Raw genomic sequence first — 230686 nt, forward strand, 5'->3', positions numbered from 1 at the left:
ATGATAAGTGCTGCAATTCAACAACTTAAAATCAAAACATCTTCTCTTTCTGATGATAAAAAACAACGTGCCCTAGCCGTACTTAATAAAATTGGTTTGGCAGAAAACAGCAAGCCTGATGTTTCTCTGAAAATACAAGCAGTCTTCTCCGAATTGTTGTCTATCCATAATAAATCAGAGAAGCTGCACCAGAAAGCCATAGCATTATTTAATAAAGATAAAAGTATTGCCCCTAAGACCATCGAAGAAATTGCCAAAGGCGAACTATCAACCTCTCGATGGCTGGTAACTTGTGCCATAGAGATTTTGCTGGAAGAAAAACCGGATATATTACAGAAATCATTGTCTGATGAAGATATTCTTTTTTTATGGGCTAATCCCTTATTGAAAAATAATATACCGAAAGAAGAATTATTCAAGAAGCTGGAGTCACTGACAAATTGTGAATCCTTAATAAAAAAACTGGGTTCAATGAGCAATTAGCATTGAAAATTTTGCAATTATCACATTTATGCTATAATTAACTACGGAAGTAACATTTTATCAAAAACAATCGGGAAAAAATCCCGTGGCGGAATTCCTAAATGATTTGCCGTCAGATGAGATAGCACGTATTGCTGGATGCTTGAAAAACATAGAAGAACTTGGCTTTGATAGCCCACGAGTACAATTCAGACAAATAAAAGGCTCGCTCTGGGAAATTAAAATCAAAACATCCCGCAGTGGCTATCGTTTTTTTTACGTTTGCATTCAAAAAAAAATTATTGTGCTTTTGCATGCATACAAGAAACAGTCGCAAAAAGCACCCAAGCAAGAGATTGAACTTGCTGAAAAACGCATGATGGAGGTATACGATAATGAAAGCACTTACCTTGAATGAATTTATTGACAATAAAATCCAACAGGATGATGAGTTTGCAAGGCATTATGAGCGCGAGCAGATTATTAACAATATTGCAGTGATGATCGCCAATGCACGTAAGGAACGTCACATGACTCAATCTGAACTGGCAAAAAAAATTGGCAGTAAACAGTCCGTTGTCTCTCGGCTCGAAAGTGGCAGCAGCGCCTTTATTCCTTCACTGGAAACATTGGTCAAAGTAGCTGATGCACTGAATATGCGATTAACATTGCAACTTCAAGCCTGAAAATTAGGGATCTACACGTCCTTACGATAAAATTAAGATATTTAAAGTATTAAACTGAATCACCTAACAAATTCAAACGCTGGAGTTATATGATGAGCGAAGATTTATTTGTATTAGCATGGAAAAAAGGGATCCAAAAAGTTGGAGCAGAATGCTTTGATATAAAAGCATCTTCTCTAGATTCAGCTAAGAAGAAATGGCAATTAGAGCCTAATTACGAGTTCATTCAAAACGCAATCGGTGGTTATAGTCATGGTAAACAAGTTCTTATAGGACTAATGTACTCTTATTTTGATGCGGAATGTGGCCAAAAATTATTAGAGAAAGCACAAACACCCAATTTCGTTCAAGCTCGCTCAGTTCTTGATAAAGAAGCGATAGAAATTATTTCTCAGTTATGGTTATACCACACAGGATGGTAATAAACAGAGCGGTTTAATAACTGGATTATCTTTGTTATCCTTGAATTAACTACATGAAAAAAATTCAAAATCACTTGTCCATATAGCTTGTGGTAGATAACAGGCACGGCATATTGTGTTTATTTCAAATATTTCAGAAGGTTGATATAACCCCAACGCCAAGAAATCTCTTACATAAAAAACAGCATACTAGCCAATGCCTAAATAGTACAGAAACGCTATACTGTACTTGTTTGGCGCAGCTGGGATGTTGACAGGATGTTGAGACACTAGCGAGTTCAAGGATGAACTCAAATCAATGGCATTTACAGCTGCGCACAGGCACAAAACAAAAACCTCTATAATTCACCTTAACTTTTTATAATGAGATTACATCTCACTACCCAACTAACTCTTTAGCCTTATCCCAGATCTGCATCAACTCATCAAAGGGTAAACCCTCAAGGTTTATCAACTCACGTTCCTCAGCAATCAGTTTAACCGCTCGTAATCGCCTTTCAAATTTAGTCAGTGACTGTCCAAGGGTTACTCTTGGGCTTAATTTACAAAAAATACACAGCGAAAAAACGGCGTGGAGTAAATCGCCAATTTCTTCTTGTAAAGCGATTTGATTCGCTTTACAAGGGTCATGCTCTAAGTGCTCTTTGATTTCATCACACTCACTATGAATTTGATTCATGATTTGGTTTGCACTTTGCCACTTGAATCCAAATTGGGAGGCTTCCTCCTCCAGGGTGCTAATTTTATCTAAAAGTTCCATGTTCAACCTAAAGGTGATTTGATGAGTGCTCTAGGGTTTGTCAAACTACAACCATGAAACCTTCATCACAATAATTGTAACTAAAGCTGATTTTACAACGGTTAGGGTCTGCGCGTAAAATACCCTCTAACTTCTCTTTAATAATCGGCAGTTAATGTCCAGTACAACCATAGAACAGTCAGACTTATCGTTCCAGAAAAAAAATCAAACAGACTCTTGGAATCCTCCTATTCCACTAACCAATAGGTTAAACAATGAAACCCCATACCCGTTTGATGCGTTACCCAATACGCTGCAACAAGTGGTCAATGCCTATCAATGTTATGGGCAACAGCCTCTATCATTAGTCGCTTGTGGCGCTCTAGCCAATCTGTCTTTGGCATGCCAAACCCTTGCCAATGTGGCTCGTGACAGCTACCTTGTTAGCCCTGTGTCACTGTATTTTCTGGTCATCGCAAGTTCTGGAGAGCGCAAAAGTGCTGCTGATAATGTGTTTTCTAAAGCCATCCGCCAATGGGAAGCCACGGTGCGTAAAAAACGAGAACCGGAACGATTGAGCGCATTAACTCAACATAAAGCCTGGCAGATGGAACGAGATGGACTGCTTACCCAAATCAAACGTACCGTCTATTCGGGTGAAGACAGCGATTATTACAAAGATTTACTCGATGATTTGGTTCACCAGGAGCCGGACATTCCCATACAACCCACCCTCTACTTTGAAGATGCAACCCAAGAAGCCTTGGCAATCCATTTGGCTCACGGCTGGCCGAGTGCCTCCCTTTGGTCAGATGAGGCAGGCATTATTCTCGGCAGTCACAGCATGCAATCCAACCCCATGCGATTTGTGGCGTTACTTAATCGTTTATGGGAAGGGAAATCTTTTGCAGCACATCGCAAGACCTCACAAAGTTTTATCATTGAGCACAGACGCCTTACCTTAAACCTGATGATGCAACCCCTATTATTAGATCAGATGGTAAGTCAGGCCACCGGAATCAGCCGCCAAAGTGGTTTTCTGGCACGCTGTCTACTCGCCTACCCAGACAGCTCCATGGGAACGCGATTTTATCAAGAACCACCAGCACAACTGGACGGTTTAAAAGAATACGAGCAACGCATTACGGAGTGCCTGGATCAATCCCAACGCTTAAGCCAGTCAGGGTGTATTAACCTGCCCGTCCTCAAAATGAACGCCCAAGCCAAGCACTTATGGATTAGTTTTTTTAACAGCATTGAATCCGGATTGACTGCCCAAGGGCAATGGATGGAAATCAAAGATTTTGCCAGCAAAGCGGCTGAAAACGCAGCGCGTCTTGCCGCTCTCTTCCATCTTTTTTCAGGAAAAACAGGTGACATTAGTGTAGAGCACATCGAGCAAGCCATTACTCTAATGAATTGGTACTTAAGCGAGGCAAGACGCTTGTTAGAACCTCAATCAACCCAGCCCAATCTTGAGGACGCCCGGAAATTGCTTGTTTGGCTCTTGCAGCAAAGACCACAAACGACAACGCCCCGTGACATTTTGCAATTTGGTCCCTTGCGTAACAAGCAACAGAGGGACAATGCCTTGGAAACACTGGTGGAGCATCAGCACATTCGCCTTATTAAAAATGGGAATAAAACTCATATTGCTCTTAATCCCTGGTGCAAATAATCGAAAATCGAATCTCAATGGGTGCACCATTTTCAGATTAATTCACAGCATTACTATGTCATCAAAATGAGCTGTATAATTTAGTAGCATAAAATTTGTATTGTACAATACAAAAATGAAAGAAAAAGCCCATCAAAGCACGACTGAAGAAACGTACACCGAACTGCAATCTGCCTATGATTTTTTAATAAAACATTATTTAATAAGACTTAGTATTGGATTGCTTATCTATTTCCAACCTATTATTAATAGCTTGTTTAATGGTAGATCCAAACTCTTGTGCTTGTTTCTGTAACTCTTTAAAACCCTCCATTTCAGATAGGGGTTCAAACATCAGCCAATGCTCATCCATGATAACTAATTTAACGCTATGTTCATTTTCTAGTGATTCCATTTGCATCTCCATTTTCCCAATTTTTAATCTCAGTACGCGGCAGAACTAACACTCAAATTATGTTTATTTTCCCTTACTTCGTCGTGTAAAGTTAACGTTTCTTCACCCTTCTGTAAGACTACCTTGTAACCCAAAGTTTCAACAATTCTAATTAAATTGCTCACTTTGATATCCTGCTGTTTTCCTGAGCGCAAATCTTGTATTACAGAAGGCGATATATTTGCTTCCTTTGCTAAACTGCGAACCGATTGATCATCTTCTTCCATAATAGAAATAAGCAGTTCAGAAAAAAGCAATTCTTTATAATGCTTCTCATAAGCTATTTTAAATTTTTTATCCTGCATTTTTCTTTCATAAGTAGAAAGTTGGTTACTCATAATAGTCACCTCGTTGAATTCGTAATTCATACTCATCTTTACATTTTAAGGCTTTTTCCTTTTCACCCTTTGGTAATTTGTTTGTTTTTTTATGAAAAGCATTCGTTATAATAATTTTACCGCCAGAGAAGAAAAAACATAAAAATCGATGCGGTTGTGGCTTAAAAGCATAGATTTTGTCTTCTTCATAATTAAACTTTGTTTTATTTCTAATTGATCCTATATTGCCCATCAATTCGAATAAGCCTAATGCCTTGATCTGCTCATCATCACTTAATGACTCAAAGTAATCTAATGAGCCACTATGCCCTTTACAATCAAAATACCATTCAATAACGAATTTAGATCCGTTAAAAACAACGTATTCTTTTGGTTTTTTAGTTATTTTACTCATACCAAAAGTGTACTACTTAATCAGTACAAAAGCAAGTTGCAGTATATGCCCAATAAAGTAAAATAATATTTTTTTGTTATTCAAGGAATAAAATGAATAGTTCAAGTAGATGACAACCATACGTCCATTTATCAATAAATGGCCTATTGGTATTTTCAGAAGTGCTCTTCACTGCCAAGCCAGATAAAAGCTGACTTGTGCACTCGACTTCTGACTGTTTGAATTTCAGTAGCGACCTTCACTATTCGTACTTGTACTCAGAAGTTGGCTTCACCACTAGATCAGGATAATTGATTCATGCGATTCGTTTTTGAATTCCTCTCAGTAAAGTGGGATTCTGAAATTCGTGCAGCCCATCCTGAAAATGACAAAATCCCTGGTGTAAATAATTGGAATCGAATCTCAATCATTGCTACTTTTGCTACATCAGCACATTGCTGAATTGAATCTCTTAACTCCCTTGGTTTAAAGTCATATTTATCCAACATAAACAAGGGGTTATCCAAAATAGCATTCTTATAATTAATATAAAATTATGTAGCTTGATTAATGCTACTCAATTGCTACACAAAGCTACATATTTTAAAAGTTAAAATCAAAGACCTCATTGTGGCTAAAAATAGGCATCCTATTTAATATCAAACAACTATTGTCATATCGTGTTAATTAGTAGTATCATTTTGGTGCTATATGAAATTTAAGGATCGAAATGAACCAAGAAATGACGCATAACTTATTTAGTAATTTTCAATCAACTGTTTTTAGGGCAGTTAAAACATTCTTACAAAAAAATAAAGGGGAGGAGACAGATAAATCAATTACAACAAGCTTAAGTGTCATGGGCCACGATTACTAGCCCACTAAAGGTCGGGTTTGGCCACGATTAATGGCCCACTCCATGGCCATCTCTGAGTCCCACTTTGAGTAGCAAATAAACAGTGTTAGTTTGGTCATTACCAATAACTAACGGATTTGTTATGAGATGAGGATTAAAACAATGGCAGAAATTAGAGAGGTGCTATATCAGCACAAAAAAGGGATGACTCAACGCAATATTGAAAAGTCTCTAAGCGTTTCACGAATGAGCATACGCAAGTACGTTTCAATGGCCAAGGATTTGGGTTATCAGGAGGATATTTCCAATGATGAGCTCGAAGTTATCGCTTTGCAGATACATAATAAAATCGTTAATACTACAGCCAACAACAGACCCAATAAATCAGAAAAAGAACTTGAGGCGCATCACGAAAAAATAGCATCACTCCTCACTGAGAAGTGGATTACCCATATGCAGATACACCGAATTTTAAGCGATAATGGTCTTGTTAGCAGTCGAAGAAGTCTTAGTCGTTATATTGAACGTCATTTCCCCTCGTTGCCTAAGGCTACGGTACATTTGTTAACAAAGCCTGGGCATGAAGCACAAGTTGACTATGCGTTTGTTGGGTTTATCAATAATAAAAAAACATACGCTTTTATTATGACGTTATCACATAGTCGGTATCGATATGTTGAGTTTGTACATTCTCAAAATCAGCAATCATGGGCGCAAAGCCATATCAATGCCTTTCATTTTTTTGGAGGCGTGCCCAACTGCATTCTTTTAGACAATTTGAAATCGGGAATTATTAAAGCACATATTTATGATCCAACGGTCAATGAAACCTATGCAGAGTTATCTCGCTTTTATGACTTTATAGCCGATCCGGCGAAGGCTCGAACGCCCGAGCACAAGGGGAAGGTTGAGCGTAGTGTTCAATTGGTAAAAGAACAGGTTATCGCGGGGATAACCTATGATGATTTGGCCTCGATCGCTGCCAGCCAAGGAAGCGAGGAACGAGCGAGGCTGGTAGTCCCTGGTAGCCTTAGAGCCGGATGTTTTGCCGCAGGCAAAATATAAGGCATCCGAAAAGGCGTCAGTCATTGGGGTAGCGTTGTTTTTGAACCCCGAATGGGGTGAAAAAACAAGCGGACACAGGACGGCCAGGGCCGCCGGAGGCATACTTGTCGCGTTTGCGAGTCGATTTCAGCCATGGATGGCTAAAATCAATCACGAGCTTAGCGACACTATCGGAACGCCTTTGCACGTGATTGGTGCGCTAATAAGGTATCGCACGTCATCTGCAGTACCACTGGTGAAAAGCCAATTGACGTATTTAAAAATGAAGAATTTAATTTATTAAACCCACTGCCAGCAGGCGCTTTTGATATGCCCATTTGGATGGATGCTCAAGTTCATCGTGACCATCATTTTGTTGTTGCTGGTAATTTTTATTCTGTGCCAACGATACATATCGGGACAAAGGTTAAAATTAGAGTTGGCTTGAAGACCGTTCAGGCCTATGTGAATCATGCTTTGATTAAGACCCATATTCGTAACTACGGGCGTGGACAGTGGGAAACGGATCCCAATGACTACCATAATTCTGCAAAGTATTACTTAGAAAATACTGCTGGCGTTTGTATTGAAGCGGCCAAAGCAATTGGTCAGGCAACGGAGGAAATGGTCACAAAGGTACTGGCTGAAGGCTCTAGAACGAGCTTAAGAAAAGCCCAGGCTATCATCCGCTTGGTTGAGGAATACGGTAATGAGCGCCTTGAAAATGCATGTTTACGCGCGATTTTATTTGATAATTATACTCATCAATCATTGAAAAAAATCCTCACGGAAGGCCTGGATAAAAAAGACACGAGAACATTCTCCACTAAGCGCTCGGCCAATCATGAGAACTTTGCCTATATTCGCGCAGCAAGTGATTACAGCTCAACGATGGAGGCTCATTATGAGTGATATCAATATGTTAGAGCTTGCAAAAAAACTACGTTTGACAGGGATCCCAGACACACTGCTAGCAAGAGTAGAACAGGCTCGCGCAGCGTCCCTCTCTTATGAAGAGTTGCTCTCAATGTTGTTTCAGGATGAGGATGAGGCTCGTCAACAAAAATTGCTTGCTGGGCGTGTAAGGCAAGCTCGATTTGAGGAGCCTCAGTGTTTTGAAAATTTTGAACTGGCTCGATATTCAACACAAGTCACACAAGCCATCCGCACCCTGATGACAGGGAAGTTTATCAAAGAAAAAAACCATGTCATCATCATGGGACCTGTTGGCACCGGAAAGACTCACCTGGCTCAAGCCCTGGGTCTAATGGCATGTCAACGACATAAAAAAGTCTGCTTTATAAGAGCGAATGAACTGTTAAATCAGTTCCACCAAGCAAGAGCGGATGAAACATGGACTGCGCTTTTTAAACGTTACTCACGATACGATGTGCTTATTTTAGATGACTTCGGGCTGAAAGCATTATCGCCAGAACAGTCCACTGATCTGTATGATTTAATAGCAGCTATCCATGTAAACTCTATGCTAATTATAACTACTAACCGTAAAATAGAAGGATGGATGGAGCTATTTTATGATCCGGTTATGGCAAACGCAGCATTAGATCGTATCGTAAATAAAGCTTATCGAATTGTTCTTGATGGGGAGTCATACAGGAAAAAATTTATACCGAAATTTAATTTAGTAGATGACAAGTGAGTTAAAAAAATTTACCCTAAGTGGGCTACTTTGAGTGGCCAGAGGGTGGGCTAGTAATCGTGACCCATGACACTTAAGAATCCCAGGAGAGATAAAAGAATTTTATGAGTGTATTGCTGAGGCTGAAATGACCTCTATTAATACAGCCATTGTCAGCACATTAAGCAAGGTAAAAGACCAAACGATTAGTGAATATCAAAAATCATACTCAAGCATCAATGATACTTATGACTACCAAATAAACAGTTTTTTTAAAATCATTGACGATCAAAAAATAGATTACAACGACTTGTGCATGCTTCTGGAATGGATAACCGGCATTAAAATCAATAGAGCCGATATTACTAACAAAGAAATACTGGTTAATTTAATTGATAAAAATGCTCAATTAAAAACATGCAAAATATTTGGTTACAGCTATGAGTGGCTCCAGGATAATAAACGGTCTATTTCCTACAAATGGCCTGGTTTTAAAGATCGCTGGTATAAACATGTAAAGCCATTTGTTCGAGATTTAATTATCAGTTTTTATTTGGACGAAACGGTAGAATCCTTTGAGTTATCTTTTTTATGCTGCGATAGCAAGGTGATAAATAATATCAGCTCCGGTATTAGCTCTGGGATACAAGAAAATATTACCCCAATTGTAATAGCTAATCGATGTATTAATGGAATAAAAACCTCCACGTATCATCGATTTGAATCAAATAACATTAATTATGAAAAGTGTAGGCACCACTTTATTTTCTTAATAAAAATGATTCTTGTGCTGGTAAAAAATAACATCTTTAGCTTCCCTTGCGGCTATTTGGTTACACCACAACAACACGACATGATACTGGATGGCAGCATGCATCTTGCAGAACTATTTAATAAAAATCGTCCAACAAATGATTTTAACGTAGATGATTTAGAGGATGTTGAAATTCGCCCCATATCAGTTAATGATAACCATAGAACCAATAAGCCCCATATTTATCATTGCTTAAATAGTACAGTCATACATAATATTTTAACTTTGACTGATAAAGATACCTCTTCCATGCCCCTTACTGATGATGTAGCTTCACGATGCGGTATGAATAAAACAGCATTAGCTAAATATTTAAGGTTGTTTGATATAAATAATAACCAACAATATTCAAATGGCGTTTTTTTATCACCAGAGAAAAATGACATTTTAATTATAAATTTAGTTAGAATTCGTGAAATTCAATCAGAACTGCACGAGTGTAAAACCCTGGATACTGCTTTTGGTTAATCTTTATTCTTACAGCAACTCTCTGTGTCATACTCCCACCAGATGATGGTGGGGACATGTCACTAGAATTAATTTTAAATCAGGATAGCTAAAATGGTAATTTTCTGGGCGAAACCCCTACAAGGGTAATCAAAAGTGTCTATTAAAATCCATAGATTGATGCAACACCCGAATAACTGCAATACCATAATGAGTCATTTTGAAAAAAATAACATGAGAACCTACATTGAAAGCCCTCAAATCCTGACGGACATAATCACATGTTCGAGAAATAAGTGGATCATCTGCAAGATGTTGGAAGCTTGTTTCAATTGCCAAAATATAATCTTCTGTTCTTTTTATACCAAATTCGCGCGTACTATATAAATAGATTGACTCAAGATCCTCTATAGCCTTTGGATAAAGACGATATGTTTTATTTGGCATGGGGGACTTTCTTCATTCGCTCAAGAAATTCTTCCGCGTTCCACATTAATGGATCGCCGCTCCCTTCCCCTTCATCGATAAGATGACGTAACTGCTCAAGCTTTGATTCAGCTTGTTTTTCACGAAGCAGACGCAATGATTCTCTTAATACTTCACTATTACTTCTATAATCACCTGAATCAACAAGAAACTGAACATAATCACGAAGTTCACTACCCAAATCAACAGTCATTGTGCGAGCCATAAATACCTCAGCAATGTAAGTAAATGTCTTACATTTAGTATATAAGACATTTACTTACATTACAATATATTCATTGCTATCGCTAGAGTAAACCCCTGTGATAATTTTATAACCTATTAAAAACCCTTATTTTTACTATCATTAGGATTGATTTTATATTTATGGTAGTGTAGTATCACAACTTATAGAAGTTAATGATAGGTGATGTGTATGGATTTAGTAGGTTATGCTCGAGTTTCCTCTACTGACCAAAATCTCGACATCCAAATGGACGCTCTAAACGATGCCGGGTGCAAAAAAATATATTCTGAGAAAAAAAGTGGTACATCGAAAATAGGCAGGACTGCATTTGATGAATGCATGGAGTATATTAGAGAAGGCGATACCCTGGTGGTCACACGAATTGACCGACTAACACGTAGCATCCTCGATTTACAAACCCTGCTTCATCATTTAAAAGATAAAGGCATCAACTTAAAAGCACTTGACCAACCCGTAGATACCTCAAGTGCCTCAGGTAAATTCTTTTTAGATATGCTGGGTGTGTTTGCTGAATTTGAAACTAATTTAAGGCATGAACGCCAATTGGAAGGTATTGAGCGCGCCAAAAAGGATGGGGTTTATAAAGGACGAAAGCCGACAGCTCGCGCTAAAAGCAGTGATGTTCTTGCCTTGATTAATCAAGGGTACACACGATTGGCTATCGCTAAGAAACTTGATATTGGCATTGCCAGTGTTTATCGTATTTTAAAGGCACATTGTCAAAATAATCCGGAGCAGAATCTCCCCGGCAGCCAGTCCACAAAAAAAATTGCACTCATTGAAGTCTGGCTTCAGGTTGAAAACAATTCCAAATTCGTCCGAGGTAAAAATGAATCAAGACGTCAAATTGAACAAGAATGCTTTGCTCCATTTGATATGGTTAAAAAAGACAAGGATAGCTGGGAGTATGTACTGAAAATTCCTTATGAAAGTGACAAGGAATTGGATGAAACCATCAATGACCTGATGGAAGAAGCAGGCTCTATTGCAGATTGTCGCAACGGATTTACACAAATCAGCGTGGTTGAGCCTGCTACAGAAAAATCTTGGTCATGACGCCCTGGTTTGCCGCTCTTCCTTGGGTTTATTACTTGGATTTTAAAGAAAAGGAACGGTATCACACTGCCCGTTTTGAAAAAGACACGCGCTATTATGTTCTTCGGTTAAGTAAAGATTTACTTGAAGACTGGGTTATCACCTTAGTCAATGGGCGCATCAAATCAAAACTAGGACAAAGCCGGACGCTGGCTTTTGCCAATTTTAACGACGCGTTTGATTCTTTTTGCCAGAGTGCTAAGATACGCCATCAACGCGGCTATCATCTCAAGAGTTTTGATTGCGATAATCCCATTCTAGTGCATCTATTGCCTTTTTCAGTGCATGCTGGGAATAATCAAGAACTAAGCCATCAAACACCTCAATTAAATCATCAGCAGATGGGCTTTTCTTTTTAATAGGCAATCAATTTTTGGGAGCTATTATACAAAATTCAGATTAAGCGTGATAATGACGCCAAAATACTTATTTTATTTGACAGAATCAGGCTCACACGCGACTATTGTGCGTGCTTAATCGAATCAGCATCTAAACCAAGGGCTACAGACTATTAACAGGGGCATCCTATGAATAAAAAAGAACTTATTACCGCCATCAGCGACACATCAGGACTAACTAAAACAGACTCAGAAACTGCATTAAATGCCGTGATTAGCTGCCTCACTGATTTACTTGCCAAAGGGGACTCGATTGTACTACCAGGGTTTGCCAGTTTATCCGTGAAAGAAAGAGCCGCTCGTACTGGAAGAAACCCATCTACTGGACAACCAATTGACATCGCTGCCAGCAAAGTGGTGAGCTTCAAGACTGGAACAAAATTAAAAGAGGCCGTTAACGGCTAATAAATTTTGGAGGACACGATAGTGTGTCCTCTTAAAAATGCTCAATTTTACGATTTGTGCCATAAGACTACACGTTATAAAATAGCCCTGATTACTTAAAAAAATTTAGGCTCATATAATGGGGTTCTATGCCATTGCTGTGCATAGAACCCCATTTACTCTTAGGTGAGGAATTTCATGTCAACAAAAGATGTTTATGATGAATTAAAAACCATCATGACGGATGCTTTATTACAAATGAGCAGGTTATCTGAAAGTGGTGTTACCAGAAATGCTGATTTTTTAGCAACGACTCAGCTTTTCTTAATTAGCATCATATCTACCGTAGCAGAGATTGCAGAAACTGTCAGCGAGGGTGGTGCGACTTGGGTTTATGCGGAAATCGAAACCGCAGCTAAGCACGGTGGGATAGATACCATTCGAAAAACCACAACCAGTAAAAATCAATATTCAATTGCTGACATGGCTCCTGATGATTTTCCAAGTGCTATGAATTATATTGGACAAGAACTATCCGCAACACTATTTAAGTCAATGCATGAGTTACCTCAACCATTACGAAAGCCTGAGATGTTGCTGCGTGGAGTTGAGGCGTTATTAGGAAATTTGTTAAATCAAAAGTTTTCAGATAATTCACATGGCATTCTAGACAGTCTCTGCGAGCATGTCCACATGGCATTGGATGATTTACAATCTGGAAAAAACACGGGTAAAAAGCCAGTAATGCTTCGAGTAGTCAAAGATGAGTGATATTGTTGACTATGACCAATTAGTTGCGTTTTTAAAAAATGCCAGCTTGTTTGAGATTTATCGCTTGTCAGTCGCATTAAACAATGAGCTTGAAAATCCCTTACGAATATCTGCTCTTATTAATAAATTTAAGGAAGGTGATATCATTGAGTATTTTGATGCAACAACTCAATCCTTCATTGCAGCCCGTGTGTTACAAAAAGTACTTAAAAATGCAGTTGTGCAACGATTAGATGATGGTCGTCAGTGGAAAATTCCTTACCATATGCTTAAGATTGATAGTCGTGAATTTGTATTTGAGAAAAAAAAGCGTGGACTGAATAAGAATTCTCTCAAAGTGGGTGATTTTGTTGGTTTCTCACGTGAAGGAGAAGAAATTATTGGATGTATTGAACGGCTAAATCAAAAAACGGTGACATTAGTGACTTCATCACAGCATCGATGGCGTGCTTCATATCAACTTCTTTATGAAATTATTGATGGGGAAAGTGTCGAATCTATTTCCTATTTAAATATCTCTCAAACCAAATGAGTTGGGATAATTATTGGTAAAATGTAGCGAATACGAATTACTAAATCTCATGAAATGACGGAATTAGTAATTCGCTACATACACGCATAGTTCTCTTCAATATCATAAAATAAAACATAATAAACCTAAGAAGTTCTATGGTTATCTCGTCTAGAAATAAATTAATAAATATTTTATTTAATTCAAATTAAATTGTTTTAGCCAGGCACTGACGAATTCGATAGTACTTCGGGCTTGGGGAGCAATGGAACAGCCAACCGACTTAAGGATTTCTAAGACCATCTTCTATTCTAGTTAAATGATTCTTAATATACTCAACATCTGCCAAATAAAGCAGATGATGTCCATCTTGCATATTTAATTCGAAATCTTTATTACCTTTTTGCGCTTGTGCCAACAGAAAATCGACTAGAACTTCCAGCCTTTCAATAATCAAATTTGCCAATCCAATTCTTTGTTCATCTGATAAGCCATAGGCTTGGCAAAATAAACGTGCCCTTAAAATTTGGTCTCCAATAGTTCCAAACCCATCCTTGTTATTTGGATTGGTAAATGGACTCCAACGGTACAGGGCATAAGCAATATCCCATGAACGAGGCCCTGGATGACAGGTATCGAAATCAATAATTCCAATAGCTTGTTCTCCATCTAAAACGACATTGTATGGAGCAAAATCACCGTGACACATTACTTCTTCTGGGTAACGCGCTGGCAATTGCCAACATTTTTTCTTAGAAGTAAGGCCAACTAAGAAACTTTGTGAGGCATCATGAAAATTACGTAGTAAACGGGCTGCAGAAAGTAATGCTTTGCTTGAAGATGCAGAAGTATTCAATGGATAATTACACACATCCCCCTTTATAAAACTAACTATTTCTAGACCTTCGTCATCAAAACCCAAAGGCACAGGAGCAGAATAAAACCCATTTTTTCGTAAGTGATTAAGAAGGTTGTGAACTTGGTTAGTCCATGACCCAATAGGGCGATGCACACAATCACCGATACGGATAATTTGGTTCTGACGCCCTCCTTCAAGGTATTTTGGTGCATTCATTAGCTTACCCCTTGATCAAGCAAACGATAAATCGTCGCTTTATGAACATTAAAAGTTTTTGCAACTTCACTAACTGATTTTTCTTCTTGTAGCAATCGCTTGGCTAGTACCTTTTGCTCCTCATTCATTTTCTCAGGTCGACCAAAACGGACTCCACGTTGCCGCGCAGCTACACGACCAGCCCCCGTCCGCTCACGAATTAAATCACGTTCAAATTCAGCAATACCTGCAAATACGGTCATTACCATCTTACCACCAGGAGTAGTTGTATCTGCCCACGGTTCAGAAAGAGATAGAAACGAGGCTTTAGCTATTTGGATTGACTCAACAAGCTCAAGCAGCTGATGAGTTGAGCGTGCCAACCTATCTAATTTCCAAACGACAACCACATTCTCAGGGCGCAGCTGATCGAGCAACCGTTGTAACTCAGGACGTTCTCTTTTCGCCCCAGAAATTTTTTCTTGAAAAATACGACCACAGCCAGCCTCTTTTAAAGCGGCTATCTGTAATTCCAAATTTTGGTCGGTGGTTGAAACTCGCGCATAGCCAATTTTCATATTTATATCCTTTAAATTCGTTGCAAATTATATCGCAAAAGAATAGACTTTTGCACCTGATATTTGCAACGAATTTGAGCCAATGAATCCGTGGCATCAATTTTCACCGCAAAACTTCTAAGTTTTGCGACAACACCTATCGATTTGGATAAATATGCCTGTCAGTTTTCTCTCCCCAGTACAATGTGACAATTACGCTAAATATCCTACTGACCTACCATCAGATATCGTAGATAGCCTTTTTTTCCTCGATGATCAAGATATGGAATGGATTGCAAGCAAACGTGGTGACTACAGCAGGTTAGGTTATGCATTACAGCTGACAACAGTTCGATTTATTGGGGCTTTTATTTCTGACTTGGATCAGATTCCTCGTGTAGTAATTGAGCGAGTTGCTATTCAAATCAAGGTTAATGATCCCGAAAGTTGCATATCAATCTACATGAAAAGTGAGCAGCGTTGGCGTCATGCTGTTGAAATTCGAGCGCGTTATGGCTATCTAGAATTTGCTGAAAAAGGGTGTCGTTATCGTCTTGGTCGCATATTATGTGCACTATGCTGGACTGGTACTGACAGACCTGGCGTGCTTTTTGATCATGCAGTGGGTTGGCTATCTACCAACAAAATATTGTTACCAGGTATTACAGTCCTTGAGCGTTTTGTTGCAGAAATTCGCTCCAGGATGGAGTCTCGCTTATGGCGAATGTTGATTAAAAATTTAAGCGCATCACAACAGGAAAAATTGAATGACCTCTTGGTAGTAGAGGATGACGAACATCTGTCTTTGCTTGATAAACTGCGTAAAGGTCCGGTTAGTATCAGTAGCACAGCTCTTGTGCACGCATTAAAACGGGTTGAGTCTGCCCGCAACATTAGTGTTGAATTACCACTGTACCGCATCCCCGCCTGTAAAATAGCAACACTTGCACGCTTTGCTAATACGGCAAAAATTACAGCCATCAACCGCTTGCCGTTTGAACGTAAAATGGCGACGCTCGTTGCGTTTGCGAATCACTTTGAGTCAGACTCCCAAGATGATTCTCTGGACGTGCTAAGTCAGGTATTGCGCGATTTATTCTCAAAGGCCAAGCAAGAAAATAAAAATACACGACTGCGAACTCTTAAAGATCTCGATAAAGCGGCAGCCACATTGGTTGATGCATGTAAATTATTACTGAATACAGAATTATCTGATAATGAAATTCGGGACACAATTTATACAACAGTAGGTCATGAAACGCTTGTCTCTGCAGTTGAAAATGCCACTGCCTTAATCAGGCCGCCAAGTAATGTGTTTTATCATGAACTTGAACAAAAGGAAAAAACAGTTCAGAAATTTTTACCTGCGCTCCTTCGAGTAATAAATTTTGATAGTAATCAAGCGGGAAAACCTCTTCTTGCCAGTCTTGAATGGTTAAAGGGAAAACAAACGGATGAACCGCCAATGGAGATTATTGGAACATCATGGAAACGTAATATTGTTATTAAAAATGAATGCAGTGTTATCAATTGGCCACAAGACGAACCAAGACCCACTTATCGTGCCATAAAGAAGCTTGTAAAAACCCAAGATGGTATCATTTTGCATAACGATAAACTTTTGTACGCTGATCTTATCAATAAAAAAATTACGGCAATCGTTGTACCAGAGAAAAAACAACCCCATGTTGAGAAATTGAAAAAATCTATTTTGAACATGGAGGAAGTTCAAAAAAATGCGAATGATAAAGAGCTTGTATTAATAGCATCAATAACTGGCCGAGATAGCAAAAAAACTACGATTGACCGAACGGCATATACTTTTTGCGTTCTTGATAAATTGCAATCGGCACTGAAACGTAGGGATGTGTTCATAAGTCCAAGTTGGCGGTATGCTGATCCAAGAGCCAATCTTTATTCTGGCTCAGAGTGGGAGGCAGTACGCCCTATGATTTGCCGTTCATTAAATTTAACAATTGACCCAACACCAATCGTCACAAGCCTTTCAGATGAACTACATCAAGTGTATCGGTTAGTTGCAGCAAATATTGATAATAATCCTGCTGTTCGATTTGAAACGGTTAAGGGTAATGAAGAACTGATTCTAACCCAGCTCGATGCACTTGATGAGCCTCCATCATTAAAAGCATTGAGAGCCGCTGTAAAAGCAAAATTACCACGTGTCGATTTACCCGAGATGGTACTTGAAATAGCCACACGTACTGGATTTGCGGATGGATTTACCCACATTAATGAAGGAAGTGCGCGTGTCGAGGATCTATTGATCAGTTTATGTGCTGAATTGCTAGCAGACGCTTGCAATACTGGACGAGAACCGTTTGTTCGTGAGGATATACCTGCTTTAAAAAGAGATAGATTGGTATGGGTTGATCAAAATTATATTCGAAATGAAACGATAATGGCGGTCAATGCCATTTTAGTTTCTGCTCAAAATCAAATTCCATTAGCTAAGAAATGGGGCGGAGGAGATATTGCATCGGCTGATGGCATGCGCTTCGTTGTACCTGTTAGAACAGTGCACGCTGCTCCAAATCCAAAATATTTTAAATCAGGTCGTGGTGTCACTTGGTACAATCTGATCTCTAATCAACGAACTGGCTTAAATGCTGTAACAGTGCCTGGCACTTTACGTGATAGCCTAATATTGTTAGGCGTTGTTCTTGAGCAACAGACGGAATTACAGCCAACGCGGATCATGACAGATGCAGGCGCATACAGTGATATTGTATTTGGACTGTTTCGTTTGTTGGGACTTCGTTTCAGTCCGCGATTGGCTGATATGGGTGGTGCTAGATTCTGGCGAATTGATCCGTTGGCTGATTATGGAAAACTCAATGTACTCGCAAAAAGTCGTATAAATATAAATCTTGTTCCTCCTGAGTGGGATGATATTTTACGTTTGTTAGCCTCATTAAAGCTCGGGAGAGTCCCTGCAGAGGGCATTATGCGCACTTTTCAAGTAGCTGATAAACCCACTCGCTTAGCCAAAGCAATTGCAGAAATTGGACGAATTGACAAAACCATCCACATGCTCAATTATCTTCATGATGAATCATTCCGTCGTCAGACCTTAGTACAATTAAATTTGGGTGAAGGTCGACACAGTTTAGGTCGCGCTGTTTTTCACGGTAAGCGTGGAGAGCTTCATCAACGGTATCGGGCTGGACAAGAAGATCAGCTTGGTGCTCTTGGGCTTGTTTTAAATATCATCACACTTTGGAATACCATTTATATGGATGCTGCCATTAATCAATTACGACAAGAAGGCTTCCTGGTACTCGATGAAGATGTAGCCAGACTGTCCGCATATGGATATGGTCACATTAATATGCTCGGACGATATTCCTTTGCGATGCCAGATGAGGTGAAGCGTGGTGAGTTAAGACCATTAAGAACTGCTGAAAAGCCTTAAGTCGGTTGGCTGTTCCATTGCTCCCCAAGGGCGCTTACAGATAAATTAATTGATATGTTCAATCGTATTATTCGTAATGTGATTCATAAATCAGAAAAACGTATCGTTAAAAAGCTTATCAATGATGTAAAGAAGGTTTATGGTAAAGAAATTATCCTTTTCCAGATAGCCGAAGCATGTTTAGAGCAGCCAGATGGAACGATACGAGATAAAATTTTTCCAATTGTTGGCAAGGATAAATTAAAAAATATTATTGATGAATATAAGAAAAAAGGGCCAAAGTACCAAAGCCTACTACATCAACAAATTCGAAGCTCTTATGCCAGTTATTATCGACGTATGGTTCAACCTTTATTGGAAAACGTGACTTTTCGCTCAAATAACTCAGAGCATCAACCTATCCTCGATGCTTTGGGGTTAATCAAAAAATATTTTGACAGTAATACAGTCTATTTTCCAGACGATGAAGATATACCTGATTGCTTGCCTGATAAATGGAAGAAACGCATTGTTGATGCTCGTACCGGAAAAATTAAACGAATTTGTTATGAAGTTTATGTATTAAAAAAACTTGCAGATCGTATAAGGTGCCGTGAAATATGGATTGAAGGTTCTTTTAAACATAAAAATCCAGATGAAGATTTGCCAAATAACTTTGAAGACAACAAAGAAGAGTACTTTGATGATTTGTCTTTACCCATTGATGGCGATGTATTTATTGAACAATTAAAACAAAAATTAACTGGCGCATTAACCACTTTAAATGACACTATCCCAAAAAATCCAAAAGTTCGAATTAGTACTCAAAATGGTGGTCGCATTATTGTCACGCCTCTTACGCCTCAAGCAGAATCAAAAAACGTTGGATTTATAAAAAAATATCTACAGGAAAAATGGGAAGGAACCAATCTAATTGATATGTTTAAAGAAGTTGATTTAGAAAACCAATTTACCCATGATTTTATTTCTTATGGTCAGAAAACATATTTAAAACCAAATGAAATTTCAGAAAGGATATTACTTACAATCTATGGGATGGGAACGAATGTTGGGTTAAAGCATATGTGTGCTGGAAACCCTCATATCAGTGACCATCAACTGAGACACATTAAAAATTATTTTTTATCCACTGATAATTTAAAAAATGCGTTGAGTAAAGTCGCAAATGCATTATTTAAATTAAGATTAGAGGAAATATGGGGAGGAATGCCTATTGCTCGGGGTAAGTCAAGATACGTGTGCAAATGGGTCACATCACTTTTAAAACCGGCTACAACCCTTTCTGCATATGAGTTGTAGCCTCTAACTATAGAAGTAATTTCGTGGTTAATAATAAAACAAATCATGCTGCAACGGCGTGCTCTATTGACTCGGTTCGCACCTTAAACAAGAATTTATCCCTTGTCACATGCAGATTTACTGGTCGACGACCTAAATCCAGTATATATTCGCCAAAACGTTTGATCTGCTCTGTCATGTAGGGACTCATATGGCTTAGATCCTCCGCCGTAATCGTATAACCTTCCTGAATTAATGCATGACAGACATCAGTAATATCAATTACGTTTTGCAACATGATGCAATTGGCGATTAAATCGTTATGCTTAACGGCCTTTTCCATTTCATCAGGATCATTCGATGCCACCAAATATTTTGAGCCAAATCTAATCCAGTCTTCAAGCGTGTGATAAGACTCAACTTTATTTGTCGTTGCCGTAATGGTTTGTCTCAATTCCTTACTGGACACATAGTCGAGCAAAAAAGTGGTGCGAATTACTTTTCCTAATTCCTGAAATGCCTTATACAACCTGTTTTGATTGTTATATGAATTAAGTTTGGTCAGTATAAATGAAGAGGATACCTTTCCCAATTTTATAGAAATGATTACCTGCATTAAGTCTTGCCAATGCGTCTCCAAAAGATCCCAGTCAATTTCAGACTCACAAAACATTGAATCGATATTGGTGTATTTCGTTTTTTTGTCCACCCGATACAAATTTAAATCCTTCCAATTGCGAATTCTCGGCATTAATTGAATTCCGAGTAAATACGCAAAAGCAAAGACCGGTAAGGACTGGCCTTGTGTATCCGAATGCACAATATTCGGCTGCACTTCAGATGCATTTTTTAATAAGCCATCGATAATATGTATGGCTTCCCATACCCCGCATTGAATAAATGTTGAAAATAACGCAATGTAATTATCGGCTATATGCCGGTAGGCTATGCCGCCTTTTCTGCCATAACGGATATGTTGCTCCGCAATCATGTTGTCATCATGAATATCCTCAAGTGTTCCGTCAACGGCCACACGCTGTCCGCTACCCCATGCGTGCAATAAAGGAAACTCATTTAAGCAATTAATGATACGTAAGATCGCTTTTGTTAATGACTTCAACGTGAAATGTTTTTTGTTGATTCTTGATAAGGTGCGGGGTTCAATTTCAAATCGTACGTGCTTGGCTGTCTGAGTCGGGCCCAAGCTTGTTCCATAGCAAAAGTTGGTTAAAATGTATTTTTCAATGGGATTGTCTAACTTTCCCTCCGTGCCTGATATGGGCCCAAACTCATCTGCCCAGCCCGTGTGATGGTGCCCATTCGTCAATATGTCTAACAGACTTCTTTCTGGTAGGCGCGAGCGAACTAAATTTTCAATTTTTTCGGCGTTCTCGCTTTTGGATTTTGGCTCATATTTCTTGAGAACAGGCCGTCCTTCTTCATTAATGACAAAATCAGGGATGTTAAAATAGTTTTGATCGACATATTGGGCTTTATCCGTCAGTGTCTTTTTAAGATGCCCCAGCATGTCCTTCGCGTTATTGGCAATCCCAACGTCTTCGCAATAGGTTTCTAAATGTTCCCCGCACTCTGCCCAAGGCAACAGCTCGGCGCGATAGTCCGCATAATTTCTAGCGCCTTTAACGTACAGATCACCGGAATTAAGCCCCTTGGACACATACTCAAAAACACAGCTTTCCATGGCTCGGCGATTGATTTTAGTCTTGTTTATAGAACCCATGATCTGCTTTTTCCAGAACGCGGTGGTAAATGACAGATCAATGTCGTCCGTAATAAACTCAGCGCGTCGATTCTCATGCGTCAATAAATATTTCATGGCAACAATGAGCTTGTCGTCTTGTGTGGGGCTATGTAGCTGAAGTGCTTTCAAAATTTTAAAGAGCAATGATCGCCGTTTCTGGATCATATCTGTTAGGTATATTCTATACTCATTCCCATGGCTGGCCAATATATCATCGCATTTGTTTGTCAAGACTGCGAAACCGCCACCATCTTCAATTTTTTTATAAAATTCTTTAACAAACTTAGCCTGCTCCGTGATGGATTCCCCGTCATGAATTATCTGTTTAAATAACTCAACAATGTTGCAGGTATCTTCTTTGCTGTTTTTGAGTTTGTTTTCAAGTTCAGTCTTGGAGTGTTTGTGCGCAATAGATATCAGTCGACAAAACATGACAGCGAGGGCATCTTTAGCGTTGGCTTGAGAGCGGTAAATTAAGGCAGCAATTAATGTATAGCGTTTTGCTTCGCTAAAATCATTTAACTCATCGGCACTGAGCTGGTTAGCTTCTTCGGCAAATTGCTCAATTTTTATCTTTGCAATGCCATCCAGACAGTTTATGACATTTCCAAAGGACATCAACCACTGAAAATGATCTAAGAATTCATGGAATTTTTTTATACTTGGTCGTTTTGGTAGGTTTTTTAACTTATTAAATAATGTGCGCTGAGTTCCATCTTGTAATTTTAACAGGCTGGTGAATAAATCTGACTGGCCAGAGGCCATGACTCGCCGCATGGTTTCACGAAATATTTTGTTATTCACACTGTGTCTGGTATGACGGACAATACGACTCAGCCTGTAAAAACTGGGCAACTCATAACTGGCATGTACCAATTTCTCAATAACGGCATTGATGATGTCTGAAAGATTGTTCATTGAATGTGAGGCATCATAAGCATATTGGATAGCCAGTTTCATGCCTTGATGAATATTGACGCCATCAGTAGGCTCATACCCCCAACGTTTAACATTCAGAAACTCACGAATTTTCTGTCTGTGGCGGTAGATGCTTTTATTATTGTCGCTGTAACCCGGTGTTAGTCGATAATGATATTTTAATTCTTGACGGACATGCGTAATGATTTCCGATGGTATTTTGTCCATCTCAATAAAATAGCCTAACCGTTGAAATGTTTTGAGCTGGATAGCCAAGTTAAATCGCGATCTATCATTTTTTCCACCAAGATTAATCATGTTCATCTCATCATGACGCAACGAGTAATTTTTACTAAGTTCGGCCGATTTTATTTTCCTTCTTTTTGGAAAACGTGGGTATGCTGTTTTTTCAATGGATGACATGGGGACTCCGGGGTTGTTCCAAAAACACCTGTTTTTGACGCAGGGCGATTTTGGATTGCTTTTCATGGCAAAACAGGGGAAAATTCCGTTCCAAAATTAGTTCCACAAACAAGTGCGCCAAAATACACGATCATTCTTGTTTTTGGAATGTTTTTTTAACGACAGGAGGTTGAGTTGAAATTTGGTTATGCTCGCGTGTCAAAAAACGAACAATGTTTGGATGTTCAAATTCAAAAATTAACAGCAGCTGGTTGCGAGGAAATTTTTCAAGAAAAAATTTCAGGAGCAAAAGATGATAGACCTCAATTAAAAGGGTTGATGGGGAAGTTAAGAAAAGGAGATACGCTATGTGTCGTACGCTTGGATAGACTGGGGCGACGCATGATGAAGTTGGTCGCATTGATTAACGAATTTAAAGAAAAAGGCATTGAGTTTGTGTCGCTTGAAAATAATTTGGATACTTCATCACATATGGGGATGTTGCTGTTTAATATCTGTGCCGCTTTTTCTGAAATGGAACGTGAATTAATTAAAGAAAGAGTTAAGGCAGGGCTGGATTTGGCCAAAAAACAAGGCCGCACCGGTGGCAGGCCTAAAGCATTAACAAATGATAAAGCAGAAACCATTAAGGCATTACGTCAGTCAGGTAAAATGTCCGTTAAGAAAATTTGTGAAACGATGAAGGTAAGTCGATCCGTTTTTTATCGATGTATTAATCAAAGTATTGAGGTGTGATCATGGCAACAAGACCCGTTCTTCAATTTAAAATTATGCTACAAGACATAGAACCTAGGATCTGGCGGCGAATTCAAATTTCTGATTTAAGCAGTTTCTGGGATTTTCATGTTGCAATTCAAGATGCGATGGGTTGGACAGATTCGCATTTACATGAATTCACAGCATATAACCCCATTACAACTGAACAAGAACATATAGGTATTCCTGATGGTGAAGACGAGCCGCACCCGGTATTGGAAGGCTGGAAGCTAAATATTCGAGATTATTTTAATCTGCCGGCCAATCACAAAATTTCTTATCTTTATGATTTTGGTGACAGCTGGGAACATCTCATTGAATTCGAAGGGAAACAAGAAAAACAATCCAATGCTAAATACCCATTATGTATTGCTGGTGCACGAACTTGTCCACCAGAAGATGTAGGTGGTCCGCCAGGTTACGACCGTTTTATTGAGGCCATTACCACGCCTCGCCACCCAGATCACCAATCCTTGTTGGAGTGGGTTGGTGGAAAATATGAACCAAGCACATTTGATCCCAAAAAAGTCAAATTTGATAATCCTAGCAAGCGCTGGAAACATGCATTTGAAGGTAATGTTAGATTTTAATAATTTATGATTGGTATGGATATAAAATTGCCCAAGGTGTTATGCCGGGCGCTGGAGTAATTGATGTATGATACTGACTGGTTGTTTGAAAATTCAGCACGATTTAGAACCTTGCTTAATCGCATTCAGGATAATATTGCAAAGGAGAATGATTACATAGCCGATAATGACTTCCCTATGGCATGTAATACTGGTTTAAGAGTCTGGTCTGATTTAAAGAAACTTATACAATTAGTAGACGCTGAAAATATGCTAGACCTTGAGCATGAAACGATGTACGACCTATTATATTGGGCAGTTGATCTAGCGCATAATTTGGATAATCTATCAGGAAAAAAGGCGATATTTTTTAAAAAAACACTGTCGTTTTGTTTGGAATATACGAGCATGCATCAAAATGTCTTAAGCAAAGATATGCGAAACCTTGGCTCTATAAGGCGAGTACTCGCGGAATGTTATGCCAAACAAGGTGATTTTGAATCGGTTGATAACTTATATAATGGTTGGCTTGATAAAGAACCCACTTGGGGTTGGGGATGGATAGGTTGGTCTGACTCTTACTGGTTATTTATTTACAAAAATAATACTGACAAACGAAACTTTGACAAAGCACAACAAATTTTAGAGCAAGGATTGGCTATACCTAGTCTCTCCGACGCTAGCCACCTTAACGATAGATTAAATAAACTCAAAAGTGAAATAACGAAGTCTAAATTACACCTTGTCTCTACAAATTAAGATCTTAACCATTTGAAGAGAACGTTGTTTTTAGTTGAATAAAATAAGTAAGGGTTTAATATGAGTAAAATAGGTCGAAACGATCCATGTTTATGCAATAGTGGACGAAAATATAAGAAATGCTGCATCAATACTCGCAGTAACACCAAACAGGATAATCTAATAACCTCATCTAGCGGTGATGAACGATTTTCACTTGCTAACATGGATCATTTGGGTGAAACGCAATTGGGTCTCCTCACAACAACAACCAATGAGCCTTTTATGCTCATTAGACTTTATTATACTATTTACAATAAAACGTTACTGATGACTAAATTAGATGCACTGAAGTGCATTTGTTTGTATGGCAACTATAAATTTTTGATTAATTATCATCATGAAACGAAAAACATTGGGTTAGCTGTAAAGCCTGATGGAGTGCCGAAGAATCTTCAACCAATTGTTTTAGCAAAAGGAAAAATAATTGGTGAAACGAGCATGGTTATAGATTTACGCTCGTTTGAGCGTGGTTGCTGTATTATTGAGTTTTTAAATCATTATATTTCCCGTGATATTGCCGAAATAACGCATATAGCAACGTATAATAAAATGCACGAAATAACTAAAAAAACAATCACAGATGTAATGAATATCAATTATGACAGCGTGTTTTCAGAGGAAAATATGCATCGCCCAGACATGCGTTTCGATAAATTAATGTCTGAAGCCGAACACATTGAATCAATAGAAGAAAAGCAAGAGCTCATGATGAATTTTATGCTTGAGTCAACAGCAGAGAAACCTAATCTGATAGAGAAATATCCAGTACATTATTATGAGGATGGAATTGACTCCATTAAATGCACCTTAAAATTTCATCAACTACTTGCGCATGAGCATTTAATGGGTAATGAATCATTAAATATGTTTCAACTGATTTCAAAAATAATTCCAGAGGTCATTGATGATAATGGTGTAACTAATGAACTGAACGAGTATGTCTGAAACTAGAAAGGAGCATTTTTTGCATACCACATGCCAATCTGACTGGATAAAAACAAATGGTTCAATGAGCGATAAATCAGCGATCGATGAATTTGGATTAACCTATGAAGAAATCATTGAGGGTATTCAATCTGGAAAATTACAGTACAGGAAAAATAATGCACATGGGAATCCATATTTAAAATTGATAAGACGAGAAATAGAGACTTTCGTTACGCAAAAATATGGTGAGCATTACACAGCTAACAAAATAAAAGAAAAGAAGTTAAAGGATATTACTAAGGAAATAAACTCGATGAAACGTAAAGTGACTGCACTGGAAAAAATAAAAATTGAATTATTGAAAAACATAGCTACGGCTTAGCGTTAAATTGAAGGGAAAGCATGGTTTGATTTATTATTCAGGGCTATGCAGTTGACTAACCCAACCACTATATATAGTATTCGGCCACATGAATATCTACCCCAAAAATGTGGTTGAACTGATGGATCTTTTTCCAACTGAAGAAGCTTGTTTAGAATATTTAAGCCTTATTCGTTGGCCTGATGGCTATGTGTGCATGCGTTGCGATGGAAAGGATGTTTGTAAAATGAGCAGCGGGTTATACCGTTGCCAAACGTGTCGGTATGCCGGATCAGTCATTTCTGGAACGCTTTTTCAAGATACACACAAACCTCTTCGGCTATGGTTTCAAGCCATCTGGTATGTAGTGAGCCAAAAAAACGGCGTTAGTGCACTTGGGCTGCAGAAGGCACTTGGACTGGGTAGTTATCACACGGCTTGGGAGTGGTTACATAAACTTCGTAGAGCTATGGTGCGGCCTGGTCGTGATAAGTTGAGTGGTATTGTTGAAGTAAATGAAACCATGATTGGTGGCGAGCACGCAGGCACACGGGGTCGTGGTGCGGGCGGTAAAACATTAGTGTTGATAGCAGCAGAAGACACAGGCGGTGGCATTGGACGCATTAGGCTTTCTACTATCAGTGATGCATCCGGTGGCGTATTGACCGACACTATTCAGAAAATGGTTTCACTAGGCAGTACAATCCGAACAGATGGCTGGAGTGGATACAGTGGTTTGAGCAGTAACGGGTATACACATTTGTCGATTAGTAATAATAACGTGAAAGAGACCGATGCAATTCAGATTGCTCATCGTGTTGCGTCGTTACTTAAACGCTGGTTGGTTGGCACACACCATGGTGCTATTAACCACAAGAATTTACCCTACTACCTTGATGAATTTACGTTTCGATTTAATCGAAGGACATCCACATCAAGAGGTAAGCTTTTTTTGCGATTAATACAGCAGGCGCTTGAAATTGATCCAGTGCCAGCAAAATCGCTAAACACTATATGTAGTGGTTAGGTTAGTAAACTGCATAGCCCTGTTATTATTAACCACAAGAACATTTCTATGGTTGGAGGCTATAGCCCATATGCAGAAAGGGTTGTAGCCGGTTTTAAAACTGATGTGACCCATTTGCACACGTATCCTGACTTACCCCGTTGCTGTAGCCAGTGATTCCACACAATTTTCAGCATACTTTCAAAACCTGATTTCAGAATACCACAATCGTTATGGAGGACGGGGGGTTATGATTTATTGGCATGTTGAAAAAAATGCCTGCTGCATTCACTCACAATTAAAAAGTGTATCAAGTTCAGAAGTTTCAGCCATGATTGAAGGAGTTTTAAAGCACTGTACGGAAATGTCCGTTAAAAAAAATTATGTGGATACTCACGGCCAGAGTGAAATTGGTTTCGCATTCTCACATCTTTTAGGATTCTCACTAATGCCAAGGCTCGCCAATTTGAATAAACAAAAATTGGCGCGATGTGAGCTTGGTGATTATCAACAATATATAAACTTACAACCCGTGATGACAGACACGATTAATTGGCAATTAATTAAGGAGCAATATAGTCAAATCGTAAAATATACTGCTGCTATGAAAGCGGGGCATGCTGATCCTGAGTCCATCCTAAGACGCTTTAACCAAAATAATCTAAAACACCCAGTTTATATGGCATTATCTCAATTAGGTAAAGTTCTAAAAACCATTTTTATCTGTAATTATCTAATGCATGAATCTATCAGACAGGAAATTCAGGAAGGATTAAATGTTGTTGAACTTTGGAATGGTGTCAGCAAGTTCATTTTTTATGGCCGTGCTGGCGAAATTTCATCTAACCATGAGAAGGCACAAACACTCTCAGTAATGTCACTGCATCTATTACAGCTTTCAATGGTTTATATTAATACGCTAATGATTCAGCAAATCATAGAAGACCATGGTTTAAAAGAGATACTTACAAAGGAAGACAAAAGAGCATTAACCCCTCTGATTTATGAGCATGTTAACCCATATGGTTTATTTCCGTTAGACTTATCAACACGGCTACCACATCTTCGTTATAAGGCAGCCGCATAATGGAAAAAATATCAGCTAAGAAAATGGCTCAGAAAGTTTCGAGTCTACTTAAGACACAAAGCCCCAATTATGATTATCTTCGAGATGTGTTTCGATTTGTAAGAGAAAATTATAGTGGACCCCAAAAATGAGACAGTGGTGTAAAATAGAAACCATTGTTAAACGGGGTACCAAGTGGCTAAAAAAAAATTTACATCTGACTTCAAAGCAAAGGTAGCAATTGAGGCATTAAAAAGTCACAAGACGACCAATGAATTGGCATCTGAATTTGAGGTGCATGCAACACAAATCAATCTGTGGAAAAAACAATTACTGGATGGAAGCAAGCAATTGTTTAGCGGCAAGCATGACAAAGACATGGACTCCATCATACAAGAACGAGATCGATTATACACGCAAATAGGCCAGCTAGCGGTTGAGTTAGACTGGCTTAAAAAAAAGACCGGTCATCTAAGTTGAGCGTGCGGGAGAAGCGAGCCATGATTGATGTCAATCACCCTACACTCAGCATCGTACGCCAATGTGCATTGGTTAATTTGTCACGCGCTAGCTACTATCGCACTGCTGGCGAAGGAATATGTACCGAGAGCCCAGAGAATCTGGCTTTGATGGTCTTGATTGATGAGGAATACATGCGCCATCCTTTCTATGGAAGCAGAAAGATGCGTTCTTATTTACGTCGCCTTGGCCATGACGTTAACCGTAAGAGAGTGCAGCGTTTGATGCGGATCATGGGTCTGGTTTCAGTGGCACCAAAGCCGAATACGAGTAAAAAGAACAAGGAACAAAAGGTTTATCCCTACTTGCTACGTGGTTTAGTGATTGATCGACCCAATCAGGTTTGGTGCACCGATATTACCTACGTTAGGATGCAAGGAGGCTTTGTATATTTGGTGGCAATAATGGACTGGTATAGCCGCAAGGTGCTCTCTTGGAAGGTATCAAACAGCATGGATGATGACTTTTGTGTAAGCGCGTTGGAGAGCGCCATCAGGCTCCACGGCAGGCCTGATATTTTTAATACGGATCAAGGCTCCCAGTTTACCAGTAAGGCGTTTACCGATGTTTTAAAAGACCATGACATCAAAATTAGCATGGACGGGAAAGGTCGATGGATGGATAATGTGTTCATTGAACGGCTATGGCGTTCAGTCAAATATGAAGATATTTACATAAAAGAATACGGAACAGTTTTAGCACTACGAAATGGTTTAAGGGTGTATTTCAAGTTTTATAACGACGAAAGACCTCATCAATCATTTGGAATATACACGCCGTCAGAGGTTTATGCTGGCCTATATGAGGCTGCAGCGTAATGGAATGCCTGTGGATATGTGGACGCGTCCTGCGGATCAGCCATCGCCCTTCGGGACATGTGGACAAGCCATGGATAACAAAAAGACGTTATCCACCGCTTGACCACACTCGATGGCTTCGCGCCCACATACCCACAGGCTCAATAACAGGTGTTTCATTAACTGCTATTGTGGTTGACTCGTGTGCTACGCACCCTCGTCAACGAAAGAAAGTAGAATTAAAGTTATATCTTAAATTAAACGGATCGCTGTCTTGACAATGGGGTCCACTGTAAATCTTAATATTGAAGTAACAACAACACCAACGCGCTTACCCTATGTTCCAACTGAGGATGAGATTAGACTATTTTATAAAACGGTTTGGGAATCTAACGATATAATACCAATGCTTATCGTCAAGGTTTTGCTTTACACAGGAATAAGGGTCAGCGAATTGGTTAATATACAAATATGCGATATTGATTTAACCAATTGCCGAATAAAAATAAATCAGGGTAAAGGGAAAAAAGATAGGGTTGTTCCTTTTTCGCCAGCATTTAAAGAAACATTAGCACTTCATTTGAAACAATATAAAAATGAAAATAGGATGTTTTTATTCGAATCGGCTTTTCGTCGTCATTATACTGATCGCGGGATTAGAAAAATTCTTATGAGGTATACCAAGCTTGCAGGTATTGAGCGATCAATATCTCCTCATAAACTAAGACATTTTTTATTTACTTGGCTTAAGAAGCAAAATATTGACGATGCATTTATCCAACCATATTCAGGGCACTCTAAAAGAGACTCACTCGAAATTTACTCTAAATTAAGTTTGGCCGATGCACAGGATAAGTATAATGATGTTATCGGGAATTTCCCGATCTGATATTTTAGATTTTTGCGTCACAGCGCAAGTTCCGGAGCGCTAGGCCTATTGCCTTAATTTAATCTATTCACATGGTTATCCCCTAAAAATGTGGATAAAGGCATGTTCTTATTTTGTCCACCTGCCTTTGATTTTGGAGCTTAGGAGCATTTAATAGTTATGAGCGCAGCGAATTCATTTAAAGCAGTTTAAAAGGAAGATTTAGATTTGTGCCTCGTCATTCATCGCTCAGTCGCAAAAAATAAAAATAACGGAGTATTTTATTAATAACAATGAGGAACGGAGCGAGCTTGCGAGTGAGTAGTCATTGTTATTAATAAAATGCGTAGTTATCTTTTATTGCGATTGAGTGATGGGTGATGAGGCAATCGATCTTTAATTATTGCTTTGTTTGTCTTTTTATTTGATTATTGGCCACAGGCCAATTCCTTCTATTAAGTTTAAATGATTTATGAGCAAAGCGAATTCCTTATTATTAATTATCCACAGAACATCCTTGTGGATAATATTCAAGAAGGTTTAAATGGGACTATAAGTAAGAGCAGACACTTAAAAGCTATTCTATAAGACACTTAAATTTCATTATGACAAAATATATACAGTGGATTTTATTAAAAGTGATGGTTTGTTCGAGGTAATTCACATGTTTTGCAGGTAATAAACGCTTTTTTCTACTTTAATTATAAATAATGATAAAGATTAGAGTTTATGAGACATTTTAGTGGTGTTGGGGTATAGAGGGGTATCTCTTATAGCAGAGGTAAGGTATTGAGATGGGTTGCAGCTCCCTATTCCCGCAATTTGTGACGGCGCTCAAGGGATTCTCTTCGTCTGCGTTCTTTTTCGCGCACCTGCTCTTCAGTTTTCTGCTCAGACTTAAGCATGTCTTTCATTACATCAATATGGGTTTTAGCGTTCCCTTTGGGTGCTATAAAATCAAGAATGTTACGTGCGGCAGCCTGAGATTCCTGGGCGTTAGCAATAAAGGTGTGATGTGGTCTAATGGATTTGTACACTCCAGATAAGAGATAATCATCTTAACTGGAGGTAATAAAATGGGTGCAACGAAATATACTAAAGAATTTAAACTAGACGCTATTAGTCTTGTTTTGGAGCAGAATTATACGCAATCAGAAGCTGCACAAAGTCTGGGCATTGATTCCAGGTTGATAAGCCGGTGGATCAAAGAACACTCCAAAGAGGAAGGGCAAGCATTTAGAGGTAATGGTAAATTAACTGACGAACAACTAGAGATACGTCGTTTACGAGAAGAATTAAGACGCGTAACAATGGAAAAAGAAATATTAAAAAAGGCGACGGCCTTCTTTGCAAAAGAAATGAAGTGAAATATTCATTTATTGCCCAGAATAAGAAGGCCTGGCCAATTGACGTGATGTGTCAATTGCTGGGTGTTACAAGAAGTGGTTTTTACAATTATCTTAAATGTAATAAACCACCAGATCCATTGCATGTGGAGATGCTTGATTGGGTTAAAAAATTAGCAGAATCAAGCCATTATACTTATGGAAGCCGTCGAATGAAAAAAGCATTAAATGCATTAGGTTATCCTGTTGGGAGAAATAAAGTATAGTGGACCCCAAAAATGAGACAGTGGTGTAAAATAGAAACCATTGTTAAACGGGGTACCAAGTGGCTAAAAAAAAATTTACATCTGACTTCAAAGCAAAGGTAGCAATTGAGGCATTAAAAAGTCACAAGACGACCAATGAATTGGCATCTGAATTTGAGGTGCATGCAACACAAATCAATCTGTGGAAAAAACAATTACTGGATGGAAGCAAGCAATTGTTTAGCGGCAAGCATGACAAAGACATGGACTCCATCATACAAGAACGAGATCGATTATACACGCAAATAGGCCAGCTAGCGGTTGAGTTAGACTGGCTTAAAAAAAAGACCGGTCATCTAAGTTGAGCGTGCGGGAGAAGCGAGCCATGATTGATGTCAATCACCCTACACTCAGCATCGTACGCCAATGTGCATTGGTTAATTTGTCACGCGCTAGCTACTATCGCACTGCTGGCGAAGGAATATGTACCGAGAGCCCAGAGAATCTGGCTTTGATGGTCTTGATTGATGAGGAATACATGCGCCATCCTTTCTATGGAAGCAGAAAGATGCGTTCTTATTTACGTCGCCTTGGCCATGACGTTAACCGTAAGAGAGTGCAGCGTTTGATGCGGATCATGGGTCTGGTTTCAGTGGCACCAAAGCCGAATACGAGTAAAAAGAACAAGGAACAAAAGGTTTATCCCTACTTGCTACGTGGTTTAGTGATTGATCGACCCAATCAGGTTTGGTGCACCGATATTACCTACGTTAGGATGCAAGGAGGCTTTGTATATTTGGTGGCAATAATGGACTGGTATAGCCGCAAGGTGCTCTCTTGGAAGGTATCAAACAGCATGGATGATGACTTTTGTGTAAGCGCGTTGGAGAGCGCCATCAGGCTCCACGGCAGGCCTGATATTTTTAATACGGATCAAGGCTCCCAGTTTACCAGTAAGGCGTTTACCGATGTTTTAAAAGACCATGACATCAAAATTAGCATGGACGGGAAAGGTCGATGGATGGATAATGTGTTCATTGAACGGCTATGGCGTTCAGTCAAATATGAAGATATTTACATAAAAGAATACGGAACAGTTTTAGCACTACGAAATGGTTTAAGGGTGTATTTCAAGTTTTATAACGACGAAAGACCTCATCAATCATTTGGAATATACACGCCGTCAGAGGTTTATGCTGGCCTATATGAGGCTGCAGCGTAATGGAATGCCTGTGGATATGTGGACGCGTCCTGCGGATCAGCCATCGCCCTTCGGGACATGTGGACAAGCCATGGATAACAAAAAGACGTTATCCACCGCTTGACCACACTCGATGGCTTCGCGCCCACATACCCACAGGCTCAATAACAGGTGTTTCATTAACTGCTATTGTGGTTGACTCGTGTGCTACGCACCCTCGTCAACGAAAGAAAGTAGAATTAAAGTTATATCTTAAATTAAACGGATCGCTGTCTTGACAATGGGGTCCACTGTACTTAGCAATAAGTTTTCAATAGGTATGTTAATGGCTTTTTTAACATATCGAAATTTGTTGGTAAGTAAATCTTCATCTTTTATAAAAAATATTTTTGACTATAAATTAATTTCTATTCAGTTAAATCGACTTAGTGATATTTTATTTCAGCAGCCTGAAAAAATAGAAAAAGAAGAACTTCGACTTCCAACGAAAGCCGAAGTAATGGGGGCACTGACTGATATGGGTCCGCATGTCTGGAACAAAATTAAGGAAAAATAAGAGCTATTCATCCATCATTTATAGTTAAAAATTCACTCAAATTAACCTATTTAAACCTACTCAATACCGTATGAATAGTGATTGCTACTACGAATTGTCTTAGGTCATTTTACCACAACTCTATCAGAATGACTTATCCACAAGTCCACAGGTCAGGAGAGCTTCACTTTCTCGTATAGGCCTGTGGGCCTTGTGGGTAAGTCATGACGCTCTCATTTAGGGTTTATGGTCTTTTCCGGCCATAATACACCTCTGCGGGCGTTAAATAATTAAAGGACTGGTGAAGCCTTCGGTTATTATAATACTCAAAATACTCCGTTAAGGCCAGCTCAACCTCTTCAATTGTATCAAAATCATACCGGTAGATTTTTTCTTGCTTAACACTACGCCACAATCGCTCGATAAATATATTATCTAAATAACGTCCTCGCCCATCCATGCTGATAGAAATGTGGTGAGATTTTAGCGTATTTATCCAATCTTTTGAGGTAAATTGAGAACCCTGATCCGTGTTAAAGATCTCACAACGCGAATGCAGCAAAGCGTTTCTAAGCGCCTCAATACAAAATTCAGCCTCCATAGTAGGTGAAATAGCCCATCCAATCACATAACGACTATACCAGTCCATAATAGCTACTAAATACACATGCTTTCCTTTCATGCGGATGTAGGTGATATCTGCGGCCCAAACCTGATTTGGTTTGGTGATATCCACCTCTTTTAATAAATAAGGGAACACCTCATGCTCCTTATTGGGAACGCTTGTATTTGGCTTTGGGTAAACAGTCGATAACCCCATCATTTCCATCAACTTTTTTACTCGACGTTTACCAACAGGATAGCCTACTTCTTTTGACAGCCATCTTGCCCGCTTAATTTTACCTTCACATGGTGTCATGGGCCACGATTACTAGCCCACTAAAGGTCGGGTTTGGCCACGATTAATGGCCCACTCCATGGCCATCTCTGAGTCCCACTTTGAGTAGCAAATAAACAGTGTTAGTTTGGTCATTACCAATAACTAACGGATTTGTTATGAGATGAGGATTAAAACAATGGCAGAAATTAGAGAGGTGCTATATCAGCACAAAAAAGGGATGACTCAACGCAATATTGAAAAGTCTCTAAGCGTTTCACGAATGAGCATACGCAAGTACGTTTCAATGGCCAAGGATTTGGGTTATCAGGAGGATATTTCCAATGATGAGCTCGAAGTTATCGCTTTGCAGATACATAATAAAATCGTTAATACTACAGCCAACAACAGACCCAATAAATCAGAAAAAGAACTTGAGGCGCATCACGAAAAAATAGCATCACTCCTCACTGAGAAGTGGATTACCCATATGCAGATACACCGAATTTTAAGCGATAATGGTCTTGTTAGCAGTCGAAGAAGTCTTAGTCGTTATATTGAACGTCATTTCCCCTCGTTGCCTAAGGCTACGGTACATTTGTTAACAAAGCCTGGGCATGAAGCACAAGTTGACTATGCGTTTGTTGGGTTTATCAATAATAAAAAAACATACGCTTTTATTATGACGTTATCACATAGTCGGTATCGATATGTTGAGTTTGTACATTCTCAAAATCAGCAATCATGGGCGCAAAGCCATATCAATGCCTTTCATTTTTTTGGAGGCGTGCCCAACTGCATTCTTTTAGACAATTTGAAATCGGGAATTATTAAAGCACATATTTATGATCCAACGGTCAATGAAACCTATGCAGAGTTATCTCGCTTTTATGACTTTATAGCCGATCCGGCGAAGGCTCGAACGCCCGAGCACAAGGGGAAGGTTGAGCGTAGTGTTCAATTGGTAAAAGAACAGGTTATCGCGGGGATAACCTATGATGATTTGGCCTCGATGAACGCCTTTGCACGTGATTGGTGCGCTAATAAGGTATCGCACGTCATCTGCAGTACCACTGGTGAAAAGCCAATTGACGTATTTAAAAATGAAGAATTTAATTTATTAAACCCACTGCCAGCAGGCGCTTTTGATATGCCCATTTGGATGGATGCTCAAGTTCATCGTGACCATCATTTTGTTGTTGCTGGTAATTTTTATTCTGTGCCAACGATACATATCGGGACAAAGGTTAAAATTAGAGTTGGCTTGAAGACCGTTCAGGCCTATGTGAATCATGCTTTGATTAAGACCCATATTCGTAACTACGGGCGTGGACAGTGGGAAACGGATCCCAATGACTACCATAATTCTGCAAAGTATTACTTAGAAAATACTGCTGGCGTTTGTATTGAAGCGGCCAAAGCAATTGGTCAGGCAACGGAGGAAATGGTCACAAAGGTACTGGCTGAAGGCTCTAGAACGAGCTTAAGAAAAGCCCAGGCTATCATCCGCTTGGTTGAGGAATACGGTAATGAGCGCCTTGAAAATGCATGTTTACGCGCGATTTTATTTGATAATTATACTCATCAATCATTGAAAAAAATCCTCACGGAAGGCCTGGATAAAAAAGACACGAGAACATTCTCCACTAAGCGCTCGGCCAATCATGAGAACTTTGCCTATATTCGCGCAGCAAGTGATTACAGCTCAACGATGGAGGCTCATTATGAGTGATATCAATATGTTAGAGCTTGCAAAAAAACTACGTTTGACAGGGATCCCAGACACACTGCTAGCAAGAGTAGAACAGGCTCGCGCAGCGTCCCTCTCTTATGAAGAGTTGCTCTCAATGTTGTTTCAGGATGAGGATGAGGCTCGTCAACAAAAATTGCTTGCTGGGCGTGTAAGGCAAGCTCGATTTGAGGAGCCTCAGTGTTTTGAAAATTTTGAACTGGCTCGATATTCAACACAAGTCACACAAGCCATCCGCACCCTGATGACAGGGAAGTTTATCAAAGAAAAAAACCATGTCATCATCATGGGACCTGTTGGCACCGGAAAGACTCACCTGGCTCAAGCCCTGGGTCTAATGGCATGTCAACGACATAAAAAAGTCTGCTTTATAAGAGCGAATGAACTGTTAAATCAGTTCCACCAAGCAAGAGCGGATGAAACATGGACTGCGCTTTTTAAACGTTACTCACGATACGATGTGCTTATTTTAGATGACTTCGGGCTGAAAGCATTATCGCCAGAACAGTCCACTGATCTGTATGATTTAATAGCAGCTATCCATGTAAACTCTATGCTAATTATAACTACTAACCGTAAAATAGAAGGATGGATGGAGCTATTTTATGATCCGGTTATGGCAAACGCAGCATTAGATCGTATCGTAAATAAAGCTTATCGAATTGTTCTTGATGGGGAGTCATACAGGAAAAAATTTATACCGAAATTTAATTTAGTAGATGACAAGTGAGTTAAAAAAATTTACCCTAAGTGGGCTACTTTGAGTGGCCAGAGGGTGGGCTAGTAATCGTGACCCATGACACATGGATACTGCAGATAGTGCTCATCAAGTAGCGCCATAAGCGCTTCATCTTCGACAGAAATGGGCTTGGCACTATAATAATAACTTGAAACAGGCAAGTCTAATAGCAAGCATTGTTCACGAATGGTGAGCTCGGCAAGAGGATCAATCATGACGCGCTTTTCATCCAGACTAAAGTTCATGCTTTTTTTTTAGCCAAGATAGCTGCGCTTGAAGTCGACCAATTTCTTGATATAATGCCTCAACAAGCTGCTCTTGGGACTTGGCTTCTTTTTCATTAGCCCCAGAGAATAAATCGTTAATGGCTTTGATGGCCGATTGCTTCCAAGTTTTTACCTGCGTTGCGTGAACACCGTATTCACTGGTAATTTGCGCTTGTGTGAGTTTCCCCTCAATCGCAGCTAGCGTTATTTTTGCCTTCTTGGCCGCCGTATAATAAGCTCGCTTTTTAGACATTTTATTCTCCTCTTTGTATTAAGAAGAATAGCTCTTAAAAAACCTTTTTTTGTGTCCAGAAAACCGCGCCTATATTATACAACCCTAGCTGGCTAAATGCATTCATATAGTGTTCGTTGCTAATTAAAGGATTTATTGATCCCGATTTGGTCATCAAATTAGAAAAATAATGTGATAATGTGGCTGATATACCCGAAACCATCATCCATATTCCCATCATTAAGCCTTGCAATTTCTCTGGGGCTAGATGCCCTATCATGGCAAAACCAACAGGAGCAATTAACAACTCCCCAATAGATTGAAGAATATAATGCGCCACTATCCAGCTCATACTAGTTAGCCCATCTGTACTAGAATCTAGTATACCTATGGCAAGCATTAAGAAAGATAGTGCTATAAATAATAGGGAAAATACAAATTGCTTAGAAACAGAGATAGTTATATCTTTTTTTCGCAACCTCTCAAAGCATATAAGCATTATAGGTGAGCCGATAATCACAAATATTGAATTTAAATTCATAATCCACTGAGGAGGAATGTAATAAGACCCTATGTATATACTAACGTTATACTTCAAAAACTGAGAGACGCCCATAGGACCAACAAAGTAAAGCATCCAAAATATTATTGATGTGACCGTTAAAAACAAAAAGGAATAAATTCTGCTCCTCTCAATCTTATTTTTTAAATGATGCCCTAATAACGCTACGTAGATTAATGCGGTAGTGCCTATAAACAAAATAAGACAATTAGCTAACCAAGTGTGATAAAAGCCTATAAAAAGAATGGGAATAATTAACATAATACATATAATGCCAAGCTTTCCCTGTTTGATGTCCTGTTTTGTTTCCACTGATTTTTCAGCAAAATATTTCCATGATTTAATTATAAAAAATACAGTAATGACGTTAATTAAATTACTCATTTCAAATAAACGTTCATAGTTATCGGTTATATCAATGAACCCACTCAGAACATAACCAGAAAGAAAGCCTATATTCATAGCACTGTAATTATGGAAAAAGGCTTTTTCTCTCAATTGATCTTCGTGACTTTCAAACTGTTGTGTAATAAGACAGTTAATGCAGGTAGAACCCAAGCCACAACCAATAAGAAACAAGCTTAATCCTAGATATACGAGGGAATCAGTAGAATTAAGCACCATTACGCCTAATGTCTGTATTATTATTGAAATAGCAAATAGTAACCTATTGCTCAGCAACCTATCACCAATATAACCCGCAATAAAATGAAGAATAAAATTTGCAGCGAGAAAAAATCCCACAACTCCATTAGATTCCGTTTGGGTTAAACCAATTTTTTTTGTTAAGTAAAGCGACAATGATGAGAATAGGATAGCAAAACTAAATGTGGTTATTCCGTTTAACCAGTGTAAATAAACTATCCCCTTCCTTCGAATTTTATTTCCAAAATCCATATCATGTCCTAATCTTAAAAGTAATAAATTTGAGCAAAGTAATTCTGCATGCCTTATGTATTTTTTTCCAGTGCTATTTTGACTATTGCTTCAATTCATTAAAAAAAGAATAAATAAACTTATTAGATAAATTAATAAGCCTTGCATCATATTGAATGTTGTAAAATTCATCCCTGTAACTTGAGGGAATGTACTTCTCATTAATATATTTCTTGAAGTAATAATTCCTCTCCAAGCCTGTAAACGTCACTCGCTCCCTGTAAACGTCACATGATATTCCTGTAAACGTCGCATAACAGTCCTGTAAACGTCACAGATATCCCCGTAAATGTCACATTTCTTCCCGCAAATGTCACATATACACTAGAATTATTTATAATAATCATGGTGTTATAGATGCTAAACATCTTTATTAAACAATATTAAACAATAAAACAAACGTTTGTTGTTGCTTTTTTTCATTCCTATTGCATATGACATCCATAAACATATAATATGTTATTACATATACTATGCAGATTGAAAGACTATGACTAAAGTAATTGTAAATGCAACTCATAAAGGCGGGGAAGGAAAAACAACAAATTCTATTGTATTAGCTGAATATCTTGCATTGATTGCTAATAAAAGAGTTTTATCGATAGATTTGGATCCACAAGCTAATTTTTCTGGACGTTATTTACAAATGACTTATGATCCAGCTTATCAAGGAGGCAAGATACCCCCTTTACACCCAGATTATGAACCAGATGTTGATCATGACTGGGATGGGCGTAGCGGCATAGCTAATATTTTTTATGGTCAAGAAGTTATTCCTTACCCTACAAATATTGAAAACCTTGAAATAGCCCCTGCCCACTCAATAAAATTACAAGAGGCTGAAGCAGTTACCAAATCTGAGGTTAAAGATAAAGTTCATCTCCAATTAAAAAAATTTATAGAACAGCCAGAAGTGCAGGCTAGTTATGATGTCATCATCATTGATACACCACCATCAAAGGGACCACTGACTATTTCGGCTATAAAAGCAGCGACGCATTTAGTAATTCCTGCGCAAATGGAGCAATTCTCTATAGAAGGGATTTACGGAATGTTACAACTCTGGAAACAAGAGACTTACTCTAGAAATAAAGATAACCCTATTGAATTAGTTGGTATTTTACCTAACCAAATGAGAAATATTAATATTCATAAAAGTTTTCTTAACGACTTAAAGAATAAAGAGTTTATATCAAATTACGTTATACCTCATGAAATAAAAAAACGCGCTATTTACACAGAGATTTTAGCTGATAACGCGCATCCCAAAAGTATATTTGAATTGCCACTCAAAAGCATTGAGCGTTCAGAATATGAAAATGCATGTAAGTACATAACAGATAAGGTATTTAAACATGGCTAAGAAAAAAGTATTTTCTATAGGTAGTTCTTTATCAGATGGTTTAGAACAAACTATCGCAGCCGCACACAATTATTCGAGCGATCTGAGAGTAGATGTAATTCCCTTAAGTAAAATTGAGACAGATCCTGACAATCCTAGGGCTCTGCTAATATCTTTAGATGATATTACGAATGGGATTACTAATGATGATCCATTTTTCGAGCAGAAAACTCAAGAGATTGAATCTCTTCAAAGTTTAGCAAACTCCATTAAAGAACAAGGAATCATTAATCCAGTAATCGTATATGAGCATAATGGAAAGTATCGATTAATTGCTGGTGAAAGAAGAACTTTGGCCTCAGGATTGGCGGAAAAAGCTGATATCCAAGCCAAAATTCTGGATGGAAAGCCTGATGAAGTTAAAATCAGAGTTTTACAATGGATTGAAAATATTGAGCGTTCAGATTTATCTTTAGCAGAAAAAATTGATAATTTAGAAAAAATCATTGATGCATATGCAAGACAAAATCAGATCTCATCACGTGAAGTAACTATAACAGATATCAGTCAACTAGTTGGGTGTGTTAAATCACATGCAATGAATTTAAAAACAGTTCTAGAGGCAGATGGTGATATAAAGGAACTTATAGCGAAAAATCAAATTCGGAGCTTGGAAAAAGCCGCTGTTATTTCTAACATAGCGTCTATAAATTTGAGAAAAAAGGCTCTGGATGAATGTTTAAATGGCGCTACGCTTAAACAGCTTAAGAGTTATTTAGAAAAAGATAAATTAACACAAAAAAAATCTTCATTAGAAAACATTGTTATTCAAAAAGCTGGTAGGCCTACCCTTTCTGTAAATTTTGGTAAAACTCCCAATGTAAGAGTTGCAGAGATTATTCTTAAGTCGTTGATAACAAATCCAGATATTTCTAATTTGGAGATGGAAATTGATAATCTTGACTTCGAAAGTCCTAAATGCATATCTGATGCTTTTAAAACATTAGTCAGAAAGTTGGAGCTATTACATGAGTAGTATTGCTAAAACAAAAAACAAAGTCAGATTAAGTTATTGTATACCGGAAGGAATTATTATTGAAATAAGGGAACGAATCGTCTCTGAAGGATATGATCTTAAAGGGAAAAGTAAATGGGTTTCGGAAGCAGTCAATGAGTTATTAGCTACTGATAATTTTAGTGAATTAGTAAATATAAATGAACAAATGCAGAATTTTGGAAAACTTGATTCTATTTCTATAGATCAAGAGTTAAAAACAAAAATAGATAACGCAATTGTCGAGATTAGACGTAATTACCCTTCTATCGAGGGAGTACAAAGTAAAATATTAAGAACAGCAATAGTTCAGAGATTACTTAGATAAAAGTTCAGTCACTGAACTTATGCGTAACTTGTTGAAAAATAATAAGATAATTAAATAATAATTATTTATTTATAACGATTTTATTTTTAGAGACATGATTCCCATGTGACGTTTGCGGGAGTCCCTAATGTGACGTTTGCAGGAGGGAATTTAACAATCCATGCAAATGTTCAGTCACTGAACTAACATGTAACCTATTGATTATAAATAAATTAATTAAATAATAATTATGCTGTGAAAGGAGAATAATAATAATGAATAAGGAAAAAGCCGAAGGAGTAAATCAACGTACACTGGAACTAAAAAAGCATGTTGCTGTGATTCATTCTAATAGCAAAATCTCATTATTACAGCGAAAGATTTCCAATGCCCTTCTTTTTCATGCTTATGATAATTTGTTAATTAAAGATGAACATGAGATTCAAATTTCTACCTTAACTAAGTTAATCGATTACGACAGTCATGATCATAAGAAAATAAAACAAGCCTTAATGGATTTGCTTGCAACAGTAGTTGAATGGAATATTGTCGATGGCGATAAAGTAGATAAAGAAAAGGTTTGGAATGCAAGTTCAATAATAGCCGATGCCTCTATAGATGGTTCTTTATGCACATATTCATATTCTGGGAAAATGAGAAAATTGCTATATCACCCAAGTGTCTATGGACGATTAAATATGCAAATTCAAGCGAAATTTCAATCTAGCTATGGACTTGCCCTTTATGAAAATTGCAATCGATATCAAGATATTGGTCAAACTCCTTGGTTTGAATTAGATAAATTTAGAAAACTTATGGGTGTTGATGAAGATAAATATAAGATATTTAGAGATTTTAAAACAAGAGTGATCGACAAATCTGTAGAAGAGGTAAATAAATATTCTGCTCTGTTTGTAGAGAGTAAGTTTAAAAAACAAAATAGACAAGTTGTTGCAATCCAATTTTCTATCAAGAACAGAGTTGTAATTGACGCTGCTTCTGTTACCTCTGAACTTAATTCCGAGTCATTATTAAGTGTATTAAAAGGGGTATATGGTTTATCTAAAAAACAGCTTACAGAAGTGGTTTCCAGTTATGAGGAAAGTTATATTAAGGAGAAAATTAAAATAATCGAACTATCCCCAAGTTACCAGTCTGGAAAAATTAAAAATTTAGGAAAGTATTTGTTGTGTGCTCTTGCTGATGATTATCAATCTACAAAACAACCCAAGATTAAGAGGGGGCAAGAAGATAAAAGATCAACTAAGGAACATGAGATAGCATATCAAAAATATTTACGTAAAATAATTTTTGATACATTTTTTCGTATCCTGTCAGAATCGCCGGGTAAGTGTCTGCCACTGAGCCCGGACTAATCCGAGCCGCGCGCGTCAGCAAGCGGAATTATCTCGAGATGCTTATGTGGTGCATGGAACCTGCCGCACTTTAAGTAAGATTAATTCAGCCAATGATGGCATTTCAAATTTTTTAGTCACCCTATCGTAAATATACTGATAAACGTTAACTTTCAGTTTTCTGGCCGTCTGTACAATCGTGGCAAACGTATCCTTTGATTTGGTGCCATTTTGGGAGACCGTTTGGAGATTGATGTCGCGTATCCTTGCTTGAAACCGTGTCCCTAATTCAGAGGCATTGTTGTGCAATGGCAGAAATGGATGGTCTAACACCAATAATAACGCTTGTTTTTTAGCACGTGTCTTTGCAATGCGTTGATCTAAAACATCATAGCCTGTCGTGGTTGCGAACAAAGTATCAAATTGCATTGATAGTTGTTGGGCCATTGATTGAGATGGAGCCGTCTTGTAAGTCAATAATGCATGGTAGAAATCCCATAATTGCTCAAGAAATACAGCCAATATATTCTGATTCATATCTGAGAATGGAGTGAGTTTTTTATAATGACGACCTTCATGGATCCAGCACAGCGCATGATGTAGGGCCAATTTATTAAACTGAGGCGCATCATCTGTCATTAAATAATGGATGAAGTATTTCGAGTGCTGATAATAGGCAAGAGCTGCTGACTCAAGAATTATGCGTCGATTCGTGCTGTGTTTTTTTGGATTTGGAAAAAGTGTTCCCATCAAACTATCGATTGATTCACGTGTGAGGGGTTGTGCATGCAGCATTGGTTTAATTTGATCCAACCATTTTTTTGCGAGACCAAACTCATCCATTAACTCATAAGCCTCCTGATTAAACATAAACTTTAATTGGTCTCGACACAGCAACTCCAATAAGGTCAAGCGATCTTTTTTACGACGAGTGAAGTATGCTGTAAAAAAGTCATTACATAAAACATGGGTGTAGTGATTTTTGCCGTTAACACGACTGCCTGTGTCATCCATCTGCTGGTACAAGCCTGCGTTGCTACCGGCATCGACAATATCTTCTTTTTCCTGATGAAAAATATCATTGCCTTCTGTCAGCATGGAAGCAATTTTACCATGTGATATTTGAATACCACATGTTTTTAAAAAGCGCTCAATGGCGCTCTCCGTCATCCCTGCATCACGGTATAATGTGATGACCAGCGCTTTAACCCCAGGACCAAATTCACTGCCCTTATATTCGCCAGGAATCGGCGCAATAAAGGTTTTTTTCAAAGATGGTGAGTAATACGTTTCCAGCTTGAATTCAACATTATCCGTGATGATTTTTAGATCCTGGATGATTCGAATCTCAAAACCCTTGAACTTGGCGTCATCTGGCAGCGTTGCTTTGTCCAGAGCAATCGTAACACGTCTATCAATACGTACGTTTTTTTTGTCTTTGCCTGTGTTTTTATTGTTCCCTTTACCACGTTTATTGCGATCTCCTTCAGATGAATGATTGGAATTGCCTGTATTATCGCCATTGCTACCTTTGGATTGACCGCGAATATTAGGTTTGCCCTGTTCACCCTTAAGGCGGTTTATCTCATCACGTAATACTTGGTTTTCCTCTCTGAGCAAAGCATTTTCTTCGGCAAGCATTTCGACCAAATTAACCAATACCTTAATGATAGTCACGGCCTTTTTGTCGGCAAGACTATCGATATCTTTTGTTAACTCATCTAAAACTTGTTTGATTTCTTGGCGTTTCATCATCTACCACTGCGTTACTAATGCTGATACGGCAATCATAACATGACTTTTTTTGAACGCATTTTTCGAGTTTTAACGCCACTAAGGGCTAAGAAAAAATCTGACCTCAGGAGGGAGATGTTTTATTAGTGAAAGGGGCTACATTGTGATCTTGGGGATCTTAGGGCATGCATATTGCATGACTTACGTTTGATATGGAAAAACATCAGTTTTACAGAAAAACCGTGTCAATAGGTATTTTGAATATTTTTAAAGAATTCCGCTTGCTGACGCGCGCGGCTCGGATTAATCCGGACTCAGTGGCAGACACTTACCCGGCGATTCTGACAGGATACATTTTTTCTATTGGATGACGAAACGAGAGCTGAAATGGAAAGTGGCTTTAAGGTCATAATCGCAAAAAGTATTTATCGAGCATTCTATGAAAAAGATGGATTAGAGCACATCTTAGTACAAGATCAATTTATAAAATTCATAATGTCTTATGAAAATGAAATTAATAAAAAAGTAGAGAGGCTTGAAGAGTGGGTAGAATCTATTTAAAGAAATTGTTTAAATTCGAAACAAATGCAATCATGTCCACGAAAACACTGCCTTTGTATTTTGCTCCTAGAAAGAGATCGATGCCAGGCTAATATAAAAGGGTGGCTGTAAACGATCGCTTTCACAATGCGTTTAAATTAGCTTTTACAGTGTGTGGATATATTATAACCAATTGTATCTATGCCCTTTTCCTTTTAATCAAAAATGGATACATACCTGTTACTCTTGATGGATTTTAATGAACGGTTTTTTTTTTCAAATCTTGCTATCTTCCAAACGTCTGTAAATGGATAAGATGTAAGCAAGATAGATTAGTAAAACAGGACATCAAAATATAGCCAAGCTGGAAATGCGTTTTAAGCGATCTGGATTATCTTCTACGTATTCAGAGGTCGTCACAATACTAGCATGACCTGCTAGTCGTGATACCGCTTTGATATCAGCTCCTTGTTCAATCAAACGAGTAATAAAGGTGCGACGACCAGAATGAGAGCTGGCACCTATCAGGGGTTCTAGCCCGGAACCGGCAAAATTTCCGACCACTCATTAATCCACTAATTCCGATGATGTAGCCTCAAACCATCATAGCCACGATGTGGTTATTATTCACTTTGATCTAATGAAGAGATGATTGTAAATATAATATCAATATCAACCTATTTCATAGTGCTATTCTCCAGACCAGAGGATAACACTAAAGTTACCGTCCTAATCAACTCTCGTTTACTGGAACGAGGCTTTGTTTCTTAGCTCAATAACTGACCTGATTCAGGTATAGATATCAGGGTGTTGTTATTATGGCCTCCACCAAATTTAAAACAAGGCGTCGGATTCATGCCGAACAAATATCCAGAGAAGAAGGGATGGAACGTCCCGAAACAAAACTATAAAGTATCAAACTGGACGGACTATACTGAGTCCCTGCGCCAACGAGGTAACATTACAGTTTGGCTATCAGAGGATGCGATATCGCGTTGGTATGAAGCCGACAGAGTTTATGATGGTACAGGTACGCCCAGGCTTTACACAGATTTTTCTATCATCACGTGCCATGAGATCCGGTTGGTTTACAAACTACCGCTTCGGCAGTGTCAGGGCTTTATTGACTCTCTGTTTCAATTAATGAAGATTTCGTTATTGTGTCCTGATTTTAGTGTGCTGAGCAAGCGACTTGGCGCGTTAGATATAAAAGTTCCGCGGTACAAAAAAACGGATAAGATGGATGCTGACATCCATGCCATAGCGATTGATTCTACTGGACTAAAGCGATTTGGGCGCGGTGAGTGGCACCAGGAGAAGTACAAGCTATCCAACAAAGCGAGCTGGCGTAAACTTCATCTGGCTATCAACCAGGACCATTATATTGAAGCTTGCGCATTGACAGACAGATTTAGCCACGACGACCAGCAGGTAGAGGGATTATTGGCACAAATTACTGATTCAATAGACCATTTTTCTGCCGATGGCGCCTATGACGAAACGCCTGTTTATAATGCGGTAACGGCGCACTCACCAGATGCTGATGTGGTTATTCCACCACGTGCCAACGCAGTTGAGAACGATAAAGCCTCGTCTTTGCGTAACCGTAATATTATTGAAGTTGACACCATGGGGCGCATGCAGTGGCAGAAAACAAGGCAGTATGGCCGGAGAAATTATTCCGAATTGGGTGTCCAACGATACCAGCGAACATTTGGAGATGCGATGCACGCACGAGATTTTATCCGTCAACAACAAGAGGCCATGTTAGCAAGTGGTGCGCTCAATAAAATGACTTCATTGGGAATGCCTCAAAGCCGTCGATCCGCCTGAATTTTGTGAAAGAAGACACTGCGTGGGGTTAAGAAACATATATGAACCATCCCGTTTTGCAAGCCAATTTTTTACAATGTTATAGGTTTAAGTTGCAGTCATATATTCGGCGTCTAAGCTAAGCTTGCGCCCTGATGTAAATCCGCACTCTTTTTCCTAATCAAAGCCATGGCATCTAAGTGCCGTGTTTCTTAACAGGTTTTAAAAGAGTTGGTCTGACCTATTAACCATCATTAAAAATTAACTAAAGCAAACTTGTGATTTTTTCATTATGTTAAATTATACCACTCAATATTGAGTATTAAGCAGCTACCATTTTTTTGTCACGATTAAACTCATCCCCAGTCTTCAATAATGACCATATGATTCGAGCATTTTTATTAGCTAAAGCTACAGCTGCTTTATTAAAAGTTAGAGATTCCTTTTTTGCTATTAGCCAATTCCCATAGGGATCATCTTTATGTTTAGTAAAACTTAGCGCCGAACGAGCGCCATGTATTAATAACGTTCGTAAATATTTATCACCTCGTTTGCTAATACCTGTCACTTTCAGAAGACGATGACAATAGCCAGAAGTCCTTGTCAATGAATCTATTTCAATGAGTCATTTGCCAACGCACAGCATGGGCGACGGAACGCTCAGTAATTTGTTCCATGAGTGGAATATTTTCTACAGGGTAGCCTTGCAACAACAACTCAGCAATGACCAAAAAATATTTCCATTGTTCTCCTTTAACACTCTTGGAGCGGTGCCATAAAAGCATTCTTATCAATATGAAACTCCATTTATCGAGTAATTCACCTGTCATAAAAGCACGGGTAGTAATTTTAGGTAGGGACTCTTTTGGATTCTTTTTCTTTATTTTAGAGTGCATTTCAACAGCTTCTGTAATAACCTGATTGACGCGATCCCCTGTTTCAAACCACGAGTTGCCAAAATCTGTTGTTGTTGGCCAGAGGCTACTCGCTTTTAATGCCAGATCAACTAAAGCAGTATCATTAGTATCTAATTTTTCCTGGTCTTTTATCCGACTGATCTCAGCCATTGGGTTAATAGGCTGAGGAAGCCAGTTTTGCGCACCAAATAATTCCACTACCTCCAGAAATGATGGTTCTGGGGTGTGGTTTTTTTTTTGACCAACAGAAATAAAGTGCCCGACAAGTTTTGAAACAAAGGTTGTGGTAACAAATTTTGAAGGCAATGTATTTCTTTCGAGAATTCCTGAAAATTCCTCTGCATGAGCTTTATGCATCACAAACGGCTCTCTAATACCAATACCCTCTTTAAGAAGAAATCCTGCTATCGTTCGTTGATTTTTTGCTTTTGTTTCAAAGAGAATACACTGAACACCTGCACCATCAACACTCGATGAAATTAATTTTGTTATTTTAGAGGAAGGATGGGGTGCCGGCATGATTCCTTTTTTACGAACTTGTTGAATGAGTGTATCAATCGATGCTTGCTCATTGTGGGGTAACCAATTCCTTATGACAATAAATCGACGTAGAGAAATAGGAGAAGCCAGTGCCATATTTTCAGCAAAACTGTGTAGCCACATTAGTGGAACCATACAACGAATGGATTTTTTTGGATGTAGCAACATAAATACACCCACATCCTGTACAAATGCATTTTTTGCGGTGATGAGCTCATGGATTAAAGCACATTGTATTTCTATTGGCTGAAGTTGAATTTGAGCAATCAGAAAGTCATATAATTCAAATGAGGTATTTATTCCTCCTTCACGGCGCATCAGATCTAAAAAAGCAGGCAATTGGGGCGCAATATCAGGTAAATTGTCTAAAATAGCGGGAGCATAGGTATTGATATCATAATCTAACTCTGGAGTAGGGAGCTTGGATTCATGCAGAGCATTACTAATGAGCATCTTTTTCTCTGTGCTCAAGGCTTGAAATATTTGTTTCAATGCTTGATGGAGATACTTTAAAATAGCTTGTGCGTTAGTGTCTTGATTATCTAATTTATAACGCAACCTCGTGAATGCCTCATTAAAAAGAAGAGACAGCTGGTGCTCTTTATTTTTAACTAACTGATCATCAGGAAAAACCGCAAAATAATCCAGGCACGACAAAACCATTTCAGGGTGAATAACAAATTGTTGTTCAACACTATCTGGCACGCGTAAAGAGCTCGCCTCTAAATTCAAAATGCTATCAAAAAGAGATTCTACAGAAGGCTTTGTTGCGTAACTCATTAATTGAACAAACCCAATCTAATACACCATTCAGATGATACCATGACTGCCATTGAAATTTTAGTCTGGTGGTTTGGTTGTGCCAAATAAATATGCAGAGAAAAAGGGCTGGGACGTCCCGAAACAAAAATACAAATTGAATAATTGGCCAGAATACAATGATGCCCTTCGTCGCCGAGGAAGTATCGATGTATGGCTTTCGGAGGAAGCCATATCGCTGTGGTACGAAAAAGATCGGGTGTATACAGGACAAGGCGCGCCCAAGCGTTATAGTGATTTTGCCATCCGAACTTGCCATGAGATACGGCTAGTTTATCGGTTGCCGCTGCGACAAACCCAAGGCTTTATTGATTCATTATTTAGACAGTTGAGGGTCGATCTTTTCTGCCCAGACTACACCGTTTTAAGCAAACGGCTTGCGGAACTTGATATAAAAATTCCAAAATACAGAGTTAAAAAAGATAGCCCTGATGCCGCGGTACATGCGATAGCTATTGATTCCACAGGGTTGAAGCGCTTTGGCCGTGGTGAGTGGCATCAGGAAAAATATGAACTATCCAGCAAGGCCAGCTGGCGAAAACTACATGTAGCAGTCAATCAGGATCATTATATTGAAGCCTGTGAATTGACTGATCGTTTCAGTCATGATGAAAGCCAGGTTGAGGCTTTGCTGGAACAGATTCAAGAACCTATTGATCATTTTTCAGCTGATGGCGCATACGATGAAACGCCAGTTTACGATGCCGTGACAGCGCATTCACCCAGTGCTGACGTGGTCATTCCGCCTCGATCTTCCGCTGTTGAAAACGATAAAGCAGCTGATCTACGGAACCGGAATATTCGTGAAATTGAAGAGATCGGACGGATGGGTTGGCAAAAACACAGACATTATGGCCGCCGGAATTATTCTGAACTGGCTGTTCAGCGTTATCAAAAAATATTCGGAGATTCGATGCACGCAAGAGATATCACGAGACAAAAACAGGAAGCCAAATTGGCCTGTGGTGCGCTCAATAAAATGACAGCTTTAGGAATGCCTCAAAGCTACCGATCCGTCTGAAATTAGTGAAGGAATATTGGGCGGATAGTTACGCAACAAAGCCGATTACTTCTTCTCCTGATTCGATGGCAATTATGGCTGCCTTGGTGAGTAACGTTATAATTTCACCGATAGTTCCTTCACTTTTATCAAGAATAAAGCGAACCACTTGCCAGGTAACAGGATCACATTGCTGTGATCCCGTTACCTGGCATATTATATTTTTTGAAATAAAACCTAAAAGGTAACATTTTTTATTGATCCCGCCACGGGATCGTCCTATAATTAATTATGAGAATAATTTCAAAAAAAATAATTAGAGAATTTTGTGAGTGCTTTCCTGATGCCACAAAGTCATTGCAAGCATGGTATGCGGATGCGAAACAAGCAAATTGGGGTGACCCCAATGATATAAAAAGCATCTATAAAAATGCGAGTATAGTTAGCAACAATCGGGTGGTCTTTAATATTAAAGGTAATAATTATCGTTTAGTTGTGGCCATAAATTACAAGTTTAGTCTTGTCTATATTCGCTTTATTGGAACACATAAAGAATATGACAAAATTGATGTAACAAAAATTTAGGGGATACCATGAACATTAAACCAATTAAAACAGAGACTGATTACCAAGGCGCAATGAATGAAATTTCTCAATTATTTGATGCAGAGCCAAACACCACTGAAGGTGATAAGTTAGAAATTTTAACAACATTGGTTCAAGTATATGAAGAAGAACACTACCCAATTGATTTTCCAGATGCGGTGGATGCACTTAATTATTGGATGGAAAGCCGTGGCTTGCAACGGAAGGATTTACAAGTATTTATTGGTACGCGTGCCAGAATTTCTGAGATTTTAAATAGAAAACGTGAGCTGACATTAGCAATGATTAGAAAATTAAATGAGGGGCTTAAAATTCCCGCAGAGCTTTTAATAAAAAAAACAAATTCTACTATTTACCATAAGCACGCACATTAATTTTCAAATTACATTGCAATTTATCAATAGATTGGCTAAAAGAGGCTGTCTTTTCAAACCGAAAATAATGCAACCGCTTAAAGCCTATACTAGCACTGAGCACAACCTCTTTTGACTATAAGAGGATGTCTTTGCAATGGTTTTTAAGTGTAGCAATACGTAGCAATGATGTAGCATCCAGTTTGCTACGCTTATTATGGTGATTATGAACTAGCTTAATAACGTTAAGGCGTTGTATTAGTTGGGTTAACCGCTTGTTTAGAATAGGGAAATGGGGTGGTTTAAGACTAAATTGCTTCAATGTAGCAAAAGTAGCAGGGATTGAGATTCGATTCCGATTATTTACACAGAGGATTAATCTCAATACCTGTTTTATTCCCGGTTTTGACCAGACGAATGCACTGATGTTCCATCAGCATTTCTAATGCATTATCTCTTTGTGTTTTGCTACGCAAGGGTCCAAATTGCAAAATGTCTCTTGGCGTTGTGGTTTGTGGCCTTTGCTCCAAGAGCCAAAAAAGCAACTTTTTAGCATCTTCAATATTGGGCTGTGTTAACTGCGGTTCTAATAATCGTCTTGCTTCATGTAAGTACCAGTGCATTAAGGTAATCGCTTGTTCAATGTGCTCCACACTAATGTCACCTGTTTTTCCTGAAAAGAGATGGAATAAGGCGGCAAGACGCACTGCATTTTCAGCCGCCTTGCTCGCAAAGTCTTTAATTTCCATCCATTGTCCCTGGGCAGTTAATCCTGCTTCAATGCTGTTAAAGAATTGAATCCATAAGTGCTTCGCTTGCGGGTTCATTTTTAGGATGGGTAGATTAATACACCCGGTCTGGTTTAAGCGTTGTGATTGATTTAGGCAATCAGTAATGCGTTGCTCGTATTCATTTAAACCGACCAGTTGTTCTGGAGGCTCTTGGTAAAATCGTGTTCCCATGGAGCTGTCTGGGTAGGCGAGAAGGCAGCGCGCCAAAAAACCACTTTGACGGCTGATTCCAGTGGCCTGGTTAATCATCTGATGAAGCAATAAGGGTTGCATCATCAGGTTCAGAGTAAGACGTCTGTTCTCGATGATAAAACTTTCTGAGGTCTTTCGATGGGCTGCAAAAGATTTTCCTTCCCATAACCGATTGAGCAACGCTACAAATCGCATGGGATTCGATTGCATGCTGTGACTGCCGAGGATTATGCCTGCCTCATCTGACCAAAGAGAGGCACTTGGCCAGCCGTGAGCCAGATGGATTGCCAATGCTTCTTGGGTTGCATCTTCAAAGTAGAGGGTCGGTTGTATGGGTATATCTGGCTCTTGATGAACCAGATCATCGAGTAAATCTTTGTAATAATCGCTGTCTTCACCCGAATATACGGTACGTTTGATTTGAGTAAGCAGCCCATCTCGCTCCATCTGCCAGGCTTTATGTTGGGTTAAAGCGCTTAATCGTTCAGGTTCGCGTTTTTTACGGATAGTTGCTTCCCATTGACGAATGGCTTTAGAAAACACATTATCAGCAGCACTTTTGCGTTCCCCTGAGCTTGCAATAACCAGAAAATAAAGTGACACAGGGCTAACCAGATAGTTGTCACGGGCTACATTGGCAAGGGTTTGGCAGGCCAGAGACAGATTAGCTAAGGCGCCACTTACGACTAGGGGCAAAGGTTGTTGACCATAATTTTGATAGGCATTAACCACTTGTTGCAGAATATTGGGTAACGCATCGAATGGGTAGGGGGTTTCATTGTTTAACACATGAGTTAGTGGAACAGGATGATTCCAAGTGCTCGATTGATTTTTTTTCTGGGACGATAAGCTCGACTGTTCTGTGTTTGCACTGGACATTAAATGCTTATTATTAAAGAGAAGTAATCAGCTATTTTACGCGCAGACCCTAACCGTTGTAAAATCAGCTTTAGTTATCAATTTGTGATGTAGGCTTCATGGTAGTAGTTTGACAAAATTTATGACACTCATCAAATCACCCTTAGGTTGAACATGGAACTTTTAAATAAAATTAGTGCTCTGGAGGAAGAAGCCTCCCAATTTGGGTTCAAGTGGCAAAGTGCAGACCAAATCATGAATCAAATTCACAGTGAGTGTGATGAAATCAAAGAGCACCTGGAACATGACTCTTCTAAGGCGAATCAAACCGCTTTACAAGAAGAAATTGGCGATTTACTCCACGCTGTGTTTTCCCTGTGTATTTTTTGTAAATTAAGTCCTAAAGTAACCCTTGGACAATCATTAACTAAATTCGAAAGGCGATTACGAGCGGTTAAACTGATTGCTGAGGAACGTGAATTGATTAACCTCGAAGGTCTGCCAGTTGATGAGTTGATGCATATTTGGGATAAGGCTAAAGAGTTAGTTGGGTAGCCCAGTATCATCTTATAAAAATTAGGATGAGAGATGAGGTGAAATATTGTGCCTGTGTGCAGCTGTAAATGCCATTGATTTGAGTTCATCCATGAACTCGCTAGTGTCTGAACATCCTGTCAACATTCCAGCTGCACCAAACAAATCCAGTATAGTCTTTCTTCTCTATTAAGACATTAGCCATTATGCTGTTTATTTTGTAAGACATTTCTTGGTGTTATTTCTCTGTTACTTTTAAAGAGTACCCATACCCTGATCCAAGCATAATTTTTTTATATATAATTGACATTGCCTGGACAGCTGCAATGATCAATTGATCATCGTCTTTAATTTGTTGATACAAATCATTATGAAGATTGGCCTGGGTACAGCGAACGATTAATGACTCGAATCGAAATGGTGATGGCTCTGGTGAAATGTAATGGCAAGTGGTCAGAGCATGAGTTTCGTGGGCATAATATTAATTCAATCGTTGAGCGACATGAAACGGGAGAGTTTCCAAGACTCTTTAAATCAGATAGAAATAGAGTATAAATTCCAAAAATAATTTGATACTTGAACAATAACCTGCCATAATTAGGTTACAGAGTGTATGAACAGGATGGTGAGAGCCACGCACTCCTCCACCGACCTTAGGTCGGTATCCGCCCAAGAGCGATTATAAAGCGAGCCTAGTTTATTTTATAAAGAGCCCTGTTTTACAGGGTTTTTTATTTGGGTGGTATTTTTATTGGCTTATTTGACTGTACGTGATGAGCTATAACAAAAAATGATATTTTTTTCTTTGGTGGGCGTGAAGATGCGTGCTGTTTGTCGCGTACGTAAGCGCTTTCTATAAACAAACGAAGCAACCCCTTTCCTGATTTTGAAACCTTAAAATAGACCTCATACTCCTGTTGATTGGATAGTTCGATGGTAAAAAAATTTCCTTTTCCAGTATGGAAGCAAGAGCGATGATCAACTTGCTTGGCAATTTCAGGCAAGAGATATGATAATTCATGGCGAGAAAAACAAAAAATACGTTTTTCTCTGGAGTCTGAATAAATAAGCTCCATTTCAATGTCTTGCCAAGTCTCCTGCGTGTGGCTATTTAGCCCACGGGTAAAACAATGCAGTCCAAACGCAATAACAAAAGAATAGCGCTTTTCGGGCTTATCTTTAATCGCAGGTTGAATGAATTCCCAATTAAATTCATCAAGATGATTTAATTGATAGGATGTACCTTTGTACTGAAATGGCTTCCAGGATTTAATGACAAATACTCCACGTTCTTTTTACAATATCTGCTTAACTAAACAAGCTCTGATTGCATGGTTTTCTCAATAATAAGGTGACTAACACCCCATTTATCTAGCTGCTTAAGCAGCGTATCTTTACTTATCCCGGCGCGAAGGCTTGGCTTAATCCAAAGCACGAATAAACAATTTTCTGTAATAATGGAGAGTGGGTTGATTTGTTTGGCAATGACATCAATAGCGCAAGCATAAACCCATTTTGGCGGCACACGATGTGCTTTTGCGTACCCTTTAAAGTGTTCTTCTTTGATGTTTGATAATTTCCGATATTTTGATTGTGCCACTTGATTAAATAAATCAAAAAATCTCGGGGTTTCAATCAATGTACTAAATATAGTTTTTGCATCTTGTGCGTCTTTATCAGGATCTGTGTTGAGTTCGCGAAAATTAATATCTTTTAATACATCAAATCGTTCCCCCGTTTTTTCGTAAAGCTTGGTTTCAGTTGCTTTAATTTTGTTGATAATGGATTTAATTATGGAATCCATGGGACGATAATCAATATTATGCTCATCACATTTTACCCAAAGATGATACATCGCTTGATATAGGGATTCAGGCATAAATAAACGATAGCGCTCTAAATCAGTGGCGTGACTCTCTGTTTGCTCAAGGAAAAATTTAAGCATCTGATCAAACCACTTCAATTCAAATAGCTCAGCCTTATTTAAAAGGGAGACGTCCGATAAGGGGTCGATTCCTTCTTGATAGCTATGGATGATTTTTTTCTTGTCTGCCTTTCGTGCAATCTGGATTAAATCACCTGATCGGCGATTTTTTCTTAAGACAATTTGCAATTGTTCTTTCATGAAGGCCTCATTTATTAAAACGGTAGATAAACTATTTACAGAATTAGATTTTCTAGCCAATCCAAATTCATTTATATACCCAGTTAGTTGCCAGACTTATTTTAAATATTCAAGAATCGCAGTATATACTGCATATACACTTGAAAAACGTTTGACAATGGATTTATCCCATACATGGATTCAATCCATACTCAATTTCATAATTCTCATCATAAAGCGGGATATAGGGTAAACCGTTGCGAGTGCAAGTATAGAGCACTGGACAATAAGCTCTTTTATCTTCACGCGATTCATCAATAAATAGATACTTGTTGCCATTATCAGTTTCACCGTATAACCAATGGTTATGATTGTCATAGTAGCTAATACAAAGCTTAATAGTCATTGTCTTATTCCTTAATTTTGTGGTTTAACCCTGTGTCCCAAGTTGATTGGACATTTTTATTATAAGTAGAACACTTTAAAATATCAACAATTTTTTGTCGCGTTTTTTTGTTGACATCGGCATCAGGTTTTGTTATTATAAAAATGTCCAATAGGGACACAGGGTTAAACCACAAATAAGGATTACAAAAATGATAAATACCAATTACTTAACTATTGATATGTTAAGACATAAAGCACCATCAATCTTCACTCAAGAAAGCGCAGAACACACCAGCGATAAATACCAACATATTTCAACAATCAATGTCATTGAAGGGCTAATGCAAGAAGGGTTTTATCCAACATGGGCTCATCAAAGTAATTGTCGTTCGCAAGCAAAAAAAGCGTACACGAAGCACATGATCCGTTTTCGTCATCGTGATACAAAACCATCTTTTACCCACTTATTTCCTGAGCTCGTACTTGTTAATTCTCATGATGGTTTGTCTTCCTATCGTTTAAATGCAGGTGTGTTCCGTCTTGTTTGCAGTAATGGCCTTGTAGCTGGTCATTCATATGATGAAATGAGAGTGCGCCACCAGGGCGATATTGTTGGTAATATTATTGAGGGTACTTATAAAATTATCGAAGACTCACAGTTAATGATTGAGTCATCACATAAAATGGCTTCAGTTACGCTGGATCAAAAGGAAAAGCAATTATTTGCCGAAGCAGCACATACATTGCGATTTGAAGACAGCGACATAGGGCAGGATGTTGCGCCACTAAAATTGCTTGCTCCTCGTAGAAGAGAAGATGCAAATTCGAATGATTTATTTACGGTGTTTAATGTTCTTCAAGAAAATGTTGTCAAGGGTGGAATAAGTGGGTACACAAAAGATATGCATGGCTATCCCAAGCGTTTTCGTACTCGAAAGGTAACAGGAATTGATCAGGGTATAAAATTAAATAAAGCCCTATGGACACTTGCTGAAAAAATGATGGAATTAAAAGTCGTGTAGTAACGATTAAATTTTCATGGTATTGCACCACTAAATAGAGGTGGTGCAATTTAAGCAACTATTCAGACGTTGCTCTACTGACACGTTAAAAGGATGTTTAAAGTGAATAAAATTGAACAACAAATCGTTACTGCATCTGTATTAGGAACCAAAGCTTTTAAAACAGGCATCGCCCCTACCCCATGTTATGATAGTGATCTGATGGCCATAATTAAAGACCGTTTTTGTGCTGAAACACCAAAAGGTGAAGCCTGTACAACAGCTATATTAAAAGCATGGTTACGCGCCTGGCATTTGGCAAATCTATACAATACTTGTATCCTGTCAGAATCGCCGGGTAAGTGTCTGCCACTGAGCCCGGACTAATCCGAGCCGCGCGCGTCAGCAAGCGGAATTATCTCGAGATGCTTATGTGGTGCATGGAACCTGCCGCACTTTAAGTAAGATTAATTCAGCCAATGATGGCATTTCAAATTTTTTAGTCACCCTATCGTAAATATACTGATAAACGTTAACTTTCAGTTTTCTGGCCGTCTGTACAATCGTGGCAAACGTATCCTTTGATTTGGTGCCATTTTGGGAGACCGTTTGGAGATTGATGTCGCGTATCCTTGCTTGAAACCGTGTCCCTAATTCAGAGGCATTGTTGTGCAATGGCAGAAATGGATGGTCTAACACCAATAATAACGCTTGTTTTTTAGCACGTGTCTTTGCAATGCGTTGATCTAAAACATCATAGCCTGTCGTGGTTGCGAACAAAGTATCAAATTGCATTGATAGTTGTTGGGCCATTGATTGAGATGGAGCCGTCTTGTAAGTCAATAATGCATGGTAGAAATCCCATAATTGCTCAAGAAATACAGCCAATATATTCTGATTCATATCTGAGAATGGAGTGAGTTTTTTATAATGACGACCTTCATGGATCCAGCACAGCGCATGATGTAGGGCCAATTTATTAAACTGAGGCGCATCATCTGTCATTAAATAATGGATGAAGTATTTCGAGTGCTGATAATAGGCAAGAGCTGCTGACTCAAGAATTATGCGTCGATTCGTGCTGTGTTTTTTTGGATTTGGAAAAAGTGTTCCCATCAAACTATCGATTGATTCACGTGTGAGGGGTTGTGCATGCAGCATTGGTTTAATTTGATCCAACCATTTTTTTGCGAGACCAAACTCATCCATTAACTCATAAGCCTCCTGATTAAACATAAACTTTAATTGGTCTCGACACAGCAACTCCAATAAGGTCAAGCGATCTTTTTTACGACGAGTGAAGTATGCTGTAAAAAAGTCATTACATAAAACATGGGTGTAGTGATTTTTGCCGTTAACACGACTGCCTGTGTCATCCATCTGCTGGTACAAGCCTGCGTTGCTACCGGCATCGACAATATCTTCTTTTTCCTGATGAAAAATATCATTGCCTTCTGTCAGCATGGAAGCAATTTTACCATGTGATATTTGAATACCACATGTTTTTAAAAAGCGCTCAATGGCGCTCTCCGTCATCCCTGCATCACGGTATAATGTGATGACCAGCGCTTTAACCCCAGGACCAAATTCACTGCCCTTATATTCGCCAGGAATCGGCGCAATAAAGGTTTTTTTCAAAGATGGTGAGTAATACGTTTCCAGCTTGAATTCAACATTATCCGTGATGATTTTTAGATCCTGGATGATTCGAATCTCAAAACCCTTGAACTTGGCGTCATCTGGCAGCGTTGCTTTGTCCAGAGCAATCGTAACACGTCTATCAATACGTACGTTTTTTTTGTCTTTGCCTGTGTTTTTATTGTTCCCTTTACCACGTTTATTGCGATCTCCTTCAGATGAATGATTGGAATTGCCTGTATTATCGCCATTGCTACCTTTGGATTGACCGCGAATATTAGGTTTGCCCTGTTCACCCTTAAGGCGGTTTATCTCATCACGTAATACTTGGTTTTCCTCTCTGAGCAAAGCATTTTCTTCGGCAAGCATTTCGACCAAATTAACCAATACCTTAATGATAGTCACGGCCTTTTTGTCGGCAAGACTATCGATATCTTTTGTTAACTCATCTAAAACTTGTTTGATTTCTTGGCGTTTCATCATCTACCACTGCGTTACTAATGCTGATACGGCAATCATAACATGACTTTTTTTGAACGCATTTTTCGAGTTTTAACGCCACTAAGGGCTAAGAAAAAATCTGACCTCAGGAGGGAGATGTTTTATTAGTGAAAGGGGCTACATTGTGATCTTGGGGATCTTAGGGCATGCATATTGCATGACTTACGTTTGATATGGAAAAACATCAGTTTTACAGAAAAACCGTGTCAATAGGTATTTTGAATATTTTTAAAGAATTCCGCTTGCTGACGCGCGCGGCTCGGATTAATCCGGACTCAGTGGCAGACACTTACCCGGCGATTCTGACAGGATACAGTTCATCGCTCATGCTTAGAGCAGGGAGCTGCAACCATTGATTAAGAGCTGGCTTTAAAAAAGTAATTTGCCCATAAACCAGTTCAGAAGAGGTATCAAGTTGGTGAAACACTTCCTCTAACTGTTGATTCGTTAGTTCTAATGATTGAGGAATTACTACTAAACTCTCTTCTCGGGGTATTATCGGTTTAAAAATACTGCGATGAGAGTCCCACTCAACAGCACTTAAATGATAGTCAAAAACTTCAGGTTCGCATAATCCTCTAGCCTTAAATAAAGTCCTGGCAGGCAACTCTGGAGTTTCTCCACTCTCACCAATATTTCCGTCAAGAGGCATGCTTTGAGAATTGAAATTTAAGCCAATGAATTGATCCTCGGTAGAAGCAAGCTCTGCTAATTTAATTTCAATATGGGGATAACTTTGTTGAAACCACTTTAATACCATTAGTTCTTCATCTCTTTTTGATGTTAAAAAAGAGATATTTTTCAAGTTGGGTGCGACTCTAATCAATTGATTTAATTCATTAAAAGTTAACGAGTCACTAGGAAAGCCGACCTTATTTAACGAGGGAAGCGATGCTGAGTCCAGTCTGGTAAGGAGCTCAAGCAGTTGATGAGGCTTTGAGATTATCAGTTCGTTTAAATTGGGGGCTGCCTTGAGAAAATTTTCCAATTGGCAGCTAAAAAAGAAGCTATCAGTAATCTCTATTATTTTTAAGCACGGAAACGAGTGAGCCTCAAGCTGAAGATTCCAATAATAGAAAAATTGAGACATCCTCAATTTTTCTAAATGAGGTACTTTATTAAAGAGGCTAGTTAGTTGTTCCTCAGTAAATCCTGAGTAGTCTAAAGAGATTGAAGTAAGTCGATGCAGCGGTTTTATTATTTCAAATGGGGCGGAATGAAATTGTCCTTGAACTCCACCCCAATCCAGAGTCAGAGACTCCAAATTAGGAGTGGCATTAAGGAGGCTATTAACTTCCTCAATCGGGCTTCTTTTTAACACAAGTTCTGTTAAGCCATTTAAGGTAGGAGAAGAGAGCTCCTCCTTATCCTTATGATTTAGGGGACGAGCAGGAAGAACCAATTTACGCAAGTTGATTGCCGCATTGAGAATATCGTTTAATTGTTTTTGTGACATGTTGGTTCTGTCAGGAAGAGATAGACTTCTTAGTTTCGTTAATTTCTTTAGTTGCAATTCAGGTATAGACTCATATGCTATACAGCAGTTAACCGAGAGTATCTCCAGCTCAGGTGAGCGATTTAACAAATCTTCAAATAAACGCCCCTCCAAGTCGGATTCCCAAAAATCAAGATCTAAATATCTTAACGAAGTTGGACGAAGCTCTTCGTCCTGGGGGGTTAATTGACAACTCCTCAATGACAGAGAAATAAGATTTTCTGTTTGGTTAAGCAGTGATACTAACTCCACTGATTTATTTTCTATTTTAACTGATCTGATTTTCTGTACCAGATCGGGATAATACTTTACAAGAAATTCTAAATAGTGTTTATTTCGTTCTTCTGCAGTTGTCTGGGAGCTTATCATCGGCAGGAACTGGGGAGCGAGTTGATTTCCCCCTTCTTGTTGATTTAGCCTGTCTTTAAATTGCTTGTGCTGCCAGTCTGAATCTCCATTTGCATAGCTAAGTTTATCAAAAGCCCATTCAATTCCACATTGGTACATTGGACTCACCATATCGGTATAACCTAAGCCACAAAACAGCTCTTCTGGCTCATCTAAAGTGAGGAAATTTATAAAATAAAAAAATAAATCAGGAGAGCTGAGAATTTTTGAACAGAGCTCATTAAGTCTAGAAGCATTTAAAATATCAACCCGATCCCGGGTTGATTTTAGTTTTTTTATCTCAACGACGTTTTGTTCCGAGGCGAGAGCGGTTAGAGTAGACAGGGCTTCATTAATCCGATTTGCATCGGTTAAACGCTCTAGGCCGTTTAGGGTTGGATAATAAACCCTAAACCCGTCTTCAAGTAATTTACTAACAATTCGATGTTTAAGATATCCGTGAGTATTGTCAGGCCAGCCACTATTGAGAATAATGGTTTTCTTTTCTGGTTGGGAGGACCCCATGCTGATCGTGTCCCAGCATTCAGGATTATCACTCAAAGCCTTTTCAAGGTTTAGAACTCCCCCATTCGGTTCTACTGAAGATTCAATGATGGGCAATTGATTTTTCTCGTAACTTAAACCTAATTCTTGAAAAACTTCAGTTGGAGTGTTCATTTTTTTCTATCCACAATATGATATTAATAATGTTACAGTTTATTTTTATAAACCCGGCTATTTATATCCATAATGGACTATTAATGTCCATTTACTGGTGTCCTTGCCCTTGATATGTAAAAATTTATATCCTTTACTACAGCAACGAAATGGTCTTTAATCATACCTTATGATCGCCAATTGAGCAACAATAAATATAATCTAACCATACTGAACCAAGGTTTATCAGGGCAACATTAACTGACGCGTTGATACACAGTGATTGCTCTTTGTGCAGCAAAAAACATCATCGTTTATTAGAAATCCTGTTTAAGACGCTCATGAAGTTTTTTCATGCTGACGGATAAACCCGGATAAATGTATTTTGGAGAACTGAGCTGGATAGATCACTCCATGCGCTCATTTAAGAGAGACAATCAACGCTAGAAAATGATGTCCTTATTTCATTCTCCTGCCAGAGCTAATTAACCTCTGGCAAAATCGTTTAAATATCTCTTGAAATCAAAGTGTTTGTTTTCCAGAAAAAGCTTGTTCCTCAACAGGATAGGATATTTCCATCATTTCTGGCTCATTGAGAGCTTGATGAGCAGCTGTTACTGTTTCTGAAACGCTTGCTGTCGTTATTTTTTCATCGGTAAGAATATGATTTGTGAACGCAGCCATTCCATTTAGAGTATAAATCGCACAGCGCTTATCCAGTGTGCTAGGTTGCTTGTAAGTCAAAATAGGGGAGGAGCTGGTATTAACTGTAACCTCAGCAGGTAAATCGCACAGCGCTTGCAATGCATTTCTGGCCTCAGATTGGCTTAATAATCTGGTTAATTTAACCTGCAGCAATTCCTCACCAGAGAATATAGAGTTTGAAGCCAACCAGCCTAATATGGGTAGTGGGTTATGCACTCCTATTGGGTTCATTGTTGAGTCAACAATCCCAGCATTTAATTTATCATCAGAGTCTTTGTAGATAACAATATGATTAAAATGAGCTCGATACGCGATACTCGAAAATCGTCCATTTACCTTAAATGCATGAGGAAACTGCAGGGCAGTAAATTGCACTTTCTGCTCAGCCAATTTCGCTAATATTTTTGGCAAGTTTTCAGTAGAAACACCATCGTTACAATTTGAAGATAAACTGTTCACTGAAGTTAGAACAGTTTTATCATTTTCAGTATGTTCCACAAAATCCATAGTGTCACCACTATCCAGTTTTATATTAATTTTGCTTGCCTCAGATGAGAAATAAGATTCAATCTGAATTTGTAATGAATATGGCCCAATACCTTTTTTAGCAGGACAGGCAGTTAAGGCTTTACCGAGATCTAAAGTTACTTTTGGCATAATTTCTACTCTATAGTAAATTACGATGTGTAGATTAACATGATTAAATTAACTGAGCATTAACATGGTTATTAAAATCACTCTCAATCTTGTGCCGGAAAAAAACGGGGATAGAAAAGAAGAAATAGAAATAACGCGCTGATTTACCCAGTTTTTTATATACTCAGCTTCGACAAAAAAGGAGCATAAATGAAGTATATCAGCGAGTTGAGTGGGATTTTAAGCGAACAACTAAATTGGCACAAGTCACGAATAGACTGTTTTGCGCAAATGTTGTTAGCGTTATTTATGGTGAGAAGTATTAATTTAAGTGAAAATGCAGTTGCTATAGATGGTAAGCAGATCTCACTTATTAGCTAAAAAAAAAAATTATTTTTGATTCATCTTATCGCAATTTAAAGAGTGGGCATTAAAACATGATAAGGATATCGCTAAACAATGAGGAAATAGCAACTCTTTCTCAATTAAGGCTTAATAGCAAATCGGGGTGAACGAGCGCATTATGTGTTGTTATCTCATGAAGGGAAATCAGTACCAGAAATAACGGAGCACTTAAATCGGAATGGCCACACAATCAGACGTTGGCTACAGCGTTATATGACTAAGGAATATCGGGTTTTAAAAAGCCGTATAAACCCTGGCCCCCTCCGAAGAAGGCACCAGTGATCGAATTACATCTTCAAGAACTATTAGGCAAATCACCACAAGATTATGGTTATCAGGAAGCAGGTTGGCAGATTAATATGTTACATGTTTGGTTTAAAAAACAAGGATTAGAGGCTTGCGATAATACACGGGTCAAGTCGCTCAATAAATTGGGTTTTGTTTATAAACGATTTTCAAAACTTTACCTTCAAATGCACCGTCGTCTTCTGAAAAAAGCTCGTATTGCTGAATCAGTACCGCTTGCAAAAATTGGCTTCTGATCCTGCGCTCAAAGATGCGTAATATGTACTATAATTGGGTTGAAATCAAAAATGGAGATTAATCATGTCCTCGATGCATGAAAAGGGGAATACTGAGAACATAGATGTGATCCATCAGCATTACATGGACATTATTAATGCTGTTCCGGATATAGTATATTGGGTCGATGTTAACTGCACTTTAATGGGTTGTAATAACAATTTTATTACTTTATTAGGAATGCAAAAGATACGCGACTTCAAGGGAACGCCATACGAACAAATGAAAAGATTCGGTCATTGGTCTGAACAACGTATTGAGTCTTTTAAACTGGATGACATGAAAGTAGTTTTCTCTGGCGAACCGCGTAAAAATGTCGAGGAACCACCTGTTGTTAATGAGCATGGAGAGACGTTTTATTTCAGATCCAATCGAGTACCAATGTATGATGAAAATAAAAATGTAATCGGCATGGTGGTGACATTAACTGATGTAAGCTTCATTAAAAAATTGGAAATGCGCAATGCGCCAGATCCTCAGGAGAAGAAACAAAGCGAAGAGTCATTCAAGAATGGGCGATTGCCGAGCATCTTGATGATTGAAGACAATTTGATTGCACAAAATGTGGAAAAGGCTTTGCTGAATGCCTTAAATTGTCATGTTGATATAGCTGAGTCTGGCGATAAGGCATTAAAGTTATTTGATCCCGGAAAATATGACTTGGTTTTGATGGATATTGGCCTTGAAGATACGTCTGGTTATGTAGTGGCGAAACAATTACGTAATCTGGAAAAAGACACCCTGCATCATGTTCCCATCATTGCATTAACGGGTTATCAGGCAGATATCGTTAAATATGATTGTGAACAGTATTTCATGGAAGGGGCAATAACGAAACCGCTAACCTGTGAGCAAGCAGAACAGATCATCAAACACTATGTTTATAATCAGGATGTTCCTGTTGATGGGTTGAAGAGTATTTAATTATGATGATAGTAATAGATACCATCCCTTAAAGCCTAATTAATTTACCTCGACTTAGCTCAGTCTTGTTCCATTCAAATTCACATAGTGGTTGGCAAGCATCGTCTGATCCTTTAAATTTTGCCAAACGCTTTTTCTCATAGGTCTATTGGCAACCCTGCGGCTCGAGAAAAGAGCCGTACCTATTTCTAAATAATTCTGATTGTCTGTCAGCATCTTATGACCGCTCTTGCAAGGTTGTACACTAAATTTTCATCATGATCTTTCTTTGCTTATTACGCCATAACGGCCTAAGCTTAATTATACAATAATGTCTCAAGAGTTTTGTAGTGAACTATATGTCAGAAAAAAAAGGTAAGAGGGAAAAACGAACAAACTTAAACCAAGGAAAAAATGGTGATGATCCAAACACCCTTAAATTGGAACGTGAATTAATAAGTCACCTCATTAGATACAGTCAGGACAATGCTTCTGTGCGTTCTTTTAGCGAACATGCATTAACCCTTATCAATAACCACCCTATATTAAAAGATAAAATTAAAGGAATTTGGCGATATGATTCAGAGCGAGTCAGCGTTATTGCTCCTGAGGATTTACACGATGAGATTCAAAAGAGGCTTCAAAGCTCTGACGTGCACAAAAAAAAATGGCAGTCATTAAAAATCAGTTATGTTTCTCTGCGACAGTTTCCCCTAGAAAATATAACCAGTCGCATCGATATTGCACTTGAAAAAGCACACAATAACTTATTTTATTTTAGTATCTGGAGTGAGATATCCAAAGCCGATCTGAAATTACTTATTCTTTTTTTAAAAGATTTTTTTGGGATTTTTAATGTTTGCCTATTAAACCTGTTGAATAAAAAACGAGTAAAGCTGTTACACACTATTCTTGAAAAAGTAGTTGACTCTGTTGAAATCACAAACGAAGAAGCCGTGATTCAATATGTCAATCCTGCTTTTGAACAAATTACTAGTTATAAAGCTTCTGAAGCAATAAATAAGACAGCTGCTTCCCTCTTGCGCTCGCCAAAAGAAGATAAACAATTGTTTGAGCGTATTAAACAAGAATTAGAAGCTGGACACACCTGGCGCGGGCAAATTAAATCCAGAAGAAAAGATGACAGTGAATGGATTGCTCAAACAGTAATTGTACCGGTAATTGATGATGAGTCGGGTAAAATTACGCAACATATCGCAATAAAACAGGATATTACGGAACAGGTAAATTATCTCAACCAATTAGAAATTAGCGAAGAGCGTTATCGAAATCTTATGAATGCTGCCTCTGATGCGATTTTCATTCATGATTTAAATGGTTTATTGCTAGAAACAAATACAGCCGCTTGCAAGTCTTTAGGCTATTCTGCTGAAGAGTTACGTGGGTTTCATGTTTGGGACGTTGAAATGGGAGCCACTCCGGATGCCATAAATGAGGTTTTGCAGGATCTGGAAAAGGGACCGATAACATGGGAGGGACGACATCGTAGAAAAGATGGAACTACATTTCCCGTTGATGTTCGTTTGGGTATATTAAATGTCACAGGGGAAAAATTAGTCTTGGCTATAGTCAGAGATATTTCTGCTCAAAAACACTCTCAGGCTACCATTAAAAAATTGACCAGAGCATTAGAACAAAGTCCTGTACTGGTTTTGATAACCGACAAAGCAGGAACAATTGAATACGCCAATGCAAAAGTTATGGAGCAAACCGGTTATTTAGCTGAAGAAATTTTAGGACAGAATCCACGTATTTTACAGTCAGGTCAAACGTCATCAGAAACTTATAAAATAATGTGGAGTCATCTGACTCGTGGGGATGAATGGCGGGGTGAACTACTGAATAAAAATAAAAAAGGAGAGTTTTTTTGGGTATCGGCTATTATCTCTCCATTACGCGATGAGAATGAGATAACTCATTATCTGGCGGTTATGGAAGATATCTCTCAGAAAAAAAGTTATGAAGAAATGCTCAAGCACCATGCAACCTATGATAATTTAACGAATTTGCCCAATCGACTTTATGGACACAACCGACTCGATCATGCTATTGCAAAAACCCAGGTCACCGGAAAAAAGTTGGCTGTTTTATTTACTGGACTTTGGCCATTTTCCAAAACCTGCTATGAGATAATTTAAAACCTCAAGCAATATATCGAACCCAATTCTACTCACCTCGCCTCAACCATAGCATGGAATTCGAAATGATAAATATAAATTCACTATGTACTTTTTTTGTGATACTGGTTATAATATGTGAATTATTATTAAGAGAGAATGGGTATGAAAAAATCAATCTACGATTTACCTTCAGAGATAGGAAAGGAAATTTCGGGTCACCTACCTTCGATAAAAGCCAAAACGAATGCTATATTAGATAAACATACCCGAACCTTATTTCAACCCCCTGCCATTTTATCCAAATTCCTGGAGTTTGTGGCTCATGGAAAGCAAGACCATGCAGAAAAAATATTTACAATAAGGAAAAAAAATCCCCACCAGCTCCAGGAGTTATTACTTGAACGAGGCACAGTGACCGACTATTCAGGTCGAACCTTTACCAATATTTCAGCGTATGAATACGCTTATTGGGCAAAGGACAAGCATATGTGCCGGATGCTTGAATCGCATATGGACGAGAATACAAAAGCGGCGATGCTAAAGCGCTGCGAAGCGATAGAGAGCAATGGGTTAACCTATAAGCAACATGGGGTCGAGGTTAAGAATTCAAAGCATTTTGACTTAACCCCACTCAAAACAGCACTGAACAATTATATTGATGGTTATGATAACTGGGAGAGCTCCCAGAATTGTGACGCCATGAAGGCGGCATGGATGGAGGTTGGAAAAGAGCAGCGCGATGTTCCAGTCCATGTGGCTAATGAATATTGCCGTAAAGACCGCTCGTTTGACCCAACACCTCAGTTTAATGAGGACAAATTACCCCGTAAGTTAGCGTTCCACAATTATAATACAAACAAAGGCGAATCGTGGTTCCCCTTGGTTATTTCTGATTCTTCCGGGCTTGCGGTTGATTTTGCATTAATTAGGGCGGGGCGTGGGGTGGGCGCGGCGGGGCCGTGGGGGTTGGACGCTTTCGGCGGCGCCGGATGATTTGGCGGCTATAATCCGCCTTGATGAAGTAAGAACATTAGATCTCACGCAGTCGCGTAAAAACCTGGAGCCGACAAAACCTGGGCTTGAGATTGATAACCGTATTTTTTAATGGCGTGCGTGAGCAGACCGGCGGCATAGGCCGCCGGGCTAAAATCCCAGCACACATTTAAAAACCATTCAAGTAGCTCCTGGTACTGCCAACTTTCTGTTGTTCTTACCCACCACATGACCCAGAGATGTAGGTACCTTCTGATCTTTTTGGGAGACACCCCATCTTTGACCATAAGATTAATCTGCTCTCGTGCTTTTCGTAACGTCCTTGCGTGCGGGACAATAGTGTCAAGCCCAGGCGTTTGATGATTAATTGCAATCTCTGTACCCCCCCCCACAATGAGGTTAGATTTTGCGCAGTACCCGCCGGGATAACTGCTCTATCATTTGCCTGTATCACATGGGTGTTATCCTGGGTTTGCGTCCCAGGATAGTGTATTCCGAGAAAGTGGAATCCTTTCTCAATGTTGCCTATGCGTGTCTTTTTGCGCGATAAACTGAGCCGTCTTTCATGCAACACCTCCATCATGCGCTGTTTGCAACGGTTAAGCTGACGGCTGGTTTGGCACAGAATAAGAATGTCATCCTGATACCGGATATAGGTTACATCCATCGAATTGAAGGCATCATCCAATGGCTTTAAATAAATGCCACTAAAAAACTGAGACAGCGGCCCACGTAGCGCAATTCCCTGATCGGGATTTTTATATCCGCGAGGGGTTTCAATGGGATTGATAATAATTTGTTCTAGCATGGATTGGACATTGAGATCGTTATAGTGCTTTTTGATATCTTGAATCAATTGGTGATGCGGGATGGACTTGTAAAACGATTTGATGTCAGCGCGGATGATGTATTGTGGTTTTTTTTCCAAAAGCACTTGCCGGATACGCCGCGTGGCAAGCCGTACACCACTTGGTCCATGAAGATGGTAGCAATTGGGGTTCATCACGTAAGGGAAGGTAGGTTTTATTTGTTTGAGCAAAATATTTTGGAAAATCCTGTCCGATAAATGCAGCTGATCAACCATTTCATCTGGAAAATAATGGCGCTTAAGATGGCGCGGTGTATAGCTGCCATTCACCATGGATTCAACACCCCGCACCAGCCAATCATCTATTTCTCGTGCCATGAAATGCACGTCGTGATTAGGGTTTGCATGATGTTTTTGTTTGTGAATTTTGGCGAACAACTTGCGGCCAATATTCACCATGTCGGCAATACTCCATCGTTTCATGTTGATTTTTGTTCTGTATGTTCGTGGTGTGAGGCCAAGAGCGGGATGACTCCTATTTAAAAAAATTGCTAAAGCGGATAAAGCGAGTATCTTGATGTTCGCAAAAACAATAAGGTACAAGGAGTTGCTCAACAATGACACCCGAGATTATATCCGTTTTAGCTGCTTTTGCACCTTTATTTACACGTCCTACCTGGAACAATATCAATACGCTTTTCATTGGTGCCATCCTTTGTCGAGGGGCAAGGCGTATTACGAGTATTTTACGTGTTATGGGCTTAAGCGAGGTTAAAAATTTCTCAAAATATCATCGTGTATTGAGTCGTACACAATGGAGTGGTTTAACTGCCAGCAAAATTTTATTTGGTCTTTTAATCACACTGCTTCCTGAATCATGGCCCAAGATTGTTGCTGTTGATGAAACACTGGAGCGCCGACGCGGAAAGAACATCAAAGCCAAAGGAGCATACCGTGATGCTGTTGCGTCCAGCCAATCACGGGTGGTTATTTGTTTTGGTTTGAAATGGGAATGCATGACCTTGATAGTACCGCTTCCTTGGTGTAAAAGACCATGGGCTTTGCCTTTTATGGTTATCCTTTCACCATCAAAAAAGTCAGATGAGGCCTCAGGAAAAAGACACAAAACATCGATAGACTGGACCATACAAATGGTGCGTTGTGTCAGCCGATGGTTGCACCGTACCCCTTGGATTTTGGTTGGTGATGGCGCCTATGCTTGTATGGCCCTTGCAAAAGTCTGTATAAAAAATGGTGCAACACTCATATCCAGAGTACGAATGGATGCGCAGTTATTTGAATTTCCTGAGGTCAAGCCAGCGGGAAAGCGTGGAAGAAATCAAATTAAAGGACAGCGTATCCGGCTCAAGGAATTACTAGTAGATACTAAGACATGGGATACACTTCAGGTAAAGTGGTATGGTGGTGAACAAAAAACTATTGAGTGCTTAACCTTTGAATGCCTATGGTATCATGCAGGCGTTCCACCAATAAGGCTACGCATAGTGCTTGTTAAAACACCCGATGGTAAGAATGAGGCGGAGACATTTTTCAGCACCAATACGGAAAATTCACCGACACAAATTATTGAGTGGTTTGTTTTACGCTGGAACATTGAAGTTACCTTTGAAGAAACCCGTGCCCACTTAGGCATTGAAACACAGCGTCAGTGGTCAGATAAGGCTATTGCAAGAACTACCCCTCTGCTTATGGGACTACTTTCGATATTGGTACTGGTTGCCATTAAAATGCATGAAACTAAAAAATTGTTAGTGCAAGAAACTACATCATGGTATGACAAAAAGGGCGAGCTCACCTTAGTCGACATTATTACAGCCATAAGAAGATCAATCTGGGTGAAGATGTATTTTTCAATGTCTAAAAATTACGAAAATAATACGGATTCTTTAAAAATAACCGAAAAAACTGCTAACTTATTGATTTATCAACTGGCTTTGGCTGCATAATTGGCTAAAGTCGAGATTTATGGATTTGGATAATTTTAAGCACATCAATGACTCGCTTGGACATGCTGTAGGAGACTTATTATTAAAAGCTTTATCCGAACGGTATTTATCAATTATCAGACAGAGCGACACTATTGCTCGCTTAGGTGGTGATGAGTTTATGATGATTTTAGAAAATTTAAACCATGTGGGTGATGCTGAACTTGTTGCGAAAAAATGTCTTGAAGTGTGTTTGCGACCCTTCGTTATTGAATCACAGGAACTCCAGGTATCCTCAAGTATTGGAATTGCAGTTTTTCCTGAACATGGAAACGATGCCAAAACATTAATGCGTAACGCAGATACTGCGATGTATCAAAGTAAGCTTAACAATAAAAATACCTGGACGGTATTTAATAACGCTATGGCTGAAGTGGCTTCTAACCGTATTCGTATTAAGTCTGAATTACACCAGGCACTTAGGCGCAATGAATTATATCTTTGTTATCAACCCATAATTGACATTAAGAATAATACGTTGTTTGCTGCAGAGGCATTGCTGCGTTGGCAGAGTCCTACATTGGGCTCTGTTTTGCCCGATCAGATTATACCTATAGCCGAAGAGACGGGTTTGATTATAGATTTAGGTTATTGGGTACTCCAGAAAGTATGTCTTCAAGTTAAAGAATGGCAGGAAACAACCGACAACAATCTAAAAGTAGCAGTAAATATTTCTACATTGCAATTAAAACAAAAGGATTTTGTTAATCAGGTAAAATTGATTTTAGAAAAAACCTCTCTTTCTTCAGACTCATTGATTTTTGAAGTTACCGAGTCTGCTTTTATTGACGATTCACAATTTATTTTATCTCAATTAACCCAGCTCAATGCAATAGGCATTCATTGTTCTCTGGCTGATTTTGGTATGAGCTATTCATCGTTACACTCCTGGCGTACTTATCCTTTTAAGAGTTTGAAAATTGACCGTTTATTTATTCAGGGAGTCAACACGAATAATAATGACTTAAGCCTGGTAAATAGTATTATTGCCATGTCTCGAAATTTAAACATAACCGTTGTGGCTGAGGGCATAGAAACTGCAGAGCAATTAAAATTATTGCGATCGATGAAATGTGATATGGTGCAAGGATGGTATTTCTCAGCGGCATTAAGTAGTGACCAATTTTTATTATATTTAAAGCAAGAGTTAAAGCAGCTGTAAATGATACGTTTAACATATCTTATAACCCAGCAAGATACTCAGTTTCAGTTATTAGATTAAGCTAGTTACTACGCAACAGTTCAGTTTATAGTTATACTCGTAACTTTTTAATATGAGGATAACGGTAATGTACTCTCTAGATTGGCCACGAGTTTTTGGCAAACCGGAATCTTGCGCAACTTTTAAGTTGGTCCCGGAAGACTTTCAAGTCAATGAGTTTTTTAACGGGCAGTTCAGTGGCGAAGGGGAACATATTGTTCTCAAAATTGAAAAAAGAGGGTTAACTACAGAGGATGTCATCAAATCTTTAGCTCGATTGGTTAATAAGCCGGTAAAGTTAATCAGCTACGCCGGTTTGAAAGACCGTCAGGCACTCACTACGCAGTGGCTTAGTATCCATGCTCCTGGGGAGGAGATTGAAGGGGTAAATACGTTGGAGGGCTCGGGCTGGAAAGTGCTGGAATACACTCGTCATCATAAAAAACTAAGGCCAGGATTTTTAACGGGCAATCATTTTGTCATGAAGTTACGAGACGTTTCTAATGCAGATGAATTGGTAAAGCGTATAGAGCAAATTAAAGTAACAGGTGTTCCGAACTATTTTGGTGAGCAGCGTTTCGGTCGTGAAGGCGGCAACCTGATAAAAGCGGAAGAATTTTTGGTCCAGGGACGCAAAGTGAAGGACAGATTTTTAAAGGGTATGTATTGCTCCGCGGCCCGTTCATGGCTTTATAATTTGATTTTATCAAAACGAGTTAAAGAATTAACCTGGAACACTCCTCTTCCCGGAGATGTGATGCAACTTAAGGGATCGAATAGCATTTTTGCTATTGATGAGGTTGACAGTGAGCTAGTTCGTCGGATTAAAGAGAAGGATATTTCTCCAGCAACTCCTTTGCCTGGCAAGAGAAAGAATATGGTAAAAAAGACTGCACTACAACTTATTGACTCTGTTTATGCTGATTGGCAACCATGGTTGACTGGCCTGGAAAAACAAGGGTTGGAAGAAGCATGGCGTGCCAATGTCCTCCATATAGAACAGTTAGACTATAAGCTTAAGGATAACATAGCAGAGTTATCCTTTACTCTGCCTGCAGGTTCTTATGCTACTGCAGTATTGCGCGAATTGGTTCTTTATTAAACTTCGCATTAATATAAATTTAACAACACCTGACTATAAGATGCCCAGGTTAAGTACACTGGATGTAACGCAGTCTATAATAAAACATAGGCATTTATTTTTTTATCAAGGGTTTTATTATGGCAAATGACAGTGAGCGTATTGAAGAGGAAGTGGGAAGACTCGGGTTACAAACTCCTTCAACAGTTGACGCCCTGTTGAAAACGAAAGTTGGTGCATCTATTGTGGCTCAACTTATTGAAGCTATAGTGAAAAAAATGGTAGAACTACAAAATTTCACTCAAGAAATGACAAAGAAAGCAGCAGAAAGCTCTTTTTTAAGAGGTCTGCGGGAAGAAGAAGAGGACAAAGAAGCGGATACAAAGAAAGAAATGTTTAATCTGCAACCGATAACACCATTATCCCCCCCTATGAAGCCTAAGGACATGGAGACTACCATTGGAGCGCAAATCCAGGATTTAAATGAAGAGTTAGATGATGTGAATGATGAGATTGAACAAAAGACGAAGCTTTATGACGATTATGATAAAAACATAAAAGAGGTCGATAAATTTGTTAAAACGGTTGATCTCAACGATAAAACCAAGGCCTTAGCCTCAATAGAGAGTGAACTTTCGCGACTTGAAGGCAGCGAGGAAGAGAGAGGGAAAGAAGCTGCTGCAATAGATAAATTGATAAATGACGGGCAAATTGATGAGGCAAAAAAAAGGGTCAATGTTTTAAATGCCAAAAATATACAGATAGGCACATTAAAAGACATGCTGTCAGTCGTCAAGGGTGCTAAGGTGATGTACAACAAGAATGGGGAGGAGGTCAAATCATTTGACAAAGCTGATTTTGTTGTACCTAAAGATAAAAAAATAGTTAAAGAAGGAGATGAATATTTCCTCTTGGATAAAAATGATGAGTTATCCGCTACGAATAGAGATGAGGCAAAAGCAGCTTTTGAACGAGAGGAACCAGAAATGTCCAGTGTTAAAAATCTTATTAACACTAACAGGGATTCCGAAATGACTGAATTGAATCAAGAGCTGGAGCGCATTAGTGCAAAGATAAAAGATTTGCAGTCTTCTTCTGTTCAATCACCATCAACGCTCTCTCAGATGCCAGATAATCCGGGGCAATCTCGTTTGGAAGAAGAAACATTTTCCAGTTTAGCCCCCTTGACTCAAGAGTCTTCAGAAGAGGATGAGGATTTAGATCTATCAGATATAGATAATCCTCATCTTTAAGGAAGTAACATACGGCACATAATTAATCACTTAAATTTTTAGCATGGAAACGCAAATGATCTTCAATAAAAGTGGCAACAAAATAGTAACTATGATCATATTTCTCATGCATACGCAGATTTAAGGGGACATTCACTTGCATGCAAGCTGCTTCAAATAAATCAGGCTTTAATTGAGCCACTAGATATGGGTCAACATTGCCTTGATCAATAAGGATTTCTCCATGCGGCCATGGATGATCCATCATCAAGCGGCACGCATCGTATTGTTGCCAGGTTCGCTTATTTTCACCCAAATAATTTTGAAAGGCAGTTTTTCCCCAGGATACTTGAGTCGGTGCGCACATGGGAGCAAAGGCAGAAAGGCTGCGAAATAGTTGGTGATTTCTCAGACCAATAGTTAAAGCACCATGCCCCCCCATTGAATGGCCAAATATACCACAACGTTTCCTATCTACTGGGAAATTTTCAGTAATGATACGAGGCAATTCACTGCTTATATAAGAATACATGCGATAATGGTCGACCCAGGGCATTACAGTAGCATCGACATAAAAACTTGCAGCTTCACCAAGGGCCTCTTCCTCTATTGCCCCAATCCGCGTTAAGCCGCGAGGACTGGTATCGGGAGCAACAATGGCAATACCAAGCTCTGCAGCGATGCGTTGTGCCCCTGCTTTAGAAATAAAGTTTTGCTCAGAACACGTTAATCCCGATAGCCAATAGAGGGCGGGCACCCTCCTTTGTTGAGCAGCTGGAGGAAGATAGATCGCAAAACGCATGTCGCTTTGAGTTTCATCAGACCAATGAGTGTAAACACTTTGTATGCCATCAAAGCATTGATGGGCTTCGATTAATTGATAGGTCATAGTCGCTCCGTGTTCATCAATCCTATAGGAATTTTTTTAAAAGGTAAGTACTGTGCGAATCGATTCGCCACGATGCATTAGCTCAAAGGCATCATTTATTCTTTCTATTGGCATTACATGGGTAATTAGGTCGTTGATATTAATACGTTCTTCCATATACCAATCTACAATTTTAGGTACATCACTTCGTCCTCGTGCACCACCAAATGCCGACCCTTGCCAAACACGCCCGGTAACTAATTGAAAGGGGCGGGTTGCGATTTCATGGCCGGCCGGGGCAACCCCAACGATGGTCGATACACCCCATCCTTTATGACACGCTTCTAAAGCTTGGCGCATAAGTTGCACATTTCCAACACATTCAAAAGTGTAATCTGCTCCACCTTGAGTAAGTTCAATCAAATGAGCAACTAAATCACCATGTATCTCTTCAGGATTAACAAAATCGGTCATACCCATTTTGATGGCGAGCTCTTCACGAGCGGGATTAATGTCAACGCCAATAATCTGGGCTGCATTAACCATGCGTGCACCTTGAATCACATTGAGTCCAACTCCCCCTAAGCCAAAAACAATCACTCGACTGCCAGTTTCGACTTTAGCTGTAAAAAGAACAGCGCCAATTCCTGTGGTTACCCCGCAACCGATATAACATACTTTATCAAAGGGGGCATCACTACGGATTTTTGCCAAAGCAATTTCTGGTAATACAGTATAATTGGCAAAAGTTGATGTACCCATATAGTGATGAATGTTATGTCCATTGAAGTGGAACCGGGAGGTTCCATCAGGCATTAAGCCTCGACCTTGGGTAGAGCGTATTGCCTGACACAGATTGGTTTTGCGCGACAAACAGTATTCACAATGATAACATTCAGGAGTATATAATGGGATGACGTGGTCCCCAAATTTTAAACTGTGGACACCTTTTCCTACTTCAACCACTATCCCTGCCCCTTCATGACCAAGAATTGCTGGAAAAAGCCCCTCAGGGTCTTTTCCAGAAAGAGTATAGGCGTCTGTGTGACAGACACCGGTCGCCTTGATTTCGACCAAGACTTCGCCCTCACGAGGTCCATCCAAATCGACAGCTTCTATAACCAGTGGTTTGCCCACTTCAAAAGCCACCGCTGCTTTTACTTGCATAAACATATCCCTTGTCTGATGCGGTTTTAATAGTTCATATCATAATCTGGCAGTAGTTAAACCACAACAAGATTCCATTGTTGAATTAATGCTATCAACAACTGTAGCTGCTGCGCGGGTAACGACATGAAGCGGATTAAACACCAGTGCCATTACAGCGGAAAATAAAGCAATGACTCCCATACCTACAGAGACCACAGTTTCAGCTGCAGCAAGTTTGAATGCATTACAGGTTGCACGCCTTAAATCAGAGTTTGGTGCTACTAAGGCAAGGACCAAGGCACAAGGAGCTAATACAACAGAAATCGCTAAATTAAGAATGGTTTTAATTAAAAAACCCAACGTATTAAAAGCAAGCCAGAGTGGCTTTTCAATCGGGCGAATAGCTAAAGTAGCCATATCGCTTATGGATTTTATCGGGTGAAAATAACTTTCTTGCGGAACGGGAACCGCATCAGCGAAGCGTGTTCGCAAGGGATGATATCCATTCCATGTGCTATTTATATTTGAAAAAAAACCAGGCATTTGTCGCTCCACTATTTAAATTTTGGGCATAGTAAGAAAAAGGCAACGGTTTGTAAATAATATTATTTATTATTAATGGGCATAGTGATAAATTCGGACAAGATGTTAACTGATATGTCGTTACTCTGGTAGTGCAGAGTCTGCATGAGCATTTACCTGGATATCACCGATTCATTCAACAAGGATCAATTTTGAGCGCGCAGCTCCCTGATAAAGTTAGTTGCTAACCGTAATCCTTCAGATAATTTGGTATGAATTTCCGGTCGCATATTCTGGTCCTGGGCTTCGAGTTCATTGTGGAAATCAAGAGCCAGCTCCTCAAGCAGACGAATTTTTTCTTCCTTACCAATGTTTCTATGATAAATTTCTAATGCTTCAGCATCCTTGTTCATATTCAACACCCTGGATTTATGTTATTAGTTAAATTATATATCAAATTGGTGTTTTGTGCTTTTGATTAATATTTAACGTATCTGTAGCAAATAACTCGAGAGGGTTACTCCAGTTACAGATACGCAAAGGAGCACTAATTCTTCAATTGCAATCCTTTGATGTAACTGTAAAATCGTATACATGGGCTCTTTTTTGGTCAATTATATGATAAGAAATAGCTATCTCTTTTAAGACATACTCTTTTAACGCAACATTATTGCACACAAGATGAATCAATCTGGGTTTAATGAGAAAAGAAAAAACATTGATGCTGATTGAGGATTTATCTTTATTTATCAGGCGATAAACATAAGTGACTCGGTTGTTATCAAAAGAAATTGCTTCTATTTCAGTCTTATCGTCTACCTTAACAGGCAGGCTTTTATTAATCAGATTAACTTCCTGGGTGATCTTGTATGTTACATCATTACGATGCATTAACTGTTTGATTATATGAAAAACACCTGCCAGAAGAAATAAAGTTCCTAAAATCACAGCAAGCTTGGCCAGAATAGGCCAGAGTCTGTTTTTACTGTATTGATTACTGCTATTCCAAATTGCAATAAAGATAAAGGGAAAGTAGAGGAAAGGGAAGATTAAATACAGATACAAAAACCATTTTATATGGGGAATTAAGGAAATCTTTAAATAATATTTATCAAAGAGCACTCCTGCCATCCCATAAATTAAGGCTGGAAGAACCCCAAACAACCAATAGGTAAAAACCAATGGAATAGTACCTTTCAGTAACTTTAATCTCATGCAGCCATCCCTTTATCCAGTTAATAAAGAGTAACATACCCTCAAAAATGATCCTAAATGAAATAGTGGTTTTCAGCGCAATAAAATTGATGTTAAACCTAAGGCGCTTACAAACAGAGAGAATATAAAAAGCATTCGTAGCAATACATAAAGTCGCGCTTTTTTTACTCCATAGATAGCCATGATTTTTAAATTATTTAATGTATTCTGTGAATTACTCCAGGCCAACTTTCGATCAGTCCTGATAAGTCGGCCATTGGTTTTAAACAGAAATAATTCCTCGTCTTGAAAAAAATTGTTGCCATAATCCACGAGTAGCTGCTCCCCCTTAAAAATTTTTTTAGTTGCTGAGTACACGATCATTTCCAGCCCGTTTAAATAATGACTGCTCGAATTTATATTTGCTTCAATAAAAGTTGATTGAGCAGAAGTGTTGTGTTTTGGCGCATGATTAATAAATCGAGTTATATTGCCATATTGGCTCGCATCGATCTTCATCATGAAACAATCTTGCGCCTGTATAAATGAGAACCTGGTTTCGGGTAAAGAATGGGTTTTTATACCAGTATAAAATGAAATAATCTCCCCTTTCTCAATAGTCCCTTTACTAAACACGCCAAAGCCAATTTCAGGATTAATATAACGTAGTTCATAGCGACTGAAATCGTGGGGTGTTTTTAATAGGGTAATAAGTTTTTTATCAGTCGTATATAACGCATCACCATCGATCGATAATGGCAAATCTTTAATCGTAAACTGGCTGTCAACAATGATGGCCTCAGAAAATACAAATTTAAATTGAGACAGATGACTGATGAGTGCTTCTAATTGGTGAATAGAAATTGTTTCTTGAGCGAATTGGCGTCTGTTAATTGAAAAAGGGATGTCTTTAGCTGATGGCGATATTTGAAAAAGAGGGGATGGGTTTATTCTGAAAATACAATCATGTGGTTTTTCTGCTTTGATCAGCCTTGAGTAAACAAATATTCCTGAGTAGAGAAGTTCCTCAATGGTACTGTACTCATAGTGAAACATTTGATTTTTGATGGGGGTATAGGGTTCATGGATCAGAGGATGAATAAAATCTGCATCATTAATTAGTTGCTCAAGAGCAATTTCTCTGTTGTTGGTGAACCGACAAAGACCCGTATCGATATTGATAGTAACCTTGCGATTTTGAGAGCATGGGTTTTTATTTGAAAGAGTGATATTAACCAATTTTCCTCTCCTCTTTTATGGTCGTTTCGCAAAAAGTCATAGCGATTTTCTTATGTGTCGCGCTGCTTTTTTATTTAAGTAAACTTTGTTTCTTAAGCTTGAATGAACATCACTCAAGCCCGATTTCTGCAGCAAAAACCAAACCAAGTTTGGCTAACAACCGTTGTGAGTCAAGTAGGCTATGAGACGGGTTATGGTAGTAAGAATCTAAATTAAGAAATTTACCACAAACCCATTTATTTTCGCGCAGGATGTGTAAGGATTGATCGTCCATAACGGTTTCTATCAAACTAAATTGGTCTGTATGAGCAAGCTGGTTGGCTTTATCTTTTAACAGGCCTAGCATACAATTTAAAGCTATTAATTTATCTTTAAAGGCTACAGGACTGGATATTCCTGCCCTACTGAAAATGCTCAAGAGAACCATCATAAGCCATCCATACTTAAATGACATGCTACAACCTCCATCTAATCAATTCGTTTATCCTTAAGAGTAATTAAACCCATGCTATTTTTTAAGCTTTATCCTCTTCATGCTCAAGTAAATCATGGCTTGCTTTTTGATAGGTGTTCTCCAAATTATCCTGAACTATAATGGCTAGATTATTAACAGTTTGGATGGATTCAGCTTTTTTTAGAATACCTGTTTTAAATATCCAGCCCTTTGGAAGTTTAAGAGTTGTTCCCAGTTTTGTGAGCGATTGTTCTGTTTGGAGCGATTTTTGAGTGCTGTAGGATTGCATGACAAACACCTCTCCATGGGTATCAATCAGTTCATAAACAGGTTTTCCACTGTCATAAAACCAATTGGTGTGACGTGTTACTGCATGTTGATAATAGGGAAAACTGGATTTCAATAAATCTGCCCACCTGATATTAAGTTCTCCTGCTTCTCGCATACTAAGCCCCTGGATTGTTTTCATCACAGGATTAATCCGATTTGAATGATTAAATCCATCTACAACCCAAAAGCGTGGGCCATTTAAATGCACGAAAGAAAAATCCGTCTCTTGTTTGACTTGAGCAACAGTTAGCTTATCCCATAGGTTTGCTGGGCAGTTATTTAATCCCAGGGTATTGTAAATGACGTAATGAGTAATTTTTTTGGATAAAATAATTTCACAATATCGCTTTCCCCGCATGTGACTTGGCCCTGCATGGGCGATGACTGAAAAGAACGAGAAGAGAAAGAAAGGAATTAATATTTGTTTTCTGGATAACCTGGGGAAAACAATGAACTGCAGCGGTTTGGATAAAATTGTGGAATCTTTTCGCATTGTTACTCCATGTAAGCAAGATGCATAAGAACTTTATAAGCATTAACCTTAAGGGTGATTGTCATAAAATGCAACAGAAGATATCCTGTCCTTTTACAGACGTCTGGTGTCCTTTCTGGCTGGCCCTCGAGAGGATAAGATATTTAGTTATTAATAAACCTTAATTAAATCAGTAGGCAATGTGAACAGTTTTGGTGATCAGTTTTTCTTTTAATTGGTTTTTTTGTATAGTCTTTATTAAAGCACCGAATCATTATGAGGGGTTACAGCAGCTATGATGCCACTAATATCTGTAAAAAAATTTTCCTGTTCATTGGAAATAAATGGAAAATATATTGGAAAAATAGAAATTGACAATAGAATATCTACATTTGGTGAAATGACTCAAATCGCAAAGGGCAAGTATCAAATAGTACCTGTAAGTGAAAAATATCGGAGTGAGCTGTTCTTCTTAAACAAAGAGGAAAAGGATAAAATTGGTGCCGATAAAGCCACAGCCATCGTTGATGGGACAACTTACGAAGGTCCAGTGATCATTATTGATGGTAAGAATATCACTATCAGTGAGACTAGAATAGTACCCGATTTATCAGAGGAGGATACAGTCTTAAGTTATGTAGCTACATTAAAAAGGTTAAATCAATCAAGACAAGCAACATCAGAAACAGAAAGCAGATCAGCGGGGCCACAAGAAGGGTTCTGTCGAAAATAGCGGAGCTAAGTTATAATGCCCTTAAAGAAGGCAGAATATGATCAGTTTTAAAGGACGTCATTTCCCACGAGATTTAATATTAATGGCAGTCCGATGGAAAGTTGCGCACCCATTAAGTTATCGTGCGATTGAAGAATTAATGGAAGAGCGGGGAGCGGATTTAGATCATTCAACGGTTCAAAAATGGGTTGTTCACTATGCGCCTCTACTGGAGCTTGAATTTAGAAAAAGGAAGAAAGCTGTTGGTCGCAGCTGGAAAATGGATGAGACCTATATCAAAGTAAATGGCAAATGGGTTTATCTTTACCGGGCGGTAGATAAAGAGGGAAAGACCATTGATTTCATGCTTTCTGAAAGGCGGGATCGCCCTGCTGTATTGAAGTTTTTCAAAAAAGCCATTGGTTCTAGTGGACTTCCAGAAAAGGTTAACATTGATAAATCCGGATCAAATACCGCAGCTCTTGAGCGAATTAACACCCTACTATTTATTCATGGATTATGGCATTTATTGATCGAGGTGAGGCGGATAAAATACTTGAATAATATGATTGAACAAGACCACCGTGGTATTAAAAATATCACGAAATACACCCTTGGTTTTAAATCGTTTGAATCAGCAGAGGCTACGATTGCGGGAATTGAACTGCACCGGATGCTTAAAAAAGGGCAGATGGAACACTTGGGACAGATCCCTGCTTGGAAGCAATTTTATGAATTAGCCTCTTAACCACACAACAAAATCGAACCGTATTAACTACCTTAAAAATTTTCGACAGAACCGAAATGGAAGCCTAGCAAAGAGCTAAAAGGAACGTTTAGAGGAACGTTTTTTGAAATTTGAGTTTGATAATTTCGAGCTAGAACGCCAAAACCCTTCCAGAATATGGCTCCCTGGGACGGGCTCGAACCGCTTTGTAATCTGTTGATATATATAAGATAAAAACTAGTGATTATAAAATTAACCCAAGATCTTACCCAACTTTGGATATGATAACTGATATGAATGAATAGGGAAAGATAGGAATGATTAAGAAAAGATATTTATTTAATGCCTCGACAAATGGTTCTATAATAAGCAGCTTAACAGGAGGTTAAGCTATGAAAACCGTTTTTTTAGACACTTCAACTATAAATGAAATTCATGATAATGGTTTTAAGCCTAACGAAAATAACTTTATCTTTTACGTAGGGCCTTATGTTACTTACGAATTATCAAAGGCTAAGAAACGAAGAGAAAGCCTTTTTAAATTAATCACCACACTTAAACCCTTCTATCTCTGCCAAAGAGCGCATTTATACAAACAAGAAGTAAATCATCTAATATATGGAGAAAGCCTCGCTTATACTGCTGGCCCCTTACTTAAAGAGGCCTATGATAAAAGAATGAGTAATCCGGCCCTTATCGATCAATCTGAGTTTAGAAATTTTATTGAGCAGCGTGAAGAAGGAATTAGGCTTTTTAGAGACAACAACTACCAAAACCTTCGTAAACACAAACTGCCTAATTTTAATGAATTTAAACAACAGTTTTTCAGTCGAGAAGATTTAGTCAAAATAGTTTATGAATGGATTTATCACACCATTAAAAGCACTAAAGAGCGTTGGCATGTTGAAAAAATTCTTCATAATATTAATTCTTTGCCGGCTCATCGCACACTGATTAATACGCGTCTTTACCTATATTATTTAGCATTAAAAAATGGAGCCATTCCTGCTCGTAACCGCTTTGCTGACAGCTTACAGTTAATTGAGGCCTCCCACTCCAGCGTATTTGCTAGCAATGATAAAAATCTTCTTAAAATCGTCCCTCATATTAATCCAGATATAGAGCTAATGACCTTTCAGGATGGGGTCTTAATCCCCGTAAAAACCACTGCATCATAGCTTTTAAAATGCGATAATGATCCTTTCTCTTTCTTGATAATACTAATATTATGCTCTCAAAATCATCAAAGCAAACAGCTATACAAGATCATGACAAGCTACCCAATCAATTTAAGCAAGAAATAATTCATAACAGTGTATTAGCTACTAACAACTTCAAAGCAGAACACTTTGATTTAAAAGAAGCCACAAAAACAAATCAGGAAGGACTGGAAGCACTTAATGCCAAAGATGGTTTGCAGTCAATGTTAGCAGCACAAATGCTATCAGTACATAAGCTCCAACAGCGTGCAATGACTTATGCTAATAATTGCAATAATCAGCCCAAAATAGAGCAGTACTATACAAATGCAGCAATAAAACTTACAAATTGTTTCGTGCAACAAGCTAATATGTTGGCGAAATTACAAGGCATTGGCGGTCAAAAAATAACCGTGGAGCGAGTTGAAGTACACCAAGGAGGACAAGCTATTGTAGGTAATATTCAAGGGGGGTACGAACAATAAGGAAAAAATATGAAAACAACCTCAAGAACCGAGAGAAAACGCTATGCTTTTGATAATGCACCAAGGTGTGGGGCAAGAACCAAAGGAAACAGTGGTAAGCCTTGTCGCTGCCCTGCAATGAAAGGAAAAGCTCGTTGTCGTGTTCATGGTGGCGCAAAGGGCTCAGGTGCACCACATTATAATGCAAATGCTTTAAAGCATGGAGAAACGACTGGAGAGACAAAAGCCTTTAGATTGGAGCTTAGACAAATGATTCAGAATAGTAAGAAGGTAATTAAAACGTTTAGCTAAGATGATTGGGTTTCAATTTCTAAATTGTTCAAGAGGTGGGAGGGGGTGAGCGGGGTTTTCGTGCTCAGGGGTGACTCCGGTGTGTCGTAAGTTTCTTGAGTTGTCTGCCAGCGACTTTCAAACGTGCGTTAAATATGCACATTTAATTCCAAAGAGTAGAGCTGACAATGCAACTAACTGGTGGTAGCAGCCATTATTAATAAGAGTGTTTGGTTGTGTTTTGGTCAATGCCGTAGGTGTTGGATGAAATATTTGATAAGTTTTCATTGATGCTAATAAGTTCCCAAGTGATCCATACTAATAAAGCTATCATCAAGTGCGAGGATCGTACTCTTCTAAGTCTCAAACAAAGGTGCTTAACTAATAGATCGCCTTCAGTAAACGCCTGTTTTATACTACCTCCATCATTTTCTTTTTCGTCAAATTTGTGTATTAAAATGACCAAAATAATTGGTAGAAGTACAAATATGCTAATCAATATATAGGGCATTTTTCACTCTCATAATCTTAATTGAAGAAGCCTGTTAAACAGGCTCACTGGGTTAATTTAAAATAGGTGTTTATCTACATTCCCAGTGCCAGCCATGCACATCATCAATCACCCATTCACAGTTTTCAGCAGCATTTACTCCAAAGCTACAAATTAACAATACCAAGCTTACAATAGTTTTCATTTTTAAATCCTTGTACAAATAATTTAGATATGACCATATTTTGATCTTATGAGCAATATTACATCATTTCCAGAGTAAACACCACCTATTGGGTGTGGAACTTATAAGGTGCGATCGCTTCTACTAGTTTTATGATAAAGAAGCACGCAAACCTTATTAAATTAGGGAACCAAATCAGAGATATAAGAGCTTCCAAAGGTTTTTCTCAGGAAGGGCTTGCGGCCGCCGCTACGTTAGGACGTACTTATATGGGACGTGTTGAGCGTGGAGAGCAGAATATATCAGTACAAAATTTAATAAAAATTGCCTTTACTTTAAATGTTGATGTAGGGGAATTGATTCCCCCTTTATCTGAATTGGTAAGTCCTATTGATCTAGGCGCAGAAGATTAACCCACAGCATTACTATTAGAATAATCTACCATTCGCATAGGTTTATGATTTGGACTACTTAAATACTGTAATGAAGCAGGATGAAACCAGAAGCCAAATTTGCCCTCCCAATCACCATTACGTTGTTTATCACAGTGCCAACGGCAATCTGAAGTATCAATAATTTTCAGCTCTGCTCCAGTTAATGTCGAACCAGTTGCTTGTTTCTGAACTAACTCCTCCTTTTGTTTATTACGCCAAATACTGAAACAATTATCAGCCAGATCACTTATCGCTCCTGTTCCTTTGTTATCAAGCTTCCCTGGCGGTAACGATTCATTAACGCCTTTGCGAGGATGAACGACAATATGGATATGGCAATTGTGTTGGTTTTTGAAATCGCATAGTCGCTCCATAAAAGCTTTCTGGGCTTTAAGATCATCTTCTGCGATATCTAATTTCATAAATGAGTCGATTACAAAAACATCAATTCCATACCGCTGTCTAGCATAAGTAAACACATCAAGTAACCGTTGAGACTTTGCTGTACCTACTAGATCAAACAGCCATAATTTATCTCCATACCATTGATGAATAGCCTCTATATATTCAATAGAAGGTTCAGCCAGTGCGCTTGCTTGGCGTGTGAGTCGCATTAATAGGCGCTTAGGTTTTAATTCAAGGCTAGCAATACAAACTCGGGCTCCTTGGCGCATCATCTCCAATATAATGTGTCCAAGAAATTGGCTTTTTCCATGACCATTTATTCCAGTCCAAACGGAAAGTTCATCCGGGCGAAACAGAATTTTACCTTTAGTTTTTTCCCAAGGGGCATTATATCCAAGATGAAAACCTGATACAGGATAAAATTCATCAACAACTTGATCAAAAAACTCACTGGCAGATTTTAATTCTTCTGGATCAAGCGTTCTGGCCTTATCAAAGCACTGCTGTATTACCTCTTGTGACACATCAGCCTGTAGACATTCATTTGCGTCCTTGTATGGTAATGTAACGATTTGACAGCGATGCCGTCCTAACCTCTCTACCAATTCAAGCGTAGCATTGTGGCCCTCCTTATCTGCGTCAAAACATAAATAGATCTGATCAAAAATAGCTAGGCGCTCAAACTCATATTCAATCCAGCGTTGTTTATCGCCACTCCCACCTCCATAAGGTACAGAAAGTGCCGGTAAGCCATATTGTTGTAATGTCATTGCATCAATTTCCCCTTCACATATAACTACGGTGCGCGCATCAAGAGGTAATTGATGCCAGCCAAATAAACAGGGTTCACAATTTGCTTCAACGGACATACTTTTTTTATTACCGGTACGTTCCAATTTAAGATATTTTATGAAAACCAGCTCATCATTACGCCAATATGGGAAAATAATTTCACAGTTACGTTCGCCAATTTTATAAGCTCTAATGGTTTCCAAGCTCAGTTTCCTTTCATTAACCAAATAATTTATTACTGGGGATGATAAGGTTAATTCAGCACCATTTTTTAATTTTGGTTTAGCGTAATTTGAAGGTTTATGTGCCTCAAATTTTGGTAAAGTTATACCAAGGTAATGGGCAGCGTCCTTAATGGCTTCTGCAAGGGTTATATGCCGTGTTATAGCCCAGAGATCAAGCAAATCGCCGCTCTTACCATTTGCAAAGTCTGACCATATTCCAGCTTTTTCACCTGTAAGACGAACACCTAATGATTTCCCTGATTCACCATCAATACTACCAACACGCCACTCAGCACCGAGTCTTTTCCCATTCGGCAATAAATAACTAGAAATATCTTCTGCTCGTTGCGCGAGTTGCCGTGAAATCTCTTTTGCCATCATCAAATCACCCCCGCCATTAAATCATTCGTACTATTTGTCTCATGTGCCGTACTATTAGCATTATTCATAAAGCGCTCTATATGATCTGCATCGCGAAAAATTAAACTGATATCGTCATATACTTGACCGCTATTATTTTGACCCATGTTGTATGGTGTCTTAGAACAGCCATCAATTGCCTTTTTAAGATCTTCTAGGCTATAACCTAATTTGAGTGCTTGTGCGACCTTACGTTGTCGTTTCGCATCAAATATGGCTCGGGGATGATTCATTACTGTCTGCCAATAAATAAATAATTCTTGAATGCTGGCTAATGAATTTGGTTCGGAAATATCAACAGGTGAAGCTTCAACTTCACGTATTTCTTTTTCCATTCCTATCCTATCCATTCCTTTCCATTCCGTAGTAGAGGGCTCATCGAGCACATGGTGAGTTATCAATGACGGGGCAGTTAGTTCTCTGCGAATAATCGTAGAGTTATCCTCTATTTTTTTCAGATCCGATTGAGGCAAGGGGTGTCGATAAGTCGGTCTATCAATTCGTTGATGTTTTTTCCATCCAGTGACTATCCAGTATGTTTTATTCTCAACCTCATATTCCCGTAATAAATCATTTTGAATAAGTTGGGTGATTAATTTTTCTACTTCAGATACTGGGATGTCATCTGCAGGAAACACTTCTGCTTTAAGACGCTTATATGAAGCAGTGTGGACACCATTATCATCACAAAAACTCCACATACCAATAAAAAGTAATCTGGCAGCAAGTGAACAGGCTAATACCTGCTCACTTGTCCAAAACTCGGGCTTAACAGTCCTAATTCTCGACATATTAATTATCCCCCTCTAGAAAATTTTCAAGTTCTTTAATATTTTCTAGAGCCATATTTATCACTCTTTTAGCTGAGTCTATAGATGCTGGAGATGGTGTTTTTTTTATAATTAAGACACCTTGTACAAAGCTTATTGCAACATCGGTTAAACGGCTTGTAATCTCCCTATAATGTTGTTTTTTACTAAGCATGAGATGCCTCCTTTTTCCCTATAAAGACATATAGACCCATGCGATGTGGCACACCATTTCTATCAATCTCAGTAATGCGTTGTGTACTGATTTGATAACCTTTTTTACGGAGTTCCTCAATTCTAGGCGCAGGTGACATAATTCCATATTTATCTCTGGCTTGCATTGTCGATAACTGTGGACAGCTTTCAAAGTGCTTCAAAATTCTTGCTCTTTGTGATGCGGATGAATTACCATACAATTGTTTTGTTAGCTTAGAATTACCCAGTTGACCGACTGGGTGATTTTTTATCTGCTCCATTTCAAACTCCTTATGATTTAGTTGGCTGCCGTTAAGTTAGATGCCCAATCTTCGATTTCTTTTCTAAGATACATAGGGCGTTTGCCTAGAGGATTTCTGGGTTTGGGAAAGTCTGGGAGTTTTACTAGCTCGTAGAATTTGGTTGTACGAACACCCAAAAGGTTGCGTGCTTCATTTGGATAAAGCAGTAATGATGGTAAGTCTTTCATAATCATATCTCCTATAAACTACTATTAGTTACTCGAATTGTTCTCAAGAATTCGATGAATGAATTATGAATTGAAGTGAATAGGGAGATATATTCCCGACACCTTGAAATTTAGGAGGGTGTCAGGAATGGTTGTGTATTATTGAGCCAATTATTTATAGTGGGTTCTGATTTGAGTTAAAAGATTATTTGTTGTTTTGCAGTGCGGATTGTAAATATACCAAAGCGGTATGTTTTTATTTTTATCATATTCATTCTGAAAATTAAGCTTATTAAATAATGAACGGTCTTTATTTCTCTCAATGTAGGATCGTTGTGTAACTATTTCCATATATTGGTTTAGCTGGGTAGGCTTTCCGGTATCTTTCAGCCCCATTTGTTTTGCCATGTAAAAGAGACTGTTAATTGCATATCGGATGAAGTACATAGCAGAACATGGCTTGCCATTTTGAAATTCAAGATTAAGAAAAATACTAAAAAATTCTTTGAGTTCTTCTAAAGTTAAGAAAAGCTTGGATATGTCTAGTTCGGAAGAGGTCATAAATAACATTAATTTAATAATATTACCTTGATCGCGGTTTAGCATTTTTTCAAATTTAGCAATTAAATCTAGGTAGTCTTGAGCCCTATCTTTTTCGTCACTCCAGCTTACATATTCCCACCATGAGGCTAGCATATTTGCTCTATACCACGGTCTGATAAGTATATTAATGACTTCGGGGGGTAATCCATCAACTTTGAGGACTTTAGTGAGCATTTGAGCTTTTGCCTTCATTTTTTCTTTATCTTTAACTGATTCTTTAAGTATATTCAGCATTTCTTCACTAAGTAATTGTCCCGTGGCTGAACCATCAAGAGCTTGTTCTTCAGATTGATATTGTATAATTATCGACATATTTTATTTCCCACTGATTTTATTAATTGGCAAAAAATTACTGAGGCAATTCATCAACCAGTCGCTATACCAGTCCATCAATTGTCTACGTTCTTGTTTGAAATCAGCACGTAAATAAACCCCTCTCACTCCTTGAACCTTATGAGCAAGCTGAGCTTCAATTGCATCACTTCTGAAAGAACTCCGTTCATGCAAAACAGAGGAAGCTAAAGAACGAAAACCATGTAATGTATGGCGATCTTTGTAGCCAGCACTATGTAAAAGCTTACGCGCACTGGTTTCACTGATTGGTTGAGGTTTTGGCATTGAAGGAGTGTTGAATAGGTATGGCTTAAAGCCTGTAATCAGGCGTAGTTCTTTTAATAGCTCTATAGCTTTCTTTGATAAGGGAACCCAATGAGGGGCAGCCATTTTCATTCTTTCCGCTGGTACATGCCACTCTTCTTGTTGAAGATTGAACTCAGACCATTGTGCTAGTCGTAGCTCTGATGGCCGTGTGAACAGGTGGGAAAGCAATTCAATGTAGAGCTTGGTGATTTTGCTGGCTGTACTGCTTTTAACAGCCTCCATCATCTCATGAGCTTCATTAGGGGTGATGGCTGGTTGATTTTTTATTCTTGGTTTGGGGGCTAATGCTTTTTGCAAACCAATGAACGGGTAGTTGTCAGTTAATCCAGAAGCAACAGCAAAATCAAAAATTACTTTTAATCGATTAAATAGGCGGTGGGCTATTTCATGATGGCCGTTTTGTTCATGTGAGTTAACTAAACCAAGTAGATCAGTTTTGCCAATTTCACTTAGAGGCTTGTCACCAAGAGTTGGGTAAATGTCTCTGATTAAACTGCGTTGATGCAAAGTTTGTGTGCGCTCTCGCCAACGATGGATATTTTTCTGCTTCCATAGCTCAGCTGCTTCTCGTAACGTAGTTTCCTTCTCTTCTGAAGCGTTTTTTCTTGGATCGATATCGTGTTGAATCTGTTCACGGTAGGCTGTAACCATATTACGGGCTTCAGCAAGAGATAGGCTAGGATAATGGCCTAGCGTTATTGTCTGTGGCTTCTTTCTCCATTGAAAACGGAATATAAACATTTTTTTACCACTGGCTCTGACTTCAAGTACCAAGCCATCACGATCAGCATGTCGCTTGTTCTTTCCATCGCTGCCAGCCAAGGAAGCGAGGAACGAGCGAGGCTGGTAGTCCCTGGTAGCCTTAGAGCCGGATGTTTTGCCGCAGGCAAAATATAAGGCATCCGAAAAGGCGTCAGTCATTGGGGTAGCGTTGTTTTTGAACCCCGAATGGGGTGAAAAAACAAGCGGACACAGGACGGCCAGGGCCGCCGGAGGCATACTTGTCGCGTTTGCGAGTCGATTTCAGCCATGGATGGCTAAAATCAATCACGAGCTTAGCGACACTATCGCTTCTACTTTCAGTCGTTGGATTTTTAAATCAGTTAACATAATCAGTTACCTCAACTATGGCAACCTCGGATTTATAGTGAATAAGATACCTTACCCAAAATTTTACCCAAAGGGTGCGCGAATTTATGCGAAATAAAACGAATAGTTGAGAACGATTTGAGTAACTAGATCCATGAGATTTTATAAATATATCAATGGATTACGAAGGATTATAAGCGATTAAGAAGCCATTTGAAATAGCTAGATGGCTCCCTGGGACGGGCTCGAACCGCCGACCTAATGATTAACAGTCCTGTGTGGATTATACACTACAATAAATGACAATCAATATAAACAATATTATCAATAGGTTATTTAAAAATAGATATTGCGACTTATTGTGATTTATTACTACTTATTACCACCAATTGCCCCACTAGTGCCCCATGAAAGTTCATGCTTTGTGCCTATTTATAAAGGCTAACGTTGCTGTGATAATTGAATTTAATTATCCGTGGGGGTTCTAATGACCATTCAAAAATCATCGCAAATGAAAGAATTTAAACAACACAATCACCCTGCTAAGCGACACGAGAAATTTACGCAGCGCATAATTCATGACACCACATTAGCAACCAATGATTTCAGAGATAAAAACTTTAATTTAGAGGGTGCTTGGGAAAAGACTAGAGAAGGAATGGAGGCTTTGCATATAAAAGATGGTCTTCAATCCATGTTAGCTGCTCAAATGTTGTCTATCCACCATTTACAACAAAAATCTATGATTTACGCTAACGCATCTGAAGGCATAAAGGTGCAACAGTATTTCACCAATGCTGCAATAAAACTTTCTAATTGTTTCGTCCAACAAGCCAATATTCTTGCAAAGCTACAAGGTGTTGGTGGTCAAAAAATCATTGTTGAGCGAGTTGATGTTCATCAGGGAGGACAAGCAATAGTAGGAAATATTCAAGGGGGTAGGGTTAAAGAGGAAAAAAAATGAAAACAACCTCAAGAACCGAGAAAAAGGCCTACGCTTTTGAAAGTGCACAAAGATGTGGGGCAAGAACCAAAGGAAACAATGGTAAGCCTTGTCGTTGCCCTGCAATGAGAGGAAAAGCCCGTTGTCGTGTTCATGGTGGCGCTAAAGGTTCAGGTGCTCCACGCTATAATATAAACGCTTTAAAGCATGGCGAATCAACAGGTGAGGCTAAAGACTTTAGATTAGAGATGAGACAAATTATTCAGCGTAGTAAGAAGTTTATTAAAGAATTTAACTATTAGAAATAAGAATAGTGGATCGAGTTTCAATTCCCAAATTGTTTTGATGCAAGAGGGGGGATCAGGGGTTTTTGCACTGGGGTATGAGTCCGGTGCCGCGCAATTTTCTGAAGTTGTTTGCCAGTGATTTTTATTGATGCTTTAAAAATGAGCAAATTAATAGCTGGGTTGATTTTAATGGTGCTGCCATCCGGTGGCACACAATTTTCCCAGTTGGTCTACCAGTCATTTTAGGGCTTTTAGCAAAGACAACAAATAAGATTATTTTTGATTGGCTAAAGAAGCCTGTTCCTGATCCCACTCTTCTGTGAGAAGTATTTTTATACGTTTGGTAGATTGGCTTAAATTACTTGCCGTCTTATTAATTATATCTTCACTCAATGCAAAGGATTGGCCTTCAGCAGAAAAAAATTGGTGACGATGTGAGGCCGATGCTTCTAGTAGCAATAAGGTGTTTTTTCTTGCCAATGCATATTGCTCATCAAAAGCCTTAACTGCAATTGCATAATTACTAGAGTTTTTATCATAAGGATAAAGATTTTTCATTTTATTCGGTATTTCTTTTTCGAGCTCAATTAGTTTCTGTGTTTTAACTACTTTATTATTGTGGTAAGAAATCTGAGCACTTTCCCAGATTTCTTGTTGCATTTCCTGAGCAGGAAGAAGTCCCATCTTCATAGACTCGGTAGCTTTTTTTATCTCATTTTTGTCGTCATATTTTTGTAATTCGCTCCAAAATTCATCGTGCATAGTTTTATTAATATGATCGCTTATTGCAATCCTAAAAAGGCTATCTAATTTTGGAGGCATGCTCTGCGCGGTTGCTAGTAAAGGTGCAAAAAATAATAAAATACCCATCATTGCTGCTTTCATACATGACCTCTTAATATCAAACGAATAAGTACATTAGCTATCAAACCAATACTGATACCCAATACATGCTTCACCACCGCAGGTAAATCTTTAAAAAGCCTTACTGCCGCATAACAGGCTAATAAAAACGAAGGGCTTAATAATAAACCTAATGTGCCACCAATAGCCGCAGCGGTGGGATGATAATTATCCCAGTTTGTAATTAACACCCAGACAAATATGGATAAAAAATATCCGCCTATAAGTTTAAGGCGATAATAGTTAGAGCCCGTCATTTCGTTTAAAACGTTCATATAAATATATTCTCTTTTTGACAATGTTTTTCTGCTCATATTTTGATCTCGTGGGCAATATTACATCATTTTCAGAATAAACACCACTTATTGGGTGTGGAACTTATAAGGTGCAATAGGTTTACTTATCCTATGATAAGAAAACACGCAAACCTTATTAAAATAGGTGACCAAATTCGTTCAGTAAGGGCTTCAAGAGGCTTTTCGCAAGAAGGCTTGGCCGCTGCTGCCACTTTGGGGCGAACCTATATGGGAAGGGTTGAGCGTGGTGAGCAAAACATATCGGTACAAAATTTAATAAAAATTGCTTTTACTTTAAATGTTGATGTAGGGGAATTAATTCCCCCTTTGTCTGAATTGAAAAATCCCATTGATAGTGATAAAGAAAATTAAGTTATCTCATTATTTTTTGAATAATCTACTATTCGCATAGGTTTATGAGTTGGGCTGCTTAGATATTGTAATGAAGCAGGATCAAACCAGAAGCCAAATTTGCCCTCCCAGTCGCCATTGCGTTGTTTGTCACAACGCCACAAGCAATCTGAAGCATCGATAGTTTTCAGCTCATCTCCAGTTAAATTTGTGCCAGTTGCTTGTTTCTGAACCAACTCCTCCTTTTTCTTATTACGCCAAATACTAAAACAGTTATCAGCTAAATCACTGATTGCGCCCGTGCCTTTATTATCAAGCTTACCGGGTGGTAGTGATTCATCAGCTCCCTTACGTGGATGAACAACAATATGGATATGACAGTCATGCTGATTCTTAAAATCACATAGTTGCTCCATAAGTGCTTTTTGGGCTTTAAGATCATCTTCAGCAATATCAAGCTTCATCAACGAATCAATGACAAACACGTCAATACCATAACGTTGGCGAGCATAGAGAAAAACCTCCAACAAGCGTTTAGATTTTGCAGTGCCGACCAAATCGAATAACCAAAGTTTATTCTCATACCACTTATGAATGGCGCGGATATATTCATGGGAAGGCTCTGCTCGAGCTCCTGCTTGCCTAGTTAGCCGCATTAACAATCTTTTTGGTTTCAATTCAAGGCTTGCAATACATACACGTGCACCTTGTTTCATGGCATGGAGAATGATTTGACCGAGGAACTGACTTTTTCCATGACCATTTATTCCTGTCCAAACTGAAAGCTCATCTGGACGAAAAAGAATTTTACCATGTGTCTTCTGCCATGGTGTGTCATACCCAAGATGTACACCGGGTGTAGGATAAAATTCTTCAATAACTTGATCAACAAAGTGATGAGCCGATTTTAATTCACTTGGATCAAGTGTCTGTGACTCAATAAAGCATAACCTTATAGTTTCTTCTGCAAGATTCGCTTTCAAACATTCATTGGCATCTTTCATAGGCAATTTTACAATACGACAACGATGACGACCTAAACGCTCAACTAACTCTCGACTGGCAGTTTGTCCTTGTTCGTCATCATCTAAACATAAGTAAATTTCATCAAAAATAGCCAGCCTCTCAAACTCATATTCAAGCCATTGGTGCTTTTTGCCATTACCTCCTCCGAATGGAACAGATAATGCAGGGAACCCATACTGGTATAATGTCATGGCATCAATTTCACCCTCACATAGCGTCACTGTACGCGTATTTGCGGGGATTAAATGCCATCCAAACAAGCAGGGTTCACAATTGGGCTCAACAGCAATTTGTTTTTTGTTATCATGTCGGTCTAAACCAATGTATTTTGCAAAGATCAGCTCACCGTCACGCAAATAAGGGAAAATAATTTGGCGACCTCGCTCAGCTATTTTATAAGCGGTGATTGTCTCCGAGGTCAATTTTCTTTCATCGATCAAATAGCGCATAACTGGCGATGATAACTGTAGCTCGGTAATAACTTCAAGTGTGGGTCTAACGAAGTGTGAGGGCTTGTAAGCCTCAAATTTAGGGAAATCCATACCGAGGTGGTGGGCGGCTTCTCTAATTGCTTCAGACAGTGTTAAATTGCGCGTTGTCGACCAAAGATCTAATAAATCACCGCTATCACCATTTGCAAAATCAGACCATATACCGGCTTTTTCCCCGATGAGATGAACGCCCAGTGATCTTCCAGCTTCACCGCTGACACTACCAACCCGCCATTCATGCCCTGCTTTGCAACCATTGGGTAACAAGTAGCGGGCAATATCTTCAGCGCGCTGAGATAATTGCCGTGATACATTTTTTGCCATCATCATATTAAATCACTCCTGCCATTAAATCATCTGCACTGAAATGGGGAGTCATCGCATGGCTCCCCCCGGCATTATTAATAAATCGTTCGATATGCTCCGCATTACGAAAAATCAAGTCGATATAGTTGTATAGTTGATTGCCTTCATTTTTACCCATGTTGTGCGGGGTCATTGAACAGCCATCAATAGCTTGCTTAAGCTCTGCAACACTGAAACCTAGTTTTAGGGCTTGCGCAATCTTGCGTTGACGCTTTTGATCAAGTTTAGCGCGTGGGTGATTCATTACGGATCGCCAGTGCTCAAATATGGTTTGTATGTCGGCTGATAAATTTGTTTCAGAATTAAGTACAGGTGAAGTTTCAACTTCACATATATTTACTTCCTTTCCTATCCCTTCCATTCCCTTCCATTCCGTGGGCGAGGGCTCATCGAGCGAACGAAGAGTACTCAATGAAGAGTCGTCGACTCCTCGCCGAGTAATCGTCGAATTATCTTTGATTTTCTTCAATTCAGATTGTGGTAGTGGGTAACGGTATGTTGGCTTATCGATGCGTTGATGATTTTTCCAACCCGTTATAACCCAGTAAGATTTATCATCAATAGCATATTCACGTATAAGCCCATTGTTAATAAGCTCATTTACCCAATTTTTGATTTCTTCTGTAGTGCAATTATCGGCAGGAAATATTTGAGCCTTAAGACGCACATAAGAGGTTGGATGTACCCCGCTATCATCAGCAAAATTCCACATGCCGATAAAAAGTAACCTTGCATTAGGTGAGCAAGCAATAGTTTGCTCACTCACCCAGAACTCGGGTTTGATAGTTCTGATTCGAGACATATTAAATTACCTCCCCGCGCTCTATCTCAATACGTTTGATGCAATGCTCATGTACCATCAAGCACATCTTAAATAGAAACATGCCCGCGTTGTATCGTTCAGAAGGCAATCGTTCAGCCAATTGAATCGCTTTGCTGAGACTTTCAACTGTTATATTTAGGCACTGTACTAAATTAAACAAATTGGTGTATTTATTGATTTCCATGATGCCCCCTAACTTTACCCTGATAAACGTACAAACCTATGCGATGTGGTTCACCATTGTTATCAGCCTCGTCTGTCCAGTGGGTATCAATTTTGTAGCCCATTTTACGCAGCTCCATGATGCGGCCTCCGGGATGTAAAATTCCATACTCATGCCGAGCCTGGAGGGTGGACAATCTTGGACATTCTTCAAAATGCTTCAAAATTCTTGCCTGTTGAGAACGGATTGCATTACTATAAAGCCGCTTAGATTTAAGATTGCCCAGCTTGCTGTCTGGGCTATTTATTTTAGTCATAGCATTAAGCACCCTGTCCTTGATTTTCTACCCACTGAAAAAAGGCTACTTCATCAATTAGGACGCGTTTGCCGACTTTTTTTATTACTTTGTCGAAGCCGTTCTTATCTTTGTTGAAAATAAGATTGCGCAAGCCACCAATGCGCGGCCATTCATGATGATTATTCCAATTTGGAACAGGGATGTATCGCTTGTGTAATACTTCGAATTGTTGAGACATGTTGTCTACTCCTTATGAAAACATGACGAAGTTGCCATGTATAGGAGCAGTTTTTCATAGTGATTTCATCGCCGGTGTCATTTTATGACGCTAATGACATTTGCGATGACAATTTTTTTGAGTTATCTGCGTTGCTGTTTATTATGAAGTAGCCAATCGGTTACTTATTTTTTATAAGTTGGATTGTTAGTTATCCTCATTTTCATAAACCTCGTCATAGTCTTCTTTGGCAAAAACTTGTTTCCCTCTGTTTAATTTGCTTACATATGTTTCAAAGGCAGCACGAGACAAAGTTTTGTTTGTAGTTTTGCGTGTACCCCACTTTATCGTAGCGCTCCTGCCATCACTCCATGGCTCAATTAAATCGATCCATAGGCACAAATCTCGTTCTTTTCTTATTATTCTCCATATGGTTTCCGGAGTTTTATCTTCTGATTCAATGAGTTTTTTTTGGATTAATAATTGCAATCTGGTGGGTGACTTTTTTTTATCTTTTTTAGTCTCTGAAGGGTTTTTAGCGTTATCTGGGTCATTCACTTGATGTAATGTTATATCTTCCAAAAATCCAAGCCTATCATCAGCGATAGCTGCAATTAATTCATCGTGAGAAATTTTTATGAAAGGCTGCACATCGTAAACAACTTCTTCTTTTGTAGAAACTATTTCAACTTCATAATATGTGCCGCTGGTTTTTTGAGGCAACTTGTTGTGGCGCAACATATCTACAGTCAGTCCGCCAAATCGACAATCAAAGGTATCATCACTTACGTTCTGTTTTAATTGTCCAAAACCATCCAATCGTTGTGTCGCTGTAACTTCATGCTTTACCGAAGATTTAGTTGCTCTCCAAAGTACACCATGATTACAGACACAATAATTATCAATGTCTTTTCGGCATTTGCAGTCTATTGGATATTTCCAATAAAGAGGTCTTCCTTGTAAAACTTCATACAGTAAATCATCCCGATCTGCACCTTGCTGAATTAACTTTTGCAAAGAATTATAACCCCCCATATATGGAACTATATTTTCTTTGATTGATTCGACTTTAATTGGCCTAAAAGCTTCTGTCAGTTGCTCAGATAAATAACCTTTTTGCATGAGCCATTTAAGTAAAATCTTTATGTCAAAATAAATATGCTTCCTGTTCAATGAAGCATTAGCCATGACTCTATCAGATGATTCAGCCTCTTCTTTTAAATCAGCGAAAAGATCATGCTCTGGGAATAATAGTTTTTGCACGTCATTGTAAAAAATATAAGTATGCCCACTATTAATTAATAAATGAATCTGCTCATTTAAAAAATCACTTGTTACATTTTCTTTAAAAACATTAACTCTTGTTTTTGCCAATTCAAGCCTAATTAATTTTTCCGTATTGGCATTTATGATTTTCTTAGAAGAAGCCCAATATACAGCATCATCGATGACAGAAAAATTGCGATATGAACTATCAGCCTCAATAGCCTGAATAAGTTCTGTATATTTTTTGTTATTTAATAAATGCTCATTTTCCAGATCTTGTTTATATATTACATAAATTTCATTAATATTTTTAAGTAGATGATCCGTGCTATTTGCTTTAAATATCGCACCACTAAGAATGGCTACGACAACCTCCATTCCCCAATAACACGGAGGCAAAAAATAAAGGTAAAAAAATATTTCAGCCTCTTTTTTAGATGACTTCCAAAATTTACAATTTAAATATTTTTTTCGTTCACTAGCAGATACGGTTTTGGCCTCGTAAGGAGGTACTGCTGAATAGATTGTATATTGTTTCACTGCCATCACACTCACCCAAAAATTGCTTCATTCATCCGTGCTACGACTTTGCTGGTATGGGCATCAGACAAATGTGCGTATCGTTTCACCATTTGCAGTGTCTTATGACCAAGAATTTCCGCGATTTCTGCGAGGCTTGCGCCATTCATTGCAAGGTATGACGCACAACTATGGCGAAGATCATGCCAACGAAAATCAGTAATTTCTGCACGCTTTAATACGGTCTCAAAGGGGGTACGAAGATCGACTGGGTTGTTAATATTTTTTCCGGGAAATACTAAATTTGAAGTCACGTATCGTATTGTATTATGTTGTTTCATTAACTCGAGCGCATGACCAGCTAATGGCAAAACCCTCCGTTCCCCATTTTTAGTTTCATGTAATGTAATAATTCCACGATTAAAATCTACATCATTCCAAGATAGGCCAAGAATCTCCATACGCCTTCCGCCAGTAGATAATGCAAGAACAACGGCAATATAAAGATATTGGCTTTCACTCTTCTTGCATTCATCCAATAATCGTACTCGCTCTTCATCCGATAAAAAACGTACGCGACCACGTGACTCTTTTGGTTTTGTAACTTTACGTAGGGGATTATCTTCAACCCATCCCCATTCTTTGATGGCCATCGTAAATAAATGACTTAACACGGCGAGATAACGATTTACAGTTGCATTGCTGCGCGATTCGCCACGTTGCGAAGGTGTCTTAGCAAGCTTATCCCTAAACTGTGCAATTAAAGCCGGTGTTACGTCAGCAAGTGAATAATCACCTAAATTTTCTTTCCACCATTTTAGTTGGCCAACTTGATTTACTGTATTTTTGGGCTTGGTAGGGATCACATCGTTGATATAGCGTTCTATTGCATCACCTAATGTATGGCGTTTTGATTCTGTTGTTTTAAAATGGCGGCCTTCACGAATTGCGGCTTCGGTTTGTTGCACCCATTTGCGGGCATCAGTTAATCGGTCGAATGTTGCGCTTTGTGCGGGAAATCCTTTAAGCCTTATTTTTACGCGAAAGGAGGTTGTGCCATCTTGAGTGGTTCTTTTTTCAATGTTTGCCATTATCACGAGCCTGGTTATTTACAACAGGCGAGAGATTACAATATATGGAAATAGATGGCAACACATGATTGTTAATCATATTTTCAATTAACAATATACTTATTTATTTCAATAAGATAAGATCATGAAAATTTTAAAAAGGGCTCTTACGGGGCAGTTAAGATTATTTTCCCCATTATTATGGTCGAAAATAATTCAAATCAAGATGACTGAATAATGTCATAAAGGTATCTCGCATGAAAATTTTTACTTATATTGAGCTTAAAAATAAAGCGGAAAGAGAGATTGAACGGCTGATTAAATCTGAATTAATCCTTGATCAGGAGGCCTCGATTGATCATGCCCTCAATGCAGCGTTCACAATCTACCATCTTATTCAATGGAGACAAGACAAACAAAATTCTGAAATAAAAATAAAAGTATATGATTTTATTATGTCCACCAAAAATCAAGGTCTCAAAGTGCTTCACAATGTTGTCACCTGTAATAAGCATGTCAGCGTTACAACGAAAGCTTATTTTGCTGAGACCGATCCTCGTCTTGAAAATAACATTGGTAATATCTTAACTGAAGATGGACACATTATGACTACGGAAGATGACGTATGCTTTGTTACCGAAGAATCCAACATAAAAGTCTATTTCGGTGATTTGGAAGCTGTGACAGTTTTAAAAGGCGCTTTGCGCGAATTTGCATAACTGCCAACCCCGGGTAATTTACATGATTATAATGCCTTGGATCTAAGATGAGTTATATCTTAGATAAATAACAAATATGTTTGATACAAAGGTTAATTTTTTCCAAGCTTGATAATGACAGTTATTAAAACTCAAAAGCCATATGTTTAATTGTGCTGCCATCTTCGGCATATTTTACAGCGATAACATAGCCGGTTTTTTTACCTTTGACTGCTTCTATTGGTGTTCCGGCTACTTCCCAAATGCCTAAAGTGCCAACATCAAGGAGGCCATGCATTGCAGCACGAGCAGCCGATCCGGTAGGCATGGTTGCACGCAAATTTTCAGAATAGAGTTTCCCTTGCTTATTTTTATTCTGGTCTATTGGAGTAGCACCTGCCGCAATCAAACATGAACGTGTTTTACATTGAGAGAGCTGCTTTGGATTAACACCATTACTCCTTGCTGCCATTACAACAGAACAAGCAGAAAGCGATAAACTAAGAAGAAAAAGCAAGATGTTTCGGATATGAAAAGACATTTTATGATCACTGTAGTTAAAATAGCAGCAAATGATAGCACTATTCTTTAAATTTGAACAGCTATGTATTTCTACTTTGCTCCAACACTATGTATTGCTGCGCTGCGTGGTCACCTATGAGCTAAGAGTATAAAAACCCGCACGATTTGAGCTTTTGATCGTAATCAAGGCAGCTTGGCGGGTGTGTTGAAATAAGTGTAACTAAATAAAGGGCGTGGTGGAAAGAGAATTAAATATTCATCAAACTTTTTTCTTCCACGTGATTAAAAAAACTTATGGTGTTCTTGATTATATCTTGCTCTTTTTCAGTGATTTTTTTATTATGCATTTCAAATTTGGACGCGATAGAATTATCGTTAAATTTATTTTTTTCATCATCTGAAATTCCATTTAACCAATTTACGACAGGCATTAGTTTTACGCCGTCTTTCAAAGGAACTTCATAAAGCGTAATTAAAGTTGGGTCTAGTTTTACTATAGCGGGACCAATACAATCAGTTACACTCAAATGAAGCGCACATCCCGACCATTTTTGTTTTTTCTCAAGATCTACAGCCTCTACAATAGGCTTCCCTATAGCCAAATGATGATTGAGGTTTGGACTTGATGGAGTTTGATTATCTATCGTCACCCATCCTGATGTAATAGCACCCCGCAACGGGAAACCTAAAAAAAACAATTTTGCCATCAAGTTACGGACGGTGGCTAAAAGTATTATCAAGCTTCTTAATGTATTATCAGGGGTGGATAAAAGCACTGAATCAGACATTGCTCCACACTGAAGAATTACATTGTCAAATTTTGGCTCTAGATTATCATAATTATCAGATTTGCTTACCTCCTCAATCCAAGAAGAGTCTTTAGTAATTTGTTCAGCCGTTTCCGTAAGGGATAAATCAATCATTGGACGAATCATACATTGATATTTTTCAATAGCGGTACGATGTTCATTATTTTTAATAAATTCCGAAAATCCTAGTATATCGAGAAAGGCTATGAATTTTTCCTGAGGTGGATTTATGTTTTTTAACTGCTGTGCATAATTGAGTGTTGTCATTTGTTATTTCTAAGTGCCCCGCCAGTGCCCCATGAGAGCTTGGTGACGAGAGAGGTTTTAACTAGAAGCCTTGCTGGATATGGCTCCCCGGGACGGGCTCGAACCGCCGACCTAATGATTAACAGTCATCCGCTCTACCGACTGAGCTACCAGGGAATGAGGCGGAATCTTAAAACGATTCCGCGCGATCGTCAAGCCTTTAGTAATAATTTTTTTACTGGCTGCAAAACCGTTGTAATCTGTTCAGCGCATCTTTTAACGTATCGATGCCAGTAGCAAAGGATAAACGGATACACCCCTCGTTACCGAATGCCGAGCCGGGGACTAGAGCAACGCCTACTTCGCTTAACAGTTTATCTGAAAACTCGATATCGTTGGCGTAACCGCGTTTTTCAATGATGGCTTGTACGCAGGGGAAAATGTAGAACGTGCCATCCGCAGGAATGACTTCAAGGTCAGGTATGCCCAGTAATCGCTCCACTACATAATCATGTCTGCTGTGAAAGGCGCTAACCATTTCCATCACGCTTTCCTGACTGCTTCTTAATGCCGAAACCGCAGCTCTTTGAGCAATGGAGCAGGGATTTGAGGTGGATTGTGATTGGATGGTTTTCATCGCATTCATTATAGGTGCTGGGCCTGCTGCATAACCTATCCGCCATCCAGTCATAGAGTATGCTTTGGAAACACCATTTAACACAATAGTTCTATCATATAGCTCAGGACAGGCGTTAAGAATATTAGCGAAAGGTTGGCTCCAGAGAATGTGTTCGTACATGTCGTCCGTAGCGATGAGAATTTGAGGGTGTTTTAGTAAAACAGTACCCAGGGCTTTTAATTCCTCAAGGGTGTAGGCTATTCCTGATGGATTAGATGGACTATTGAGGAAGATCATTTTGGTTTTAGGAGTAATGGCTTTTTCTAATTGTTGGGCGTTAATTTTATAACGTTGTGCCGGTGTTGTATTAATAATCACCGGGATACCATCTGCCAACAAGACCATGTCTGGATAAGAAACCCAATAGGGAGCAGGGATAATGACTTCATCGCCGGCATCAAGAAACGCCTGGCATAAATTATAACAACTTTGTTTGCCTCCGACTGAGACTAAAATTTGGTTTAGTTGGTAATCCAGGCCATTATCGTTTTTGAATTTACTTTGAATGGCTTCTTTTAGTTCCGGTATGCCATCAACTGCTGTGTATTTCGTATATCCTGCTTCAATAGCTGATATGGCTGCCAATTTAATGTGTTGCGGTGTATCAAAATCAGGCTCACCCACACCTAGATTTATAACATCAAGCCCTTGAGACCTCATTTGTGTGGCCTTTGCCGCCACAGCCAGAGTGGGAGAGGGTTTTACTTTTTGTACGCGTTTCGCCAATGCGATATCCATCTGTTACTCCTGTGATTTATAAGTGTCATGGCTTATAATGTAAAATATGAAAGATTTATTTAAAATTTACTCTAACTACCAACCTGCCGGTGATCAGCCAACTGCAATAGCCTCATTAATTGATGGCTTGGAATCAGGCTTGGCCAAGCAAACCCTTTTAGGCGTTACTGGATCAGGAAAAACGTTTACTATTGCCCATGTAATCCAGGCGATGAAACGGCCGACCTTGATTATGGCACCAAACAAAACGCTTGCTGCTCAATTGTATGGGGAATTTAAAGCCTTTTTTCCTGATAATGCCGTAGAATATTTCGTATCCTACTACGATTATTATCAGCCTGAGGCCTATGTACCCTCTTCAGATACTTTTATAGAAAAAGATTCGTCCATCAATGAGCATATTGAGCAGATGCGTTTATCAGCCACCAAGGCACTGATTGAGCGCAAAGACGCGATTATTGTTGCAACGGTTTCTGCCATTTATGGTTTGGGCGATCCCGATTCCTACTTGCGTATGGTATTACATCTTTCCCGTGGAGAACAATGCGGACAGCGTAAAATATTAAAACGTCTTGCCGAAATGCAATACATGCGGAGTAATCTAGCTTTGGAGCGAGGCCAATTTCGGGTGCATGGGGATGTTGTAGATATTTTTCCGGCTGATTCGGAAAAAGAAGCAATCCGAATTGAATTGTTCGATGAAGAAATAGAAAGCATTGCCCGTTTTGATCCATTAACAGGAGAAATTCTGCAGCGTCTGCCACGGGTGACTGTGTTCCCCAAAACACATTATGTTACCCCTCGTGAGCGAATCCTGGAAACTGTGGATTGGGTGAAAGAAGAATTGCAGGGGAGACTGGCTGAATTTAATGCTCAAAATAAATTGGTAGAGGCTCAGCGTTTGGAGCAACGGACTTACTTTGACATTGAAATGATGCTGGAGCTTGGTTATTGTTCGGGTATTGAAAATTATTCCCGTTACTTATCAGGACGTGGGCCAGGGGAGGCTCCGCCGACTTTATTTGATTATTTGCCACCAGAAGCGTTATTGATTGTTGATGAGTCGCATGTGACTGTACCCCAAATTGGTGGGATGTATAAAGGAGACCGATCGCGTAAGGAAAATTTAGTTAATTATGGGTTCAGACTTCCGTCTGCTTTAGATAATCGGCCTTTAAGGTTTGAAGAATTTGAAGAGCGCTCACCTCAAACTATTTATATCTCAGCAACTCCCGGGGCTTATGAACAGGCTAATGCTGATAATGTGGCTGAGCAAGTCGTACGTCCTACCGGTTTAATTGATCCTGAGGTAGAGATCAGACCTGTTCGAACCCAGGTTGATGACTTGATGTCGGAAATTAATGTGGTGATTAAGGAAGGTGGTCGCATCCTGGTCACTACATTGACTAAACGAATGGCAGAAGATTTAACTGATTACCTGACGGAGCATAAGATTAAAGTCCGCTATCTGCATTCCGATATAGATACTGTTGAGCGAGTTGAAATAATTCGCGATTTACGCTTGGGGGAATTTGATGTCCTGGTCGGAATTAATTTATTGCGCGAGGGTTTAGACATGCCAGAGGTTGCCCTGGTTGCTATTCTTGATGCCGATAAGGAAGGTTTCTTGCGCTCTGATCGATCTTTAATTCAAACCATCGGGCGTGCGGCACGAAATGTGAAGGGGCGTGCTATCCTGTACGCAGATAAAATAACTGGTTCTATGAAAAGAGCGTTAGATGAGACAGACAGAAGGCGTGAAAAACAGAAAGCCTTTAATCTGGAACACGGCATTACCCCTATGGGTATCAATAAATCAGTAGCTGATATCATGGAAGGAACATATATCGGTAAACGAAAAACCATGGTTGCTGAAAAGACACCTGAATACATGCATTGGTCAGCACAAGAGTTAGTGAAGCACATTAATACTCTTGAAAAACAAATGTACCTGCACGCAAAAAATATGGAATTTGAAGTGGCAGCTAAAGTGCGTGATGAGTATCTCTTATTGAAGGAGCAATTGCTAAAGATATAACCCGACAGACATCGATTTTGAACCCTGAGGTTCAAGTGGGGGGCGGATGAATCGGTTCAGGCTTCCCACTACAAGGTGGTCTTGCTCAACGCCGATTTCAGGTTGCTCCCCTGGCTGTGAGTGTTGGTTCGAAAATCACACGCCATCGGGTTAATTAAATTATAGCATTGTCTTATCCCGTTAAGCCAGTTGATTGTTAATTGGTTTCATTGACTTGTTTGTTGTCATGCAATCTCTTTTCCATAGACTACTGGCGTTAAATTAGCGATAGCTGATTATTGTAGTGGTTACTCTCCTTTCATTTATTTACTTAATTTTCCAATTGACGATATCAAAATTGAAAAGTCGTTTGTTTTGACTATGGCTAAAGATGCGAAGAGTGCAAAGATTGTAGAGGCTATCATTAAGTTGATGAATACGTTAGCACTCGACACAACAGCAAATGGCATTAGCGATGAAATTACTTTGGAGCGATTAAAAGAATTAGGCTGTAGGTATGGCCAGGAAATTTATTTTTCACGAGCAGTTGACGCTGATCAATTTACGATTTTATTAAGTAAAAAGTCAACGTCCGGTTAGGATGGAAAATTCAGTTAAAATCTTTCTGGACTGGCTTTCTCCCAGGCTTGTTTGTATTTTTCCGGAAGCTTGTTTTCCAAATATTGTCCTGGTGTAGTGTATTCATATAGTTTATCAAGAGTTAGTACTTCGCCAACGTTAATTCGTCGCATGATATGGGCAGGGGTTAAATCGCAAGGGTTGTTTAATCCTAATGCCCCAACCATTTCTAAAAAACTTTTCATGGTATTTTTATGAAAATTAGCAATCCGATGTTTTTTATCTTCAACAACTAAACCGTATTGCAGACGTTTGTTTTGCGTGGCCACTCCTGTAGGACAGGTATTGGCATTACATTGCTTTGATTGCACACAACCCGCAGCCATCATCATTGCCCTTGCCGAATTACACATGTCAGCACCCAGGGCAATATTAGTGACTAAATCAAAACCATTAGTTACTTTACCACTACAAATAACTCTTATTTTATCGCGTACATTAATACCAACCAGGGAATTATGAACAAAGACTAATCCTGGTTCTAAAGGGGTGCCAATAAAATTAGTGTATTCCTCTGGCGCTGCTCCAGTTCCACCTTCAGCACCATCGACAGTAATAAAATCTGGTAAGATATGAGTTTTCAACATGGCTTTGCATATAGCAAAAAACTCGTCCCTTCGGCCAACACACAATTTAAAGCCTATGGGTTTTCCTCCAGAAAGATCGCGTAATTTTTTTACAAAATAAAGTAAGCCCACAGGAGTATCAAAAGTAGAATGAGCAATAGGAGATAACACGTCTTTTCCCATGGGAACTTTTCTTACTCGTGCTATTTCTTCGGTTAATTTTGCAGCGGGTAAAATACCACCATGTGACGGTTTGGCCCCCTGGGATAATTTAATTTCTATCATTTTTACTTCTTCACGACTAGCCTCTATTCTAAATTCATTCTCATCAAAATTACCGTCTTTATCGCGACAACCAAAATAGGCTGTTCCAATTTGGAAAATGATATCCCCTCCTTGTAGATGATAAGGACTAAGACCCCCCTCTCCCGTATTGTGAGCGAAGTCGCCAATCTTTGCTCCTTGATTTAACGCCATAATCGCATTGGGAGATAAGGAACCAAAACTCATGGCTGAGATATTTAGTCGGGATGCGTAATAGGGTTTAGTGCAATCAGGTCCCCCGACCATAATTCGGTGCTCTACTTCAGAGGCTTGCTTGGGAGCTAAAGAGTGGAGGGCCCAGGTATAGCCAACGCTTAAGATATCTCGCTCTGTTCCGTAAGGGATGGTATCACGCTCATTTTTGGCACGTTGGTAGATCAGCGAGCGACTTTCGCGATTAAAGGGGAGTTCGTTTTCATCAGTAGCAATGAAGTATTGCTGAATTTCCGGACGAATAAATTCCATAAAATAGCGAAGATGGCCCAACACTGGAAAATTACGTAAAAGGGAGTGTTTTCTTTGCAGCAGGTCATAAATCCATAAAATTGCAATGGGAATAAGAAAGAAGACAAACCAGATCAGGTCCTGGAGCATAATAAAGATGGCTAGCAGTACTAACATGATGACTGCGAATCCAAGATACCATTGACGTCTCATCAAAAATTCCTTTTTAAAATTATATTAAGTGAGTTGCGTTGATTTACGTATTAATCCGTTTGCCGAGGAATATCTCCTTCGCCCCCCACTGTTTTATTTATTTTATTTTCTAACGAGGTAATAAATTGGGTGACTTGAAAACGTTGATGTTCTTGATCATTTTTACAGATAATTAACTCATGACTGATACCCAGGGCGGCGAGTAAAAGAATTTTATAGTCATCAAGTTTTTTCGACTTCTTCTTATTAAGATCCATTTGCTCACTCAGTTTTTGGGCTGCGAGTAATAAATTGGCTTCCTCTCCCTCTGGACATTTTAATATAGGCGCGGTTTTCTGGACACAAAAAAAGGTTTTTTAAGAGCTATTCTTCTTAATACAAAGAGGAGAATAAAATGTCTAAAAAGCGAGCTTATTATACGGCGGCCAAGAAGGCAAAAATAACGCTAGCTGCGATTGAGGGGAAACTCACACAAGCGCAAATTACCAGTGAATACGGTGTTCACGCAACGCAGGTAAAAACTTGGAAGCAATCGGCCATCAAAGCCATTAACGATTTATTCTCTGGGGCTAATGAAAAAGAAGCCAAGTCCCAAGAGCAGCTTGTTGAGGCATTATATCAAGAAATTGGTCGACTTCAAGCGCAGCTATCTTGGCTAAAAAAAAAGCATGAACTTTAGTCTGGATGAAAAGCGCGTCATGATTGATCCTCTTGCCGAGCTCACCATTCGTGAACAATGCTTGCTATTAGACTTGCCTGTTTCAAGTTATTATTATAGTGCCAAGCCCATTTCTGTCGAAGATGAAGCGCTTATGGCGCTACTTGATGAGCACTATCTGCAGTATCCATGTGAAGGTAAAATTAAGCGGGCAAGATGGCTGTCAAAAGAAGTAGGCTATCCTGTTGGTAAACGTCGAGTAAAAAAGTTGATGGAAATGATGGGGTTATCGACTGTTTACCCAAAGCCAAATACAAGCGTTCCCAATAAGGAGCATGAGGTGTTCCCTTATTTATTAAAAGAGGTGGATATCACCAAACCAAATCAGGTTTGGGCCGCAGATATCACCTACATCCGCATGAAAGGAAAGCATGTGTATTTAGTAGCTATTATGGACTGGTATAGTCGTTATGTGATTGGATGGGCTATTTCACCTACTATGGAGGCTGAATTTTGTATTGAGGCGCTTAGAAACGCTTTGCTGCATTCGCGTTGTGAGATCTTTAACACGGATCAGGGTTCTCAATTTACCTCAAAAGATTGGATAAATACGCTAAAATCTCACCACATTTCTATCAGCATGGATGGGCGAGGACGTTATTTAGATAATATATTTATCGAGCGATTGTGGCGTAGTGTTAAGCAAGAAAAAATCTACCGGTATGATTTTGATACAATTGAAGAGGTTGAGCTGGCCTTAACGGAGTATTTTGAGTATTATAATAACCGAAGGCTTCACCAGTCCTTTAATTATTTAACGCCCGCAGAGGTGTATTATGGCCGGAAAAGACCATAAACCCTAAATGAGAGCGTCATGACTTACCCACAAGGCCCACAGGCCTATACGAGAAAGTGAAGCTCTCCTGACCTGTGGACTTGTGGATAAGTCATTCTGATAGAGTTGTGGTAAAATGACCTAAGACAATTCGTAGTAGCAATCACTATTCATACGGTATTGAGTAGGTTTAAATAGGTTAATTTGAGTGAATTTTTAACTATAAATGATGGATGAATAGCTCTTATTTTTCCTTAATTTTGTTCCAGACATGCGGACCCATATCATTTGATCTCATAGGTTTTATTTAATATTTTAACTTTACAGGATTTAATATCAGTCATTATTATCCTTTGCATTAGAGCGGTGCTATGCAAATAGTAGCAATTTTGGCTGATGGCAGCAAATAGGGAAGTTTAATTTATATAAATATTTTGTAGTCTCACTACCCAAGGTGAACACTCGCTTTAAATCGGTTATCATTGGTTACTTTTATATACGAGTTGATTATGTCCGAAGAAGTGAACCGATTGCATTTGCCGGAATATGATAGATTTATTGAATCTATCGGGGTTTTGGTATTAGATATATCAGGTAGTGAATTGCATGGGATAATGTGTGGTTTTCTTTGTGCGGGTACAGACAATCAGGGCGAAACCTATTTACGTACTTTGTTAAATAATAAAAAAGACGATGAAAGCCGATCTGCTTTTTTGGCAATGTTTGATGTTTTCTCTATAAGTCAGCAGCAAATTTCTAATTTTGATTTCGAATTTGAAATGTTACTCCCAAATGAAAATGAATCTTTAATTGACCGAGCCCAGGCTTTTAGTGAGTGGTGTAAAGGCTTTATCCAGGGCTTGTCTATGGCAGGTGTAGATGTGGATCAATTCTATGATGAAGAAAGTCAAGACGCCTTTCAACATCTTATTGAATTTGCAGAACTTGATACAGACTCTTTAGATGTTGATGAGGAAGATGAAAAGGCGTTGATGGAGGTAAGCGAATATGCTCGTATGGCAGTTATTCGGTTACATGGCGACCTGGTAATGAATGAACGAGAGCGTGGCGGTTCAGAAACAACTCATTGATTGATAAGTTATATGGAGTTCCTATGGTCGCACTTAAAAAAAACAGGTAAGCCTGAAGGGCTAATATTTTAAGGATGTTTTGCATGATTACGCAAAATGAATTTCAGATGAGGCGCAAAAAATTAGCTGAACAGTTACCCGCAGACACGGTAGCGGTTATTCCTGCAGCTCAAGAATTATTACGCAATGGAGATGCCCATTATCGTTTCCGTCAGGATAGTAATTTTTATTATTTGACTGGTTTTAATGAGCCTGATGCACTTTTAGTCATTACTTCGGGTAAAGAATCGCAAAGCAGCTTGTTTAATCGGCCACATAATCCTGCTGAGGAGCAATGGACAGGAAAACGATTAGGGCAGGAAGGAGCGATCAGGGAATTAGGCATGAACGCCTCTTTTCCTGTAGCAAGTATTGCTGATGAATTGCCCAAAATTCTAGCAGGAAAAGCCGTAGTCTATTATGCTTTTGGCCGGAATCCAGAGTTAGAAAAAATAATAAAACACGCTATAAATATCCTAAAGACTCAGGTGCGACGAGGAGTTAGCCCCCCTGAAGCTTTATATGATCTGGAGCCAGTATTGGGTGAAATGCGTCTGTTTAAAAGCGATGCCGAAATTGCTCTAATGCGCCAGGCTGCCTGTATTTCGGTTGACGCTCATAAACGCGCCATGCAGGTTTGTCAGAATATAGAATATGAGTATCAACTAGAAGCCGAGCTTGTTTATGAATTCAGTCGTCAAGGTTGTCGCAGTACCGCTTATGATTCTATCGTAGGTGGCGGGGAGAATGCGTGTATTCTTCATTACACCGAGAATAATCAGCCATTACGTACCGGCGATTTGGTGCTTATTGATGCAGGGGGCGAGTTTGGCAATTACGCCGCTGATATTACCAGGACTTTTCCTGTTAGTGGTCGATTTAGCCCGGAACAAAAAAGCATCTATGAACTGGTCCTGAAAGCACAAAAAGCAGGAATTGCATCGATTAAACCCGGTCTGGCCTGGAACAGCATCCAGCAAACAATGATCCAGGTCTTAACCAGCGGTTTGTGTGAATTGGGTATTTTAAGAGGTAGCATTGATGAGCTCGTTGCTAATGAAGCTTATAAACCATTTTACATGCATAATTCTGGACATTGGTTAGGTCTGGATGTTCATGATTCCGGAAGCTACCGAGTCAATAATAAATGGCGTCCCCTGGAGCCTGGCATGGTATTAACTGTAGAACCTGGTTTGTACATCAGTTCCGGCATGCACGGGGTAGACAAACGTTGGTGGGGCATTGGGGTACGGATAGAAGATGATGTTTTAGTGACCAAAACAGGACATGAAGTATTAACAGCGGCTCTACCTGTTGAGGTTGATGATATTGAGGCATTAATGCGTGGCTAAACAACAGGTTGACATACTAATTATAGGCGGTGGTTTAACCGGCGCTACCTTAATGCTTGCTTTGCAAGGTTTAGGGTTTAAAACTTTATTAGTCGAGGCCAAACCGTTTGGTGATAAGGTAAATCCTGATTTTGATGCGCGATCGTTAGCATTATCACCTGCAACCAAACGAATTTTAAATACGTTGGGTGTATGGGATATTCTTAAAGAATATGCAACTGCCATTGATATGATACATGTTTCTGATCAGCATCGTTTTGGCATATCTCGATTACATGGGGGTGCAGATAACCCTCTGGGTTATGTGGTTGAAATGCAACATATCAATTTGGCTTTGCATCAATTATTATCTAAAGATCACATCATGGCGCCTGCCACCTTAACAGCCCTAGATCTGGTGGCTAAAACAGCGACTGTGTCTCATGAAACTGGTGAGATCCAGATTACTGCTCAATTAATAGTTGCTGCTGATGGGGCTGAGTCGGTGGTGCGTCGTTGTTGTGATTTATCAGCTAAAATCAAGAGTTACAATCAACAGGCTATTGTCGCTAATGTAGGTTTGATGAAATCGCATGAGCATCACGCTTATGAGCGGTTTACCTCCCATGGACCTCTGGCACTTTTACCCATGAATAGCAATCGCATGTCACTCGTCTGGGCTATGACTCCCGGCAAAGCAGAGCAATTGATGGCACTAAGTGATGTGGCTTTTCTTAAAGAATTACAGCAGGATTTTGGTTATCGATTAGGTCGTTTAATTAAAATAGGAAAGCGCTATTCTTACCCACTAAAGCAAGTTCTGATGGCACAACAAACAAAATGGCCCGTTGTTTTTGTAGGGAATGCCGCACACACCCTGCATCCCGTTGCCGGCCAAGGCTTTAATCTGGGACTACGGGATGCGGCTACTTTAGCACAATGCATTAGCAAGCAGGGTTTAAATGAAGGAATGTTGCGGCAGTATTTACAATTAAGACGTCATGATCAGCAAGTCATTACTCGTTTCACTGATGGTTTGATTCAAGTATTTACCAGTCGCTTGCCTGGAATGAGTTTGGTGCGTAATATGGGTTTGATTGCAATCGACAATATACCCGTTTTAAAGAATTATTTGGCGCGTTATGCGCGAGGTTTTGGCGGATTTACTCCGGATTTGGTCTGTGAAATAGCCTTGGATACGATAAAAAGCCCGGAGATAGAATGAGCCAACATTTTGACGTACTGATAGTGGGTGGTGGAATTGTTGGTTTAACCGCAGCCTTGGCTATGGCTCAGCGCAATTATACGGTTGCAGTAATTGATGCAGGAGCATTAAAGGTAAGCGACTCTGGAATTGATTCCCGAGTTTATGCTGTCAACAAAGCATCACAAACTTTATTGCTTGAACTCGGTGCATGGCAACATTTGGATTTCACTCGAGTATCTCCTTATAGTAAGATGCATGTTTGGGATGGGGCTAACGGAGCCTCTATAGATTTTGATTCCAGGACTATAGCAGCACCGAGTTTGGGTGCGATCATCGAAGAGTCAGTATTAAAACAAGCGCTGTTGCAGCAAATTGTTACAGAGTCAAGTATTAACCTATTTCCTCATTGTTTGGTGAATGATGTGGACAGTTCAGAATCAGGCGTTCAAATTAGCAGTCAAAATGGTATCTGGAATGGGCAGCTATTGATGATTGCTGATGGTGCTAACTCCCCAACTCGCCACAAACTAAAAGTGGATTTAACTACCTGGCCTTATCACCAAAAAGCTTTGGTTGCGACCGTCAAAACAGAAAAACCTCATCAACAAACTGCCTGTCAGGTATTTAATGCTGATGGTCCGTTAGCTTTTTTACCTTTGTCCGATCCTCATCAATGTTCTATTGTCTGGTCAACTGATCCAAAACGGGTTCAAAGATTAGTAGCTCTTGATGAAGAAGGGTTTAACAGGGAGTTAACAAAGGCCTTCGGAGAATATTTGGGCCAGGCCACCCTATTGAGTGCTCGCCATCAGTTTCCTTTGCAAATGAGGCATGTGAAACACTATATAGGTAATCGCTGGTTACTTCTTGGCGATGCGGCTCATACCATTCATCCCCTGGCCGGCTTGGGACTGAATGTTGGTTTGGCCGATGTGCGTTGCTGGTTGCAGCTTTTGGATGCTTCAAATGGCATATTGCCATCAAGAAAAATATTGAGTGCTTATCAGCGAGAACGCAAAGCTGCTGTTTGGCAAATTATTTTACTAATGGAGGGGTTTAAAGTTTTATTTGGTTACTCTTGGACTCCGATCGCCGCTTTTCGCGGTTTTGGCTTACGTATTTGCAATGGTATAACGCCACTTAAACGATTGTTTATTCAACATGCATCAGGTTGAACATTACCAAGTTATGTAAATCAAAGTCATCCTGTTCTCAGTTACTAATCAAGACTCATTTTATTAGCGTGCGAAATGTTGGCGGCTGAATGCAACTTTCTCTGCAGTTGACTCCTCAGGATGATCGTTAAAATGATCCTCTATGGCTCTGTATCTTTTTAATCCCCCCTCTCTATTCGCAATTTGAATATTCAAGCCGGGACGAGCATTAAGTTCCAGCATTAAAGGTCCTTGATCTTTATCGAGGACAATGTCTACTCCAAGATATCCTAAACCTGTTAAATCATAGCAACTTGAGGCAATTTCAAGAATTTCATTCCAATAAGGAACTTCTATGCCTACAATTTGATTTAGGGTATCCGGATGATAATCAATAATATCATTATGAAAGACCCCCCCTAGTGTTTTCCCGGTCGCCAGGTCAACACCTACTCCTATTGCACCCTGGTGCAGATTTGCTTTACCGCCAGATAATCGAGTAGGAAGCCTGACCATGGCCATTGCCGGGTAGCCTAGCAAGGAGATAATGCGAATATCAGGAATGCCTTCGTAACTTACTTCTGCAAATATGGGATCAACCACAACTCGTTTTTCGATGATGGCATAATCCGATGAACCCCCAAGACTGTAGGCGCCAGATAATAAGCAGGACAGGTGATAACTTAGTTCTTGTAGGGTAGTTAATTTGCCATTAATTTGTCGATAACGTCCATATACTTTATCTTTAAAAACTAAAATGCCATCACCACCGGAGCCACGAGCGGGTTTAACTACAAAATCATTATAAGGGGCAAAACGCTCCTCAATGGTTTTAATTTGTTGTTCTGTTTCTATAATGTCATACAAAGGAGGTACTGCAATACCAGCCTTTAATGCCAGCTTTTTGGTTTTAAGTTTATCATCGACTAAAGGAAATAATTTTCTTGGGTTGTAACGGAGCACAAAATCTGTGTTGCGTTGATTGATACTCAAAACGCCATGATTTTTTAAGCGCCTAAAAAGACTAATCATGGAATATCTCTCGCCAGTGCTTTAAACCGCTTTAATTCAAATAATCGATATCCTCGATATTGTCCAAACCATAAAATAAGAGCCAGAAGAATCAAAAGAAGTTCAGGAAAGGCAAAAATAAGGTATTGCAGCGGTTCATAACTCATAGCCCAATAAGATATCACCGCAGCAAACAGACTTCCGATACCCGATTTTATGGCCTCTGCTGCACCACGCTCATCCCAGGTAATACACATTCGTTCTATAGTCATGGTTAGAATGACCATTGGGAACAGAGCTACAGACATTCCTGCATCAAGGGCGAGGTTTTGACTGACCACGCTAATAAAAATCATCAACAGAATAACAACAGTTAAAATGGCTGCCAGCCGTGGCACCAGCAGCAATTTCAATTGATCCAGATAAAAACGGGCTAACAAGCCAAACGATACAATAATCACAAACAGACAAATACCCCAAATCACGTGGGTTTCTCTAAATGCCAAAGCGATCAGCACCGGCATAAAGGTACCAAAGGTTTTAATCCCTATAAAATTACGCAAAATTAAGATGATGAATGCACCAATAGGTACCGTTAATAAAATTTTATAAGTTGCCTGGACATTAACCGGAAGTTGCAGGAGCGAAAAACGAAGCAGTTGGGAGTCGGATTCCAACCCACGGGACTTGGCAACACTTAAGGCATTGATTGGCGTGGGTGATACGGTCAACGAGAACTGGGATTTAGTCCCCCCTACCACATCAAATAAAGCCTCATTGCCATATTGCCAAATAAGAAACTCTTTAGGCAAACCGGCACCCCCTGTACGTGGGTTGATATAAATCCAGCTTTTACCATTAAAAACAGCTAAAAAAGATTTCAGATCGGCTTTACTTTTCTGGTTTAGATAAATGCCCTTGACTGGCATAGCAAAAATTTTAGCTTGATTAAGGATTAAAATAGTTGCCTTAATAAGGCCCTCATCAGTGAATTCATTTCCAACTAAAAGTTTAGCATTTCCATCTTTTTTGTTGAGTTCTTTAACCGTACTTTGAGCAAATGTCTGAATGTCAGCTGAAGATTGCCTTACCTGGTCAGTGATTGTTTCAACTGCGGATTTTTGACTTTCATCAAGGGTTTGCGATTTAACTACTGAAGGCTTGGGTAAAGTTGATTCATCGCTCTCTGTTTGGCGAAAAATTGCTCTGTAGTATAGAGATTGTGGTCCATGACTACGTCTGATTGACCAAACTGTTTCGCGATTATAACCGCTTAAATTTGTGGTAACACCATAGCTTCTGGATACAAAGTATTCATCAAGGATGGCAAAATGAGGTGGCAAGTAGGGAATAGTAAAGCTTGCTTTAATAGGTGTTTTGTTATCGGCAGTAAAGCGTAGGTTAGACTCCACCATCCAGCTGTTTATTGTTTCAGCATCCGTTAAAGGAACATCTAAAGCGAAATGCCTGTATACAAAAAGGCTTAAGCCTACAACAAGCAGGGTGATGATTAGGCCGTAAACATGGCGTTTGCTATTTCTCATTATTTCTTAGGGCTCGCAGATTTTACAGTAAAAGTAAGGGCTGGATCGACTGCTCCATTAAAATCAATAATGGCATCTCGTCCTAATAATAACGGATATAGGAAGCGTTTGCGGTTGGTTAAATTAACCTGAATCGCTCGGACCTTATCACCTAATTTGATATTAAGCAGTACAACAGGACGCTTCATTGGTTTTAATTTTAATAATCCCGGATTGGCTTCACTGGCACGCACTTTGATTTTGACTTTGCCTATATATTCGCTTTCAAAAACCTGATCCCCGTCTTTACCAGGGACGGTAAAGCGTAAATACGGTACGCCTTTGACCTCAATCTCAGTAATATTGGTAGCGTTTAAAGAAGCTGATTTGGCACCGGTATCTAATTTTGCTGACAAAGTCAGATTTTTATCAATTAAGGTTGCTTTCTCAACATAACCATAAATTTGGGATTCACTTTTCGCCATAAGGGTTCCAGTCAGTAGTGACATAAAAATAAAGAGAGCAATTATCGATCTCATTTAATCCTCTTACCTGAGTTATAGATTTTGGTGCAATATCGTAGCAGGTTTGGACCTTAAGTCACAGCTTGCGAGTGATTTTAGTGAAATAAATTTTTAGCGATTTATTATATTTTTCTTAGTGTACTGTGATAAAATTGAAGATTGCTCGATTAATTTGTATTCTTTTGACCCAGGATGAAAATTTTATTGACATCAAAGGCATTAATCCATACAATGGCGAGCAATCTTAGCTGATGGCCCGAAAGTGCACGCATGTCTCTCGAGAGTGATGATAATCAAGCTTTAAAGCCCATAGATTTAGTCCTCATTCTAGCAATTGCTGGCCGTATTGACGCGGAAATCCGTATTTTCTCAAAACAACTCGATACAAATCGCTCTGTCTATTACGGTTATGCTGTTTTGGATTCCCTAAGCTCATCCTCCAGCATGTTCAAATATTTTACTGATGTATTTCTTTCCAACACTTCTAATGATGAGATGCATGACCTGATGATGTCACCTGGTGGTATCATTGGAATCTCTTTAGAGACACTTTTTTTAGTTGGCTTTTCCGTTTTAGCTGCAAAATTTGATAAGGAAACCGAAGATAACTATAAAAAGTGGATAGCTACAGCCTGGCCTTATTTTCGCGATGTAATGAAAGGTTTAAAGAATGCCTATAAAGGATGGCGTAGTGCTGTAGTAGCCGCCAATTTGCTAGGCGGAATAAATATGAATTACCTCATTGCTCCCGTTGGGCTGGTTCTTGGCGTTTTTGCTGCAGCAAACCGTTTTTGGTTTCGCAGCATGTTCGAGTTGCGAAAGGTGATGATTGTTGCCAATGAACAACTAAGAAAGGAAGTAAAAAGATTATTGTCATTAACCCACGATGAAAGAAAATTTTATCTTCGTCAAATTAAGTATCAAACAGAAGAGATGCGCATTCAAGCTTTTTTTTCCGTAGGGATAGGTGGCTTTCTTGATGGTTTGTATCTTTATTTTGGGGTCTTGAGTCTGGCTGTATTATCCCCGCCGCTGCTTGTTTTTATGGTTGTCATGTGTTCTGTCTACACCGTGGCTTGTATTATTACCCGGGTCTATGAAGAGTATGATAACCAACTCAAGTTGGAGCTTACACAGACTAAATGTAAAATTGAGCTTATTGCCAAAGAAACAGAAACTGCTTATTCTAAATTGCTTTTATTGCAGAAAAAAGTTAATAAAAGTGGTGCTGATATCGTACGGCTTAAACTTTTAAAAGCTGAAATTCATGCTTTACTTACCAAATTTGATAAACAGCGTGTATTGTTGAGCAAGAAGTCAACCCACACTTATTTCTCTGCTACGTTACAAGGATTAAAACACGGGCTGTACGCTTATGGTGCTCTTGCCAGTGTTTTATTTTTGACAGGTTCTATATTAACCCTGAGCGGTGTGGTTTTCCCTCCCGCCTTGTTAATTATCTGTGCTTCTCTTGGTCTGGCCTTTATAATCGGTTTTATAATTCATTCTTTAGTAACTAATTACAAGCATTTACATAAAGAAGAATCTGAAATCAAACAACCGTATCATCAATTAACTGAATTGAGAGACAAATTAAAATTAAATATGGAAACTAATGAGCTTCTCGAAAAAAACTCTTTTCGAAAGGCACTAGATGATGGAATAGAGGTTGCTGCATCGCCCCAGTCCTCGATTCCACAAAGGGCTGAGGCAATGCGCTCTTTGGTTTCGGGTTTGGGTAAGGGACAAAAAATTCTTGGTTTTTTTGGAAATTGTTTGCAAATAGCCGATGAGCAAGGGCATTACCATGATAGTGAGTTGATGCAAGTGCTCTCTTTATTCAGCGCAGTCGTATGCGGCACTACTCTGGGACTCAGGTCTATAGCCCGTGATTTTGGCCGTCAGGATAAAAACTCCGATTCGGAGAAAGTTATACCGCAAACAGACACATCAGGAGATTGTTCAGCAGAAATGCAATTTTCAGCTTTGAATGCGGATAATGATGAGCAAGTGACACCGAAGTCACCCCAAGTTGATAAGTCTGATGTATTCGCACCGGATATTCAACAGGAGCTTGATACAATCATGGGGGATGAAAAGGATTTATCGCCCCTCAAAGCATCAAGGGAATCAATCCAGCAATTTAAACCCCGGAATGATTCCCCTCCCTGTATACATCCCAGCAGATCAATTCATAGTTTTTTTAACCCTGAAAAAGAACAATCTTTCCACCGCTCTAAAAGCGATATCTCATTAATCTCTAAAGAATTTATTGGCTATACAATTCAGGATTTAGGGTAGGATCATTATACATTTTAAATTGATGATATATTCTAAAAGTACGACTTTTAGCGTCTATTTCATCCAGTAGCTGCCTTAAACAATCGCTTAATTGTTCTAGTTGTTGCTGGATTACTTCTAATTTATAAGCACAGTTTTTTCTATGCTCTGCACTTACATCCATACGTTTTGTTTGCAAGGCCATGTGATAGGATTTGAGCGATAAAATAGAAAGTCTGTCGATTATCATTCCTGGCGATTCAGAGTTTACTGGACACTGCCCTGGTTTTTCTGGATGCAATGTATTGAAAAGCCATTCATCCATAGCTTCCATGCGATTATTCCGAAGTTGATTGCACGTATCTATCTCACGTTTGGCCTGATAAACAAATTCATAACCCATGTCATCGCGGCGGGCGCGATCTTCTGCATGCCATAATTGGAAATTAAACGCATGATTCTCTTCCGCCAATAGGTAAAATTCTTGATGTTGGTATTTAATTCCTAAAGATTTCCATTGGACGATGCACTGTTTATGAAGAACAGTAATTATTGAGGGATCGATTAGCTGCTGCATGGTGTATCCGATAGAGTAATAAGTTGTCTAGTTTAACTCAAGTTGGTCTGTGGGATCTATCCACACAATAGAATCAGATGATATTAAGAGTCGAAACAAGGAACAACAGATGGTGTTCACAGGTTACTAAAATACTGATTATAAATTTTTAAATAAGTGCCATCTGCTTCCATATCCAATAAAGATTTATTAATTTGCTGAATCAGCAGTGCATTACTTTTGAGTGCCATAATGCCATATCCCTCCCCCATAAGAATTTTTTGTCCCACCAGTTTAAATTGCTGTATTGCATTGTTTACCGATAGTGTCGCTAAGCTCGTGATTGATTTTAGCCATCCATGGCTGAAATCGACTCGCAAACGCGACAAGTATGCCTCCGGCGGCCCTGGCCGTCCTGTGTCCGCTTGTTTTTTCACCCCATTCGGGGTTCAAAAACAACGCTACCCCAATGACTGACGCCTTTTCGGATGCCTTATATTTTGCCTGCGGCAAAACATCCGGCTCTAAGGCTACCAGGGACTACCAGCCTCGCTCGTTCCTCGCTTCCTTGGCTGGCAGCGCATGTACCTGGCTACACTGGCATTAACATAAATAAGATTCACCTCTTGATTTGCCAAAGCAGAAATCAAATCAGTAATTTTTTCGTATTTTATAATGTCATTATCAGCTCCATAATGAGATTCGATGATGACGTCGTACAAAGTACCGCTTATGACTCCTATTTTTTGATTTTTAATCTCTGCCAGGGAATTGATGGAGCTTTCTTTTGTGGCGAGAAATTGGCCATTACTGGTTAAATAGGGGAGGCTGAATATAAAAGGTCCCGAAAGTTTGGCTGGAATAGGAACCGGAATAAAAGAAACATCAATGATACCTTGCAGCAGCGAATTAACATGTTGATCTATGGTAGTCGATACATAGTTACATTCGAGCTGCATACGTTGGCAAATGTTATCCATCAGATCAATGGTGAATCCGTAATAATGATTTCCATCACCAGCTACAGATGAAAAGGGAGGAGCAAACTGTAAAACACCGATCTTGAGGGCATTGCCGTATACGAAAATATGGCTAATAAACAGGATGATGAAAACTAATCCTTTCATACGTAAGGTCCTTTTCAAGTGTACTTAAACTTTAGGGGGGAAGCTCTTTTTTGTCAAATGAACGAAGAGATGTTCACCATTTTTTTGCCAGCCATCGGTCTAAGGCATTGGCAAATGCGGTTTTTTCTTTAATACTTAAGGCTGCAGGCCCTCCAACACGTTCGCCTGTCGAACGTAATTGTTCATTGATATCACGAAAATTCAACCGCTGCCTGATGTTATTTTCGGTGTAGAGCTCTCCCCGAGGATTAATTGCTAATCCTTGTTTTGCAACGACATCTGCTGCTAAGGGTATGTCTGCGGTAATTACTAAATCATGTGCTTCCAGGTGGCCAACAATATAATTGTCCGCTGAATCAAAGCCTTTTTCAACCCGCACGGCATGAATAAACGGAGAGTTTGGATAGGTCAGGGATGAATTAGCTACCAAGGTAAGATGGATTTTAGTGCGTATGGCTGCACGAAATAAAATCTCTTTAATCATCTTGGGACAAGCGTCAGCATCTACCCAGATATGCATTTCTTGACATCCTTAAACATGGTGTAGTATTGATGAAAACTGCAGATTATTTCTTGGTACGTCAACGTATGATACGGTTGCTCAACTTTATCACGTTCGATTTTAGACTATACATTTAAATTTGCAATAACTCCATTTAGAGGCTGCAAAAAAAGAAAGTCCCTGATGTTCAAATGCTTTGATTCGCGGTATATTGATTTTTAGATAAAAATACATCTTACAGCACCTTGAGATTGACCTACACCCACAGGTTTAACCTAAATCTGCAGTAATGATCCGCAGCAGATTCAACCTCCGAATTTAGGTTGAACCAGGTCTATCGATTTCTGGTTTAAAGGACGAGTCGTAATGAAGCAGTTAGTTGCCATCATAAAAGCACAAATTCACCAATTAAATAATTTGCAATTAAACGAATGGCTGTTAAACCACCTTAATGAAGATGCCAACCATCTAAACGAGCTTTTTACCAGGCAACTCCCTGCTCTCTCCAATCACGTTGTAAGAATCCCCTCTTTTACCAATCAGGTGTCACCTTATTTATCACTGTTATCCATTATTTTTGTATATGCGCCAGAAGCTTTGCGTGACGCGTTAGAGGATAGGTTTTTAGCTTTCCCTGAATTACTCTGTGCAGACAAATCAATAGATGATACTAAAATGAATCAGGAATTACAGAATCAGTTAATAACGTACCGTAGAGCTTGGCCAATAATTGTCGCTCTCCAGAAACAGGGAGGTAATGATTTAATTCAAATACTTAATAACACAGACGAACACGCATTAATGTCATTTGCTTCACTAACCAAAGGGAATGGCTTAGCTATTTTGGTTGACACTTTTTTAGCTAAAAACAGCAAAGATTTGGAACTGATTGATCGCAATAGCTTAATTCATTTTTTACGTCAACCTGATTTAACGAGCTGGCTCAACAACTTGCTTGAATCCCTTGTTTTTCAGGCCAGCAATACAATGGCTCTGAAGTTATTAAATGTTATTTTTACACCTTATGCTAATGAGCTTAAAAAGGCAGCTGAGATAAAAACATTGCTTGCGGATAATCCCTTTGCCATCCATTTAGAAACAATACAGGCAATAATATATTTTTATTACTCCAAATTAAAAAAAGATCCCATCTCAGTTGAAGGGGGTGCATACATTTCGCTGTTGTATGATCTTATCAAGCGTGAGGATTTAACCTCTCAAAGGGAAATGATGCTCAGTTTAGAACAAGACTGTTTATTTTTTATGATTGAGCAGTGTTTACAGAGGATGACTAGTTCGGACTTAACCTTACAGCAAATATGTCGGGAGTTATTATTCTTATTGTGCTCAGAACCGGTTAAAACCAATAAACAGTATCGTGGTTTGATTAAGACGCGTCTGGAGCAGCCTGACCGATGTTTATTTGATACTGTTGAGTTATTTGTATTAGCGAAAGAAATTCTGCTGGGGAACGATAGTGCTTCAGAAAACGCTTTTTGTAACTTATGGATTGAGCCGTTACTGACTTCTCCTCGTTTTATTGCCGCAAGTACAACCAAAGTTTTAAAACAACTAAGTGATAGATATCATGCACTCATTACGATACTTGGCAAAGAGGAATATCGTTGTTTAACTGGATCATTTAAAAAGTATCTTTGGCATGATAATGAAACTCGGACAGAGTTCCGTGGTGAACGTTTTGTGCCTGCTTTATGGATGCGACTTGAGAGAATATGCGAGCAGCAAAAAGCAACCGATGTGGAACTTGCCGAAAAAGCTTTAAGGGTTCTTTACCGTTATTACGCTCAGACACTTCCAAATTTAAGGACGGATTTATTACTTCGTATGATAGATTACGCCTATCGTCCAAAGATGGACGATAGGACGGAGCGAAATAAGCAACGAAATGTATTACTCTTTTGGTTTAAAAAATATGCTCCGCAACATCCATTGGCGCAAGCAGAATGGGCATCAAACATAGAAGCACCCTTATACTGCCCGAGAAGGAATAAAATTGGTTTTGTCAGTGAATCCAATGAAGCAATGGCTTTTATTAAGGATAAGTTGGTTTTATTAATTAACTCAGGATTGGTGAGTGTCAATGAGCCGCTATATGATGAACAAGGGTCCATCATTGGCTATTTAACAGAATCAGGTCAAATAAGAAGTACCAATTTAATTCAAAAAAATGCAAGTGCTCAACTACTTGCAAGGGTGCCTGAACATGATTTAGAACTTTCTCCCTCGGGATTGTCGTTGTTAATACAGAATGTGTTGAGTGAAGATACTCTGGATGAGCTTTATGGTAGTGAGCATGTTTTGGAAAACAGTTCGAAGCGTTACTGGTTAGAGCATCAAATTTCTACGGTGGTTCAAAACGCAAAGTTTTCGATCGCATCAAAAACGTTTAAGTCCCTGGTTAATTATCACAGCAATGAAACTCTATTTTCTTTGCTGGCGACGATAAAACATAAGACCAGTGCACGTTTTTTATTCCATGCTATTTTTGATGATGATCAAAAACGTGAAGTACTGTTTAGAGGGAACTTTGTATCAGATATTGACGTATTCTTGGTGCACTTTGATGCGATTGTTTGTTTGGCAGATTATATGGCTCGCTATCATGAAAAATCATGGTTTGCTGATGGATTAATGTGTTTTGCTTCATATGGAAACAAACATAAAGCAGACAGCTTGCTTAGTAACGCTTTGGCTCATATAAATAAAAAAGCAGCTCATGAGGAACAACGAAGTGATTTAGGAGATAAGGTATTAAAGAGCCTCATCGGATCAGAGGATTCTGCCAGGGTAATATTGCAGGAATTTCTTCATGATAGAGCCCAGACGCCGGTACAGCAGTTAAAAAGTCCTGAAATAAATAAAATAACCCAATACGTTTTCAAAGAGCACTTGATGGTTGCTCTTCAACTATTAAATAAAAATGCTGATTGGCAAAATAGTTCATTATATAAACTGGTTTTGCACATTTTAGAAACCCAACATGAGCAAATTTTTCCGTCTGATGAATTTGTTCACCCTGCCGAGATGTCCTGGAAAAAAAATGAACTAGATGACTTTGCTTGCTTTATTAGCCGGCACTTAAGTATGAAACGCTCTTTGGATAGTGATTTTTCTGTAGGGCATAGAGTGTTGAATGAGTTAATTTTTAGGGGCGCCAGTGCAGGACAGACTTCTTTATTTTATAGCCAAAAAACATTTAATAAAGCAATAGCTCAGTTGTCGTTTCCGCGTGTTTTTTTAGAGCAATTGGTTGACAAATTCTGGATTCCTGAAGGGGTTAAAGAGCAATTCGCTGATAAGGTGTTACGAATAAAAGCCTGGTTTGATGATCAGAGTCCATTACAAAAAGAACTGGGTAATCACCCTGTTTTGATGGATTGGCGACATTTAATAACTCAAACATGGAATGAAATTAATAAAAAGAAACTACCGGTTATTTGTGTGTATTTGCTAAATTATTCAGGCTCCAAGAAACCATTATCATGTTTAGTACGCGATTATATTGCTACGTTCCAAAAGACCAGTGAATATCTTTATCCCGTGGTGAAATTAGTACATCAATTTCCTCAGCGTGATGTTTCTGCAGTAATTTTTGATGTTTTAGAGGCGATGATTATAAAAAATCCTCTTCTCTTGGATGAGACTATTTTGCACCATATGGCGTTCTATTATGCTATAAAAAACGCGAATCGGGAAGCGAACTTTGCTAAGGCTGAGTTGGATTTATTGATCTATTTTGGCCAACGTAAACAATACGCCGTTGTCCAGAGAGGATGTGACGAGTTAGCAAAGAATTGTGAAGACCAAAAATTAAAAAAACAACTTTTAAAAGGCTCTCTTGAGGCTGAGATCGAAACGGACTTAAGTTCCAACCTTGGTCATTTTTATTTTAGTTTGGTCAAGGTATTTAAAAGGTTATGGCACTATGGAATTAATGCAAAAAAAAATTCATCAGGGATTGTATGCTTTTGCGATGATGTAGTGCCACGTCCTATAATAAAACGTGCACCAGAAGAAGTTAAAACACCTGTTTTAAGCGGAAAAGTGAGCTCTATGTATTTGGATTTTAACGAAAAACAGAAACAGCTCATCAGGCTTTTGGCAACAATTAAGCACAGTCCTGCCCCGGAATCATTAATTGCCAGACCGTCACAAATCAGTCAAAGTTTGTTTCATGGAAAAGGACATGAACAAGAAACAGTTGTTGCTCAAGAGCAAGCTGTGGTACATATATAATTTTGGAGGGAATGATGAGAGTTCCAGTTGCTTGTTGCTTTTTACTGATGTGTTCGTACGTATTGGCTGAATCTACTTTACCTGCAGGGTGTCGACCAGTTGCCGTACAAGGGGAATCAGTGACTTTGAAATCCAAAAAAAGTAAGTTGGTATTTATTCACAATCTCACTAATACTGACTTATGGATTACGCATCCTGTGGCTGAGCCTGGTGCCAGTGCCGGCTGGACCAGTAGATTGCAAGCGGGAAATTGGTCCGCACTGGCAGTGGAAACCCCTCCTTTTGTTTTAAGTTGCATTGAGTCAAGACCGGGACATGAACAGCAGGTACCTTGTGAGGGAGCTGTAGCTGTGTGTCAATGGTCAGGTGTGAAGATTCCAGGTAATAATGAGAAAGGTACTTTTTGGGCTGCGGAAGATAAGTCTTTAGATGCCTTAACAGCCGCTATTGGTGCTCGAGGATTTGTATTGCCAGTGGCGAAGTAGTAAATTTACTGATTTAAGCTCTGCAAATTAATATCCCATTGCCGTTGTTACGTGGATTATTCACGGGAAAAGTAAGGGATAAGAGAGCTAAATCATTAAAGGGTCATGCGCTTTGATATTTATCAGTCGACAGTCTCTTTCTTGCTACTGAACTGGATAAGTGGTAGAACAGACTAAAAGTTAGCTGCAGAAGCGTTAATTATGATAATAAAATATATAATGGTGGAAGGTGAGTAAAAAATCAAAAGATCCCTTTTATAAACGGGAAAGTGAAAAATACGCAGATCCTATTCCTAGCCGTGAATTCATAATGGAAGTTCTTAATGAGTACGGTAGGCCTATGTCGCGCAATCAATTATTCGATAAATTGAATTTGGATGAGGAAAGCAGGCAAGAATCCTTAGGTTTTAGATTAAAAGCCATGTTGCGTGATGGTCAAATCATGCAAGACAGGCGTGGGCGCTTTTGTTTGCTGCAAAAAATAAATCTCCAGCGAGGCACAGTGCAAGGTCATCCTGATGGGTTTGGTTTTTTTATTCCCGATGAGGGTGGGGATGATATGGTGCTGTCTGCTAAAGAGATGCGGACAGTGATGCATGGTGATGTCGTGTTAGCTTATCAGGCTGGCGTAGATAGACGAGGCAGACCTGAAGGAAAAATTCATGAGGTTCTTGAGCATGCGAATGCAACAGTTGTTGGACGTTTCTTCACCGATCATGGAGTGAGCTTTGTACTACCTGATAGCAAACGCCTGACTCAGGATATTTCTATTCCACAAGAATTTGCTGGAAGTGCCAAAAATGGTCAAATTGTTTTGGTCGAGTTAATTGCTTATCCTAATAAACGCGCCCAGGCCATAGGTAAAATTATACACATCCTGGGTGAACACATGGCACCTGGGATGGAAATTCAAGTTGCAATTCATGCTCATGGACTCCCCTTTGAGTGGCCCGATGATGTAAGCGCTGAAGTAGCAAGAATCCCGCAACAAATTAGTGAAAAAGAGTTCAAGGGACGGACCGATTTGCGGACTCTTCCTTTTGTTACCATTGATGGTGAAGACGCCAAAGATTTTGATGATGCAGTTTATTGCTACAAGAAACCTAAGGGTGGCTTTCAATTATATGTTGCTATAGCTGATGTCAGTAACTATGTACCTAAGGACTCTGCTTTGGATAAAGAAGCGGCGCGACGTGGAAATTCAGTTTATTTTCCAGGTAAAGTCGTTCCTATGTTGCCTGAGGCTTTGTCCAATGGATTGTGTTCGCTAAACCCCCATGTGGATAGATTATGCATGGTCGCAGAAATGTCGATTGGTGCAGATGGAAAAATAGCGCGTTCCCGTTTCTATCGTGCCGTGATCCACTCCCATGCCCGCTTAACCTATACTCAAGTGGGTTTATGGCTTGAGCAAGACCGTGCTGACGAAAAACATCAACCTTTATGGCCTATGCTTCAATCGCTTAATGATCTGTATCACGTTTTGCTGGCAACGCGTAAGACTCGTGGTGCCATGGATTTTGAGACCACTGAAACACGTATAGAATTTGATGAAAATAAAAAAATTAAATGCATCGTACCCGTGATTCGGAATGATGCTCATAAAATAATTGAAGAATGCATGCTGGCCGCCAATGTGGCTACAGCACGTTTTTTAGAAAAAGCTGAAATTCCTACCTTATATCGGGTTCATGCAGCTCCGGAAGAAGATAAAATTACTGCCTTGAGGCAGTTTTTAGGTGAATTGGGATTGCAGTTAAGTGGAGGTAAAAAACCTGGTCCAAAAGATTTTCAACGGACTATGAGTCTGATTGGCGATCGACCTGAAAAACATCTTATTGAAACAGTGATGTTACGTTCTTTGAAACAGGCACAATATGTTGAGGCCAACGAAGGGCATTTTGGCCTGGCTTATTCTGCTTATACTCATTTTACTTCTCCGATCAGGCGTTTTCCCGATTTATTGATTCATAGAGCCATAGGTCATCTATTAGATCAACAACCAGTTGATAAATTTATCTATACCCACGAGGACATGAGCCGGTTAGGTAAACACTCCTCTATGACTGAACGCCGGGCTGATGAAGCAACGCGAGAAGTAGTGGCCTGGCTGAAGTGTGAATACATGCAGGATAAATTAGGACAGGTATTTAAAGGAAGGATTTCAGCGGTTACCAGTTTTGGTATCTTTGTAGAATTGGAAGATGTTTATGTGGAAGGTTTAGTTCACGTTACTTCATTAAAAAATGATTACTACAATTACGATTCGGTAAAACACCGATTAGTTGGTGCGCGAGGCGGCCATGTGTATGGCTTGGGCGATCCCATGACCGTATTAGTTGCTCGAGTTGATTTAGATGAACGTAAAATAGATTTTGAGCCTGCAGAGGAAGATGTTAGCAATGAGTGAGCAGCTAGTGTATGGGGTGCATGCAGTAGTTGCTTTAATTAGCAATCCCCGTCGGATTGTAAATAAGCTCTTTGTCAGTCAGGATAGATTGGATAAAAGACTACAAGATGTATTAGATAAAGCAGAACAGGCTCAGATCAGTATTGAGAAATTAAGTATGCAAAAAATGAACCAGCGTTTCGCCGATTTTGCCCATCAAGGGGTAGTTGCCAGTGCTGCTTCGTTGCCTGATTATGGTGAATCCGATCTGGTTGCCTTATTAGATTCCAGTAAAAAGCCTGGTTTGGTTCTTATTCTTGATGGAATAACCGATCCCCATAATTTAGGTGCGTGTATGCGTTCAGCAGATGCAACTGGTGTCGATTTTGTGATGATCCCCAAGGATAAAAGTGCCAGTATTACTCCGATAGTAAGCAAGGTAGCTTGCGGTGCTGCTGAATCAGTGCCCTTGGTCAGGGTAACTAATCTTGTTCGAGCGATGGGCATTTTAAAAAAACAAGGGGTTTGGATTTATGGTGCTGCCGGTGAGACAGATCATTCTCTTTACCAGGTAGACTGCTCAGGAACTATAGCCATAGCTATGGGAGCTGAAGGAGAAGGGTTGAGACGTTTAACCCGAGAGCACTGTGATGGCTTGTTTTCTTTACCGATGCTGGGCTCTGTGGAAAGCTTGAACGTATCTGTAGCCACTGGAGTCTCTTTGTATGAAGTGATTAGACAAAGAGGCGGCTCTGATGAGTGAATTAAAAATTAAAGCAGCCCAAGCGGCTATGGCCTATGTTGAAGATGATATGGTGATAGGTGTTGGCACAGGCTCCACGGTTAATTTTTTTATTAAGGAATTGGCTGCCATCAAACATCGTATTGATGCCTGTGTTGCAAGTTCTAAAGCAACCGAGGCCTTATTGCGTGCGGAAGGTATTCCTGTTATTGAGTTAAATTCAGTGAGCGAATTACCGATATATTTTGACGGTGCTGACGAAGTTAATGCGCTTGGTGAAATGATTAAAGGTGGTGGTGGCGCACTTACTCGTGAGAAAATTGTCGCGAACGCGGCAAAACAGTTTATTTGTATTGTTGATGCATCGAAGCTGGTAACCCAGTTAGGAGCATTCCCAGTGGCAGTAGAAGTTATTCCTATGGCCCGCAGTTTAGTGGCAAGACAACTAGTTAAATTAGGTGGCGATCCGGAATATAGAGAAGGCTTCGTCACCGATAATGGTAATATTATTCTGGATGTTTATAATTTGCCAATTAGGGCACCGCAAACCCTGGAACACAGTATTAAAGTAATTACGGGGGTGGTAGATAACGGATTATTTGCCCACCGCCTGGCAGATAAAATTCTTGTTGCTTCTGCCGAAGGTGTGCATCTTTTGAAATAAGGCTGTTTAAAACAATGGATATGCATAAGGTTTTTGTAAATCGCATTATAAATATGAGAAAGATTAAGCTGATTGGTCTGGATATGGACCATACCTTAATTCGTTATAACTCAGAAAATTTTGAATCCCTGGTTTATGAATTAATCAAAGAACGATTAGTGGAAATAAAAAAATATCCCGCAGTTCTAAAAAAATTAAACTTTAATTTTCATGATGCTATTCGTGGTTTAGTGATTGACTGCAATAATGGAAATATTTTAAAGCTCAGTAGATATGGGGCCATAAGACAAAGTTATCATGGGACAAAACTTATCAGTTTTAGTGATCAGCAGGAAATTTATCGAAGTATTTATGTTGATTTGGGCGATCCTAATTACATGCCCATAGACACATCATTTTCCATTGCATTCTGCGTTTTATATAGTCAGTTGGTTGATTTAAAAGATGAATTGCCTACTCATGAAATGCCTAATTACCAAAGCATAGCCAAAGACGTGCAATATTGCGTGGATAAAGTGCATTCTGATGGTAGTTTAAAAAAAATTATTAGCAAGGATCTAAAAAAATACGTCCTCAAAGAGCAGGCTGTAGTAGAAGGGTTGAAGCATTTTATTCGTCACGGTAAAAAGATCTTCATCCTGACCAATTCAGAGTATTCTTATACCAAACTTTTGCTCGAATACGCAATTACTCCTTTTCTAAATAAAGGAGAGACTTGGCGAGATTTGTTTGAATACGTGATTACTTTAGCTAATAAACCCCGATTTTTTTATGATAATCTGCGTTTTTTATCGGTAAATCCAGATACTGGGACCATGAGCAATGCTGGGGAAACGTTAGTTCCGGGAGTATATCAAAGTGGTAATGCGAAGCAATTTACTGAAAATCTGAATATCAGAGGAGATGAAATTCTTTACATCGGGGATCACATTTATGGTGATATTTTAAGATTGAAAAAAGATTGTAACTGGCGAACAGCATTAGTGGTTGATGAGCTGGGTGAAGAGATTGCATCGCAGCTAAAGGCACTGCCCATAGAGAAAAAAATTGTTGCGGCAATGGGTATTAAAAAAACACTTGAGCAAAAATATGTCGACCTCTGTACCCAGAGTATCGATGAAAGCTCAGCGCAATATGATAAAGAAATTCATGATGTACAGTTAAAAATTTCAACAGTAGATTTACAGATTTCCAAACTATTGAAAGAGCAAAGCGCTTTTTATAATCCTAAATGGGAAAGAGTATTTCGAGCTGGTGCTGAAGAAAGTTATTTTGCCTATCAGGTAGATCGGTTTGCATGTGTTTACATGGAAAAACTATCCGATCTTTTAGAACATTCCCCAATGACCTATTTTCGAGCGAACAGACGTTTATTGGCTCACGATATCGAAGTATAGTTTGGCGCTAGTATTTCAATACAGACATTATTTTATAGACATTTGCCCAAGCATGTTAAAATAATAAAAGCAAAAATTAATACCATCCTGACTCATCAAGAGAGATGTAAGAATTAAATTTATTTTATTTTTTTTCTTAAGTTTTTCTTAAGGTTTCCCCTTTATACTTTTGATGGAAAATATAAAGGGAGTTATGATGCGAGTATTAATTGTCGAGGACAATGCTTTTAATGCATTTTGTTTACGTCGTTTATTAGAATCAGTGGTTACATCGGTATCAGTGTCTATAGTCACAAATAGTCAGGCTGCACTTGTTCATATTAACGCTAGTCTGCCTGATATGGTCGTAGTTGATGGTGATTTGGGAGCAATAGATGAGCAGCATTGCAATGGACCTCAACTTGTAAATCTCGTATTGCAAAAAAATCCATATCTGCCAATTATCGCCTGGTCTGATTCAGAGTCCATGCGCGATGCTTTTAAGGTTGTTTTCAATCGATTTAATAAACCACTCAATGAATACAACACTTGGACGAAAGCAATCAATATAGAGCGTATATGTAAGTCCTGGGCTTATTATTTTGGCGAGTTTATGGCGGGGCAGAATCCTGCATTTGCCTACCACCAGTCTACGGCAGGCTATTACTGATTATTAAAATCTAATCGAACATTATCTCCCGGACCTATGTGTTTATGAATCGACAGTTTTTACTAACCCAACCTTGGTTGTCCTGCTTCTTAATGAGCCGCATCCCAATTCGCTCCTACGCCTATAGAAACAACCAGAGGTACAGATAACTTCACCGTTCGCTCCATCAGGTTACAAATAATAATTTTAGAGGATTCTACTGCTTCCTGATGGATTTCAAAAACCAACTCATCATGGACTTGCATGATCATGCTCACTTGGGGATTATCCTGAGAGCGTTGCCAATCAGCTATTGCCAGCATACTTTTTTTGATAATATCTGCTGCGGTACCCTGCATTGGTGCGTTAATCGCCATTCGTTCTGCAGCTTTCTGTCTCATGATGTTGCGGACATTAATTTCCGGTAAATAGAGCCGTCGTCCAAATAACGTTTCTACATAACCAGATTGATGAGCTTGTTTGCGAGTGCGCTCCATGTAGTCAAGTACTCCGGGATAACGGTGGAAATAAGTATCAATATAATATTGAGCGTCCTGACGCTCTACGCCAATTTGCTTGGCTAAACCAAAAGCTGACATGCCATATATCAATCCAAAATTTACTGCTTTAGCCCGTCTTCGTTGTTCATGGGTGATTTCATTAAGTGGTGTTTGAAAAATTTCACTGGCTGTTGCTGTATGAATATCCCAACTATTGGCAAAAGCTTTTAATAAATTTTCATCCTGTGATAAATGAGCCATAATACGCAGCTCAATTTGAGAATAGTCTGCTGCCAGGATTACGTGCTCCGGAGGAGCGATAAATGCCGTTCGAATTAGTCGGCCTTCTTCACTGCGGATAGGGATATTTTGTAAATTAGGTTCACTGGAAGATAGACGTCCCGTTGCAGCGATTGCCTGATTATAAGAAGTATGAACTCGATGCGTTTTGAGATTAATTTTTTTGGGTAAAGCATCAATATAGGTTGATACCAGTTTAGTTAAACTCCGGTATTCAAGAATAACGGCAGCAAGTCTGTAATCAAAAGCCAATTCGTGTAATACGGATTCCGCTGTAGAGGGTTGTCCCGTTGGTGTTTTTGCGATAACAGGCAGTTTTTGCACGTCAAACAAAATTTCTTGTAATTGTTTTGGCGAATTGGGATTAAACGGTTTACCAGCCAGCTGTATTGCCTCTTCTTCCAATTGATGGATGCGCTCTTTTAAACGCGTACCGTGTTTTTGCAAGGTGACTGGATCAATTAATACCCCAAGTCGCTCCATGTCAGCAAGAACAGTTACAAGCGGCATTTCAATATCGTTGAATACCTGCTGTAAAGACGCATCCATCATAGGAAATAATTGATGATGTAATTGCAAGATTATTTCTGCGTGTTCAGCAGCATAAAACCCTGCTTTATCAACAGGCACTTGGTCGAAACGTAATTGTTTTGCCCCTTTTCCTGCAATATCCTCTAAACTAAGGTTCTTATATCCTAAATATTTTAACACCAGGCTATCAATATCATGCCGACTGGCACTGCTATTTAAGACATATGACTCCAGCATGGTGTCGAATTTAATCCCTGCCAGAGTGATACCCAGATTTTTAAAAAGAGCATAATCGTATTTTATATTGTGCCCGATCTTTTCTATAGCCGGGTTTTCTAAAATAGGTTTTAAGGCTGTTAAAACCTCTTCACAATTAAGTTGGGGATCTCCATCCCTATGAAGTAAAGGGATGTACGCCGCATTTCCTTTTTCAATAGCTACAGAAATACCCACAAGCTCAGCTACCATGAAATCAAGACTGGTGGTTTCGGTCTCGATACAAAATGCACTACAGCACTCCAGCTTATTAAGCCATTGGTTTAATTGCTGGTTGTTAGTAATCAGATCATAGGATGCTTTGAGCTTATTGGTTTTCGTTGTGGGTGTTGATTGAAGTTCTTCGTGCCCCAAAAGATCCTTAAGCCAGTTTTTGAATTCCAGTTCACGAACTAATTCAATGAGTTGTTGCTTGTCTACTGGTTTGGGGGTTAATTCATGCAGATTTAAAGGAAGGTCTAAGTCCGTTTTAATAGTAACGAGCTTTTTCGATAAAGGTAACTGAGGGATACTGGCGCGAAGAGACTCGCCAATTTTACCGCCTATAGCATCAGCATGTTGCATTAAATTATCAAGAGATTGATATTCAGTCAGCCATTTAACCGCGGTTTTAGGCCCACATTTTGACACTCCTGGTATGTTATCTACGGTATCACCTATAAGGGTTAGATAATCAATGATTTGCTCTGGAGCTACACCGAATTTTTCTTTTACCCCAGCAATGTCCATACTGTAATTGCTCATGGTGTTAATAAGAGCGACATGTTCATTGACTAATTGGGCCATGTCCTTATCGCCCGTTGAGATAACAACACGCAGACCTTGCTCTGTTGCTTGTCGTGCCAAGGTTCCTATCACGTCATCTGCCTCAACTCCCTCGACAATCAGTATAGGTAAACCCATAGCTTGCAATAATTGAATCAAGGGCTGAAATTGAGAACTCAATTCTTGAGGCATGGAAGGTCTATGGGCTTTATATTCAGGATACCACTCATCTCTAAATGTTTTTCCCTTGGCATCAAAAACTACAGCCAGATCTTCGGGTTGATAATCTTTAATGAGCTTTTTAATCATATTGGCAACGCCATAAACCGCTCCAGTAGGTTGCCCTTTAGAATTTGTTAAAGGAGGGAGAGCATGGAACGCACGAAAAAAATAGGAGGAGCCATCAATTAAAATCAGAGGTGCTTTCACGATCATTTTACCTCTCGTTGCGTTATTTGTTTCTGCAGTAATGCAACTTGTTCAGTGAGCGTTTTAATATTTTTACGCATTAGAGGAATTCGATTAACTGATAGTTCATGCTTGATGGCTATATCTTTTGGTCTTGCCGGATTACCTAAATATACGGTTCCTTCTTTTAAAAGTTTGTTAGGCGGCACTCCAGTGCGTGCTCCTAATACAACGTTGTTTTCTATACGAACATGGTCACTGACTCCTACATTAGCCGCAAAAATAACGTTATTGCCGGTCTTTGTGCTTCCCGCTATACCTGTAAAACCACAAAGGATATTATGTTTTCCTAATTGAACTGAATGGGCTATTTGAACCAAATTATCAATTTTCGTTCCTTCACCAATAACCGTTGCCCCCATAGTTGCGCGATCTATGGCTGTATTAGCGCCCACTTCAACATTATCTTCAATAATCACCTGTCCCAGGTGAGGTACTTTGAGGTGATGCCCTTCTACAAAAGTATAACCAAAACCATCAGAACCAATTACCGTAGAGGCATGTATGATTACTCCGGATCCAATCAGACAATTATCATAAATGGTTACATGAGGATGAATTGTTACCTGTTCACCTATTTTAACATCATGGCCAATATGAATATGACTTTTTAATACGCTATAATTTCCAATGACACTTCCTGACTCAATAACAACATAGGGGCCTATGGACACATGCTCACCTAATTGGACGTCTTCGCCAATCACGGCGGTAGGGTGAATCCCGATGTTGATTTTTTTCGGAGGATGAAAATGATTAAGCAGTTTAATAAAAGCTTTAAAAGGGTGAACTACCTGAATCAGGTTTTTTTCAGAATGAGTTATTCTCGAGCTTACTAAAATAGCACTTGCTTCGGAAGCTTCGGCTAATTTTATGTTGTCTTCCCCTTCGGCAAAAACCAGAGAGCCTGGGATAATGTCATCAATAGGTGCTAATGAAGAAATTTTTATTGAGGCATCACCGACTACTGTTCCTTGAACCAGGTTTGCAATATCACATAGTGAAATATTCATTCATTGACCTTTTAATTCTGCAAAATAGACCGATTATATACTCCTTACACGCCATTTTCGAGATAATAAGAACAAGAAATGAGAATCTATAATTATTTATTATTAAGGCTAGGCTTTATGGGGTTTCATTTAAGCCTGGTTTAACTTTGTTTCGTCCCTCATCACCCAGGTGAAAGATACAATCCAGTGCTGCCAACAGGTAGCAATCCCCTGTTTTACCTTGCATTAAAGTGATTATTTCATTATCATTTGGAAACAAAGGGGTCATATTGTTGCCTTTTGCTCAGTTAGCTTTAAATGCGGGCATTGCATCAAAAAATTATTATGACTACCTTAACATCTTATGGCTGTTCTGTTTCATCCATGCCATTGGGATGGCGCTTTTTGGCGAATAAAAGCTTCCCATAGTTTTATTTTGGGTTCGGTACGGTCTAAAATGCGGTCATGATAGCGAAACTATGATTACAGTAACCTTAAGAATTACAAGCAGCGATCAATTCTTGTGAATGCTATACTTAACTCAGAAGTTAGGTTGGCACCCTCGATAAATAAACAGCTTGCCATAAGGAGATATTGATGCACAGAGCACCTCACATTCTCATTGTTGAAGATACAATGATTGCTCAGGTTGTTCTTAAAACACAGATGATAAAACAAGGCTGCACTGTTGATACTGCATCAGATGGAGTATCGGCACTAAATCTGGCACTTCTGACTCACTACGATATTATTTTAATGGATATAGGTCTTGGTGATGGACCCGATGGTTTTGAAGTTGCTGTTCAAATAAAGAAACAAAGCAAGATTAATCGCACTACCCCCATTATGGCTGTCACGTCACATGGAGAGCCGGAATATTATCATAAAGCCGCAGCTGCAGGTATGGAAGGCTATTTTTATAAACCGTTTAAGCCCGATGACGCTAAAATAATTGTCGATTTTCTAAAGAATTGGCAGCAATTGCATATTTAAAATATGACAGTGTTAGTAAAGTAGATTAACTCCTTTAAGGCACCCTAAGGGGAAAAATGTTCTATCCTGCTTATTAAATGGAAGCGTTGTATTCTGTCTTTTATAACCATCTACCATCTTTGGTAAAAACAATTGCTCTGTCCACAAAAAGTTGGTTAGATTAAATAGCAAAATTAGTTGATTTTATTCAATAAAATTTAAATAAACAGGTTTTTATTGAGTTGGGCCAGGCAGCAGTTGATTAGTTTTTTACTTCATTGCTGCCTTATCCCTCACTGCAATTTGTTTTAGAATAAGTTCTTGTTGAGCGCTCACCTTAACTACAGGGATCTAAAGACTTTTTTGCATCTTCTCAGGATAATTTTGTTAAAGAGGCAGATTCGCATTCAACATCTTCTTTATTTCTTGAAAGATTGTTATTCTCTATGGATTTCAAATGCTCTACCCATGGTAAAAAGGTTTTCTTATCCTCTTCTGTCATCGTTAAAAAGATATTCTTTAAGCCACCATCTAAAAAAACTTTATTAATAAATGTTCGCCATTCAGTTTTTAATTTCGCATGTTCTTCTTGTGGTTTCAGGGCCTTATTTGCCGGGGAGAAAAAAGTGGGGAGTTGTGGCTTGGCACATTCTTTATCTCTGGGATTGGCACCAGTAATTGAATTTTCTAAATCAGAAAGTAAGTTTTTTAAGGCCACATTTTGAGCTTTAAGCGCCAGAATATTCTCTGAATATTTTTTAGTAAGACTTAATTGGCACGAAATTTTTTGTCTAAGCGTCAGAATATCGCCATTAATATTCGCTAAATTGGCCATTTGTTTATTAATCTCGGTTATCAAGCTGTTTGTCTTATTTTGCAATGCACACTTAAGACGATTTTCTATTCTGTCCATCAAATCTTCTAATTGTTCCAGAGTACCACTGCAGGTAATGCGAATAAAACCATTATTGGGGTCCATGCCAAAATAAGAGCCCGGTGCCACCATCACGGAGTCTTGAAATAATAAGGCATAAACCAGCTCTTCACTGGTGCGTATTTTGCCTGTTGTATTTTGCCCTAATGCTCTTTTAGCTTCTGTGGGAATATCCTCTCCCAGTAAGTCACTCAAATCACACAGAACATAAAAACTGCCCTCAATTTTATAGGCAGGGTCAGGCATAGAGGCCCCCATCTCCTTTGCTCTTTGATAAACGTACTCTACCTTCGGTAGATAGTAATCTTGCAACTCTTGTTTTTGCTTGTCATCAAAAACCTCCATCGTTTTGGCATACATCAACTGTGCTGTACGCGGTGCGTGTCCAGTAGTTTTAATATTTTGATTGCGAAATTCGGTCATTAATTCAGGGTCAAAGGCCATCATCATGCCCCAGCGCTCACCGGCCATAGATAATGCTTTGGTTGCAGAACGTAAAATTACAATTTGTTTTCCAAGATCAGGAGCCAGTTCTAATAAGGATGGTACTTTTTGACAAGTCCAGCACATTTCAGCATAAGCCTCATCCATTACTATTTTTAAATCAGAATATTTGCGCAGTACTGCTGCAATTTTTTTCAATTCATCTTCGGGAATTATCGTTCCCAAGGGATTGCTCGGATTACATAGAAGGACAACTTTAGGAAGATTGTTATCCTGCTCAGCAAGCAGGTAGGCGGATTTAATACTTGCTTCTAAAGCTGCTGCAGTCAATTGATATCCGGGCTCCTTCATGACATCAATAGGGTGCAGTTGGTGTCGTTCATTGGCGGCATAAAGAGAATAGTGAGGAAAAGGGGTGATTACTCTATAAAGTGGAATGTCTTTATATAAGTGATTGAAGGTCTCGAAAATGGTGTTCAGGGCACCAGCTCCCCCCACTGTAAATAAAATATTGTCCTCAGTTACGGGTGCGTTATACCAGTTAGACATAGCCTCTGCCATTACCCTGCGAGGGAGGATATCGCCATTTCCGTCTCCATAGTCTATGGCTAAAGATTCTGTTATGCTTCCTCTTATGTCGTTGTTTGCTTCGGTGATTAATCGTTCCATGCCTTGCCAAAAGGCGAGTTGTAATTTCACAGTGTGGAGACTCACGGGGAACGTTGGTTTACCCATTCCGGCATAAATTAGGGGTTTGGCCCGTGGTAAGCCACTGGTTTCTTCTTTCAATGTATCAGTCCAATCCTTGAGGAGCATAATTGGATCTCTTTTGTCGCCTGACTGATTGTTTGGAGTTCGCATTCTCTTAATCTCGTGTTAAATGAACAAATTATACAACATATGCTAATATTTTAATTAATTCTAACTAACTTATAAACCGTAATGGCCAAAAATTATAACAAAATAACCTTAACGCTAGATGAAGTAGGAAGTTTTTTAGCAAAACTCACTGAGAATAGTGAGCATGTCTATTGGATGAGCAGTCCTGATTTTAAAAAAATCCAATACATCAGCCCCTCTTATGAACGAATTTGGGGGCGCTCCCGCGAAGAGCTTTATAACAATCCGGAAATTTGGATTACTTTTTTACATCCTGATGATGCAATCGATCATCATCCGATCCATGAAATGGCGAATAAAATTGTTCAGTTTGGCGACAAAGCGCGATACTCTGAGCAATATCGAATTATTCGCCCTAATGGTGAAATTCGCTGGATAATGGATAATGGATTCCCTATTTATAATGATAAAGGGGTTTGTTTCGGGGTCACAGGAATAGCAATTGATGTGACGGAGCAAAAAAAACAGGAAGAAGAACTGCGCATAGCTAAAGTCATTGCTGAAAAAGCCAATCATGCCAAAGATGAATTTATTCAAAATATGAGCCATGATATTCGTACGCCATTAATAGGTATTATCGGGGTGGCAGCTCTTCTGGAACAAGAAGCACAAAAGAGACAAGAAAAAGATTACGCTCAAATGATCCAGATGAGTGGCGAACAATTATTGGGACTGTTTAACAGTATCCTTGATATAGTGTCGACGAGCAGTTCCAAAGAACAGGTTATTGATGCTCAGTCTTTTGATCTGCATGAACTTGTTAAAGGTATTTGTGAATTAGAATTACCAACGGTGAAAGTAAAAAAACTGGAATTACATCTAACTGTTGACTCATCTGCACCCCAATGGATTATAACGGACTCGGTTAAATTACACCGCATCATTTTAAATCTTTTATCTAACGCCATAAAATTTACCAAAGAAGGTGCGGTAAAAATAAATATTGCGGCTAACCCCTTAGATACGGGACATATTGAGCTGGAGATGATGATTTCTGATAGCGGTATCGGAATCCCCATAGAGGATCAAGATATGATATTTGATCGCTTCTATCGAGTAACTCCTTCCTCTAAGGGACTATATAAGGGGCATGGAGTTGGCCTGCATATTGTTCAAAAATATGTTGAATTACTTAATGGAACCATTGCTTTTGAAAGTAACCTGAAACAGGGCACCCAGTTTATTGTAAAAATTCCTGTATTAATCGACTCGGACAGAGCCAAGTTAAAACCTGACTCTGGACTAGTTCCCTTGGCGTCCAAGCTGAAACTTGAGGAGCATTGGATTAATCATCTAACACCCGATTTAACTCAAGGGGAAAACTCTCGTCCACCTCTGTTACTTTTAGTCGAAGACAATGCTATTGGTTTAAAGATGGTTGAATCCGTAGCCAAAGAGGCAAAATGTCGATATATGTCGGCTTACTCAGGGGAAGAAGCATTGGATTTAATCCAGTCTCACCAGTTTGATTTAATCCTGTCGGACCTGGGATTACCTGGTATTTCCGGAAGTGAATTAACTTTGGCTATCAGAGCATATGAACAAAAAGAAAACAAAAAAATGGTGCCCATCGTCGGGTTAACAGCTCATGCCATTGATGCAGTAACAAAAGAATGCCTGTCGGTTGGGATGACTAATGTAGTGATTAAACCGATTAAGCTAAACACCTTACAAAATCTGATTGCTGAATTGATTTCAACAAAAAATCATTTGGCTCCCCACTTATCTCCCTATCTGGGGCCAAATTTACCTGCCTCTGAAGACGAATTATTTAAACTGGAGCCCTATCCTCTTCTGGATGAAAAAAATGGAATGATTAACCTGGGTGACTTTGCAACCTTAAAGGAGCTTCTTCAGTTGATGATAACCGACGCACTTCCTCAAGCTTTAAAAGCAATGGACCAGGCATACGCCCATAAAAATTGGACTCAGGTAGAGCAGTTGGCTAAAAAAATGAAGACAGAAGCCTTATATTGCGGCGCCATTCGGTTAAAATTTGCCTGCCAATATCTTGAGCTTTGCTTTAAAGAGGAGTCCTCTCCTTTGGTTGAGGCTTTATATAAGCAATTTTCTACTGTTGTAACCCAAACAATTTTAGTCCTTTTGGAATGGCTTGCGAATAATCCTTAATTTAAACAGTTACATCGCAGCAAAATATTTCATTTCACTTTGTTATAATTAGTCTTATTCTCATTAGGTTTGGTCTGGGCTCAATGCATCGGCGTATGGAGAGCCTCTATTAAACCTATTCCTCTTAAAAAATTACGAAACCAAAAAAGCCCCCCTAACATGATTGCTTTACTGCTACTCCATGGATACAATTTCACTTGAAATGATTTTGAATTCAGTATTTTTTGGAGTGTTTATGTCACGGGATGCGGTAATTGATGGATACATAATAAATATTATCCAAAATCATAAGATTGCAGAGCAAACTGAACTACAACATCAATTAAAGGCCCGTGGTTATGAAGTACCACAGGCTACCTTGTCGCGTCGATTAAAAAAATTAAAGATTGCCAAAGTTTCTGGTATCTATAAAGTGATTGATTTTGTAACATCAAACGTACCTTTAGTGCTCAGTATCCATGTGTCAGATTATGGCCTCATTGTCTTGCACACCGAACCAGGTAATGCGAACAGTCTTGGCTATTTTATCGATCAAAAATACGTGAACTACCATTCCTGTGATGAAAAAAATCCGGGAATTCTGGGAACTATAGCTGGTGATGATACCCTGTTGCTGATCATTAAAGGCAAGACTTATTTGCAAAAAGTAATGCAGCTTTTACAAGAAGAGTTTCCTTATTTGAGTATAGACTAGCCACACGTCCTATCATGTCAGGCTAGAGAATCACACCAGGAGGCACAGATGAAAGCCCAGATTAATTCCCTTGCCAAATTAGCCCAGCAAAAGCAAAAAAAATCAAAGGGACTTCGCTTTTGTTTACGACAATCGCATTCACCCGCTTATTATAATTTATGTCGTTATTTACAAGAGCAAGGATGGAGGCATACTCGCTTTAATTACTTCGCTCATTTCAGTGAGCAAAATTTCCAATTTAACTTGCAGGCTGCGGAGTGTTTGGAGTTTAAACATTTATTGGCGCAATTGGTTGCTTCATTTTTTCCGCAGGTCATGCCGGTTACCTATTGTATCAATGATCAGAACTGGTTTTTAATTTTGAATCAGATAGCTGATGAGTACTACAGGCAAGGGAGCCAATTAGCAGATCAGACAGGTGATTTGGCATGGATTTTAAAACCAGCTTTATTGAATAATGGCCAACACATTAAGATTTTTCATCAATTAAGTCAGTTAGAACAACATTATCTAAGTGGTAATCGATTGGGGGGGGGAGCATGTGATACAGCGTTATCTAATGCATCCGCATCTGCTTAAAGGGCCAGAGAAAGGGCACAAATACAGTATTCGGATGTTTGTGGTGCTAACCAGCTATGCTGGTGCTTATCTTTATCCCCAAGGATATTTTAATGTAGGGCTCCATCCTTATCAAACCAATGACTTTAGCGATCTCCGGGCGCATTTAACCAATGAACATTTAAGCGAAAATGAATTTAATGTAGTGCAAATTCGCACACAACAATATGAATTATTTAAACCCTTTTATCCCAAAATCAAGGCGATTGTATCCGCTACGGTGGATGGTCTACGCAAATTATACCCCAATGCTTTTATTGCTAAAAAAAAGCAGACCCTGGCAATCTTTGGTTTTGATTTTCTGGTTGATAGTGAGATGCGAGTCTGGTTACTGGAAGCCAACCATGCTCCTTGTTTCCCAACAAGCGATGAACATCCCCTGCAAAATAACTTATACTATGATTTCTGGCAGGCATTTATTGCCAGTTTTGTCACCCCCACTGCAAAACAACAACCCACCGATACTATCGAATACCAATTATTTGAACCAGTCGGGGATTCCTGAGGTTTTTATGTTGTCTGCATGGCCATTTTTCTATCAAAACTATATTTAGCAATGATTTAAAGTCAAAAGATTTTCTTCAATTTGGCCTGGGGTGCGTATATGCCGCATAAATAATTTTGGGATGCGCAACGGAAAAAATCTGGGCGATTTGATTCGGCTTAAGACGAATCATAGTTGACCATTTCCATGCAAAAACCAGAATTTTAGCAGGATGCAATTCTTTGCGACAATGCTTTTTTTATCTGAATGAACAATCTCGGTAGGTTAATACGAGGGGGGTAAACCACATCCATGTGGTTTGATCTTATCCATAAAATCCTTGAAAATTCCTTTTAAGACATCCTTTGTCATACCTCGCTCTTAAAGCATAGCAAAATATAAAAAAATCCCTTCATGAAAACTGCGTAATTTCTTGTAAGAGATTTCTCTATTTTTCATCAACTGATATGGGTCCGCATGTCTGGAACAAAATTAAGGAAAAATAAGAGCTATTCATCCATCATTTATAGTTAAAAATTCACTCAAATTAACCTATTTAAACCTACTCAATACCGTATGAATAGTGATTGCTACTACGAATTGTCTTAGGTCATTTTACCACAACTCTATCAGAATGACTTATCCACAAGTCCACAGGTCAGGAGAGCTTCACTTTCTCGTATAGGCCTGTGGGCCTTGTGGGTAAGTCATGACGCTCTCATTTAGGGTTTATGGTCTTTTCCGGCCATAATACACCTCTGCGGGCGTTAAATAATTAAAGGACTGGTGAAGCCTTCGGTTATTATAATACTCAAAATACTCCGTTAAGGCCAGCTCAACCTCTTCAATTGTATCAAAATCATACCGGTAGATTTTTTCTTGCTTAACACTACGCCACAATCGCTCGATAAATATATTATCTAAATAACGTCCTCGCCCATCCATGCTGATAGAAATGTGGTGAGATTTTAGCGTATTTATCCAATCTTTTGAGGTAAATTGAGAACCCTGATCCGTGTTAAAGATCTCACAACGCGAATGCAGCAAAGCGTTTCTAAGCGCCTCAATACAAAATTCAGCCTCCATAGTAGGTGAAATAGCCCATCCAATCACATAACGACTATACCAGTCCATAATAGCTACTAAATACACATGCTTTCCTTTCATGCGGATGTAGGTGATATCTGCGGCCCAAACCTGATTTGGTTTGGTGATATCCACCTCTTTTAATAAATAAGGGAACACCTCATGCTCCTTATTGGGAACGCTTGTATTTGGCTTTGGGTAAACAGTCGATAACCCCATCATTTCCATCAACTTTTTTACTCGACGTTTACCAACAGGATAGCCTACTTCTTTTGACAGCCATCTTGCCCGCTTAATTTTACCTTCACATGGATACTGCAGATAGTGCTCATCAAGTAGCGCCATAAGCGCTTCATCTTCGACAGAAATGGGCTTGGCACTATAATAATAACTTGAAACAGGCAAGTCTAATAGCAAGCATTGTTCACGAATGGTGAGCTCGGCAAGAGGATCAATCATGACGCGCTTTTCATCCAGACTAAAGTTCATGCTTTTTTTTTAGCCAAGATAGCTGCGCTTGAAGTCGACCAATTTCTTGATATAATGCCTCAACAAGCTGCTCTTGGGACTTGGCTTCTTTTTCATTAGCCCCAGAGAATAAATCGTTAATGGCTTTGATGGCCGATTGCTTCCAAGTTTTTACCTGCGTTGCGTGAACACCGTATTCACTGGTAATTTGCGCTTGTGTGAGTTTCCCCTCAATCGCAGCTAGCGTTATTTTTGCCTTCTTGGCCGCCGTATAATAAGCTCGCTTTTTAGACATTTTATTCTCCTCTTTGTATTAAGAAGAATAGCTCTTAAAAAACCTTTTTTTGTGTCCAGAAAACCGCGCCTATATTAAACGGCCTTTAAGATTCAGAAGCAATTTTTCTAAACGAGGCCACGGCTCATCGGCCATCTGTTATGAAGTTTGTTTTTTTGAAATAAAGATTGAGTCAAATATTCTAGCTTAAATCTGTGTTAATTCAGGTCACTTTTACTTGGGTGGTGTTTGCTTAAATTGAACCATATGGTTCTTATTTATCCAAAAACGTTCGCCTTCATAAAAACGGTCAGGATTAATAACCAATGTATTTGCGCAGTACTAATGCAGCATTTGCTCCACCGAAGGCAAAATGGTTGGATAGTGCAATATCCACTTTTTGGGCTCGGGCAAAATTAGGTACATAATCAAGATCACAATTTGCATCTGGATGATCTAAATTGATGGTAGGTAGTACAATATCTTTTTGCAGGCTCAGGGTAGTTGCGATAATTTCCATAGCACCGGCTGCACCAATGGCATGGCCTGTCATCGATTTTTGGGCTGTAACCGGAATTTCATAAGCGCGTTGGCCAAATACGGATTTTATACTTTCTGTTTCAATACTGTCGTTTAATTGAGTTCCCGTGCCATGAGCATTGATATAATGAATGTCATTTACAGATAATTTTGCATCATTTAATGCCGCAAAAATAGCGCGTGTTTGTCCTTGAGAATTGGGTGCTGTAACATGGAATGCATCGCAGCTTGCTCCAAAACCAATAATTTCTGCCAGGATTTTAGCCCCTCTTGCTTTAGCTTGCTGTAATTCTTCAAGAACTAAAATACCGGCTCCATCAGCCATTACCATTCCATCACGCAGTAAATCAAATGGGCGGCAGGCGTGCTCTGGATTTTCATTATTGGTGGACATCACCCTGAGCTTACACCAGGCAGCCATTATAGTTTCCCAGATTAGGGATTCAGTTCCACCACAAACTGCAGTGGTAAGATTGCCTTGAGAGATTTGTTGGTAGGCATTTCCTATAGCCTCTGCTGAGGACACGCAGGCATTGGATACAGTCGAATTAGGCCCGCCTATACCAAAGGCTATGGCTATATGATTCGCAACCGAATTTGGCATGCCACGAATGACACTTAGCGGAGGAATTTTTTTCCAGCTTTCAGTAAAGAATGCTTTATAACTTACTTCCAACTCAGGTTGGCCCCCTAAACTGGTTCCAATGTAGGTTCCTGAGGCAGCAAGTTCAGTGGCGCAAAGTCCTGCTTGTTTTATCGCGTGGTGAGCACAATACAAAGCGTATTGTGCTACTCGAGGATAGCGTTTGTTTTTATCAAATTGGGGCAGTTGATCAAGAGAAAAATCAGTAATTTCACCTGCAATCTGTGTAGTATAAAAAGAAGGATCATAGGATTGGATACGCTTAACGCCACATTGTCCCTGACTTGCAGCATGCCAAAATTGTTCAATGCCGGTACCTATGGACGATGTTATTTCCATACCAGTGATAACTACTCTTTTTTTCATTAAGGGTCCCTTAAGCTATGAACCAGAATTAGGCAGTTGAATCCACCACCAACAGTTAGGGTATTAACGATACATATTATGTTTCAACTGCTGGATTCTGGTTAAAAACGTCTTCCGCAACGCAGACATGAGCAATGTTAAAGGTCAGGTTTAAATTCTGTCAAGCCATATTTTTTATCTGTTTTCCTGGATTCAACGGTCTATTTTTATTTAATTAATTGATCTACGTCAATTGCCCAGTAATCGCAAGCATTTTTAGTAAGAAAACCCAGTCGTGTATAAAGCTTTAATGCTCTTTCATTATGAGTTTCCACGTCCAGGTTGAGATGAGGTTTTCCTTCAGTCAGTGCAAGATTAATACAATGAGTAATTAATAAAGTGCCTAGTCCTTGACCTTGTTTTTCCGGTAATATGGCAATATCAGAAAGAGTAGCTCCATTATCCAGCCAGCGAAGATGCGCTTTGCCTATTGATTTATTGTTTTGAAAAGCTAGTATGACTTGATATTCCCGGCCATCAATTAAATGTTGAAATCTCTCAAAAGAGTCTGATTGTTTATCGGGAAAACATTCCGCATCCAAAGAGCAAAGAAGCGACAGATCATCAACAGTAGCTGTACGAAAAACAAGGGATGGTTTGTAATCCAATAAAGGACTTAAATCATCACGCTCCATATAATATTCACTATGCAGATAAGAAAAGCCTTTGGCAACTAACCATACATTGTTCAGTTGGGCCGGGTTTGAAAAAATTAATTTATTGTAGTTTTGTGATTGAATGAGGGGCAGTATCGCGCGGATAAGTTGTCTGGCAATCCCGTGTCTGCGGTGAAGGGGATCGACCAGTATTGATATTTCAACCGCATCATCATAAAAAAAATAAGCACCTAAAAATCCAATTAATTGCCGTTGTTCGTAATACAATAAGCTTGCAGGGAATGCTCTGGGTTGACTCAATATGTGGGTGTACAAATTAGGGGTGCTGCCATCTGCCTTTTTACACAAGGCATGCAAGCGCTCTAGTTGCTCCAGTTGTTCTGCGTTTAATTGGTTCGTATTTGTCAGCATGATAGTTTTTATTGACCTTTATATTGCTAAGATTAGCTTGTTTTACTGTGATTTGCCTACTTTTTGTTAAAAAGGTAGAGATAGTTTCCGTAGCCTCGCTGCTCCATCTGATCTTTAGGCAGGAACTCCAAGGCTGCTGAATTGATGCAATAACGCAGTCCCGTGGGTTGGGGGCCATCGTTGAAAACATCGCCAAGATGAGAGTTGGCATTTTTAGAGCGCACTTCCTTGATGGAAAAAAAAAGCCAATGTCTTTTGCTCTTCAGTGCAATAAATTGTTTGTCTATGGGTTTAGAAAAACTTGGCCAACCCGTTCCGGAGGAGAATTTATCGGTAGAGCTGAATAAAGGTTCTCCGGAGACGATATCGACATAAATGCCTTCTTGTTTGTTATCCCAGTAGGCATTGTTAAATGCGGGCTCAGTTGCTCCTTTCTGGGTGACTTGAAATTGGAGAGGTGTTAATTCCTTAAGCCTTTGAGCTTTATCAATAGCAGGATAGGCTTGAGCCATAAAACTCACACAAAGCAGACTGACTAAAGCGAGCAGATTAATTTTTTTCATTACTCCAAACCTCCTTTACTCGCGCATCACGACCGCACCGATAACGATAATATTTATAACGGATGGGGTTTTTCTGATAGTATTTCTGATGATATTCTTCCGCTGGGTAAAAGGGTGTTGCAGGCACTATTTCCGTATAAATATCAGGGAAAAAGTGCTTTAAATTTTTTCTGCTTTCCAGGGCAATTTTTTTTTGTTCCTCATTCAGATAAAAAATGGCACTGCGATATTGGCGCCCAACATCGCAAAATTGTGCGTCCTTAGCTGTCGGATCTATGTGTTTGAAAAAATAATTGACTAATTGTTGATAGCTTACTTTATTCGAATCGAATGCAACAAGCACTGCTTCTGCGTAATTAGTTCTACCCCCAGAAACAAGCTCATAGGTTGGGTTTTTTAGGGTATCTCCATCGTATCCAGAAGTTGTGGATATCACTCCTGGCAGATGATCAAAGTCTGCCTGCATGCACCAGAAACAACCCCCAGAAAAAATAGCCTGTTCAGTTTGAGCAAAACTAGAAGCCGCATGAATAAGAAGAAGACAACCAAGCAAACGAAGCATCAATTATTTCTCGATTTATGATTAAATATCTATTTAGTATAGAACAGTGGTTTCATTTGCTGCTTTTTAAATTCAATTATCCGGATCAACGCCGTTAAACAAACTAAAAAACAAAAAAACGCAGCCAGTATACTAAACGCATTCGGCAACAAGACCATAGTGATAAAAAAAATGAATGCCTTGGCCCGTTCCATTAATCCCGCACTGTAGTGAAAGCTCTTGTGAGAACTATTGTTGGTAAAAATACCGACCACCAGGAAACTGGTAATGCAAAACAAGATACTGCCTAACATCAGAATAATCCAAAGAGCCCTGGCTGGATTAAAAAGATAAAAGGCAAATAGCGTAGCAAATTCAACTAATCTGTCGATGACAATATCCATTGCAGAACCGAAATCGGAAGTTTGGTTTTGATAACGCGCCAAAGATCCGTCAACAGTATCTAAATAGCCGGAAATCAACAGACAACAAATCGCCATAAACGGTTTATCCAGTAGCAGAAAAGGAAGAAATAACAAACCAAAAAAACCGGAAATCCAGGTAACGGACAGTGGCGTTATGTACTGCCCCACATAAGGAATTATGGGGTCTACAAATGCTCGCTGATAATAGTTTCTCAAAGTTTGTTCTAACATACTCGTTACATGTCCTTTAAACACGATTAAAATTTTTTACGGCACTTCTGGTACATGCTACTCATTCTTCGCTCTACTCGCCCCCTCGACACTCCTAGGAACGGTTTAAAATTGGGTAAACTTTACCCTGACAGATTAGCAATTATAGCCTGAATGAGGACGAAGTGGTAACCCGGGATCTTACTTATTCCCCCAAGTACAACTGCATCTGTCCAGACTGCTTGCGGGGAGAGCGTATTGAGCCAATTGATAAAAACTCTATTCCATTACTATTTCATGGGGTATAGTTTGAAAATTTCGTGATATGAAAGGTACCTATGTCTACTTCACTATTCTGGTTCAGACAGGATTTACGCTGTCGGGATAATCCAGCCTTAGCACATGCCTGTAAAAATCATCAAAAAATCATTCCTATTTATATCAAGGATCCTAAGCCTGATTTATCCATGGGTGAAGCCCAGCAATGGTGGTTACATCATTCTTTACTTTCTTTAAAAGAAGATTTAAATAAAGTAGGCCTGGATCTTTGTTTCAGACAGGCTGAGCCCTTAATTGTCCTAAAAGAATTAATCGCTCAATATCAAATTGAAGCTGTTTATTGGAATCGTTGTTATGAACCGATGCACATTACCCGCGATCAGTTAATCAAAGCGGAGCTCAAGGCGATGGGTATCAAAGTAATTAGCTGTAATGGCAGCTTGTTACAGGAGCCATGGGATGTCTTAAATCAAAGCGGTTCTTTTTTTAAAGTATTCACTCCATATTGGCGACAGTGTTTGCGTCAAGTCCAGGAAAGGCCTCTCATCAAGATTTCTGAATGGCCATCAAATCAACCCGTTTATTCTGAATCCCTTGCAGAATGGAATTTGTTACCACAGCAGCCAAACTGGGCTGAAGAGTTTTCGCAACACTGGCAGCCGGGAGAAAACGCAGCCTTGGCTAAACTGGATCATTTTATCGCCTATCAGCTGCAATGGTACCAAGAGCGGCGTAATGAACCAGCAACTTCAGGGACTTCAAGATTATCGCCCCACTTGCATTTTGGTGAAATTAGTCCTCATCAGATTTGGCGGGCATTGCAACAAGTGATGCACGATCCGGATTCTGATTCGTTGGCAACCCAGGTCTATTTGTCCGAACTGGGATGGAGAGAGTTTTCTTACTATTTGCTATATCATTACCCCCAATTAATGGAAACCAATTTTAAAAGGCAATTTGATCGTTTCTCATGGCAAGAGGATGAAACTAATTTAAAATTATGGCAAAAGGGATTAACAGGCTATCCAATAGTTGACGCAGGTATGCGGGAATTATGGCGTACAGGTTATATGCACAACAGAGTGAGAATGATAGTTGCTTCTTTTTTAACTAAAGATTTAATGATTGATTGGCGAAAAGGAGCCGCTTGGTTTTGGGATACTTTATTGGACGCAGACTTGGCCAGTAACTCGGCAAGCTGGCAGTGGGTAGCGGGATCAGGCGCTGATGCAGCCCCTTACTATCGAATTTTCAATCCCGTGCTTCAGGGCGAGAAATTCGATCCACAGGGTGAATATGTTAAACGATGGATACCTGAACTGACCTCAGTATCAAAACAATGGGTGCATAAACCCTGGCAGGCTCCCAAAGGCTCATTACCTTTGGTCCTGGGGGTGGATTATCCACTTCCCATTGTTGATCATGCAATAGCTCGTCAAATAGCTCTGGCAAGCTATCAGAAGCTTAAACCATGAATTTTTTTAATTTACCCCGGGTGTATTTTTAGCTAATCAAAAAGAAGGCGACAAAAACCAGACTTAAAATGACAGCTAAAGGGTTAATTTTTTGGCGGGTTACTCCTTTTAGCAGGGTGTGTAGAATAATGCCCCAGCCTATGCCATCGGCAATAGAGGCGGTAAAAGGAATCATCATTACGGTCACCATGCATGGCGCTGTTTCACTGATGTCATCTAATTTCATATCGGTTAAATGTTTCATCATGCAACAGGCCACATAGAGTAGAGCCGGACCCACCGCAAAACTGGGGATTATTTTCGCCAGGGGGAAAAAGAATAGCATCAAAAGGAATCCTGCAGCGATAACCAAGGCCGTTATACCTGTACGCCCCCCAGCCTTTATGCCGGTTGCAGACTCGATATAAGGAGAGGTGCTTGCACTACCAAGAAGTCCTGCTAAAGCAGACGCGGCGGCATCTGCAGTTAAACCCTTACTAAGACGTTGATGATAATCTTTTTGCTGTCTAAACACCGTGGGATTAAGTAAGCCAATTAAGGTTCCTGTGGCATCAAATATGGCAATCAAGAAAAAAGTAAACGTAGCCTTTAAGGATGCAACACTGGTAATCCCTGAAAAATCAAGTTTCAAAAAAGTGGGCGCCATAGAAGGGGGCAGTGCCATTAAACCTTGCCAGGAGGTTAATCCCAAAAGTAGGCTCAAGGTGCTGATACTCAGGATACCAATTATAATCGCGCCCGATATGCAATAGTAATCCAATGCTAATATCAGTAAAAAGCCTAAGAAAAACAGGCCACTTTCAGGGCGTTTAATATCGCCCAGACGCATTAGTGTATGTTGGTCCTCAACAATAAGTTGGTTACTTTCCAAAGCAATTAAGGCGATTAATAAACTGATGCCTATTAAAATGGCAATTTGTAAATTATGAGGAATCGCTTCTATTAACAGGCGCTTGAGCCTTGTCAGGGTTATAAAAAAGAACAGCAGGCCGGAAAGAAATACCATGGCCAGAGCATGCTGCCAGTCTATGCCCATTCCCTGGACTACGCTGTAAGAAAAATAAATGTTCAAGGCCATGCCAGGTGCAACGCCAATAGGGGTATTAGCTATCAGGCCTGTCAATACACAGGCAAAGGCAGTAACGAGACAGGTAGCTGTAAAGACAGCACCTTGATCCATCCCCGCTTCATGCAAAATCGTTGGATTTACGAAAGCGATGTAGACCATAGTCAAAAAAGTAGTAGTGCCAGCGAGGATTTCTGTACGTAGTGTAGTGCCCTTGAGAAAGTACGCGCTTAAAGTATTCATCAATAAGAGAGCTCTAAAAATGGAAGTTGAGTACGGCGATCATGATTTCCATAGCGATTAAAATAATAATAATGATTTCTAAATTATGACCATGACGGTTTTCCAGGTAGCCGTTAAACATATCAAAAATCTCATTTAGAGTATCGAGTCGATGGTTGATGGCATTAACCCGTCTTTGTATGTGTAAATAACGCTCAAGCATAATAAAATGCTCTTCAAGGGTAGGATGCTGCCAAAAATACTTCGGATGATAAAGGAAATTACTAATTAGGTTGAGTTCACTTTTCGCACCTAAAATTTCACCTATAACCTGCTGAATTTGTTTGCGACTGATGGGCATTTCACCCTTATGAGACAATGTTTGAATCATGGGGTTATATTTTTCAATTAATGCATCAATAATGGTTTCAAAGTACTGCAATTTGGCGGATTGAGAAAAACCGTAGGAGAGACTTAGTTTCAGTTCATCACTGTCATTATCCATAGTCAAACAGTCTACATCAAAAAAATCATGAGGCTCAATTGCTGTTTTATCGGCTATTTGATAATGGAATTCATCGTGGACTAAAAGAGCAACGGGTTTATCGATAAGCAGTTTAATGGTATTTAAATAGTCGTTAATTTCATAACGTTTAACACCCCATGAAACGACGGTGCCATTTTTAAAAATAAATACAATATGGCTTTGATTATTACGTGGGCTAAGTTTTATTACATCTCGGGACTTCACGGAAATATATTCGTTAGAAGAATTTTTAAAAAAACTGTCCAGGCGTGTTAAATCAATTGATTTGGCGACACAAAAACTTAAGCATTCCATGATAATGATACCCGCGATATGAAAAGGCGCTTGCGGTCCAGAACATTTGAGGAAGGCAAACGCCATCTAATAGGCGAAAGTATACAATAAAAGCAAAGATATTACACGCTATCAGCAGTTTCCCGACCGGTGTATGCTTTTTTTCTATCCGTTGCACCACTTAACCATTGAGGACATACTTCCAGTATTTCAGCAATTTTATCAAGTTGATCGCTGCCTGGGAGTACATGGCCGAAAATTAGAGAGTTTGCCAAATGACGAGTGACTCCAAAAACTTTGGCTACAGCCTTTGTTTTTTCGCTTAACTCTTCTGGAAATCCAAGGGTTGCTAATTCTCGATTAAAGCGTTGTGAAAACACCTTGCTGTTCATTTTCTCACTCCATGAAAAAATAGCTAATGCAGCATAATCCTAATGATTGCTGTCCCATAAATATCAGTATCAATCCTTGATCCTGATAAGAGTGTTATAACTTATTTTTTTTCAATAGCAAAGTCTTTTTTTAAAATAAAAGTAACGATTTTTCATGGGCTTATCAAGTGATGCCGTAATTTCTCAATAAGTCCGGGAAAACCTAATTTTTCGACGTCCCGCGGCTTGTCCGCGGGATCCAGTCCTGGCGAGGAATCCTGGATCCCGCGGACAAGCCGCGGGACGTAGGCAGAGTATTTTTCCCGGACTTATTGAGAAGTTACGTGATGCCTTAATAATAGCAAATTAACCTGGAATGCTCATCCCGGATCAGATTTTGACAATGAACCGGTTTAAATACTGTTGTTGATGATATCCATTACTTCGCTGGCATAAGCTAATCCCTGGAGATAGGATTGAGCTAAGTCTTTATGGGCAACAGGTGCTTTATCTAATTCATTAAATTTGGCCTCTTCATAATCAATAACCAATTTTAAAATGTGTCCTAACTCACCTTTTTGATGCAGCAGCGCTTCGTTTAAAATCTCACTTAATTTGATTTTATCCAATAGTGAGTTCATGGGTTCATTGAGAATACCATCCAGAGTAGAAAGTATTCCCACCGTATAGGCCTGAAGGGGACTCCCGCAACCGATTTTTTTGGTCAGGTCTTCACACATTTTGGCTCGAATCAAAGTTCGCTCGAGAAGATCGGGTGATACATCATCAAGGCTTGCCAGGAGGAGCAGGCATATCCAATTACGAATTTGTACTAACCCTAACTGGTTAATAGCATCCATTAGGGATTCAATTTTTTTACCAACATACATTGCGGCTGAGTTGGATAATCGTAAAATACGATAACTCAGTTTGGGAATTTGCAGAATGATTTCTTCTACTCTGCTCAGCGGAACATCTTGATTATTTAATTCTGATAACAACTTTAAGAGGTGAATCTTATTTTCAGTCATCACCCGACCCTTATAAGGGTCGGGTCTATTGAGAAAGAAGCCTTGAAAATATTCAAACCCCAGTTCGATGCAATCATTGAACTGAGTCATATTTTCAATCTTCTCTGCTAATAATTTTCCTTTAAAACCCTTTAGAGGAGCTAACTGTTCAATAATCTGTTGATTCGTGAGGTTCAGCACATCTATTTTAATGATGTTGGCCAGCTCAACTAAAGGGATTAATTCTTCGCGGAAGACAAAATCATCCAGGGCAATTTCATAGCCCTGGTGACTGAGTTCGGTTAAATTAGTAATTAAAGGGTCGGTTGCGGCTACTGATTCCAATACTTCAATAACAATTCGACTCTTCGGTAATAACAGGGGGATTTGCTCTAATAAATGATTGTAAGTGAAGTTTATAAAAGCCCGTTTGTTACCAATTATGGTCTTGATATCCAGGTTGGCAAATAACTGAGTAATAACCGATGAGGTCGCTGTGTCGCCAGACAGCGGATTAAAGTTATCTACATTTGCAGTAGGTGTGTCACCTTCACGATATAAAAGCTCATAAGCGAACACAGAACCATTTTTATTATAGATACCTTGTCTTGCTAATAATGTTTTTATTAGAGGTAGATTCAATTTAAAAGTTTTTAGTAGGTCTGTATGTTTATAGTATATATCAAAAAATAGAATGGACCTATGAACTACATTGATATTTCAAACATCAACTAAAATAGGTTGATGTGAAACAAGAAGGTTAGCCTCCCGTCATCTCACAACAATAGTGGGGATGACGAGGGGATTAGAGTTGATCATTTAGGCACATTTCACTGCTAGTTTTTTGGGGATTCTTCCGGATCATCCTCCTGCGTTTCAGCAGCAGTAGTAGTAGTAGGATCAGGTTGAAAAAAAGTAGCATAGGGGTTTTTTGCTTTTATAAGGCCGATTTCTTTTTCAAATCGCTCACTGTTGGTTTTAAATAAATCAAAAGGTTGTCTTCCAGTAGCTTTATACACGATAGCGGCAACTACAAGTCCTGGGATAATGCCAGTAGCTACAGTAGCTGCGATAATGGCAATGCCTTTAAGGAAATTAGTAGCAAAAATACTGTGATCTCTTTTGATTAAATCTATATTTTTAATGGCTCCCTCTCCCTCTTTTGCATTGCGTTCCAAAAAGGTATAAAAGAATTTAATCTTTTCCTGGGGTTTTTTCGTTTCGTCTGTTAGTGTTGTTGTCAATTGCGTTAAAATCTCTCTGATTGATGACTCTTGGGTAAATTCACTTGTGTCCAAACTTAGATTATTCTGATAATCATCAGTGAGCTTGAGAAGCTTTGCAACGATAACCTGACACTCTTGTTCTTCTGGATTGATCTCAGGATTATCCCGTTGATAACTGGCAGATTTTGTATCCACACTTAAATCCTGCTCTTTATAGGCTGCAGGGGATAAGGCGCATTGTTCCTTAAATACCCGCCCAATATTGTCAGCTGCATAACGGGAAGTAGCTTTGCCGCCATGACCATCATAGATTCCTAATATGAATGGCGGGGTATCTTTAGTCAACTTTTGTATTGCAACTGAAATATTATCGGTGGAGCCAAGAGATTGAGCGTCGAGGGCCAGTGCTTTACTTAGCTCTTGTGGGGGCTTGTTTGCTGGTGATTCCATTCTTTTCAACAGTTTAAGCAAATAATTCTCATGTCCTTCTTTAGTTTGATCCTCCACAGCTCCGTCAGTAAAGCCATCACAAGTAGAAATTATTTGCATGGAGCCAATATCGTTTTCTTTGATATGCAGATCTTTTGCGATTTTTTCTACATTGGTGATATCAATATGGGATTCAGAACAGACTCCAAACTCTTTTAAGTCCTTATCACCAATTGCTCGTGAAACCGCTAAAACCCCGTTTACCCTTCCATCAACAACGCAACCGTTCTTGGCCTCAATTCGCTGTTTTTCAAGATCATCATTAGGCTTATGGGTTACGCTGTTTAATCTGATAACGCCCAGAGCCTCCCCTTGTTTACCATATACCACGGCAAAGCTAACTGCGTCTGCCAGGGTTGCCGTAATTAAATTTCCTTGTCCGTCATAAACCGTTGTTGACGCCGTTGAACCAAATTTTAGATCGGGTTTATCCAGTAATTGATGGCTTGTCCACAGGCGATGCCCCAGTTCTCTTGGCGTTAATCGTGTCGTTTCATCTGCAGGCGTCAATTCACTTTCAGTTAGTACGTGCCATGCCAAGGCATCTTCCTGGAATGTGCGATGTGGTTTATTACATAGTTCAATATAGCCAAAACCATACTCGACATTTTCACCAGAGGTATCCCTGTTATCGTCGTAGTGTTCGGAAATGATGTCAGTCATAATATTGCTCGTAAAATTGGGTTATTGATATTATAACATAACTTGTTGCCATATTGATTCAATTTAAGACATTTGTTACTGCGCAACTCATTGATGAGTTATGGAGAGGCTGAGGGCTTTGGATGTTTTTGATTTACGAAGAATATCCCCGATTTAATGGTTCTATTATTAAGCCAACCTATAACCGGTCACTAATTGGGTACAGGTTTGGCGAATGGGGATTGGTTATATTAATCGTGCACTGCTTCTTTTTTGGCAAAATAATTTAAATCCAACTCACGTGCGGCCTTAACATCGTCAAGTCGTTTCACTGGTAATGTATGAGGCGCTGCTTTCAGCAGGTCAGGATTACTCATCGCTTCTTGTCTGATCTTTTTCATGGCACTGATAAAACCATCAAGCTCCTCTTTACTCTCGGTTTCCGTAGGCTCTATCAACAGGCATTCTGGAATGAGTAAAGGAAAATAAGTGGTAGGTGCATGGACCCCATAATCCAATAATCGCTTTGCCAAGTCCATTGCGGAAATGCCACAAGCTTTCTTTTCTGGGCTTAGGGTGATAATGAATTCATGAGAAGCTCGTCTGGTGGGATATGCCGGGGTAAATCCCGCCCTGGCTAATTCTTTAAGTAAATAATTAGCATTGAGGGTGGCGTATTCTGATACCCGCAATAAGCCGTCTTTACCCAGTAAGCGCATATAAAAATAAGCACGTAACAAAATTCCTGCGTTACCCATAAAGCAAGACAGACGCCCTATACTTTGTGGATAATCGTGCCGCGTTGCCCATTGATACCCCGAGTCGGTCTTTTTTACCACGGGAAGTGGCATAAAGGGAACGAGACGTTTGCCGACAGCAACAGGGCCAGCGCCAGGCCCCCCGCCACCATGAGGGGTTGCAAATGTTTTATGTAAATTTAAATGCATGACGTCAAAACCCATATCTCCAGGTCTTACTTTACCTAAAATTGCATTCAGGTTAGCGCCGTCATAGTAGAGTAAACCGCCGGCTTGATGTACCAAAGCAGCTATTTCTTTTATCTGGCGCATAAATAATCCCAGGGTTGAGGGATTGGTCAGCATTATTCCAGCAGTTCTGGGACCTATTTTGCTTTTTAGTTCTTCCAGATGAATATCGCCATCGTTGTCTGTAGCAATTTCTACTACCTTAAATCCGCACATTACTGCAGAGGCGGGGTTGGTACCATGGGCGGCATCAGGGATAAGCATTTCATCTCGAGCGGTATCACCTCGTGATTGATGATAGGCTTTAATCATGGCCACCCCGGCAAACTCACCTTGTGAGCCTGCCATGGGTGTAAGTGATACTCCTGCCATGCCAGTAATTTCTGCGATATTATTTTGTAAGCGGTAAATAGACTCCAGAAATCCCTGGCTTTCTTCTTCCAGTGCCAGGGGGTGGCGGTTGGTAAAACCGGCAATTGAAGCCGCTTTATGCACACCACGCGGATTATATTTCATCGTACAAGAACCCAGCGGATAAAAATTAGTGTCTATGGAAAAATTTTTATGCGAAAGACGGGTAAAATGTCTCACAACTTGTAATTCAGAACAGGCCGGCATTCTTGGTGGATTTTTTCGCTGAAAAGCTGCCGGAATGTCATATTTACTGTTCAAAATTTTCGGTGCTTGGGCTGTTGCCTGACGTTTTGCTTTCGATATTTCAAAGATCAACATAATTTGCCTTCCGTTTTTTGAATAAGTTCTTTGAGTTCGTCTCTGTGTTTAACTGGAGTGAATTCAATAAATTGGTATTCAGCAATATCTGCCAGAAAATAAGGATCTTCTTTAAATACAGATTCTAAATAAGCCCGGTCATTAGTCGCGGCAATAATAATTCCACCGGTTCTTGGCTTCATCGGACCGGAAGCAACCAATAAGCCTTGTTTGTAATAATAATCAAGGAACTCTCGATGAGCTTGCAGGTATTTATCCACTTCATTAACAGGCGTCAAGTAAGTTAATTGAACTATGAACATGAGGCACCTCGTTTATTCATAATGGCTTTTAATGCATCAGCATAATGAGTGATATCCTCAGTGGAACGCATCTCCGTAGCACAAACCAGCAACGTATCTGTCAGTTGCGAATAATGAACGGCAGGGGCGTAGCCTCCAGCAATTCCTGCATCGGCCAATAGAGCTAAAACTTTTTCTACGGGTTGATTAAGCTTGATTAATGCTTCATGAAAATAAGGGGTATTAAAAACCAGCTCTACTCCTTCAATTTGGGTTAATGCGTCAACCAGCTCATGAGTGTTTTGATGACATTGACTTGCTACCTGACGCAAGCCTTCAGCACCCAACAGGCTCATATGAATAGTAGCTGCTGTAACCAGTAATCCCTGATTGGTGCATATATTTGAGGTTGCCTTGCCGCGTCGTATGTGCTGTTCTCGTGCCTGCAGGGTGAGACTAAATCCGGGTTTGCCATCTTTATCGACAGTGCAGCCGATGAGACGTCCTGGCATTTGCCTTACATGGGCAAGACGCGTGCTTAGAAAACCAAAATAAGGCCCTCCAGAAGCCATTGGCGAGCCTAATGGTTGCCCTTCGCCACAAACGATATCAACACCATGCTTCCCCCACAATCCTGGAGGTTTTAAAAGAGCCAGGGATATTGGATTAACACAAGCAACGCTAATCGTTTTATTTTCATGAGCCCAGTCACTAAGCTCATCAATCTGTTCCAGGCAACCGAAAAAATTGGGTTGGGCAATCACCAGGGCAGTTATATCTTCTCCAGCATATTGCTCTAGTGCTGATAGTGGGGTGATGCCTTGTTGTTCATCAAATGGCAGGGTGGTGATTTCAATATGCTGATTACGTACTATGGTCTCAATGGTTTCACGATAAAAGGGATGAACGGTACCTGCAATCAGTACGCGACTGGTTTTGCTGTGTTTGTTGACTCGAACCGCCATTAAAACGGCCTCAGCTAAAGCAGTAGCCCCATCATACATGGATGCATTTGCGACTTCCATGCCAGTTAATTCACAGATCATGGTTTGATATTCATACAACAACTGTAAGGTGCCCTGGCTCGCCTCTGCCTGATAGGGGGTGTAGGCGGTCAAAAACTCACCTCTTGATGCAATATCCCACACCACTGCAGGAATATGATGTTCGTAGCATCCGGCACCAATAAAACAAATACCATTTCTGTTCTTGTTTGCTAGAACATGCGCTTCCTTGAGCATGCCCATTTCATTAATGCCGCTGGGCATATTTTGAAAGCCTGCATACTGTAATGATGGGGGTATCTCATCAAATAAGGCTTGGGTATCGTTGACGCCAATTGACGTCAACATCTCTTTTGTGTCTTCAGGGGTGTGTGGAATAAACGGCATGATTAATGTTCCTCAGCTATCTCATTTTGATATTGGTCAGCAGTCAACAGGTTTTCCATTTCACTCGGTTGACTGGGCTTTATTTTGACAAGCCAACCTTCGTTGTAGGGATCGGAGTTGACTACGGCTGGATTATCTCTGATTGCTGTATTCACTGCCGTAACCACCCCACTAATCGGGGCGTAAAAATCAGAGGCTGCTTTTACCGATTCAACTACGCCTAACTCCTCTCCTGCGGTGACTTTATCGCCCAGTTCAGGCAGTTCAACAAACACCATATCACCCAGCAGTTGTTGAGCGTGATCAGTAATACCCATAGTGACTTCATCTGTTCCTGTTTTTAACCATTCATGAGTTGCGGTAAATTTCAAGTCATTCATTTTATTATCCTTATTTGATGTCGCTTTAATTTATTTGCTAATGTCAAATTGCTTTCCCATGTTTAACAAAGCGCGGTTTTCCTGTTTTTGCAGGAATTAATTTGCCGCGTATATCAATCAAAACGTGGTCCCCAGTGGTAACAGGTACACGGGCTAGAGCTATCGACTGTTCTAAAGTTGGAGAGTATCCGCCGCTGGTAATGATGCCATCAGCACACCCTTCGACAATAACTTTTTGGCCATGCCGCATGATTCCTTTGTCTAATAAGGTGAGTCCAACCATTTTTCGCGCAATACCTTGTTGTTTTTGTGAAAATAAGGCACCCATACCAATAAAATCACGCTCTTCAGGCTCCCATTTGACAGTCCAGGCCAGACCCGACTCGAGAGGAGACGTAGATTCATCCATATCCTGCCCGTAAAGAAGCATACCCGCTTCCATGCGAAGAGTATCACGAGCAGCAAGCCCACAAGGCTTTACTCCTGCTTGCAGTAGGTTGTTCCATAATGAGGTAATGAGTTCTTGAGGAACTATGATTTCCAAACCATCTTCTCCGGTATAACCTGTACGGGCAAAGAACCAGTTTTCCACCTCAACACATTCAAAGTTAGCTAGTGTAGATACGGCATCAATTTGCGCCGGGCTTAGCACTTTCAGGGTTTTGGTTATAGCGGTTGGCCCTTGAACCGCGAGCATTGCCAGTTCAGGTCTTTCTTGCAAACCAATCGAAAAACCCTCGCTCTTTTTACGAATCCAGGCTATATCATTTTGACGAGTAGCGGAGTTAAGAACCACTCGGTAAATGTCAGAAGCTCGTTGATAAACGATTAAATCATCAATGATTCCACCATGTTCATTACACATGCAACTGTACAAGGCTTTTCCATTATGGGCTAAGAGATCGACATCATTAGTGAGCAGTTTACGAAGAAACTGGCGACCACCGGCACCAAGAACATCAACAATAGTCATATGAGATACATCAAACATCCCTGCATCTTGACGGACAAAGTGATGTTCGTTTAATTGAGAACCGTAATGGAGGGGCATATCCCAATCATGAAAATCAACCATTTTAGCGCCGCATGCCAGATGAGTGGCATGAAGTGGAGTTTTAGCAATCATTGCACATCCTTTTTTTAACACTGATTGATGTGATTATACCTATTGAGATTTATTTTGCGAGATTTCCGCTTTGCTTTTTCAATGATTATGCTTTGAACGCGCTGTATTATATACTGTATATTTATCTGATTGGTTATAATAATGGCACTTAATTCTGGGCGATGGATGCTCGATATAGGATGGTTATTCGTTCTGTTAATTCTCCTGTTCCATTTTTTACGGGATAGAAAAGCGCTGCTCCAGGCTCAATCCTGGTTAAAAGTCAAAGGCCATATCACAAGTTGTCAATGGGTAGAACAGGGGAACAGTATCTGGCCAAAAATCGAATACTCCTATCAAGTGCATGATCAAACCTTGATTGGCGAGCACTTGTTTTTGGATACTGCGCATAACAGCCCCAACAGCAAATACTCTCGTCTTATCGCCTATAAAGCAGCGGTTGCTTATAAAGAAAACGCAGAAATCGAGGTTTATTATAATCCCAATCGCCCAGAGCAGTCGGCACTGGATGTGGCTATGCCGACAAAATTGAATGTTATTTTACTTTTAATTGCGGCACTGCTGTTCATTCACATGGGTATTATGGTTTTTCGACTCCTGGGCTAGTTACATCCTTGCTCTCTTTATTAGGACATTGGCAAGGCGGCTCGGTTACCGTAGATTGCAAACTGGTGATACTTAATCCCCGAACTCCCTGACTTGCCGCGGCTGTGGTAAAGCGGATAACTACTTTTAGATTTTGGCGTTGTTGGTATTGAGGATTTTGATACACGACTAATATCGGCATAATGGCTTGCCAATGAGTGGGGTCAAGGGTAATAATTTTCGGTGGTTGCGTTGCCACAGCAGTGACATCGTAGAAATTTTGTTTCACTGTCTCAGGCAGTTTCGAGGCATTCAACGCTTTGCTATAAGCTATCCATCCATCAGAAGTAAAATATTTGGCAATATCCTTTTGTTGTTTAAGATACGTTTTATAGTTAAATGTATAGGTGGCAATAATGGCTTCATTGGCCCAAACCGCTACTTGGGTGCTGTCCGGGGTTGCATAACCCAGCTGAGAAAAAATATAGAATATAAGACCATAAAGCAGAGGGATTAGTTTGTTCATGAGTACCTAAAATTATTAAGCCATTTAGTTAATTGTAGCTATTTTTTAATGACAAAAAAATCCCCGGTTACGTACCGGGGCAAAATTTTTGTGTCTGAAACCAGGTTGTTTCAGACAGCACCCCGCATAAAGAGGGGAAAGCGGGGTCTGAGCATCCGGGGGGAACGCTCATAGATTTAGACACGTGCTGGACAATAAAGTTCAATATTTATTCATAATTTATTTTTTTTCAAGGTCATACCGACCTATAATACGCTCTCAAGACTTTAACCTGCTCACTCATCCTTTAACTTGTTCGAGGGATACGGGAAAGCTCTGGATTACTGCGCTTTCTGGTATCGATAAGCCCGTATTTATGGTATTTTATAGTGTTAATGTTAAAAAAATAATGTGAGAGAGTATGGTACCTAACAGTCGTTTTTATTTCGCCAATCCTGATAAAGTCGGGCGATTTATTAATCGCTGGGATATTCTTTTACTGGTTATCATTTTTGCAATTTTGTTTTTTCTAGGTTGGGCGGGTTCACAAATGGCGACCCCTTATCAGTTGGGCGAACCTATACCCATTTCACTGGCTCCTTCCAATCTTCCCTTCTATGCGCTGCGTACTGTGTTGCGCCTCTTCATTGCATTGATTTTTTCTATAGTGTTTACTTTTATTATTGGTGCATGGGCGGCTAAAAATCGACGTGCTGAACAGGTTATTATTCCGGCCATTGATATTCTGCAATCCATTCCCGTGCTGAGTTTTTTGTCTATTACGGTTACCGGGTTCATTCATCTTTTCCCAAATAGTTTACTAGGCCCTGAGTGTGCTTCTATTTTTGCTATTTTTTGTGCGCAAGTGTGGAACATGACTTTTGGGTTTTATCAATCTTTAAAAACAATCCCACACGATTTGAAAGAAGTCTCTTCTATGTTTCGTCTTTCTGCATGGCAGCGTTTCTGGAAAGTTGAAGTTCCGTTTTCCATGTCAGGACTATTATGGAATATGATGATATCCATGTCTGCAAGCTGGTTTTTTGTGGTTCTGTCTGAGGCCATTTCAGTTGCTCATCAAAATATAAGATTACCTGGCGTTGGATCCTATATTGCTCTGGCGATACAGCAAAAAGATTTACATGCAGTGGGTTATGCCATATTAACCATGGTGATCGTTATTTTTTTATATGATCAGATATTGTTTAGACCATTAATCGCCTGGTCTGAGAAATTTAAAGTAGAACCCTCACCAGATGAAGCAGAATACCAGTCCTGGTTAATTGATTTGATCCGGGGAAGCCGATTAATGAAACGATTTACCAAGACCATAGCAGTATTTACCGATGGTTTTGTTAATGCGCGTTGGCTCAGAATCAGTGAACCAAAGGCCGTAAAAGAAATAGACTTTAAAAAGCAGAAACGTCTGGACAGGTTTTGGGGTGCCTTCATTTTATTATGTATTCTCAGTGGGAGTTGGTTTTTATTAAGGTTCATCCTTGCGGAATTGAAAGCCACTGATATTTTGCATGTATTTTTGCTTGGAGCCGCGACAGGGACTCGGGTGATCGTTCTGATTATCATCAGCTCCTTCATATGGATTCCGGTGGGCGTATGGATAGGCTTAAGACCGCGTATAGCCCAAAAAATACAACCAGTAGTGCAGTTTGTTGCCGCCTTTCCTGCGAATTTATTTTATCCTTTATTTGTAATCGCTATAGTTAAATTTAATTTAAGTGTGGAAATTTGGGTAACTCCGCTCATGATTCTGGGAACGCAATGGTATATTTTATTTAATGTGATCGCCGGGGCTTCTAACATTCCTCGTGATCTGTATCTTGCTGCGGATAATTTCGGTTTAAAAGGATGGATTTGGTGGAAACGATTGGCATTGCCCGGAATTTTCCCTTTTTATATTACCGGAGCAATCACCGCTGCCGGAGGGGCATGGAACGCAAGCATTGTAGCTGAATATGTCAGTTGGGGTAGTGTAACCCTCAAAGCCACAGGTTTAGGGGAATACATACAAGCCAGCACAACCGCGGGAGATTTTCCCCAAATTGCTTTGGGTACGGCAATGATGTGTCTTTATGTATTGGCCTTTAATCACCTGATTTGGCGTCCGCTCTATCGCTTGGCGGAAGAGCGATTTAATTTTAATTGAGGCTCCAATGACTGAAACTATTATTTCCATAGAAAACTTAAGAAAATCGTTTAAAAAAGCATCTACTCAAGATCTGCTGGTTCTTGAAGACGTTAATTTTAAATTACAAGAAGGTGAGATTGTTGCCTTATTAGGTAAATCAGGATCGGGAAAATCTACTCTTTTACGAATCATTGCAGGACTCGTCCCCCCTTCCAGTGGAACGGTGACTTATAGAGGTAAACCCGTAACTCGTCCCGTTGCTGGAATCGCCATGGTCTTTCAATCTTTTGCCCTGATGCCTTGGCTCAATGTTTTGGAAAATGTAGAGCTTGGCCTTGAGGCCCAAGGAGTAAGCCGTGATGAGCGGAGACATAGAGCTATTGAGGCCATCGACATCATCGGTCTGGATGGGTTCGAGTCGGCTTTCCCCAAGGAGTTATCTGGCGGTATGCGCCAAAGGGTAGGTTTTGCTCGTGCCTTGGTGATTAATCCCGATGTTTTATTGATGGATGAGCCTTTTTCTGCTCTTGATGTGCTTACTGCGGAAAATTTAAAATCAGATTTATTGGAATTATGGAAAGAAAAGAAAACCAATACTAATGGCATTTTATTAGTGACCCATAATATTGAGGAAGCAGCAACTTTGGCTGATCGCATTGTTATTTTTGGTAATGATCCCGGATATATCCGCGCTGAACTACCGGTTACTTTGCCACAGCCCAGAGATCCCGAGACTCCTGAATTTCGTGCTTTGGTGGATAAAATATATACCTTAATGACTACCGGACCTAAAGAAAAAGCCAAGCGTGCTCAACGCGAACGTCAAATAGGTTTGGGTTATCGCTTGCCCGATGTAGAACCTTCGGAGTTGTCTGGCTTGATTGAGACCATGAAGTCTTTTGAGGAACGTATCGACTTGCCTGAGCTTGCTGATGAACTCATGATGAATATTGATGATTTGTTTCCTATTCTTGAAACTTTAGAAATACTTGGTTTTGCCAAGGTATCTGCTGGGGATATTCAATTAAGCGATTTAGGAAAACAGTTTTCTGAAGCTGATCTGCAAGAGCGTAAACAGTTATTTGCACAACGACTATTGGAGAAAGTACCACTTGCTCGTTACATTCGTCGTGTTCTGGATGAAAAAGTAGGGCATAGAGTATCTGAAGAACGTTTCTTAAGTAAATTGGAGGATTATCTCAGTGAGAAAGAAGCCGATCGCGTGTTACGTACGATGATCGATTGGGGGCGATACGCTGAGATTTTTGCCTATGATTTTAATACTGGAATTTTAAGTTTGGAAAACCCGGGTAAAGGTTTTTAGTTCAAAACCCGTATCAGCGCAATATAATGCAGCATAATACGGGTTATTGATTAAGCCGGTTTTCTCAACAGGTAATCAAGGATCAGGAACAAGCGTTGTGGACTTCCGGCCATTTGTAAATCTGTTTTATATTTATTATTAATCACAAAAGCAGGCACAGCATTTATTTGATAGCCCGCCATTAAACTCATGCCACTGCTGACGCGCATATCAATAGTTGGTGAGTTCTCAAAAGCACTCTTGGCAATTTCTCTATCAACACCCTGGTTCACAAAAAAATCGATCATTGATTGTTTGGTGTTCAAGGGTTTTTTATCTTCCTGAATGGTTTTAAATAATGCCGGGTTCAGTTTGTCTGATAAAGCGAGAGTTTTAGCGGTGTAATACGCTTTGGCATATAATTCCCACTCAGGTTTGAATACTACAGGGACACGTTCCAGCTGAGCATTTTTTCCCATGTTACCTGCCCATTCATTAAGGGGAGTTTCCATACGGTAACACCAAGGGCAACCGTAACTAAAAAACTCAGTAATGACAGGAGTTTTGCTTTTGGTAACTTGGGGGTTAGAAACCACCTGATAATCTTTACCTTCTCTAAAATCTGCTGCCAGAGCTATAGCCGGTAAAAGGAGTATTAACCCGATTAATTTTCTTAACATGTTTTCAGTTCCTTAATATAGACCTTCAATATAGTGCGCTACTGCCTCCATATCATCTTGATTCATTCTGTTACAGATGTCTTGCATGATATGGTTTAAATCATTTGTTCGCCTGCCCTCTTTAAATGCCTGTAACTGCATTATCGTATATGCTGCATGTTGTCCTGAAAGTACGGGAAATCCTGCTTGTGCGTTACCGGTACCTTTGGGGCCATGGCAGGCAATACATGCTGTTATATGTTTATTAAAATCGCCACCTTTATAAAGCTGCTCGCCGCGCTGAATGTATTTTATGGGCGTTGAGCCTTGGGCGATGGGTATTTTAGCATAATAAGTTGCCAAGTCATCTATGTCTTGTGAGTTGAGTGTAGCAATTATGGCGGCCATTGTCGGTGCATTGCGTTGAGTACCTTCTTTCAAATCATTAAGTTGCTTAATAAAATATTTCTCATGTTGTCCGGCAAGATTGGGCCATTCGGGATTGGAGCCAACCCCTTGTTGCCCATGACAGGCGGTACATCCCAAGGCTTTGTTTGTTCCGGTTTGGGAATTATCTTGGGCATGAGTTATAACTGGCAAGCACAGGATAAAGATTAGTGCTAATTTTTTCATCGATTTCTCATCATAAATTCTTGAATTAATGGTACACTGCTTAGGTCCAAATCCCAAAATGAAATTAGATCTTATGCCAGTAAATCCGTATTCTAAAGCAGTTTTTTTAAAAAGCGCTGCTCGCGTTGACCAATTACCTGAAGATTCCGGCTATGAAGTAGCTTTTGCTGGACGCTCCAATGCGGGAAAATCCAGTGCCTTGAATTGCCTGACGACAATTAAAAGTTTAGCAAGAACCAGCAAAACCCCGGGCCGTACTCAATTAATTAATCTTTTTACCTTAGACGAAGAGCGCCGTCTTGTTGATTTGCCTGGCTACGGTTATGCAAAAGTTGCCTTACAAGTGAAATTGGAATGGCAAAAACATCTGGCCCATTATCTTGAAGCAAGAAACAGTCTGAAGGGTTTAGTCCTGTTAATGGACATACGGCATCCTTTAAAAGAGCTGGATCAGATGATGATTGACTGGGCTTTAAATCGTCAGCTACCAGTCCATATCTTATTAACTAAATCTGATAAACTAAGTAAAAGCGATGTAAAAAATTGTTTACTGAAAGTGCGCAAACACTATGATCTTGCCAAACATATCATTACCGTGCAATCGTTTTCTTCTTTGAAAAAAGAAGGAGTTGATGAGTTGATTTCTTCATTAAATCAATGGTTTGAATGGAGTTAATTCAACAAGCTTTGCTGGGTACAAGCCTCATAGCCATCAAGCTAAGGAAAGTCTCTGTCGTTGCAAGCGTAGCGAAGCAATCCACGGAGTTTTATTTGAAAATCGTACGAGATTGCTTCACTACGCTTGCAACGACAGTTAATTTTAACTGATTTCTCCAACTCCAACAAAAAAGTGGGAAAAAGTAAAACTTTCTTCTTCAATAAAAAAAGATATGGAAATTATCAAAAGAGGTATTAGTAACTGCTTGGTTTTTAAAAAATCTCCCACAATCCACATGGTTAATTAAATAAATCTTTAATAATACAGTTGGGTTCTTTGCTATACTCATCGTTAGTTAATATAGCTACTATACGAGGGTATCGTTATGCCAGCACTTTCTATCCATGCTTATACTCGTACTCATTTAGAATATGCAAAAATACATGAAGATGCAATATGGCGATTTTATATAGATTTTTATAGACAAATAACTCCTAAAGGTAAACGGGAAGGAGACAAGTTGTTTGATGTGGATGAGCCAGGATATATAAAGGCAATGCTTAAAGCGCATCAATACATGAATAAAATAATTCATGAAAGCCTTACTGCAGAACATATATTAAATTTATATCATTGGGCAATGGAGGGTGTTAAAAAAACTAATTTAATGGACTTTGATGAATTTGGGAAGTTTAGAAATAATGATGTCAGCGGATTTTGGTTGATGCTAAACTCTAAAGGGAATGAATTATCAGGGAATGTTTCACCTGAGGGTCTTAGAGAATTCCTAAAAGAAATTATTCAGAATAATAATCCTAACAATTATAAAATTTACAAAGCAGATCTTGATATCCTAAGTATTGCAGTATTGAAGTGTAAAGAAGGAGATAATGGCTTAGATAATGCGGTTGATTATCTGCACAAAGAAATCCTTGCCGGGAAAACACGGTTTGTTTCCCCCTCAATGTCACATAGTGAGATAAAGAAAAAAGTTAAGCAATATATTGATGAGTATCATTTAGAGTTGAGTAGAGCTCTTAGTGAAGAAAAAAAATTAGAATGCGTTATTAAGTTATGTCAAAATTTAGAGCGACTTCATCCTTTTATCGACGGTAATTGTCGAACTCTCGTAATGTTAACTTTAAACTGCGAATTAATAAAAGATGGCTTTCCGCCAACAATGCTAGAAAATCCAAATCGATTCGATTTTTTTTCTATAGACCAATTAAAAAATGAAATTAAGCTTGGTTGGGAAAACGCTAAACAATTTCAATCTCAAGTTACACTCTTGCCGACCTATAAAAAATTGTATATTTATGCAGATGTATTGCATAAAGAGTATAAAACCAGTTTTTTCCCTAAAAAAGAAACATTTTCTAAAGCGCAGAAATTAGAAAATTTGCTTCAGAATCTCAAAAAACTCTCATTAGAAGATGCCATTGATGCAATAGAGGATAATTTAAATATTATTGGCAAAGGTAGAGGAGTTACTACAAAGCTTTTAAACTTATCCACTCCATCAAAAAAAATGCTAATGGAACTTGTTAAAGAGATTAAAGATTTAAAACATCAAAATGAACATATTATGACTCAATAATTTGTTATTTATTGCAAAGCATCATTTGAACAATAAATTGGACAATCTTAAGCTAAAGAATGAGAATAGTAGTTAAAATGTTGTTTGCTGGCATAGATCGTCCATAATCTGTATCCTAGACCACATAGTATCCAGAGGATGTTTAATCACGGCACAAAGGCTTCTTATTAAGCAGGTCTATTTTTTATCGATACAGACTGATCAATTCAATCTGTCTGCGTTCTTCGATGGTCAAGTGAAAATCATCGAGATGTAAATCTTCATCCATGTGCTGAGGATTTGTAGTTCCCGTCAAAGGCAATATTCCTATATCTTTTGCAAAGCGAAAAATAATTTGGGGAATGGATTTTTTATATTTAGTCGCAAGGGATTGGATGAGGGGCAGTGAAAGATAGGGATGATTGGCCGTTAATAGGGAAAATCCTTGATAAACAAGTTCATGCTCAGCACAAAAATCTCTAATCTCCTGATCCCACTGATTGAAGGCAAAACATCGATTTTGGACAAAAGTTGGTTTAATTGAAACTTCTTTATAAAGTTCAACCAGTTGGCTTATACTGACATTTGAAATTCCCAAGAACTTCACCCTGCTTTCATGAACCAACTGTTCCATTGCTTCCCAGACTTCCCAATCTGTAGGACTAAGTCCTTTACTGTAGTACGGTCCATGAAGAACATAAGAATCAATGTATTCAGTTTGTAAATGTTTAAGCGAACTTGCAAAGGATTGAGTGACCTGGTTTTTAAAAGGATCTTGGTCGTTATACGGTTTGCGCTCATCTTGACCTGCGGCAAAGGTGAATTTTGTTTGAATAAATAAGTCTTCTCGCTGCATAGGACTTTTATTCAAAAATTGCTGGATCCCAAGTCCCACTCCTTCTTCATAATAATGTTTCCGTTGATTCGCAGTATCAATGCCTGTAAAACCCGCTTGTAAGGCATGAGCAACCAATTCTTGAGTCAGCCCTTCTTTCCAGGCTGTTCCATACAGGAAGGGCGGTATCATGTGCTGGTTAATCACTCGTTCAGACTGTTCATTTGAGCGATTTGAGATTTCTGTTCTCATGTTATTTTTGCATCTCCTTCATCAACTCTTCAATAATATGGGGATTGGCCAAGGTAGATAAATCGCCCAAGTCTCCAATCTTCACCACTTCCTGGCAAGCGATTTTACGTAATATACGGCGCATAATTTTACCGGAGCGCGTTTTAGGCAAATCGTTGGTAAAATGAATGACATCTGGTTTTGCTATAGCGCTTATTTCTGTTTTTACATGATTGATCAGTTCTTCTTGTAAGGTGGAGTCCGCATGGTAGCCGTGTTTCAAGATAACAAAAGCGTAAATTCCCTGACCTTTAACATCGTGGGGTATGCCTACCACCCCCGCTTCAGCAACCATAGGATGACTGACCAGTGCGCTTTCAACTTCAGCAGTTCCGAGGCGATGGCCAGAAACATTAATGACGTCATCCACTCGACCTGTAATCCAATAATCACCATCTTCATCACGTTTTGCACCATCTCCAGTGATGAAGTACCCTTTGGATAAGTAGGTTTCACAATAACGTTTATGATCGCCGGCAATCGTTCTTGCCATAGAGGGCCATGGGTATTTAATGGCTAAAAACCCTTCCCCTGCCCCTAATAATTCATGACCACGATCATTGAGTAGTACGGGAACGATACCAGGAACCGGCTGGCTTGCTGCACCAGGCTTTATAGTGGGATCAGTAATTCTGGGGCTTATCATAATGGAGCCGGTTTCAGTTTGCCACCATGTATCAACTACAGCACATCTGCCTTGTCCTACTTTGTCCTGATACCAATGCCATGCTTCCGGGTTAATAGGCTCCCCGACACTACCCAGTAAACGTAAAGATTGTCTCGAACTTGAACTCAGCCATTGATCGCCTGCTCGCATCAGCGCGCGGATGGCAGTAGGGGCGGTATAAAATACGTTAACCTGATGCTTATCAATGATATGCCAATTTCTTGCTGCATCCGGCCATGTGGGAATGCCTTCAAACATTAAGGTGGTAATGCCATTACACAGAGGGCCATAGACAACATAGCTGTGTCCTGTAATCCAGCCGACATCAGCTGTACACCAGAATACCTCACCTTGCTGGCAATCAAATATTAATTGATGGGTATATGCTGCCTGGACCAGGTAGCCACCTGTGGTATGTACTACTCCTTTAGGCTGTCCCGTACTGCCTGAGGTATAAAGTATAAAGAGTGGATCTTCTGCACCCATGGATTCTGGAATGCATTGAGCTGTGACTTGTTGTTTTAACTCATGCCACCAATAGTCTTTGTTTTTATCCAGCGTGATGGGGAGATCACCGGTTTTAACAACCAGGGTTTGAATGCTTAAGTCGTTACAGGCTTCGTCTGCCTGTTCTTTTAATGGAACTGTTTTGCCACCACGCTGTAAGCTGTCAGCAGTAATAAGGCACTTACACGCTGATGCAAGCAGGCGCTGTTTCAGGGCATGAGCAGAAAATCCTGCAAATATAACGGTATGAACTGCACCGATGCGGGCACAGGCAAGCATGGCAATTGCGGCTTCAGGTATCATCGGTAAGTAGATAGCTACGATATCGCCTTTACCAACCTTTAACCGTTTAAGCACATTACTCATTCGGCAAACTTCATCATGCAGTTGGGAAAAAGTCAGTATTTTTTGCTGTTTTCCATCGTCACCTTCCCAAATAATGGCGGGCTGATTGGCTTTATGAGGTAGATGTCTGTCCAGACAATTAGAACTGACATTTAACCTGCCGCCTTGAAACCATTTTACATCACCATGCTTTAATCCACCGGCAAGAGTAGTACTCCAGGGATGCATCCAATCTATGGTTTGTTTGGCAATTTCAGCCCAAAACTCAGTTAAGGCTACTTCGGTATCAGTCAGTTTGGGGTATGATAAGTGAGCTGAATGCATGCTAGACCTCTTTATCTTTAGCAATCAGTTTAATGATAGCTGAAAAATCTGCATCTCCCAGTCCTTGATCAATAAAATGTTGATACAGCTCAGTTGTTTTGGCGCCTAGTGGTGTTTCCAGGTTTACTGTACGAGCGGTATTCTGACTTAAGTTCAAATCTTTTAGCATCATTGCAGCAGCAAATCCGGCTTTATAATCATTATTGGCAGGAACATTTTCTAAAATACCAGGGACGGGGACATACTTGCTTACTACCCAGCACTGGCCTGATGCACTATTAACCACTTCATGTAATTTTTGGTTAGTAAGACCTAGTTTTTCTGCCAACGTAAACGCCTCTGAAACAGCAATCATGGAAATACCCAATATCATGTTATTACATATTTTTGCAGCCTGACCACTGCCGGCATCTCCAGTATGGATGATTTTTTGCCCCATTAATGAGAGTATAGGCTTTGCGGCCGTGTAGGCATTGTCCTCACCACCCACCATAAAGGTCAAGGTAGCCGCAACTGCTCCTGCTACACCACCAGATACAGGAGCATCGACAACCAGAAAATGATTTTCTTTGGCTATCTGATGTAACTCGCGAGACGTTTTTACATCAATGGTGGAGCAATCAATGAAAAGCGTACCTTCTTTGGCTTTATTAAATAACCCATCTACGCCAGTGCAGACATGTAATACCTGTTGTCCTGTTTGTAACATGGTAATGAGAATGTCTTGATCTTTGGAGGTATCCTGTAAATTATGGGCAATTAAGCCGCCCGCCTCAGAAAATCGTTCCATCGCAGTCAGTTGCAAATCATATCCGGTAACGTGATGACCTGCTTTAACAAGATTGATGGCCATAGGTAAACCCATATGCCCCAATCCTACAAATCCTATTTTTGCCATTTAAATCTCCGTAATCATCCAGATTATTCATGGGTGGGCATTGCAAAAGCATTTTCCTTTAACACATTGACGGGCCATTTACTGGTTACTGTTTTGCGACGAGTATAAAAATGAATGCTTTCTTCACCATGCATATTGGTATCGCCAAAGGCAGATCGTTTCCAGCCCCCAAAGGGGTGGTTGGCGATGGGAACAGGTATAGGAATATTAATTCCTACCATACCCACCTGAACACGTTGGCTGTATTCACGCGCACTGAATCCATCCCGAGTGAAAATGGCGGTGCCATTACCGTATTGATTCTTATTAACGAAGGTAACAGCCTGTTCAAAATTTTGTACTCTGACGATCACTAAAACAGGACCGAAAATTTCATTTTGATACACTGACATGTGCTCTTCTACTCCATCAAAAAGGCATGGACCGAGGAAAAACCCTTGTTCATGTTGAGCGTGTTTAAATGTTCTGCCATCAATGATTAATTTGGCCCCTTCTCCTACGCCCTTTTCTATAGCCGTCAGGACTTTTTGACGATGAGCCTCACTAATCAGAGGCCCCATATCTGTGTTTGCAACATCACCAGCATCAATGCGCATGGCTCGAATCTGAGGTGCCATTTTAGCAATCAGGGCATCGGCAGTTTGATCGCCTACCGCAACGACCACCGAGATGGCCATACAACGTTCGCCTGCAGAGCCATATGCTGCACCAACTATGGCATTGGCTGCTTGATCCAAATCTGCATCAGGCATAACCACACAGTGATTTTTAGCTCCACCAAAAGTATGAGCTCGCTTACCATAGGCAGTAGCAGTGGTGTAAATAGATTGAGCAACTGGGGTAGAAGCTACCGCAGTAAAGGCTGCAATGTCGGGGTGAGCTAATAAATGCTCCACGGTGGTTTTATTGCCCTGTAAACAATTGGCAACGCCTGCAGGTAAACCGGCCTCGGTTAATAACTCCAGCAAACGAACGGGAGCAGAGGGGTCTTGTTCTGAAGGTTTAAGGATAAAGGTATTACCACAAGCTATGGCAGGGATCATCATCCAAATAGGAACCATTACCGGAAAATTAAAAGGAGATACTCCAGCACAGACCCCCAACGGTTGTCTTATCGTATGACAATCAATATGACTGGCTACATTGGCTGAAAAATCACCTTTGAGCTGATTTACCAGGCCACAATGTAATTCGACCACCTCGATGGCGCGAGCTACCGATCCTTTAGCATCATCTATCGTTTTACCGTGTTCACGAGTTACAATTCGGGCTAGATCCATTTGGTTTTTTTCTAACAAATCTCTGAATCTAAATAAAATTCGCGCTCTCTTTATCGCTGGGGTTTGCGCCCATTCCATCCCTGCTTCTTTTGCCGTGGCAACCGCCTTGTCACAGGTTGCTTTGGAGGCGACATGTACCTCGCCAATGGCTTCGCCTAAAGCAGGATTGTAAACAGGGTGGCTTTCCGTATTTGTTTCGTTAACCGCTTGACCACCTATATGGTGTGGCACGTTATATACCATTACTAAACTCCTTTTTAATATTTTTAATTTGGTTATTATTTAGTCACGGTTTTAAGGGTTGCGTGATATTGGCGGTTGGACTCATTGTCTCGAGACCATTGTGTTTCTATCACTTCAAATTGAATGGGATTACCAGCTTTGTCTAATGCATTTTGAATTGCATCATCAATTCCTGATTCCGAAAATCCTGTAAAAACTTCTATACTTTTCATAGACATCCTTTTAACATTCTTCCGAGAGAGATATAGTCTAGCATGAAGTAAAACTATTAAGGTAATCAACTTTTATTCCAAACAGGGTTAAATAATTCAAATGTTTTTATCAGGTAATTGTTTCGCTGAATTATTTATACAATAATGAATTACTTAAAGCAGTAAAGGAATCTAGCTATGGGAAAAGGCAGAATTTTACGCGTTTTGGAGGGTTTGGTATTACCACAAGAGGTAACTTCTACGTTAAGTGAACTCTTACCTGGTTATGTGATGGAACGTTATCAGCAAACTCCTGATTATCAGCAAAGTATTATACAACGTATCCACAGTCTGTACGAAGCTTTTTTATTTACTCTTGATGCTTACCCCCTTGATCCTAAATTCACACCTCTTAGCGCCGATACATTAAGGGGTTATGCTGAGGAATGTAAAAATGAATGTACGTTAAGAAAAGTATCACTAGATGACTTACATAAAGAATTAGAGAAATTTACAGCTAAATTAGTACATGTTTTAGCCGCATGCTGGCAATGGCCCTCCGGTGAGCCTGTAAAAGAAGCTATTGCATGTTTAAATGAGGCCGAATGTTATAAATTAATGATGAATCATGGTCGTCCCGATATCGCCACTTTAGTGGCTACAGAAATAGATGGCACTAAAGAGTATGTCTTACAATATGATGAGGCAATTCCTTCTCATTACGAGCAATTAATTACAGAGCTTAAGACAATAAAAACCAGCAACTACCCTAAAACACCCTCCTGGTTTCGTCGACTTCCTGAGTACCAACAAGCCTATTTCTGTAATTTGAAACTGGATGTATTCAGCCCAAAGGAGGTAGCTCAGGAGCTTAATCAATTTATTCTGGCATGGGGGGATATTAAAGGTAAATCCTTGACTTTGGCCACCGATTTAAAACAAATTCAAACGGATACTCCTCCATTTCCAAACTGGTTTAATCAATTAAGTGTACAGCTTAAAGAAATGGTAAGGGTTTTAGCGCTTAAACCAGAGAGTATAAAGCACAATTTAGCTCGATTTAAATCCATGCTCGCTGAAAGTGCGAATAAAAATGAATTCAAGAAAACGCTGGCTCTAGTGCCTGTTATCCCTCAATGGTATTGGGTTTTAGCACACCGCAAACAATGTTTTTTAGGACATGTGCTTAAAAATAGCGAAACTATAGAAGATGCAGTTTCGTCCCTATCAAGTCGTAATCGTGATTTGCCGGCTCCTTCAAATTTCGGAGCTCATAGTTTAAAAAAAATTAGTGCCAAGGGGGAAGTGGTTGAGCTTTTTGGAAGAAGATTTCGGTCAAGCCATGTCGCAACGCGCGATGGTTTAAAATTTCCCGAGGCGGTTCAACAACGTCATTGCGACTCAAATTTGACGAAGGTGATGGAACATGCCAGACCAGAAGTACCTTGCTTGATGCAGACTCTAATTAGCCCGATTCATGCAGTAGATTATGTACCTGGCATAGTTACCAATTATTTACCTGAATTACCCCCTGATCTTGAATTATATAAATTAGCTCGTGCAGCGGTTGCGCGCAGGCAACGTGTCGCCAATATCTGGCAACATAACCATCCCTTTAATATTGCCAAGCTCTATTATTATACCCAGACTACTGATCCTGAGAGTATATCCATATTAACCAATGCACAGAGCTATGTTGCCGCGACTCCCGGTTTAAAGGAACTTCTGGATGATTACAAAAATGTTCTGGAGTCTCCAATGCTGTCAGCCACTTTTTGGGACTACGATGGTCGAGAGTTGTATCTAAGCTCTCTAGAGCAATTAATTATTCTCACCATCGGTGGATTGAGTTATGGGTCTTGCGTCAGTGGCAAAGATAGAAAGGCAATAGAGTTATTACACACTGATGCCATGATTCTGTATGAATCAAGATATGGCAACTGGCCAAAATTTGGTGATCCTAAAGATAAAGAGGAACGAGGTCGTTTTGTAACTACGTTTGTCGATCTTTATATTTCTCGTCATCAGCACGAACTTGCCGGGCAAAATGCTCCAGGCTCAAAGGGAATTAAAACCCCTGGAATGTATTTACCAAAAGATATTGTTGAAGAAATTAATAGACGTTTAGCTTCAGAAAGGGCGATAGAATTTGATGATCGATTAGCTACGGATAATGAAGTAAAGTATATCAGCAAAGATTTGAAGAGAAATTTTTTACCAGAAAATGAACTGCTCTGTACATTGATGGCCAAACAACTGGGAGAACCTGGATGCACCAAACTGTATAATGCATTAGGTGCATTGATCAATGAAACGCAAAGATTTAGGAAGCCTAAAGGTAGTTGGACTTCTTCATGGTATAAAGATGCTGAATCAATTCCCAGAGGAATCGATGCCATTCGAACCGTTATGGCGGATGAGTATGCCGGCAAAAATAATGTTCAGCGGCTTACGAGAATATTTTGCGCTGTTTTAAGCCACCCGGAAAAGGATAACACCAGTACTCCTGCAACTAATTCGGTTTATGATAATCTGATCAATATAATAAAACCCAAATCAGGGAACAAGCTCGATGCTCTTGCCGATGTAGCAGTAAAAGAGTGGGAGTTATTGTTTGAAGAGTCCAAAAGAGCAAACCTGGGTTTAGTTTATTAGTAAGGTTTTGTAGCGTTCAAACAATAGCATGCCGGATTTTACTATCTGAAGTTTGGTATTTCTATGTGCTGGGCTTTCACAGCCCAATTTATACTTCGGTTAAAGTAAATGTTCCAGACCATAAATCAGAGTATTCAAATTTTGTACTTTTTGACAAGCTAGTACTACTCCGGGCATAAAACAATGGCGATCAATACTGTCGTGAGTAAGTGACAGGGTTTCACCACTGCTGCCGAAGAGAACCTCTTGACGAGCAAGAACCCCCGGCAAACGTAACGAATGAATATTAATATCATGATGTGTCCCGCCTCGCGCGCCTGGAATTAATTCTTTTAAATCCAGTTTATTCTTGGGTTTTTTTCTCGCCGCAGCAATCATTTCCGCAGTTTTTAGCGCAGTTCCTGAAGGGGCGTCCAGTTTTTGTTGGTGATGGGCCTCGATGATCTCTACTTCGGGCATGTACTCCGCTGCTTTTGCTGCAAAAATCATCATCAAAACAGCACTAATAGAAAAATTGGGAACAATAATACCCCCTAATTTTTTTGCATTACAGCGCTCAGTTAATTCCGTTATTTGCGAACCAGCTAATCCTGAGGTGCCAATCACCGGACGAGCACCCTGGTCAATAATAATCATGCTGTTAGCAAAAACACAGTCAGCACGTGTTAAATCGACAACGATTTGGGCATCCGTATCTCTAATCGCCTGGGCTAAATTGTCTTGTTTATTGAGCTGACCTACTAGTTTAAACTCACTATGATTTACTAAAGTTTCACAGGCAAGGGAACCCATTTTACCATTAGAACCATTAACTATGACTCGAGCCACCATGTTTTCTCCATTTGGAATATTTACAATTTAAGATAGAACACCCATTTCTTGGAATATTCGGGTTTAAAATTTAGCGTTCAGTTGACCTTTTTTCAGGATGAGCCATACGCCATGCCCATACCGATGCAAAGGGCCAACCAATTATTGAAGCTTGCATAATCAAGGCCAGGAAAGCACCTCCTGGGTTATCATAAAGTAATAGAACTAGCCATGGTAAAAATACAGCAAGAGTTGACATCAGTATCCGTTTCATCATGTCTCCATTCCCTATAAATATATTAATTATATGCTTATCATGCTTCATTGGCTAATTGGATGTACCGTCAAAATTTATTTGATTACCGCGAAATGGCAGAGAGTGCTTGCAAAAACTCATTAAACATTGTACATTGTGCGCTCATTTCTAAATCGAATAACAGTATTATTCCATTAGCTAATTTCCGGATATGACAACCAACATCGCAAGGTCAACAGACTTTTTCAAATCAAATAACTTTGGTTATTATCACACTACTTCACTCTTTTTAACAAAGGTACCAGAATGAGAAAACAGGAGCTGCATCCGCGCACCGCTGTCATTAATAAAAGCCAAAAAAATAAATCTAAAAAAGCCCGAATCGATGCCTTATCGTGGCTTGCGCTTAATTTCCCCAATGCATTTGATAATTCCGTACAGATAAGCCCCTTGAAAAAAGGAATCATGGATGACATCATGCTTCATGCAGACAAAGCTGCAGAAGCGAATATTTCAAAAAGCAAATTAAGAGAGGCGGTTGTTCTGTTTACCCGTCGTCTTGATTACCTGGCTTGTCTTAAGGCTCGGGAAATGCGCGTTGATTTGCAAGGAAATACGGTATCCGAAGTCACTACAGAAGAGGCAGAGCATGCTGCTGTTAAAATAAAAAAACGTATAGAAAAAGGTGTGCGAAATGCGCGTAAAATAATGGCAGAAAAAAATGCAGGGCAATCAATACCTCAACAACCAACTGGGAACGCAACAAAATCAACCAATCAACCGTCTTCAGGAACAGATGATTATTTACCAACCTATCCAGCTCGAGGCCCTGCGTATGGTGCTCAAAGTGTATCACCGCAACCAGCCCGATCCGCGGCAGTTGTTGTGAAACATAAAACCACCAGGCAGTACGATCCTGATGCTGTAGCTCGCTTGAAGGAAAAACTGGGTTTGTCTCGCAGTTTAGAAGAGAAAAAAGTAACGGCGGAGTAACATGAGAACTGGGACACTGATTTTCAGTTTGCTGTTTTCTCAATTGACCTTTGCCTCACCTCAATTTACGGTGTCTACTCCTGATTTTCAAAGTCATTTTGACTTTAAAGGTGCTGAGTTATGTGCTACAGCAAAAGAGACTTTAGCTTATTTAAATAAAGGATCAGCTTATGATCCTTTAGTGATTCATGCAGGCCAGGCAGTCAAAATACCCGTGGACAGAGTTAAAGCGACCTTGATATTTGTTTGCCAAAACCAGAATCAAATGAATAATCCAGCTTTTATAAAGCAACATTTTTATTTTATTCGCTGGTATCCTGATGTACATCGTGCAAAACGGTTGGCTGCGAATAAACCTTTGCTACAGAATTTACCCAAAGATCGTATTTTAATGACCAAGTATTATGTTCACTTAGCCAAAGCCAATACCCAGTATACCCCTAAAACACCCTTCGCCCTGTATGCATTACCTAAAGACGAGCAACATTTAACTCTTGAACAGGCTAATGAGCACCCCGATTTAACTCGATTTAAATACGGCAAGCAGTCTATATTAAAAGGAGCATTAGAAAAAAAATCGGTGCCAAAACTAGCCTATTTAAGTCGTGAAAACCTGGAGGCGGCCCTGTTGCAAGGGACAGTGGTAGCTGATTTTGGCGGTGTCAGCAACAAAAAAATATTTAACGTACATCGAAATAATAATATTGCATACAGCCGCACCAAAACCCCCTATGCTCAGGAGCGTTTTTGGTATTTTAAACAGGTTGCTGGAATAAAGGGTTATGGTAAAGATGCGGAATATAAAATAACGGTTAATCCTGGTGTTACCTTCGCCGCTGATTTGGAGCAGTTGGGTCTTGGTAAAATGTTGATGATTCAGTATCATGATCAATCCGGTGCCGTTATTTCTAAAGCAGGAATTCTTGCTGATACCGGTGGGGCCTTCGCGGATAATTTATATCAAGTGGATTACTTGACAGGAAGCTACCCAGGCAAAGAGACTTTTTATAAAGCCTCTCGTCATTTACCTGATTATGTAGACGCCTATTTTATGATTTTAAAAGAAAGTAACAAAAATAAATAATTAAAAGTTTAACTGTTCTAGAACCTCGCTTTACATTGATTCGGGTGCTACACGAGAAGTTTCGTTGAGATTTTTTTCGTTAAATATAGTCTCCAGCTGTCTACAAAATAGCTCCCTTTTAGGTGATGCTTCAAAAGGATTTAGATAGTTATAGAGGCTCTGAACGTAATTAGCTGTTTCATCATCAAGTTCACTTAGCTTGACAGATACTCCTGTTGTTTCAAAACTTTCATTAATGAATTGTGTCGCAATGTATTCTTTATTATCTTTGAATTGGTGATATAAATGCTCAATGCCTCTTTTTTTATCCAGCAAAATTGCCGCTTTGAAAAGTGGAAACTGTTTAAAATTGTCTTCTGCTCTTTTCTCTAGTAATAATGGAGCTATTTTATCAAGTTTCTCTATCGTTTCAAACACTTCGTATTTTATGTGGGCTGATTCAAGGAACGACGCAGGAAGGGGTGGTTCATCCGGGGTATTATATTGCTGAAATACTGCTTTTACGATCTCGAAAGGATTCGCAAAAGAGTTATCTGCATCATTTTTTTTCTTATCTGCAAACATCATATTACAAAGACAGCGGCCAAAATCAATTAGGACAACTTGCAGGTGATTGGATTTTTCAACTAAACCCCAATTTTCACCCCCCCTATCATCTCTGCCAAGTAGGGCCAATAATACAGCGCATACACCCAACCCACGTATTCGTTTATGTTGTGCGGGAAATCCATCGTGTTCTGCAAAATCGATTAATCCACCTGCGTCAATTTTAAATCCAAACAGGGTTTGATTTTCATAATGATAACTTGCTTTCCATGAATGAAAGTTATCTATAAAATCAGGCCCTATCAATGGAGCACGGGTATGGGATTCGTAGTAGCGGTTATATTTTGGCGTGCAATGGGGATCAATATCGCGAACTATCTCGGAACAAAATATTTCCCTGGATATGGCAAACTCTTCTTCAGACGGCTCAATTTCATCGTCAAACAGCATATTTGGTCCATCGCCACAGGGTTTCGGAGCGGAGCTTTCATTATCATCTTCATCGCCGCAAACACCTATTGCTGTATCACTTGTAACGGGACTGTTATCTTGCCTGAAATAAAGTGTCTCATTACCGTCGACATCACCCGTTTTCAGTAAAACCTTTTTGTCTCCATTTTCTTTTTTGGCAATACAGACAACCGTATTACCCTCGGGGGCGTCACTAAACCGAATATATCCAGTTGTTTTTTCTGGCATTGTTTTAGATAATTTAAAAAACTTCAAGGTACACCTCAATGATTCGTTTAGGTTAATTTAAATAAGAATGTTCAATTAGTGCGTGAGCAACAGAATAAATCTGATACAGAGTAGCAAGATTACGGACATCGTCAACTGATAAATTGGATTGATTATTGTTATCTGTAGTGGAATTCAGGTGGTGGTTTTAGCACATTACTGCGTTATTTTTTATGTTTGAGCCGTTCAGAATAAATCTTTTGACGTACAGCGAACAAGCCCAGGGAGTGTTCAAAAATAATAAGATCATGTTTTTTCAGTGAATTAATCTGTACACCTTACGAACTGTGCATATGGCGCACTCCGTAGGGCCGTTAGATTTTACGAGGATCGTTCAGTAACAAGCCACGGCACGTTGAGATTTTGAGCCACATGATAGACTCCTAATGCTTATGAAGGTCCAGAATGTTCATCATTTATTTTCTCGCCCGGACATTTCTCGTTCGGCCAAGGATTTGTAGTAATATTAAGCTTCTCAAGTAGTGATTTGCGCAACGCTCTGCTTGTAGTTGCGGTTGCTCCGGACCAAAAACCAGTGACGCATGTAGTGGTGTCACATCCCCCTCCAAACGTCACAAAATTCTGATCATGATTGATTTTACAGCTGCATATCGCTTTCTTTTTATTCATGGGATTGATAGTACATGGGGCATCAAGACAATCCGTCCATGGTTTGCCACGTGGGCAACTCATGCTTTTCCTGTTGTTAAATTGCTTGAATGAAAAAGTTGATGTCAGGTGTTTTATTTTAAAGCCTCCTTTTTGAGGCACACGTTTTGCACACGTTTGATAGCCGACACTGTCTCCTGTCTCAATGACGCAAGAACAAATAGCATAGTCTGGGTGTCTTGGATCAGGAATACACGGAGCGGAAGTACAAAGAGCATACTCTTGGGAACAGATAATGGGCGAAGCCTTCGAGACGGCATGCGCAGTAACAGTAAAAAAGGCTAATATTAAAAATAACATCAAATAACGACTGTTCATTTTTGCGTCCTTGTCACAAATTACCGCAGGGTTTCAACGCCTGCATAAGCAAGTCTACTTCTCTATCTTAATAATTTCCATGGAGTTGGTTCCTCCCGGGGTTCCTATTTGTCTGCCTCGAGTTAAAAGAACATAACCTGGTTCTTCTAGATGGCCTGAATTTACCAATTCAGCAATGATTTGTTGATGCAAATCTTGGACCTTAAATTCATGATAGTTCATGTATATCGGGAACACATTATTGACCAGACTCAGCCGTCCTATAGTTCGTTTATTAGCTGATAAGGCAAAAATAGGGACGGTACTGTGCTGTCTTGAGACCCATAGGGCAGTATCACCTGACTCAGTAAGAGTGATTATGGCTTGAATAGGAAAATGATTGGCTGCATGCATCGTGGCCATTGCAATCGCCTGATCTGCACGCTTAAAATGCTGGGTTTGCGAATCGGAATCATAGAAAAAACTGGCATGCTTTTCGGCGCTCAGGCATATTTTATTTACCATAGTAATTACTTTCACAGGAAAAAGGCCACTCGCTGTTTCTGCAGAAAGCATAACGGCATCTGTACCGTCGAGGATTGCATTAGCCACATCAGAAACCTCTGCACGAGTAGGTTGCGGATTATTGATCATGGACTCCATCATTTGAGTTGCAGTAATCACCACCTTATCGAGCAGACGGGTTTGTTCTATAATATGTTTTTGGATCGCAGGAACTTCCGCCGCACCAACCTCTACTCCTAGATCACCACGAGCTACCATTATTGCATCGGCTTCATGAATAATTTCAGTCAGGTGTTCAAGAGCTTCTGTCCGCTCAATTTTAGCAATGATAGGCGTTCTTTTTGCCCCAAATTCATCCATCAAGGATCGTGCATGGCGAATATCCGCAGCATCTTTTACAAAAGATAAACTGATGTAGTCGACTTCTGCTTCGACTGCGGTGCGCATATCCTGAATATCTTTATCAGTTAATGCTCTCGCGGCAAGTCCGCCTCCTTTTCTGTTTAATCCCTTGAGATCGGTTAATACACCACCTTCGATAACTCTACAGTGAATTTTAGAAGCAATAATTTGGATGACTTCCAATTCAATTACTCCATCATTGAGTAGCAGATAATCACCCACCGAAAGCTCATTAGCCAGGTTGGGGTAGGCTACCGAAACTGCCTGGAGATCGCCAAGTGCATTAGTGGACGAGCAATCAAGAATAAAAGATTGACCATCTATCAAAGTGATTGATTTATTTTTGAAACGCCCTATTCGAATTTTAGGACCTTGTAAGTCAGCCATAACAGCAAGGGGATGATTTAACTCTTCAGCAATTTTTCGTACTAATGCAATCAGTTCAATCGCTGAAGAGTCAGCATGAGAAAAATTAATTCGCACCACATCGACCCCTGCACTGAGCATAGCGCGCAGCGTTACGGGGTCATTACTGGTTGGACCTAATGTAGCAACTATCTTAGTTCGACGTAACATCTTTAGCTCGCTCCTGCAAAATGGCGACTGCTGGCAAGGATTTTCCTTCCAAAAACTCCAGAAACGCCCCACCTCCTGTGGAAATATAAGAAATTTGCTGATTAAGATCATAAAGATCAACAGCAGCCAAGGTATCGCCACCTCCTGCTATGGAGAATGCATCACTTTCAGCGATTGCAATGGCCAGGGCTCGAGTTCCATAGGCAAATTGCGCAAACTCAAATACACCTACTGGTCCATTCCAAATAATGGTTTTAGCCAAATCGATGATGTCGACATAGTCACTAATTGTAACTGGCCCTATATCAAGAATCATATCGTCAATTGCTACATTTGCCAAAGACTTATTAAAAGCAGGGCAGTATTCATTAAACGTTTTACCTACAACAACGTCTGACGGCAGGGGAATATGACAGCCTTTTTCTTTAGCCAAGGCAAGTATCGCTCGCGCCTCGTCTAATAACTCGGGCTCAAAAAGAGAAACACCAACTTCAAAACCTTGGGCTTTGAGAAACGTGTTGGCAATACCACCGCCTGGAATCAGGTAGTCAACCTTACCCACTAATTGTTTTAACAAACTGAGTTTGGATGAAACCTTTGCTCCACCAACGATGGCTACGATGGGTTTTTGGGGATTTTTCAGAACGTGTTGCAAGGCATCAAGTTCTCTTATCAATAAGGGACCCGCCACTGCTACTGGCGCATATTGGGCAACCCCATAAGTCGATGCTTGAGCTCTATGAGCGGTACCGAAAGCATCCATAACAAAAAAATCACACAACCTGGCCAGTTTTTTGGCAAGAGTGGGGTCATTATTTTTTTCACCGATATTAAAACGCACGTTCTCACAAATAACTAATTCGCCGGGTTTTACTTCTATGCCGTCAAGGTACTCAGTAACAAAACGTACAGGATAATTCAGATTTTGTTTTAAATAATCGGCAACCGGCTGCAAAGATAAACGGCTTTCAGAAGTGCCCTCTTCTGGACGGCCAAGGTGCGAAAGTACCATAACTGCCGCCCCAGCATCCAAAGCTGCCTGCAGGGTAGGTAATGCTGCTTGCAGTCTTTGGTCACTGGTTATCATCCCATCTTTAATTGGGACATTTAAATCTTCGCGAATTAAAACCCTTTTGCCTTTCAGGTCTACATCACTCATCTTAATAAGATTCATGGACTATCCCTTAACAATTCATCATTTGTTGTGCCGTATCAATCATACGATTAGAAAAACCCCATTCGTTATCATACCATGCCACAACTTTTACCAAATTACCCAAAACCTTAGTTTGAGTCGCATCAAAAATAGCTGAGGCAGGGTTATGATTAAAATCACAAGAAACCAAAGGATCCTCGTTAATTTGTAAGATGCCGCTTTTTGCCTTTCGTACCAAATCATTAACTTCGGCTACTGTTGTTTCTCGTTGGGCTGTAAACGTTAAATCAATTACAGATACATTAAGAACAGGTACGCGCATGGCAAATCCATCAAGTTTTCCTGCTAACTCAGGTAACACAAGACCTACAGCAGAGGCTGCACCGGTTTTAGTAGGGATGATAGACTGGGTTGCGGAACGGGCACGACGTAAATCCTCATGACTGCCGTCCAGTAACATTTGATCATTAGTATAAGCATGAACCGTATTGAGCAAACCATACTTAATACCCAAGGCGTCATTAAGTGGCTTCACCACTGGGGCCAGACAATTTGTGGTACAAGAAGCATTGGAAACAATGATGTCAGAATTTTTGAGTACGGAGTGGTTGACGCCATAAACTATTGTAGCATCAACCCCTTTTCCAGGAGCTGAAATTAATACTTTCTTGGCACCCGCAGTAATATGCTGCATGGCTGACTCTCGATCAGTAAAAAAACCGGTACACTCTAAAACCAGATCAATATTAAGTTCTTTCCAGGGCAGGTTTTTAGGATCACGATGGGCCAGAACTTGAATACCATGCCCATCAACAATCAGCATATTACCTTCGATACTGACCTCAGATGCAAAAGAACCATGAGTTGAATCATAGCGGGTAAGGTGGGCCGTTACATCGGTACCCGAAAGGTCATTTATTGCAACAATTTCAAACTCATTTTGTCTGTTGGTTTCAAAAATCGATCTTAAAATGCAACGACCAATCCGGCCATAGCCATTAATTGCGACTCGTATTGCCATAGTACTTCTCCGAGTTAAGGTGTTCTCGCTATCTTGTTATAACTTACAAAGTTTAGCGCGTTACACAAGGGTTTGTTTAGTTAATACATCCAGGGTATGAATTATTTTTTCTACAGTAATTCCTAAAAAGTTAAATGCATGGTCAGCCGGGGCTGAGACGCCAAAACAGTCTAAACCGATTACTGCACCGTCCAAGCCAACAAATTGATACCAATAGGCGCTACTGGCAGCTTCGATTGCTATGCGTATGCGAACGTTTTCTGGTAATACTTGATTCCTGTAAGCATGGTCTTGCGCCAGGAATCGTTCCCCACAAGGCATGGAAACGACTCGAACTTTTAGTCCATGGGATTTACCCTGTTCTGCAGCAGCAATTGCCAATTGCACCTCAGAACCGGTTGAGATGAGGATAGCATCAGGTTTGCCATCACAATCAACTATAATATACCCGCCTTTTTTAATTAATTCAGCAGAATCTGAGTGGTGTGGCAAGGCAGGTAAATTTTGTCTTGAAAGTAATAATGAACTGGGGCCATTATGATGTTCCAGAGCCTGTTGCCACGCAACGGCGGTTTCCAGCAAATCAGCAGGCCGCCATACAGTCATGCTAGGCGTCATTCGTAACATCGCAGCATGCTCTATAGGTTGATGAGTTGGACCATCTTCCCCCAAGCCAATTGAATCATGAGTAAATACATAAATGACTCGCTGCTTCATCAAGGCACTCAGACGCACCGCATTACGTGCGTAATCAGCAAAAACCAGAAAGGTTCCACCGTAAGGAATAAATCCCCCATGAACTGCCAATCCATTCATTATTGCTGCCATACCAAATTCGCGCACGCCATAATAAAGATAATTACCAGAAAAGTCGTTGGGGGAAATGGCTTTGCTACCCGACCAGTCTGTGTTATTGGAACCTGTAAGATCGGCTGACCCGCCAAACATTTCCGGCAATAAATTGGCGAAATGCTCAATGCATTGTTGAGAGGCTTTACGGGTGGCAATGGCTTTGTCTCTACTGAGACATTGTTTTAAGAAAGAGGCGGTCTTTTCATGCCAATTATCAGGCAGATCCCCGTTAATGCGCCGTAAAAACTCATAGTTTTTTTCAGGATAAAGCTGTTGGTACTTCTGTTGCAGCGTCAACCATTCCTGCTCCTCCTTTTCCCCTTGTTTTACGTGATTCCATTGTTGATAAATGGTATCAGGAATTTCAAAAGGAGCATGCTGCCAGTTAAAAAACTCACGAACTTTAGTGATATCATCAGCACTTAAGGGGGAGCCGTGTGATTTCTCACTACCAGCAACAGAGGAACCTAATCCAATGACGGTCTTACAGATGATTAAACTTGGTTGAGTGGTGTTAGAGCGAGCTTTAATGATGGCTTGCTCTATAGCATCCATATCATGGCCGTTTATTGCATCAATGACTTGCCAGTTATAGGCCCTAAAACGAGAGGCCGTATCATCGGTAAACCAGGATTCAACTTTGCCATCAATTGAAATACCATTGTCATCGTAAAAAACAATCAGTTTGCCCAAGCCTAAAGTACCCGCCAGGGAACAGGCTTCGTGAGAAATACCTTCCATCAGGCAACCATCACCAACAAAAGCATAAGTATGATGGTCTACTAAATGAACCTCATCGCGATTGTATTGGCTGGCAAGAATTTGTTCTGCAAGGGCCATGCCTACTGAATTTGCCAAACCCTGACCCAAAGGGCCGGTAGTCGTTTCAACGCCAGGTGCATGTCCCCGCTCGGGGTGGCCTGGTGTTTTAGAGTGGAGTTGACGAAAGTTTTTTAGTTCCTCAATAGTTAAATCATAACCAGTCAAATGTAGTAAGGAATAGAGCAGCATTGAACCATGACCATTCGATAATACAAAACGGTCTCTGTTAAACCAATAAGGGTTTTTAGGATTGAATTTTAAGAATTTTTTCCATAGCACGGTAGCTATGTCTGCCATACCCAAAGGCATTCCTGGATGACCAGATTGAGCCTGATTAACCGCATCAATACTTAATATGCGCAAGGTATTGGCTAATTCTTTAGAAAGATTCATGCATACTCTTCTACTTTTAAAATAAGGGGCTATTGTCTCTCAGAAGGCATAAATCAGCAAGAAACAGTTTGACTTTACTCACGACCAATGTAAATTTTATAGCGTAATGTTTATAAAATTTTACTTTTTGTTTACTTTTTGCCATAATGCCGTGGTTTTTTAACTTCAAAGTTGAAACTGGGGTTTACGGACAGCAAATCTAGAACACAAATAAATTGATATCCCAAGAATAAGTTTAGGAAATCATGACGGCAGTTATTAAACATTTACGAATCAATTTTGTTCAACTGCCTTATCCTGCAGCGGAGCACTCATTAAATTGGACCTTTGGTACCAGCATTAAAAAGCTAGGACCTGATTTTTATTCCAAAATAGTCACTAATCATCTCATGTTGAATTTGGAATACAGTATCTTATGCACTCAATTAAGACATAGTTTCTCTTTTCCTGAGCAAATCAGTCGGGATCAAGTCATTGAGCAGTTAACCGCAGCATTAATGCTTGCTGAATTATTAGAACATGTTTATTTACGTTATCTGATTGTTCCCCGAGAAGCGGCACGTCTCCGCAGACATCAGGAAGTGTACCGTAGTTTATTAACAGACATGGGCGAATATAGCTTTACGCCTCAACCGATTGCCTGCATCAATGTAGGCTTATCTTTGTCCCAGAAAGTACGAGAAGAAACCGCCCTGCTCAACTGGGTTAGACTGTTGTTAACCCGCATGAAACGAGTTTTGAATCTTCTTGATAAGGTTGGAACAGGTTCAGAAACCTATCGACGCTTTGTAGGTCTGTTGGATAAATATACTAATCCTTTCTTTGCTTATATGACTTGGTGCTTTTTTCTGCCACGATTTCTAACTAATCTTATTGTCATCTCCAAACATACACCTGCCTGGCCCTGGATGGAAGATGAGGAAAAAGAGCTGGATTGGTGGACTCGCCTGGTAGCACAATTAAAACGGCGTTGGTTTGACTTGGGTAATGACAGTGTCTGGATTACCATTGGATTATTAAACTGCTTTGTTTTTGTTGGCGTTTGGGCTCCTGTTGCTGTGTATGCATCCTTATTTGCTTTTGCTTTTGATGTAGTTAACTGCAGTGTGCGTGCGTATATTGAATTAAATCGAATAGTTAAACTACAAGATGAGTATAGGCAACTGTTACAACAAGAACAGAACCCTGAAAACATAAAAGCAATCAAGGATTATCAGCACTTCATCACCCTGCGCCTGGAGTATGAAAAAATGCGCTTAGGATTGGCAGTAGCCAATCAAATGGCGGTCTTTACTGTCATGTGTTTTGCTATCCCGCTTTTGGTAACCAACCCCGTAATTCCCTTAATTGGGGCTTTGCTATTAATTGCGATTTGGGTGGTCTGCTATTCCTTGACCCAATTCGTAGAGACATACAGACCCAATGATACAGTAGAAAAACCGTCCAATATTGCTACATTGGGGTTTTTTGCTGCGAAACCTAAAGAAGCCTCAGCCTTGCCTACTCAGCAAAAATCAACCCCCGAAGAAGACTATTCCGAGTTGAAAGAGTATTCATTCTGTTTCTAAAGTTATAGAGCCATTATCAATTGAATGTTATGCTTTAATTATACATTCATTTCAGAAGGTGTAACATGTTAGCAACTATTGGATTACCCCAATTCAGCCATATTGATATCAATGGATTCAAGGCTCATCTGGAAGCCATGTTGGAATATCATTTAGCACAAATTCAACGATTAATCAGCGAAAACCATTATTATACCTGGGATAATTTAATGTATCCTTTGGATGATTTAGCTGACGAGCTTGAGCGCTTTTGGTCTCCCATGTCTCATTTGCATGGAGTTATGGATTCGCCCGCATTGCGAGAGTGTTACGATGCTTGCCTTCCCTTATTATCTGCCTATGAGGCGGCAATTGGCCATAACCATCAATTGTACGAGGCAATCAGATCGATTGACACGGAGCACTTGGAGCCAGCACAGCAAAAAATTATTGCAGATAACATTCGTGATTTTGAATTATCTGGAGTTGGCCTGTCCAAAGAGGATAAAAAACGATTTGAAGCCATTCAAGCCCGTTTAGATGAATTATCAAATCAATTTAGCAATAACATTCTTGATGCCACTCAAGCCTTTACCTTGCATATTACCGACCCTGAACGTTTGCAAGGACTACCTGAGCATGCTTTAAACACAGCAAAAACACTGGCTGTTGAAAAGGGCTTGCCAGGGCATGAGTTAACTCTTGAGTTTCCTTGCTATCAAGCGGTGATGTCTTACGCCGAAGATCGCAGCTTAAGAGAAGAGATGCATCTGGCTTATGTAACCCGCGCTTCCGATACAGGTCCAACTGCGGAAAAATATGATAATACGTCATTGATCAATGAAATTTTGGCCTTAAGACATGAAAAAGCTCAGTTATTAGGCTTTAATAATTATGCTGAATTGTCTTTGGCAACCAAAATGGCAGAGTCACCCAAACAAGTTATTGAGTTTATGGAGGATTTGGTCAATAAGGCGCTTCATCAAGCCCAAAGTGAATTCAACCAGTTGACTCAGTTTGCTACAGAGAAACTTCATCTGAATAATCTACAACCTTGGGATGTTGGTTATTTGTCGGAAAAAAGAAGACAGGATTTATATACCTTGTCTCAGGAAGAGTTGCGCCCCTATTTCCCCCAGCCTAAAGTGATGCAAGGTTTGTTCAACATTACTAAAAAATTATATGGAATGACCATAGAGGAAATTAAGGAAGCCGATGTTTGGCATCAAGACGTCCAATGCTATGGTGTGATTGATGAGCATAATCAAACACGTGGTTTTATTTATACTGATTTATATGCCAGACCTCATAAGCGTGGTGGGGCATGGATGGACTCGTTACAAAGTCGCAGAAAACTAGAAAACGGCCACATACAACGTCCCATCGCTACGCTGACTTGTAATTTTGCCAAAACGTCTGTCGATAAGCCTGCAATGTTATCTCATGATGAGGTAATTACCTTATTCCATGAATTTGGCCACTGCCTGCATCATATTCTGACTCAGGTTGATTTCCTTGGTGGGTCTGGCATTAATGGTGTGGAATGGGATGCGGTGGAATTACCCAGCCAGTTTTTTGAAAACTGGTGCTGGGAGGAAGGGGCTCTTTCTTTGCTGACTTCCCACGTAGAAACAGGCGAAGTCCTTCCTGCCCCAATATTTGAGCGATTATTAGCAGCCAAGAATTTTCAATCGGCAATGGCCATGTTAAGACAAATTGAGTTTTCTCTATTTGATTTTCGTATCCACCAGGAATTTGAACCAGGTAAAGAATCACTTATTACCGACGTTTTGACAGACGTACGATCTAAAACCAGTGTCGCTCCTATTGCTCCTTATAACCGTTTTCAGCATAGCTTCAGCCACATTTTTGGAGGTGGCTATGCTGCAGGTTATTACAGCTACAGCTGGGCTGAGGTGCTATCCAGTGATGCCTTCTCCCGTTTTGAAGAGGAAGGGGTGTTTAATCAAAAAACAGGACGCGACTTTCTTAAATTCATTCTGGAAGTAGGTGGCTCCAAGAAAGCAGCAGAAGCGTATAAAGAATTCAGAGGACGCCCAGCAACGGTAGATGCCTTGCTCAGACATAATGGTATTTTGTGATAGTAATTAAAGTAACTTGACAAGAGCTATCAATCTATCGCAGCTTATCTTTACAAATCTTAGATATATAGATAAGAATTTAATGAGAAGCTGCGAATACCTCTTCATTTTATGTTATACTTAAAGTGTACAGAATTGGGGGCGACCTGGCTTCGACGTGGGTTGCAAAACCAGAGGTGCATGCCGAGAATGAGAACTCTCGTAAATCAGGCTCAAATAAATATAAATGCAAACGATGAAAACTTCGTAGAAGCTAACTTTGATGACGCTATTGCAGCCTAATCAACCTTAGTGGAAGCAATGTGTACTGGCCTAAACCCCAGTGCCCCGTTGACCGAGCTCGCTTATCGGTATCGAATCAACGGTCATAGAAGATAAGCTAGTGTCCTAATCCATCCCGGGTTAAGATGCGAAACTCAGGGAATCGCTGTGTCCTATCCTGCCCGTCGGAGAGTCCACAGTTAAATCAAATGACAAGGCTACGCATGTAGAACTGAAGGCAGAGGATTTGCGGACGCGGGTTCGATTCCCGCCGCCTCCACCAATTTAAGATTCAACAACACTCCAAAACAACCTAAAAACCCTGTGATTTTAACAAGTTACGGGATTTTTTGTGCCTATAACGCTCTACGACGTCCTATAAGATCCCTCTTTTTTAGTAGTGCTATTAGTAGTACCATAGCGATACTTCTAAAAGCGGTACTACTAATATGGCCAGAATAACCAAACCTTTAACCAATACCGAAGTAAAACAAGCAAAACCCAAAGAGAAGGTTTATTCTCTTTCGGATGGTGAAGGCTTACAACTTCGAGTAAAGCCCAATGGCTCCAAACTATGGCTATTTGATTATTACCGACCATTCACCAAGGTACGTACCTGCCTAAGTTTTGGTAGTTATCCTGAAGTAACTATTGCCGACGCGCGCAGCAAACGTAAATTCGCTAGAGAATTATTAGCTAAAGACATAGACCCAAAAGAACACCGTGACGAAAACGAACTCAAAAAAGAACGAGAACATGCAAACACCCTTAAACACATTGCCGCACAATGGCTAGAAGTCAAAAAGTCTAACGTATCAACCGACCACGCAAAGGATACATGGAGCTCGCTTGAGCTGCATATATTCCCCAGTCTCGGCAAGCTACCCATTCATAAAATTTCGGCCGTCAAAACAATCGAGACTATCAAGCCAATCGCTGCCAAAGGCAGTCTAGAAACAGTCAAGAGGCTTTGTCAGCGACTTAATGAAATAATGATATTTGCTGTCAATACTGGAATACTCACGGCTAATCCATTAGCAGGAATCAGTAAAGCGTTCCAAACACCGACAAAACAACATCTCCCAACACTCACGCCAGATCAATTACCAGAATTGATGCAAACAATATTCACTGCAAACATTAAGCGCACAACACGTTGTCTTATCGAATGGCAGCTACATACGATGGTGAGGCCTAGCGAAGCCGCGGGCGCTCGCTGGGAGGAAATCGACTTTGACAGTCAACTCTGGACAATTCCTGCTGAGCGAATGAAAAAGAAAAAGGAGCACATGGTTCCTTTAACCGACCAATGCATTGCCTTACTTGAGAGCATGAAACCTATGAGCGGGCATCGAGAACATGTATTCCCAGCAGATCGCAATCCACGCACCCATATCAATTCGAGCACCGCTAATGTCGCTCTTAAACGGATGGGCTACGGAGGCCAACTGGTTTCCCATGGTTTTAGATCATTAGCAAGCACCACTCTGAATGAGCAAGGCTTTGACCCCGACGTGATAGAAGCCGCCTTAGCTCACACGGGTAAAAACGAAGTGCGAAATGCCTACAATCGGGCAAATTATCTGGCACGGCGAAAACCAGTTATGGAGTGGTGGAGTAATCATATCGATCAGGCCGCGACAGGGAGCATGAGTATCAGCGGTAAAAAAGCACTCAAACTCGTAATGAGCCAATGACTAAGAGCGCTGGCTCGCCATCTCCCTAGCCAGTGCTTTCGCCAATTCAGCTACCCCACCAGCATCTACCTTATTTATACGCGGCTCTTTCAACTGTTTAAAAATATCCGCCTGCCTCGCCTCTTGCACTTTACCGTAACTGTAGAATGTAGTTAATACACCCTCGTGCCCCAAGTTTTGGCTCCACGCTTTAAACTCTTCAGCAGATTGACACAAGCTTTCACCTAACACTGCTAAGGTGTTGCGAAAACTATGTGGGTTAAAACTAGGCATTTCTGCTCGCACAAAAGCACATTTGAAAATCTTGCGTATGGCCGCAGCACTAGCCCAATGCTCATTCGTTAATCCATTAGCCTTAAAATCATTGTCCTCGCCTTGACTCATTTTTGTTTTGGGAAATAGCGGGGCATCATTACCCATCAAGCATTCATTTTTTAAATATGTCACCCAATCAAAAACAATAGCGCGAACATCATCACCGACAGGGAAAAAGCAGGTTATAAAGGTTTTACTGAACTTTGTGTTCACTTCCCTTGCATCTTGATATACCGTATCGGCATTAAAATCGACGTGCTTTAATTTCATCGAGGCTATGGCACTATCTCTGGCGCCAGTTAACAAGGTGAAAGCAATTAAAGCTCTATCTCGCTTTTCAATGAGAGTGTTACTGGGCATCACTGTCAGCACATGCTTAATTTGCTCTATTGTTGCTACAGACTGTTGGCGTTTAGCTGTAGCGGTACGAGTATCCTTTTCCGACAGGTTAAAGTACTGCGCGTCAGAATACTTAATTCGCGATTTATAACCAGTTTCCTGTGACAGCCATTCGACAAAGGTTTTTAAATGCCTCACCGCACCATTCAAAGTGGATAGGCTTAACGGCTTACCCGTCTTATGGTGCTTTTGACCAGCTAAGTATTTTTTAAAACCAATCGCCTGTTCAAAGTGAAACGCCTTAAAATCTTTGTATTGATTATAAGTTTCAAAGCGGGCGATCGCCTTAGCCACCGCGTCTATCGATGCTTCATTTTGCCCCTTAGCTTGTTTTAAAAAGACCAAGTATTTGCGTTTAATTCGTTCGTTATTCGTATTATGTTTTCTCATGGTTTCGACTCACTATTTAAGGCCACTGTTTTAGAGAGGGTTATCACTATCGTTTATATGCTCCAAACCCTTCGGCTTTACGAGGTCAAAAATCAGTGCGTATTTCTCTAAACTGGCATAACCGATAAACTTATTTACTACCCCTTCACACGTAAAACAGAAACCACTCAATCGCCCTTTAGTTGCCGTCAAGGGTAAATATTCCACAAAATTTTCAGCGGTTGGAGTTGGTTTTTTACACCGCATACAATAGAACTCATTTGGCTTACATTTCTGTTTTTTTGCTTGTCGCTGCATTTGTAAATATAACTTCGCATCTGCCCCTAAAATTAAGTACGGCCGCATATCTTTTAGGCAAGGCAAGCCGTTATTTATCCAAGCGGCGACCGTATTTTTATGCACCCCGTAAACAGCAGCCAACTCTTCATAGCTGTAACTGCGATTGATCTTTACTTTATTGGGGTTGTAATTAGCCATGGTCGTTAATCCGACTAGCTTCAATTTTTTCTAATACCCACTCATCAATATCTTGTTGTAACCAACCCACCGAACGCCCGCCTAAAGAAATAGAATCGGGGAACTCATGGTTGGCAATGCGTAAATAAATTGAGCTACGTGATAAACCCGTTTGCTTAATAACATCTGGGAGTCTTAAAATGATATGTGACATTGTGGAACCTCTTTAGCGTTGTTAGGAATGAGGTTCCATAGTGATTGGGCGATTTGGGCGAAAAAAGGCTGATAACAAACGCAGCTACCTATGTGTACGTTATACATACCCTAATAGATTCAATGGATGGGGCTAAACAACAAGGTTATAATCAATCGTGAATGATCATTTTTTAACGAACAAATTCTCTGTCAATCAATAGGTTATATTGTGTGAAAAGTTTCCGCCCAACTTTTTTAGTTTTTCATATTTCTTCTGATGGTTTCTGAGTCTTTGCCTTTACCCATAGCCATCTTAGATATCTGTTTTGAAATCCAAGAGTCAGATTGTTTTGGATTTTCTCGCTTTAGTTTTTTATATTGATCTTGCCAATCACCATACATGGCTTGGGTAGCCAGCTTTCTAGTTTGCTGTTTATCCGAATTGGCAGTGTAAACTTTACTTTTACTCAGTGGGTTGGCGTTGAGTGCATCATTAATTCTTAGGGTATCAATGACTAGCTGACTGTCTTCGACATACAGTAGTTCGCTAACCAGTATCGAGCGCTGATTAATAACAACAGAAAGCGGGTTTATAGCCAACACTGCCGCCCGCCGCCCTTTTTTGCTGTTAAGCATACCAAGGGTATAGCTGGCTGTTTCATTTTGATATTGAGGCTTAGCATTAAACCCCAACAGTTTTGTAATCACAGCAGCCACTTGCTTGATATTAAGCTGCCACTGATTAAGCCGTGCCAAGCTAACAGCGATACGCCCCATTTGTTCTTGTTGCTCGGGATGGTCACACACAATAAAGGCTCGAAGGGTATCTTCGGTAAACGCTACCGGCATAAAACAGCCATACTCACAACCAGTACATTGAAGTGATTGTGCCTGTACATCCTTAACCAGCAGCCTAGCCTGTTCTAGCGTATTTAACAGACTGCTAGGCCATTGCTGAACTTCATCAAAGCCAACGTTTAAGGAATCGCCAACCGTGCTTAAACGGGTTAATGCTTCGCTTAATAGTTGGTTTTCATCTAGCGTCATTTAGGCCGTTACCGCTTTTGGCTCAAGGCCTGATAGCACAAGCATTTGTCGGATTTTTAGATCATTGCCGTCGTGGTTTAGCGCACATGAATTTGGGTAGGTAATATTCACACGCCTAGATTTAGCCTTTGCACCACCCACTGGCTCAAAGGTTACTTTTAAACTAAGTTGGGTTACGTCATACGGGGATAGATTCAATCGCTCTAGTAAGCTATGCACCGACCTATTATCTTTATATGGATCAGCCTCAACCACAATACGCTTTTTCCGATCTCCTTTTAACGTTACCCGTAGGCTAGTAACTAATACGCTAGTAATACCTGAGGTTGGCTCAATTTTGAATTCAAAGCCATTCTCCAATACGGGGTTTAGCTCATAAACACGTCTGTCCTTTTGCCATTCGGACAAGCCATCAAGCTTTAAAATGTGTTTAGCAAATAGCTCTTGTAAATCGGGTACTGCTTTGCCATTTTTAGGGGCGTATATATCTAGCGAACCTTCAGCTTCACAATACACAAAAATAATCTCAAATGCTGGGTGATGCGCTTGGTTTTTTAACGCTCCTTCCACCCATTCAATAGCAGTTTGTGCAAAGTCCTCTGGGTAAGCAAACAAATACTCTTTTTGATTGCGGCGATATGACTCAACAATACAGTTTTTACCCCGTCCCTCCCTGCACGAAAAATAGCTACTAATGGCTGTTGCTAGGGCGTCAGTATCACAATCTTCAAGCTGTGGCGGTAAATTCAGAAAATCATTGCGTTTTTTCCAATACGACGCACTTATGTTATCGGCGTGCAAAAACATCGCGGCACCCCGCCAATAACTAGGTTTGTTGAGAAAAGCCCAAATAGCCTTGGCGTGAAAGCCGTCTATAGCAGCGATTTCCTCAATAAAGGCGTCGTCATTATGAAAGCTTGCCTCGTCAACCAGAGCTAAAATACCACCCTCACAGGCCAAGGCATTTACATCTTGAAACTCGGCCTCTATATTCGTTATTTGGTTGGGGAAAAGTTTGTTAAAGGCGCTTTGCAGGGTATCGGAATCTTGTTCTTTTAGTTGACTAACATTCACATCAAGCTGAATGCCCTTGGCTTCAAAAAATTTAGCTAGATACAAATTAGGCGTTTTTCTAAAAAACTGTCGGTTTGAATATTGTGCTGCCATAGCGTTAACATCCTTTTTTATTCGCTGACGTTACACGTCTTTCACGATGACTTGACCGTTCATTAGCATGGGGAGAAGCCAGTCACGCAACTCCGTTAGCTCCTTACTTTCCAACTCTAAAAGATCTTGGCGATCAAAAATACAATTAACTTTTGATACATAGCTCTCGACAATATCGCATTCGGGCAAGCAAATTTTTACGGTCTTTAAAACTGAGCCTGAAACCTCTTTAAACGTTGACCCTGAGGAGTATTGAACAATAGCTTTCATAGAGTTTTTAACTGCATAATAAATGTAATGCATTGAGTACCCTTTATTCGGAATAAAAGATTTAAAACCTTGATTCGTCGTTAAAGGTTCGCGAGCTATTGCCATATAACCAATCGGTGCTCGCGAACTCATTAATATTGTGTTTTTTGGGTACAATTTCAATGACGCAGACTTAACTCCTTCAGCACTTACGTCTTGCCCACCACGAGCAATAAATTTGTTTCCGGTATTGTTAGACAAATCCTTTGGGGTAATCCAAGGAGTTCCTTTTTCTTTGAAGTTTTCAGCTTGCTTTGTCGATGGTGTACTACCACCTACAATTTCTCCCAGATCATGTAACGTACCGTCAGACCAGCTCTCAGGAATTTCACACTTTAATGCTTCGTTGTAGACCATTTTTCCACCCGAGGATTTGTAGGGCTTGCCGTTGGCATTGGGGAAGTCGAATTGTACAAACCAATAGTCGTAGATGAGCTTAGCCATGGCTTCTAGCTCGGTATTTATTTTGTTGTTTAAAGATATTTTTTTGTCTAAATCTCGCAAAACTTTCGAAATTTTCTTCTGTTCAGTTAATGGAGGAATACTTATCTCGAACTCTGAGCAATCAGGCACTTTTATATGGCTAACAGTGGAGCCGGTATTATTATGACGCCTGAACTGATATTGTAAATCTGGAGAAAGAAAGGCATATAGCAGATAGTTTGAATCAAGCCTTTGAGGATTAACTCTGTATTGCATGATTCTTTGGCCAAGAAATACAGTGTCTTGAAAATTTACTAGGCCAACTTCACCCATCGGAGCCTCGCGAGTTAAGAGTATGTCGCCTTTGTCAACTGTTGCGCGGCGTGTCCATTTTTCATACGTGTCTTTAGTAACATTACGGCAGCCACTCAGATTGACAACCCCATTTTTGATGTTAGGAGAACGAATCATCTTAAAAGGTGTTTCATATTCAACTGTTGGGGCTGTTTTGTTAACACAATCCACGATTATCTCGCATAGCTCAGAAACTTTAACTCTTGGCCAGTTAACAATCATGCTTCAACCCCGCCAATTGTTTTTTAATATCCCTTTCAAGTTCGTGTGATTGATTGAACATCTGATCCAAACTCTCAGTGATATTTTTTATCTTCTTATCAAACTGATCTGGAGTAATATCCACAAACTCAACCTTCATATCAAAATACTGCCCCGCACTTAAGGAGTAATTTTTCGCGGCAATTTCGTTATAACTCACCACCATCGAAAAATCATCCACAGCGTCTTTGCTATTAAATGCGTTGATGATTTGCTCTTCTTCATCGTGACTAAGTACAGTCTTCTGATTTTTACCTTCTTTTACCGTAGTACCTAGGCTGGAGGCATCAATCAGTATCACATCTGCTTCATTGGTTTTATCGATAAAGAGTATCGAGACGTTGGTGCCGGTATTGGCAAAGATATTGGAGGGCATACTCACTACTCCTGCCAGCATTTTTTCGTCTACCAATTTTTGACGGATTCTTTTATCAATACCACCTTGGGCGGTAATAAAACCTGTAGGCACAACAACGGCAGCTTTGCCCTTATCTTTTAGCGAATAGATAATATGCTGTAAGAACATTAAATAAATCGCCATGGACTCCTTTTTCTTAGGTGGCACTGGGGGAACACCGGCAAAAAAGCGATCGTGGTTTTCTTTGCTTTCTAAGTCTGCACTATAATCAGAAAAATCGAGTTTGAATGGCGGGTTGGAGACGATGTAATCAAACTGCTCTAGGCTGCCATTGTCTTTTTTATGATAGGGCTCCAGTATAGTATTGCCCTTAATGATGTTGTGTATGGAGTGCACTAAGTCATTAAGTATCAGGTTTAAGCGCAATAACCCTGATGATTTTTGCGAGATATCTTGCGAATAGATGGTGCATTTGTCTTCACCTATCTCATGGGCGAGGTTCATTAACAAGGTGCCCGAGCCTGCCGAAGGATCATAGCAGGTCACATTTTGGACTTTTAGGCCTTCCTTTTTTGGCACTAAACAACGCGCCATAATTTTAGCCACCGCGTGCGGGGTGAAGTACTCGGCATATTTGCCGCCACTGTTGGTGTTGTAATCTTTAATCAGATATTCAAAGATGGCGGCATAAAAATCAAATTTCTCGTTAAAGATATGTTCAAAGCTAAAGCCTGTGAGCTTATTGACAATGGCTTTACAAAAATCATCGCGTTTGTCAGTGACGTATTTACTTAGGTTTGTCAATCAGCATCCAATTTTGACCCTCAAACCGCATCCAAAATTGACCCTCAAAAACATATCACATTGATTATTTACTTTACTGTTTTAGCTTCGATTTTTAAAGCGATAACTTTCATTTCCAGTCTCAACAATAGAGCAATGATGAGTCAATCTGTCCAGCATGGCTGCGGTCATTTTTGTATCACAAAACACCTTTGGCCATTCACCAAAATTTAAGTTTGTTGTAATGATTAATGATGTTTTTTCATATAATTTGCTAACTAAATGAAACAACAGAGCTCCGCCCGCTTCAGAAAATGGTAAATATCCAAGCTCATCCAGGACAATAGCATCAAAATTTTGCAGGCGATTAGCTAGCCGTCCTGTATTAACTTGTTTTTTTTCTTGTTCTAATTTGTTGACCAGATCAACAACATTATAAAAACAAGCCCGCTTTCCTTGCTTAATTAAATTAGTTGCTATAGCAATAGCTAAGTGCGTTTTACCAGAGCCCGTGCCACCCACAAAAATAATATTGCGCCCAGCATCAACAAAGCTCCCTGCGTGCAATAAACTTATTTCTTCTTCATTAACAGGATGTTGCGTAAAATCAAATTGGCTTAAATTACGATTGACCGGGAATTTTGCGACACTCAGTTGATAATTAATAGCACGCGTTTTGCGTGTTATTTGTTCTGCTTCTAATAGCATAGATAACCACTCATAATGAGTTAGTTTCACCAAAGGCTTCGACTCTTCATAGGCTAGCAACCTATCTAACATGCCTTGTAATTTTAATATCTTAAGCAACTCAGATAATTTAGTGAATGGCATGATTTGCTCCCGTTAAGAGTAAATTATATTTATGACAATTACTTGTGGGTTCTTCCTTTAAGATTAATCCAGCGGGCATTGTCGTTGCTTGAGGAAGTGCTGTAGGCCGTAATCGATGCAACGCATTAAGAATATAATCACGGCTAACCACCTGCTCTGTTAGCGCTAATTCACAGGCTACACTCACCGCCTCAATGCCATGCTCACTCATTGCCAACAGCACCTCAACGCATTCTCTGTCACCACCACGGCGCTTCATGAGAATGCTTTTGATTTTTAAAATGGCTGGTGGTAATTGCCAGTCTTTGAATGGAGCACCATTGCGTAATGCCCCTGGCTTGCGCTCCAGTAAAGGTAAATAATGCCATGGATTAAACAGTGTTTTATTGCGGCCAAAGGTGCGTTGGTGGCAACCGATGGACTCATTACCTGAAAATACCTCTATAGTTAATGCGTATATCCTGAGCGTCACCATCTGGTTGGCATAGGCACAATCAACGCTATAACGATTTCTATCGCAATGAATCAAGCAGGTTGAATGTACTAGAGTTGAAACTTCTTTATACCCATCAAATGGATGATTTAACGCTCTAAAATGAGTTCTTTCTTCTTGAAATACAGCGTCAACAGTTAGTTCTTGTTGTTCTGGGTGATGCCTTTTCTCGGCCAATAATTGGCATTGCTGCTGAAGATGTTCATTTAATAACGACAAGGTTTCATATTTAAGACGTGGTTTAAATACCCAGTCACGTACATTATCAACTTGATTTTCAATCTGCCCCTTTTCCCATCCGGCTGCGGGATTGCAGGCTGTAGGTTCAATTAAGTAATGATCCATTAATGCCAAAAATCGCCGGTTAAAAGCACGCTCCTTACCCTTGAAAACACTATCTACCGCCGTTTTCATGTTGTCATAAATACCTCTTAGCGTTAAGCCACCAAAAAATTTGAAGGCTAAATTATGCGCATCAAATAACATTTCTTGAGTTTCTCGAGGATATGCTACAAGAAAAAATTTACGGCTGTAGCTTAAACGAAATTGAGCTACTTTGATTTTTTGAACAACGCCTGCAAGCTCTACAGTTTCTTCACTCCAATCAAACTGATAGGCCTCTCCGGGATGATAGTATTGTGGAATATAGGCTTTTAATGACTCTCGACTCGTACAGCGCCATACTTTAACAAAACGCTGGACACTATCATAAGAACCGCAATAGCCACTTTCTTTTAGTTGAGTGTAGTACTTCATTGCACTACGGCGTTCCTTTTTCGATAACTTGTGGTCGTTGTTCAACCATGATACCAACGTCTCTTTGAAGATATTCAGTGCAGGTAGTGGTTGAATGGAGCGTTGATAATTTTTCCCAGACTTTTCTGCTCGGATTACCCGTCTAACTGTATTACGCGATAATCCTGTTGTGCGAACAATTTCCGCAATAGTTAATTTTTGCACATGAAACATGCGCCTAATTTTTGCTTCTGTTTCCATGATCAACATCCTCTAATTCCCTCTAGATTATTAAAATCTAGAGTACACGTTTTACTCGATTTTAGAGGGTCAAAATTGGATGCTGATTTACCCTAAAAGGGGGTCATTTTTGCATGCTGATTTACAACTTAGGTTTTCAAATAGAATGATTTTTTCACCGCCATTAGTCAGCACTGAGAAGATATCGCTGTTATCACGGGCAATATCAACTAAGGTGGTATCGAAAATATCGGCAAAGTTTGGTTCGTTTTGCCTGGCAAATAGCGTCGAAATAAAATGGTCAGAACTGATACGAGCAGTGCTTTCGCTTAGCTGCATCATTAGCATTTCGTATTCATCGTCGTTTAGGGCTTTAAGCGCGTCTTCCCAATTTTCTGCATTACCGATGGTGTCATCCAGTTGTTTAATTTCATAGACAAATTTATCGTTCAGGAATTTATACAAAAATACCTGCGTGATGATTTTAAATTCGTTGCCGTCGTTACCTAAGCCGTAGTTAGCGCAGACGCTTTTTAGATCGTCGATAAGCTTTTTGGTTTGCTGTGCAAATTGCTGCGTTGTAGACATTATTTTCTCTAAATACGTGGGCTAAAATCAGATGTTATATGGTTGTTGTGTATTATAGTCAAGCCGTTTTCATGCCACCCTACCATAGTATTCATTCATGTACTCTTTCACTATTAAGCGGTTGATTCGTTTGGTTGCAGTAGCCGTTAAGGGTATGTGCTGTTTGTTTTTAAATTGATCGATAACAACGCGCATAACCATTTTTTCAACAAAGCTTTCATTGTCTAGCATTTTGGCATTTCGCTGTATTTGATGGTCTACTTCGGTTTTTAAGCCTTTAAGGGCGTCAAAGAGTTTACTTTCGCTATTGGTTAATGGGTCTTTTTCCATCAGGCGCTTGTGCAATCGGGCATATTTTTCGTCGTTGTCATATTTAGCTCTTAATAACTGGTTTTTACGTTCTAACTCTTTGGCTTGATTATATATCTCGTTTAACGCTTTAATATTGCTTTCCATTTGCTCTTTAGTGACCTCGCTTAGGTTCTTCTTTTTAAATAAGCGTTCAAGCTCTTCTTTTAGGGTAATAAATTCGGGATCTCGCGGGTCAAAATTATCACCTAGGCCTTCGCGTGTTCTTTGAAGGGTGTCTTTTAGCTCATCAGCTAGAACCATCTCTTCTTCACTGATTTTAGTAAACGCGAAGATAACGTCTTCTAGGGCGACATTAAGTAGGTTTGAGGTATCAATATTGTTTTCTAGCGCTTCTTTGGTATTGATAAGAGCTAGGCGCCTATCGGCCTCTCCTGATAATACATTGAGTGTTTTAAAATCTAGCCTTTCCAGCATCTCAAAATCGCCGGACAAGCGGATAAGATTATATAGGCTCTTGGCGTTGTTTAAGGCGTGGGTGATTTTTAACATTTCATTACGCGAATTGATTTGTGTAATTTGATCCGAGAACACCTCGGCATTAATCGTGTCAAAATGGAACAAGACCTCTTTGATCTCTTGTATTTCTTCCAGAATTTCTTCTTGTGACTTAAACAGGTTGCTATAGTGCTCTATTTCATCGCCGAGTTCAGATTGTAATTCTTTAAAATAATCTTTGTTCGTTTTTTCAAACTCACTTTCTATGTCGGCAAAGTCCACTACATAGCCGTAGTTAAAATCTTGGTAGGGGCGGTTTACACGGGTGAGGGCTTGCAATAGGTTGTGGGCTTTAATTACGCGCCCCATGTAAAGCTTTTTCAGGCGTGGTGCGTCGAAGCCAGTGAGTAGCATGTTAAATACAAACAGAAAGTCGATTTTTCCTTCCTTGAAGTCTTCGACCAACTGTTCGCGCTCTTTTTTGGTGCCAATATCATGCAGGATAATGGCGGAGGTAGTCACTTGGCTGTCTTGTTTTTTCTTGGCGTTATATGTGGGTTGTGGTTCGGCGACCATAAGGTAAGGTGTTGGCTGCTCTTCTACTAATCCTGATTTGACGTATTGCGCTTGAAAAATGTCATACATCATTTTAGCTTGCTCAGAAGAATCACAGACTACCATGCCGCCGATGGTGTTGTCGTTCATGGATATACGGGCTTGTTCAAAGTCTTTGACGATGTAATCTAGCATAGGCTCAACAAACTTTTCGTGAGCGTAAACTAGCTTTTTATCTGCATTACCTTTTAGAATTACGATTTCTTCAAGGGTTTTTTGTAAGTTGAGTTTATAACTTGTTTCAATATCTTCACGAATTAAACGCAGGGTATAGCCATCTTTAATGGATGCGTTGTAGTAGTACTTGTGTATATAACCGCCAAACAGCAATTTAGAATTATATTCCTCACCCAATAATGGCGTACCCGTTAAACCGATTTTGATTGAATTACGGTCGGCTTGCTCCAAATTAGCTAAAAAGCTGCCTTTAGGATTATAGCTACGGTGCACTTCATCTAAAAAGAATACCCGCTGAATATTGAGGTTATAGTCGCCGTTGTTAATGACGCTGGGGTCATCTTTAAACTTTTGAATATTGACGACAGTGATTTCGGCTTTGCCGCTGTTATTGTGTATGGCGGCTGGTTTTTTGATATCTCTGGCAAAGGCTTCTCGCGAATCGATATTGTGTACGACTAATCCACGCGCCTTAAACTCTCGCCCTGCTTGGATAAGCAAATCAAGCCTATCCACAATAAAGTAAAACTTGGCGATGACGTTTTTATTTTGAAAGTAGTGTGAGAGATATTTAACGTTGTAGTAAGCTAGTGCCGTTTTACCGCTGCCTTGGGTGTGCCAGATAATGCCTTTTTTAATACCTTCGTCGAGCTTTTGTTCTATGGCTTTAGTGGCGAACATTTGGGGGTAGCGCATGATGTGTTTTTGTAGACCAGTGCGTTCTTTAACATAGGCCAAACCAAACTCAAGTAAAAAGGCTAGGCGATCACGTTGAAATAGCGAGGTACAAATACGGTTTGTGGGGGTGTCTGGGCGTTTGTTTTTAGCAAACTCTGGCGATTGTTTTATACTCAATAGGTTATTGTCTTTGAGTATAGCGGTTTCCTCGTCATCATCGACCGTAGCAAGTAAGGTATCTAAGTCAAATTTTTGCTCTTCTCGGAAATAATTAAATGTGGGCTTTTGATAGGACGCACTAGCATAAAACGCACCCTCAATAGGCATGGGCGAGCTATCGTCATACTCCATGTTGTTGGAGAACACCATTAATTGGGTAAGATTAACGAATTTTCTAAACTTCTTGTTTTGAAAACGAGTTTGCATACGCTTGTGCTCGGCTAAGATACCGTCGCGGTTGTTTGGCCGCTTCACCTCTATAAACGCCAGTGGCAACCCATTAATCAATAAAATAATATCTGGTCGAAATTCATCATCGTCTTTTTTATAAGGTAACTCGGTGACAATATTGAAGGTGTTGTTATTAAGGTCTTCCAAATCAATGAGACGTATGCCGGATTTATCTATGAGCTTTTCATAGAAGGCTTTGCCTAGGTCTTCATTTTCAAGGGTAAGTGACACATCAGTAAGATATTGCTTGGCTTCTAGGTCGTTTAGCGTGGGATTGATACGTTTGATGCTTTGTAAAAAGATGCCTGTAAAGATGTTGGTTGATTCGTCCCACGTGACCTTTGGATCTTTTAGCGACAGATAGCCATAGCCCAAACGCATCAAATGCAGGATTGTAGGTATTTTTACGCGTGAATCTTCGTTGAACTTCATCTTTTAAAGCACCCTTACTATTTCTATTCCGCTAATAAAATTCATAAAACTCATCATTCACTTATTCGTTTATCGGCAACCGTAACGGCACTCTCTAGTACTGCATTGTTTTGATTTGATGTAAAATCAGAATCAGTGGCACTTGGCACGGTCACCAATTTATGCTGCCTTGCATAATTAACCACTAAAGCCTCTATCATCGAGGCAATTGAGCGACATTCACGCTCAGCACCTAAGCGCATTAATTCCTTAATTTCAGGAGTAGTACGAATCGAAATACTCATTTTCTTGTTTCGAGCCATGCGCAGTCCTATAGGGTAAAGTATGCATATAATGTACTGCCTTTTGCATTACCAAGCAATAACCGGCTCTTGATTATGACTAAATTAAATAACGGTGATTATGTATTGTTTTTTTGCTCATTGAAAAAGTCATACTTTGCCACCATTTAGACCAGATAACATAACAAAATAGGGGAATACTTAGAGCGATGGGTAACTGGTTTTTGACTGGCCTTGGTTGGTTTGCATCTTCAGCAGGATCACCCCGTATTCTAAATTCTAGAATATGGAATGAACGTGTGAGGTTTTTTTAGGAACTCGAATTATATGCCCCAAATTGGCGATAACACCCTGAAGTTTAAAAGCTGATAGCGTCGACGTATTGGTTGTGGAAATACTGAGTTGATATTTGAGGAGGTCAATGCCAAATAGTTCTAAGCAATAATCAAATACCCATTGATTCAATTAAGGTTATCGTTGAAAATCATAACCATTCTTAATTCCAATAAAAATCTTATGAAAATAGAAGTCATTAATACCTTAACCAATAATTTTGAGATGCATGCCCAACAAACTGAGGAAGGCGTAGAGTTTTGGCTAGCTCGAGATCTGCAACAATTATTAGGTTATGACAAATGGGTTAATTTTTTAAATGTTATTTCTAAGGCGAAAATAGCTTGCGAAGCATCTGGCCATACGGTATCTGATCATTTTGCCGACGTCGGTAAAACGATCCAAATGCCCAAAGGTGCTCAAAAAACAATTGAGGATATTATGCTTACGCGCTATGCATGTTATCTCATTGCTCAAAATGGTGATCCTAAAAAACAAGAAATAGCCTTTGCTCAAACCTACTTCGCAATACAAACAAGGCGAGCAGAATTAATTGAGCAACGACTTCTAGATGCAGAGCGCGTGTCTGCACGCAAGAAATTATCAGATACTGAAAAAGAGTTGTCCCAAGTAATTTATGAGCACATAGGGGGAAATCAGGATTTTGCTATTATTCGTAGCAAGGGAGATCAAGCTCTATTTGATAAATCAACCCAAGCTATGAAAGCGCAATGGAAAGTACCAGCAAGTCGTTCCTTAGCTGACTTTGCTCCCACCATCATTTTAAAAGCTAAGGATTTTGCTGCGGAAATTACCATTTTTAATGCAAGAGAACATGGTATGAAGACTGATGATATTTCACGCGAGCATATCACCAATAACAAAGCAGTACGTAAAACGCTTTTAGAACGCGGTATTCGTCCAGAAACCCTTGCTCCTGCAGAGGATGTTAAAAAAGTTGAACGACGTTTGGTCTCTGAGGATAAAAAATCTTTAAAAAAACCAGACGGACTCTAAGCATGCGGATATATTTTTATCGAGTAAAAAAATATCCCCAGATCATGCATTTAATAATGCAAATTAATGCGCCAGTCTTTTAGAATCAGGGTGATTTTCAACCAAACGTGAAGAGTACCAAAAAACCGTGACTTTTCCTTTTAGTAGTACCGATAGCAGTACCGACACAATATAAAATATTTTTATGTGTTAAATATCAGAAAGATAGGCCGCAAAAACAGTTCCCGCCGCCCCACCAATTTATCATTCAAGAACATCCAATACCATCTTATAACCCTTGATATAAAAGGGTTTATGCCTTAATCTCCATCCCATAATGTTTAATAAGTACCCCCAACAGCCAATACTTTATTGGGGTATATCTGGGGGTACTTCGACAAGTTGTGATGGAGATACCCCCAAATGGCACTAACTAATGTCAAAGTACGTACCACCAAAAGCCAAGAAAAAGCATTTAAGCTTTCAGATGAGAAAGGCTTATATCTTTATGTTACCCCGAAGGGAAGTCGCTACTGGCGCATGAAATACCGCTTTGGTGGCAAAGAAAAATTGCTTGCTTTAGGAATATATCCCGATGTCTCGCTTGCCAAAGCTAGAGAAAAGCGTGATGAGGCTAGAAAGTTACTTGCAGATAATATTGATCCTGGTGAACACCGCAAGGTAATGAAAACTGCTACAGCAGATCGGGCAGCAAATAGTTTTGAACTTGTAGCCCGTGAATGGTTTGCCAAGCATTCAGTAAATTGGGTTGCCAGTCATGCCGATAAAATCATTCGTCGTCTAGAGCGCGATGTTTTCCCATGGCTAGGCGTAAAGCCCGTAGCGGAAATTACATCCCCAGATTTATTAGCAGTACTTCGGCGCATAGAAAACCGTGGAGCAATAGAAACTGCACATCGAGCAATGGGGAATTGTGGGCAAGTATTTCGTTATGCCGTTGCAACTGGACGAGCTGAGCGTGATCCTTCTCAGGATTTAAAAGGTGCATTACCTCCAGTTAAAGGTAAACATTTTGCTGCTCAAACAAATCCAGAACAATTCGCACAATTACTAAGAGCCATTGACAGTTATGAAGGAACCTTAATTGTACGCTGTGCTCTACGTTTGGCGCCCCTTATCTTCGTTCGCCCTGGTGAGTTACGTCATGCTGAATGGTCAGCTGTTGATTTTGAAAAAGCAGAATGGAGCTATATCGTTACGAAAACTAATACCCCCCATGTTGTACCTCTTTCAAAACAATCGTTAGCTATTTTACAAGAATTGTATCCATTGACAGGGGGTGGTCGATATGTGTTCCCAAGTGCGCGCAGCAGTCATCGACCCATGAGCGATAATGCAATTTTAGCAGCACTTCGGCGTTTAGGAATAAGTAAAGAAGAGGCTACAGGTCACGGATTCAGGGCTACTGCAAGAACACTGCTTGATGAGGTATTAGGAGTGCGTCCAGATTTTATCGAACATCAACTAGCACATGCTGTTCGTGACCCTAATGGACGCGCCTATAACCGTACTGCTCATTTACCCGAGCGAAAAAAGATGATGCAAGATTGGGCTGATTATTTGGATTCAATAATAAAAATAAACTAAGGGCTAACAATGATAAACATTCATGATCTTTTCCTGATAGAGAGTATGGAAGAGGCTAAAAAGATATTACGTATGGGGTGTAATAATGAGTTGCAGCTATATGTGATCAATCAGCATAATAATTTACCTTACAAACTTACATTAGGTGATTTAGATAAAGTTCGTTCTTCCGTTCCAGAAAGAATTGAAATTGTCGTACAGTTTGAGGAATGCAATCCCTTCACAAAAATATTAGATTCTTATAATTTACCGCAAAATGTTAGCTACCTTGATTTGAGAATTGAAAAATCAAAGTACAAAGAAATTGTTGAATCAAAAACTCCTTCAAAGGAGGCTAAATCTTATATAACCCCAGCGTTAGAATTAATGTATAAAGCAATCGATGAGTTTTGGCTGAATTTTGACCCCAGTCATCCTCCAAAAAAAGAAGCAATTATAGAATGGATTGAAAAACAGGGTGCTACTCAACGGGTTGCTAATGCAATTGATACGCTTATCCGTCCCGAAAAATACAGATCAGGCGGGAACAAATAAAAAATTTTTTATTTAAAAAAACTGGTGGGTGTACACCCATCAGAATCCTTGATGCATATCGAATTATACAGGGAGTGTACACTATAAATTTAAATAAGAGTGCAACCCTTTACGCCCCTCTTATGCCCTTACTGAAGGTCTAATTTTCAGTTCTAATGGCGTTTTCCATGGCAATTCAAGGAGCGCCTAAATGCCAGAGTTATCCAATCTCAAATATCAAACCAAAATACTCAGATTACCAGTTGTGAAAGAATATACGGGTCTATCACGATCATCGATTTACCTCAAAATGGCTCAAGATAATTTTCCAAAATCAATTTCTTTAGGCTCACGAAGTGTTGGATGGATTGAAGAGGAAATAACCGCTTGGATAGAGGAACGTATTCAATCAAGCCGAATGAATGGGGGTGATAAATGAAGATAGAAAGAAACCCTCAATTCGTTGGCGCAACGAGGGCTTACAAAACAAACGTAGATAGCAATTTAAAAATTATTGGGCGTAAATTTGATCGTTCATTACTCCCAACACCTGCCGCCTATTATAGTAAACAATTTCAAAACTTGAAGATTAAATCTGAGTGGGTCAAGGTTCGATGCTGCTTTCATGATGATTCAACTCCAAGTCTAAGCATTAATATGGTTAATGGACATTTTCGGTGCTTTGCATGTGGTACAAAAGGAGGCGATGTACTCGATTTTCATAGGCTTCGCTACAAACTTGGCTTCACGGATGCTGTTAATCAATTAGGAGCGTGGGGCCATGGATAAAGAAACATTAAAGCCAATAGCAAAAAAACTTGCTGGACACTATGCCAAAAATGAGCTTAATGAAGGGTATATACCACAGGCACTGCATGTGTACGATGACGATAAAGGGAATGTAATCTACATTAGGATTCGTTTAAAGCATCCTGACGGGAGAAAATGGATCAGGCCATTTCATTTTTGTGCAGACAAAAACGTATGGATTTTTGGTGAGCCTAAACTCAAAACACTAAAGCCTTTGTATCACTTAAGCAATTTGGTGAAAAATTCTCAAGGACATGTTTGGATTGTGGAAGGAGAGTATAAGGTAGACTGCCTTGAGCGCTTAGGGTTTATAGCCACGACATCAAGAGGAAGCAGCAGCATTGCCGCGGTAGATTGGGAACCACTTCGGGGTAGAAACATTATTATTTGGCGAGATTTCGATGACTCAGGCCTTTGTTATGCGCAGGAAGTATCTAGCCTTTTAGAATCGCTCAATTGTCGTATTAGGTATGTTGATGTAGCAGAGCTTGGATTGGCAGAAAAATGTGATGTAGTAGATTGGCTAAAAATGAATCCTGAGGCTAATCAAGAAACCTTATATGGACTACCTTTTATTGATGAGCTGCCAATTGAGATGGCGCAAGCACATGAATGGCCTGAACCATTGGCTCTAACGACAACAATAGAACAACAAGACTACCCATTGGATGTATTGCCATTAATCATTCGTGAAGCAGTGATAGAGGTTCAAAGTTACACAAAGGCTCCTATGGCTTTGGTTGCAGCATCAGCATTGAGTTCTATTTCATTGACGTGCCAAACATACATTGATATTCAACGTGATGGAAAATTATGCGGCCCAACAGGGTTGTTCATGGTCACTATCGCGGATTCAGGAGAAAGAAAGTCTACGTGTGACAATTTTTTTACTAAGGCTATTTACGAATACGAACAAAGCAAAGCAGTGAAAGCAAAGTCGTTGATTAAAAAATATGATGCACAAAAAGAGGCTTGGCAGGCGCAATGTGATGGAGTAAAGAATGAAATCCGAAAAAAAGCGGCCAAAGGAGAATGCACACAAGATCTAGAATCTAGATTGGTTTCTCTTGGATTTACAAAACCAGAACCACCGAAAGTGCCAAGACTTATTTATTCTGATGTAACACCAGAAGCATTGAAAAGCAATTTAGCGATGGTTTGGCCATCTGCGGGCATCATATCTAGTGAGGGAGGGATTGTTTTTGGTGCTCATAGCATGAATAAAGATACCGTGATGCGCAATTTGGCAACGTATAACCAAGGATGGGATGGAAAAGGCATTCCCACAGACAGACGCACGTCTGAATCATTTGGGGCACAAGAAGTTAGACTAACTATGGCTGTGCAAGTCCAAGAAATTACTATCAAAGAGTTTACTTCACGACTTGGCTCTTTAGCTCGTGGGATTGGGTATTTTGCACGGGTTCTCTTTTCATGGCCAGCATCAACACAAGGTCAGCGTTTTTTTACAGCAGCTCCTGAATGGTGGCCACATCTTGCCATATTTCAGCAGCGTATTACACAAATCCTAAATAGTCCGCCGCCTATAAAAAATGATGTGTTGACGCCTAAGCTCATGTCATTAGCACCTTTAGCAAAATTAGCATGGATTAAGTTTCATGACACCATCGAAGGTGAATTGCATCAGGGTGGGGATCTTTATGAATTTAGGGATGTTGCATCTAAATTAGCAGATAATGCAGCTCGATTGGCGGCATTGCTTAGCTTCTTTGAATTTGGTGATAGCGAAGAGGTTAGTGCCGAGTCATTTGATGGAGCAAGTTTGATTGCTCTATGGCATTTAAATGAATCCAAAAGATTTTTTGGCGAACTTTCACTTTCGCCGGAACTTGCCAGTGCAGACCGCTTAGAAGGCTGGTTAATCAGGTATTGCAAGAAAAATAAGGTGCACGCAGTACCCACATCAGCTGTTCTTCAAAATGGCCCATCCTGTGTCAGAAAGACCTCAGATATGAGATTAGCCTTGTGTGAATTGCAGGAAAGATATAGGGCGCGATTGAACATTGATACAACCCCAAACTGCATTGAATTAAACCCTGCGTTGCTTAACAAAAACGAGAGTTGAAAATGACTATTGCACGACTCGTGGGAGAAATTCAGCAACGAAGGATGGCTGCTAATGCTGCTAATGCTGCTAATGCTGCTAATGCTGCTAATGCTGCTAATGCTATAAAAAATAATAAACCTGCGTTAGCAGAATTAGCAATATTAGCGCCGGTTATTAATACACAGATTCAATCTATTGATATTTTTGATGCATTCTTTGGACAAGCAGAGCAAGCAGGTTTAGAGCTATTATTTGATGATAAACGATGGTTCAAATCATTTGGTTATGCTTGCGTTACTGTAACGCTATTTGAGCAATATATAAAATGTTGGCTTGATTCAATGAATGATGAAAAAGTAGACTTCAAGAAACAGAATAAAGGTAGATTTGCAGCAAATACTTATCTTCGTGAGGTAATGGAAAATGGCAATTAGATCAAAATCAGCAGACAGTCAACAAAAATTAAAACAGCAAAAAATTAATAGTTCTATAGTTCAAACAAGTTGTTTGGCTAGTGCTGCCATGGCAATTGATCATTTGCATGGTCGAGGTCGCTTACTTGATGCTCCAACAGTAATGGATCAGCTAGCAACCAGTGCTAATAAAGTAAATGATGGTAATCTTAAAGAAGTAGAGCAAATGCTAATGACTCAAGCTAAAACACTAGATTATATTTTTTATGATGCATTGAAGCAGTTGGCGGATGTTAATATGATTAATCAGATCGAAGTTTTTTCAAATATAGCTTTTCGAGCACAATCACAATGTAGAAAAACATTGGCTACCTTAGCAGAACTAAAACATCCGCGCCGTGCAACGTTTGTTAAGCAGCAGAACAATGCAATTAATCAACAAGTAAATAATGGAATAGAATCTGAGTCTGGAAATTTTAAAAAAAATAAAAAATTTGCAAACGAACTGATATCCGAGGTGACTAATGAGAAAGTGGACATTGGAGGAGCGATTAGCGCAGGCACAATTGATTCGTCTTCAGAAACCGTGGACGTACTCAACCGGCCCAAAGACACAAGAAGGTAAGGCTATGAGTTGTAGAAATAGTTACAAACATGGGGCTAGACGTTCAGATGTGAGGACTTTGTCGAAAAAAATTTCTCAGTTTAAGAGAGAATTAGTAAACATTTTAGAGTTTTTGTGAATTATAATTTGTAGTAATAAGCAGTGCGATGTGTTCATCCAATCCATTTTTTAGTAGGCTCTATTTAAAAGTATCAAATGATTCTGCTTCACGATAAAATTGTGGTTTTTCATCAAATGAACATAAATTTGCCATCTCAATTTGAATGAATGAATAATGCTTTTGCAAATTATTTACTTCAATTTTTAGCTGAGCCAGCCGTAAGTCGTTTTTGATAATACGTAGTTGATCTTCAGGTGGAGGAGCTTGTTTTACTTTTGTTATTGTGATTTGTTGATCAATGTTAAATTTAAATCTATCGCCATTTTCATCTTCTAAATATGATAAAAAAGTTTTATCTGTTATTTTGAAATACCCGAATAGAATTTTAAAAACTTTATCAATTTTTATTAAAGTAGAGCTAATCATACAATCTTTTGCTATATCATTTATTAGTGTTTTTTGTGATTTAAAATCCAAAACTCCTACTCGTGACACAATAAGATTGAACAAATACGCAAATGTAAAGTGACGCATTATTAAATTATAATTATCTTTAATTTCTTGCGCATAAGCGGTAATTGTTGTTTGTTGCAAACTGGGATTCGCTAGTAGTTCTGTTGCCAAACCAGATATTACTTCTCTCACGTGTAAATTAAACGAACTAAAATCATTATCGTATTTAAATAGCCATTGTTGGGCGATATATCCATGTTTTTTGAACAAAATAATTAAAATCTCTCTCTTGGATACCTGATAAAGTGTAGGTGCTTCTATTTTCTTTGCAATTTCATTTAGCGATGTGATAGTAGCAATTGTCACTGCTCCTACTTTAAGGTCATTTAATATTAAATTAATAGCATTTTCAAAATAGGCTAAATTTTTACTTGTAAGATCAATGGCGTTGTCTAAATGCTTCAATTGATCAAGTAATGATTCTTCATAATAAATACGTTGGATGCGAGAAACACGTTGTTGCTTTAAGTAGGTTTTAATTGCAAATATTGGGGCTAGGATTGCAGCAATAAAAATAGGTGATGAAATTATAGCCCAAATAAGATTAAGAAATGTACATGCGTAATTATATATCCATGCGCAAATAATCATGACATTTCCACTTCCATTGTTTATGTTTAATCATAGCACATAATGATATTTAACATTCTTTGAAAAGGATGTTAATGCTTCACATGGTCTAATATCACTGTTTTATCTGATGGAATTTAAATAAAATTAATAAGCTAAATTATAATCCGTTGTTTATTAAGCCATCGATTATATGTCCTAAATTGACGCTATATCCGTTTGTGCTATAAAATAAATAAGTCCCAAATCGGCGAGTTATCATGACCGTAAAATATAAAGACAGCGTAGAATACAAAGCACTTCAACGTATCAAGAAGATCCGTGGTAATGTGGTTCTGCGCCAGGATCTTACGGCTCTGGGTTCTTATCGTCAGGTTAGCCGTGTTTTTAAGAAGCTGGTTGATGCAAATAAGCTAATTAAAATTGGATCTGGTATTTACGCTAAAGCTTCTTTTAATGAAATGCTTAACAGACCTATTATTAAAGGAGGATTTAGTGAAATCTGTACAGAAGTTCTCGATAGAAAAGGAATCAAATGGGAGTATGGCACAGCCATTCAAGAATATAATGCTGGCTTGACCACACAAGTTCCTTGTCGCATAGTCGTAAAACTAAAGACTCGTTACAGAGGAAAAATATCTTACAACAAGCAAAGACTTCGTGTTGAGAAAGAGGTTAATGCTAGATAATGCCACTTTATAGTTGACTAAAAGCATTCTATATTCTAAATTCTAGAATATAGAATAAGGGCGATATTCAATGATTAAAGCACAAGACATTGTAGTTCTAGCTAAACTGTTAGTTTATCAAACAGATAAAAACTGGTCTCAAAATAGTATTGCATTTGAATTGTGTCTTACTCCTTCTCAAATTAATTACGCATTAAAACGATTAGTTGCAGTAGGTTTAATTACACCATACCACCCCCCAGCCAAGCCGCAACCCATAATTCAAGCCTGCGTAGAGTTTTTTCTTCATGGGTTAAAGTATGTCTTTCCTGCTAAATTAGGCGAACTAGTTCGTGGTATTCCAACTAGTTATGCTGCACCTAGTCTAAGTGATCAAATTGTTGCGGGTAGTGACCCAATTCCTGTATGGCCATATGGCGAAGGCAATGATCGTGGCCTTGCATTAAAGCCTTTATATTCTTCAGTGCCTGAATCTGTGACAAAGCACCCAGATCCGCTATTTTATGACTTATTGACGTTAATTGATGCTATCCGTTCAGGGCGGGTAAGGGAAAGACAGATTGCTGCACAGAAAATATCCACATTATTAAAACCAAAAAAGTAGGTACCGCATGAATAGAAGTTCGGCTCAAAGAAATATCGAATCCCTTTCTTTAATTGCGCATCGGCTTGGGGATTTATGTAATGAAGTAACTTTTGTCGGTGGCAGTATCACTGGCTTATTAATAACAGACAAAGCCGCGCCTGATGTACGTTTTACTGTGGATGTAGATTGTATAGTAAACGTTATCACTAGGCCGAGTTATTATGCTATTGCTGAGAAATTACGACAAAAAGGATTTAAAGAACTAATTTCTGGTGATCACCCAATATGTCGTTGGGACTGTGATGGAATTTTAATTGACGTCATGCCTATAGATAAAAGTGTGTTGGGCTTTTCTAACAAGTGGTATAAGGATGCGCAAGAAAATGCAATTAGCCACAATATAACTGACAATATCAATATAAAAGTTATTTCTGCGCCTTATTTTTTGGCAACTAAGCTGGAAGCATTTAAAGATCGTGGCAAGCAGGATTTTTTATTAAGCCATGATCTGGAAGATATTATTTCGGTAATTGATGGCCGACCGGAAATCACTAGTGATGTTTCATGCGAATCCGATAATTTAAAGCAGTATCTCGCCTCTGAATTTGCATTATTAATGAATAACGAGCAATTTCTTCAAGCCTTACCTGGGCATTTAAACTATTCACTAGAGTCTGAGAGTCGAAAGAAAATCGTTGAATCACGGATAAATACCATTATTGACGTGGTGAAATAAATGAATATTGCTTGGCTAACTGATATCCATCTCAACTTCTTAAAGGTTGAAGTAAGAGAGAAATTTTACCAACATGTCATTGAAACTGGTGCTGATAAAGTTTTGATTACTGGAGATATAGCCGAGGCAAAAGATGTTTGTGAAATTCTTCAGGAGTTTAGTACATATACAAATAAACCTATTTATTTTGTATTAGGTAACCATGACTACTATTTTGGTAGCGTTAATAATGTTCGTGAAAAAGTTCGAGCTTTATGTGCTCAGAATAAAAATCTTATTTGGCTTGGGGAGCCTAAAACTTTAGCATTAGCTGATGGTATTGTATTAGTAGGGCATGATGGCTGGGCTGATGCGCGTTATGGGGATTTTGATCATAGCTTAGTGAGTCTAAATGATAGCCGTCTGATTGCTGAGTTATACCAAGCTTTTTTATTGAATAAGTCTGCCTTAAAAAGGGAAATGCAAAAATTGGCTGATACAGATGCCTCAGTTCTCCAAGGGACATTGTGTGATGCAATTGACACTGATATTAAAAAAGTAATTATTGCTACTCATATCCCACCATTTCCTGAAAGCAGTTGGCACAAGGATAAACCAAGCGATGAAAATTGGCTGCCTTATTTTGCTTCAAAAGCCACTGGTGATGTGATTATGAGTTTTGCCAGAAAACATGCTGATATTCAGTTTTTAGTTTTATGTGGCCATACTCATACCGCAGTAAATATAAAACTTTCTGAAAATCTAATAATTAAATCAGGACATGCTGAATATAATCAGCCTGAAATTCAGGAGGTTTTTTCTTTTAAAAAGTAAATGCGTGGCGTAACCAAATAAAGATGAAATCCTATTTACTATAATTAATATTGTCCACATTGAGCACTAATCTAATGAAGGAATCGTACCTTATGATTGAACCTCAAGCTTGTTATTTGAATGCTCCCTCAGGCGAACAATTGCTATACAAGGTTATGACACTTGAGAATCTTTTTCGCTCAATAGCGAGTAACTACCTTTATTTTAACCGTGTTGATTCTTATAAAGACTTCAATGGTGCCGATCATCATGATGGTGAGCAACCACCTAATGAGCGTAAAGCGAACAAACAAACATACTGGGAGTCTAAACCAAGCCACACTTTAGACCAAGATTATGACAACGTTAGGCAAAGAACTTATGCATGTTGTTTTTCAGTCCAAAACACCGATTATATTTGGAGAAATTATGGTCAAGGAGGCAAGAAAGGCAAGGTTTGTCTAGTTTTCAATTTTGAAAAACTTAGAAACACTTTGAATGAAACTATCCAGAAATCGCAAATTATACAAACCCATGGGCCAACTTTGAGTAATTTTCTTAGCATTAACTATGGGTTAGTAAAGTATCTCTCTTGGAACGAAGTAGAGTCAAGCACAGAAAGGCCTAACTTGATTGAGTACATATATATGAAAGACAACAAGTACAAGAATGAACAGGAAATGAGAGTTTCTTTATCGGCTCTAATCCCTAGAACCTATGTCTTGAACAACGGAATATCACTTAACTTTCCAATATCTACCCACCTATCCTTTGACTTTAGGACAGCATTAGGTGATGGGACAATAAAAGAAATACTATGCAGCCGTGGCATATTATTTTCATCAGAAAACCTTAGCTAAAAGTTAAAATACATATTCCAATATCTTTTCAAAGGGGGTGCATTTGGGGGTATATTTTTATATAGCATGAAAATAACCTTTTAAATACAAAACATTGACCAATCAATTAAATAGCCGCCGCCCCACCATATTGAATACCTAAGACATCCAAAAACATCCTATAGGCCTTGATATAAAGGCCTTTTTTATTTATCCTTCGTCCAACAAGATTCATTAAAAGCCCCCAAGAGCCTACCGAAAAGTGGGGCTTATTTAGGGGCTTTATGTAATAGTGAAAAGACGAGGCCCCCATGACCCCTAACTGTTGTAGAAATAAAGAGTGCTAAACCTAAAGAGAAGCCTTACAAAATGGCTGATGAGAAAGGTTTATATTTATTAGTGAATCCTAACGGCTCAAAGCTTTGGAAATTTAAGTATCGTTTTTCAGGCGTTGAGAAAAAACTCTCTTTTGGTGCGTTTTCTGATGTGAGCTTAGCTGCTGCCAGAGAGGCTCGGGATGAAGCACGCCGACAATTAACCAATACAATTGATCCTGGAATATTAAAAAACTCGATTAAGCGCTCAAAGAAAATAGCTGATGAAAATAGCTTTGAAGCGGTTGCGCGTGAATGGCATGCTAAATTTACGCCTAAATGGAGCAAAAGCCATGGTGAACGTATTTTAATTCGCCTCGAACAAAATATTGCTGACTAAATTCATGAAATATTTCGGTGAAAGAGAGTCCTGTTACATCAAGCTCAGTCCAAATTTTATCAGTCAAATGATCGGCGCTAATTTCTCTAAGCAAGTGAACTGATAAATCATCAGGTGTTAGTGGCTCTAGGATTTTTACACTGAATTTGCCAGATTGACTTTTTGTTAGTAAAAACTTGCGATTCAATCCGTCAGTAGGGCAGATGCTGTCTTTATCAACCAACATTAAGTAACTTGAGATCCGGTAATTGGGATAGGCATGCTCAAGAACCCACTTTTGAAATGCTACATCAGCAATATACGGTTTCCATTCAGCGTTTATGGTTCCGTCTCTTTTCTCAATCTTTTTGATTTCCTCATTGCTGATAGATTTTGCTTTGATTTCAATTAATTTTAAATGGTTCTGGTGCTTTATGAGAATATCTGTGCGGACTAAATATCCTTGATACTGTATTTCTGCTTCAAAAAGCGTAATAGACTCATTTTCTTGTAGTTGCTTTGTTGACTCAGTGCTTGGTTTGCCAGTCATGAATATACCATCTGGGAAATAGCATCGAGCTAATGCCTCTACTTGATAGCCACCCTCAGCTAATGCTTTTAAAAAGGAGTTCTCCATTAATTGATTGGTATATTGCGGTTTATCCACATAATAGAGTTTTGTTGGGCATTCAAATGCCAATCTGAATTTTGATTTGGTTAACTTTGAAGCAGTCATGGTTTTCCCTTCCAAAGCAACATGCAAGTCTTTATGTAGTAAAGTATAGCTAATAGGGAGGGAATAACTTCAAAAGTGATATTGTTCGGGGTGTTAGCTAATAAACCCCGATGGGGCTACTGCCAGAATCGTTACACTTGCTATATTATGACTCTTCATTTTTATTGAGACTAGCAACAATAGCAAGTTTGATTGACTCTGAGTAATCATCTTCATAAATTAATGATTGGATTATTTTCGTTAATAAATCTTTTGAAATAACATTATCAGCTACCCAAACAGCAATATTTTCCATTTCTCTGACAAAACGTGAAACTACATAATCATAACCGTTTAATTCTAGAAAATAGGCTCCAAGAGCAATGCTAGAGCGTTTATTACCATCATTGAAGGCATGATGTTTATTAATGGAAAATACCAAATGTGATAATTTATGCATTATTTCAGGATAATAATCATCATTTTGTATATGTGATAACGGGCTTTCCAATTCATTCAAATTTTTAATACCAGGTAATCCCCCCGAATTTTCAATAATCCACGCCTGTACTTCAATCGCATGTTGAATATCGAAATAGAATAAGGGCAGCTTAGTTTCTTGATTCATTATTAGCGATCCTTCAACCGTTTGAAAACAGCAAGAGTTTCTGGATCGTTCAATCTTTCTTCCAGTGTTTTACTTGTCTCGCCTAAAAATCTTTCAAAATCAACTTCTGGAACAGATTGAATATAAGTTTGTAATTTATCATGCAATGCATCGCGAAAACATAAATCCCGGCTTGCCATTTTTGTGCGTGCATCATCAATCATTGGTTTTAGATAAGGATTAAGGGCTGCTTGTGCTATTAAACTATCTAGTTCTGAAGGTTCAAGCATACGTTGATGATCTTCATAGAATTTTTTCATTTCAGAAGCAAGGCCACTTTCAAAACTGGCAATAGCACGTAATACCTCAGCGTAAAATGTATCTCGTAAATTATCTTTTTCCGCTAACTTTAGAATTTTTTTATATTCATTGGCATTTTCATGAAAAATAGCCTGGTATACTTTATTTGTATATACAGCATACTTGAAAGTTCCCATTGATAAATAATTACGCAAAGCATCGGTGAACTCTTGTCGGTAGCTAAATTCTTGATAAGTAGCAGGAAGGTAATCTTGATCTCGTTGGTTGATATATTTAGTATGCCCTCCTACTCTTTCCGCCATCACGTCAATAACGATGTCTAAAACACGGGATCGTATAGTTTTAGCATTATCACTTTCGGTTAAAAGCATACTCAAATTAAGAACGGCGCGAAAAGAAAAAATACCAAGTATAGATGTTTTGGTACCCTCATTTGTGAGGGTACCAGCAGCTAATGCTTTAAAATCTTTAAGATTTTTCCCGCGAAGAAGCATATAGCCATTTGCCTTAAGTTCTTTTGCATGCGTAGAAAGATATCTTTCAATCGTTGCATCACTTATATCAAATAATTCTAAGATTTGTTGTTTAGTAAAAAATGTTTCATCTTTATATTGGATACCACCAAGGGATAAATGGTTTTCTGCTTGGGCAATAGCATAACGATTATTTAAGATATTTTGGCGTTCATGTGGCGATTTTGTTAAATCTTTATCCATCGCAAAGTTCCTCAAACAAATTATCAATAATAGCACTGCAAAAAAACAAGATCGTTACGAATTGTCGCCTAATCTTGTTGGAGCAATGTTTTCCTTAAAAGGGTTGCTGCCAGATCACGTTCTCTTGGGCGTCAATGAGTATGTTTTTAATCGGCTCAAGATAGGTCTTGTAATGAAGTTCTGATTTAGATCCCCAAATACCAAACCAATGTCGCCCTTGAGTTGACAAGGTGTTTATACGTTCTAAAGTGGAATCTAAATGCGCCCCATTCAGCTGCCCGGAAACCAAGTACTCCAATTCTTCAATAAAATTATTGATTTTGTTTTCAATATATTTATTATCAAGTTCATTCAATAGGCATAGGCGAATAATCTCGTGCATTAAATAGCTCTGAAGATACTCGTTAATCTCAATGAAAGATGATGTGCCTGTGTATACTTTAATTTCCGAGTGTGGAGTAAAAAACGTTCTAAAATAGTCTAGAGATTGCGGATCGAACCAGTTGAGTGAATATCGGTGACATTTTACTATCTTTGCTGTATTAACCAGAGTTTTAATTCGTGACACCAGTAAGTTAGTGTTTGATTCGGTGTTGAGCAAATCATCCGATATTTGCCCATATTCTTTAATTTTTTCCTGCAAGTATGGCTGTTCTATGCCAGCAGCTATTGTCGCTTTGGCTTGTAATCGGAACAATTCCAATTGAACAAATTCAAGCAAGCGTTGACCTAACAACACAGGGGGCAATAACGGCTCATCATTGGGTTGAATTTCTTTCAATGGCGACATTGGTAGGGCTGATTCAGATTTACATTGTTCAATAAATACTTCAATAGCTTTGAGTGAAGTTTCCGAATCATGTACGTAGACGTGAGAAATAGAATAAAACTCGTCAAACTGATTTTCATCTAACCACGCTTCCGGTAAAAACCCTTGGGCATCGTACAGATATAAACCATTTGGCAAGACAATGCCTGACAAGGCATGACCGCCAGGTAATTTTTTCAGACTAGCCATAATAATAAGGTGACTATAGAAAGGAACGTTATTTTTTTTCAAAATTGTTTTTAATGTTGAGAAAGAACAGTTCTTTTCCTCAAAGAAATACGCCTGTTTGCTTTCATCCAAAGACAGTATTCGCTTGTGCACTGCTGCTAAATAACCAGGAATAAACGGAGGAAGCGTAGGCAGAGGTGATGTCGAGGGAAACACTGGGCTTTGTAACAATAAGGCTTTATAAGCATGCATGGTTATTTCGATGCAATTGACAAAGCGACCGGGGTGCAGACCATTATTTGTGGTTTTCATTCGCTGTTCTGCTATGAGCTGCCATAACGGCTTATCATAGTCTATACCGCCATATACAAATTGTAGAATAGTCGCTGCAAAACTCATTAAACTTCCGATAGCACTAGAAATGGCCTATATTAACATTTTTTTCATTTCTTGATTCAGTTTTTCTATTATTTGTTGCTATTCTTCAGTATTCATTTTTTGGGTAATTCACTAATTGATTGAGTCCTTATTTACAAGTTGATGGCGTGCTCTAAAGAACGTCTCCCTCATCTCCCGACCATGGCCTAATTTTATCTACCATTTAAATTAATTTGTCAATTTTAGACCTTTGAAAGGAATAAATTATAAAAAAAAGATAAGTTTATTCGTAATACAAATATTCAGCTTCTCAGCCTTTGCCCATCATTTCAAGATGTGAGACGGATAATGAACTATCTTTAAGTGATATGGGTCCGCATGTCTGGAACAAAATTAAGGAAAAATAAGAGCTATTCATCCATCATTTATAGTTAAAAATTCACTCAAATTAACCTATTTAAACCTACTCAATACCGTATGAATAGTGATTGCTACTACGAATTGTCTTAGGTCATTTTACCACAACTCTATCAGAATGACTTATCCACAAGTCCACAGGTCAGGAGAGCTTCACTTTCTCGTATAGGCCTGTGGGCCTTGTGGGTAAGTCATGACGCTCTCATTTAGGGTTTATGGTCTTTTCCGGCCATAATACACCTCTGCGGGCGTTAAATAATTAAAGGACTGGTGAAGCCTTCGGTTATTATAATACTCAAAATACTCCGTTAAGGCCAGCTCAACCTCTTCAATTGTATCAAAATCATACCGGTAGATTTTTTCTTGCTTAACACTACGCCACAATCGCTCGATAAATATATTATCTAAATAACGTCCTCGCCCATCCATGCTGATAGAAATGTGGTGAGATTTTAGCGTATTTATCCAATCTTTTGAGGTAAATTGAGAACCCTGATCCGTGTTAAAGATCTCACAACGCGAATGCAGCAAAGCGTTTCTAAGCGCCTCAATACAAAATTCAGCCTCCATAGTAGGTGAAATAGCCCATCCAATCACATAACGACTATACCAGTCCATAATAGCTACTAAATACACATGCTTTCCTTTCATGCGGATGTAGGTGATATCTGCGGCCCAAACCTGATTTGGTTTGGTGATATCCACCTCTTTTAATAAATAAGGGAACACCTCATGCTCCTTATTGGGAACGCTTGTATTTGGCTTTGGGTAAACAGTCGATAACCCCATCATTTCCATCAACTTTTTTACTCGACGTTTACCAACAGGATAGCCTACTTCTTTTGACAGCCATCTTGCCCGCTTAATTTTACCTTCACATGGATACTGCAGATAGTGCTCATCAAGTAGCGCCATAAGCGCTTCATCTTCGACAGAAATGGGCTTGGCACTATAATAATAACTTGAAACAGGCAAGTCTAATAGCAAGCATTGTTCACGAATGGTGAGCTCGGCAAGAGGATCAATCATGACGCGCTTTTCATCCAGACTAAAGTTCATGCTTTTTTTTTAGCCAAGATAGCTGCGCTTGAAGTCGACCAATTTCTTGATATAATGCCTCAACAAGCTGCTCTTGGGACTTGGCTTCTTTTTCATTAGCCCCAGAGAATAAATCGTTAATGGCTTTGATGGCCGATTGCTTCCAAGTTTTTACCTGCGTTGCGTGAACACCGTATTCACTGGTAATTTGCGCTTGTGTGAGTTTCCCCTCAATCGCAGCTAGCGTTATTTTTGCCTTCTTGGCCGCCGTATAATAAGCTCGCTTTTTAGACATTTTATTCTCCTCTTTGTATTAAGAAGAATAGCTCTTAAAAAACCTTTTTTTGTGTCCAGAAAACCGCGCCTATATTAGTCTCTGGCAGAGGCAATTAATTGGTCGTTGAAAAGATATGGATACCCACTGAAACATCAAATCACAGAGCACTGGTTAATAATCAATCAAGACAGCTGGGAATATTAGCTTAATCACAGTATATTCAAGAAGTTGTTGAAACGATTGTTAATAAGGCAAAGAATTAGGTATATATGATTTTAAAGAAATGAATGATACATGCCGGGCCATTGAGTCGATGGCCTAACCGAAGCATGCTGGATAAAGGAGTACGACATGCCCCAAATGTTTAAATCCAAGGATGATGCAGATTCGATTTTATATTTTAAAATGTACAGTACTTTTAGAAGTCAGACGACAAAAGACTGCATTGCATTTGTTTTAATGCCAAATGCGCAGCAAAGACACAGAGTATCCCTACAATCCATTCAATTTGATTTTAATAAGTTCGGTAAAATACTTATGATTAGTTTTACCTATATAGGCCATATATTCGATATTCAAAAAAAGGTTGAAGAAACAATGAAGGGTATCGCGCTATTGTTGCAAGAAGCTCCTGTTGTTTTTAATGAGAGCAATATACTTAAGTTGAGTTTAATAGACAGCATGGCAACATCGTCTTGTTTGGCAAAGACTATTGATTTTATAGAAAAAACTTATCATCTACACACAGACTTTGCTCAAGATATAAAGTCACAGCTGATAAGTCAGCAATATCTGGCGCATGAGTTTAATCGTCTGCGGGGGGAGGTTTCAGAGGAAGATACCAGCTCTGATCCCATACGTTGCCTTGTAATGTAGGGCATGGAGACTTTCCTGCCGATTAACCCTTTACTCGGGTTTAATAGTTTTGCACACATACCAGGCGGAAAAGACTATTTAGTTTCTGAAACCTTAGGTCATAAAGATATTTATTATTCTAAATTCTAGAATATGCAATAAAGGGTGATGTTTAGGACATAAAAACCCTAAAAATGGTAGTTTGACCAAGCTTTTAGGCTATCAAGAGGATGAAAGCTGATCACAAAAAATGGCTTTTAATTGTGTTCCGCCCAACCTAAATACCAGCAGTTAGACGGTTTTACTGCAGAATTACGTTGCAATGCTGGTAAGGACGAGATATTTCCTTATCTCGATGGACTATCAAAATCTGCACGTGCTTACTTTAATTCTACTTTAGAGTCGATGGAATTATAGAACTCTGGCCACAGTCTAACAAAAAGCTCTAAATTCTCATTGGGAATAAGATCCATTTTCCCTATTGCTACATCAGGAGACATCGGATCTGAAACTACAGGCTCCATAAGCCCTGTTTTTTTTGCATCGATATATTCGGTTATTGCTTTTTTTGAAAAAGAAAAACCACTTGGAGAAATGACGGCCTCCTCAAAATTATCATGGGTGATTGCGTCCATTAATTCATCTTCGTCTATTTTCTTAAATATTTCTGAATACTCAGTGGGGGATGTTTCTAGTGTGGGAATTGACCTAATAATACTTCTCAATACAAAATTATTGTAGTAATGAGCCCCCTCCTCTAAATCAATACCCAACTCTTTATAGCGCGCAACTAATACATCACGTTCATACGTTTTGCCATCATCTTTTAAAACGACAGGATGCGTCATAAGAGGCAAAGCTCCTTGTAATCCGGCTGTTTCTATATCCTCTTTAGTCAATGGGCAAATCAAAATATTTACTAAATAATCAGGCAATGAAAAGTCTTTTCTTGCCTCTACATGGGGATTCTTCGCCCCAAGGTGGGTATTTTTCTGCACTAAAGGACTAATGTGATCAGCCATACTACAATTTTTAGTCTTAAGTATCTGTATTACAAGTCTCTCAATAAGAGCGACTTCATTCTCAGAAGTAATTTCTTGCCTTCCACCAGATTGTTTTACTATTTCATCAAATGCTGGAGATGCAAAAGCTTTACTATTGATCACCCAACCTTTGTTCACCGAATTCATATAACGAACCGGGTTTTGAATTAGCCATTGATCCAATGCGTGATCATAAACAATCGATTCAAAAGTAATGAGCCCAGCTACACTGCTGTCTCTTAATAGCCATAATTTTTGTTTGTCAACAAGGTTTTGTTTACCAAGTGCCTCTACTTGTTCTACTTTGGCTAATAGTAAAGATCTAGCTTGTCTTTCGTTTGTATTCTTGTGAATATAAATTAAATTCTCTAGAGACTGATCAAACTTTTCTAACATTTATTGTTTCTCCGCGCTAAATTTCAGGAATCAGGTCTTGCTTTTGTCTTAGAGACTAGAACAACTGTTTTGAAAGACAAAATAAGTTAACACTGCTGGATTGTTCATTTTATCAGCAGTTCCTTATGAAATTATTAAGGCTTAGGGATGGATAGAAATGTTAGCACAGGCTTATACAAATATCGTAGGGGTAGAAGGGGCTTATGCCCCTTTGTTGACCCGATATAAATTTGCTGAGTTATCACTATCTTTGTTGCGGGTAGTACCCATTTTGAGGTCCTCTTTTTAGTTGAGAGACGCTCTTGCTGTGAGAACCTCTCTTTAAGTGGGAAGCTGCCTTATTGTGGGAACCTACCTTTAAGTGCGAAGCTGCCTTATTGTGGGAGCCCACCTTTAGGTGCGAAGCTGCCTTATTGTGGGAGCCCACCTTTAGGTGCGAAGCTGCCTTGTTGTGGGAGCCCACCTTTAGGTGCGAAGCTGCCTTGTTGTGGGAGCCCACCTTTAGGTGCGAAGCTCTTTTGTCATGCGATCCAGTTTTCAGATGCGATGCTCTTTTGTCATGGGATCCGACTTTCAGATGTGATGCTCTTTTGTCATGGGATCCAATTTTCAGATGCGACGCTTTTTTGTCATGGGATCCGACTTTCAGATGCGATGCTCTTTTGTCATGGGATCCGACTTTCAGATGCGATGCCTTTTTGTCATGGGATCCGACTTTCAGGTGTGAGGCCCTCTTGTCATGGGATCCAAATTTCAGGTGTGAAGCCCTCTTGTCATGTGATCCAAATTTCGAATGAGAAGCACTTTTCAGATGAGAGCTATATTTACGATGTGAGTAATTTCTGTTATGAGACCAGAGCCTGTAGTGTGAGTCGAGGCGATGATGTGATCCATAACGATGATGAGACAGTAGGACCTCGTGAGATGAGGACCTGTAATGAGAAAGAGCACGATCATGAAATGGGGTTGATAGCGACTTATTATGCCCTGAAGGTATGTTATTGACGATAGGAGTCACAATATGCACTGGCGAAATGTATTTGACAATTTCCACGTCCCCAATTTTAGTGGCATCATTTTTTTGGGCCTCAGTATGGAGCTGAGTACCATTAGCCCCTGCATTGAGATCGGTATCAATCATATAGGTTTCACTGACATAAACAGGTTCTTTGGTATTTAATGGAATATAAGCGCCTTTTTTCATTCCCTGCAGACCATGTACTTCATCGGTGTCTGTATAATTTTGTGTTTGAGGATCGTAGCAAGGACCTGTTTCAGAGCACAGCGCATCTCCTGAAAACCAGACAAACTGGTTCTCATCCTGATCGTTCACTCCAAAGTCAGTGCCACCAGCAGCGTTAGTGTATTCATTGTTGGCTTTTGAAATGTTGCCGATATCATAACGTCCTTGCAACTCCCAATGATTTTTGCCATTTAATTTATAAAGGAATGCGCGCGCATCAAAGGGTTGGGAAAAGGGCTCATCAACTTCAAGACCTAAATTACGTAATTGACCATTCTCAACAACGATCATCTCGTTCTTATTGGAGAATGCAATATCCGATACGTAAAGTTCATTAGTACCAGTAT

At 39.5% G+C, this 230686-nt stretch carries 227 protein-coding genes, 1 tRNA gene, 2 other RNA genes and 5 pseudogenes (2 of these 235 only partly in view); 112 read left to right on the forward strand and 123 right to left on the reverse strand.

Annotation, left to right across the window (positions count from 1 at the left end; translation table 11 throughout):
* The 4 genes from HRS36_RS00300 to HRS36_RS00315 form a co-directional block, all read left to right on the forward strand.
* Positions 1–483, forward strand: partial view of a hypothetical protein gene (locus tag HRS36_RS00300; protein ID WP_173235493.1) — the 3' portion only. Its footprint begins 330 nt before the window's first position; 483 of the gene's 813 nt are visible here — the last part of the coding sequence; its start codon lies off the left edge, out of view; it ends in the stop codon at positions 481–483.
* Positions 484–568: 85 nt separating this feature from the next.
* Complete coding sequence (locus HRS36_RS00305; RefSeq protein WP_173235495.1) at positions 569–880, forward strand: type II toxin-antitoxin system RelE/ParE family toxin; 312 nt, start codon at positions 569–571, stop codon at positions 878–880.
* A complete protein-coding gene (locus tag HRS36_RS00310) occupies positions 858–1148 on the forward strand; it encodes a helix-turn-helix domain-containing protein (RefSeq protein ID WP_173235497.1) in 291 nt (96 codons plus the stop codon). The genes HRS36_RS00305 and HRS36_RS00310 overlap by 23 nt, the downstream gene beginning before the upstream one ends.
* 89 nt (positions 1149–1237) lie before the next feature.
* Positions 1238–1570: a hypothetical protein gene (locus tag HRS36_RS00315; protein ID WP_226905524.1), complete on the forward strand. Its 333-nt coding sequence runs from the start codon at positions 1238–1240 to the stop codon at positions 1568–1570.
* Positions 1571–1949: 379 nt separating this feature from the next.
* Here the strand turns inward: HRS36_RS00315 and HRS36_RS00320 are convergent, their stop codons facing one another.
* Positions 1950–2330, reverse strand: coding sequence for a MazG nucleotide pyrophosphohydrolase domain-containing protein (locus tag HRS36_RS00320; protein ID WP_173235499.1), 381 nt, complete (start codon positions 2328–2330; stop codon positions 1950–1952).
* A 154-nt stretch (positions 2331–2484) separates the two neighbouring features.
* Between HRS36_RS00320 and HRS36_RS00325 the strand changes: the two genes are divergently transcribed.
* Entirely contained in the window at positions 2485–3987 is a 1503-nt protein-coding gene (locus HRS36_RS00325) for a YfjI family protein (RefSeq protein WP_173235501.1), read from the forward strand.
* Between the two features lie 199 nt (positions 3988–4186).
* On the opposite strand, the gene HRS36_RS00330 is transcribed toward HRS36_RS00325, so the two are convergent.
* From HRS36_RS00330 to HRS36_RS00345, 4 genes are all read right to left on the reverse strand, one after another.
* The gene (locus HRS36_RS00330) at positions 4187–4381 is read right to left on the reverse strand and encodes a hypothetical protein (protein ID WP_173235503.1); all 195 of its coding nucleotides are present in this window, start codon (positions 4379–4381) and stop codon (positions 4187–4189) included.
* 29 nt (positions 4382–4410) lie between these two features.
* On the reverse strand, positions 4411–4758 hold the full coding sequence (locus HRS36_RS00335; protein WP_173235505.1) for a helix-turn-helix domain-containing protein: 348 nt from the start codon (positions 4756–4758) through the stop codon (positions 4411–4413).
* Positions 4751–5152, reverse strand: a complete 402-nt coding sequence (locus tag HRS36_RS00340) for a type II toxin-antitoxin system RelE/ParE family toxin (protein WP_173235507.1) — start codon at positions 5150–5152, stop codon at positions 4751–4753. The genes HRS36_RS00335 and HRS36_RS00340 overlap by 8 nt, the downstream gene beginning before the upstream one ends.
* 281 nt (positions 5153–5433) lie before the next feature.
* Positions 5434–5658 carry a hypothetical protein gene (locus HRS36_RS00345; RefSeq protein ID WP_173235509.1) on the reverse strand — a complete coding sequence of 75 codons (225 nt, stop codon included), beginning with the start codon at positions 5656–5658 and terminating at the stop codon, positions 5434–5436.
* A 476-nt stretch (positions 5659–6134) separates the two neighbouring features.
* Between HRS36_RS00345 and istA (HRS36_RS00350) the strand changes: the two genes are divergently transcribed.
* From istA (HRS36_RS00350) to HRS36_RS00365, 4 genes are all read left to right on the forward strand, one after another.
* Positions 6135–7052 carry an IS21 family transposase gene (istA, locus tag HRS36_RS00350; protein ID WP_173235511.1) on the forward strand — a complete coding sequence of 306 codons (918 nt, stop codon included), beginning with the start codon at positions 6135–6137 and terminating at the stop codon, positions 7050–7052.
* Positions 7053–7361: 309 nt separating this feature from the next.
* Entirely contained in the window at positions 7362–7943 is a 582-nt protein-coding gene (locus tag HRS36_RS00355) for a Mu transposase domain-containing protein (protein ID WP_173235513.1), read from the forward strand.
* Positions 7936–8691 carry an IS21-like element helper ATPase IstB gene (gene istB / locus HRS36_RS00360; protein WP_173235440.1) on the forward strand — a complete coding sequence of 252 codons (756 nt, stop codon included), beginning with the start codon at positions 7936–7938 and terminating at the stop codon, positions 8689–8691. The genes HRS36_RS00355 and istB (HRS36_RS00360) overlap by 8 nt, the downstream gene beginning before the upstream one ends.
* Positions 8692–8818: 127 nt before the next feature.
* Positions 8819–9952, forward strand: a complete 1134-nt coding sequence (locus HRS36_RS00365) for a hypothetical protein (protein WP_173235515.1) — start codon at positions 8819–8821, stop codon at positions 9950–9952.
* Between the two features lie 129 nt (positions 9953–10081).
* Here HRS36_RS00365 and HRS36_RS00370 read toward each other — a convergent pair whose 3' ends face one another.
* Both HRS36_RS00370 and HRS36_RS00375 read right to left on the reverse strand, forming a co-directional pair.
* Positions 10082–10378, reverse strand: a complete 297-nt coding sequence (locus HRS36_RS00370) for a type II toxin-antitoxin system RelE/ParE family toxin (protein WP_173235516.1) — start codon at positions 10376–10378, stop codon at positions 10082–10084.
* Positions 10368–10622 carry a type II toxin-antitoxin system ParD family antitoxin gene (locus HRS36_RS00375; RefSeq protein ID WP_021460206.1) on the reverse strand — a complete coding sequence of 85 codons (255 nt, stop codon included), beginning with the start codon at positions 10620–10622 and terminating at the stop codon, positions 10368–10370. The genes HRS36_RS00370 and HRS36_RS00375 overlap by 11 nt, the downstream gene beginning before the upstream one ends.
* A 210-nt stretch (positions 10623–10832) precedes the next feature.
* Between HRS36_RS00375 and HRS36_RS00380 the strand changes: the two genes are divergently transcribed.
* The 5 genes from HRS36_RS00380 (at position 10833) to HRS36_RS00400 (ending at position 13844) form a co-directional block, all read left to right on the forward strand.
* Positions 10833–11720, forward strand: coding sequence for a recombinase family protein (locus HRS36_RS00380; RefSeq protein ID WP_173235518.1), 888 nt, complete (start codon positions 10833–10835; stop codon positions 11718–11720).
* The gene (locus HRS36_RS00385; protein ID WP_173235520.1) at positions 11717–12118 is read left to right on the forward strand and encodes a WGR domain-containing protein; all 402 of its coding nucleotides are present in this window, start codon (positions 11717–11719) and stop codon (positions 12116–12118) included. Before HRS36_RS00380 ends, HRS36_RS00385 begins: the two co-directional genes overlap by 4 nt.
* 168 nt (positions 12119–12286) lie before the next feature.
* Positions 12287–12562 (forward strand): HU family DNA-binding protein, encoded by a 276-nt coding sequence (locus HRS36_RS00390; protein ID WP_173235522.1) that lies wholly within the window; start codon positions 12287–12289, stop codon positions 12560–12562.
* Between the two features lie 177 nt (positions 12563–12739).
* Positions 12740–13312 carry a hypothetical protein gene (locus HRS36_RS00395; RefSeq protein ID WP_173235524.1) on the forward strand — a complete coding sequence of 191 codons (573 nt, stop codon included), beginning with the start codon at positions 12740–12742 and terminating at the stop codon, positions 13310–13312.
* Positions 13305–13844 carry a hypothetical protein gene (locus tag HRS36_RS00400; RefSeq protein ID WP_173235526.1) on the forward strand — a complete coding sequence of 180 codons (540 nt, stop codon included), beginning with the start codon at positions 13305–13307 and terminating at the stop codon, positions 13842–13844. Before HRS36_RS00395 ends, HRS36_RS00400 begins: the two co-directional genes overlap by 8 nt.
* A gap of 262 nt (positions 13845–14106) precedes the next feature.
* Here HRS36_RS00400 and HRS36_RS00405 read toward each other — a convergent pair whose 3' ends face one another.
* Both HRS36_RS00405 and HRS36_RS00410 read right to left on the reverse strand, forming a co-directional pair.
* Positions 14107–14898, reverse strand: a complete 792-nt coding sequence (locus HRS36_RS00405) for an aminoglycoside phosphotransferase family protein (protein ID WP_173235528.1) — start codon at positions 14896–14898, stop codon at positions 14107–14109.
* Positions 14898–15455 (reverse strand): recombinase family protein, encoded by a 558-nt coding sequence (locus tag HRS36_RS00410; protein ID WP_173235530.1) that lies wholly within the window; start codon positions 15453–15455, stop codon positions 14898–14900. The genes HRS36_RS00405 and HRS36_RS00410 overlap by 1 nt, the downstream gene beginning before the upstream one ends.
* 154 nt (positions 15456–15609) lie before the next feature.
* Here HRS36_RS00410 and HRS36_RS00415 point away from each other — a divergent pair, with 154 nt between their 5' ends.
* Both HRS36_RS00415 and HRS36_RS00420 read left to right on the forward strand, forming a co-directional pair.
* Positions 15610–18867, forward strand: a complete 3258-nt coding sequence (locus HRS36_RS00415) for a Tn3 family transposase (RefSeq protein ID WP_173235532.1) — start codon at positions 15610–15612, stop codon at positions 18865–18867.
* 54 nt (positions 18868–18921) lie between these two features.
* The gene (locus tag HRS36_RS00420) at positions 18922–20166 is read left to right on the forward strand and encodes a Tn3 family transposase (protein WP_173235534.1); all 1245 of its coding nucleotides are present in this window, start codon (positions 18922–18924) and stop codon (positions 20164–20166) included.
* Positions 20167–20209: 43 nt separating this feature from the next.
* Here the strand turns inward: HRS36_RS00420 and HRS36_RS00425 are convergent, their stop codons facing one another.
* Positions 20210–23248, reverse strand: a complete 3039-nt coding sequence (locus tag HRS36_RS00425; RefSeq protein WP_173235536.1) for a Tn3 family transposase — start codon at positions 23246–23248, stop codon at positions 20210–20212.
* 174 nt (positions 23249–23422) lie between these two features.
* Here HRS36_RS00425 and HRS36_RS00430 point away from each other — a divergent pair, with 174 nt between their 5' ends.
* The 12 genes and pseudogenes from HRS36_RS00430 to HRS36_RS00490 all read left to right on the forward strand — a co-directional run bounded on the left by HRS36_RS00430 (position 23423) and on the right by HRS36_RS00490 (position 34266).
* A complete protein-coding gene (locus HRS36_RS00430; RefSeq protein WP_173235538.1) occupies positions 23423–23983 on the forward strand; it encodes a recombinase family protein in 561 nt (186 codons plus the stop codon).
* A gap of 2 nt (positions 23984–23985) precedes the next feature.
* Entirely contained in the window at positions 23986–24594 is a 609-nt protein-coding gene (locus tag HRS36_RS00435) for a plasmid pRiA4b ORF-3 family protein (RefSeq protein WP_173235540.1), read from the forward strand.
* Between the two features lie 63 nt (positions 24595–24657).
* Positions 24658–25332, forward strand: a complete 675-nt coding sequence (locus HRS36_RS00440) for a hypothetical protein (RefSeq protein ID WP_173235542.1) — start codon at positions 24658–24660, stop codon at positions 25330–25332.
* A 60-nt stretch (positions 25333–25392) separates the two neighbouring features.
* A complete protein-coding gene (locus HRS36_RS00445) occupies positions 25393–26319 on the forward strand; it encodes a YecA family protein (protein WP_173235544.1) in 927 nt (308 codons plus the stop codon).
* On the forward strand, positions 26312–26683 hold the full coding sequence (locus HRS36_RS00450; protein WP_173235546.1) for a hypothetical protein: 372 nt from the start codon (positions 26312–26314) through the stop codon (positions 26681–26683). Before HRS36_RS00445 ends, HRS36_RS00450 begins: the two co-directional genes overlap by 8 nt.
* Positions 26684–26771: 88 nt before the next feature.
* The gene (locus tag HRS36_RS00455; RefSeq protein ID WP_173235413.1) at positions 26772–27689 is read left to right on the forward strand and encodes an IS1595 family transposase; all 918 of its coding nucleotides are present in this window, start codon (positions 26772–26774) and stop codon (positions 27687–27689) included.
* A 142-nt stretch (positions 27690–27831) separates the two neighbouring features.
* A pseudogene (locus HRS36_RS00460) lies at positions 27832–28755 on the forward strand (Tn3 family transposase); the annotation flags it as partial.
* Between the two features lie 174 nt (positions 28756–28929).
* Positions 28930–30071: pseudogene (locus tag HRS36_RS00465) on the forward strand (IS3 family transposase).
* A gap of 259 nt (positions 30072–30330) precedes the next feature.
* Positions 30331–30939 (forward strand): tyrosine-type recombinase/integrase, encoded by a 609-nt coding sequence (locus HRS36_RS00470; RefSeq protein ID WP_226905525.1) that lies wholly within the window; start codon positions 30331–30333, stop codon positions 30937–30939.
* 1055 nt (positions 30940–31994) lie between these two features.
* A pseudogene (locus tag HRS36_RS18570) lies at positions 31995–32524 on the forward strand (transposase); the annotation flags it as partial.
* A gap of 65 nt (positions 32525–32589) precedes the next feature.
* Positions 32590–33731, forward strand: a pseudogene (locus HRS36_RS00485) (IS3 family transposase).
* A gap of 259 nt (positions 33732–33990) precedes the next feature.
* Positions 33991–34266 (forward strand): hypothetical protein, encoded by a 276-nt coding sequence (locus HRS36_RS00490; protein ID WP_173235553.1) that lies wholly within the window; start codon positions 33991–33993, stop codon positions 34264–34266.
* Between the two features lie 223 nt (positions 34267–34489).
* Here the strand turns inward: HRS36_RS00490 and HRS36_RS00495 are convergent, their stop codons facing one another.
* Positions 34490–35164, reverse strand: a complete 675-nt coding sequence (locus tag HRS36_RS00495; RefSeq protein ID WP_173235555.1) for an IS3 family transposase — start codon at positions 35162–35164, stop codon at positions 34490–34492.
* Between the two features lie 142 nt (positions 35165–35306).
* Here HRS36_RS00495 and istA (HRS36_RS00500) point away from each other — a divergent pair, with 142 nt between their 5' ends.
* A complete protein-coding gene (gene istA / locus HRS36_RS00500; RefSeq protein WP_173235442.1) occupies positions 35307–36854 on the forward strand; it encodes an IS21 family transposase in 1548 nt (515 codons plus the stop codon).
* Positions 36847–37602 (forward strand): IS21-like element helper ATPase IstB, encoded by a 756-nt coding sequence (istB, locus tag HRS36_RS00505; RefSeq protein ID WP_173235440.1) that lies wholly within the window; start codon positions 36847–36849, stop codon positions 37600–37602. Before istA (HRS36_RS00500) ends, istB (HRS36_RS00505) begins: the two co-directional genes overlap by 8 nt.
* A 50-nt stretch (positions 37603–37652) precedes the next feature.
* Here istB (HRS36_RS00505) and HRS36_RS00510 read toward each other — a convergent pair whose 3' ends face one another.
* The 3 genes from HRS36_RS00510 to HRS36_RS00520 are packed head-to-tail and all read right to left on the reverse strand — an operon-like array spanning position 37653 to position 39568.
* Positions 37653–37856 (reverse strand): hypothetical protein, encoded by a 204-nt coding sequence (locus HRS36_RS00510; protein ID WP_173235556.1) that lies wholly within the window; start codon positions 37854–37856, stop codon positions 37653–37655.
* Positions 37846–38130, reverse strand: a complete 285-nt coding sequence (locus HRS36_RS00515; RefSeq protein ID WP_173235475.1) for a transposase — start codon at positions 38128–38130, stop codon at positions 37846–37848. The genes HRS36_RS00510 and HRS36_RS00515 overlap by 11 nt, the downstream gene beginning before the upstream one ends.
* A 34-nt stretch (positions 38131–38164) precedes the next feature.
* On the reverse strand, positions 38165–39568 hold the full coding sequence (locus tag HRS36_RS00520; RefSeq protein WP_173235557.1) for a peptide MFS transporter: 1404 nt from the start codon (positions 39566–39568) through the stop codon (positions 38165–38167).
* Positions 39569–40097: 529 nt separating this feature from the next.
* Between HRS36_RS00520 and HRS36_RS00525 the strand changes: the two genes are divergently transcribed.
* The 4 genes from HRS36_RS00525 (at position 40098) to HRS36_RS00540 (ending at position 43686) form a co-directional block, all read left to right on the forward strand.
* Positions 40098–40970, forward strand: a complete 873-nt coding sequence (locus tag HRS36_RS00525; protein ID WP_173235558.1) for a ParA family protein — start codon at positions 40098–40100, stop codon at positions 40968–40970.
* Positions 40963–41985 (forward strand): ParB/RepB/Spo0J family partition protein, encoded by a 1023-nt coding sequence (locus HRS36_RS00530; RefSeq protein ID WP_173235559.1) that lies wholly within the window; start codon positions 40963–40965, stop codon positions 41983–41985. Before HRS36_RS00525 ends, HRS36_RS00530 begins: the two co-directional genes overlap by 8 nt.
* Entirely contained in the window at positions 41978–42331 is a 354-nt protein-coding gene (locus tag HRS36_RS00535; RefSeq protein ID WP_173235560.1) for a hypothetical protein, read from the forward strand. Before HRS36_RS00530 ends, HRS36_RS00535 begins: the two co-directional genes overlap by 8 nt.
* Positions 42332–42585: 254 nt before the next feature.
* The gene (locus HRS36_RS00540; RefSeq protein WP_173235561.1) at positions 42586–43686 is read left to right on the forward strand and encodes a replication initiation protein; all 1101 of its coding nucleotides are present in this window, start codon (positions 42586–42588) and stop codon (positions 43684–43686) included.
* A 42-nt stretch (positions 43687–43728) separates the two neighbouring features.
* Here HRS36_RS00540 and HRS36_RS00545 read toward each other — a convergent pair whose 3' ends face one another.
* On the reverse strand, positions 43729–45420 hold the full coding sequence (locus HRS36_RS00545) for an IS66 family transposase (RefSeq protein ID WP_173235423.1): 1692 nt from the start codon (positions 45418–45420) through the stop codon (positions 43729–43731).
* 342 nt (positions 45421–45762) lie between these two features.
* Here HRS36_RS00545 and HRS36_RS00550 point away from each other — a divergent pair, with 342 nt between their 5' ends.
* Positions 45763–45960 (forward strand): hypothetical protein, encoded by a 198-nt coding sequence (locus HRS36_RS00550; protein WP_173235563.1) that lies wholly within the window; start codon positions 45763–45765, stop codon positions 45958–45960.
* A gap of 327 nt (positions 45961–46287) precedes the next feature.
* On the opposite strand, the gene HRS36_RS00555 is transcribed toward HRS36_RS00550, so the two are convergent.
* A complete protein-coding gene (locus tag HRS36_RS00555; RefSeq protein WP_226905526.1) occupies positions 46288–46503 on the reverse strand; it encodes a tyrosine-type recombinase/integrase in 216 nt (71 codons plus the stop codon).
* 291 nt (positions 46504–46794) lie between these two features.
* Here HRS36_RS00555 and HRS36_RS00560 point away from each other — a divergent pair, with 291 nt between their 5' ends.
* Positions 46795–47772: an IS5 family transposase gene (locus HRS36_RS00560; RefSeq protein WP_173235564.1), complete on the forward strand. Its 978-nt coding sequence runs from the start codon at positions 46795–46797 to the stop codon at positions 47770–47772.
* A 301-nt stretch (positions 47773–48073) separates the two neighbouring features.
* On the opposite strand, the pseudogene HRS36_RS00565 reads toward HRS36_RS00560, so the two are convergent.
* A pseudogene (locus HRS36_RS00565) lies at positions 48074–48313 on the reverse strand (IS110 family transposase); the annotation flags it as partial.
* Positions 48314–48368: 55 nt separating this feature from the next.
* Complete coding sequence (locus HRS36_RS00570) at positions 48369–49988, reverse strand: hypothetical protein (RefSeq protein ID WP_173235566.1); 1620 nt, start codon at positions 49986–49988, stop codon at positions 48369–48371.
* A gap of 79 nt (positions 49989–50067) precedes the next feature.
* On the opposite strand from HRS36_RS00570, the gene HRS36_RS00575 reads away from it, so the two are divergent.
* The 3 genes from HRS36_RS00575 (at position 50068) to HRS36_RS00585 (ending at position 52007) form a co-directional block, all read left to right on the forward strand.
* On the forward strand, positions 50068–51048 hold the full coding sequence (locus tag HRS36_RS00575; protein ID WP_173235567.1) for an IS5 family transposase: 981 nt from the start codon (positions 50068–50070) through the stop codon (positions 51046–51048).
* Positions 51049–51318: 270 nt separating this feature from the next.
* Positions 51319–51612 (forward strand): type II toxin-antitoxin system HigB family toxin, encoded by a 294-nt coding sequence (locus HRS36_RS00580; RefSeq protein ID WP_173235568.1) that lies wholly within the window; start codon positions 51319–51321, stop codon positions 51610–51612.
* A gap of 8 nt (positions 51613–51620) precedes the next feature.
* Positions 51621–52007, forward strand: coding sequence for a helix-turn-helix domain-containing protein (locus HRS36_RS00585; RefSeq protein ID WP_173235569.1), 387 nt, complete (start codon positions 51621–51623; stop codon positions 52005–52007).
* Between the two features lie 338 nt (positions 52008–52345).
* Here HRS36_RS00585 and HRS36_RS00590 read toward each other — a convergent pair whose 3' ends face one another.
* Positions 52346–53848, reverse strand: a complete 1503-nt coding sequence (locus HRS36_RS00590) for a YfjI family protein (protein ID WP_173235570.1) — start codon at positions 53846–53848, stop codon at positions 52346–52348.
* Between the two features lie 153 nt (positions 53849–54001).
* On the opposite strand from HRS36_RS00590, the gene HRS36_RS00595 reads away from it, so the two are divergent.
* Both HRS36_RS00595 and HRS36_RS00600 read left to right on the forward strand, forming a co-directional pair.
* Positions 54002–54382, forward strand: a complete 381-nt coding sequence (locus HRS36_RS00595; RefSeq protein WP_173235572.1) for a MazG nucleotide pyrophosphohydrolase domain-containing protein — start codon at positions 54002–54004, stop codon at positions 54380–54382.
* Positions 54383–54763: 381 nt separating this feature from the next.
* Positions 54764–54916 carry a hypothetical protein gene (locus HRS36_RS00600; protein WP_173235574.1) on the forward strand — a complete coding sequence of 51 codons (153 nt, stop codon included), beginning with the start codon at positions 54764–54766 and terminating at the stop codon, positions 54914–54916.
* Between the two features lie 176 nt (positions 54917–55092).
* On the opposite strand, the gene HRS36_RS00605 is transcribed toward HRS36_RS00600, so the two are convergent.
* The 3 genes from HRS36_RS00605 to HRS36_RS00615 form a co-directional block, all read right to left on the reverse strand.
* Complete coding sequence (locus HRS36_RS00605) at positions 55093–55437, reverse strand: hypothetical protein (protein WP_173235576.1); 345 nt, start codon at positions 55435–55437, stop codon at positions 55093–55095.
* Between the two features lie 236 nt (positions 55438–55673).
* Positions 55674–56486, reverse strand: a complete 813-nt coding sequence (locus tag HRS36_RS00610) for a hypothetical protein (RefSeq protein ID WP_173235578.1) — start codon at positions 56484–56486, stop codon at positions 55674–55676.
* A gap of 163 nt (positions 56487–56649) precedes the next feature.
* Positions 56650–56871: a hypothetical protein gene (locus HRS36_RS00615; protein ID WP_173235580.1), complete on the reverse strand. Its 222-nt coding sequence runs from the start codon at positions 56869–56871 to the stop codon at positions 56650–56652.
* A gap of 190 nt (positions 56872–57061) precedes the next feature.
* On the opposite strand from HRS36_RS00615, the gene HRS36_RS00620 reads away from it, so the two are divergent.
* A complete protein-coding gene (locus tag HRS36_RS00620; RefSeq protein WP_173235582.1) occupies positions 57062–57874 on the forward strand; it encodes a DUF932 domain-containing protein in 813 nt (270 codons plus the stop codon).
* 102 nt (positions 57875–57976) lie between these two features.
* On the forward strand, positions 57977–58240 hold the full coding sequence (locus tag HRS36_RS00625) for a hypothetical protein (RefSeq protein ID WP_173235584.1): 264 nt from the start codon (positions 57977–57979) through the stop codon (positions 58238–58240).
* 42 nt (positions 58241–58282) lie between these two features.
* On the opposite strand, the gene HRS36_RS00630 is transcribed toward HRS36_RS00625, so the two are convergent.
* From HRS36_RS00630 to HRS36_RS00640, 3 genes are all read right to left on the reverse strand, one after another.
* Complete coding sequence (locus HRS36_RS00630) at positions 58283–59974, reverse strand: IS66 family transposase (protein ID WP_173235423.1); 1692 nt, start codon at positions 59972–59974, stop codon at positions 58283–58285.
* A gap of 307 nt (positions 59975–60281) precedes the next feature.
* Entirely contained in the window at positions 60282–62552 is a 2271-nt protein-coding gene (locus HRS36_RS00635) for a hypothetical protein (protein WP_173235586.1), read from the reverse strand.
* A 501-nt stretch (positions 62553–63053) separates the two neighbouring features.
* Positions 63054–63893, reverse strand: coding sequence for a hypothetical protein (locus HRS36_RS00640; RefSeq protein WP_173235588.1), 840 nt, complete (start codon positions 63891–63893; stop codon positions 63054–63056).
* Between the two features lie 189 nt (positions 63894–64082).
* Between HRS36_RS00640 and HRS36_RS00645 the strand changes: the two genes are divergently transcribed.
* From HRS36_RS00645 to HRS36_RS00670, 6 genes are all read left to right on the forward strand, one after another.
* Complete coding sequence (locus HRS36_RS00645) at positions 64083–64253, forward strand: hypothetical protein (RefSeq protein ID WP_226905527.1); 171 nt, start codon at positions 64083–64085, stop codon at positions 64251–64253.
* A 144-nt stretch (positions 64254–64397) separates the two neighbouring features.
* Positions 64398–64559, forward strand: coding sequence for a helix-turn-helix domain-containing protein (locus tag HRS36_RS18985; protein WP_226905528.1), 162 nt, complete (start codon positions 64398–64400; stop codon positions 64557–64559).
* Positions 64556–64819: a hypothetical protein gene (locus HRS36_RS00655; RefSeq protein ID WP_173235592.1), complete on the forward strand. Its 264-nt coding sequence runs from the start codon at positions 64556–64558 to the stop codon at positions 64817–64819. The genes HRS36_RS18985 and HRS36_RS00655 overlap by 4 nt, the downstream gene beginning before the upstream one ends.
* A 64-nt stretch (positions 64820–64883) precedes the next feature.
* Complete coding sequence (locus HRS36_RS00660; RefSeq protein ID WP_173235594.1) at positions 64884–65783, forward strand: response regulator; 900 nt, start codon at positions 64884–64886, stop codon at positions 65781–65783.
* Positions 65784–66415: 632 nt separating this feature from the next.
* Positions 66416–67921: a PAS domain S-box protein gene (locus HRS36_RS00665; RefSeq protein ID WP_226905529.1), complete on the forward strand. Its 1506-nt coding sequence runs from the start codon at positions 66416–66418 to the stop codon at positions 67919–67921.
* 144 nt (positions 67922–68065) lie between these two features.
* Entirely contained in the window at positions 68066–68896 is an 831-nt protein-coding gene (locus HRS36_RS00670) for a hypothetical protein (RefSeq protein ID WP_173235463.1), read from the forward strand.
* Positions 68897–68940: 44 nt separating this feature from the next.
* On the opposite strand, the gene HRS36_RS00675 is transcribed toward HRS36_RS00670, so the two are convergent.
* Positions 68941–69126 carry a hypothetical protein gene (locus HRS36_RS00675; protein WP_173235382.1) on the reverse strand — a complete coding sequence of 62 codons (186 nt, stop codon included), beginning with the start codon at positions 69124–69126 and terminating at the stop codon, positions 68941–68943.
* Complete coding sequence (locus tag HRS36_RS00680) at positions 69114–70187, reverse strand: reverse transcriptase/maturase family protein (protein ID WP_173235461.1); 1074 nt, start codon at positions 70185–70187, stop codon at positions 69114–69116. The genes HRS36_RS00675 and HRS36_RS00680 overlap by 13 nt, the downstream gene beginning before the upstream one ends.
* A 134-nt stretch (positions 70188–70321) precedes the next feature.
* Between HRS36_RS00680 and HRS36_RS00685 the strand changes: the two genes are divergently transcribed.
* From HRS36_RS00685 to HRS36_RS00700, 4 genes are all read left to right on the forward strand, one after another.
* Positions 70322–71671 carry an IS701 family transposase gene (locus HRS36_RS00685; RefSeq protein WP_173235460.1) on the forward strand — a complete coding sequence of 450 codons (1350 nt, stop codon included), beginning with the start codon at positions 70322–70324 and terminating at the stop codon, positions 71669–71671.
* Between the two features lie 19 nt (positions 71672–71690).
* Complete coding sequence (locus HRS36_RS00690; RefSeq protein ID WP_173235598.1) at positions 71691–72872, forward strand: putative bifunctional diguanylate cyclase/phosphodiesterase; 1182 nt, start codon at positions 71691–71693, stop codon at positions 72870–72872.
* A gap of 127 nt (positions 72873–72999) precedes the next feature.
* Positions 73000–74013: a tRNA pseudouridine(13) synthase TruD gene (truD, locus tag HRS36_RS00695; RefSeq protein WP_173235599.1), complete on the forward strand. Its 1014-nt coding sequence runs from the start codon at positions 73000–73002 to the stop codon at positions 74011–74013.
* A gap of 119 nt (positions 74014–74132) precedes the next feature.
* Complete coding sequence (locus HRS36_RS00700) at positions 74133–75245, forward strand: hypothetical protein (RefSeq protein WP_173235601.1); 1113 nt, start codon at positions 74133–74135, stop codon at positions 75243–75245.
* Between the two features lie 22 nt (positions 75246–75267).
* Here the strand turns inward: HRS36_RS00700 and fghA are convergent, their stop codons facing one another.
* The 8 genes from fghA to HRS36_RS00740 form a co-directional block, all read right to left on the reverse strand.
* On the reverse strand, positions 75268–76113 hold the full coding sequence (gene fghA / locus HRS36_RS00705) for an S-formylglutathione hydrolase (protein ID WP_173235603.1): 846 nt from the start codon (positions 76111–76113) through the stop codon (positions 75268–75270).
* A gap of 36 nt (positions 76114–76149) precedes the next feature.
* Complete coding sequence (locus HRS36_RS00710) at positions 76150–77259, reverse strand: S-(hydroxymethyl)glutathione dehydrogenase/class III alcohol dehydrogenase (RefSeq protein ID WP_173235605.1); 1110 nt, start codon at positions 77257–77259, stop codon at positions 76150–76152.
* 39 nt (positions 77260–77298) lie between these two features.
* Positions 77299–77733, reverse strand: a complete 435-nt coding sequence (locus tag HRS36_RS00715; RefSeq protein WP_226905530.1) for a hypothetical protein — start codon at positions 77731–77733, stop codon at positions 77299–77301.
* 236 nt (positions 77734–77969) lie between these two features.
* On the reverse strand, positions 77970–78176 hold the full coding sequence (locus HRS36_RS00720) for a hypothetical protein (protein WP_173235609.1): 207 nt from the start codon (positions 78174–78176) through the stop codon (positions 77970–77972).
* A gap of 142 nt (positions 78177–78318) precedes the next feature.
* Positions 78319–78978: a hypothetical protein gene (locus HRS36_RS00725; protein WP_173235611.1), complete on the reverse strand. Its 660-nt coding sequence runs from the start codon at positions 78976–78978 to the stop codon at positions 78319–78321.
* Positions 78979–79050: 72 nt separating this feature from the next.
* Positions 79051–80196 (reverse strand): SET domain-containing protein-lysine N-methyltransferase, encoded by a 1146-nt coding sequence (locus tag HRS36_RS00730; protein ID WP_173235614.1) that lies wholly within the window; start codon positions 80194–80196, stop codon positions 79051–79053.
* Between the two features lie 109 nt (positions 80197–80305).
* Complete coding sequence (locus tag HRS36_RS00735) at positions 80306–80650, reverse strand: hypothetical protein (RefSeq protein ID WP_173235616.1); 345 nt, start codon at positions 80648–80650, stop codon at positions 80306–80308.
* A gap of 61 nt (positions 80651–80711) precedes the next feature.
* Complete coding sequence (locus HRS36_RS00740) at positions 80712–81473, reverse strand: hypothetical protein (RefSeq protein WP_226905531.1); 762 nt, start codon at positions 81471–81473, stop codon at positions 80712–80714.
* Positions 81474–81747: 274 nt separating this feature from the next.
* Here HRS36_RS00740 and HRS36_RS00745 point away from each other — a divergent pair, with 274 nt between their 5' ends.
* The 6 genes from HRS36_RS00745 (at position 81748) to HRS36_RS00770 (ending at position 85932) form a co-directional block, all read left to right on the forward strand.
* Positions 81748–82185 carry a hypothetical protein gene (locus tag HRS36_RS00745; RefSeq protein ID WP_173235618.1) on the forward strand — a complete coding sequence of 146 codons (438 nt, stop codon included), beginning with the start codon at positions 81748–81750 and terminating at the stop codon, positions 82183–82185.
* A gap of 37 nt (positions 82186–82222) precedes the next feature.
* A complete protein-coding gene (locus HRS36_RS00750; protein ID WP_173235620.1) occupies positions 82223–82912 on the forward strand; it encodes an IS6 family transposase in 690 nt (229 codons plus the stop codon).
* 371 nt (positions 82913–83283) lie between these two features.
* Positions 83284–84069 carry a hypothetical protein gene (locus HRS36_RS00755; protein WP_173235622.1) on the forward strand — a complete coding sequence of 262 codons (786 nt, stop codon included), beginning with the start codon at positions 83284–83286 and terminating at the stop codon, positions 84067–84069.
* A 50-nt stretch (positions 84070–84119) separates the two neighbouring features.
* Positions 84120–84575: a hypothetical protein gene (locus HRS36_RS00760; RefSeq protein ID WP_173235624.1), complete on the forward strand. Its 456-nt coding sequence runs from the start codon at positions 84120–84122 to the stop codon at positions 84573–84575.
* A gap of 9 nt (positions 84576–84584) precedes the next feature.
* On the forward strand, positions 84585–84866 hold the full coding sequence (locus HRS36_RS00765; protein ID WP_173235626.1) for an HGGxSTG domain-containing protein: 282 nt from the start codon (positions 84585–84587) through the stop codon (positions 84864–84866).
* Positions 84867–85671: 805 nt separating this feature from the next.
* Positions 85672–85932, forward strand: a complete 261-nt coding sequence (locus HRS36_RS00770; RefSeq protein ID WP_173235628.1) for a helix-turn-helix domain-containing protein — start codon at positions 85672–85674, stop codon at positions 85930–85932.
* Here the strand turns inward: HRS36_RS00770 and HRS36_RS00775 are convergent.
* The 7 genes from HRS36_RS00775 to HRS36_RS00805 all read right to left on the reverse strand — a co-directional run bounded on the left by HRS36_RS00775 (position 85929) and on the right by HRS36_RS00805 (position 91451).
* Positions 85929–87755, reverse strand: coding sequence for a toprim domain-containing protein (locus HRS36_RS00775; RefSeq protein WP_226905532.1), 1827 nt, complete (start codon positions 87753–87755; stop codon positions 85929–85931). The two genes, HRS36_RS00770 and HRS36_RS00775, sit on opposite strands and share 4 nt — an antisense overlap.
* Entirely contained in the window at positions 87755–88585 is an 831-nt protein-coding gene (locus HRS36_RS00780; protein ID WP_173235632.1) for a hypothetical protein, read from the reverse strand. Before HRS36_RS00780 ends, HRS36_RS00775 begins: the two co-directional genes overlap by 1 nt.
* A gap of 1 nt (position 88586) precedes the next feature.
* The gene (locus HRS36_RS00785) at positions 88587–88778 is read right to left on the reverse strand and encodes a hypothetical protein (protein WP_173235634.1); all 192 of its coding nucleotides are present in this window, start codon (positions 88776–88778) and stop codon (positions 88587–88589) included.
* Entirely contained in the window at positions 88771–89079 is a 309-nt protein-coding gene (locus tag HRS36_RS00790; RefSeq protein ID WP_173235636.1) for a helix-turn-helix domain-containing protein, read from the reverse strand. The genes HRS36_RS00785 and HRS36_RS00790 overlap by 8 nt, the downstream gene beginning before the upstream one ends.
* Before the next feature lie 17 nt (positions 89080–89096).
* Positions 89097–89288, reverse strand: coding sequence for a helix-turn-helix transcriptional regulator (locus HRS36_RS00795; RefSeq protein WP_173235638.1), 192 nt, complete (start codon positions 89286–89288; stop codon positions 89097–89099).
* A gap of 150 nt (positions 89289–89438) precedes the next feature.
* Positions 89439–90182: a hypothetical protein gene (locus tag HRS36_RS00800; RefSeq protein ID WP_173235640.1), complete on the reverse strand. Its 744-nt coding sequence runs from the start codon at positions 90180–90182 to the stop codon at positions 89439–89441.
* A gap of 3 nt (positions 90183–90185) precedes the next feature.
* Positions 90186–91451 carry a tyrosine-type recombinase/integrase gene (locus HRS36_RS00805; RefSeq protein ID WP_173235642.1) on the reverse strand — a complete coding sequence of 422 codons (1266 nt, stop codon included), beginning with the start codon at positions 91449–91451 and terminating at the stop codon, positions 90186–90188.
* A gap of 655 nt (positions 91452–92106) precedes the next feature.
* Here HRS36_RS00805 and HRS36_RS00810 point away from each other — a divergent pair.
* Together HRS36_RS00810 and HRS36_RS00815 are read left to right on the forward strand one after the other, a co-directional pair.
* On the forward strand, positions 92107–92583 hold the full coding sequence (locus tag HRS36_RS00810) for a hypothetical protein (protein ID WP_226905533.1): 477 nt from the start codon (positions 92107–92109) through the stop codon (positions 92581–92583).
* Complete coding sequence (locus HRS36_RS00815; RefSeq protein WP_173235644.1) at positions 92580–92864, forward strand: HGGxSTG domain-containing protein; 285 nt, start codon at positions 92580–92582, stop codon at positions 92862–92864. The genes HRS36_RS00810 and HRS36_RS00815 overlap by 4 nt, the downstream gene beginning before the upstream one ends.
* Before the next feature lie 258 nt (positions 92865–93122).
* On the opposite strand, the gene HRS36_RS00820 is transcribed toward HRS36_RS00815, so the two are convergent.
* Both HRS36_RS00820 and HRS36_RS00825 read right to left on the reverse strand, forming a co-directional pair.
* On the reverse strand, positions 93123–93734 hold the full coding sequence (locus tag HRS36_RS00820; RefSeq protein ID WP_173235646.1) for a hypothetical protein: 612 nt from the start codon (positions 93732–93734) through the stop codon (positions 93123–93125).
* Complete coding sequence (locus HRS36_RS00825) at positions 93731–94027, reverse strand: hypothetical protein (protein ID WP_173235648.1); 297 nt, start codon at positions 94025–94027, stop codon at positions 93731–93733. Before HRS36_RS00825 ends, HRS36_RS00820 begins: the two co-directional genes overlap by 4 nt.
* Positions 94028–94159: 132 nt before the next feature.
* Here HRS36_RS00825 and HRS36_RS00830 point away from each other — a divergent pair, with 132 nt between their 5' ends.
* Entirely contained in the window at positions 94160–94420 is a 261-nt protein-coding gene (locus HRS36_RS00830; protein WP_173235650.1) for a helix-turn-helix domain-containing protein, read from the forward strand.
* On the opposite strand, the gene HRS36_RS00835 is transcribed toward HRS36_RS00830, so the two are convergent.
* From HRS36_RS00835 to HRS36_RS00865, 7 genes are all read right to left on the reverse strand, one after another.
* A complete protein-coding gene (locus tag HRS36_RS00835) occupies positions 94417–96246 on the reverse strand; it encodes a bifunctional DNA primase/helicase (RefSeq protein WP_173235652.1) in 1830 nt (609 codons plus the stop codon). The genes HRS36_RS00830 and HRS36_RS00835 overlap by 4 nt on opposite strands.
* 1 nt (position 96247) lies before the next feature.
* Complete coding sequence (locus HRS36_RS00840) at positions 96248–97084, reverse strand: hypothetical protein (protein ID WP_173235654.1); 837 nt, start codon at positions 97082–97084, stop codon at positions 96248–96250.
* 1 nt (position 97085) lies between these two features.
* Complete coding sequence (locus HRS36_RS00845; RefSeq protein WP_173235656.1) at positions 97086–97289, reverse strand: hypothetical protein; 204 nt, start codon at positions 97287–97289, stop codon at positions 97086–97088.
* Positions 97276–97584 carry a helix-turn-helix domain-containing protein gene (locus HRS36_RS00850; RefSeq protein WP_173235658.1) on the reverse strand — a complete coding sequence of 103 codons (309 nt, stop codon included), beginning with the start codon at positions 97582–97584 and terminating at the stop codon, positions 97276–97278. The genes HRS36_RS00845 and HRS36_RS00850 overlap by 14 nt, the downstream gene beginning before the upstream one ends.
* 4 nt (positions 97585–97588) lie before the next feature.
* Positions 97589–97804 (reverse strand): hypothetical protein, encoded by a 216-nt coding sequence (locus HRS36_RS00855; protein ID WP_173235660.1) that lies wholly within the window; start codon positions 97802–97804, stop codon positions 97589–97591.
* A gap of 186 nt (positions 97805–97990) precedes the next feature.
* The gene (locus tag HRS36_RS00860; RefSeq protein WP_173235662.1) at positions 97991–99595 is read right to left on the reverse strand and encodes a hypothetical protein; all 1605 of its coding nucleotides are present in this window, start codon (positions 99593–99595) and stop codon (positions 97991–97993) included.
* Positions 99596–99600: 5 nt separating this feature from the next.
* Complete coding sequence (locus HRS36_RS00865) at positions 99601–100659, reverse strand: tyrosine-type recombinase/integrase (RefSeq protein WP_173235664.1); 1059 nt, start codon at positions 100657–100659, stop codon at positions 99601–99603.
* Between the two features lie 236 nt (positions 100660–100895).
* Between HRS36_RS00865 and HRS36_RS00870 the strand changes: the two genes are divergently transcribed.
* Entirely contained in the window at positions 100896–101357 is a 462-nt protein-coding gene (locus HRS36_RS00870; protein WP_173235666.1) for a hypothetical protein, read from the forward strand.
* 124 nt (positions 101358–101481) lie between these two features.
* Here the strand turns inward: HRS36_RS00870 and HRS36_RS00875 are convergent, their stop codons facing one another.
* The 4 genes from HRS36_RS00875 to HRS36_RS00890 all read right to left on the reverse strand — a co-directional run bounded on the left by HRS36_RS00875 (position 101482) and on the right by HRS36_RS00890 (position 104330).
* Positions 101482–101877 (reverse strand): hypothetical protein, encoded by a 396-nt coding sequence (locus HRS36_RS00875; RefSeq protein WP_173235668.1) that lies wholly within the window; start codon positions 101875–101877, stop codon positions 101482–101484.
* A gap of 229 nt (positions 101878–102106) precedes the next feature.
* Positions 102107–102934: a hypothetical protein gene (locus tag HRS36_RS00880; RefSeq protein WP_173235670.1), complete on the reverse strand. Its 828-nt coding sequence runs from the start codon at positions 102932–102934 to the stop codon at positions 102107–102109.
* Positions 102935–103014: 80 nt separating this feature from the next.
* Positions 103015–103090, reverse strand: a tRNA-Asn gene (locus HRS36_RS00885).
* Between the two features lie 58 nt (positions 103091–103148).
* Positions 103149–104330, reverse strand: a complete 1182-nt coding sequence (locus tag HRS36_RS00890; protein ID WP_173235672.1) for a pyridoxal phosphate-dependent aminotransferase — start codon at positions 104328–104330, stop codon at positions 103149–103151.
* Between the two features lie 46 nt (positions 104331–104376).
* Here HRS36_RS00890 and uvrB point away from each other — a divergent pair, with 46 nt between their 5' ends.
* Positions 104377–106368: an excinuclease ABC subunit UvrB gene (uvrB, locus tag HRS36_RS00895; protein WP_173235674.1), complete on the forward strand. Its 1992-nt coding sequence runs from the start codon at positions 104377–104379 to the stop codon at positions 106366–106368.
* On the opposite strand, the gene ssrS is transcribed toward uvrB, so the two are convergent.
* Positions 106363–106523, reverse strand: a non-coding RNA gene (ssrS, locus tag HRS36_RS00900) — 6S RNA. The two genes, uvrB and ssrS, sit on opposite strands and share 6 nt — an antisense overlap.
* Before the next feature lie 145 nt (positions 106524–106668).
* On the opposite strand from ssrS, the gene HRS36_RS00905 reads away from it, so the two are divergent.
* On the forward strand, positions 106669–106947 hold the full coding sequence (locus tag HRS36_RS00905; RefSeq protein WP_267313948.1) for an EAL domain-containing protein: 279 nt from the start codon (positions 106669–106671) through the stop codon (positions 106945–106947).
* A gap of 14 nt (positions 106948–106961) precedes the next feature.
* Here HRS36_RS00905 and HRS36_RS00910 read toward each other — a convergent pair whose 3' ends face one another.
* Both HRS36_RS00910 and HRS36_RS00915 read right to left on the reverse strand, forming a co-directional pair.
* Positions 106962–108533 carry an FMN-binding glutamate synthase family protein gene (locus HRS36_RS00910; protein WP_173235676.1) on the reverse strand — a complete coding sequence of 524 codons (1572 nt, stop codon included), beginning with the start codon at positions 108531–108533 and terminating at the stop codon, positions 106962–106964.
* A gap of 50 nt (positions 108534–108583) precedes the next feature.
* Entirely contained in the window at positions 108584–108856 is a 273-nt protein-coding gene (locus HRS36_RS00915; RefSeq protein ID WP_173238398.1) for a cell division protein ZapA, read from the reverse strand.
* Positions 108857–108927: 71 nt separating this feature from the next.
* Here HRS36_RS00915 and HRS36_RS00920 point away from each other — a divergent pair, with 71 nt between their 5' ends.
* From HRS36_RS00920 to HRS36_RS00945, 6 genes are all read left to right on the forward strand, one after another.
* Positions 108928–109212: a transposase gene (locus tag HRS36_RS00920; protein WP_173235475.1), complete on the forward strand. Its 285-nt coding sequence runs from the start codon at positions 108928–108930 to the stop codon at positions 109210–109212.
* Positions 109202–110047, forward strand: coding sequence for an IS3 family transposase (locus HRS36_RS00925; RefSeq protein ID WP_173235473.1), 846 nt, complete (start codon positions 109202–109204; stop codon positions 110045–110047). Before HRS36_RS00920 ends, HRS36_RS00925 begins: the two co-directional genes overlap by 11 nt.
* A gap of 488 nt (positions 110048–110535) precedes the next feature.
* Complete coding sequence (locus tag HRS36_RS00930; RefSeq protein ID WP_173235678.1) at positions 110536–111117, forward strand: UPF0149 family protein; 582 nt, start codon at positions 110536–110538, stop codon at positions 111115–111117.
* Positions 111118–111200: 83 nt separating this feature from the next.
* Complete coding sequence (gene pepP, locus HRS36_RS00935; RefSeq protein ID WP_173235679.1) at positions 111201–112508, forward strand: Xaa-Pro aminopeptidase; 1308 nt, start codon at positions 111201–111203, stop codon at positions 112506–112508.
* Entirely contained in the window at positions 112501–113712 is a 1212-nt protein-coding gene (ubiH, locus tag HRS36_RS00940; RefSeq protein ID WP_173235681.1) for a 2-octaprenyl-6-methoxyphenyl hydroxylase, read from the forward strand. The genes pepP and ubiH overlap by 8 nt, the downstream gene beginning before the upstream one ends.
* The gene (locus HRS36_RS00945; RefSeq protein WP_173235683.1) at positions 113709–114869 is read left to right on the forward strand and encodes an FAD-dependent oxidoreductase; all 1161 of its coding nucleotides are present in this window, start codon (positions 113709–113711) and stop codon (positions 114867–114869) included. The genes ubiH and HRS36_RS00945 overlap by 4 nt, the downstream gene beginning before the upstream one ends.
* Before the next feature lie 63 nt (positions 114870–114932).
* Here the strand turns inward: HRS36_RS00945 and HRS36_RS00950 are convergent, their stop codons facing one another.
* From HRS36_RS00950 to HRS36_RS00960, 3 genes are read right to left on the reverse strand one after another with little or no spacing between them, the layout of a single operon-like run.
* The gene (locus tag HRS36_RS00950; RefSeq protein WP_173235686.1) at positions 114933–115880 is read right to left on the reverse strand and encodes an alpha-L-glutamate ligase-like protein; all 948 of its coding nucleotides are present in this window, start codon (positions 115878–115880) and stop codon (positions 114933–114935) included.
* Entirely contained in the window at positions 115877–117403 is a 1527-nt protein-coding gene (locus tag HRS36_RS00955; protein WP_173235688.1) for an inactive transglutaminase family protein, read from the reverse strand. The genes HRS36_RS00950 and HRS36_RS00955 overlap by 4 nt, the downstream gene beginning before the upstream one ends.
* The gene (locus HRS36_RS00960) at positions 117403–117867 is read right to left on the reverse strand and encodes an ATP-dependent zinc protease family protein (protein WP_226905534.1); all 465 of its coding nucleotides are present in this window, start codon (positions 117865–117867) and stop codon (positions 117403–117405) included. Before HRS36_RS00960 ends, HRS36_RS00955 begins: the two co-directional genes overlap by 1 nt.
* Before the next feature lie 309 nt (positions 117868–118176).
* On the opposite strand from HRS36_RS00960, the gene HRS36_RS00965 reads away from it, so the two are divergent.
* Positions 118177–120207, forward strand: a complete 2031-nt coding sequence (locus tag HRS36_RS00965) for a hypothetical protein (protein WP_173235692.1) — start codon at positions 118177–118179, stop codon at positions 120205–120207.
* Here the strand turns inward: HRS36_RS00965 and HRS36_RS00970 are convergent.
* The 4 genes from HRS36_RS00970 to HRS36_RS00985 all read right to left on the reverse strand — a co-directional run bounded on the left by HRS36_RS00970 (position 120176) and on the right by HRS36_RS00985 (position 122389).
* Positions 120176–120763 (reverse strand): DUF4254 domain-containing protein, encoded by a 588-nt coding sequence (locus HRS36_RS00970; protein WP_173235694.1) that lies wholly within the window; start codon positions 120761–120763, stop codon positions 120176–120178. The two genes, HRS36_RS00965 and HRS36_RS00970, sit on opposite strands and share 32 nt — an antisense overlap.
* A 116-nt stretch (positions 120764–120879) precedes the next feature.
* Positions 120880–121131: a transporter substrate-binding domain-containing protein gene (locus tag HRS36_RS00975; RefSeq protein ID WP_226905535.1), complete on the reverse strand. Its 252-nt coding sequence runs from the start codon at positions 121129–121131 to the stop codon at positions 120880–120882.
* Positions 121132–121272: 141 nt separating this feature from the next.
* Positions 121273–121869, reverse strand: a complete 597-nt coding sequence (locus HRS36_RS00980; protein ID WP_173235698.1) for a transporter substrate-binding domain-containing protein — start codon at positions 121867–121869, stop codon at positions 121273–121275.
* Between the two features lie 73 nt (positions 121870–121942).
* The gene (locus tag HRS36_RS00985) at positions 121943–122389 is read right to left on the reverse strand and encodes a YaiI/YqxD family protein (RefSeq protein ID WP_173235700.1); all 447 of its coding nucleotides are present in this window, start codon (positions 122387–122389) and stop codon (positions 121943–121945) included.
* A 348-nt stretch (positions 122390–122737) separates the two neighbouring features.
* Here HRS36_RS00985 and HRS36_RS00990 point away from each other — a divergent pair, with 348 nt between their 5' ends.
* The 7 genes from HRS36_RS00990 to HRS36_RS01020 all read left to right on the forward strand — a co-directional run bounded on the left by HRS36_RS00990 (position 122738) and on the right by HRS36_RS01020 (position 132954).
* A complete protein-coding gene (locus tag HRS36_RS00990; RefSeq protein ID WP_173235702.1) occupies positions 122738–126628 on the forward strand; it encodes a hypothetical protein in 3891 nt (1296 codons plus the stop codon).
* 14 nt (positions 126629–126642) lie between these two features.
* Positions 126643–127113: a hypothetical protein gene (locus HRS36_RS00995; protein ID WP_173238399.1), complete on the forward strand. Its 471-nt coding sequence runs from the start codon at positions 126643–126645 to the stop codon at positions 127111–127113.
* 229 nt (positions 127114–127342) lie between these two features.
* Positions 127343–129523, forward strand: a complete 2181-nt coding sequence (rnr, locus tag HRS36_RS01000) for a ribonuclease R (RefSeq protein ID WP_173235704.1) — start codon at positions 127343–127345, stop codon at positions 129521–129523.
* The gene (gene rlmB / locus HRS36_RS01005; protein ID WP_173238400.1) at positions 129516–130265 is read left to right on the forward strand and encodes a 23S rRNA (guanosine(2251)-2'-O)-methyltransferase RlmB; all 750 of its coding nucleotides are present in this window, start codon (positions 129516–129518) and stop codon (positions 130263–130265) included. The genes rnr and rlmB overlap by 8 nt, the downstream gene beginning before the upstream one ends.
* On the forward strand, positions 130258–130908 hold the full coding sequence (rpiA, locus tag HRS36_RS01010; protein WP_173235706.1) for a ribose-5-phosphate isomerase RpiA: 651 nt from the start codon (positions 130258–130260) through the stop codon (positions 130906–130908). Before rlmB ends, rpiA begins: the two co-directional genes overlap by 8 nt.
* 14 nt (positions 130909–130922) lie before the next feature.
* Entirely contained in the window at positions 130923–132305 is a 1383-nt protein-coding gene (locus HRS36_RS01015; RefSeq protein ID WP_173235708.1) for an HAD-IG family 5'-nucleotidase, read from the forward strand.
* A 193-nt stretch (positions 132306–132498) separates the two neighbouring features.
* Positions 132499–132954 carry a response regulator gene (locus tag HRS36_RS01020; protein ID WP_275940997.1) on the forward strand — a complete coding sequence of 152 codons (456 nt, stop codon included), beginning with the start codon at positions 132499–132501 and terminating at the stop codon, positions 132952–132954.
* A gap of 89 nt (positions 132955–133043) precedes the next feature.
* Here HRS36_RS01020 and polA read toward each other — a convergent pair whose 3' ends face one another.
* The 3 genes from polA to HRS36_RS01035 all read right to left on the reverse strand — a co-directional run bounded on the left by polA (position 133044) and on the right by HRS36_RS01035 (position 137054).
* Positions 133044–135734 (reverse strand): DNA polymerase I, encoded by a 2691-nt coding sequence (gene polA / locus HRS36_RS01025; protein WP_173238402.1) that lies wholly within the window; start codon positions 135732–135734, stop codon positions 133044–133046.
* 2 nt (positions 135735–135736) lie between these two features.
* Positions 135737–136786, reverse strand: a complete 1050-nt coding sequence (gene lpxD / locus HRS36_RS01030) for a UDP-3-O-(3-hydroxymyristoyl)glucosamine N-acyltransferase (protein WP_173235710.1) — start codon at positions 136784–136786, stop codon at positions 135737–135739.
* 115 nt (positions 136787–136901) lie between these two features.
* Complete coding sequence (locus HRS36_RS01035; RefSeq protein ID WP_173235712.1) at positions 136902–137054, reverse strand: hypothetical protein; 153 nt, start codon at positions 137052–137054, stop codon at positions 136902–136904.
* A 308-nt stretch (positions 137055–137362) separates the two neighbouring features.
* Between HRS36_RS01035 and HRS36_RS01040 the strand changes: the two genes are divergently transcribed.
* Positions 137363–137758, forward strand: a complete 396-nt coding sequence (locus HRS36_RS01040; RefSeq protein WP_173235714.1) for a response regulator — start codon at positions 137363–137365, stop codon at positions 137756–137758.
* 352 nt (positions 137759–138110) lie between these two features.
* Here HRS36_RS01040 and HRS36_RS01045 read toward each other — a convergent pair whose 3' ends face one another.
* A complete protein-coding gene (locus tag HRS36_RS01045; protein ID WP_173235716.1) occupies positions 138111–139931 on the reverse strand; it encodes a pyridoxal phosphate-dependent aminotransferase in 1821 nt (606 codons plus the stop codon).
* Positions 139932–140057: 126 nt separating this feature from the next.
* Here HRS36_RS01045 and HRS36_RS01050 point away from each other — a divergent pair, with 126 nt between their 5' ends.
* The 4 genes from HRS36_RS01050 to HRS36_RS01065 all read left to right on the forward strand — a co-directional run bounded on the left by HRS36_RS01050 (position 140058) and on the right by HRS36_RS01065 (position 143962).
* Positions 140058–142145, forward strand: coding sequence for a PAS domain-containing hybrid sensor histidine kinase/response regulator (locus HRS36_RS01050; protein WP_173235718.1), 2088 nt, complete (start codon positions 140058–140060; stop codon positions 142143–142145).
* Positions 142146–142380: 235 nt separating this feature from the next.
* Positions 142381–142839 (forward strand): arginine repressor, encoded by a 459-nt coding sequence (locus tag HRS36_RS01055; RefSeq protein WP_173238403.1) that lies wholly within the window; start codon positions 142381–142383, stop codon positions 142837–142839.
* Positions 142840–142887: 48 nt separating this feature from the next.
* A complete protein-coding gene (locus tag HRS36_RS01060) occupies positions 142888–143418 on the forward strand; it encodes a ubiquitin family protein (RefSeq protein ID WP_173235720.1) in 531 nt (176 codons plus the stop codon).
* Positions 143399–143962, forward strand: coding sequence for an ATP-grasp domain-containing protein (locus tag HRS36_RS01065; protein ID WP_173235722.1), 564 nt, complete (start codon positions 143399–143401; stop codon positions 143960–143962). The genes HRS36_RS01060 and HRS36_RS01065 overlap by 20 nt, the downstream gene beginning before the upstream one ends.
* A gap of 708 nt (positions 143963–144670) precedes the next feature.
* Here HRS36_RS01065 and HRS36_RS01070 read toward each other — a convergent pair.
* The 7 genes from HRS36_RS01070 to HRS36_RS01100 all read right to left on the reverse strand — a co-directional run bounded on the left by HRS36_RS01070 (position 144671) and on the right by HRS36_RS01100 (position 150145).
* Positions 144671–145516 carry an IS3 family transposase gene (locus HRS36_RS01070; RefSeq protein WP_173235473.1) on the reverse strand — a complete coding sequence of 282 codons (846 nt, stop codon included), beginning with the start codon at positions 145514–145516 and terminating at the stop codon, positions 144671–144673.
* On the reverse strand, positions 145506–145790 hold the full coding sequence (locus HRS36_RS01075) for a transposase (protein ID WP_173235475.1): 285 nt from the start codon (positions 145788–145790) through the stop codon (positions 145506–145508). Before HRS36_RS01075 ends, HRS36_RS01070 begins: the two co-directional genes overlap by 11 nt.
* A gap of 295 nt (positions 145791–146085) precedes the next feature.
* Complete coding sequence (locus HRS36_RS01080) at positions 146086–147318, reverse strand: beta-ketoacyl-[acyl-carrier-protein] synthase family protein (protein ID WP_173235724.1); 1233 nt, start codon at positions 147316–147318, stop codon at positions 146086–146088.
* A gap of 206 nt (positions 147319–147524) precedes the next feature.
* Positions 147525–148385 (reverse strand): GNAT family N-acetyltransferase, encoded by an 861-nt coding sequence (locus HRS36_RS01085; RefSeq protein ID WP_173235726.1) that lies wholly within the window; start codon positions 148383–148385, stop codon positions 147525–147527.
* Positions 148386–148441: 56 nt separating this feature from the next.
* Positions 148442–148897, reverse strand: coding sequence for a peptide-methionine (R)-S-oxide reductase MsrB (msrB, locus tag HRS36_RS01090; RefSeq protein WP_197933221.1), 456 nt, complete (start codon positions 148895–148897; stop codon positions 148442–148444).
* Between the two features lie 37 nt (positions 148898–148934).
* Positions 148935–149510 (reverse strand): peptide-methionine (S)-S-oxide reductase MsrA, encoded by a 576-nt coding sequence (msrA, locus tag HRS36_RS01095; protein ID WP_173235730.1) that lies wholly within the window; start codon positions 149508–149510, stop codon positions 148935–148937.
* Between the two features lie 29 nt (positions 149511–149539).
* Positions 149540–150145, reverse strand: a complete 606-nt coding sequence (locus tag HRS36_RS01100) for a CDP-alcohol phosphatidyltransferase family protein (RefSeq protein WP_173235732.1) — start codon at positions 150143–150145, stop codon at positions 149540–149542.
* Positions 150146–150462: 317 nt separating this feature from the next.
* On the opposite strand from HRS36_RS01100, the gene HRS36_RS01105 reads away from it, so the two are divergent.
* Entirely contained in the window at positions 150463–151878 is a 1416-nt protein-coding gene (locus HRS36_RS01105) for a cryptochrome/photolyase family protein (protein ID WP_173235734.1), read from the forward strand.
* A 28-nt stretch (positions 151879–151906) separates the two neighbouring features.
* Here the strand turns inward: HRS36_RS01105 and HRS36_RS01110 are convergent, their stop codons facing one another.
* The 10 genes from HRS36_RS01110 to gcvT form a co-directional block, all read right to left on the reverse strand.
* Positions 151907–153187, reverse strand: coding sequence for an NCS2 family permease (locus tag HRS36_RS01110; RefSeq protein ID WP_173235736.1), 1281 nt, complete (start codon positions 153185–153187; stop codon positions 151907–151909).
* 13 nt (positions 153188–153200) lie between these two features.
* Positions 153201–154007, reverse strand: coding sequence for an RMD1 family protein (locus HRS36_RS01115; RefSeq protein ID WP_173235738.1), 807 nt, complete (start codon positions 154005–154007; stop codon positions 153201–153203).
* 101 nt (positions 154008–154108) lie between these two features.
* Positions 154109–154378 (reverse strand): hypothetical protein, encoded by a 270-nt coding sequence (locus HRS36_RS01120; protein ID WP_173235740.1) that lies wholly within the window; start codon positions 154376–154378, stop codon positions 154109–154111.
* Between the two features lie 392 nt (positions 154379–154770).
* A complete protein-coding gene (locus HRS36_RS01125) occupies positions 154771–156009 on the reverse strand; it encodes an EAL and HDOD domain-containing protein (protein WP_173235742.1) in 1239 nt (412 codons plus the stop codon).
* Between the two features lie 194 nt (positions 156010–156203).
* Positions 156204–157745 carry a PP2C family serine/threonine-protein phosphatase gene (locus HRS36_RS01130; protein WP_173235743.1) on the reverse strand — a complete coding sequence of 514 codons (1542 nt, stop codon included), beginning with the start codon at positions 157743–157745 and terminating at the stop codon, positions 156204–156206.
* A 230-nt stretch (positions 157746–157975) separates the two neighbouring features.
* A complete protein-coding gene (gene gcvPB, locus HRS36_RS01135; RefSeq protein ID WP_173235745.1) occupies positions 157976–159442 on the reverse strand; it encodes an aminomethyl-transferring glycine dehydrogenase subunit GcvPB in 1467 nt (488 codons plus the stop codon).
* Positions 159436–159744, reverse strand: coding sequence for a YciI family protein (locus HRS36_RS01140; RefSeq protein WP_173235747.1), 309 nt, complete (start codon positions 159742–159744; stop codon positions 159436–159438). Before HRS36_RS01140 ends, gcvPB begins: the two co-directional genes overlap by 7 nt.
* A complete protein-coding gene (gene gcvPA / locus HRS36_RS01145) occupies positions 159735–161114 on the reverse strand; it encodes an aminomethyl-transferring glycine dehydrogenase subunit GcvPA (protein WP_173235749.1) in 1380 nt (459 codons plus the stop codon). Before gcvPA ends, HRS36_RS01140 begins: the two co-directional genes overlap by 10 nt.
* Before the next feature lie 2 nt (positions 161115–161116).
* Positions 161117–161494, reverse strand: coding sequence for a glycine cleavage system protein GcvH (gcvH, locus tag HRS36_RS01150; protein WP_173235751.1), 378 nt, complete (start codon positions 161492–161494; stop codon positions 161117–161119).
* A 43-nt stretch (positions 161495–161537) separates the two neighbouring features.
* Positions 161538–162620 carry a glycine cleavage system aminomethyltransferase GcvT gene (gene gcvT, locus HRS36_RS01155; RefSeq protein WP_173235753.1) on the reverse strand — a complete coding sequence of 361 codons (1083 nt, stop codon included), beginning with the start codon at positions 162618–162620 and terminating at the stop codon, positions 161538–161540.
* Between the two features lie 141 nt (positions 162621–162761).
* On the opposite strand from gcvT, the gene HRS36_RS01160 reads away from it, so the two are divergent.
* Entirely contained in the window at positions 162762–163226 is a 465-nt protein-coding gene (locus HRS36_RS01160; RefSeq protein ID WP_226905538.1) for a DUF3592 domain-containing protein, read from the forward strand.
* Here the strand turns inward: HRS36_RS01160 and HRS36_RS01165 are convergent.
* Positions 163201–163731, reverse strand: a complete 531-nt coding sequence (locus HRS36_RS01165; RefSeq protein ID WP_173235755.1) for a DotI/IcmL family type IV secretion protein — start codon at positions 163729–163731, stop codon at positions 163201–163203. The two genes, HRS36_RS01160 and HRS36_RS01165, sit on opposite strands and share 26 nt — an antisense overlap.
* 400 nt (positions 163732–164131) lie before the next feature.
* On the opposite strand from HRS36_RS01165, the gene HRS36_RS01170 reads away from it, so the two are divergent.
* Positions 164132–165874: an ABC transporter permease gene (locus HRS36_RS01170; RefSeq protein WP_173235757.1), complete on the forward strand. Its 1743-nt coding sequence runs from the start codon at positions 164132–164134 to the stop codon at positions 165872–165874.
* Positions 165875–165881: 7 nt separating this feature from the next.
* The gene (locus HRS36_RS01175) at positions 165882–167180 is read left to right on the forward strand and encodes an ABC transporter ATP-binding protein (protein WP_173235759.1); all 1299 of its coding nucleotides are present in this window, start codon (positions 165882–165884) and stop codon (positions 167178–167180) included.
* 50 nt (positions 167181–167230) lie between these two features.
* Here HRS36_RS01175 and HRS36_RS01180 read toward each other — a convergent pair whose 3' ends face one another.
* Complete coding sequence (locus tag HRS36_RS01180; RefSeq protein ID WP_173235761.1) at positions 167231–167839, reverse strand: thiol:disulfide interchange protein DsbA/DsbL; 609 nt, start codon at positions 167837–167839, stop codon at positions 167231–167233.
* A gap of 12 nt (positions 167840–167851) precedes the next feature.
* Positions 167852–168451 (reverse strand): c-type cytochrome, encoded by a 600-nt coding sequence (locus HRS36_RS01185; RefSeq protein ID WP_173235763.1) that lies wholly within the window; start codon positions 168449–168451, stop codon positions 167852–167854.
* A 73-nt stretch (positions 168452–168524) separates the two neighbouring features.
* Here HRS36_RS01185 and yihA point away from each other — a divergent pair, with 73 nt between their 5' ends.
* Together yihA and HRS36_RS01195 are read left to right on the forward strand one after the other, a co-directional pair.
* Complete coding sequence (gene yihA / locus HRS36_RS01190; protein ID WP_173235765.1) at positions 168525–169127, forward strand: ribosome biogenesis GTP-binding protein YihA/YsxC; 603 nt, start codon at positions 168525–168527, stop codon at positions 169125–169127.
* A gap of 367 nt (positions 169128–169494) precedes the next feature.
* Positions 169495–170706, forward strand: a complete 1212-nt coding sequence (locus HRS36_RS01195; RefSeq protein ID WP_173235767.1) for a Fic family protein — start codon at positions 169495–169497, stop codon at positions 170704–170706.
* Positions 170707–170890: 184 nt separating this feature from the next.
* Here HRS36_RS01195 and HRS36_RS01200 read toward each other — a convergent pair whose 3' ends face one another.
* The 5 genes from HRS36_RS01200 to HRS36_RS01220 form a co-directional block, all read right to left on the reverse strand.
* Positions 170891–171712 carry an aldo/keto reductase family protein gene (locus tag HRS36_RS01200; RefSeq protein ID WP_173238405.1) on the reverse strand — a complete coding sequence of 274 codons (822 nt, stop codon included), beginning with the start codon at positions 171710–171712 and terminating at the stop codon, positions 170891–170893.
* Between the two features lie 61 nt (positions 171713–171773).
* Positions 171774–173654: an acetate--CoA ligase gene (acs, locus tag HRS36_RS01205; RefSeq protein WP_173235769.1), complete on the reverse strand. Its 1881-nt coding sequence runs from the start codon at positions 173652–173654 to the stop codon at positions 171774–171776.
* Position 173655: 1 nt separating this feature from the next.
* On the reverse strand, positions 173656–174552 hold the full coding sequence (mmsB, locus tag HRS36_RS01210; protein ID WP_173235771.1) for a 3-hydroxyisobutyrate dehydrogenase: 897 nt from the start codon (positions 174550–174552) through the stop codon (positions 173656–173658).
* Positions 174553–174575: 23 nt separating this feature from the next.
* Positions 174576–176075: a CoA-acylating methylmalonate-semialdehyde dehydrogenase gene (locus tag HRS36_RS01215; protein ID WP_173235774.1), complete on the reverse strand. Its 1500-nt coding sequence runs from the start codon at positions 176073–176075 to the stop codon at positions 174576–174578.
* 35 nt (positions 176076–176110) lie between these two features.
* A complete protein-coding gene (locus HRS36_RS01220) occupies positions 176111–176287 on the reverse strand; it encodes a dodecin domain-containing protein (RefSeq protein WP_173235776.1) in 177 nt (58 codons plus the stop codon).
* A 177-nt stretch (positions 176288–176464) separates the two neighbouring features.
* Here HRS36_RS01220 and HRS36_RS01225 point away from each other — a divergent pair, with 177 nt between their 5' ends.
* A complete protein-coding gene (locus HRS36_RS01225) occupies positions 176465–178921 on the forward strand; it encodes an oxidoreductase (protein ID WP_173235778.1) in 2457 nt (818 codons plus the stop codon).
* Between the two features lie 99 nt (positions 178922–179020).
* Here the strand turns inward: HRS36_RS01225 and dapB are convergent, their stop codons facing one another.
* Together dapB and HRS36_RS01235 are read right to left on the reverse strand one after the other, a co-directional pair.
* On the reverse strand, positions 179021–179752 hold the full coding sequence (gene dapB / locus HRS36_RS01230) for a 4-hydroxy-tetrahydrodipicolinate reductase (protein ID WP_173235780.1): 732 nt from the start codon (positions 179750–179752) through the stop codon (positions 179021–179023).
* Between the two features lie 70 nt (positions 179753–179822).
* A complete protein-coding gene (locus tag HRS36_RS01235; protein WP_173238406.1) occupies positions 179823–180005 on the reverse strand; it encodes a hypothetical protein in 183 nt (60 codons plus the stop codon).
* Between the two features lie 288 nt (positions 180006–180293).
* Between HRS36_RS01235 and HRS36_RS01240 the strand changes: the two genes are divergently transcribed.
* Positions 180294–180980, forward strand: coding sequence for a ProQ/FinO family protein (locus tag HRS36_RS01240; RefSeq protein WP_173235782.1), 687 nt, complete (start codon positions 180294–180296; stop codon positions 180978–180980).
* 1 nt (position 180981) lies between these two features.
* The gene (locus HRS36_RS01245; protein ID WP_173235784.1) at positions 180982–182064 is read left to right on the forward strand and encodes a hypothetical protein; all 1083 of its coding nucleotides are present in this window, start codon (positions 180982–180984) and stop codon (positions 182062–182064) included.
* A 30-nt stretch (positions 182065–182094) separates the two neighbouring features.
* Here the strand turns inward: HRS36_RS01245 and HRS36_RS01250 are convergent, their stop codons facing one another.
* The 6 genes from HRS36_RS01250 to tkt form a co-directional block, all read right to left on the reverse strand.
* Positions 182095–183336 (reverse strand): hypothetical protein, encoded by a 1242-nt coding sequence (locus HRS36_RS01250; protein ID WP_173235786.1) that lies wholly within the window; start codon positions 183334–183336, stop codon positions 182095–182097.
* A gap of 402 nt (positions 183337–183738) precedes the next feature.
* A complete protein-coding gene (locus HRS36_RS01255; protein WP_197933204.1) occupies positions 183739–184335 on the reverse strand; it encodes a hypothetical protein in 597 nt (198 codons plus the stop codon).
* 54 nt (positions 184336–184389) lie between these two features.
* Positions 184390–185817 carry a pyruvate kinase gene (pyk, locus tag HRS36_RS01260; RefSeq protein ID WP_173235788.1) on the reverse strand — a complete coding sequence of 476 codons (1428 nt, stop codon included), beginning with the start codon at positions 185815–185817 and terminating at the stop codon, positions 184390–184392.
* A complete protein-coding gene (locus HRS36_RS01265) occupies positions 185801–186991 on the reverse strand; it encodes a phosphoglycerate kinase (protein ID WP_173235790.1) in 1191 nt (396 codons plus the stop codon). The genes pyk and HRS36_RS01265 overlap by 17 nt, the downstream gene beginning before the upstream one ends.
* A gap of 10 nt (positions 186992–187001) precedes the next feature.
* A complete protein-coding gene (gene gap, locus HRS36_RS01270; protein ID WP_173235792.1) occupies positions 187002–187994 on the reverse strand; it encodes a type I glyceraldehyde-3-phosphate dehydrogenase in 993 nt (330 codons plus the stop codon).
* Positions 187995–188054: 60 nt separating this feature from the next.
* Entirely contained in the window at positions 188055–190061 is a 2007-nt protein-coding gene (gene tkt, locus HRS36_RS01275; RefSeq protein ID WP_173235794.1) for a transketolase, read from the reverse strand.
* A 245-nt stretch (positions 190062–190306) separates the two neighbouring features.
* Here tkt and HRS36_RS01280 point away from each other — a divergent pair, with 245 nt between their 5' ends.
* From HRS36_RS01280 to HRS36_RS01295, 4 genes are all read left to right on the forward strand, one after another.
* Complete coding sequence (locus tag HRS36_RS01280) at positions 190307–191629, forward strand: hypothetical protein (RefSeq protein ID WP_173235796.1); 1323 nt, start codon at positions 190307–190309, stop codon at positions 191627–191629.
* Positions 191630–191694: 65 nt separating this feature from the next.
* On the forward strand, positions 191695–193710 hold the full coding sequence (locus HRS36_RS01285) for a M3 family metallopeptidase (RefSeq protein ID WP_173235798.1): 2016 nt from the start codon (positions 191695–191697) through the stop codon (positions 193708–193710).
* A gap of 137 nt (positions 193711–193847) precedes the next feature.
* Positions 193848–194254, forward strand: a transfer-messenger RNA (tmRNA) gene (gene ssrA / locus HRS36_RS01290).
* Between the two features lie 166 nt (positions 194255–194420).
* Positions 194421–195668, forward strand: a complete 1248-nt coding sequence (locus tag HRS36_RS01295) for an integrase domain-containing protein (RefSeq protein ID WP_173235800.1) — start codon at positions 194421–194423, stop codon at positions 195666–195668.
* On the opposite strand, the gene HRS36_RS01300 is transcribed toward HRS36_RS01295, so the two are convergent.
* The 12 genes from HRS36_RS01300 to HRS36_RS01355 form a co-directional block, all read right to left on the reverse strand.
* On the reverse strand, positions 195669–196772 hold the full coding sequence (locus tag HRS36_RS01300; RefSeq protein ID WP_173235802.1) for a tyrosine-type recombinase/integrase: 1104 nt from the start codon (positions 196770–196772) through the stop codon (positions 195669–195671).
* A 30-nt stretch (positions 196773–196802) separates the two neighbouring features.
* The gene (locus HRS36_RS01305; RefSeq protein ID WP_173235804.1) at positions 196803–197249 is read right to left on the reverse strand and encodes a helix-turn-helix domain-containing protein; all 447 of its coding nucleotides are present in this window, start codon (positions 197247–197249) and stop codon (positions 196803–196805) included.
* Positions 197242–197442, reverse strand: a complete 201-nt coding sequence (locus HRS36_RS01310; RefSeq protein ID WP_173235806.1) for a helix-turn-helix transcriptional regulator — start codon at positions 197440–197442, stop codon at positions 197242–197244. The genes HRS36_RS01305 and HRS36_RS01310 overlap by 8 nt, the downstream gene beginning before the upstream one ends.
* Positions 197443–197678: 236 nt before the next feature.
* Positions 197679–198470, reverse strand: a complete 792-nt coding sequence (locus HRS36_RS01315) for a hypothetical protein (protein ID WP_173235808.1) — start codon at positions 198468–198470, stop codon at positions 197679–197681.
* Positions 198471–199637, reverse strand: a complete 1167-nt coding sequence (locus HRS36_RS01320) for a hypothetical protein (RefSeq protein WP_173235810.1) — start codon at positions 199635–199637, stop codon at positions 198471–198473.
* A 30-nt stretch (positions 199638–199667) separates the two neighbouring features.
* Complete coding sequence (locus HRS36_RS01325; protein WP_173235812.1) at positions 199668–200945, reverse strand: restriction endonuclease subunit S; 1278 nt, start codon at positions 200943–200945, stop codon at positions 199668–199670.
* On the reverse strand, positions 200935–202146 hold the full coding sequence (locus tag HRS36_RS01330) for an HsdM family class I SAM-dependent methyltransferase (RefSeq protein ID WP_173235814.1): 1212 nt from the start codon (positions 202144–202146) through the stop codon (positions 200935–200937). The genes HRS36_RS01325 and HRS36_RS01330 overlap by 11 nt, the downstream gene beginning before the upstream one ends.
* 81 nt (positions 202147–202227) lie before the next feature.
* Positions 202228–202956 (reverse strand): IS21-like element helper ATPase IstB, encoded by a 729-nt coding sequence (gene istB, locus HRS36_RS01335; RefSeq protein ID WP_173235816.1) that lies wholly within the window; start codon positions 202954–202956, stop codon positions 202228–202230.
* The gene (gene istA / locus HRS36_RS01340; RefSeq protein ID WP_197933184.1) at positions 202943–204454 is read right to left on the reverse strand and encodes an IS21 family transposase; all 1512 of its coding nucleotides are present in this window, start codon (positions 204452–204454) and stop codon (positions 202943–202945) included. The genes istB (HRS36_RS01335) and istA (HRS36_RS01340) overlap by 14 nt, the downstream gene beginning before the upstream one ends.
* Before the next feature lie 78 nt (positions 204455–204532).
* Entirely contained in the window at positions 204533–205012 is a 480-nt protein-coding gene (locus HRS36_RS01345) for a hypothetical protein (protein WP_173235818.1), read from the reverse strand.
* A 69-nt stretch (positions 205013–205081) separates the two neighbouring features.
* On the reverse strand, positions 205082–208171 hold the full coding sequence (locus HRS36_RS01350) for a type I restriction endonuclease subunit R (protein WP_173235820.1): 3090 nt from the start codon (positions 208169–208171) through the stop codon (positions 205082–205084).
* A 53-nt stretch (positions 208172–208224) separates the two neighbouring features.
* A complete protein-coding gene (locus HRS36_RS01355; protein ID WP_173235386.1) occupies positions 208225–208473 on the reverse strand; it encodes a hypothetical protein in 249 nt (82 codons plus the stop codon).
* 456 nt (positions 208474–208929) lie between these two features.
* Between HRS36_RS01355 and dinD the strand changes: the two genes are divergently transcribed.
* The 8 genes from dinD to HRS36_RS01395 all read left to right on the forward strand — a co-directional run bounded on the left by dinD (position 208930) and on the right by HRS36_RS01395 (position 215818).
* Positions 208930–209802, forward strand: a complete 873-nt coding sequence (gene dinD, locus HRS36_RS01360) for a DNA damage-inducible protein D (protein WP_226905539.1) — start codon at positions 208930–208932, stop codon at positions 209800–209802.
* A gap of 402 nt (positions 209803–210204) precedes the next feature.
* The gene (locus HRS36_RS01365; protein ID WP_173235821.1) at positions 210205–211389 is read left to right on the forward strand and encodes a tyrosine-type recombinase/integrase; all 1185 of its coding nucleotides are present in this window, start codon (positions 210205–210207) and stop codon (positions 211387–211389) included.
* A 45-nt stretch (positions 211390–211434) separates the two neighbouring features.
* Positions 211435–211923, forward strand: coding sequence for a hypothetical protein (locus HRS36_RS01370; protein WP_173235823.1), 489 nt, complete (start codon positions 211435–211437; stop codon positions 211921–211923).
* Between the two features lie 190 nt (positions 211924–212113).
* A complete protein-coding gene (locus HRS36_RS01375; RefSeq protein WP_173235825.1) occupies positions 212114–212341 on the forward strand; it encodes a helix-turn-helix transcriptional regulator in 228 nt (75 codons plus the stop codon).
* Positions 212338–212691: a CHC2 zinc finger domain-containing protein gene (locus HRS36_RS01380; RefSeq protein WP_173235827.1), complete on the forward strand. Its 354-nt coding sequence runs from the start codon at positions 212338–212340 to the stop codon at positions 212689–212691. The genes HRS36_RS01375 and HRS36_RS01380 overlap by 4 nt, the downstream gene beginning before the upstream one ends.
* Positions 212684–214798, forward strand: a complete 2115-nt coding sequence (locus HRS36_RS01385) for a YfjI family protein (RefSeq protein WP_173235829.1) — start codon at positions 212684–212686, stop codon at positions 214796–214798. Before HRS36_RS01380 ends, HRS36_RS01385 begins: the two co-directional genes overlap by 8 nt.
* 2 nt (positions 214799–214800) lie before the next feature.
* The gene (locus HRS36_RS01390; protein ID WP_173235388.1) at positions 214801–215214 is read left to right on the forward strand and encodes a hypothetical protein; all 414 of its coding nucleotides are present in this window, start codon (positions 214801–214803) and stop codon (positions 215212–215214) included.
* A complete protein-coding gene (locus HRS36_RS01395) occupies positions 215204–215818 on the forward strand; it encodes a hypothetical protein (RefSeq protein ID WP_173235831.1) in 615 nt (204 codons plus the stop codon). The genes HRS36_RS01390 and HRS36_RS01395 overlap by 11 nt, the downstream gene beginning before the upstream one ends.
* Before the next feature lie 178 nt (positions 215819–215996).
* On the opposite strand, the gene HRS36_RS01400 is transcribed toward HRS36_RS01395, so the two are convergent.
* Complete coding sequence (locus HRS36_RS01400) at positions 215997–217022, reverse strand: hypothetical protein (RefSeq protein WP_173235833.1); 1026 nt, start codon at positions 217020–217022, stop codon at positions 215997–215999.
* A 239-nt stretch (positions 217023–217261) separates the two neighbouring features.
* Between HRS36_RS01400 and HRS36_RS01405 the strand changes: the two genes are divergently transcribed.
* The 6 genes from HRS36_RS01405 (at position 217262) to HRS36_RS18575 (ending at position 221357) form a co-directional block, all read left to right on the forward strand.
* On the forward strand, positions 217262–217690 hold the full coding sequence (locus HRS36_RS01405; protein ID WP_173235835.1) for a DUF6088 family protein: 429 nt from the start codon (positions 217262–217264) through the stop codon (positions 217688–217690).
* Between the two features lie 70 nt (positions 217691–217760).
* Positions 217761–218294 carry a helix-turn-helix domain-containing protein gene (locus HRS36_RS01410; RefSeq protein WP_173235837.1) on the forward strand — a complete coding sequence of 178 codons (534 nt, stop codon included), beginning with the start codon at positions 217761–217763 and terminating at the stop codon, positions 218292–218294.
* Positions 218295–218301: 7 nt separating this feature from the next.
* The gene (locus HRS36_RS01415) at positions 218302–219012 is read left to right on the forward strand and encodes a hypothetical protein (RefSeq protein WP_173235840.1); all 711 of its coding nucleotides are present in this window, start codon (positions 218302–218304) and stop codon (positions 219010–219012) included.
* Positions 219013–219825: a metallophosphoesterase family protein gene (locus HRS36_RS01420; protein ID WP_173235842.1), complete on the forward strand. Its 813-nt coding sequence runs from the start codon at positions 219013–219015 to the stop codon at positions 219823–219825.
* A gap of 92 nt (positions 219826–219917) precedes the next feature.
* Positions 219918–220664, forward strand: coding sequence for a DUF2971 domain-containing protein (locus tag HRS36_RS01425; protein WP_226905540.1), 747 nt, complete (start codon positions 219918–219920; stop codon positions 220662–220664).
* 348 nt (positions 220665–221012) lie between these two features.
* Positions 221013–221357 carry an integrase arm-type DNA-binding domain-containing protein gene (locus HRS36_RS18575; protein WP_267313917.1) on the forward strand — a complete coding sequence of 115 codons (345 nt, stop codon included), beginning with the start codon at positions 221013–221015 and terminating at the stop codon, positions 221355–221357.
* Here HRS36_RS18575 and HRS36_RS01435 read toward each other — a convergent pair.
* From HRS36_RS01435 to HRS36_RS01460, 6 genes are all read right to left on the reverse strand, one after another.
* Positions 221293–222072: a hypothetical protein gene (locus HRS36_RS01435; protein WP_197933205.1), complete on the reverse strand. Its 780-nt coding sequence runs from the start codon at positions 222070–222072 to the stop codon at positions 221293–221295. The genes HRS36_RS18575 and HRS36_RS01435 overlap by 65 nt on opposite strands.
* Before the next feature lie 145 nt (positions 222073–222217).
* Positions 222218–222679 (reverse strand): type II toxin-antitoxin system death-on-curing family toxin, encoded by a 462-nt coding sequence (locus tag HRS36_RS01440; RefSeq protein WP_173235844.1) that lies wholly within the window; start codon positions 222677–222679, stop codon positions 222218–222220.
* Between the two features lie 2 nt (positions 222680–222681).
* Complete coding sequence (locus HRS36_RS01445; RefSeq protein WP_173235846.1) at positions 222682–223695, reverse strand: DNA-binding protein; 1014 nt, start codon at positions 223693–223695, stop codon at positions 222682–222684.
* 94 nt (positions 223696–223789) lie between these two features.
* Positions 223790–225091, reverse strand: a complete 1302-nt coding sequence (locus HRS36_RS01450; RefSeq protein WP_173235848.1) for a hypothetical protein — start codon at positions 225089–225091, stop codon at positions 223790–223792.
* 609 nt (positions 225092–225700) lie between these two features.
* Positions 225701–226546 carry an IS3 family transposase gene (locus HRS36_RS01455; RefSeq protein WP_173235473.1) on the reverse strand — a complete coding sequence of 282 codons (846 nt, stop codon included), beginning with the start codon at positions 226544–226546 and terminating at the stop codon, positions 225701–225703.
* Entirely contained in the window at positions 226536–226820 is a 285-nt protein-coding gene (locus HRS36_RS01460) for a transposase (protein WP_173235475.1), read from the reverse strand. The genes HRS36_RS01455 and HRS36_RS01460 overlap by 11 nt, the downstream gene beginning before the upstream one ends.
* Positions 226821–227153: 333 nt before the next feature.
* Between HRS36_RS01460 and HRS36_RS01465 the strand changes: the two genes are divergently transcribed.
* The gene (locus tag HRS36_RS01465; RefSeq protein ID WP_173235850.1) at positions 227154–227678 is read left to right on the forward strand and encodes a hypothetical protein; all 525 of its coding nucleotides are present in this window, start codon (positions 227154–227156) and stop codon (positions 227676–227678) included.
* 359 nt (positions 227679–228037) lie between these two features.
* Here HRS36_RS01465 and HRS36_RS01470 read toward each other — a convergent pair whose 3' ends face one another.
* Positions 228038–229096 carry an RING finger protein gene (locus HRS36_RS01470; RefSeq protein ID WP_173235852.1) on the reverse strand — a complete coding sequence of 353 codons (1059 nt, stop codon included), beginning with the start codon at positions 229094–229096 and terminating at the stop codon, positions 228038–228040.
* Between the two features lie 244 nt (positions 229097–229340).
* Positions 229341–230686 carry the 3' portion of a YncE family protein gene (locus HRS36_RS01475; RefSeq protein WP_173235854.1) on the reverse strand. The gene runs 940 nt beyond the window's last position, so 1346 of the gene's 2286 nt are visible here — the last part of the coding sequence; its start codon lies off the right edge, out of view; its stop codon occupies positions 229341–229343.

It is taken from the genome of Legionella antarctica, assembly GCF_011764505.1.
Classification (GTDB): domain Bacteria; phylum Pseudomonadota; class Gammaproteobacteria; order Legionellales; family Legionellaceae; genus Legionella; species Legionella antarctica.

Coding starts and splice junctions, on each gene's coding strand:
- HRS36_RS00955 (WP_173235688.1), bottom strand. CDS start 117,403: ATGAGAAATAGCAAACGCCATGTTTACGGCCTAATCATCACCCTGCTT.
- HRS36_RS00640 (WP_173235588.1), bottom strand. CDS start 63,893: ATGCCAAAAGTAACTTTAGATCTCGGTAAAGCCTTAACTGCCTGTCCT.
- HRS36_RS00635 (WP_173235586.1), bottom strand. CDS start 62,552: ATGAACACTCCAACTGAAGTTTTTCAAGAATTAGGTTTAAGTTACGAG.
- HRS36_RS00765 (WP_173235626.1), top strand. CDS start 84,585: ATGAAAACAACCTCAAGAACCGAGAGAAAACGCTATGCTTTTGATAAT.
- HRS36_RS00810 (WP_226905533.1), top strand. CDS start 92,107: ATGACCATTCAAAAATCATCGCAAATGAAAGAATTTAAACAACACAAT.
- HRS36_RS00410 (WP_173235530.1), bottom strand. CDS start 15,455: ATGAAAATTGGCTATGCGCGAGTTTCAACCACCGACCAAAATTTGGAA.
- HRS36_RS00610 (WP_173235578.1), bottom strand. CDS start 56,486: ATGAAAGAACAATTGCAAATTGTCTTAAGAAAAAATCGCCGATCAGGT.
- HRS36_RS00865 (WP_173235664.1), bottom strand. CDS start 100,659: ATGGCAAACATTGAAAAAAGAACCACTCAAGATGGCACAACCTCCTTT.
- HRS36_RS01245 (WP_173235784.1), top strand. CDS start 180,982: ATGAGAACTGGGACACTGATTTTCAGTTTGCTGTTTTCTCAATTGACC.
- HRS36_RS00440 (WP_173235542.1), top strand. CDS start 24,658: ATGTATGATACTGACTGGTTGTTTGAAAATTCAGCACGATTTAGAACC.
- HRS36_RS00620 (WP_173235582.1), top strand. CDS start 57,062: ATGATAAATACCAATTACTTAACTATTGATATGTTAAGACATAAAGCA.
- HRS36_RS00775 (WP_226905532.1), bottom strand. CDS start 87,755: ATGATGGCAAAAGAGATTTCACGGCAACTCGCGCAACGAGCAGAAGAT.
- HRS36_RS00340 (WP_173235507.1), bottom strand. CDS start 5,152: ATGAGTAAAATAACTAAAAAACCAAAAGAATACGTTGTTTTTAACGGA.
- HRS36_RS01255 (WP_197933204.1), bottom strand. CDS start 184,335: ATGAACAGTCGTTATTTGATGTTATTTTTAATATTAGCCTTTTTTACT.
- HRS36_RS00960 (WP_226905534.1), bottom strand. CDS start 117,867: ATGGCGAAAAGTGAATCCCAAATTTATGGTTATGTTGAGAAAGCAACC.
- HRS36_RS00690 (WP_173235598.1), top strand. CDS start 71,691: ATGGATTTGGATAATTTTAAGCACATCAATGACTCGCTTGGACATGCT.
- HRS36_RS00930 (WP_173235678.1), top strand. CDS start 110,536: ATGTCCGAAGAAGTGAACCGATTGCATTTGCCGGAATATGATAGATTT.
- HRS36_RS00750 (WP_173235620.1), top strand. CDS start 82,223: ATGATCAGTTTTAAAGGACGTCATTTCCCACGAGATTTAATATTAATG.
- gcvT (WP_173235753.1), bottom strand. CDS start 162,620: ATGATTGCTAAAACTCCACTTCATGCCACTCATCTGGCATGCGGCGCT.
- mmsB (WP_173235771.1), bottom strand. CDS start 174,552: ATGGCAAAAATAGGATTTGTAGGATTGGGGCATATGGGTTTACCTATG.
- HRS36_RS01390 (WP_173235388.1), top strand. CDS start 214,801: ATGACTATTGCACGACTCGTGGGAGAAATTCAGCAACGAAGGATGGCT.
- HRS36_RS01085 (WP_173235726.1), bottom strand. CDS start 148,385: ATGCTGACAAATACGAACCAATTAAACGCAGAACAACTGGAGCAACTA.
- HRS36_RS00950 (WP_173235686.1), bottom strand. CDS start 115,880: ATGATTAGTCTTTTTAGGCGCTTAAAAAATCATGGCGTTTTGAGTATC.
- HRS36_RS00965 (WP_173235692.1), top strand. CDS start 118,177: ATGTCTCTCGAGAGTGATGATAATCAAGCTTTAAAGCCCATAGATTTA.
- HRS36_RS00835 (WP_173235652.1), bottom strand. CDS start 96,246: ATGATGATGGCAAAAAATGTATCACGGCAATTATCTCAGCGCGCTGAA.
- HRS36_RS01370 (WP_173235823.1), top strand. CDS start 211,435: ATGGAAGAGGCTAAAAAGATATTACGTATGGGGTGTAATAATGAGTTG.
- HRS36_RS00540 (WP_173235561.1), top strand. CDS start 42,586: ATGAATAAGGAAAAAGCCGAAGGAGTAAATCAACGTACACTGGAACTA.
- msrB (WP_197933221.1), bottom strand. CDS start 148,897: ATGGCTCAAGCCTATCCTGCTATTGATAAAGCTCAAAGGCTTAAGGAA.
- HRS36_RS00990 (WP_173235702.1), top strand. CDS start 122,738: ATGAAGCAGTTAGTTGCCATCATAAAAGCACAAATTCACCAATTAAAT.
- HRS36_RS00615 (WP_173235580.1), bottom strand. CDS start 56,871: ATGACTATTAAGCTTTGTATTAGCTACTATGACAATCATAACCATTGG.
- HRS36_RS01070 (WP_173235473.1), bottom strand. CDS start 145,516: ATGAACTTTAGTCTGGATGAAAAGCGCGTCATGATTGATCCTCTTGCC.
- HRS36_RS01015 (WP_173235708.1), top strand. CDS start 130,923: ATGGATATGCATAAGGTTTTTGTAAATCGCATTATAAATATGAGAAAG.
- HRS36_RS00455 (WP_173235413.1), top strand. CDS start 26,772: ATGAATATCTACCCCAAAAATGTGGTTGAACTGATGGATCTTTTTCCA.
- HRS36_RS01295 (WP_173235800.1), top strand. CDS start 194,421: ATGGCCAGAATAACCAAACCTTTAACCAATACCGAAGTAAAACAAGCA.
- HRS36_RS00800 (WP_173235640.1), bottom strand. CDS start 90,182: ATGTCGATAATTATACAATATCAATCTGAAGAACAAGCTCTTGATGGT.
- HRS36_RS01065 (WP_173235722.1), top strand. CDS start 143,399: ATGCATCCGCATCTGCTTAAAGGGCCAGAGAAAGGGCACAAATACAGT.
- HRS36_RS01380 (WP_173235827.1), top strand. CDS start 212,338: ATGAAGATAGAAAGAAACCCTCAATTCGTTGGCGCAACGAGGGCTTAC.
- HRS36_RS00745 (WP_173235618.1), top strand. CDS start 81,748: ATGATGCCACTAATATCTGTAAAAAAATTTTCCTGTTCATTGGAAATA.
- HRS36_RS00420 (WP_173235534.1), top strand. CDS start 18,922: ATGTTCAATCGTATTATTCGTAATGTGATTCATAAATCAGAAAAACGT.
- HRS36_RS01450 (WP_173235848.1), bottom strand. CDS start 225,091: ATGAGTTTTGCAGCGACTATTCTACAATTTGTATATGGCGGTATAGAC.
- HRS36_RS00815 (WP_173235644.1), top strand. CDS start 92,580: ATGAAAACAACCTCAAGAACCGAGAAAAAGGCCTACGCTTTTGAAAGT.
- HRS36_RS01350 (WP_173235820.1), bottom strand. CDS start 208,171: ATGAAGTTCAACGAAGATTCACGCGTAAAAATACCTACAATCCTGCAT.
- HRS36_RS00415 (WP_173235532.1), top strand. CDS start 15,610: ATGCCTGTCAGTTTTCTCTCCCCAGTACAATGTGACAATTACGCTAAA.
- HRS36_RS01235 (WP_173238406.1), bottom strand. CDS start 180,005: ATGAAACGGATACTGATGTCAACTCTTGCTGTATTTTTACCATGGCTA.
- HRS36_RS00785 (WP_173235634.1), bottom strand. CDS start 88,778: ATGCTTAGTAAAAAACAACATTATAGGGAGATTACAAGCCGTTTAACC.
- HRS36_RS00520 (WP_173235557.1), bottom strand. CDS start 39,568: ATGGATTTTGGAAATAAAATTCGAAGGAAGGGGATAGTTTATTTACAC.
- HRS36_RS00375 (WP_021460206.1), bottom strand. CDS start 10,622: ATGGCTCGCACAATGACTGTTGATTTGGGTAGTGAACTTCGTGATTAT.
- yihA (WP_173235765.1), top strand. CDS start 168,525: ATGCCAGTAAATCCGTATTCTAAAGCAGTTTTTTTAAAAAGCGCTGCT.
- HRS36_RS01130 (WP_173235743.1), bottom strand. CDS start 157,745: ATGACTGACATCATTTCCGAACACTACGACGATAACAGGGATACCTCT.
- HRS36_RS00645 (WP_226905527.1), top strand. CDS start 64,083: ATGAAGTATATCAGCGAGTTGAGTGGGATTTTAAGCGAACAACTAAAT.
- HRS36_RS00570 (WP_173235566.1), bottom strand. CDS start 49,988: ATGAGTTACGCAACAAAGCCTTCTGTAGAATCTCTTTTTGATAGCATT.
- HRS36_RS01305 (WP_173235804.1), bottom strand. CDS start 197,249: ATGGCTAATTACAACCCCAATAAAGTAAAGATCAATCGCAGTTACAGC.
- HRS36_RS00860 (WP_173235662.1), bottom strand. CDS start 99,595: ATGGCAGTGAAACAATATACAATCTATTCAGCAGTACCTCCTTACGAG.
- HRS36_RS01410 (WP_173235837.1), top strand. CDS start 217,761: ATGATTAAAGCACAAGACATTGTAGTTCTAGCTAAACTGTTAGTTTAT.
- HRS36_RS01195 (WP_173235767.1), top strand. CDS start 169,495: ATGCCAGCACTTTCTATCCATGCTTATACTCGTACTCATTTAGAATAT.
- HRS36_RS01300 (WP_173235802.1), bottom strand. CDS start 196,772: ATGAGAAAACATAATACGAATAACGAACGAATTAAACGCAAATACTTG.
- gcvH (WP_173235751.1), bottom strand. CDS start 161,494: ATGAATGACTTGAAATTTACCGCAACTCATGAATGGTTAAAAACAGGA.
- rpiA (WP_173235706.1), top strand. CDS start 130,258: ATGAGTGAATTAAAAATTAAAGCAGCCCAAGCGGCTATGGCCTATGTT.
- HRS36_RS01355 (WP_173235386.1), bottom strand. CDS start 208,473: ATGGCTCGAAACAAGAAAATGAGTATTTCGATTCGTACTACTCCTGAA.
- HRS36_RS01160 (WP_226905538.1), top strand. CDS start 162,762: ATGGCACTTAATTCTGGGCGATGGATGCTCGATATAGGATGGTTATTC.
- HRS36_RS01120 (WP_173235740.1), bottom strand. CDS start 154,378: ATGAACAGCAAGGTGTTTTCACAACGCTTTAATCGAGAATTAGCAACC.
- HRS36_RS01075 (WP_173235475.1), bottom strand. CDS start 145,790: ATGTCTAAAAAGCGAGCTTATTATACGGCGGCCAAGAAGGCAAAAATA.
- HRS36_RS01200 (WP_173238405.1), bottom strand. CDS start 171,712: ATGATACCGCCCTTCCTGTATGGAACAGCCTGGAAAGAAGGGCTGACT.
- msrA (WP_173235730.1), bottom strand. CDS start 149,510: ATGCTTCGTTTGCTTGGTTGTCTTCTTCTTATTCATGCGGCTTCTAGT.
- HRS36_RS18575 (WP_267313917.1), top strand. CDS start 221,013: ATGGCTGATGAGAAAGGTTTATATTTATTAGTGAATCCTAACGGCTCA.
- HRS36_RS01185 (WP_173235763.1), bottom strand. CDS start 168,451: ATGAAAAAATTAGCACTAATCTTTATCCTGTGCTTGCCAGTTATAACT.
- HRS36_RS00945 (WP_173235683.1), top strand. CDS start 113,709: ATGAGCCAACATTTTGACGTACTGATAGTGGGTGGTGGAATTGTTGGT.
- gcvPA (WP_173235749.1), bottom strand. CDS start 161,114: ATGCCGTTTATTCCACACACCCCTGAAGACACAAAAGAGATGTTGACG.
- istB (WP_173235816.1), bottom strand. CDS start 202,956: ATGCCATTCACTAAATTATCTGAGTTGCTTAAGATATTAAAATTACAA.
- HRS36_RS00530 (WP_173235559.1), top strand. CDS start 40,963: ATGGCTAAGAAAAAAGTATTTTCTATAGGTAGTTCTTTATCAGATGGT.
- HRS36_RS00490 (WP_173235553.1), top strand. CDS start 33,991: ATGGGGTCCACTGTACTTAGCAATAAGTTTTCAATAGGTATGTTAATG.
- HRS36_RS01395 (WP_173235831.1), top strand. CDS start 215,204: ATGGCAATTAGATCAAAATCAGCAGACAGTCAACAAAAATTAAAACAG.
- HRS36_RS00590 (WP_173235570.1), bottom strand. CDS start 53,848: ATGTCCAGTGCAAACACAGAACAGTCGAGCTTATCGTCCCAGAAAAAA.
- HRS36_RS00670 (WP_173235463.1), top strand. CDS start 68,066: ATGAAAAAATCAATCTACGATTTACCTTCAGAGATAGGAAAGGAAATT.
- HRS36_RS00875 (WP_173235668.1), bottom strand. CDS start 101,877: ATGTCTTTTCATATCCGAAACATCTTGCTTTTTCTTCTTAGTTTATCG.
- HRS36_RS00400 (WP_173235526.1), top strand. CDS start 13,305: ATGAGTGATATTGTTGACTATGACCAATTAGTTGCGTTTTTAAAAAAT.
- HRS36_RS00685 (WP_173235460.1), top strand. CDS start 70,322: ATGACACCCGAGATTATATCCGTTTTAGCTGCTTTTGCACCTTTATTT.
- HRS36_RS00510 (WP_173235556.1), bottom strand. CDS start 37,856: ATGAACTTTAGTCTGGATGAAAAGCGCGTCATGATTGATCCTCTTGCC.
- pyk (WP_173235788.1), bottom strand. CDS start 185,817: ATGTTACGTCGAACTAAGATAGTTGCTACATTAGGTCCAACCAGTAAT.
- HRS36_RS00830 (WP_173235650.1), top strand. CDS start 94,160: ATGATAAGAAAACACGCAAACCTTATTAAAATAGGTGACCAAATTCGT.
- dapB (WP_173235780.1), bottom strand. CDS start 179,752: ATGGTGGCTCGAGTCATAGTTAATGGTTCTAATGGTAAAATGGGTTCC.
- HRS36_RS00740 (WP_226905531.1), bottom strand. CDS start 81,473: ATGCGAAAAGATTCCACAATTTTATCCAAACCGCTGCAGTTCATTGTT.
- HRS36_RS01460 (WP_173235475.1), bottom strand. CDS start 226,820: ATGTCTAAAAAGCGAGCTTATTATACGGCGGCCAAGAAGGCAAAAATA.
- HRS36_RS01435 (WP_197933205.1), bottom strand. CDS start 222,072: ATGACTGCTTCAAAGTTAACCAAATCAAAATTCAGATTGGCATTTGAA.
- istB (WP_173235440.1), top strand. CDS start 36,847: ATGAGTGATATCAATATGTTAGAGCTTGCAAAAAAACTACGTTTGACA.
- tkt (WP_173235794.1), bottom strand. CDS start 190,061: ATGAATCTTTCTAAAGAATTAGCCAATACCTTGCGCATATTAAGTATT.
- HRS36_RS00365 (WP_173235515.1), top strand. CDS start 8,819: ATGACCTCTATTAATACAGCCATTGTCAGCACATTAAGCAAGGTAAAA.
- HRS36_RS00445 (WP_173235544.1), top strand. CDS start 25,393: ATGAGTAAAATAGGTCGAAACGATCCATGTTTATGCAATAGTGGACGA.
- HRS36_RS00525 (WP_173235558.1), top strand. CDS start 40,098: ATGACTAAAGTAATTGTAAATGCAACTCATAAAGGCGGGGAAGGAAAA.
- HRS36_RS01240 (WP_173235782.1), top strand. CDS start 180,294: ATGAGAAAACAGGAGCTGCATCCGCGCACCGCTGTCATTAATAAAAGC.
- HRS36_RS00995 (WP_173238399.1), top strand. CDS start 126,643: ATGAGAGTTCCAGTTGCTTGTTGCTTTTTACTGATGTGTTCGTACGTA.
- HRS36_RS01170 (WP_173235757.1), top strand. CDS start 164,132: ATGGTACCTAACAGTCGTTTTTATTTCGCCAATCCTGATAAAGTCGGG.
- HRS36_RS00970 (WP_173235694.1), bottom strand. CDS start 120,763: ATGCAGCAGCTAATCGATCCCTCAATAATTACTGTTCTTCATAAACAG.
- uvrB (WP_173235674.1), top strand. CDS start 104,377: ATGAAAGATTTATTTAAAATTTACTCTAACTACCAACCTGCCGGTGAT.
- HRS36_RS00310 (WP_173235497.1), top strand. CDS start 858: ATGAAAGCACTTACCTTGAATGAATTTATTGACAATAAAATCCAACAG.
- HRS36_RS01100 (WP_173235732.1), bottom strand. CDS start 150,145: ATGTTAGAACAAACTTTGAGAAACTATTATCAGCGAGCATTTGTAGAC.
- HRS36_RS01220 (WP_173235776.1), bottom strand. CDS start 176,287: ATGAAAAGTATAGAAGTTTTTACAGGATTTTCGGAATCAGGAATTGAT.
- HRS36_RS00675 (WP_173235382.1), bottom strand. CDS start 69,126: ATGTGGTGGGTAAGAACAACAGAAAGTTGGCAGTACCAGGAGCTACTT.
- HRS36_RS00330 (WP_173235503.1), bottom strand. CDS start 4,381: ATGGAATCACTAGAAAATGAACATAGCGTTAAATTAGTTATCATGGAT.
- HRS36_RS00825 (WP_173235648.1), bottom strand. CDS start 94,027: ATGAACGTTTTAAACGAAATGACGGGCTCTAACTATTATCGCCTTAAA.
- HRS36_RS00535 (WP_173235560.1), top strand. CDS start 41,978: ATGAGTAGTATTGCTAAAACAAAAAACAAAGTCAGATTAAGTTATTGT.
- HRS36_RS01060 (WP_173235720.1), top strand. CDS start 142,888: ATGAAAGCCCAGATTAATTCCCTTGCCAAATTAGCCCAGCAAAAGCAA.
- lpxD (WP_173235710.1), bottom strand. CDS start 136,786: ATGAATATTTCACTATGTGATATTGCAAACCTGGTTCAAGGAACAGTA.
- HRS36_RS00770 (WP_173235628.1), top strand. CDS start 85,672: ATGATAAAGAAGCACGCAAACCTTATTAAATTAGGGAACCAAATCAGA.
- HRS36_RS01285 (WP_173235798.1), top strand. CDS start 191,695: ATGTTAGCAACTATTGGATTACCCCAATTCAGCCATATTGATATCAAT.
- acs (WP_173235769.1), bottom strand. CDS start 173,654: ATGCATTCAGCTCACTTATCATACCCCAAACTGACTGATACCGAAGTA.
- HRS36_RS01420 (WP_173235842.1), top strand. CDS start 219,013: ATGAATATTGCTTGGCTAACTGATATCCATCTCAACTTCTTAAAGGTT.
- HRS36_RS00795 (WP_173235638.1), bottom strand. CDS start 89,288: ATGAAAGACTTACCATCATTACTGCTTTATCCAAATGAAGCACGCAAC.
- HRS36_RS01415 (WP_173235840.1), top strand. CDS start 218,302: ATGAATAGAAGTTCGGCTCAAAGAAATATCGAATCCCTTTCTTTAATT.
- HRS36_RS01425 (WP_226905540.1), top strand. CDS start 219,918: ATGATTGAACCTCAAGCTTGTTATTTGAATGCTCCCTCAGGCGAACAA.
- fghA (WP_173235603.1), bottom strand. CDS start 76,113: ATGACCTATCAATTAATCGAAGCCCATCAATGCTTTGATGGCATACAA.
- HRS36_RS00450 (WP_173235546.1), top strand. CDS start 26,312: ATGTCTGAAACTAGAAAGGAGCATTTTTTGCATACCACATGCCAATCT.
- HRS36_RS00395 (WP_173235524.1), top strand. CDS start 12,740: ATGTCAACAAAAGATGTTTATGATGAATTAAAAACCATCATGACGGAT.
- HRS36_RS01400 (WP_173235833.1), bottom strand. CDS start 217,022: ATGATTATTTGCGCATGGATATATAATTACGCATGTACATTTCTTAAT.
- HRS36_RS00370 (WP_173235516.1), bottom strand. CDS start 10,378: ATGCCAAATAAAACATATCGTCTTTATCCAAAGGCTATAGAGGATCTT.
- HRS36_RS00580 (WP_173235568.1), top strand. CDS start 51,319: ATGAGAATAATTTCAAAAAAAATAATTAGAGAATTTTGTGAGTGCTTT.
- HRS36_RS00805 (WP_173235642.1), bottom strand. CDS start 91,451: ATGACTGACGCCTTTTCGGATGCCTTATATTTTGCCTGCGGCAAAACA.
- HRS36_RS00980 (WP_173235698.1), bottom strand. CDS start 121,869: ATGAAAGGATTAGTTTTCATCATCCTGTTTATTAGCCATATTTTCGTA.
- HRS36_RS00820 (WP_173235646.1), bottom strand. CDS start 93,734: ATGAAAGCAGCAATGATGGGTATTTTATTATTTTTTGCACCTTTACTA.
- HRS36_RS01175 (WP_173235759.1), top strand. CDS start 165,882: ATGACTGAAACTATTATTTCCATAGAAAACTTAAGAAAATCGTTTAAA.
- HRS36_RS01215 (WP_173235774.1), bottom strand. CDS start 176,075: ATGGTATATAACGTGCCACACCATATAGGTGGTCAAGCGGTTAACGAA.
- HRS36_RS00585 (WP_173235569.1), top strand. CDS start 51,621: ATGAACATTAAACCAATTAAAACAGAGACTGATTACCAAGGCGCAATG.
- HRS36_RS00495 (WP_173235555.1), bottom strand. CDS start 35,164: ATGACACCATGTGAAGGTAAAATTAAGCGGGCAAGATGGCTGTCAAAA.
- HRS36_RS01080 (WP_173235724.1), bottom strand. CDS start 147,318: ATGAAAAAAAGAGTAGTTATCACTGGTATGGAAATAACATCGTCCATA.
- HRS36_RS01445 (WP_173235846.1), bottom strand. CDS start 223,695: ATGGATAAAGATTTAACAAAATCGCCACATGAACGCCAAAATATCTTA.
- HRS36_RS00515 (WP_173235475.1), bottom strand. CDS start 38,130: ATGTCTAAAAAGCGAGCTTATTATACGGCGGCCAAGAAGGCAAAAATA.
- HRS36_RS01225 (WP_173235778.1), top strand. CDS start 176,465: ATGGGAAAAGGCAGAATTTTACGCGTTTTGGAGGGTTTGGTATTACCA.
- HRS36_RS01110 (WP_173235736.1), bottom strand. CDS start 153,187: ATGAATACTTTAAGCGCGTACTTTCTCAAGGGCACTACACTACGTACA.
- HRS36_RS00630 (WP_173235423.1), bottom strand. CDS start 59,974: ATGATGAAACGCCAAGAAATCAAACAAGTTTTAGATGAGTTAACAAAA.
- HRS36_RS00725 (WP_173235611.1), bottom strand. CDS start 78,978: ATGAGATTAAAGTTACTGAAAGGTACTATTCCATTGGTTTTTACCTAT.
- HRS36_RS00985 (WP_173235700.1), bottom strand. CDS start 122,389: ATGCATATCTGGGTAGATGCTGACGCTTGTCCCAAGATGATTAAAGAG.
- HRS36_RS00925 (WP_173235473.1), top strand. CDS start 109,202: ATGAACTTTAGTCTGGATGAAAAGCGCGTCATGATTGATCCTCTTGCC.
- HRS36_RS00870 (WP_173235666.1), top strand. CDS start 100,896: ATGAAAATTTTTACTTATATTGAGCTTAAAAATAAAGCGGAAAGAGAG.
- HRS36_RS00405 (WP_173235528.1), bottom strand. CDS start 14,898: ATGAATGCACCAAAATACCTTGAAGGAGGGCGTCAGAACCAAATTATC.
- HRS36_RS00710 (WP_173235605.1), bottom strand. CDS start 77,259: ATGCAAGTAAAAGCAGCGGTGGCTTTTGAAGTGGGCAAACCACTGGTT.
- HRS36_RS00560 (WP_173235564.1), top strand. CDS start 46,795: ATGCCGAACAAATATCCAGAGAAGAAGGGATGGAACGTCCCGAAACAA.
- istA (WP_173235511.1), top strand. CDS start 6,135: ATGAGGATTAAAACAATGGCAGAAATTAGAGAGGTGCTATATCAGCAC.
- HRS36_RS00425 (WP_173235536.1), bottom strand. CDS start 23,248: ATGTCATCCATTGAAAAAACAGCATACCCACGTTTTCCAAAAAGAAGG.
- HRS36_RS00700 (WP_173235601.1), top strand. CDS start 74,133: ATGGCAAATGACAGTGAGCGTATTGAAGAGGAAGTGGGAAGACTCGGG.
- HRS36_RS00680 (WP_173235461.1), bottom strand. CDS start 70,187: ATGAAACGATGGAGTATTGCCGACATGGTGAATATTGGCCGCAAGTTG.
- HRS36_RS01055 (WP_173238403.1), top strand. CDS start 142,381: ATGTCACGGGATGCGGTAATTGATGGATACATAATAAATATTATCCAA.
- istA (WP_173235442.1), top strand. CDS start 35,307: ATGAGGATTAAAACAATGGCAGAAATTAGAGAGGTGCTATATCAGCAC.
- HRS36_RS01440 (WP_173235844.1), bottom strand. CDS start 222,679: ATGAATCAAGAAACTAAGCTGCCCTTATTCTATTTCGATATTCAACAT.
- HRS36_RS01140 (WP_173235747.1), bottom strand. CDS start 159,744: ATGTTCATAGTTCAATTAACTTACTTGACGCCTGTTAATGAAGTGGAT.
- HRS36_RS01345 (WP_173235818.1), bottom strand. CDS start 205,012: ATGTCTACAACGCAGCAATTTGCACAGCAAACCAAAAAGCTTATCGAC.
- gcvPB (WP_173235745.1), bottom strand. CDS start 159,442: ATGTTGATCTTTGAAATATCGAAAGCAAAACGTCAGGCAACAGCCCAA.
- HRS36_RS00840 (WP_173235654.1), bottom strand. CDS start 97,084: ATGTCTCGAATCAGAACTATCAAACCCGAGTTCTGGGTGAGTGAGCAA.
- HRS36_RS00545 (WP_173235423.1), bottom strand. CDS start 45,420: ATGATGAAACGCCAAGAAATCAAACAAGTTTTAGATGAGTTAACAAAA.
- HRS36_RS01315 (WP_173235808.1), bottom strand. CDS start 198,470: ATGACGCTAGATGAAAACCAACTATTAAGCGAAGCATTAACCCGTTTA.
- HRS36_RS01050 (WP_173235718.1), top strand. CDS start 140,058: ATGGCCAAAAATTATAACAAAATAACCTTAACGCTAGATGAAGTAGGA.
- HRS36_RS00325 (WP_173235501.1), top strand. CDS start 2,485: ATGTCCAGTACAACCATAGAACAGTCAGACTTATCGTTCCAGAAAAAA.
- HRS36_RS01180 (WP_173235761.1), bottom strand. CDS start 167,839: ATGTTAAGAAAATTAATCGGGTTAATACTCCTTTTACCGGCTATAGCT.
- HRS36_RS00390 (WP_173235522.1), top strand. CDS start 12,287: ATGAATAAAAAAGAACTTATTACCGCCATCAGCGACACATCAGGACTA.
- HRS36_RS01105 (WP_173235734.1), top strand. CDS start 150,463: ATGTCTACTTCACTATTCTGGTTCAGACAGGATTTACGCTGTCGGGAT.
- HRS36_RS00380 (WP_173235518.1), top strand. CDS start 10,833: ATGGATTTAGTAGGTTATGCTCGAGTTTCCTCTACTGACCAAAATCTC.
- istB (WP_173235440.1), top strand. CDS start 7,936: ATGAGTGATATCAATATGTTAGAGCTTGCAAAAAAACTACGTTTGACA.
- HRS36_RS01165 (WP_173235755.1), bottom strand. CDS start 163,731: ATGAACAAACTAATCCCTCTGCTTTATGGTCTTATATTCTATATTTTT.
- HRS36_RS00720 (WP_173235609.1), bottom strand. CDS start 78,176: ATGAACAAGGATGCTGAAGCATTAGAAATTTATCATAGAAACATTGGT.
- HRS36_RS00595 (WP_173235572.1), top strand. CDS start 54,002: ATGGAACTTTTAAATAAAATTAGTGCTCTGGAGGAAGAAGCCTCCCAA.
- gap (WP_173235792.1), bottom strand. CDS start 187,994: ATGGCAATACGAGTCGCAATTAATGGCTATGGCCGGATTGGTCGTTGC.
- HRS36_RS00605 (WP_173235576.1), bottom strand. CDS start 55,437: ATGGAGCTTATTTATTCAGACTCCAGAGAAAAACGTATTTTTTGTTTT.
- HRS36_RS00315 (WP_226905524.1), top strand. CDS start 1,238: ATGATGAGCGAAGATTTATTTGTATTAGCATGGAAAAAAGGGATCCAA.
- HRS36_RS01265 (WP_173235790.1), bottom strand. CDS start 186,991: ATGAATCTTATTAAGATGAGTGATGTAGACCTGAAAGGCAAAAGGGTT.
- HRS36_RS01320 (WP_173235810.1), bottom strand. CDS start 199,637: ATGGCAGCACAATATTCAAACCGACAGTTTTTTAGAAAAACGCCTAAT.
- HRS36_RS00755 (WP_173235622.1), top strand. CDS start 83,284: ATGAAAACCGTTTTTTTAGACACTTCAACTATAAATGAAATTCATGAT.
- HRS36_RS01020 (WP_275940997.1), top strand. CDS start 132,499: ATGATGCGAGTATTAATTGTCGAGGACAATGCTTTTAATGCATTTTGT.
- HRS36_RS00600 (WP_173235574.1), top strand. CDS start 54,764: ATGACTCGAATCGAAATGGTGATGGCTCTGGTGAAATGTAATGGCAAG.
- HRS36_RS01280 (WP_173235796.1), top strand. CDS start 190,307: ATGACGGCAGTTATTAAACATTTACGAATCAATTTTGTTCAACTGCCT.
- pepP (WP_173235679.1), top strand. CDS start 111,201: ATGATTACGCAAAATGAATTTCAGATGAGGCGCAAAAAATTAGCTGAA.
- HRS36_RS00890 (WP_173235672.1), bottom strand. CDS start 104,330: ATGGATATCGCATTGGCGAAACGCGTACAAAAAGTAAAACCCTCTCCC.
- HRS36_RS01325 (WP_173235812.1), bottom strand. CDS start 200,945: ATGATTGTTAACTGGCCAAGAGTTAAAGTTTCTGAGCTATGCGAGATA.
- HRS36_RS00355 (WP_173235513.1), top strand. CDS start 7,362: ATGCCCATTTGGATGGATGCTCAAGTTCATCGTGACCATCATTTTGTT.
- HRS36_RS00735 (WP_173235616.1), bottom strand. CDS start 80,650: ATGTCATTTAAGTATGGATGGCTTATGATGGTTCTCTTGAGCATTTTC.
- HRS36_RS00910 (WP_173235676.1), bottom strand. CDS start 108,533: ATGAGACGTCAATGGTATCTTGGATTCGCAGTCATCATGTTAGTACTG.
- rlmB (WP_173238400.1), top strand. CDS start 129,516: ATGAGTGAGCAGCTAGTGTATGGGGTGCATGCAGTAGTTGCTTTAATT.
- HRS36_RS01365 (WP_173235821.1), top strand. CDS start 210,205: ATGGCACTAACTAATGTCAAAGTACGTACCACCAAAAGCCAAGAAAAA.
- HRS36_RS01470 (WP_173235852.1), bottom strand. CDS start 229,096: ATGTTAGAAAAGTTTGATCAGTCTCTAGAGAATTTAATTTATATTCAC.
- HRS36_RS00385 (WP_173235520.1), top strand. CDS start 11,717: ATGACGCCCTGGTTTGCCGCTCTTCCTTGGGTTTATTACTTGGATTTT.
- HRS36_RS01040 (WP_173235714.1), top strand. CDS start 137,363: ATGCACAGAGCACCTCACATTCTCATTGTTGAAGATACAATGATTGCT.
- HRS36_RS01465 (WP_173235850.1), top strand. CDS start 227,154: ATGCCCCAAATGTTTAAATCCAAGGATGATGCAGATTCGATTTTATAT.
- HRS36_RS00760 (WP_173235624.1), top strand. CDS start 84,120: ATGCTCTCAAAATCATCAAAGCAAACAGCTATACAAGATCATGACAAG.
- HRS36_RS01455 (WP_173235473.1), bottom strand. CDS start 226,546: ATGAACTTTAGTCTGGATGAAAAGCGCGTCATGATTGATCCTCTTGCC.
- HRS36_RS00320 (WP_173235499.1), bottom strand. CDS start 2,330: ATGGAACTTTTAGATAAAATTAGCACCCTGGAGGAGGAAGCCTCCCAA.
- HRS36_RS01310 (WP_173235806.1), bottom strand. CDS start 197,442: ATGTCACATATCATTTTAAGACTCCCAGATGTTATTAAGCAAACGGGT.
- HRS36_RS01035 (WP_173235712.1), bottom strand. CDS start 137,054: ATGACCCCTTTGTTTCCAAATGATAATGAAATAATCACTTTAATGCAA.
- HRS36_RS00850 (WP_173235658.1), bottom strand. CDS start 97,584: ATGACTAAAATAAATAGCCCAGACAGCAAGCTGGGCAATCTTAAATCT.
- HRS36_RS00790 (WP_173235636.1), bottom strand. CDS start 89,079: ATGGAGCAGATAAAAAATCACCCAGTCGGTCAACTGGGTAATTCTAAG.
- HRS36_RS00335 (WP_173235505.1), bottom strand. CDS start 4,758: ATGAGTAACCAACTTTCTACTTATGAAAGAAAAATGCAGGATAAAAAA.
- HRS36_RS00920 (WP_173235475.1), top strand. CDS start 108,928: ATGTCTAAAAAGCGAGCTTATTATACGGCGGCCAAGAAGGCAAAAATA.
- istA (WP_197933184.1), bottom strand. CDS start 204,454: ATGTTGATCATGGAAACAGAAGCAAAAATTAGGCGCATGTTTCATGTG.
- HRS36_RS00435 (WP_173235540.1), top strand. CDS start 23,986: ATGGCAACAAGACCCGTTCTTCAATTTAAAATTATGCTACAAGACATA.
- HRS36_RS01045 (WP_173235716.1), bottom strand. CDS start 139,931: ATGCTCCTCAAGGATTGGACTGATACATTGAAAGAAGAAACCAGTGGC.
- HRS36_RS00470 (WP_226905525.1), top strand. CDS start 30,331: ATGGGGTCCACTGTAAATCTTAATATTGAAGTAACAACAACACCAACG.
- HRS36_RS00855 (WP_173235660.1), bottom strand. CDS start 97,804: ATGTCTCAACAATTCGAAGTATTACACAAGCGATACATCCCTGTTCCA.
- HRS36_RS00660 (WP_173235594.1), top strand. CDS start 64,884: ATGTCCTCGATGCATGAAAAGGGGAATACTGAGAACATAGATGTGATC.
- HRS36_RS01115 (WP_173235738.1), bottom strand. CDS start 154,007: ATGGAATGCTTAAGTTTTTGTGTCGCCAAATCAATTGATTTAACACGC.
- truD (WP_173235599.1), top strand. CDS start 73,000: ATGTACTCTCTAGATTGGCCACGAGTTTTTGGCAAACCGGAATCTTGC.
- HRS36_RS00880 (WP_173235670.1), bottom strand. CDS start 102,934: ATGACAACACTCAATTATGCACAGCAGTTAAAAAACATAAATCCACCT.
- HRS36_RS01405 (WP_173235835.1), top strand. CDS start 217,262: ATGACCGTAAAATATAAAGACAGCGTAGAATACAAAGCACTTCAACGT.
- HRS36_RS00780 (WP_173235632.1), bottom strand. CDS start 88,585: ATGTCGAGAATTAGGACTGTTAAGCCCGAGTTTTGGACAAGTGAGCAG.
- HRS36_RS01385 (WP_173235829.1), top strand. CDS start 212,684: ATGGATAAAGAAACATTAAAGCCAATAGCAAAAAAACTTGCTGGACAC.
- HRS36_RS01375 (WP_173235825.1), top strand. CDS start 212,114: ATGCCAGAGTTATCCAATCTCAAATATCAAACCAAAATACTCAGATTA.
- HRS36_RS00845 (WP_173235656.1), bottom strand. CDS start 97,289: ATGGAAATCAATAAATACACCAATTTGTTTAATTTAGTACAGTGCCTA.